The 175909-nt window shown below is 46.4% G+C and carries 143 protein-coding genes, 1 rRNA gene and 1 riboswitch (1 of these 145 running past the window's edge); of the genes, 103 read left to right on the top strand and 41 right to left on the bottom strand.

The annotated features are described in order from the left end of the window. The first annotated feature begins 4 nt into the window (after positions 1-4). The 4 genes from rrf (at position 5) to ACE3K2_RS06760 (ending at position 2329) form a co-directional block, all read left to right on the top strand. Positions 5-121 (top strand): 5S ribosomal RNA (gene rrf / locus ACE3K2_RS06775). Between the two features lie 185 nt (positions 122-306). Then, positions 307-930, top strand: coding sequence for a deoxynucleoside kinase (locus ACE3K2_RS06770; RefSeq protein ID WP_421888316.1), 624 nt, complete (start codon positions 307-309; stop codon positions 928-930). Further along, positions 927-1583 (top strand): deoxynucleoside kinase, encoded by a 657-nt coding sequence (locus ACE3K2_RS06765; RefSeq protein ID WP_421888313.1) that lies wholly within the window; start codon positions 927-929, stop codon positions 1581-1583. Before ACE3K2_RS06770 ends, ACE3K2_RS06765 begins: the two co-directional genes overlap by 4 nt. Before the next feature lie 263 nt (positions 1584-1846). Continuing rightward, entirely contained in the window at positions 1847-2329 is a 483-nt protein-coding gene (locus ACE3K2_RS06760; RefSeq protein WP_421888310.1) for a hypothetical protein, read from the top strand. A 565-nt stretch (positions 2330-2894) separates the two neighbouring features. Here ACE3K2_RS06760 and ACE3K2_RS06755 read toward each other — a convergent pair. The 7 genes from ACE3K2_RS06755 to ACE3K2_RS06725 form a co-directional block, all read right to left on the bottom strand. Next, complete coding sequence (locus ACE3K2_RS06755; protein ID WP_421888307.1) at positions 2895-3638, bottom strand: MerR family transcriptional regulator; 744 nt, start codon at positions 3636-3638, stop codon at positions 2895-2897. 541 nt (positions 3639-4179) lie between these two features. Next, the gene (gene thiE / locus ACE3K2_RS06750) at positions 4180-4845 is read right to left on the bottom strand and encodes a thiamine phosphate synthase (protein ID WP_421888304.1); all 666 of its coding nucleotides are present in this window, start codon (positions 4843-4845) and stop codon (positions 4180-4182) included. Further along, entirely contained in the window at positions 4845-5657 is an 813-nt protein-coding gene (gene thiD, locus ACE3K2_RS06745; protein ID WP_421888301.1) for a bifunctional hydroxymethylpyrimidine kinase/phosphomethylpyrimidine kinase, read from the bottom strand. The genes thiE and thiD overlap by 1 nt, the downstream gene beginning before the upstream one ends. After that, on the bottom strand, positions 5654-6466 hold the full coding sequence (gene thiM / locus ACE3K2_RS06740; protein WP_421888298.1) for a hydroxyethylthiazole kinase: 813 nt from the start codon (positions 6464-6466) through the stop codon (positions 5654-5656). The genes thiD and thiM overlap by 4 nt, the downstream gene beginning before the upstream one ends. A gap of 130 nt (positions 6467-6596) precedes the next feature. Continuing rightward, positions 6597-7670 carry an ABC transporter substrate-binding protein gene (locus ACE3K2_RS06735; protein ID WP_421888295.1) on the bottom strand — a complete coding sequence of 358 codons (1074 nt, stop codon included), beginning with the start codon at positions 7668-7670 and terminating at the stop codon, positions 6597-6599. A gap of 172 nt (positions 7671-7842) precedes the next feature. Then, the gene (locus ACE3K2_RS06730) at positions 7843-8646 is read right to left on the bottom strand and encodes an ABC transporter permease (RefSeq protein WP_421888292.1); all 804 of its coding nucleotides are present in this window, start codon (positions 8644-8646) and stop codon (positions 7843-7845) included. Further along, positions 8636-9400, bottom strand: a complete 765-nt coding sequence (locus ACE3K2_RS06725; protein ID WP_421888289.1) for an ABC transporter ATP-binding protein — start codon at positions 9398-9400, stop codon at positions 8636-8638. The genes ACE3K2_RS06730 and ACE3K2_RS06725 overlap by 11 nt, the downstream gene beginning before the upstream one ends. A gap of 268 nt (positions 9401-9668) precedes the next feature. Further along, a riboswitch (TPP riboswitch) is annotated at positions 9669-9771 on the bottom strand. Positions 9772-9989: 218 nt separating this feature from the next. Here ACE3K2_RS06725 and ACE3K2_RS06720 point away from each other — a divergent pair. After that, positions 9990-10865, top strand: coding sequence for a radical SAM/SPASM domain-containing protein (locus tag ACE3K2_RS06720; protein ID WP_421888287.1), 876 nt, complete (start codon positions 9990-9992; stop codon positions 10863-10865). A gap of 350 nt (positions 10866-11215) precedes the next feature. Next, complete coding sequence (locus tag ACE3K2_RS06715) at positions 11216-11884, top strand: pectate lyase (RefSeq protein WP_421888284.1); 669 nt, start codon at positions 11216-11218, stop codon at positions 11882-11884. A 185-nt stretch (positions 11885-12069) separates the two neighbouring features. Here the strand turns inward: ACE3K2_RS06715 and ACE3K2_RS06710 are convergent, their stop codons facing one another. Continuing rightward, a complete protein-coding gene (locus ACE3K2_RS06710; RefSeq protein WP_421888280.1) occupies positions 12070-13023 on the bottom strand; it encodes a copper amine oxidase N-terminal domain-containing protein in 954 nt (317 codons plus the stop codon). A 511-nt stretch (positions 13024-13534) separates the two neighbouring features. Between ACE3K2_RS06710 and ACE3K2_RS06705 the strand changes: the two genes are divergently transcribed. The 10 genes from ACE3K2_RS06705 (at position 13535) to ACE3K2_RS06660 (ending at position 27736) form a co-directional block, all read left to right on the top strand. After that, positions 13535-14128 (top strand): ECF transporter S component, encoded by a 594-nt coding sequence (locus ACE3K2_RS06705; protein ID WP_338591077.1) that lies wholly within the window; start codon positions 13535-13537, stop codon positions 14126-14128. Then, the gene (locus ACE3K2_RS06700) at positions 14129-15706 is read left to right on the top strand and encodes an ABC transporter ATP-binding protein (protein WP_421888277.1); all 1578 of its coding nucleotides are present in this window, start codon (positions 14129-14131) and stop codon (positions 15704-15706) included. Then, positions 15681-16475: an energy-coupling factor transporter transmembrane component T family protein gene (locus tag ACE3K2_RS06695; RefSeq protein WP_421888274.1), complete on the top strand. Its 795-nt coding sequence runs from the start codon at positions 15681-15683 to the stop codon at positions 16473-16475. The genes ACE3K2_RS06700 and ACE3K2_RS06695 overlap by 26 nt, the downstream gene beginning before the upstream one ends. 100 nt (positions 16476-16575) lie before the next feature. Next, positions 16576-18879, top strand: coding sequence for a PQQ-binding-like beta-propeller repeat protein (locus tag ACE3K2_RS06690; RefSeq protein ID WP_421888271.1), 2304 nt, complete (start codon positions 16576-16578; stop codon positions 18877-18879). Positions 18880-19010: 131 nt separating this feature from the next. Beyond that, a complete protein-coding gene (locus ACE3K2_RS06685; protein ID WP_421888268.1) occupies positions 19011-19820 on the top strand; it encodes a methionine ABC transporter ATP-binding protein in 810 nt (269 codons plus the stop codon). Next, a complete protein-coding gene (locus ACE3K2_RS06680) occupies positions 19817-20488 on the top strand; it encodes a methionine ABC transporter permease (RefSeq protein WP_421888265.1) in 672 nt (223 codons plus the stop codon). The genes ACE3K2_RS06685 and ACE3K2_RS06680 overlap by 4 nt, the downstream gene beginning before the upstream one ends. Positions 20489-20552: 64 nt before the next feature. After that, positions 20553-21392, top strand: a complete 840-nt coding sequence (locus ACE3K2_RS06675; protein WP_421888262.1) for a MetQ/NlpA family ABC transporter substrate-binding protein — start codon at positions 20553-20555, stop codon at positions 21390-21392. 593 nt (positions 21393-21985) lie between these two features. Then, entirely contained in the window at positions 21986-23944 is a 1959-nt protein-coding gene (locus tag ACE3K2_RS06670; RefSeq protein ID WP_421888404.1) for a methyl-accepting chemotaxis protein, read from the top strand. A 67-nt stretch (positions 23945-24011) separates the two neighbouring features. Then, positions 24012-24317: a PAS domain-containing protein gene (locus ACE3K2_RS06665; protein ID WP_421888259.1), complete on the top strand. Its 306-nt coding sequence runs from the start codon at positions 24012-24014 to the stop codon at positions 24315-24317. Positions 24318-24511: 194 nt separating this feature from the next. After that, a complete protein-coding gene (locus ACE3K2_RS06660; protein ID WP_421888256.1) occupies positions 24512-27736 on the top strand; it encodes a response regulator in 3225 nt (1074 codons plus the stop codon). A gap of 21 nt (positions 27737-27757) precedes the next feature. Here the strand turns inward: ACE3K2_RS06660 and ACE3K2_RS06655 are convergent, their stop codons facing one another. Both ACE3K2_RS06655 and ACE3K2_RS06650 read right to left on the bottom strand, forming a co-directional pair. Next, the gene (locus tag ACE3K2_RS06655; RefSeq protein ID WP_421888254.1) at positions 27758-28432 is read right to left on the bottom strand and encodes a response regulator transcription factor; all 675 of its coding nucleotides are present in this window, start codon (positions 28430-28432) and stop codon (positions 27758-27760) included. Between the two features lie 134 nt (positions 28433-28566). After that, positions 28567-29430 (bottom strand): helix-turn-helix transcriptional regulator, encoded by an 864-nt coding sequence (locus tag ACE3K2_RS06650; RefSeq protein WP_421888251.1) that lies wholly within the window; start codon positions 29428-29430, stop codon positions 28567-28569. Between the two features lie 138 nt (positions 29431-29568). Here ACE3K2_RS06650 and fabF point away from each other — a divergent pair, with 138 nt between their 5' ends. After that, positions 29569-30807, top strand: coding sequence for a beta-ketoacyl-ACP synthase II (gene fabF / locus ACE3K2_RS06645; RefSeq protein ID WP_421888249.1), 1239 nt, complete (start codon positions 29569-29571; stop codon positions 30805-30807). A 119-nt stretch (positions 30808-30926) separates the two neighbouring features. Here the strand turns inward: fabF and ACE3K2_RS06640 are convergent, their stop codons facing one another. Continuing rightward, entirely contained in the window at positions 30927-32156 is a 1230-nt protein-coding gene (locus ACE3K2_RS06640) for a nitrate/nitrite transporter (RefSeq protein WP_421888401.1), read from the bottom strand. 425 nt (positions 32157-32581) lie between these two features. Here ACE3K2_RS06640 and nirB point away from each other — a divergent pair, with 425 nt between their 5' ends. The 6 genes from nirB (at position 32582) to ACE3K2_RS06610 (ending at position 47556) form a co-directional block, all read left to right on the top strand. Further along, complete coding sequence (nirB, locus tag ACE3K2_RS06635; protein WP_421888246.1) at positions 32582-34687, top strand: nitrite reductase large subunit NirB; 2106 nt, start codon at positions 32582-32584, stop codon at positions 34685-34687. A gap of 21 nt (positions 34688-34708) precedes the next feature. Further along, positions 34709-36841, top strand: a complete 2133-nt coding sequence (gene nasC / locus ACE3K2_RS06630; RefSeq protein ID WP_421888243.1) for an assimilatory nitrate reductase catalytic subunit NasC — start codon at positions 34709-34711, stop codon at positions 36839-36841. Between the two features lie 331 nt (positions 36842-37172). Beyond that, on the top strand, positions 37173-37592 hold the full coding sequence (locus ACE3K2_RS06625) for a hypothetical protein (protein WP_421888240.1): 420 nt from the start codon (positions 37173-37175) through the stop codon (positions 37590-37592). A 24-nt stretch (positions 37593-37616) separates the two neighbouring features. Further along, positions 37617-42587, top strand: a complete 4971-nt coding sequence (locus tag ACE3K2_RS06620; protein WP_421888237.1) for a DUF4132 domain-containing protein — start codon at positions 37617-37619, stop codon at positions 42585-42587. 547 nt (positions 42588-43134) lie between these two features. Further along, positions 43135-45846, top strand: a complete 2712-nt coding sequence (locus ACE3K2_RS06615; protein ID WP_421888235.1) for a glycoside hydrolase family 3 C-terminal domain-containing protein — start codon at positions 43135-43137, stop codon at positions 45844-45846. 144 nt (positions 45847-45990) lie between these two features. Then, a complete protein-coding gene (locus tag ACE3K2_RS06610) occupies positions 45991-47556 on the top strand; it encodes a glycoside hydrolase family 30 protein (RefSeq protein WP_421888398.1) in 1566 nt (521 codons plus the stop codon). A gap of 249 nt (positions 47557-47805) precedes the next feature. Here ACE3K2_RS06610 and ACE3K2_RS06605 read toward each other — a convergent pair whose 3' ends face one another. Beyond that, on the bottom strand, positions 47806-48594 hold the full coding sequence (locus ACE3K2_RS06605) for a formate/nitrite transporter family protein (protein ID WP_017690511.1): 789 nt from the start codon (positions 48592-48594) through the stop codon (positions 47806-47808). Between the two features lie 385 nt (positions 48595-48979). On the opposite strand from ACE3K2_RS06605, the gene ACE3K2_RS06600 reads away from it, so the two are divergent. Together ACE3K2_RS06600 and ACE3K2_RS06595 are read left to right on the top strand one after the other, a co-directional pair. Beyond that, the gene (locus ACE3K2_RS06600) at positions 48980-51382 is read left to right on the top strand and encodes an S-layer homology domain-containing protein (RefSeq protein ID WP_421888231.1); all 2403 of its coding nucleotides are present in this window, start codon (positions 48980-48982) and stop codon (positions 51380-51382) included. Between the two features lie 37 nt (positions 51383-51419). Next, entirely contained in the window at positions 51420-55769 is a 4350-nt protein-coding gene (locus ACE3K2_RS06595; protein ID WP_421888229.1) for an Ig-like domain-containing protein, read from the top strand. A gap of 98 nt (positions 55770-55867) precedes the next feature. Here ACE3K2_RS06595 and ACE3K2_RS06590 read toward each other — a convergent pair whose 3' ends face one another. The 4 genes from ACE3K2_RS06590 to ACE3K2_RS06575 form a co-directional block, all read right to left on the bottom strand. Further along, the gene (locus ACE3K2_RS06590) at positions 55868-56242 is read right to left on the bottom strand and encodes a hypothetical protein (RefSeq protein WP_421888227.1); all 375 of its coding nucleotides are present in this window, start codon (positions 56240-56242) and stop codon (positions 55868-55870) included. Continuing rightward, positions 56239-56754, bottom strand: a complete 516-nt coding sequence (locus ACE3K2_RS06585) for a hypothetical protein (RefSeq protein WP_421888224.1) — start codon at positions 56752-56754, stop codon at positions 56239-56241. The genes ACE3K2_RS06590 and ACE3K2_RS06585 overlap by 4 nt, the downstream gene beginning before the upstream one ends. Before the next feature lie 5 nt (positions 56755-56759). Continuing rightward, the gene (locus ACE3K2_RS06580) at positions 56760-56999 is read right to left on the bottom strand and encodes a bacteriocin immunity protein (RefSeq protein WP_421888221.1); all 240 of its coding nucleotides are present in this window, start codon (positions 56997-56999) and stop codon (positions 56760-56762) included. Between the two features lie 397 nt (positions 57000-57396). Continuing rightward, positions 57397-58386, bottom strand: coding sequence for a quinone oxidoreductase family protein (locus ACE3K2_RS06575; protein WP_421888218.1), 990 nt, complete (start codon positions 58384-58386; stop codon positions 57397-57399). A gap of 180 nt (positions 58387-58566) precedes the next feature. On the opposite strand from ACE3K2_RS06575, the gene ACE3K2_RS06570 reads away from it, so the two are divergent. Genes ACE3K2_RS06570 through ACE3K2_RS06560 form a run of 3 tightly spaced genes read left to right on the top strand, consistent with a single transcriptional unit; the run spans position 58567 to position 60512 of the window. Continuing rightward, positions 58567-59121, top strand: coding sequence for a LysR family transcriptional regulator (locus tag ACE3K2_RS06570; protein WP_421888215.1), 555 nt, complete (start codon positions 58567-58569; stop codon positions 59119-59121). Positions 59122-59126: 5 nt separating this feature from the next. Beyond that, the gene (locus ACE3K2_RS06565) at positions 59127-59357 is read left to right on the top strand and encodes a LysR substrate-binding domain-containing protein (protein ID WP_421888213.1); all 231 of its coding nucleotides are present in this window, start codon (positions 59127-59129) and stop codon (positions 59355-59357) included. A 54-nt stretch (positions 59358-59411) separates the two neighbouring features. Continuing rightward, positions 59412-60512: a threonine aldolase family protein gene (locus ACE3K2_RS06560; protein WP_421888210.1), complete on the top strand. Its 1101-nt coding sequence runs from the start codon at positions 59412-59414 to the stop codon at positions 60510-60512. Positions 60513-60683: 171 nt separating this feature from the next. On the opposite strand, the gene ACE3K2_RS06555 is transcribed toward ACE3K2_RS06560, so the two are convergent. Continuing rightward, positions 60684-61718 (bottom strand): PocR ligand-binding domain-containing protein, encoded by a 1035-nt coding sequence (locus tag ACE3K2_RS06555; RefSeq protein ID WP_421888207.1) that lies wholly within the window; start codon positions 61716-61718, stop codon positions 60684-60686. Positions 61719-62023: 305 nt separating this feature from the next. On the opposite strand from ACE3K2_RS06555, the gene ACE3K2_RS06550 reads away from it, so the two are divergent. From ACE3K2_RS06550 to ACE3K2_RS06530, 5 genes are all read left to right on the top strand, one after another. After that, on the top strand, positions 62024-63166 hold the full coding sequence (locus ACE3K2_RS06550; RefSeq protein WP_421888204.1) for a glycerol dehydrogenase: 1143 nt from the start codon (positions 62024-62026) through the stop codon (positions 63164-63166). Next, the gene (gene dhaK / locus ACE3K2_RS06545) at positions 63166-64935 is read left to right on the top strand and encodes a dihydroxyacetone kinase subunit DhaK (protein WP_421888201.1); all 1770 of its coding nucleotides are present in this window, start codon (positions 63166-63168) and stop codon (positions 64933-64935) included. The genes ACE3K2_RS06550 and dhaK overlap by 1 nt, the downstream gene beginning before the upstream one ends. A 472-nt stretch (positions 64936-65407) precedes the next feature. Next, positions 65408-66463, top strand: a complete 1056-nt coding sequence (locus ACE3K2_RS06540; RefSeq protein WP_421888197.1) for a hypothetical protein — start codon at positions 65408-65410, stop codon at positions 66461-66463. A 349-nt stretch (positions 66464-66812) separates the two neighbouring features. Continuing rightward, positions 66813-67991: an alanyl-tRNA editing protein gene (locus ACE3K2_RS06535; protein ID WP_421888194.1), complete on the top strand. Its 1179-nt coding sequence runs from the start codon at positions 66813-66815 to the stop codon at positions 67989-67991. A 129-nt stretch (positions 67992-68120) separates the two neighbouring features. After that, a complete protein-coding gene (locus ACE3K2_RS06530; RefSeq protein WP_421888191.1) occupies positions 68121-69425 on the top strand; it encodes a DUF1963 domain-containing protein in 1305 nt (434 codons plus the stop codon). 192 nt (positions 69426-69617) lie between these two features. On the opposite strand, the gene ACE3K2_RS06525 is transcribed toward ACE3K2_RS06530, so the two are convergent. Together ACE3K2_RS06525 and ACE3K2_RS06520 are read right to left on the bottom strand one after the other, a co-directional pair. Continuing rightward, positions 69618-69965, bottom strand: coding sequence for a DUF1801 domain-containing protein (locus ACE3K2_RS06525; protein ID WP_421888188.1), 348 nt, complete (start codon positions 69963-69965; stop codon positions 69618-69620). Next, positions 69962-70537 (bottom strand): GNAT family N-acetyltransferase, encoded by a 576-nt coding sequence (locus ACE3K2_RS06520; RefSeq protein WP_421888185.1) that lies wholly within the window; start codon positions 70535-70537, stop codon positions 69962-69964. Before ACE3K2_RS06520 ends, ACE3K2_RS06525 begins: the two co-directional genes overlap by 4 nt. A gap of 255 nt (positions 70538-70792) precedes the next feature. Here ACE3K2_RS06520 and ACE3K2_RS06515 point away from each other — a divergent pair, with 255 nt between their 5' ends. The 6 genes from ACE3K2_RS06515 to ACE3K2_RS06490 all read left to right on the top strand — a co-directional run bounded on the left by ACE3K2_RS06515 (position 70793) and on the right by ACE3K2_RS06490 (position 77153). Then, entirely contained in the window at positions 70793-71248 is a 456-nt protein-coding gene (locus tag ACE3K2_RS06515) for a GNAT family N-acetyltransferase (protein WP_421888182.1), read from the top strand. A 163-nt stretch (positions 71249-71411) separates the two neighbouring features. After that, on the top strand, positions 71412-71693 hold the full coding sequence (locus ACE3K2_RS06510; protein WP_421888179.1) for a hypothetical protein: 282 nt from the start codon (positions 71412-71414) through the stop codon (positions 71691-71693). Positions 71694-71830: 137 nt separating this feature from the next. Further along, entirely contained in the window at positions 71831-73183 is a 1353-nt protein-coding gene (locus ACE3K2_RS06505) for an amino acid permease (protein ID WP_421888176.1), read from the top strand. A gap of 291 nt (positions 73184-73474) precedes the next feature. Continuing rightward, positions 73475-74800 (top strand): WXG100 family type VII secretion target, encoded by a 1326-nt coding sequence (locus ACE3K2_RS06500; protein WP_421888174.1) that lies wholly within the window; start codon positions 73475-73477, stop codon positions 74798-74800. A gap of 21 nt (positions 74801-74821) precedes the next feature. Further along, positions 74822-75154, top strand: coding sequence for a hypothetical protein (locus tag ACE3K2_RS06495; RefSeq protein ID WP_421888172.1), 333 nt, complete (start codon positions 74822-74824; stop codon positions 75152-75154). A 244-nt stretch (positions 75155-75398) separates the two neighbouring features. Next, positions 75399-77153, top strand: coding sequence for a methyl-accepting chemotaxis protein (locus ACE3K2_RS06490; RefSeq protein ID WP_421888169.1), 1755 nt, complete (start codon positions 75399-75401; stop codon positions 77151-77153). A 169-nt stretch (positions 77154-77322) separates the two neighbouring features. On the opposite strand, the gene ACE3K2_RS06485 is transcribed toward ACE3K2_RS06490, so the two are convergent. Next, positions 77323-78234, bottom strand: coding sequence for a LysR family transcriptional regulator (locus tag ACE3K2_RS06485; protein WP_421888166.1), 912 nt, complete (start codon positions 78232-78234; stop codon positions 77323-77325). A 116-nt stretch (positions 78235-78350) separates the two neighbouring features. On the opposite strand from ACE3K2_RS06485, the gene ACE3K2_RS06480 reads away from it, so the two are divergent. Next, entirely contained in the window at positions 78351-79394 is a 1044-nt protein-coding gene (locus ACE3K2_RS06480) for a 2,3-butanediol dehydrogenase (RefSeq protein WP_421888163.1), read from the top strand. A gap of 192 nt (positions 79395-79586) precedes the next feature. On the opposite strand, the gene ACE3K2_RS06475 is transcribed toward ACE3K2_RS06480, so the two are convergent. Continuing rightward, on the bottom strand, positions 79587-80099 hold the full coding sequence (locus ACE3K2_RS06475) for a GNAT family N-acetyltransferase (protein ID WP_421888160.1): 513 nt from the start codon (positions 80097-80099) through the stop codon (positions 79587-79589). Positions 80100-80228: 129 nt separating this feature from the next. Further along, positions 80229-80993 carry an AraC family transcriptional regulator gene (locus ACE3K2_RS06470; protein WP_421888158.1) on the bottom strand — a complete coding sequence of 255 codons (765 nt, stop codon included), beginning with the start codon at positions 80991-80993 and terminating at the stop codon, positions 80229-80231. A 201-nt stretch (positions 80994-81194) separates the two neighbouring features. On the opposite strand from ACE3K2_RS06470, the gene ACE3K2_RS06465 reads away from it, so the two are divergent. The 6 genes from ACE3K2_RS06465 to ACE3K2_RS06440 all read left to right on the top strand — a co-directional run bounded on the left by ACE3K2_RS06465 (position 81195) and on the right by ACE3K2_RS06440 (position 88151). After that, entirely contained in the window at positions 81195-83516 is a 2322-nt protein-coding gene (locus tag ACE3K2_RS06465; RefSeq protein ID WP_421888156.1) for a beta-L-arabinofuranosidase domain-containing protein, read from the top strand. Between the two features lie 83 nt (positions 83517-83599). Continuing rightward, positions 83600-83767 carry a hypothetical protein gene (locus tag ACE3K2_RS06460; RefSeq protein WP_421888153.1) on the top strand — a complete coding sequence of 56 codons (168 nt, stop codon included), beginning with the start codon at positions 83600-83602 and terminating at the stop codon, positions 83765-83767. Between the two features lie 15 nt (positions 83768-83782). Then, entirely contained in the window at positions 83783-84166 is a 384-nt protein-coding gene (locus ACE3K2_RS06455) for a Uma2 family endonuclease (protein WP_421888150.1), read from the top strand. Between the two features lie 393 nt (positions 84167-84559). After that, the gene (locus ACE3K2_RS06450) at positions 84560-85291 is read left to right on the top strand and encodes a hypothetical protein (RefSeq protein ID WP_421888395.1); all 732 of its coding nucleotides are present in this window, start codon (positions 84560-84562) and stop codon (positions 85289-85291) included. Positions 85292-85303: 12 nt separating this feature from the next. After that, a complete protein-coding gene (locus ACE3K2_RS06445) occupies positions 85304-86992 on the top strand; it encodes a VWA domain-containing protein (protein ID WP_421888147.1) in 1689 nt (562 codons plus the stop codon). A 19-nt stretch (positions 86993-87011) separates the two neighbouring features. Beyond that, positions 87012-88151: a toxic anion resistance protein gene (locus tag ACE3K2_RS06440; protein ID WP_421888144.1), complete on the top strand. Its 1140-nt coding sequence runs from the start codon at positions 87012-87014 to the stop codon at positions 88149-88151. 117 nt (positions 88152-88268) lie between these two features. Here the strand turns inward: ACE3K2_RS06440 and ACE3K2_RS06435 are convergent, their stop codons facing one another. Together ACE3K2_RS06435 and ACE3K2_RS06430 are read right to left on the bottom strand one after the other, a co-directional pair. Continuing rightward, positions 88269-88883, bottom strand: a complete 615-nt coding sequence (locus tag ACE3K2_RS06435) for a hypothetical protein (RefSeq protein WP_421888142.1) — start codon at positions 88881-88883, stop codon at positions 88269-88271. A 105-nt stretch (positions 88884-88988) separates the two neighbouring features. Beyond that, entirely contained in the window at positions 88989-89600 is a 612-nt protein-coding gene (locus ACE3K2_RS06430) for a TetR/AcrR family transcriptional regulator (protein ID WP_421888140.1), read from the bottom strand. 192 nt (positions 89601-89792) lie between these two features. On the opposite strand from ACE3K2_RS06430, the gene ACE3K2_RS06425 reads away from it, so the two are divergent. Then, entirely contained in the window at positions 89793-90551 is a 759-nt protein-coding gene (locus ACE3K2_RS06425) for an SDR family oxidoreductase (RefSeq protein ID WP_421888136.1), read from the top strand. A gap of 162 nt (positions 90552-90713) precedes the next feature. On the opposite strand, the gene ACE3K2_RS06420 is transcribed toward ACE3K2_RS06425, so the two are convergent. Continuing rightward, entirely contained in the window at positions 90714-91748 is a 1035-nt protein-coding gene (locus tag ACE3K2_RS06420) for a LacI family DNA-binding transcriptional regulator (protein WP_421888133.1), read from the bottom strand. Between the two features lie 446 nt (positions 91749-92194). On the opposite strand from ACE3K2_RS06420, the gene ACE3K2_RS06415 reads away from it, so the two are divergent. The 4 genes from ACE3K2_RS06415 to ACE3K2_RS06400 all read left to right on the top strand — a co-directional run bounded on the left by ACE3K2_RS06415 (position 92195) and on the right by ACE3K2_RS06400 (position 97394). Then, positions 92195-93481 (top strand): sugar ABC transporter substrate-binding protein, encoded by a 1287-nt coding sequence (locus tag ACE3K2_RS06415; protein WP_421888129.1) that lies wholly within the window; start codon positions 92195-92197, stop codon positions 93479-93481. 289 nt (positions 93482-93770) lie between these two features. Further along, positions 93771-95126, top strand: a complete 1356-nt coding sequence (locus ACE3K2_RS06410; protein WP_339239848.1) for a sugar ABC transporter permease — start codon at positions 93771-93773, stop codon at positions 95124-95126. Continuing rightward, entirely contained in the window at positions 95123-95959 is an 837-nt protein-coding gene (locus tag ACE3K2_RS06405) for a sugar ABC transporter permease (RefSeq protein ID WP_091015889.1), read from the top strand. Before ACE3K2_RS06410 ends, ACE3K2_RS06405 begins: the two co-directional genes overlap by 4 nt. Positions 95960-96107: 148 nt before the next feature. Continuing rightward, a complete protein-coding gene (locus tag ACE3K2_RS06400; RefSeq protein ID WP_421888125.1) occupies positions 96108-97394 on the top strand; it encodes an MFS transporter in 1287 nt (428 codons plus the stop codon). Between the two features lie 72 nt (positions 97395-97466). Here the strand turns inward: ACE3K2_RS06400 and ACE3K2_RS06395 are convergent, their stop codons facing one another. Further along, a complete protein-coding gene (locus tag ACE3K2_RS06395) occupies positions 97467-99623 on the bottom strand; it encodes an alpha-amylase family glycosyl hydrolase (protein ID WP_421888123.1) in 2157 nt (718 codons plus the stop codon). Positions 99624-100070: 447 nt separating this feature from the next. On the opposite strand from ACE3K2_RS06395, the gene ACE3K2_RS06390 reads away from it, so the two are divergent. Genes ACE3K2_RS06390 through ACE3K2_RS06380 form a run of 3 tightly spaced genes read left to right on the top strand, consistent with a single transcriptional unit; the run spans position 100071 to position 104238 of the window. Next, a complete protein-coding gene (locus ACE3K2_RS06390; RefSeq protein WP_421888121.1) occupies positions 100071-101450 on the top strand; it encodes an alpha/beta hydrolase in 1380 nt (459 codons plus the stop codon). Continuing rightward, positions 101447-102865 carry a hypothetical protein gene (locus tag ACE3K2_RS06385; RefSeq protein WP_421888118.1) on the top strand — a complete coding sequence of 473 codons (1419 nt, stop codon included), beginning with the start codon at positions 101447-101449 and terminating at the stop codon, positions 102863-102865. The genes ACE3K2_RS06390 and ACE3K2_RS06385 overlap by 4 nt, the downstream gene beginning before the upstream one ends. Beyond that, on the top strand, positions 102859-104238 hold the full coding sequence (locus ACE3K2_RS06380) for an ANL family adenylate-forming protein (protein WP_421888115.1): 1380 nt from the start codon (positions 102859-102861) through the stop codon (positions 104236-104238). Before ACE3K2_RS06385 ends, ACE3K2_RS06380 begins: the two co-directional genes overlap by 7 nt. A gap of 182 nt (positions 104239-104420) precedes the next feature. Here ACE3K2_RS06380 and ACE3K2_RS06375 read toward each other — a convergent pair whose 3' ends face one another. Next, complete coding sequence (locus ACE3K2_RS06375; RefSeq protein ID WP_421888113.1) at positions 104421-106193, bottom strand: alpha-glycosidase; 1773 nt, start codon at positions 106191-106193, stop codon at positions 104421-104423. Between the two features lie 185 nt (positions 106194-106378). Then, on the bottom strand, positions 106379-106960 hold the full coding sequence (locus tag ACE3K2_RS06370) for a hypothetical protein (RefSeq protein WP_421888110.1): 582 nt from the start codon (positions 106958-106960) through the stop codon (positions 106379-106381). Between the two features lie 425 nt (positions 106961-107385). Here ACE3K2_RS06370 and ACE3K2_RS06365 point away from each other — a divergent pair, with 425 nt between their 5' ends. From ACE3K2_RS06365 to ACE3K2_RS06305, 13 genes are all read left to right on the top strand, one after another. Next, complete coding sequence (locus tag ACE3K2_RS06365; RefSeq protein ID WP_421888106.1) at positions 107386-108399, top strand: ABC transporter substrate-binding protein; 1014 nt, start codon at positions 107386-107388, stop codon at positions 108397-108399. 96 nt (positions 108400-108495) lie between these two features. Further along, positions 108496-109509: a FecCD family ABC transporter permease gene (locus ACE3K2_RS06360; RefSeq protein WP_421888102.1), complete on the top strand. Its 1014-nt coding sequence runs from the start codon at positions 108496-108498 to the stop codon at positions 109507-109509. Beyond that, a complete protein-coding gene (locus ACE3K2_RS06355) occupies positions 109506-110549 on the top strand; it encodes a FecCD family ABC transporter permease (RefSeq protein ID WP_421888100.1) in 1044 nt (347 codons plus the stop codon). The genes ACE3K2_RS06360 and ACE3K2_RS06355 overlap by 4 nt, the downstream gene beginning before the upstream one ends. 13 nt (positions 110550-110562) lie before the next feature. Further along, positions 110563-111384 (top strand): ABC transporter ATP-binding protein, encoded by an 822-nt coding sequence (locus tag ACE3K2_RS06350; RefSeq protein WP_421888097.1) that lies wholly within the window; start codon positions 110563-110565, stop codon positions 111382-111384. Positions 111385-112140: 756 nt separating this feature from the next. Next, positions 112141-113163 (top strand): hypothetical protein, encoded by a 1023-nt coding sequence (locus ACE3K2_RS06345; RefSeq protein WP_421888094.1) that lies wholly within the window; start codon positions 112141-112143, stop codon positions 113161-113163. Between the two features lie 153 nt (positions 113164-113316). Further along, positions 113317-114672, top strand: a complete 1356-nt coding sequence (locus tag ACE3K2_RS06340; RefSeq protein WP_421888091.1) for a diaminobutyrate--2-oxoglutarate transaminase — start codon at positions 113317-113319, stop codon at positions 114670-114672. Then, positions 114666-116099, top strand: a complete 1434-nt coding sequence (locus ACE3K2_RS06335) for an MFS transporter (protein ID WP_421888088.1) — start codon at positions 114666-114668, stop codon at positions 116097-116099. Before ACE3K2_RS06340 ends, ACE3K2_RS06335 begins: the two co-directional genes overlap by 7 nt. Further along, on the top strand, positions 116077-117864 hold the full coding sequence (locus ACE3K2_RS06330; RefSeq protein WP_421888392.1) for an IucA/IucC family protein: 1788 nt from the start codon (positions 116077-116079) through the stop codon (positions 117862-117864). Before ACE3K2_RS06335 ends, ACE3K2_RS06330 begins: the two co-directional genes overlap by 23 nt. After that, positions 117839-119674 (top strand): IucA/IucC family protein, encoded by a 1836-nt coding sequence (locus tag ACE3K2_RS06325; protein WP_421888085.1) that lies wholly within the window; start codon positions 117839-117841, stop codon positions 119672-119674. Before ACE3K2_RS06330 ends, ACE3K2_RS06325 begins: the two co-directional genes overlap by 26 nt. Further along, on the top strand, positions 119671-120447 hold the full coding sequence (locus ACE3K2_RS06320; protein WP_421888082.1) for an HpcH/HpaI aldolase family protein: 777 nt from the start codon (positions 119671-119673) through the stop codon (positions 120445-120447). Before ACE3K2_RS06325 ends, ACE3K2_RS06320 begins: the two co-directional genes overlap by 4 nt. Beyond that, the gene (locus tag ACE3K2_RS06315) at positions 120444-121769 is read left to right on the top strand and encodes a type III PLP-dependent enzyme (RefSeq protein ID WP_421888080.1); all 1326 of its coding nucleotides are present in this window, start codon (positions 120444-120446) and stop codon (positions 121767-121769) included. The genes ACE3K2_RS06320 and ACE3K2_RS06315 overlap by 4 nt, the downstream gene beginning before the upstream one ends. Beyond that, positions 121729-123576: an IucA/IucC family protein gene (locus ACE3K2_RS06310; protein ID WP_421888077.1), complete on the top strand. Its 1848-nt coding sequence runs from the start codon at positions 121729-121731 to the stop codon at positions 123574-123576. Before ACE3K2_RS06315 ends, ACE3K2_RS06310 begins: the two co-directional genes overlap by 41 nt. A gap of 318 nt (positions 123577-123894) precedes the next feature. Continuing rightward, positions 123895-127413: a glycoside hydrolase family 2 TIM barrel-domain containing protein gene (locus ACE3K2_RS06305; protein ID WP_421888074.1), complete on the top strand. Its 3519-nt coding sequence runs from the start codon at positions 123895-123897 to the stop codon at positions 127411-127413. A 174-nt stretch (positions 127414-127587) separates the two neighbouring features. Here ACE3K2_RS06305 and ACE3K2_RS06300 read toward each other — a convergent pair whose 3' ends face one another. Beyond that, positions 127588-129138, bottom strand: coding sequence for an RCC1 domain-containing protein (locus tag ACE3K2_RS06300; RefSeq protein ID WP_421888072.1), 1551 nt, complete (start codon positions 129136-129138; stop codon positions 127588-127590). Positions 129139-129331: 193 nt separating this feature from the next. On the opposite strand from ACE3K2_RS06300, the gene ACE3K2_RS06295 reads away from it, so the two are divergent. Continuing rightward, entirely contained in the window at positions 129332-129805 is a 474-nt protein-coding gene (locus tag ACE3K2_RS06295; RefSeq protein WP_421888069.1) for a DUF4362 domain-containing protein, read from the top strand. A gap of 111 nt (positions 129806-129916) precedes the next feature. Here ACE3K2_RS06295 and ACE3K2_RS06290 read toward each other — a convergent pair whose 3' ends face one another. Then, positions 129917-130300 carry a VOC family protein gene (locus ACE3K2_RS06290; protein WP_421888067.1) on the bottom strand — a complete coding sequence of 128 codons (384 nt, stop codon included), beginning with the start codon at positions 130298-130300 and terminating at the stop codon, positions 129917-129919. Positions 130301-130460: 160 nt separating this feature from the next. Further along, a complete protein-coding gene (locus ACE3K2_RS06285; RefSeq protein ID WP_421888064.1) occupies positions 130461-130925 on the bottom strand; it encodes a hypothetical protein in 465 nt (154 codons plus the stop codon). A gap of 89 nt (positions 130926-131014) precedes the next feature. Between ACE3K2_RS06285 and ACE3K2_RS06280 the strand changes: the two genes are divergently transcribed. The 10 genes from ACE3K2_RS06280 (at position 131015) to ACE3K2_RS06235 (ending at position 143265) form a co-directional block, all read left to right on the top strand. Continuing rightward, a complete protein-coding gene (locus ACE3K2_RS06280) occupies positions 131015-131395 on the top strand; it encodes a hypothetical protein (protein WP_421888061.1) in 381 nt (126 codons plus the stop codon). A gap of 441 nt (positions 131396-131836) precedes the next feature. Further along, on the top strand, positions 131837-132823 hold the full coding sequence (locus ACE3K2_RS06275; RefSeq protein WP_421888058.1) for a DUF4183 domain-containing protein: 987 nt from the start codon (positions 131837-131839) through the stop codon (positions 132821-132823). An 82-nt stretch (positions 132824-132905) separates the two neighbouring features. Beyond that, positions 132906-133190 (top strand): DUF4183 domain-containing protein, encoded by a 285-nt coding sequence (locus ACE3K2_RS06270; protein WP_310337843.1) that lies wholly within the window; start codon positions 132906-132908, stop codon positions 133188-133190. A gap of 255 nt (positions 133191-133445) precedes the next feature. Next, the gene (locus ACE3K2_RS06265) at positions 133446-134699 is read left to right on the top strand and encodes a WXG100 family type VII secretion target (RefSeq protein ID WP_421888055.1); all 1254 of its coding nucleotides are present in this window, start codon (positions 133446-133448) and stop codon (positions 134697-134699) included. A gap of 18 nt (positions 134700-134717) precedes the next feature. After that, the gene (locus ACE3K2_RS06260) at positions 134718-135197 is read left to right on the top strand and encodes a hypothetical protein (protein ID WP_421888052.1); all 480 of its coding nucleotides are present in this window, start codon (positions 134718-134720) and stop codon (positions 135195-135197) included. A 212-nt stretch (positions 135198-135409) separates the two neighbouring features. Then, positions 135410-138547: a DUF3427 domain-containing protein gene (locus ACE3K2_RS06255; protein ID WP_421888049.1), complete on the top strand. Its 3138-nt coding sequence runs from the start codon at positions 135410-135412 to the stop codon at positions 138545-138547. Positions 138548-139284: 737 nt separating this feature from the next. Next, positions 139285-140508 carry an S-layer homology domain-containing protein gene (locus ACE3K2_RS06250; RefSeq protein WP_421888047.1) on the top strand — a complete coding sequence of 408 codons (1224 nt, stop codon included), beginning with the start codon at positions 139285-139287 and terminating at the stop codon, positions 140506-140508. After that, positions 140508-140798: a hypothetical protein gene (locus tag ACE3K2_RS06245; RefSeq protein WP_421888044.1), complete on the top strand. Its 291-nt coding sequence runs from the start codon at positions 140508-140510 to the stop codon at positions 140796-140798. Before ACE3K2_RS06250 ends, ACE3K2_RS06245 begins: the two co-directional genes overlap by 1 nt. A 22-nt stretch (positions 140799-140820) precedes the next feature. Further along, positions 140821-142053 carry an S-layer homology domain-containing protein gene (locus ACE3K2_RS06240; protein ID WP_421888041.1) on the top strand — a complete coding sequence of 411 codons (1233 nt, stop codon included), beginning with the start codon at positions 140821-140823 and terminating at the stop codon, positions 142051-142053. 477 nt (positions 142054-142530) lie between these two features. Next, positions 142531-143265 carry a restriction endonuclease gene (locus ACE3K2_RS06235; RefSeq protein WP_421888038.1) on the top strand — a complete coding sequence of 245 codons (735 nt, stop codon included), beginning with the start codon at positions 142531-142533 and terminating at the stop codon, positions 143263-143265. 58 nt (positions 143266-143323) lie between these two features. On the opposite strand, the gene ACE3K2_RS06230 is transcribed toward ACE3K2_RS06235, so the two are convergent. Beyond that, complete coding sequence (locus ACE3K2_RS06230; protein ID WP_421888035.1) at positions 143324-143683, bottom strand: helix-turn-helix domain-containing protein; 360 nt, start codon at positions 143681-143683, stop codon at positions 143324-143326. A gap of 143 nt (positions 143684-143826) precedes the next feature. Between ACE3K2_RS06230 and ACE3K2_RS06225 the strand changes: the two genes are divergently transcribed. From ACE3K2_RS06225 to ACE3K2_RS06195, 7 genes are all read left to right on the top strand, one after another. Continuing rightward, entirely contained in the window at positions 143827-144342 is a 516-nt protein-coding gene (locus ACE3K2_RS06225; protein ID WP_421888032.1) for a HEPN domain-containing protein, read from the top strand. A gap of 579 nt (positions 144343-144921) precedes the next feature. After that, entirely contained in the window at positions 144922-146052 is a 1131-nt protein-coding gene (locus tag ACE3K2_RS06220) for a WXG100 family type VII secretion target (RefSeq protein ID WP_421888029.1), read from the top strand. Then, complete coding sequence (locus tag ACE3K2_RS06215; protein WP_421888027.1) at positions 146049-146687, top strand: hypothetical protein; 639 nt, start codon at positions 146049-146051, stop codon at positions 146685-146687. The genes ACE3K2_RS06220 and ACE3K2_RS06215 overlap by 4 nt, the downstream gene beginning before the upstream one ends. A gap of 143 nt (positions 146688-146830) precedes the next feature. After that, positions 146831-147142, top strand: coding sequence for a hypothetical protein (locus ACE3K2_RS06210; protein ID WP_421888024.1), 312 nt, complete (start codon positions 146831-146833; stop codon positions 147140-147142). A gap of 91 nt (positions 147143-147233) precedes the next feature. After that, positions 147234-147731, top strand: a complete 498-nt coding sequence (locus tag ACE3K2_RS06205; protein WP_421888021.1) for a hypothetical protein — start codon at positions 147234-147236, stop codon at positions 147729-147731. A gap of 228 nt (positions 147732-147959) precedes the next feature. Next, positions 147960-148286, top strand: a complete 327-nt coding sequence (locus tag ACE3K2_RS06200; protein ID WP_421888018.1) for a phosphoribosyl-ATP pyrophosphohydrolase — start codon at positions 147960-147962, stop codon at positions 148284-148286. Then, positions 148270-150714 carry a DEAD/DEAH box helicase family protein gene (locus ACE3K2_RS06195; protein WP_421888015.1) on the top strand — a complete coding sequence of 815 codons (2445 nt, stop codon included), beginning with the start codon at positions 148270-148272 and terminating at the stop codon, positions 150712-150714. The genes ACE3K2_RS06200 and ACE3K2_RS06195 overlap by 17 nt, the downstream gene beginning before the upstream one ends. Before the next feature lie 46 nt (positions 150715-150760). Here ACE3K2_RS06195 and ACE3K2_RS06190 read toward each other — a convergent pair whose 3' ends face one another. From ACE3K2_RS06190 to ACE3K2_RS06175, 4 genes are all read right to left on the bottom strand, one after another. Then, complete coding sequence (locus tag ACE3K2_RS06190) at positions 150761-151204, bottom strand: hypothetical protein (RefSeq protein WP_421888012.1); 444 nt, start codon at positions 151202-151204, stop codon at positions 150761-150763. 226 nt (positions 151205-151430) lie between these two features. Further along, positions 151431-152192, bottom strand: a complete 762-nt coding sequence (locus tag ACE3K2_RS06185; RefSeq protein ID WP_421888009.1) for a MerR family transcriptional regulator — start codon at positions 152190-152192, stop codon at positions 151431-151433. Beyond that, positions 152167-153093, bottom strand: a complete 927-nt coding sequence (locus tag ACE3K2_RS06180; protein ID WP_421888006.1) for a DUF2268 domain-containing protein — start codon at positions 153091-153093, stop codon at positions 152167-152169. Before ACE3K2_RS06180 ends, ACE3K2_RS06185 begins: the two co-directional genes overlap by 26 nt. A gap of 59 nt (positions 153094-153152) precedes the next feature. Further along, a complete protein-coding gene (locus tag ACE3K2_RS06175) occupies positions 153153-154409 on the bottom strand; it encodes an MFS transporter (RefSeq protein ID WP_421888004.1) in 1257 nt (418 codons plus the stop codon). Positions 154410-154685: 276 nt separating this feature from the next. On the opposite strand from ACE3K2_RS06175, the gene ACE3K2_RS06170 reads away from it, so the two are divergent. From ACE3K2_RS06170 to ACE3K2_RS06160, 3 genes are all read left to right on the top strand, one after another. Next, positions 154686-155975, top strand: coding sequence for a galactokinase (locus tag ACE3K2_RS06170; RefSeq protein ID WP_421888002.1), 1290 nt, complete (start codon positions 154686-154688; stop codon positions 155973-155975). Between the two features lie 248 nt (positions 155976-156223). Beyond that, complete coding sequence (locus ACE3K2_RS06165; protein WP_421887999.1) at positions 156224-156505, top strand: hypothetical protein; 282 nt, start codon at positions 156224-156226, stop codon at positions 156503-156505. Between the two features lie 36 nt (positions 156506-156541). Then, positions 156542-156820 carry a hypothetical protein gene (locus ACE3K2_RS06160; RefSeq protein WP_421887997.1) on the top strand — a complete coding sequence of 93 codons (279 nt, stop codon included), beginning with the start codon at positions 156542-156544 and terminating at the stop codon, positions 156818-156820. A 161-nt stretch (positions 156821-156981) separates the two neighbouring features. Here ACE3K2_RS06160 and ACE3K2_RS06155 read toward each other — a convergent pair whose 3' ends face one another. Further along, positions 156982-157506: a hypothetical protein gene (locus ACE3K2_RS06155; protein ID WP_421887994.1), complete on the bottom strand. Its 525-nt coding sequence runs from the start codon at positions 157504-157506 to the stop codon at positions 156982-156984. Positions 157507-157860: 354 nt separating this feature from the next. After that, the gene (locus tag ACE3K2_RS06150) at positions 157861-158139 is read right to left on the bottom strand and encodes a hypothetical protein (RefSeq protein ID WP_338591354.1); all 279 of its coding nucleotides are present in this window, start codon (positions 158137-158139) and stop codon (positions 157861-157863) included. Between the two features lie 146 nt (positions 158140-158285). Between ACE3K2_RS06150 and ACE3K2_RS06145 the strand changes: the two genes are divergently transcribed. The 4 genes from ACE3K2_RS06145 to ACE3K2_RS06130 all read left to right on the top strand — a co-directional run bounded on the left by ACE3K2_RS06145 (position 158286) and on the right by ACE3K2_RS06130 (position 161107). Next, complete coding sequence (locus ACE3K2_RS06145; RefSeq protein ID WP_421887990.1) at positions 158286-159731, top strand: lipase family protein; 1446 nt, start codon at positions 158286-158288, stop codon at positions 159729-159731. Positions 159732-159763: 32 nt separating this feature from the next. Beyond that, a complete protein-coding gene (locus ACE3K2_RS06140; RefSeq protein WP_421887988.1) occupies positions 159764-160054 on the top strand; it encodes a hypothetical protein in 291 nt (96 codons plus the stop codon). Positions 160055-160087: 33 nt separating this feature from the next. Continuing rightward, on the top strand, positions 160088-160450 hold the full coding sequence (locus tag ACE3K2_RS06135) for a hypothetical protein (protein WP_421887985.1): 363 nt from the start codon (positions 160088-160090) through the stop codon (positions 160448-160450). 81 nt (positions 160451-160531) lie between these two features. Continuing rightward, entirely contained in the window at positions 160532-161107 is a 576-nt protein-coding gene (locus ACE3K2_RS06130) for a hypothetical protein (RefSeq protein WP_421887982.1), read from the top strand. Positions 161108-161242: 135 nt separating this feature from the next. On the opposite strand, the gene ACE3K2_RS06125 is transcribed toward ACE3K2_RS06130, so the two are convergent. Genes ACE3K2_RS06125 through ACE3K2_RS06115 form a run of 3 tightly spaced genes read right to left on the bottom strand, consistent with a single transcriptional unit; the run spans position 161243 to position 165004 of the window. Then, on the bottom strand, positions 161243-162406 hold the full coding sequence (locus ACE3K2_RS06125; protein ID WP_421887978.1) for a Ger(x)C family spore germination protein: 1164 nt from the start codon (positions 162404-162406) through the stop codon (positions 161243-161245). Then, positions 162403-163911, bottom strand: a complete 1509-nt coding sequence (locus ACE3K2_RS06120) for a spore germination protein (RefSeq protein WP_421887974.1) — start codon at positions 163909-163911, stop codon at positions 162403-162405. The genes ACE3K2_RS06125 and ACE3K2_RS06120 overlap by 4 nt, the downstream gene beginning before the upstream one ends. After that, the gene (locus tag ACE3K2_RS06115; protein WP_421887971.1) at positions 163874-165004 is read right to left on the bottom strand and encodes a GerAB/ArcD/ProY family transporter; all 1131 of its coding nucleotides are present in this window, start codon (positions 165002-165004) and stop codon (positions 163874-163876) included. Before ACE3K2_RS06115 ends, ACE3K2_RS06120 begins: the two co-directional genes overlap by 38 nt. Before the next feature lie 202 nt (positions 165005-165206). Here ACE3K2_RS06115 and ACE3K2_RS06110 point away from each other — a divergent pair, with 202 nt between their 5' ends. The 11 genes from ACE3K2_RS06110 to ACE3K2_RS06060 all read left to right on the top strand — a co-directional run. After that, on the top strand, positions 165207-166100 hold the full coding sequence (locus ACE3K2_RS06110; protein WP_421887968.1) for an NAD(P)-dependent oxidoreductase: 894 nt from the start codon (positions 165207-165209) through the stop codon (positions 166098-166100). A gap of 275 nt (positions 166101-166375) precedes the next feature. Then, the gene (locus tag ACE3K2_RS06105) at positions 166376-167107 is read left to right on the top strand and encodes a nuclease-related domain-containing protein (RefSeq protein ID WP_421887965.1); all 732 of its coding nucleotides are present in this window, start codon (positions 166376-166378) and stop codon (positions 167105-167107) included. Positions 167108-167367: 260 nt separating this feature from the next. Further along, positions 167368-168222 carry a hypothetical protein gene (locus tag ACE3K2_RS06100; protein WP_421887962.1) on the top strand — a complete coding sequence of 285 codons (855 nt, stop codon included), beginning with the start codon at positions 167368-167370 and terminating at the stop codon, positions 168220-168222. 315 nt (positions 168223-168537) lie between these two features. Beyond that, on the top strand, positions 168538-168984 hold the full coding sequence (locus tag ACE3K2_RS06095) for a tellurite resistance TerB family protein (RefSeq protein WP_421887959.1): 447 nt from the start codon (positions 168538-168540) through the stop codon (positions 168982-168984). 35 nt (positions 168985-169019) lie between these two features. Then, positions 169020-169613 (top strand): TerD family protein, encoded by a 594-nt coding sequence (locus tag ACE3K2_RS06090; RefSeq protein ID WP_036672556.1) that lies wholly within the window; start codon positions 169020-169022, stop codon positions 169611-169613. A 90-nt stretch (positions 169614-169703) separates the two neighbouring features. After that, positions 169704-170279 (top strand): TerD family protein, encoded by a 576-nt coding sequence (locus ACE3K2_RS06085; protein WP_062837432.1) that lies wholly within the window; start codon positions 169704-169706, stop codon positions 170277-170279. 93 nt (positions 170280-170372) lie between these two features. Continuing rightward, a complete protein-coding gene (locus ACE3K2_RS06080; RefSeq protein WP_036606267.1) occupies positions 170373-170954 on the top strand; it encodes a TerD family protein in 582 nt (193 codons plus the stop codon). Between the two features lie 25 nt (positions 170955-170979). Next, positions 170980-172236: a TerD family protein gene (locus tag ACE3K2_RS06075; protein WP_421887955.1), complete on the top strand. Its 1257-nt coding sequence runs from the start codon at positions 170980-170982 to the stop codon at positions 172234-172236. A gap of 206 nt (positions 172237-172442) precedes the next feature. Beyond that, on the top strand, positions 172443-173645 hold the full coding sequence (locus ACE3K2_RS06070; protein ID WP_421887952.1) for an HpcH/HpaI aldolase/citrate lyase family protein: 1203 nt from the start codon (positions 172443-172445) through the stop codon (positions 173643-173645). Then, positions 173575-175008 carry a phosphoribosyltransferase family protein gene (locus tag ACE3K2_RS06065; protein ID WP_421887950.1) on the top strand — a complete coding sequence of 478 codons (1434 nt, stop codon included), beginning with the start codon at positions 173575-173577 and terminating at the stop codon, positions 175006-175008. Before ACE3K2_RS06070 ends, ACE3K2_RS06065 begins: the two co-directional genes overlap by 71 nt. After that, positions 175005-175909: the 5' portion of a cysteine protease StiP family protein gene (locus tag ACE3K2_RS06060; protein ID WP_421887947.1), read on the top strand. Its footprint extends 247 nt past the window's final position; the window shows 905 of its 1152 coding nt (coding positions 1-905); its start codon is at positions 175005-175007; its stop codon lies beyond the right edge, outside the window. The genes ACE3K2_RS06065 and ACE3K2_RS06060 overlap by 4 nt, the downstream gene beginning before the upstream one ends.

Below are 175909 nucleotides of genomic sequence, written 5' to 3'. Positions count from 1 at the left end.
CGCGTTTGGTGGCGATGGCGGAGGGGTTCCACACGTACCCATCCCGAACACGACCGTTAAGCCCTCTAGCGCCGATGGTACTTGGACCGCAGGGTCCTGGGAGAGTAGGACGCCGCCAAGCAATTGAAAGACACACTTGATCATATCGAGTGTGTCTTTTTTATTTTAATGTAATTCATTAGTTCTGATTTGACTTGTTATATACATAAAATACTGGCGTTCCAATCCTTGAAGCTGTGATACAATAGGTGAGGTCTATATAGAAAACGGAAACACGCATAAGTACGAGGAGGAACAGTGAACACGATGAAATCAGCCCCGTTTATTGCCGTGGAAGGTCCGATCGGAGCGGGGAAAACAACGCTGGCAACGATGCTTTCCCATGAATTGAATCTTCCGTTAGTGAAAGAAATCGTAGAAGAGAATCCATTTCTGGCTTCCTTTTATCAGGATATTGACGAGTGGAGTTTCCAATTGGAAATGTTCTTTCTGTGTAATCGTTTTAAACAATTGGAAGACACGGGTGCTCATTATGTAGAGCAGAATACCCCAGTCATTTCGGACTACCATATTTATAAAAATTTGATTTTTGCCGATCGTACCTTAAAAGGCACGAAACGTGATAAATACCGTCAAATCTATCATCTGTTAACAGATGATCTGCCAAAGCCCAATCTGGTGCTTTATATTGAAGCTGAACTCGATACGTTGATGTACCGCATTAACAAGCGTGGACGCTCATTTGAGCAGGACATGGATCCGGCATATATGGAACAATTGATTGCTGATTACAAAACAGGCATGGACTATCTGGCGAATAGCTCAAATCCGCCAGTAATCATTAAGGTCAATGCAGAGCAAATCGACTTTGTGGAACATCCCGAACACTTCAGGCAAATTGTTAATCAGGTAAAGGAGTATATCATATGAATAACTATGGCATTCCATCGAATGCATTAATTACGGTAGCAGGAACGGTTGGAGTGGGCAAATCCACGTTAACGGCTGCGCTTGCACAGCGTTTGAATTTCAAGACTTCTCTGGAGCAAGTTGATCATAATCCATATTTGGGGAAGTTCTATCATGACTTCGAGCGTTGGAGCTTCCATCTGCAGATTTATTTCCTGGCAGAGCGCTTCAAGGAACAGAAAAAGATTTTTGAACTGGGCGGAGGATTCGTACAGGATCGTTCCATCTATGAAGATACGGGCATTTTCGCACAAATGCATGCAGATCAAGGAACCATGTCTGCTACAGATTTCGAGACATACAGCAGTTTGTTTGAAGCGATGGTGATGACACCGTATTTCCCGCATCCAGACGTGCTGATCTATCTGGAAGGCAGTCTGCCTTCGATTTTAAACCGAATTACGGAACGCGGACGCGAGATGGAGATTCAGACGGATCGTTCGTACTGGGAACACATGCATGAGCGCTATTCCGTGTGGATCGATCAGTTTACGGCTTGTCCTGTGCTGCGTCTGAACATTGATGAGTATGATGTGCATGATCCGGCATCGGTGGATGCCATTTTGGCACAGATTGCAGCTGTCATTCAGCCTTCCAAGGAAGTGCAAAGATAAGATAGAGCGAGTTTTCCAATGTAGTCTCTGGATTACGGTGGTTATATCTAAAAGATACGGACAACATCCCTTCTACGGCTATTATGCTGTTGGAAGGGATGTTTTTTATGTACCAAGGAATGGATTATGAGATGAGATGTTCTGTTATATAAATATATTTGCTCATAGTAGAAAAATGTTGAATAATAGATCTTTTTGTGGTTTCATAGGAAAGGTGAATTCTGGAAAATAAGCATATGCATGACTCAGGAGGGAAAGACAACGTGGAAGAGAAACAAGGAGTTAAAATCGGTCTGCCGATCATTGGTGGCTTAATTGCAGCCATTCTGGGAGGCATCGTATGGGCAGCTATTGCTGCAATGACCGAGTATGAGGTGGGATTAATTGCGATTTTGATTGGAGCACTCACGGGCTACGCAGTTGTGTTGTTCTCCAATAAACGAATTGCGACAGTACATAAGATTATTGCCGTACTGTTTGCACTCGTCGGCATTTTGCTGGGGAAATATCTGACGGTGGTTTATTTTACTTCCGAACTGTTTGGGGATGTAAGTGTGATGGAACTTGTGTTTGATAGCGAGATGATCAGTGCGTTTGCAGAAACCTTCCAGGATTACTTCAGTCAACCGATTGATTTGTTATTCATTGTGCTGGCAATTGTGTCTGCATGGCGGATTCCTGGCCGGATGGCGAGAACCAGTCTAGCTACGGATGCCTCTGCATCGGATCACGCACCACGAGCTTAATCGGATAGACGGTGGACGCTGGCAGCAAAATGAAGAACGTTTGACAGAAGAAACTTAATGCTCATCAGCCTAAGCATCTGGTGAAATGGTTACATCGAAGGACTGGGAGCAGAAGAAAAACCTAGTAACGAGCATTAACTTTAGAAGATATTTATAAAGTACTTAGAGTGAGCAGCGGTTAGGCTTGTTCACATTGCGGCTGAGTTACTTGCACACACAAAAGGGACGATACGCCTGAGGGCGTACGTCCCTTTTGTGTGTGCACTAGGTAGAAGGCGGGACATGCTCATCACTGATGTAATAACTCGGATCGTTTCAAATAAGTCACTACGTAACCCAAGGTAGATGATCGGCTTATTCACAAGGTGAATTTCAAGAAGGATATGGTCGCTATAGGAGGAAGGTTCAAATGTCCGGATGGTCATTTACACCGAATAAACCTGATGAAGTGAAAATTTTTACCTTCTACAGAATAAAGGGGTTAACTCCAAGCTCTCATTTACAGCGCATATCTTACGGCAATGAGAGTTGAATAATACTGTGTGCGTTTGAAGACAGGGTTATATTATTTGTTTTGGTCAGCAAATACAGCCATAGCATCTCGCATGAATACCGCTAATCCATCGCCAAACTGATCAATATTACGAGTGAAGCGTTCATCGTCTACGTACATCTGACCAAGTCCTCTAAAGGCTTCAGGTGAGTAGCTTCCCATTTGATTTAAGCAAGTGTACCACTCTTTGATGCCTGCCTGTGCCTCCGCAGATGCCGGTTCTGTGTGACGAAGTGAAGCCAGATGTTTATAGATTTCGTTCATTTGATCGGATAGAGCTTTCTGATCCGTGGTTGATTTACTGTGCAGCTTCTGGTTTGCCTGATCAACGGTATGGTCTCCCCAGCGCTCCCGCGCTTCCTGTTCATGCGGATTCTGGCTAAAATCAAATCCTTCGAATTGTTCTTTGGCTGTCATTTTAAGTTCTCCTCTCATGTGTAAAACCGTTTTATCAATGGTAGCAATCATCTGGTCCAAGCGTTGGCGCTTCTCTAGCAGAATAAGTCGATGCAAATTTAGTGCTTCTTCCGGATCGAAGGAGGGGTTGGTTATGATGTTTTTGATTTCCTTCAGAGAGAAGTCGAGTTCCTTGAAAAATAATATCTGCTGCAGTCGTTCCAGATTGGCATCTGAATATAATCGATAGCCGGCAGCAGTTACTTCGTCCGGGGTTAATAGTCCGATCTCATCATAGTGATGCAGTGTGCGCACACTGATCGAGGCAAGTTCGGCAACTTCTTTTACCTTCATGGCCATGAGTGAAACCTCCTTACAACACCGATTGTACAGTGTCACGTTACGTGAGAGTCAACCGTTGAAAGTGAAAAAAACAAGATGCGAGCATGGAAGCGGCATCTTGATCATGGATTGGTGGCTAAGTTATGACTATATAAGTTGAACTAAAGATTATTTACATTGACACTATGATGACAGAATAACCTTCCAATCGCTGTTATCCCCAGATTTTTCGATTCTCCTTTCTCAAGGGGAAATCCCGGAATAGCGTATGCTTCGATGCAGCTTTCTTTCAGAAAGCTTTTCGGTGAACGCTTCGCTTTTTCAGGTTTTTACTGTCCTCTCCGTTATCGTGTCAATGATTAGTTCAACTTATATAGATTATTGTATCATCCAGTCATAATAGGGGGGCGGCTACGCTTTTATGTCGAAGACATGGGCTGCCGCCGCGCCGCAGGGATGTTGTGAGGCTCCTCTGTAGTGGAGAGGAGAGCGAGCGGGTTTGTTGCTGCACCATGTTTTCGGTGCAGCCCACGGGGCTGGCAGTGCAGGGAGAGCAGGGCTACGCCTGCATCCCCCGCACTGCCGCAGCGAACTGCGCAGCCGCTGCGCGCACGTCGGCCGCGCCCGCGATGGCGGAGATGACGGCTACGCCGTCGGCTCCAGCCGCCATCACGGCGGCCGTGGTATCGGGCGTAATGCCGCCGATACCCACAACCGGAACTGCGATGCCTGCGGCGCGCAGTTCCGCAACCACGGCGGGGCCCAGCACAGCGTGGGCATCCGCTTTGGAGCGCGTCGGGTACATGGGCCCGACGCCAAGGTAGTCGGCGCCCGCCTGCACAGCACGGCGCGCCTCCTCCACAGAGTGGGCGGATACGCCAAGCATCCGCCCATCTCCAATGCGGGCGCGTACCAGCGCCGCGTCCGCATCTTCCTGGCCGACATGCACGCCGTCGGCCTCCACCGCTACAGCCAGCTCCACATCATCGTTCACGATGAACGGGACCCCGTGCTGGCTGCACACCTCGCGAAGCTGCATCGCAAGTGTCATGCGAGCTTCGCCAGCCAGGGCGCCAGTTCCCTTTTCACGGAACTGGAACAGCGTAATGCCGCCAGCAATGGCCTGGCGCAGCACCTCCACCGCGTCTTGCGTTGTATTGACGCTGCCCATCACCAAATACACCTGCATCGCGCGCCGTACCGCTTCTGCATCCCAAGGGCGCATCACTGCTCACCCCGCTGTCTGCGCTGATACGCAAAATGATTCGTTGGCCCATGTCCGGCCCCAATCCCCAGCTCATCTTCAATGGCTGCCTGAATGAAGGCTCTCGCGGTCGTGACAGCAGCCAGAACAGGTGAACCCTTGGCTAACTCTGCGGTGATTGCAGCAGAGTATGTGCATCCCGTTCCGTGTGTATGACGTGTTACTACACGAACATTCTCCAGATAATGAAAAGACTGCCCATCGTAGAGCACATCCACGATCATGCCACTTCCTTCATCATGACCACCTTTGACCAAAGCATACGTTGAGCCCATCTGTACAATCCGTCTCGCGGCTTCTTCCCGCTGACTCAGATTCGTGATAGACATCTCGGTAAGCAATTCCGCTTCCGGAATATTAGGTGTTGTAATCAGGGCATGGGGCAACAGCTCCGTAACCAGCGCATGTACAGCTTCCTGCTGGAGCAGGGGGGCACCGCCTTTGGCGACCATCACGGGGTCGATGACCAGATTAGACCAACGGTATTGCTGCCATTTCTCAGCAACTAGTCGAATAATTTCAGCGCTGTAGAGCATGCCGGTTTTCGCCGCAGTTGGTTGAAAGTCTTCTCCCGTAGAGTCCAACTGTTGAGCAATACCATCGTAAGGGATGGGGAAGACACCCTGCACACCCGTTGTATTTTGGGCAGCAATAGCCGTGATAACGGTCATGCCGTATACCCCAAGCTCCTGGAACGTTTTCAGATCGGCCTGAATTCCTGCACCGCCCCCGTTATCAGAGCCTGCAATGGTTAGCGCTTGAGCAATGCTCATATTGCACCTCCTCGGATCTGACGGATCTGTGCGCGTTCTGCCAAGAGGTCGGGTGTTACTTGTGCTAATTGATTCAATAATTCAATCTGGAAGCTGCCCGGCCCCTGATGAGCCGTTCGCTCTGCCGCCAGTTCAGCTGCCACACCATAAAAAGCGAGCGCTTCTACAACACTGCCTAGAAGATCGGTTGCCGCTTCCGCTATAGCTGTAAAAGCACCAATCACCGAACTGAGCAGACAGCCAGCACCCGTGACCTGAGTGAGCAGGGCATGTCCATTACTTGTGAGGAATGTGGATTGTCCATCGGTAATGATGTCTTCTTTCCCGGTAATGACCACGACACAGCCAAGTTGTTGCGCTGCCCGCTCTGCAATGCCGATTCGGTCACCCTCACCTGATCCTGCGTCCACACCTTTGATACTCCAGCTCTCACCGATGACATTAGCCACTTCCGCAACATTGCCGCGCAGTACCGTGAGGCGAAGCTCGCGAACAAGCATTTGCACGGTTTCTGTGCGATAGGCGGTTGCGCCGGCGCCGACGGGATCAAGCACCACAGGCACGTGATGTGCATTAGCCGATTGGCCTGCCAGTCGGATCGCCTGAACGACTTTGTCATCAAGTGTGCCGATGTTGAGTACGACGGCACCTGACATGCCGGCAACATCAGCGACCTCTTCATGAGCATAGGCCATAAAAGGGGACGCACCTAGTGCAAGCAGACCATTGGCTGTGAAGGGGGCAACGACAAGGTTGGTGATATTGTGTACCAGTGGATTTTGCGAACGAACACGTTCCAGATAAGACATATAATTTCCTCCTTGGTTTAAAGTAACCCCATTGGCAGAAGCCAGAGATGTAGAGTCACTCAGCAGAATAATAGGATATGAGTCCCCTTGCTATCATTACGATGTCTTTATTCACGTTGCTCTACGTTACTTACTCTCCTTGCAGATTAATAAACGCCTCCTCGGCTTTCACCGATTCTGGAATCAAAGCCTTTTCAACGAGCCATGTACGTACATTCTCCCATGATTCCATTTCCTGCCGACCAAACGGTTGGCCCTTTACATTCATGAGTGGCAGTAGAATAGCCAGGCTTTTGGTTTCGATCTCCGAGTCAAGCGGAGATGTTTCATTCTCATGAGCGAGCAGAATATTCAAGGCTTCTTCTGGATGCTCAGTCACATATTTCTGTCCTTCCTGGATCGCTTTGATGAACCGGGTCAGCTGTTCTTTTTTGGCTTCAATGCCAGCTTCACTCGCGGTCAGGACCAATTCATAATAATCAGGTACACCATAGTCGACGGGGTTGATCGATTTCATGGCATGGCCTTCTTTCTCCAAAATCAATTGTTCATGGTTAATAAAACCACCCATAATTGCATCCGCCTGTCCGGAAGCCAGGGAAGGAATCAGATCGAACCCAACGTCGACCAGATTCATGTTATCTGGGTTGCCACCATCGTGGCTGATCATCGTATGAACCATCGCTTCATACAGCGGAATCGAAGAATAACCGACCGTTCTTCCCTCAAGATCTTTGGGTGTACTCACGTTGCCATTTGCATCGGTCAACAGATGAACAAGCGGATGCCGAACAACAGCAGCAATGGAACGTACAGGAATGTTCTCGCCACGCGCGAGCAAGATTTGGGGCTGGTAACTCAGAGCCAGATCAATTTTACCGGCAGCAACAAGTTTGAGTGAATCATTGGTATCCGCAGGCATCTGAATGTCGACATCCAGACCTTGGTCAGCAAAGTATCCCTTTTCCTGAGCAACATAGATGAAGGAATGTACTGCATTTGGGTACCAGTCGAGCATGATGGACAGTTTATCTTTGGTGTCAGGTGTTGGTTCGGTTGCAGACTTGTCTGTTTGTTGTGCATGGGTTGCCGAATCTGTTGTTGGCGTGTTTTTGCTCGTATTCGTGGTGCTGCATCCGCTAACGATCAGCAAAAGGCTAATGAGTATGATGGGAAGCAGGGTGTTTATGCCTTTGTTATTCATAAATGAAGTTCCTCATTTCATCGTTTTGGTTTGTAGAAATGGACAGCAGCATTTTAAACGGATAATGTGACAGTGTACTGATTGAAGCTTGCTGCTGAAATGGTGCATAAGGGATGTTCTGAAGATCGTAACTCCTGTATTTACATCTAATTTCTCTCTAATTTTTATCCAGCTATTTTTTCTCTCCATGACGCCGTGTGCTAAACCGTTTCTCCAACCAGGCAATCAGTGCAAACAAAATGATACCCAGCAGGGATAACAGCACAATTGCTGCGAACATTGCATCCGTGTTCATGTTGCTGGACATGCGGCGGCTGAAGTATCCGAGACCTTTGCTGCCACCGAGCCATTCACCAATTGTCGCCCCAACCACGCAGTACACCACAGACATTTTTAGCCCCGAGAAAAAAGAGGGAAGTGCCAGTGGTACCTGGAGTTTGCGAAAAATATCCCACCTGCTGGCGCCCATGGTGAGCAGCAGTTCACGCTGCTCCGGATCGCCTTGGCGAAGTCCATCGTAGGTACTGACGACAATGGGGAAGAAAGCAATTAGGAACACCACGGCGACTTTGCTCCACAACGTATAACCAAACCACAGGATAAATACAGGGGACAGGGCAATCAGCGGTATGGTCTGACTGATCACGATGAAGGGGTACAAAGCCTTTTCAATCGATCGGTTCATATGCATGCCTGTTGCTAGCGTAATTCCAGTCACAATGGACAAGCCAAAACCAACGGCAACCTCCATAAAGGTAGCAGGCAGATGGATGGTCAACAGCAGACGACGATGCTCAACCAGTGAGCCTATGATGGCTGTGGGTGCAGGAATGATGAAGGAAGGCACCCATCCCATACGCACAATTGATTCCCAGATCGCCAGTAATAAGAGCATGAGCACAATAAACAGACCATATCGGGATAGCCACTTTGAACACCACGTCCAGATGCTAACCTTGCCTCTATCACTTTGCATGTAATTGTTCCTCCAGTTGTTGCCTCATCTGCACAAGAGCCGGTTCGTAGATCATGTCCGAATGCCTTGGGCGTGATAGAGGAACCGTCATCTCCCGTAACTGCTGACCTTGCCCCCCTGGAGTTAATAGAATGATACGGTCACTTAACAGCAGGGCTTCTTCAATGTCATGTGTAATGAACAGCACGGTGTGGCCAAAGCCCTCCCACAGCTCCAACAACCAGCGATGCATTTCTCGTTTGGTTAAGGCGTCGAGTGCACCGAAGGGTTCATCCAGCAACATGAGCTGTCCGCCTGTAAGCAAGGTACGAAGCAATGCTACCCGCTGCCGCATGCCGCCGGACAATTCATCTGGATAGGCCTGTTCATAACCCGACAGGCCGAACCTTGCCAATCCAGCTAGGATGTTGGCCCTTAGCTTGTCTTTATCCTGTCTGCCTGGTGCCAACTCGGAAGGCAGCATGCAGTTCCCCATGACGGTACGCCAGGATAACAGCAGGTCTTTCTGCGGCATATAGGCGACTCGTCCGAGCCGTTGTCCTTGCGGTACATCAGCAATATCGATGGTGCCGACGGTAGGCTCATGTAAGCCTGCGATCAGCTTGAAGAGCGTGCTTTTACCTGATCCGCTGGAACCGATGAGCGAGACAAATTCCCCTTCTTGAACTTGAAGCGACACATTGGAGAGTACGGGTGAATCCTTTTTTTCGTGAAAAGCAAAGCTTACGTTGTGAATGGTTACATGGTTGGCCATCTGTTCCTCCCCCCTAGATATCAGACTGCTGGAATAACAACGGCATCCTGTGCTCTGCAGAAGAAACATAAGAAAAACGTCTATCGACGTACTTTCACAGAAGACAGACCGCTTTTAGCTGAAGTTGTTTTTACGATATCGATTGATTCAGCTTCGCTGAAATCTTATAAATCTACATAAAAAAGACCCCCCCATTTCCGGAGAAATGAGTGGGTCTGTAAGTTGAATTCGCAATTTTTCTTCACATACATGAGAAAACTCCGCTTACCATAAGGCCGCTCCACTTCCCTCCGCTGGTATGATCCAGATCAGGTTCAAAGGGTCCGAATAGTCATATTCGTCTCAGCCGCAAGGCTCCCCTAGTGCAAATGTACAAGATATGCAGTTGTGTGTTCAGCATATATCACTTGAACATGAACTGTAAAGAGGCAGCATGATGGATTTCTTGAGATGAGCGTGGAGTCAGACCCAAACAACTCAACAATTTACCTCGGCTCAGGAACCCGATATAATAGGGATGGCCCGTATTGGCCGGATCACAAAATGCAGGTGGGATTGTTCTCCCTCCTAGGCAGAATGGGGACCCGAGTTGAAAACGTTCAAAAAAGTATATATTGAGATCACGAGTATCTGCAATCTGGCTTGCAGCTTCTGTCCGCAGACACAGCGTGCCAAAGGATTCATTGACCCTGAAGTCTTCAACAATATACTGGACCAGGTTAAACCACACACCAATCATATCTATCTACATGTCAAAGGCGAACCCTTGTTACATCCCAAAATAGATCTGTTGCTTGATTCCGCACATGAGAAGGGACTCAAGGTGAACATTACAACGAATGGTACACTGCTGCCCAAGACTCAGCATAAATTGCTTGGCAAACCGGCGCTGCGGCAGATGAATTTCTCCCTGCACAGTTTCGATGGGCATGAAGGTTCAACAGACCGTGACGGATATCTGAGCAACATTCTGTCTTTTGTACACGAGGCGGTGAAACACAATGTCATCATCTCATTCCGGCTATGGAATCTGACGCAGGATAACTTCACGAATGCTCAGATGAATCGTAATCGGGAGACCCTAGAAGTGCTGGAACGTGAGTTCAATCTGGATTTTCGCATTGAAGAAAAAGTCGTTCCAGGCAGCGGGGTCAAAATTGCCCCGAATGTATACCTGAATCAGGACCATGAGTTCCAGTGGCCAAGTCTGGATGCACCTGAAGATGACGGCAAAGGCTTCTGTCACGCATTGCGCAGTCAAGCGGCTGTGTTAGTGGATGGAACGGTGGTTCCATGTTGTCTCGATGGCGAGGGTGTAATTAACCTGGGGAATGTGCACGAAAAATCATTCTCGGAGATTATTGAGGGTGAGCGAGCGAACAATCTGGTATATGGCTTTTCCAAACGGGAAGCTGTGGAAGAGTTGTGTCGAAAGTGCGGTTATCGTCAGAGATTTGGAGCCTGACATCTTATATTAACAAGCCGGAAGCCATTCAAGATCACACATTTGGAGACAAATGCAGTGATCTTTCTTGGTTACTGGGGGATTAAAGGTAGAGGTACATACGTGACAAATGAGCATACCACAGGTTAATATCAGCATATTGTTTCAAGGATCTGACTTGCAAAAAATGCCGATATGACAGGGATTGTGCGATATCATGATAGATCTGATCTAATGATTATTCTAGTTACCTTCCTTATTTGGTAGGATTAGGTTGTGAGTTGGGCAGAGGTGCACCTCTGGCGAACTTTCAGTACAAGCCCAGGCTTGTACACGATCCAATAACGAGAGAATAAGGGAGGAATAAAGTAATGAAAAAAATGTTGACGTTGTTGTTGTCCGCTGGTTTGGTTGCTTCCATATTTGGTGCGGTTCCGGCTGCTGCTGCGCCTACAGTTGTTAATTCAACAATTATTGTTCCAGCGGGCACAACCTATGACGGTCAGGGCAAAACATTTGTAGCCAATCCTTCCACATTGGGTGACGGGTCTCAAGCAGAGAATCAGAAACCGGTATTTCGTCTGGAGGCAGGGGCTACGCTCAAAAATGTAAATATCGGATACCCTGCTGCCGATGGTGTTCACTGTTATGGCAACTGTAATATTTCGAATGTAGTCTGGGAGGATGTGGGTGAGGATGCACTCACATTGAAGTCGGCCGGAACGGTCAACATTACCGGCGGTGCGGCGTATAAGGCCTATGATAAAGTATTTCAAATCAATGCAGCCGGAACGATTAATATCAAAAATTTCCGTGCGGATGATATCGGCAAGCTGGTGCGTCAAAATGGTGGAACTACCTTTGCGGTTAACATGACGTTGGATAACTCCAACATTTCCAATGTAAAAGATGCTATCATGCGTACAGACAGCAGTGTATCTCAAGGGAAAATTACGAATACCCGCTATTCCAAAGTGCCAACCCTGTTTAAGGGATTTGCATCAGGTAAAACCAGCCAATCCGGCAATACGCAATATTAAACAGAGGATGAATCACTGGAGTTGGTAAACGTGTAAGCTCCACTTGTGATTGAAAGCAAGTTGGAATATAACGCAAAAAAAGAGCGTCCCAAGGTCATTGCCACACTGACCTTTAGAGACGCTCTTTGTAATGCTAATGTCATAGTATTGTTCTGCTGAGTAATGTTCCGTAGTGGAATCTCAGATTATTTCTCTCCTGGAACTTCAACAATGACTTTGCCTTTCGCGGGAACATCAGAACCGGTATCCATAGAGCCCGATTTGTTCATGATCTCGTAGGCGGTTTCTTCAAGCATGCGAGAGTATTTAAATGATACGAGTGTTTGACCTGCTACGGAAGGACGAGTTCCTGCTTCAGCAACGGCTTTGGTTTTAATAAAGAACAGGTCACCGATGGTTCCGGCACTTTTGCTGATGTTGGCCTGCCATTGCAGCAGGGCACTTCCATTTTTGAGGACATAATAACTGATCAGATCGTTGTCCTCAACAACGAAGAAACGATCTTTTTTGCCTTGCTCAAAAATGTATTCAATGGAGGAATCCACCGGACCCAGAGGGTTGCGAATGTTCAGACGGGCTTGTCCCAGTTCAGAGAAGCGTGGCAGATGCAATGCGGCTTCACGTGCCACAGTCAGATCGGAACTGTTATATTCTTTTACAATCGTAGCATCGGTCGTGTAAATGTAGGCTTCCTTGGCCTGCTGGTTCCACTGCACCTGGGCACCAAAAGCTTCACCGATGGCACGGAGCGGAAGCATCGCTTTACCATTCACCAGAATCGGCGCGGAAGACAATGTCGCATTTTGACCATTTTTCTTCATTGTTTTGCTGTTTGGTGTAAGTACATATTTATCACTGCCTGTGCTAATGCTGATCTCTTTTGTTTTGTTATTGTAGCCAAACGTATAGTTGCCTAGAAATTGAAGCTCAGTCAATGCCACGTACGTAATACCCTTCCGTATGACAACATCATATTGAGCTTGAACATTGTTAATATAAGCCGTCGGATGAGGTTTAGTTGCTGCAGCTTCCGCCACAGTGGATGAGAGTAAGGCAGGTGCCGTTCCTGCGGTGAGTATCGAAGCGGCAAGGATCATTTTCCATGTTTTAACCTGCCAAACAGAGTTGTACTTTTTCATTATTATCCATCTCCCTTCTAGCATTTAAGACGCATTACATAACCTAAATGTTGCATATTATGGAAAGCGAATTTTCAGATATCTCCCTTCTCATTACCCCATACGAAGCATGATGATTTTCTGGGGATTGCCACAAATACCCATCTGTTGTACATTAGTAGCAATGAAATAAGTGAATCGGGAGCTCAATGAAGTTGGGCTGAGAGAGTGGCCTTATGCCGCTGACCGTACATCTGATCTGGGTAATGCCAGCGTAGAGAACATGGATTTGCAATATGTAAAGGTGCATTGTGGGAATGAACGTGGATGACAACAGACGACTTCTTTGAACTGTGGTGGTGTATCTGCCAAGGTGGAGAGGAAATGGTTGATATTCCGTATTTTCGCATCCATCCGATACATCATTGTGAGGATTGTTTACTGTGCGTAAGGCCTGCCCGGAACCGGGGAGGCTTTTTTTGTTTATTTTGATAACCCTCACAACAGGGAACAGAGAAAGGACGTAGAAAACATGGCAACAACAGCAGGCAACAAACGATTGAAACTAACGGATATTCTGGTAACCATTGTGATCGCAGTGGTGTTTGGGGTGATCTACAAGATATGGGGACCTACCTATGACTTGATGAAACCATTCGGCGTTCATGCGGAGCAGATGATCTACGGCATGTGGTTTATGGCGGGCACGTTTGCTTTTGTTATCATTCGTAAACCAGGTGTGGCGATTCTTGCCGAGGTTGCGGCTTCAACGGTAAGTGCTTTTCTGGGCAGTGAATGGGGCATGTCCACACTTGTGTATGGTCTGTTGCAAGGATTGGGAGCCGAGATATTCTTCGCCGCATTCCTTTATCGAAAAACCAATCTGTTTGTCACTTGTCTTGCAGCCATAGGAGCGGCAGCGGCTTCACTTGTGCTGGATTATCAGTACGGATATATTGATTCACTCTCGGCCTGGAATTATACGTTATTTATTGGATTCCGTTTCATCGGAAGCATCCTGATTGCCGGCGTGTTCGCGTATTACCTCGCCAAAGCATTGGAACTGACCGGTGTAACACGCTCCCTAAGACCGGTATCCAAACAGGATTATGAGGCGCTGGATTAGATGAGCGAAGAGGAGAATTCGCAAGCGGTAAGTGTGACAAATCTAAGATGCAAATTTCCGGGAGAGAAGGCCTTGGTATTTCAAGGCTTGTCTCTTTCTGTGCGTCAAGGGGAGAAAGTGCTGTTGCTTGGCCCTAGCGGCTCCGGTAAATCAACGTTATTGCAAATTCTAAGCGGTTTAATTCCACGTTCGGTTGAGATTCCGATGAAATGTGATGGTATTCAGGTTCCCGCCAAAGCAGGAGTGGTCTTTCAAGATCCGGATACCCAGTTCTGTATGTCCTTTACGGATGAAGAGATCGCATTTGTACTGGAAAACCGAAATATTCCGCATGAAAAGATGCCAGCGCTGATTGAATATTATCTGAAACAAGTGGGGTTATCCTTTGAACAGAATCGTGTATTGATCCAGTCCATGTCTCAGGGGATGAAGCAGCGTCTTGCGATTGCTTCGATGCTTGCCATGGACCCGGAGGTATTGTTTTTGGATGAACCTACTGCACTGCTGGATGATGAGGGCACTTCCCAAGTGTGGGATACCGTTAAACGGATCGCCAGTGACAAAACAATCATCATCGTTGAACACAAAATAAACGAGATTGTGGATATGGTCGACCGCATCATTGTATTGTCACCTGAAGGAAAGATTGTGGCGGATGGGCCAGCACAGCAGGTATTTACGGATGAACGGGGTAAGTTGCAGGCTTATGGAATCTGGTATCCAGGCGTGTGGGAAGAGCATGAGCAGGAGAGGGCAACCAAAGAAGAAAAGGAAAATACTCATGGAGAGTACAGGGCCAGTGGAAATCAGGGATTTCGGAGCATGGAATCACAGCAATCGTCTGGCTTATCCGATGCAACGGGGAGATTACCCCTAGCTCACGTCTCATCCTTATCGTCTGTATCGTCGTCACATCGGCCTGTACTGGACTTGCAGCAGTTCACCGGATGGCGTGGGAAAACACCCTTCATTCAGGTGGAACAGGCCAAAGTGTGGCATGGGGATTGGATTGGTATTGTCGGAGCTAATGGAGCTGGCAAGAGTTCATTGTTGTTATCTCTGATGAATATCCTGAGAACAACAGGTCATTATGAGGTGCACGGTCAGCCCTCTGGCAAAACGGAGCAGCTTGCAGATCAGATTGCATTTGTATTTCAGAATCCGGAGTTTCAATTTGTAACCAACACCGTGGCGGAAGAAGTGGAATTCTCATTGCTAGGGGGCAGACTTACAACGGAAGAAAGACTTGCCAGGACGGATCATATGCTGAATCAATTTGGACTAATCGACCTGGCTGAGCGTCATCCCTACCAATTATCAATGGGGCAAAAACGACGTTTGAGTGTAGCCTCTGCATTGGTCAGAGAGCAGCGAATTCTGTTGCTGGATGAACCCACATTCGGACAGGATGCCCGCAATACATTTGCTATGTTAGCCCAACTGGAGCAATTGCGGAGAGCAGGAACAGCCATTGTTATGGTTACCCATGATCGCGAAATTGTAAAAAGATATTGCACCCGAATCTGGTCAGTGGATGAGGGGAGGTTATCTGATGCAACTGTCGTTTCCTCACCGTGAAACCTGGCTTCATACCGTTAATCCGGGATTAAAGATGATTATTCTGACAATGATGTTTGTCATCGTTATCCTTATTCACAATCTGAATGTAATGGCCAATGTTGCTGTGGCGATGATGTTATTACTGTGCTGGACAGGCCACCCATGGTACAGATTGATGCTGTACGCGTCCCCATTCATTCTGGTGTTTATCTCCACGTCTACAGGTATGATGATGTTTGGCAAGGGCGAGACCACATGGTATAAGTGGGGACTGATCCACATAACCGAAGAGAGCTTTTATCGCGGTCTACACTTGGGTTTTCGCTCTCTGAGCATGGCGGCGGCTGGGTTACTCTTTGGTCTTACGACCAAGCCGGTACGGCTGTTTTATTCCCTGATGCAGCAGTGGAAGCTACCTGCAAAATATGCCTATAGTTTTCTGGCCGCGATGCGCATGATCCCAATTTTGCTGGATGAATTCCAGACGCTCCGTTACGCTATTCGTATACGTGGAACAAGGCAGCGCGGATCTCGCTGGAACGTGTATGTTACGCTGAAGCGTTACGCTATTCCGTTGTTGGCACAGAGCATTCGCCGTGCACAGCGAATGGCGGTAGCGATGGAAGCGAAGGGATTCACGGATGGGGCCAGCCGGACGTATTACATTCAGATTGGCTATTCCCGAGCTGACCTGTGGTTTGTATTTTATTATATCCTCACCTTAACAGCGGCTTATTACATCGGGGTTACCTTTCCTTATCATGCTGCCATGGTGGATGTAAGGTAATACGGGGAGATAGAGAGAAATATATTGAGGTAACCGGTAACTTTTTCCTGTTTGCAGCGTCTATATGGAAATAACTTCTAATGGATGGGGATGAACGAGAGTGAAGACGGGTCCTGACTGGCAGAGAATGGGGTACAAGTGGATTACCATGACTGGATTATCAGCTGTACTGTTGACGGGATGGATGCTCCTCGATTCCAGAATGGTCGTGCTTGGAGGACAAGCTTCGGTTACGACGCAACAAGCCTTGGGGGCAAGTCCTCAAGCCTTATCATCACAGTTAGCCTACAAACAAGGAGATATCGTTACACTCATGAATGACATCCCTCTGTTCAAAAACAGGAGGGACGGCAGTGTGGCTGCTGACCAAATGGGAATTGAATATTATACAACAAAAAACGAAAAGTATGCGTTGGCCTCGGTTCGAGGCGAGTGGGTGCAGCTTAAGTCAACCGATCATGGAGACTTCTGGCTGCCAAGTTGGTATGCCTTGAAGGAGAGCAGAAGCATGACAGAAATGGCTCCCCAAAGCTTCACGCTCCAATCCGGCAGCAAGCTGTATCTGGCTCCAGACAGTGCTACAACCTGGTCTTTTGAGAAAGCGCTGACAGGTAAGGCTCTTATTGTTGCAAAGTGGAAAGGATGGTACGGGGTCTCCATTGCCCCACGAGTCTGGAATAAAGAATTCTTCACGTATCGGCCAGGACTATTCTGGATCAAGGCACAGGCTATAGAACAGCGGATGAATGTGGCTGATGATTGGTTCAATCAGGAAGCATCGCTGCCAACTTCGGTTATACGCCATCTGACAGATATGAAGCTGAACAAGGCAACCACCTCCAAACAAGTGGCTGGGTGGTTAGGCAAACCGGATTGGAAAGAGAGTTCAAGCAATTTGAATGATACCGGCTATGAAATGAATATTGGGCAGACCTGGAGATACGAGCGGGAAGATGCACAATTTCTGGTCACATTCAACAAGAATGGCAGACTGGTCAGAACACGCTGGAATTTAGCACAGGATAATCGAAATGCTGTCGTTTCCGATTGGAACATCAGTCGGGCGGATGAAAATGGGTTCACAACAAAAATCTATGGCACAACGCTGCCGACGACAATCCCTTGGAAATCGGTATGGACCAATCAGGGGGATATCAACTATACCTTTTTGCAAGCAGCTACAGATGATGTTCTCCTGATGAAAGGGGATGACGGTGGGTTTAGTGGGTTTCATTATGAGAGTTCAGCATACGCACTTGACCGACATTCCGGCAAGAAATTATGGGAGATTAACGCGGGATATGGAAGACAGCAGGTAGAGGTGGATGCAGAGCGCAGATATGTTACAATCTACACCGATTATGACCCTGACAAGAAAAAATACGTGGATCGTATTCGTCATCTGGACTTGAAGAACGGACAGGTCACTTGGACGTATAATCCTAAGCAGAAATTCAGACTGAATGGCATCACCGCTGCGAAGAACGTTGTGGTTGTGGATAGCCCCGTTGTGGAGGGTTCAAGCAACAGTTGGTTGACGGTTCTGGACAGTGCAAACGGAAAAACATTGTGGACGCGAAAACTGGCTACGGGTTATGAATTATTGAACAAGAATGCAGATGACCCTTATGTGTTGTATTGGGAAAAGAATGAACTGGTTGCAGCTGATCCTCGATCAGGGCGAACCGTATGGAGCTTGAAGGCCAAACGATCCACCATAGAACAATTTGTGAATAATCCATATTTTGATGGAATTGAACGTCTTGATCCCTTTGAAACCAGGAATGCTGAAAGATGGCTATCATTAGATAACCAGTGGCTGCTGCTTGATCTGAACACGGGGAAAAAGCTTGCACAATTTCCTGCACGGGCAGGACAAAGATTTGAGGAGCTGAATGATGGCATGCTGTTGATCCGTGAGAACAAAAACGGCGATCATTACGGAGAGTATGAAGATTTTACAACCACCCTGTACGATGCCAAGATAGGCAAAACACGGTGGACACTCAAGGGCAAGATTGAACGAGGACTGGTGGAAGAGGATCAGTTGTATGTGATTAAAAATGGCTATCCAGCGGCTTTGGATTATGATACGGGGGAGACACGTTGGAATGCCAAAGATACGATTGCCACGCTAAAGTATCCCACGAATCAGGGAAGTTATCTGGTCATTGATGATCAGCTGCTGCTGCCCATGGACGAGAACTGGTTGGTATTAAATAAAAATAATGGAGCATTGTCAGGTCGTGTACATGATGTTGTGATGGGAAACCCGGAGCATCGCGACCGGGATGCGAAGAATGGAACGATCAACCGGATCGGCAATGAAGTGTACGTGGGTTCGTCCAACGGACGTTTTCGTGTATATGAAACCAGCCGCCTGCAGGAGGCAATCTCACCTTAAAAGCTTGTCTCATAGTGGATGTTGATTTATTATAAATGAACAGGATTGCTCGCGCTCCGGTTATCGGCTGTGCGGGCTTTCTTCATGTGTTCTTGAAGAACCATGCATGATCATTCACGGGAGGACTCTCCATGATCTCATTATATGGTGTAAGCAAACGTTATAACGAGCGCGGTTCCCGTGCAGATCAGGGATTCGAAGCGTTAAGCTCGGTCTCGCTTGAAGTGGGACAAGGTGAAATTCACGGCATCATCGGTTCGAGTGGCGCAGGCAAATCCACACTTCTGCGGATGCTCAATGGTTTGGAAAAGCCGGATGATGGTGAGGTTGTTGTGAATGGGCAGCACCTGACCCAGATGAATGAGCGCGCGCTGCGTCTTGCACGAAGGTCCATTGGTATGATCTTTCAGCACTTCAATCTGGTCAGTAATCGAACGGTGAGTGGCAATATCTGCATGCCACTGGAACTGGCGGGTATGTCCCGTACACAACGAGTCGAACGTGGACTTGAGGTGCTGAGGTTTGTTGGACTGGAAGACAAGGCGGATCAATATCCTGCTCAGCTTAGCGGAGGACAGAAGCAGCGTGTGGCGATCGCACGAGCACTCGCCAGTCGTCCGGATGTGCTGCTCTGTGATGAACCAACCTCTTCGCTTGATCCACAGACCACCAACGGCATACTCGATGTGCTTCGTCATATCAATGAAACGCTGGGCGTGACCATTGTCGTCGTGACGCATGAGATGGAAGTGGCCCGCAGACTGTGTCACAGGATATCCGTCATGAAGGATGGGCGACTTGTTCGAACATTGTCTGAAGCGGAAGTGAGCAGTATCCCTGCTCCGCAGCCGGATCTGCTGACCTCCTTGCTTGCGGGTGACGAATATGGGATGGCAGGTTCGTCTTTGTTCCGTCAGGCCGATCAGGAGGACAAGTTATGAGGTTACCTGAATCTGTGCTCAAGTATCAGCATGAAATATGGCAGGCGATCGGAGAGACTTTTGTCATGGTGGGGATCTCCATTGCGGCAGCTGTTCTGATTGGATTACCTCTGGGTACACTTCTGTACTTATTCCGGAGAGGACAACGGTATCAGAATCAAACATTGTCCTTTGTACTCGGCAGTGTCGTTAACATCATTCGTTCGTTTCCGTTCTTATTGCTGGTTGTATTCATGATTCCATTCACACGAATCATTGTTGGAACGTCCATCGGTACACTGGCGGCAACCGTTCCACTTTCGATCATTGCGATTGCATACTACGCCAGACTGGTGGAACAAGCGTTGCTGGATGTACCGAAGGGAGTGGTTGAAGCTGCTTCATCCATGGGGGCATCAACGATGCAGCTTGTGGTGAAATTCCTGTACGTGGAGGCACGATCCGGCCTGGTACTTGGACTCACCACAGCTACGATTAGCTTTATCTCCTACTCGACGGTGATGGGCATTGTAGGTGGCGGCGGGGTTGGTGATTTTGCCATTCGCTACGGTTATCAACGCTTCGAAACGGAGATCATGGTATTTACGATCATCATTATGATTATCCTGGTACAGATGATCCAATTCACAGGCAGCAGACTGTCCCGTTGGCTGGATCGCAGATCCTAAGCGTGGGACAGTGCAGTATCAAGAATAACCAATACAGATTATAGGATGAGGGGTAGACTTTATAATGAAAGCAAAAATGTTACTGATGTTGCTTGCAGTAATGCTTGTCGTAGCTGCTTGTGGCAAAAAAGAAGAAACACCTGCGGCTGAAGGTACAAAAGAAGATACACAAGCTGCACAAGAAGTTACGCTGAAAGTGGCTACATTGATTCCGCCGATGACAGACGTACTGGATATTGTTAAACCACTATTAAAGGAAGATGGCGTGAACCTGGAAGTGGTCGTATTATCCGATAACGTTCAACCAAATACGGCACTCGCGAACAAGGAAGTGGATGCAAACTTCTTCCAGCACGTGCCTTACATGAACCAATATAATGAAGCAAACAATGCAGACCTGGTGGCTGTGCAGCCTATCTATAATGCCATCTATGGCGGCTACTCCAAAAAGTACAAAACGATTGAGGAATTGCCAGAAGGTGCAACGATCGCAATTGCGAACGATCCTTCCAACATTGGTCGCTCTCTTGTGATGCTGGAGCAGAACGGATTGATTAAGTTGAAGGAAGGCGTAGGTTTTAACGCCACACAGGCAGACATCACCGAAAATACGAAGAACTTCAAGTTTGAGGAAGTGGACTTGTTGATGCTGGCTCGTATGATGGATGATGCTGATCTGGTAGCCATGACACCTGCATATGCCAGTCCGCTCGGTCTTACACCGAAAAAGGATGCACTGTTAACCGAGAAGGATGATTCCCATTTTGCGATCACCCTGGTTGCCCGTGAGGATAATAAGGATTCCGAAGCTATCCAGAAGCTGGCTAAACGTATGGCGGGTCCAGAGGTCAAAGCCTTCTTCGAAGAGAAATACGCAGATATTGCAATCCCGGCATTTAAATAGAGAATACGTTAGTCCAATGTGAATAGCCTTTAGATCTGAGCGATAATGCTTGGATCTTTTTTTTGTCATCTGCATGCTTATTAACAAGTATTTAGAAAGTTAACAATTTGGTCATATTCCCGGAATACTTTAATTAATAGTTTTTTTGTATAATTTGTTTGAAAATAGTTCTTTAGGATTATAAATCAAGAGATTTAATCATGTTTTTTAGTGTAAAAAGTGTTTTTCACAAGAATTGAGACCTAGTTTTTAGAAAGATGGTTTACTCTCTATGAGAGCTATGTAAGTTATATTAATCATTTACACGAAAACGGAGAGGACAGAAAAAACTGAAAAGTGAAGCTAAAAGCTTTTTGCAAGAAAGTTACTTCGGAAGTTACGCTTCGCCTTTATCACCGGATTTTCCCTAAAAAAGGGGAATTAAAAAAATCTGGGGATAACAGCGATTGGAAGGTTGTTCTGCCATCAAAGTGGCAAGTGTGAATAATCTCTAGTTCAACTTATAACTACATCAAGTAAAACTAAAATTAATCTGGAAGAGGTAGAGAAATTTGTCCCAACAAAAAAATAGCAAACCGACCTGGTTCAACAAGATGTATAAGAACTTTAAGACCAAGCTGGTGGTGTCCTTTATTGCTTTCCTGGCCGTTCCTTCGTTAAGTATTGGCGTTTTATCTTATAACAGTGCAAAAGATGAAGTAGAGAAGCAAATTTTACATAGTGCGATGGAAAACGTGAATCTTGCCAGTGCAACGATAGATCTTTCGATCCATGCCAAACGGAATCATATTGAATACTATGCGAATACACTTGCAGAGGAATTACGACAAGAAGATGCCGAGGTTCAGGTTGTGAACGAATTGAAGGGGTACGCTGCGCAGAACACCGATATCATCACCATAGGTGTGGGCACAGAAGCGGGTATATATCTGATGTCCTCTGATGCGGAGATGCCTGAAGATTATGATCCGCGAACAAGACCATGGTACACGGAAGCGATGGCTACTCCACAGCAGGTGATTGTTACAGACCCTTATATTTCTGCTGAGACGAAAGAGATCACCATTACAATTGCAAAGGCACTGGAAGACCAATCCGGTGTGGTTCAACTGGATCTCGATCTGTCGGACATTAGTCAATTGGTTAGCGGAATTAAAGTAGGAGAACAGGGGTATCTGATTCTGCTGGATGCCAGCGAAAAGTATATCTATCATCCGACGATGCAACCTGGAGCAGATGCAACAGAAGATTTTTGGACACAAGTGTATACGAATGAATCCGGTAACTTCAACTATACCTTTGATCAGGTTGATAAGATTATGTATTACGCCACGAATACATCCACCGGATGGAAGGTCGCAGGCACCATGTTCTCCTCAGAAGTAGAGGATGCCGCTGCGCCTATTCTGAATCGAACGATTATGGTCATCGTTTCTTTTCTGGTTATCGGAATTTTAATTATCTGGCTGGTGATGCGATCGATTGTTAAACCGATTCGTCAGTTGAAGGATCAGGCGATTCAGGTGAGCGAAGGAGATCTAACCCAGACCATTACAAGCACAAGTCATGATGAGATTGGCGAACTGAGTGATGCTTTTGGCAAAATGCAGAGCAACCTGCGTGTGTTGATTCAAAATGTGGAGAACAGCGCCAGTCAGGTAGTCATCTCATCGGATGAAATGACTCAGAGTGCGGAATCTACTAGTGCAGCCAGTGAACAGGTCGCGCGAGCCATTCAGGAAATTGCGAGTGGTGCGGAGAAACAGACCCAGGGTATTGAACATAACCATCAGGCCATGAATGAAATTACGATTGGCATTACAAGAATTGCCGAGCGTTCCATACATGTCGCTGATTTGGCGAAACATACAACCGTACAAGCAGAAGAAGGTGGCAACACCGTCAAGCAGACGGTGAGTCAGATGCAATCGATTCAAGAGACGGTAGAACAGACAAACCAAATGATTCAGGCTTTATATGAACGATCACATCAAATTTCAGCCATCACGGAGTTAATCGGAAATATAGCCAAACAGACAAATCTGCTTGCGCTTAACGCATCCATTGAAGCTGCCCGTGCAGGTACACATGGCAATGGATTCGCCGTTGTAGCAGCAGAGGTTCGCAAGTTGGCAGAGCAATCCGGACAGTCAGTCAATGAAATTACCGTGTTGACTACGGCGGTACAGGAAGATATGGCTGCTTCCGTTCGCATGATGGAGAAGGTGACTTCAGAGGTTGGTGAGGGCATGGAAATCTCTACAGAAGCGATTCGGAAGTTTGAACGTATTCTGGATAGCATGCGTGAAACGACACCTCAGATTGAAGAGATTGCAGCTACGTCACAAGAGATTACAGCAGGTGTACAGGAAGTATCTGCTGTATCCAATGAATTGGCAGGCATTGCGTCAGGTAACGCCGCCACTTCCGAAGAAGTGGCCGCTTCCTCAGAGGAGCAACTGGCAGCGATGGAGCAGATTTCTGCCTCGGCTCGTGGCTTGTCAACCATGGCTGAAGAGCTGCAGCGCCTGATTAGACAGTTTAAGTATTAAACGGATCGTAGAAGAGAGTATCACACAGGGACGGCATCACATCATGTTTCATTAGAGGGGGGAAACCATGCAACTAGAACTCAAAGTCTTCTTACTGCTAACGGATGCGGTCATGATTACAGATGAGGAGGGTGTGATTCTCGATGTGAATTCCGTTTATGTAACCAAAACAGGATTCTCACGGGAGAGTACCATAGGTCAGCCTGCCCGGTTGCTAATGGATACCCACTGGAGAGGAAATCAGACCTGGTCCGGCGTTGCCAAATTAATGAAGGCTGATCAGGAATTGTGGGAAGCCCAAGTTACGATTACATCGGTTCATTTGGATGATGCTCTCTTTTATATCAGCATATTTAATGATGAATGTTCATGAAAATAAATCGTTGTTTTGTGATAAGGGTATGTTAGCTGAAAGTAGTAATTATTTTCAAGAAAATGGTCAATATCGTCAATTGAATAAGGGAGCATGGCATACTATGATTTGTGTACTGGGGAACTGCGACCGTGAATCTGACAACATTCATTGAATGCATGAAATCCTGAAGTCGTAATGTGGACGGTGACCATTTGCTACGCGATCTTGTATTAAATTTCACGCTAATTTTGATCTTTGTTTTCCTGATTCATCACTATCTGAACCATACAAATGCTACCCGTTCAACATCCATCACGACTCGGATCATTATTGGTATTACGCTGAGCACGTTGGGCACGGCGCTCTATTATTTCTCTATTGTGCTTGAGGATGGTACATTGTTGAATTTCCGGGCCAGTGTGTATCTGCTTGCTGCTTATTTTGGTGGGACTGGCTCTGCATTTGTTACTTTTACATTCATGTGGATTTTTCGGATTAATATGGGGCGTAATCCCTTGTTGGAAAACTGGCAGTATGCGTTGACAGAGTTGTTATTTGTTGTAGTCATATGTCTGATCTTTAAGTATATCAGGGGATTTATGCAGAAGTGGTTGTCTGGAGCGTTGTTGCTGATTACTGGGTATGAGTTTTCTGTACTAAAGATCAATTCTCCTTCTCTGATAATGATGGGGCAGATTTTCCTTTTTCAATGTATCTGCCTGCTGTTCGTTATATTATTCCTGTATTATCTGAACCAAAATCATCGATATAGGAGATTGGTCATTCAAAGGGATCAGGAAATGCTGGAGATGCTTCGTATGCAGCCGGGGTTTACGTTTAAAATCCGAAAACAGAACGGGAAATTCGAGTATCTTCTGCTTGAAGGAGAGATGCTCTCTCGACTGGGCTTGGATATGAGTAGTCTGAAGCAAGGTTATAAACTGGGCACATTGGATATTTTACCTCAGGAAAAGGTAGAATTTCTGCGAAAGCAGTTTAATCGGGCATGGGAAGGGGAATCTTTTTTTTACGAGATTGAGCATGAAGGTTACTATTCACTGGTGAAAGTTCGCCCTCTGCGAGAAGAGGGTGTAGTGAAATATGTCGTGGGATATGGACTCGATATCACGGAACACAGAGCAGTTAAACGTAGGATTCAAGAAAGTGAAGAGCGATATCGAACACTTGAGCGAGTGTCGGCAGACTGGTTTGTCGGTTTGGACAGCAACAGGTGTATTGTGTCGGTTAACCAGAAATTTCTGGATGTTCTGGGTCTGAGCACGCAGGAAGTGATCGGGCGTCAGCTAGAAGAATTGTTGTTCATCGAGCAGTTGGAGAATTGGTTGTACATTTTCCAAAAAGCCTTACATCACAATATAGTTCAGGATACGGAACTGAGTCTCATTGTTGGAAAAGGTCATGAGCAGCATGTTCGGGTTCATCTATATCCTGTTAAAACACTAAACACAAGTGAAAAAGTTAAGGCAGTGATTCATGATATTTCCGATCAGTATAATCGTGTGAAGGCCGATAAAGCAAGCCAGGCGAAAAGTGAGTTTCTCGCATTCATGAGCCACGAGATTCGTACCCCACTGAGCGGCATTATCAGCTTTTCGTTGTTGCTTCAACGAACAGATCTAACTCCACAACAAAAGGATTATTTGAGTAAAATCAACGCGTCCTCCCAAACCTTGCTTTCCCTCGTAAATGATATTCTTGATTTTTCGAAAATTGAGGCAGGCAAGCTGATATTAGAGAAGGTCTCTTTTTCACCAGAGGATGTGATCAAACGTGTGGCAGATCAGATCGGTGTGGCCATCGGGCACAAAGATATCGAAGTGATCTTTACAACCGATCCCGATCTGCCGTTGACGGTAATTGGTGATCCATTCCGACTTGAACAGGTGTTATTGAATCTGCTGAGTAATGCGATTAAATTTACGGAGCATGGATATGTAACATTGCAGGCAGAGGTGCTTTCATTGGAGGCGGAGCGAGTTCAGGTGCGTTTTGAGGTAGAGGATACGGGAATTGGAATGTCACCTGAACAATTGGAACGGCTTTTTGTCCCGTTTACTCAAGCGGAACCTTCAACGTATCGAACCTATGGTGGTTCTGGTCTTGGGCTGGTCATCTGTTATCTTCTGGTGACCTCCTTGGGAGGAAGCTTGCGGGTGGATAGTGTGCTGGGAGAGTACAGTCTGTTCTCATTCGACTTGATATTTGAACTTGCAGATTCGGAAGAAGAAAGTTCCTTTCTGCAAACATACCCTCTTCTCTATTGTGCGGATGATGTGGTTATCGTTGAAGAAGATGAACGAATGGGCAAAAATCTGAAGCAGATACTCCACTCATTCGGGATGAAGCCAAAGCTGTATCCTTCGTTGAACCATATGATGGAAAGTGATTGGGGTGTACCTGATGCAGAGGGGATAAGTTCAATCTTATTTATGATGAATATGGATGCAGAGCATGCACACAATGGTTCGGCCTGGAACAACCTGATGAAGCGATTAGATCGAACGAAAGTTCAGGTGGTAGGTTATACGCATGCATTCAGTGAGAATGCCCTCTGGAGTGAGGAAAAATCCATTCAACCGGATATGATGATGGTCAAACCTATTACACGTCTGGGATTGTTTGAAGTCATACTTGCACTTCAGGGCGAAGGACCGCTGGAGAAACATCAGATGGTAGAAGTCGACGAATTCTATTCATGTAACTTGAAAGGACATATACTGATAGCTGAAGATCATGAAATCAATCAACTGGCTATTCGGGCCATGCTGGAACATATCGGATTCAAGGTGACGCTGGCAAACAGTGGCACAGAGGTTTTGAAGAAATTGGACGAACAAACATGGGAACTGATTCTGATGGATCTCTATATGCCAGATATGAACGGGATAGATGCAGCGAGGCACATTCGCAAGATGAGGAAATATGATCGTACCCCCATTATCGCGCTTACAGCGAATGGTTTAACAAGGGACCACGAATTATATCTTGAAGCAGGCATGAATGCCATCCTGACTAAGCCCCTACATGAACAACAGATCGAAGACATTTTGGCAAAATGGATTGATCTAAAAGGCATAAGGGAGATCAATGGAATTGATGCAGATAAGGCGATCAGACAGATGGACGGCAAGCCGCATATTCTGCAATATGCGCTCACGAAATTCAGAATGGAATATGGCTCGTACCAGAAAAAACTGGCAATTCAGCTTCAGCAACAGCAGATTGCTGATGTAATCCGTAGTGTCCATTCTCTTCGAGGCGTAGCTGCGAATCTGCATGCAGTGGACCTGATGTGTGCGGTTCTCCAGCTGGAGCTGCTCTTATCGGGTCCGTTACACAAAGAAGAGGCACTAAACTTGGTATTAGAGAAGGTGCAACAGGAGATTGATAAAATTACCGGGTCTTTGCCATGGTGATCTCAATAAAATTGTATTATTTTAAGGTGTGAACTTATATCCGACCCCCCAGATGGTTTGAATGTATTGGGGGTTTTTCGGATTGTCTTCAATTTTTTTACGAAGCTTGGTAATGTGCACATCGATGGTGCGGTCATTAATGTAGGCATCAATACCACGAATGGCTTCAATCAGGGCATACCGACTGTAGACCTTGCCAGGATTGAGGACAAACAGCTTCATGATCTCAAATTCGGAAAACGTCATCTCCACTCGCTGGTTATTCAACAGAACGGTTCTTCGCGCCAGATCGAGAGATATTCCGGTTTCCTGTTCAGTGACAACAGAGCTGTTTAATATGGAGTAACGACGCAATACAGCCTCAATACGTGCTTTCAGTTCCTGCATGCTGAAAGGTTTACATACATAATCATCAGCCCCATCTGTTAATGATTGAATTCGCTCAGAAACTTCGGTTAACGAAGAGATGACAATGATGGGGATTGCCGTATGTTGGCGCATGAGAGAACAAGGATTCTTATTACCCGAATCAGGGAGCATCAAGTCAAGAAGCAGGATATCAGGCCGCGCTTGAAGCTGTAGAAGACCATCTCTTGCGTTATCGACACGGATAACATCATACCCTTCACCTTGTAAATACAAGGATAATGTATCGCCTAACATGTTGTCGTCCTCTATGATAAGCACTTTCGTCATGATATTCCTTTCTGAACCCCCTTCTTGTAGAAGGACTAAGATCCATGGATTAACTTCATATACCTGATATTTAAAACATGCGACATGAGGATGTCAAGACTCTAACATGACTCCAAGAAGGTGAGAAAATCGATTTAATGCTTGCCAGCATGTGGATCAGCTTCACGCTCGATCAGGCGCATCAGTTTGCGCTCAGTAGCGCTCTCTGGCGCAGGGGTGTAGACGCTGCAACGCAGATCGGAATTACCCTGAACCTGCAACGAAGTCAGATCAAACAACATTTTGCCTGCTTTGGAATGCCTAAATTCGATTAATACATCCGGGGCACTGCTGACGCTGCTTTGTTTCCAAAGGGTATGAAAATCGGGATGTCTGTTCATCATGTCATCCAGAAATAAATTATACCATTCATCATCAACGTACTGACCATAGTAAGCACGAAAAATCGCCAGAAATCCGCTAACAAAATCCTCCCAGTTCACCGCGAGCCTGCGAAATTCCTTTCGATCAAATAACAGACTGATCATATTCCGCTGTTCGGGGGGGATCTGTTCGAAATCCATAAAAACATGCTTGGCTGCATCATTCCAGCCGACAATATAACAACGCCGATCCGAGATCACGGTAGGGCAATGATGCAGTTCTTGCAAAATTTTCTGCAAGGAAGGGTGAAGTTGAACCGGTTCTTCTTCCAGTGTGGGCAGATCCGAGTGATGCTCCATGGCGAGCGAAAACAGATACTTTCGTTCATCTGCAGTAAGCCTTAGTGCTGAAGCAATGTTATCCAACACGGAATGGGATACCTGAATATCCCGACCTTGTTCAAGCCAGGTATACCATGTTGTACTCACTCCTGCCAGTTGGGAAACCTCTTCTCTCCTCAGCCCAGGCGTTCTTCTCCGACTTCCAGTGGGTAAACCGACCGATTCGGGAGAAATTTTGGAACGCTGTGTTTTCAGAAAAGTAGACAATGCCTGTAACCTGACATCGTAGTTCAATCCATCACCTTCAATCCTCGTTATCATGGTAGTCATTATACTATTATAATTGACAACTTGTAATAGGATATTCAAAAGTGCACTATTAGTGGCAGAGCGTAAGATTAAGGTAGACAACAGCGCTGAAGGAGGATGGACATGGAACGAGTCGTGATTACAGGTATGGGAGTCATCTCTCCTTTGGGAAATGATGTACATACATTCTGGAATGGATTAATTGAGGGGAGATCAGGTGTATCAACTATAGAACATTTTGATACAGCTTTGTACAAAACCAGAATTGCTGGCGTAGTCCGTGATTTTAATGGTGAAGAGCGTTTTGGGCGCAAGGAAGCAAGGCGTATGGACCGATTCGTTCAATTTGCAGTTGCTGCTGCGGATCAGGCTGTATCGCAATCGGGTCTTGTGATGGATGAACTGGACCGTGAACGGGTAGGTGTATATATTGGTTCAGGCATAGGCGGAATCCAGACATTGATGGAACAAGGCAAGGTCCTGTCCGATCGGGGACCTGCACGCGTCAGTCCAACATTGGTACCCATGATGATATCCAATATGGCTGCGGCTATGGTCAGTATGAGGTTTGGTTGCTGGGGGCCGACATTGTCGCCAGTAACAGCTTGTTCCATTGGCAATACAGCTATTGGAGAGGCTTTCCGGGTCATTCGTCATGGCGGAGCTGATGTCATTATTGCTGGCGGGACAGAAGCGGCTGTAACCGAAGTGTCACTGGCAAGTTTTGGTAATGCGACAGCGTTGTCAACCCGAAATGAAGCTTCCCAAGCAGCAAGTCGTCCATTTGATGCGGGAAGAGACGGTTTTGTCATGGCAGAGGGCGCTGGAATTCTGGTTATTGAGTCGCTATCTCATGCATTGGGAAGAGGGGCGAACATTCTTGCCGAAGTGATTGGATATGGTGCCAGTTCAGATGCGTATCATATGGTAGCTACCCACCCGGAAGGACGGGGGGCCTATCTGGCGATGAAAGCGGCATTGAAAGAAGCTCAGATTAGACCTGAAGACGTTAATATAATTAATGCGCATGCTACCAGTACGGAGGCGGGTGACCTCTCTGAGACGAGAGCGATTAAGCAACTTTTTGGTACAGGTGCCTATGATATTCCGGTCACAGCGAATAAGTCCATGACGGGACATATGCTTGGTGCAGCAGGTGGTGCGGAAGCGATCTCACTTATTCAAAGTCTGCGGCATGGCATCATTCCTCCAACCATCAATCAGGAGCAGAATGACCCTGAATGTGATTTGGATTATGTACCAAACGAGGCAAGAAGAGCGGAACTGCGGATAGGGATGTCTAATTCCTTTGGTTTTGGCGGTCATAATGCGGTGATTGTTCTTCAAAAATATTCATCTTAAGTAGAAAGACATCGTAAGCAAAGAACAGCGCTGCCTTATGGGGCTGCGCTGTTTCTTTGCTTACTTATGGATCACTCGTAAACACTGTACCTTGGTTAACGTCCGAGTGGTTGTACGCCTCAGGAAGAGAGGGATGTCGAATCGGCCATGCCTTTGGTACCTCGGCTCAGCCAGCTTACACGCCAGCGGGATTGCATGAAGAGCACCAGGAACAGGGAAGCTGCTGCAATCAGGCTAAGAATGACAAAACCTGGTGTATAGGATTGATAGCTGCTATACAGTTGACCGAGAATCAGCGGTAGTGCATACCCGCCTAATCCGCCAGCGGCACCTACAATACCTGTCATCAGACCAATCTCGTTACCGAAGCGTTGGGGAACGAGTTGGAACACGGAGCCATTACCAGCTCCCAGACACATCATACCGAGGAACAGCATGACTACTACCACAGGAAGCGGTGGCATGAAGGATACTCCGATCAACATGATGCAGGCTCCAGTGTACAGGAAAGTCAGCATGCGGGTTCCGCCAATTTTGTCCGCCAGGTAACCCCCGACAGGCCGGAAGAAACTGCCTGCGATTACACAGAAGGTGGTAATGTCTGCGGCACGAACAGGAGAGAGCCCATACTGGGTGTTGAAGAAGATGGTGAGATAGTTACATAATCCAACGAAACCACCAAAGGTTACACAATAGAAGGCACAGAATACCCAAGCATCTTTTTGTTTAAGCAGACTTCCGTATTGGGATAATTTCTTGGGTTCAGGCCGGTTAGGGCTATTCTTGGCAAAGATAGAAAAGAGAATAAATACGATAGCGATCGGTATAATAGCAAGTCCGAACACAACTTCCCAGCTGCCAAAATGCGTTGCCAAGCGATTGGCAAACAATGTCGCGAGTACGGTTCCGCTGTTACCCGCCCCGGCAATACCCATCGCGAGACCCTGATGCTCTTTGCCATACCATTGGCCCGCCAGCGGCAGCGCAGCAGCAAAGGAGGCGCCTGCCACACCCAGCAAGAGTGCGACCACGTACAGTTGGCTTAAGGAGTCCACCCATAACCAGCCGAGTAATAAGGGAACCAGGGTGACGAGCATCCCGATCTGTGCGGTTAGTTTCGGACCGATATAATCAGACATGAAGCCGAGCACAAGTCGCAGGATGGAGCCGCCAAGAATAGGCAATGCGACCAGATTGGCCTTTTCCAGTGGAGTCATCGGATAGTCCAATGCAATGACAACTGCGAGTGGACCCAGCATCCCCCATATCATGAAACTGATGTCAAAATACATAAACGCCCCGAAGAGGGTAGGCTTATGCCCGCTTTTCCAAAAACTTTTGCTCTCCATCATCCATCATCGCTCCTCATCCAATTGAGATCGTTGTAATTGGTCTATGTGCTTGTTGAGGCAGAAAAAGGCCGCAATTCGTCCAGATCTGAACGATTTGCGGCCCCGTTGCCGACAGGCGGTACACGTCATTGTGTTCCCGCATCTGAGTGATCACAGCACTGTGATTTTGATTCAAATTATAATCATGAGAAAATATATATGTCAACAAAAATTACATGAAACTTTAAATAATTCATTTTTTAATCATTATCCGCATTTTTAATGTTAATTTAGTTGACATTAAATTGAGATTCCCTTAATCTGAATCTAATATGAATCCACACAAAGGCGTGTGGATTCCGGAGGCAACGGTGCCCTTTTCCGAATCATGGAGAAGGGATTTTTCTGTTTATTTTCAGGTGAGAGAGATAAGGGGGCAGCCCATGAGCAGAAGCAAACTGGTGATTATCGGGAATGGCATGGCTGGCGTGAAGTGTGTCGAAGAGATTATCACACTGGAGCCTGATACGTATGAGATTATAATCTACGGCAATGAACCCCGTCCAAACTACAACCGGATCATGTTATCAAAAGTATTGCAGGGGGAGCATTCGTTACAGGATATCATAATCAATGATTGGAGCTGGTATGCCGAGCATCAAATCCGGCTATGCGCAGGTGAAACGGTGCACCGAATTGATACCCGAGGAAAATATATAGAGACTGAATCCGGCTTAAGAGAAACATATGATGTCCTGATTCTGGCAACAGGCTCTTCACCGTTTATCCCACCGATTCCGGGAATGGATAAAGAGCGAGTGATGTCCTTCCGGACGATTGATGATTGTACGCGGATGTCTGACTATTCCAGAGAATATCGAAAGGCCGCCGTTATTGGTGGTGGATTGCTTGGACTGGAGGCTGCACGCGGGTTGCTGCATCTGGGGATGGAAGCTGTGGTGGTCCATAATGCACCTTACATTATGAACCGACAGTTGGATCAAAAAGCAGCTGCGATGCTTCAGGAGCAGCTTGAAGACCAGGGCATGTCCTTTCTTTTGTCCAAAAATACGCAGAAAATTATCGGACGATCGCAGGCGCAGGGACTGCTGTTCACAGATGGTTCCAAGCTTGAAGCTCAGGTTGTCATTGTCGCTGTAGGCATTCGGCCTAATGTGGATCTGGCCAGACGAAGTGGAATCGCTACGAATCGGGCAATTATGGTAGATGATTATATGCGCACCAGTGTACCGGATATATACGCGGTTGGGGAATGTGCCGAACATCGGGGAATCAGTTATGGTCTGGTGGCTCCCTTATACGAACAGGGGAAGGTGCTCGCACGTACGCTCTGTGGACAGGAAACGTCTGAATACAAAGGGTCTATTCCCTACTCACAGTTGAAGGTATCGGGAGTTGATGTTTTCTCGGCCGGCGAGATTAGTGGTGAAGGCATGCAGACCGCGATTCAACATCTGGATGGCATTCAAGGCACATATAAAAAAGTGTTGATGAAGGCCGGCAAAGTGCGCGGAGCCATTTTATTTGGAGATACAGCCGAAGGAACGGCATTGCTTGGACTGGTGCAACGAGGGGCGGATGTGGCGGAATTGGCTCCGCATGAAGGGGCCCCAGACCCGGCTGAGATGGCTGCTGCCGCATTACCGACTCAGGAGACGGTATGTGCCTGCAACAATGTGACCAAGGCTGCCATTGTGAAGGCGATTCGGGAACAGGGACTGGAAACGGCAGATCAGGTGAAGGAGCAGACCAAGGCGTCAGGCTCATGCGGTGGTTGTCGCCCGATGGTGGCTGCTCTGTTGAAATATACGCATAATCTGAAAAATAACGGAGGTACCGGAGTGGAAGCCGTACCGGATAAACCTGTTCCAATGCCTGTGTGCAGTTGTACGGAGCTTGGACATGCAGAACTGAAGGAAATGCTGGCTGATATGGTTGATCGGGAGACAGACCTGCCCTTGATCATGCAGCAACTGGGTTGGGGGACGGAGCATGGCTGCGCGGTATGTCGTCCAGTGATCCACTATTACTTGCAGGTATTTGATGGAACAATAGTGGATCAAGAGATTGAGGGTCACTCAGCGATTCAGATACGCTGGGATGATCATATTCCACAGTTATCCTATGCGAGGGATGCAGGTGGCTTGGCTGCACAGCTTCAAGCGCGTTGGATCGACGCAGCGATGCCGTCGCCAGTGAATATGGGAGTCGCACCAGGTCCGGGATCATTGGTGAGTGCACTGGTGCAGGATATCGGCTTGCTGGCTTCACCGGCTGGATGGGAGATCTACGCAGGCGGTCACGCAGAACATCCGGTCAAGCAAGGTGGCTTGCTCGGGGTGGCTGAAACGGAGATGCAAGCATCAGCACTCGCATCAGCCTGCCTTCAATGGTATCGCCAAACGGCCTGGTATGATGAGCCGGTATGGGCATGGACGGAGCGTTTGGGATTCATGTCGATCAGGGAAACGCTGCTGGATGACCAATTACAGAAGGAACTTGCAGCTACACTTCAAGCTGATATATAGATGAAAGGCGGGGATGGAAAGATGGGATTATCCGTGAGTTCAGAACCAACAGCCTCCAAGCTCTATGTGAAGGAAACCCAGTGTCCGTATTGCAGTGTGCAATGCAAGATGACTGTTGAAGAACTGGCTGCACCTGTTGCGGGCCAGCGTCGTGGTGAGTATACGGTTCAGGGTGTTCCGAATGAAGCCTCTCAGGGCAGGTTGTGTGTCAAGGGTATGAATGCTCATCAACATGCGTTCAGTGGTCAACGGTTAATGCATCCGCTGATTCGGCGCAATGGCGAGCTTGAACCCTGTTCCTGGGAGGAGGCCATTCAGACCATTGTAGAGCGGTTTCAGAACTTGAAAGATTCATACGGAGCAGATACGGTCGGAGTATACGGAGGCGGATCTTTGACCAATGAGACAGCCTATCTGCTTGGCAAATTCGCCAGGATTGCATTGGGGACGAAGTATATCGACTATAATGGACGGTTCTGCATGTCAGCTGCAGCCTCAGCTGGCAGCAAAGTGTTTGGGATGGATCGTGGATTGACGTTCCGCCTGTCCGATATTCCCAAGGCAGGTTGCATTGTACTCGCAGGTACCAATATTGCGGAATGCCAACCTACCCTGTTGCCCTACTTCAATCAGGCCAGGGAGAACGGAGCATTCATTATCGTTATTGATCCACGTAAGACGGCAACCGCAGCCATTGCTGATCTTCACTTACAGGTGAAGCCTGGCATGGATGCCTTGTTGGCGGATGCCATGTTGAAGGTGATTATGGATGCCGGATTGATAGACCCTCATTTTATAGGCGAACGAACGCATGGTTACGAGCAATTGATACAAGGATTGGCTGATCTGCAACTCGAACAGGCGGCACAAGCGTGTGGGGTGGATCTATCCCTGATTCGTCACGCAGCGATGGCCTATGGCGAGGCAAAGACAGGCATGATCATGACAGCGCGTGGTGTGGAGCAGCAGACGGATGGACATATGGCTGTCAGGCACTTTCTGAATCTGGTGTTAGCGACTGGCAAAATTGGCCGGGAAGGCTGTGGATACGGTGCCATCACAGGTCAGGGGAACGGGCAAGGTGGACGGGAGCATGGGCAGAAGGCTGACCAGCTGCCGGGTTATCGATCGATTGAAAATGAAGCCGATCGTGCCTATGTGGCATCCGTCTGGGGTGTGGACCCTGCAAGTCTGCCAGGTAAAGGGGTCTCCGCCTACGAGATGATGGAGAAGGTTCATGATCAGGAGATTCGGGCATTGCTCGTAATGGGCTCGAACCCGGTTGTCTCAAATCCCAATGTGCGTTTGGTGGAAGAAGGTCTGCGTAAGCTGGACTTTCTGATCGTGGCTGACATGTTTCTATCCGAGACAGCGCGAATGGCGGATCTGGTTCTCCCGGTTACATCTTATATGGAGAATGAAGGCACACTGACCAATCTGGAGGGGCGTGTTCTGCTCCGTGAACAGGGTCGGCCTGCGCCAGGAGAAACGCTTGATGATTGGGATATATTGTGCCGAATTGCTGCGCAACTGGGCAAAGCTTCGTACTTTGAATATGACAGTGCTGAGGACATCTTTAATGAGCTTCGGGTGGCAAGCCGCGGCGGAGTCGCTGATTATTATGGCATTACCTATGAGCGTTTGCGTAACGAGAAAGGGGTGTACTGGCCGTGTTCTGCCCTGGAGGAGCAGGGAGAAGGGTTACTGTTCGGTGAACGATTCGCTCATCCCGACGGCAAAGCGGCGTTTACATTCGAATCAAGTCCGGGCTGGAATGATATATCACCAGAATTCCCTATAATTCTGACCAATGGCCGTGTGCTTCCTCATTATCTTACAGGGGTGCAGACACATCGTAGCCCGGCTCTTGCAGCCCGTGAATTGGAGAACTTTGTTGAACTTCACCCGGCTACCGCTGCACGTCATCGTATTCACGATGGAGAATGGGTCGAGATTCAATCGATGTATGGGAGCTTCACGGTTCGTTCGCGTATCAAGGATTCCATACGGGAGGATACCTTGTTCGTGCCGATGCATTGGGGCGGCGTTCAGAATGTGAATCGGGCGACCAGACCAGAGCTAGATCCGTTCTGCCGGATGCCTGGATTTAAGACGGCGGCAGTAAACATTCGACCGTTACGATTGGTCAGATGATTCATACAGGTTTCAGATTACAGGTTACCAGGTGTCATAAGCTGCTCTCATCGTAGATAAGTGGCCGCCCAGTCCCATAGTTATATGAGACTGGGCGGCTTTTTTTGCGTATATGTATGCAAGTAGGTTATAGTTCCGTGGTTTCACGTAAACATGAGGATTGGCTCATGAATATGGCTTTAATTTTAGTTATGATGTTCATTAGGGGTACATATGTACGTATTTTTGATTGTGTTTTGAGACAGATCGTCATTTCGAGTTTAGGTTATTATCATCGTGGTACAGATATCGGGGCTTATTCAAATAAGGCAGGGCAGAGGGGAGCAAGACAGTGAACGTATGGATAACGGTAAAAAGTCTGGGTAAGCGCAAGCCGGTACTTGCCAAGCAAGCTGCCGAACTTCCGGAAACAACTCATACGCTAAGGCAGCTCATTGAGAACATGGTGGCTCTGCAAGTTAAGGATCTTCAGGAGAAGAAGAAACAGGCAGAACTACTCACCTACCTGATGCCGGATGATATTGAGGTGCAGAGAGCAGCGGGAAAAGTTGGATTTGGCGCAGTATACAATGAGGGCGTTCCTGATGTGAATGGTGCGATGGAGACGGCGATAACCGCTTATGAGGATGGGTTGTACAAAGTGTTTCTCAACGATGAAGAATTACAGGAACTGGACAAGTCCATTTTGATACAGGACGGCGATAACGTGGTGTTTATCCGTTTTACAATGCTTGCCGGACGTCTGTGGTAGAGAGCGATAAAGGAGGAGAACAGGATGAATCAGGAAGATCAAGTACAGTTGTATATGGATGAATTGCAGGAAAAAGCAAAGTCGTTAACAGGGGTACAGCTTGAGCTGGCAGGTTATGTTGTGGAGATCGCCGGGTCTACTTATTTACGTGGAGACGAAAAGATGTTTTTGAATACAGAAAAGTTGCTTCGAAAGCTGGCTGCAGAAACGCAGAACCCGTTATTCCAGCCACTATTGGATGTGCTCCAGCATCTTGCGAGCGAGTCCTTGGTTGCACGATTTCGTTATATCGCAGAGCGTGCGATTCGTTTCCCATACAGTAACAACTATGAACGCCGGCCCTTCCGCACGTCCGATCCGGAACAGCACGTAGCACAGGTCATTCGTAAACTGATGGGATTGTTCCGAATGGAAATGAAGAATTTCTCCCTGGAAGAATATGTGTCACTTCGTGAGTACAAGCTGGATTATTTACATGAGATTCGTTGGGTCCTGGCGGATTGTATCGCTTATGAACTGGATCATCAGGGCGGAGAGATGAAGCAGGCACTACACGATATTATATATGGTGACAATCAGAATGCATTGTTAACCCATGAAATGATCAAAGGCATATTCATGAGCGATCAGGCGGATGCCTATCAGATGGTTGGTGAGCTGCTGGTTGCAGCAAGGTTGCAGGAAGGGCTGCGCCAAAGCATTGTGGAGCGGATGGATGAAGGAACGTTGGAAGCCTATACTTACATATTAAAAATCATTATCGACAACAACCTGATCCGTTTTAGTTCGGTAGTAAGAGCGCTGGCTGTATGGACAGGAATCGGCATAGAAGCAGCCAATCAACGTGTTGCCGCACAGCTCATTGAACAGGCCCATGAGGCGCTTGTTCAACCCGAAGTACGCGAGGCCTGGCAGCAGGAAGCGAACGCCAACAAACTCTTTATCAGCCTGTGGGCGACAGCGGTCATTGAAGAGAATGAATTGAAGAGCAAGATCATCGAGATTATGGATCAAGGCCAATTATATCAGAAGGTTGTTGCCCAATACGTACTGGCTAACAGCCAGAACAGAGAGCTTCGTTTGGACATTGCACGTCGTTATCTGGAGGCGCAGGATACCGAGTTGATGCACTGGATTGTGACGAACTATGATGCCATGTATATGTACAACTGGAATTTCGAGAATGGAGAGAATCAGCGTAGCGTGTATGTGTGGCCATTGCCTGCTCTTGAAGATAAGGCCTTGCGGCGTCAGGACTTTGATCGGTTCAAACAGATGCTCACTGCCATTCCGAAAGGCGGGTCAGGTGGACCGTCGGGTGTACTTGAGTATGTTCACTACCGGATTGGTATGGATGATGTGGTCAAGAAAATGTTATATCTGGCTGCTTATGATATGGACCCGGAATGGATCGGCGAAGTCATTGCAATCAAGGACCTCTTAAGCCCGGAACTGCGCGGAGAACTGTTGTCCCAGTTTGTTCAGCATCCTGATAATGAGTTACAAAGACAGTTTGTGTTTGAGAGCTTGTCTGATAAAAGTATGAGTAATCGGGAGAGTGCACTCGCCAAGGCGAAGTTACTCACGTTGACGGTTGATGAGATGCAACAGATGGAGGCATTGATGAAGCTCAAGACAGGTTCACTTCGTCAGAAGGTCATCCATGTATTATTACTGCAACCCGTGGACCATTTGACGGTCTCACTGAAGCGGCTTTTGCAGGCCAAGAGTGAACTGCAACGTCTGGGCGCGCTTGAATTGTTGACCGAGATTGCGGCAGATCCAGGACGGACAGATCAGCAGGAGGCATTGCAACCATTGGCGCAGTTGATTGAAACACCCACTGCCAAGGAACAGAAACTGCTGGATAAGCTGACGGATCAGGGGAGTCGCTATACGGCCGCTAATGGATTTGGTTTATTTGATCCGAAGCGACGTGAGCCATTGCTGGATGAGGAGCGTGATCTCAAAGGCCATACTCCGAAGGATATCTTGACACTCTCTCTGGATAAGATCAGACCATTCCTGGAGGGACTTAGTGGATTGGTGCATGAACACAGGGATTATGAGTATGAAGTAGAATATTACGCTGGCTACAAAGAAACGTTGTTAATCGGAGCGAGTCTTCGCTCCAAGGTTCCATATGGAGAGCGGAATGAAATGAAGCAGATGGAACAGTTCCCGCTATATGATGTATGGGAAAACTTTATTCAACATGCCGGGTTTAGTAGTGTGGAACTGATGCAGTTGTATATGGGTATACAGCTCCGGGAGTTCAATGGAAAATTGAGCGACCATTCCAGCTATTTCCATGATCAGTATGACTATGAAGAACTGCAAAAGATTCCGTTACTGGAAGGCTGGCGCAAGACGTTTGCCGAACAGATCTATCCACTGGACGATATCGAAAAACTGCAGCAGATGCTGAATTCGTTACCGTATAAGGATCAGGTAGTGGCGCTGATATCGGCGGCATTTCTGGATAGCGACCCGATCGACACGTTTGAGATAGCTGAGAAAACCTGGGCCTCAATCATCTCGAGTATGCCTGTTGATCGACTCGAGCAGGAGTCGGGCATGCTTCATATTCTGACTGGACCTTGGAATTATGTGGTTCGTGGCAAAATCCATGACGATAACAGCTTCAAACGTTTCTTCCAGACAGCTTACCAGTTCACCAGTTTTGTAGAGAGTAGTCATCCGCTGTCTTTACTGTCCCTTGAAGATTTTCTGCGTGCGTACCAGTTGAACTTGATTGATGAACAGGAGATATATCGACAGGTTCTGGTCGGTGGGAATCGCCTGATGTTTATTCGGGACTTAACATCCACTCGCACAGAAGTGATTGCAAGTGATCCGAAGCTGATTCATTTACGTGATACGGTCGTTAATCGGATTCTGGAAATCGAGCTGACCCGGGGAGAACTTTCTACAGAAGTAAGTACACTTGCCATGAAACTGGAACGAATTGAAGGCATGGAGCACTGGGTACATCTGGTCTCTGCGATGGATCAGGATACATTTGTCCGTGGATATATCTACAGTTATGGGGACAACACAACACGGAAAGAGACGTTCAGTTATCTGATTCAGCATTGTCATCCACGGGATGGGGAAGATGAGAAACAACTCGGAGAGTTGCTCCAGAAATATCCGATTAAAGAGAAAAAATTGCTGGAAGCAGCCATGTACGCACCACAGTGGATGGAGATTGTGGCAAAACATCTGGGATGGGAAGGTCTCCGCAGTGCGGCATGGTACTTCCATGCTCATATCAATGAACGTTTTACTGCGGAGAAAGAAACCATTGTCGCCCACTATTCTCCAATCTCACCACAGGACTTTAATGAAGGTGCATTTGATATCGCCTGGTTTGAAGAAGCATATGCTGCTGTCGGGGAGGAACGGTTCAATCTGTTATACGATTGCGCCAAGTATATTTCCGGGGGAGCCAATCATCGCAGATCCCAATTGTTCGCGGATGCAGCACTGGGTAAGCTTCGACTTGAGGATATGCGTGATTCCGTGTCAGACAAGCGCAACAAAGATCATTTGTTAACCTACAGTTTGATTCCATTTGCTGAAAATCGGGAACAGGATCTGCGTGAGCGATACGACTTCATTCAGAAGTTCCTGACGCAGAGCAAGCAATTCGGTGCACAACGCCGTGCCAGTGAAGGTGTGGCATCACAGATTGCACTGGGCAACCTTGCCCGTAATGCAGGTTATGCCGATGTTACGCGGCTGATGTGGGACATGGAAGCACGTAAGCTCGATGAGATGAAATCCTTCTTTGAACCTCATGCATTGGATGCTGACACGACAGCACACTTGGTCATTGATGAGGAAGGTCAACCCGAGATGGTTATCGTTAGCAAAGGAAAGACACTCAAATCTGTACCTGCCCGGTTCAAAAAAGATGGATATATCGCTGAACTGAAAGAGCTCAAATCGGAGCTGGTGGATCAGTATCGCCGGGCAAGGCAGGAACTGGAACGTTCGATGACTGCTGGAACATCCTTTACACGTCAGGAAATTGCCAGTCTGATGCAAAATCCGGTAATATATCCGCTGGTAAGAACGCTTGTATTCCAATCAGGTGACAAGACAGGTAGATTCGATGTTTCGTCCAGCGGTTTGGTTGCTCCAGGGCCGGAGGGTGCCATCCATGCTCTATCGGAAGAGGATCAATTGTTGATTGCTCATCCGCTTCATCTGTATCAGAGTGGAAGCTGGAGTGAGTTCCAACGGGATCTGTTCACCCGGCAGGAGCGTCAGCCGTTCAAGCAGGTATTCCGTGAGTTGTATCTTCCTAACGAGGACGAATTGGCTAATGGTACGGTGTCTCGTCGATACGCCGGGTATCAGATTCAACCGAAAAAAGCAGTAGCTCTGCTTAAAGGACGCCAATGGACTGTCAGTTATGAGGAAGGTCTGCAGAAGGTAAGTTACGAACACAATCTGATCGCAAATCTCTATGCTATGGCGGATTGGTTCTCACCGGCAGATACCGAGGCGCCAACTCTGGAGACGGTGCAGTTCTACGATCGCAAGAGCTACAAACCTGTATCGTTGCAAGATGTGCCTCTGACGTTCTTCTCGGAAGTCATGCGTGATATCGATCTGGTGGTTAGTGTTGCACATGTGGGAGGCGTAGATCCGGAAGCCAGCCTGACCACAATCGAGATGCGCCACGTCATTGTGAACGAGTCGTTGCGTCTGCTGAAGATCGACAATGTACGTTTGGACGGGAATTACGCACGAATTGATGGTGAATTGGGTGAGTATGCTGTTCATCTGGGCAGCGGCAATGTGTTCAAACAAGCCACAGGTGCGCTTCATATTGTACCAGTACACAGTCAGCATCGGGGCCGAATCTTCCTGCCATTCCTCGATGAAGATCCGAGAACAGCTGAGATTCTGTCCAAGGTGATGTTACTTGCCGAAGATAAAAAGATCAAGGACCCGCAGATTCTTGCACAGTTACAGAACTAGTAAGCGATTGAACCGTACTATCTAAATCATAAAGGCAACTGAGGAACCTGATAATAGGGACTTCAGTTGCTTTTATATTTTTGGATACTTCAATGAATCAGATTGGTTCCGGTTTCAAATAGACCTAGGACCCAGAGTGTCTCAGTATCTTCCTTAATCTGATAATTAATTGCATTAATTGGTTGATCGGGAGTGGGTCAAACCGACTGTTTTTAAAAGTGAAAAATTTGTTCGAAAGTAGTTACGGAAATGTAAATAATTCGTTTTCTTGTTTTGTTATCTGAACTAAAATAGAGGTGATGCCAAAGAACTAGGCTCGTTCCTATTGATCTATTACCAAATTTAAGGGGATGTAATTCGGGATCAGGTCGGCTATCGTTAGGAAGCGAAATCTGCTGACTTGCTTGCAGGCTGCAGTTTCAGAAGCCATGTGCAGGACGACCTGAATGCTTGAAAGACTGGGATCAAGCCAGTTTGCATTCCCTTGTATACATGTATTCAAGATGTGTACGAGAAAAATGATCAAGAGAGAAGGAGAGCTTACAACATGAACAGAAGACTCAATCTGATTTTCCTCAAACGATGGTTTATGCTACTCATCATCGTGGCGGTTGCGGCTATGCCGTTACACGCCTTCGCCGCGGAGGCGGAATCCGGGGCAAGTCGGCCTTGGATGAACAAATCTCTATCTGCGGAGGAGCGCACCGAGCTGCTGCTCAAAGAGATGACGCTGGAGGAGAAAGTTGGATTCGTAACTGGTAAAGTAAATAACTATTATGGTTTCTATAATGATGGATTGGAGCGTCTCGGTATTCCTGCGTTACAGATGGCAGACGGGCCCGCAGGAGTACGTGTGGCTAACCCGGATGTGCAGGACAAAAAGTCCACGGCATTGCCTGCACCAATCGCACTTGCCGCTTCCTGGGATACTAATCTTGCCAAGAAATATGGTGATCTGATCGGTCAGGAAGCACATGATACCACACATAATGTAGTGCTTGGCCCTGGGCTGGATATTGCACGTACACCATGGGGTTCCCGGAACTTCGAATCTCTCGGGGAAGATCCGTTGCTGGCTTCCGGCATGGGTGCAGCGTATGTGAACGGGATTCAAAGCAATCCGGTTATCGCTACTGCAAAGCACTATATCCTGAACAACCAGGAGACGGAACGTTTCACGACCAATGCAACAGCCAGCGAACGTGCCATTCAGGAAGTCTATGCACGTCCGTTCCAGGCGATGGTTGAAAAAGCGGATCTCGGTTCTGCAATGTGTTCATTTAACCAAGTGAACGGTACATACGCTTGTGAGAACAAGGAGATGCTGACCGATGTTCTTCGGGACCAGTTCGGCTTCGAAGGGTTCGTCATGAGTGATTACGGCGCAAACTTCAGCACAGCCAAGTCCGCCAATGCGGGTCTGGATCTGGAGACACCTGGAGAGCCTTATGGCAAATGGGGAGACCAATTGCTGGAAGCCGTAAACAAAGGCGAAGTCAGCGAGCAAACCATTGATGAGAAGGTTAGACGTATTTTGCTTCAAATGTTCGATAAAGGGCTGTTTGATAATCCTGTAACCAATACACAAATCAATGCCAAGAAAGACGGCAAACAAGCACGTGAAATTGCAGAAGAGAGCATGGTTCTTTTGCAAAACAACGATAATGTGCTGCCGCTTTCCAAGAAAAACGTGAAATCCATCGCTGTCATCGGACCGGATGCAGATAACGCATCGGCTGCTGGTGGCGGTAGCAGTCTGGTTAATCCGACATATACCGTAAGTCCACTGCAAGGCATTCGTAATCGTGCCGGTAACGGTGTGGAAGTAAAATATGCAGCCGGAACCGATCCAATCTCCGCAGGAGATGCATTTAATGGACCGTCTGCCGTGCCTTCCACTCTTTTGTCGCCAGCGGATGCTCAGAAAAGTGAAAAAGACTATGGTACAGATCGTGCGGAATACGGTCTGCGTGCTGAATACTGGACAAATAAAGATATGGAAGGGAACCCTTCTCTGGTCCGTACAGACAATCAGGTCAACATGAATCTTGGATTCTACAACTATGAAGGTTTTAACGCACAATCTTCCAAGCTTCCCGTGACACCAACGAAGTTCAATGCCAAAATGTCCGCTCGTTGGACAGGTGCGATCACAGCACCTCAAACAGGTGAATATAAACTTTCTCTGACCAGTCTCGGTTCTGCGAAACTGTATGTGGATGATGAGTTACTCGTAGACAATCAAGGTGAAACATTGAGTACAACCAAGAAAGAAATTACGTTTAAAGCAGGTGAGTCCCACGACATTCGGATTGAGTATCGTACGGATTTCCCGGTGCAGTCCAATCATGATATGGGCGCACAGGTTCGTTTTGGCTGGGAAGCTCCAGATAACGCTGTTGATATCAAAATGCAAAAAGCAGTTGAGCTGGCCAAAAAGTCCGATGTTGCCGTTGTGGTAACTCGCACGTATGACAGTGAAGGTTATGTAGACCGTTCCGACTTGGAACTGCCCAATAACCAGGATCAGCTGATCCGCAAGGTAGCGGCAGCCAATCCAAAAACGATTGTGGTGCAAATGAGTGGTCGTGCTGTCGAAATGGATTCCTGGCAAAAAGAAGTGCCATCCATCGTTCAGGCTTGGTATGCAGGTCAGGAACAAGGTAATGCCGTGGCACGTGTTCTGTTCGGTGATGTGAATCCATCCGGTAAATTGCCGGTGACGTTCCCGTCAGATGATTCCCAAACTCCGGTATCCACTGCGGAACAATTCCCGGGTGTGAATGGGGTGGGCAACTACTCCGAAGGTATCTTTGTAGGGTATAAAGGATATGACAAAGAAGGCATGACACCGGCGTTCGCCTTTGGACACGGGCTGTCGTATACCGATTTTAATTATCGTAATCTGCATGTGAAAAACACAGGCAAAGGTGACAAAGCAACCGTGGAAGTATCCCTGAACCTGCGTAATACCGGTAAAGTTTCCGGTGCAGAAGTGGTACAGGTCTATGTCGGCAATCTGCCAACCAAAGTTGAGACGCCAGAGAAGCAGCTTGCTGGCTGGGCAAAGGTTGATCTGAAGGCAGGTAAGCAGCAGCGGGTTAACATTCAATTGGATCGCAGTGCACTCTCCTATTGGGATGAAACATCGCATGAATGGGTAATGCCTAAGGGTAAAGTCCAAGTGTATGTCGGTAGTGCATCGGATGATATCCGTCTGACCGGCAGTGTGAATATCGGAAGCAAGTCCGGTAAATAAAAGTGCAATCCGGGAGATCGGAAGGTTGTTCTCCCTGTGAAGTTATTTGCGTCAAATGCATTTTGTTCTAATTTATATATAGGAAATGAGAGTCGTGGCCGAATGGCTGCGGCTTTTTCCATAATGGAAGGAGAGGGAGGCGTGATGAACATAGGCTGGCGAGAGCATCCAAAACGTTGGACGATCCTGTGGATCGGATCTGTTTGTTGTGTTGGTATAGGAATCTGGCTTATCCTCAACCGAGGTGAACTACCCGCTCCGCCACCGGTTGTGGACAAGCAGAGAGCGGCCGAAGTCTGGTTAACCACGGGAGATCAACAAAATCTGCTTACCCCTCAGAAGCCTATTCCAATGACAGATTCAGATCGCCATGATGCTGACACAAGCTCTTCAGATTCTACAACACAGGAGTCAGACTTTTCTTCGTCGGCGTTCACCATACAGATTGACCCGGATAAGACGTATCAAACCATGGATGGATTTGGCGCAGCGATGACGGGTTCATCGGCACATCTGATCAACCAGCTTCCAGAGGAAAAGCAAGAACAGCTACTGAAGGAACTATATACAACGGAAGGGCTGAACATGGATATGGTGCGTCATACGATTGGTGCCTCCGATTATTCGGTAGATGAATCAGGCGTTTCTTCAAGTTATACCTATGATGATATCGAGTCCGGTACGGATTATGACATGGAACACTTTTCGATCGATAAAGATCAGGAAGTTGTAAATATGCTGGAGCGTGTAGCCAGGTTGAAACCGGGTCTTAACGTACTGGGCACACCGTGGACGGCCCCGGCCTGGATGAAGTATGAAGAGAAAACCACCAACGGCTGGTATCTGGATTATAACGATCTCCGGGTGTATGAAGCGTACGCGAGCTATTTGGTGAAATACATCCAAGCTTATCAGGCAAAGGGCATTCCCATCTTCGGGATCACGTTGCAAAATGAACCGGAGTTCAGCTCGGATAAATATCCAAGCATGAGTATGGGAGCCGAAGAACAAGCCATGTTCATTCGGGATTATCTCGGCCCGGCACTACAGGATGCGGGACTGGATACGCGAATCATCGCGTATGATCATAACTGGGATCAGGCGGTCGATTATACCAGCAAGGTGCTCGGTAATGAGCAGGCTGCTGCCTATATCGATGGATCTGCTTTCCACTGTTATGCAGGTGATCCATCTGCCATGTCGGAAGTGCATAATCGCTTTCCGGACAAACATATTTATTTTACCGAATGTAGTGGTGGGGCGTGGAGTCCTGATTTTGGCGAGAATCTGAGCTGGCAGATGTCCAATCTCATCATTGGTGCACCTCGCAACTGGGCAAAAAATGTACTGCTCTGGAACATCGCACTCGATCCGCAAGGAGGTCCCACGAACGGGGGCTGTACGAACTGCCGTGGGGTTGTGACGATTAACCCGGAGAGTGATGAAATCACTAGAAATGTCGAGTATTATGCGTTGGGTCACATTAGCCGTTATGTGCGTCCGGGAGCTGTAAGAGTTGATTCCACACAAGAACAGGGCCAGATCGAGAACGTAGTCTTCCGCAACCCGGATGGAACGATGGTGTTGGTTGCAGCTAACACAGGTGAGGAAGAAGTCTCTTTTGATGTAGTTATGGACGGAGATTCGTTTCGATATGTACTACCTTCCCAATCGGCAGCTACTTTCCGCTGGAATCCGAAAACGGGGTAGAACGTTGATTCAGGATCGGCAACTGTGAGTACAGATTGAAGTATGGCACGGGAAAATACAGTAGATTTATTTCGAATAGGTTGAAAATTGATAAGGGGACAGGCGACTTATTCGTGAGTCTGCCCATAGGGAAACACCCCGGCAACCCTCTCCCTGAGATGGGAAGGTTGCCGGGGTGTTTTGGGTTCTCCTTACCGATTCGCCACGGTCAATGGACCGGGCTGGAAGGGGATCTTTTTTTACCAGAGATTAATGTGTCTCTTCATCCAGAAACGGTTTGTTCACCGCATAATACATAAAGCCCATCAGCAGCACACCACCCACCAGATTACCCAAGGTCACGGGAACCAGGTTGTGAAGCACACCTTCAAATGAGATGGTCCCCGGGTGATTCAGCACAAGTGCAATGGCAAACGTACACATATTGGCGATACTGTGCTCATATCCCGAGATGAAGAAGCAGAACACAAAGAGCATCATGGCGAACATTTTGGCTCCATTCTCCTTCATGAACATCGGGACAAAGAACGCCATACATACGAGCCAGTTACACAAGATTCCCCGGAAAAAGAGCTGCATGGTCGGAACTTCCATCTTGTGCTCCACCACGCTTAACAGAAACCCATTCACCTGAGACGAGTCGAACAATCCGGTCAGGTAAATTAACAGGGCAAACACGGCTGCGCCCATCAGGTTACCGCTATAACTCGCTATCCACAGCTTGATCACTTCGAACCAGCGCAGTTTCTTGCGCAGCGCCGCATACGTGTAATAGAACGTATTGCCCGTGAACAGGTCACCCCCACCGTAGGCGATCAGGATGATGGCCGCGCCAAACGTAATGGCTGCCATCGGATAGGTGAACGGGGACTGCTCCATATAAAAGAAGTTACCTGTCTTAAACGCCACGATGACGCCGAATCCGATAAACATACTGGCCAGCATGGAGCGAGCAAGGTACCTGATTAAGCTTTGTTTGTAAATCTTGTGTTTCTTCAGAGCCAGTTGTTCCACGTTGCGTAAAGCTTCCGTTTCCATAATTCTCCTCCAATAGCTAAGTTGAATGATTGCATTAACTTACAAATCTCACCAAGTTCCTTTTATTATAACGATTTTTGAGATGGTAACACGCTTTTTTAGAAAAAGAATATCCTTTAACCAGTTTAAGTTATTTTGGAAGAATACATATAATATGGGCTTATATTATTTGCACTATTTGATTAATTATTTGTACATTTTTCTCGTATCAAAATCATGAAATTTATATAAAACAACGTATTTCGATGTTACGTGAATTCAGTGTGGATTCCTTCTGTATAAGCTCCTTTGATCTGGCATTTTTACTAGTTATTTTGTTCAGAAATTGTTCAGAAAATATTGATAAGCTATGTGCCGAAAACGAGTTTTGTTGGGAGGAACAAATATGAATCAGGATTGGAAGAAAGTGTTGCTGACTTCAATTGTAGTAGGCATGCTGTGGGGGACTCAATTAGTTAACGCAGCTGAGCAAACCGGAGGATCAGCTGACGCTGTATCGTCGGTTTTTACAGATCAGACTGATATTCGTTCTACCTCTCTACAGGCGGTAAAAGAAGCAGTAGAGAAAGGATTGATTTCGGGTTATCCAGATGGATCATTTCACCCAAGTCAGCCTTTGACTCGGAGAGAGATGGCCGTGTTACTGGCCAAAGCATCACAATTAGAGATTGATATGACTTCCAACACTGGACTTAAATATTCAGATTGGGCGACTCCTTATATTGAAGCAATTCGTCAAGAGGGATGGATGACCGGAGATGCAACAGGCAATTTCCGTGCTAACGATCCGATTCGTCGGGAAGAGCTTGCTTCCATTTTGGTAAGAGTGACAGGAACACAAGGAGCAAAAGGAGGCCAACAACAGACGCTTGCAGATGAATCCACGGTGAGTGACTGGGCTAAAGAACAGGTACATACTGCTTTGAAATTGGGGTTGTTGGATTCAAATGAGGGGAAATTTGAATCCAAGGCTCTGGTGGAACGGCAAGATATAGCAAAGGTTCTCGTAGATGTTTTTCAGACGGGTGAGCGAACAGCTTCTTTGACTGCATTGGATGGAGATGTTGCCTATATGGATGGACGTCCTTTTGTGATCAGTCAGGAATTGCAAAGAATTTTGAATGACGAGAACAAAGAAGCATTGCAGAACGCAGTAATTACTTATGATGCACATACACGTAACCTGTCTGCCTTATCGGAAATCCAGATTAATCAAGCAGGCACACTTCAAAATTACGTGACATTGAATTTGGTCGGTACCTCCTATCCAGGTGTGGTTACAGTCTCTTCAAATCACGTTGCTCTGAAAGCCGATACCTTGTCCAAGGTTATATTAAAACCAGGCGTAAGTGCTATAACGATTGATGGAGATATCGATGCGATAACCGTAGATACGACTGACAAAGTCACTGTTCTTGGAAATGGGACGTGGAAGGAAGTTGTGTTGAAAGATGTGAAATCCATTATTCAATTACCAGCAAGTGTGAAGACGAATACAGTTATTCTTCCAAAGGGCGGCGTAACCTCACAGATCATTCGCAGTACACCGCCACTGACCGCACCATCCAGCATTACAGGGGCAAGCAACTTCAATTCTGGTACAGGATCTTCAACACCAGCTCCTACACCAACTCCCACGCCGACACCAACTCCAGAACCGGAGCCGCCAGTTATTGTACCTCCATCTCCCGAGAATCAGCTACCTGTTGTTCAGTCTAGCATGTCTGACATGATGGTATATCTTGGAGAGGGCATGCAAGAGATTGATCTCGGTGCTGTATTTACTGATGCGGATGAGGATGAGTTGAGCTATGAGATTACGGAGATCGATCCTAACATCGCTTCTGTGGATATTCAGGGTTCAAAATTAAAAATTGTGGGTCTTGCTATAGGCCAAACAATGGTTACGGTGAAAGCTACAGATGGAAAAGGAGGAAGCGTATCGGCTTCATTCATTTATTTGGTCAAACCGTTCTTTATTCCACCGCCACTTCCACCTTTACCGCCAATCCCGCCCATCATCATTCCACAACCACCAATCAACCATGCTCCCGAAGTGGTAAAAACACTGCCAACTGTTGGAGTTGAATTGGGTACCTTGAGTAAGACGGTTGATTTGGCTGATGTGTTCACAGATATGGATGGCGACATTCTAACGTATACGGCGCAATCTTCTGATCCTGCTGTGGTAGAAGTGAGGGTCCAAGGAGATATATTGACTTTAGACATCAAGAACATCACTGGTTCAGCAACCGTTACCGTTAAGGCTACTGATCCCGCTGGTAAAGATATTGAGACAACATTTACGGTTAAGGTGGAGGACCCGGATACAGGAAAGGGCCTGTTTATTTCTGAGGTGGTCTGGGGAGAAGGCACTACTCAGGCAATCGAACTGTATAATCCAACGTCCAAACCAATTGAACTCAGTCAGTTTGAAATTAAACGTAGTGATATAGACGATCCGATTACGTTTGCTTCTGGAACTTTCATTGCACCTTATAAAACAATGGTCATTGCCGATGACTCCACAGATTTCCCGATCAATGAGGACGAAATCTATTATGTGTCTTTTAATTTTGATCAACCTCAAGACATTACTTTGATACTCTATCAGATTAACGATGGCGAACCTATGGATATAGCCATCTTGAAGCCTGCGCAATCTTTAACAAGGACGTCAGGCAATGTTCATGGTGATGCAAATTATGACGGGGCACGATGGATCCAACAAGGAGAGAACTATTACAACGGTCTGGGTAACTACACATCCCCTCCTTCCAATCCTTGATTTTTTGAAATATTCCAGAACATGAAGGAGAACCGCTATGCCAAAAATAAGGAAGACCGTTCAGCTAGCTTTGATTGCGTTGCTTCTATCCAACACTGTACCCGTATCTGCACAACAGGATATGTCAGCGGCACAGACTGTGTCTGTGTCTGGCATATCCTCAGCACATAATAACAATAATGAGTTAAACGATGTTATGGATAGGGCCGTATCCATGGGATTCATCAAGGGAGACCCAGATGGGAATGTTCGTGCAGCTGACCCAATCACCCGTCAGGAACTGGCAGTTGTTCTTGCTCAAGCTCTGGGTCTCACACTGGACAAGTCAGTCTCAGCATCTTTTACGGATGTGAAATCTACTAGTTGGTCAGCACCTTCGATTCAGGCGGTCAAGAAGGCGGGGATTTTACAAGGAGATGCAACAGGGCGTTTCCGTCCACAGGCCCAGATCACTGGACAGGAACTGGTGACAGTTCTGGTAAGAGCCACGGCTTTGGCTAAACAAGAAGTTCAGGGAGATTCTCTTCCCTCAGATTGGAAAGAAGCGAGTACATGGGCTGCTCCATATATTCGAACTGCTGAGAAGGCTGAAATTCTAAGCGAATATCAGGGACCGAATAAAGTTAAACAAGGGCTTGTTCGGGGTGAAGCCATAGGCATGTTGTTGTCGGCCCTATTCCCGGAAAACCGCTTGTCTGTCATTCAGTCAATCGAAGGAAAGCAGATTCAGATCAACGGTGTTGTCTATCAGATCTCTGAACAAGTGGCAGGCCTTCTGAATCATCGCAATAAGGCTGTACTGGTTCAGGCTGGAATACGGTTTAAGAGTCAAAATCATACACTCACCGAGATCAACGGGTTGGAAATTAGAACGGGGGGGCAGGATGCGGCCCCAGGAAAAGCTGAATTTAGCGGAAATCTGCTATTGGAGGGTGGAGACGCCGTAATTCATGGGGATCTAACGACGAAGGCAGACTTTGTTTCAGTGGAAGGACTTACAGTCGAGGGCAAGCTGACGATTGCCCCCGAGGTCAAACATGATTTTTATGGCAAAAATATCAGTGTGAAACAGTCTGTCTTCGTTTATGGTGGTGACAGTAATACGGTTGTATTTGACAATTCCACTCTCAATAATGTGGATGTAGATAAAAGCGATGTACATGTGGCACTAACAGGGGATACCCGTACTCAAGAAGTCAACATTAGATCAGACAGTATGCTTGATATCGGGAAAACAGCTAATCTCCCGTTATTAAATATTCTCGTAGGTACAAGCAAAGTGGAGCTACAAGGAGCCGTTGATACAGTCCATGTGAATACATCCAAGTCCCTGCAACTTAACGGCAACGTCACTTTACAGCAGCTCAATGTGGATGGGACCGGCGCTGTCAACTTTAATGCAGCAGGTACCGTTCAGCAGCTTCAAGTAAATAACCCCTCCGCTCAGATCAATGTGTCGGGTAATGTAAAAGTTTCAGATATTTCTTTGGCAGCGGGAGTGCCATCTTCCGCTGTAAGTGGAAATACCGGAACCGTATCTTCAAATACGGTATCTGCTTCGTCAGGGGGAACGAATGGGAGTGGGTCAGGGAGCGAAACGTCTCCTGTTGTTGCCAATCGTGCTCCTGAACTGCTGAAACCATTCGAAAGTCGCAGGTTTACAGCGAATGGACAAGAAGCAACGTTAAACTTAAACAACTATGTGACTGATCCGGATGGTGATGTGGTAGCTTATACGATCAGTTCATCCAAATCTTCAGTTGCAAAGGTTATCCTTAATGGCTCGCAATTAGATATTGTTCCTTTGGAGCATGGCATGGCTACCATAACGGTGACTTCCAATGATGGTCGAGGTAAGAGGCTTAGGTCTACATTCGATGTTCATGTGAATGCGCCTCCTCTTGCATCGCCGATTCCTGATCAGGAGTTGATAGCAGAGTCAGGTAACAAGGATGTGGATCTCATGGTCTATGTCATGGATGATGAGAAATATGAATCGGAGTTGCTATACAGTGTAACGAACAGTGCCCCGGAAATCGTGGGAACAGAAATCTTGAAATCAAACTATGCTGAATCCGTATTGAGGTTAACGCCTAAAAAGGCGGGGGAAGTTGTTCTTAAAATTAAGGTGGATGACGGGCAAATTGCAGATGATGGCAGTACGGGGATTACTGAACTCGATATGAAAGTTGTTGTTCTGCCACCACTCAATCGTGCGCCTGTCGGCGAAGCTCCATCGAAAATAGAGGTATACCTGGGGGAAGACATCCCTGTAGTAAAGTTGAACGAGGGTTATACTGATCCAGACGGTGATCCTTTGACGTATACAGCGACTTCATCCAATCCAGACGGGGTAACAGTAGAGGAAAATGAGGGTGAACTGAAGTTAACATCACTTCAAAATGGGACGTATACGATATCATACACAGTGAATGACGGTAACGGAGGAATCACTACAGATTTCTTTGAAATCGATATTCTACTCGTTCCAAATCATAACCCGGTAGGAAATTCACCAGAATGGGTTGAAGCATACCTGGGTTTCCTCACAGATCCTATCCCCTCGGTTGACATGAATGATTATTATACAGATCCGGATGGTGACCCACTGACATTCAGTGCATACTCCTCTAATCCTGATGCCTTAATCGTTGAGGAGGAAGCGGGTGTATTAAGCTTTACTGCTCTAGAATTTGGAGAATACATCATTTATTATTCAGTAGAGGATGGAAAAGGTGGTTTCATTTCAACCGCATTTCAGATAAGGGTTAATCCTAAGCCTAATGCTGCTCCGGTGCTTATTCAGAATCTGCCTGCTCAAACGTTGTTTGTAGGCAAGGAAGATGCAGTCATTGATCTTTCGGAATATTTTAATGATCCCGATGGGGACGCATTAACGTTTCAAACACCACTTGATTTCAATAATCTCCTGATCGCAGCGGTGAATATTCAAGAAAACAAGCTGATTATTCATCCAAGACAGGCTGGTAAATTCCAAGCTAACATCAAAGCAAAAGATATGTATGGAAAAGAAGCGACAGCCTATATTGATATTGAGGTTCTTGAATCTGGGAACATCAATTCAATTCCGGATCAAACGGTAACATGGCCTTGGTCAACTCTGAATCTTGACCTGGCATCGTACCTGCTGAATTTTGATTCAGCTACGTTAACAGTGGATGCTTCCTCAGCAGATCCCAATATTGCGACGGTCTCTACCAATAGTTCACAGATAGCTGTTGCTCCAGTTGCTGCAGGAAATACGACAGTGACGTTAACGGTATATGATCAGAAAGGGCGTAGCGAACAAGCATCCTTTGGCGTGACTATACAAGGAGAGCCTGCAGGCCCTAACTTGGCCCCTGAGGTAGTGAGTAGCATTTACGAACAAGTATTGACACCTAATGTAACGAATGAGCGCACGTATGATCTGAGTCAACTATTCAGTGACCCCGATGGAGATGCGATGCAATTCACGATAAGCAACAGCTCAAATGAAGCGGTGAATGCAAGCATTAATGGTGACCAGATCATACTAAAACCGGGAACAGGGAATGTCGTTGCTCCTTTAACGATAACAGCAAAGGATGGGAAAGGTGGACAGGTAGATTACACCTTCAATGTTCGTACTGCTTCTCTGGTTAACGGTGGGGTTATGCAGATCAATACGAAGTCAGGTGTCATAGATCCTCTGACTTTTGCAACGTCCAATTGGTTCCCTGGGCAGACGAGTTTTAAAGTATATAGTGGTACGCCAGATTCGACGTTTACAGGACCGGATACGATTAATTCTTCCCAGATCCCTTTGAGTGTATCTCCGTTATTATTCTGGATCATAGGGGATGACGGTAGGGCCGTGGTCGTTCAGGTAAACTCGAAAAATCAGGGCACCTCAGAGTTATTCTTCTCTCAGTATGCAGATGCAGGGAATGGACGCAGTGTTGTTCAACTTTATTACACAGGTGACGGTGATCCGTCGCATAAAGCAACCGGGTATCAGTTGGAAGTTCATCAGTGGATGAAAAAGACATCCACAATGAAAGTGACAACCAAAAACATATTAGATGTTACTTCAGGGTTACCTTATTTAAACATCAATTATACTTTTTACGACTTTTTCGATATAACGTCAGCTTGGTACTACAATGATGAGTTGGAATTGTATAATCCGGATGAGTATAACGTCGTTGCTTTGATTCTCAAAAAGGATGGACGAATTGTGGATGTGTTAGGTGATCCAACTTCACATGATCAATTCATGCCTGCTGGCGGGACGTTTATCCGAAAACGCGGGATATATACGGGTTCACAACAGTTCTCATTAACCGGTGAATGGAATGAGTTCCCTCAAGGAACTTTACAGTACGTGGGTACACATACACCGTAGACTTGTATTTGCTACAATGGCGTTTAGTTTAACAGTTGGTACGTCTCAACAACGAAATAAAATCCTCCATGCTCTGAAAGAGAGTATGGAGGATTTTTTTATTTAACCGGATATGGATACATACAGGATTTGAGAATCTCAATCTTCTGTTCCTCTGTTCGTTCGTGCGGCGCCAATTCTTCTCTATAAGAACGCTCCAACTTGGCGCATATGAAACGCTCTGCATGTTCGTTCGGACGAGAGTGGAGTTCTTTGGCGTACTCCCCAAATGCGCTGACATCCCGTACCTTTTCCAACACACTGTTCAGTAGCGGGCTGCCTGCATAGAGCAACGAAGCTGTCTCTTCAGATTCAAACTTGAGAAAAAGAAGAGCCTTCTGGATGGCCTGTATCTCACCTTGAGTAAGGTAAACAGCCTTTGTAGCATGCTCTCCTGATGTTCCTGGTGAAAATGGTTCATGGTCCTGATTCATAGATCATCACTTCCTGATATGGAATGCAGTTCTCGCTTGGCGGAAGCGCCGAAATGCGGATGAGATTGGAGTGATTCCAGCGCAAGGATAGTCCTAGGGATATGTTTGTGGGCAGTAAGAATAGCAAAAGCTGCACCTTGAAGTAAAATGTAGGCATCTCCTAACAATACATCCTGGGCCAACGTGATCTCGGCTTCGGTAGCAGGCAACAAAGATAGAGTCTGTAACGCATAAATTTGTACATCCTCATCTTCTTCCGAGTCACGAATGAGCTGTGCGGCAGCATGACGAATCTCATCCAAAAGTGGGGAAGACCCGGCCATGCCCAAAGCTCGCCATGCAACGATGCGGATGAGATCTTCTTCCTGTGAATCCATGCCAATCGCGAGAACTTGCTGAGTAAGTTCGCTATCGGTCAGTTCAATCAGGTCACGAAGTGCCTGTAGTTTTTCTTCACCGCTGATAACATTAAAATCTGGGTGTTCATCGTGGTTATGATTGATATCAGACATGGCTATCATTCACCTCCTGAATAATATGAAGATTGGGGCGGAAGGATGATCGGACGAGCAGCCAACGCTTCCTCCACAATCTGTTCAGGCGTCAGGTCTCGATCATCCCAGAAAATCAGATTACTGATCTCTGCGTAAGGCACCTGCTGTTGTAGCTCCGTTAACATGTCATCCAACTCGGCTTCCGTTCCCTCGGCATCCATCAGTTTGCGAACCAATTCTACCAAATGCGATCGATTGTCCATATGTAGGTACACCTCCTGAATGATTTATAGCGTGAACCAACTAGTCTTTCATGGGTTGATTCAATGGATCATAGGTAATGATCACCGGTAAAAATTTGGGCTCAAGTATCAGACTAATGAGTTGTTCGTCTTGATCAGTATAAGAGATGATATAGTTTCCGAAATGAGACTCGTAGATGAAACCTTGGAATTGAAAGGAATATTCGGGATACTTTATTTTCACATATAACGTAGTGACTCCTCGGGATAAGGTTTCTTTTAACATAGGAATTTGGGCCAAAAACATAATAGCAACAAGAACAATTAGTATACGTTTCGCGAGACGGGTCAGATGGATTCACCCCATTATCGTAAATCAATTTTCAATAATTTATGAAGGTCCATCTCAAAATAGATGTCACTCCATAAGTATAGCCAGATTACCAAACTGATTGCCTTTTTCCATGCGTTCGAATGCTTCCGCTACGTCTTGCAACGGATATACACTATCGATCACAGGATGTATGTCATGTTGCTCCACCCATTGCAGCATCTGGACAAACTCCTCGCGGCTACCCATAGAGGTGCCGATCAGACTGATCTGCGGGAAGAAGATAGAGCGAATGGGTAAGGTCAGATCATCCCCCGAGCTTGCACCATACATCACGATACGCCCACCTGGTCTGATTATATCAAAATATTTGGGGAACATGGCTTGTCCGATGCTATCCAGGATCATGTCCACAGGTTCTAAATCGCTCTGCAAGCTCCAATCTCCATGACTATCCAATGTATGGGTAGCACCCAAGCGCAGTGCCTCATTTCTTTTGGCTTCACTTCGGGAGGTAACAGTCACCTTGGCACCAGCGGCTACGGCCATGAGCAGGGCAGAGGTCGCTACACCACCACCAATACCGGGAATGAGCACATGTTCACCTTGCTTTAATACACCGCGAGTAAACAAGGCGCGATAGGCCGTCAGCGTTGAAAGGGACAGCACGCCTGCTTCCTCCCAGGATAGGTAGGCTGGCTTAGGTAAGGCATTTTCAGCAGGTAACGTTATATATTGAGCCAGCGTTCCATCTGTAGGACCACCAACAATATTGGGCACGATGGGCACGTTATTCGCAAATTCCCAACCGAGCGTAGGATGGATAATGACTTCATCGCCTATTGCGAACCCTCTCACTCCTTCGCCAATCTCAACAATGATACCTGCACCATCGGAACTGGGAATGAGCGGGGTGTCCTTACTGGTGCGTCCTGCCATGATAAAGAGATCACGATGATTAATTCCAGCGGATTTCAGTTGGATCTGCACTTCCCCGACTTCTGGTACCCGAGAGGTTGACTCTGTATATTGAAGACCTGCAAGACCTTTCTGGCCTGAATGTACGATAGCTTTCATGTTAACTATTCCTCCTGTCTATATAGCCAGATATAACTACTGAGCCTCATTGTACAGACGGAGCAGATTCACGTAAAATGGACAAAAATGATTGTCAGTATCAATGAAAATAATAGATAGCATTTTGCATGAATCGGATGGTGCAGAATGTCGATATAACGACGAGCAGGTGATCAAGGTATGGATGCAGGTGATTTGAAAATATTTCAGGCGGTTGCCCGCGAAGGTAGTATCAGTAAAGCTGCACTCGCACTTAATTATGTACAATCCAATGTAACCACACGAATCAAACAGTTGGAGACACAGCTACAAGTACCGCTGTTTCATCGTTCCAATCGGGGAATGTCTCTTACACCAACGGGAGAGAATCTGCTTGTGTATGCGGATAGAATATTGGAATTATTATATGAAGCAGAGCAGGCCACACAAGCGGGTAACCCGCCGTCCGGCATACTTCGTCTGGGTGCCATTGAGACAGCGGCTTCCACTTTCCTCACGCCGCTCCTGGCTGAATACAGTTCATGTTACCCGGAGGTACACCATGCGCTTGTCACGGGTGGGACCCATGAGCTGAACCAGAAAGTCATTCAACATGAATTACATGGCGCTTTAATATATGGCCCAATTGATCATCCTGAGCTGAACTATATGAAGATGTATGACGAGGAATTGGTGTTGATCGCCGAACCTGGCGTGCATGAAATGCACGCGTTATTGTCCGTATCTCATCTCTAAGCGTTATGGAATATGGAACACTGGACACGATTCTGAATGGGGTATCTGCCGGGCTCGGGATATCATTGCTGCCACGGTCTTCAGTTACCAAAGCAGTATTAAGAGGAGAGATTACGGTGATGTCTTTGCCAGATCCCTATTGCCGGTTGGAAGTAGGATTTGTGTATGCCCGTGGTGAACATATATCTAGTGCGCTAAGCGCTTTGGTACAGATCATTACAGAACCGGAATTATAAAAGGGTATTCAGAAGTTCGCTTTAGAACACACACTATAAAAGGAGTGAATGACTTTGGAAGATACTACGTTAACATTGGCTGATGCATTTAATCAGGCAACCTTTATTATTGGTGGTCATGGCAGCCGCAGAGTCAAGGTGCTTCAGAACGTACTGGAGCAGATCGATGGGGAGACCTTCAGTGATCACTACGGCAACGGCCCCATCATCGAAGAATTTCAGCAACAGATGGCGGACGTTCTCGGCAAGGAATCGGCTGTGTTTTTCCCAAGTGGAACGATGGCACAGCAGATTGCATTACGGATCTGGTGTGACCGCAAAGGGATAAAGCGAGTAGCTTATCATCCTCTATGCCATCTTGAGATCCATGAGGAAGACGGATTGAAAGAGTTACATCAGATTGAATCGATTTTGCTGGCAGACAAGGAGCGGTTGATTCGTTTGGAAGATGTACAAGCGCTTGATCAGGACATTGCCTGTCTGCTGTTGGAACTGCCACAACGCGAGATTGGCGGGCAATTGCCGGCATATGAAGAACTGGAAGCAATCTCGGCTTATTGCCGTGAGCGCGGAATTAAGCTGCATCTGGACGGGGCACGCCTGTTTGAGATTACTCCCTATTATCAGAAGACACCTGCGGAGATTTGCAGTCTGTTTGATACGGTGTATGTGTCCTTTTACAAAGGAATCGGAGGCATTGCGGGTGCAATATTGGCGGGTGATGCGGATGTGATGCAGGAATCGAAAGTATGGAAACGTAGGCACGGCGGTGATCTGATCGGCCTGTATCCGTATATTCTGAGTTCTCAGTATTACTTTAATGAACGGATTGGCAAAATGGAGCTTTATTACGAGCAGGCTCAAGAACTCGCCTCCCTCTTGAATGCCTGTCATGGGATACATACCTTGCCAGAGGTGCCAGTATCGAATATGTTCCATGTGCACTTCGCGCTCTCTGCTGACGAAGTTGAACCCATTCTTGTGCAAATGGCTCAACAGTATGGCATAGGCATGACCGCATATCTGAACAAGACGAGTGGGAACAGCTGTGCCTTTGAATTGTCTACGGGTGATCGGTATGAGAAACTTCCCCAGGATAAGCTGCGTGCAGCACTGGAATGGCTGGATCAAGCGTTGCGTAAACAGGTGGGATAAAGTTGATTTTAATGCTCGACATGTTTGTATGATAAAGTTGTAAGTAAGAATTGATCTAAAATATACAACGGCTGATCAGTGGTGGAGGTCCTGATTCAGCCGTTATTTGCGTGATCCAATTGCCGAGCGAAATTTAACCTCATCTTTGATACAAAAAAAGTATTAGTGAGGCTACATGTTCTCCTGAATGTATTTACGATAAAGGGCAGGTGTAATCTCCTCGAACTTTTTGAATATTTTGATAAAATATCCCGATTCATTAAATCCCAGCTCATCACTGATCTGTGAGACGGGCATGTCCGTGACCTCCAGCAATTGCTTGGCCCACTTAATTTTGAGTTTTGCCAGGTAGGTTGTGAAGTTTTCACCCGTTTCTTTGGCAAACAGTCTGCTGAAATAACTCGGACTCAGGTGGCATAGATCGGCCATTTGTTTGAGTGAAACTTGTTCGCTTTTGTGACTGTGAATGTATTCAAAAGCAGGCTGAAGCACGGGGCTGGTGCTTTCTGCATCACTTGGACTGTTCTTGAGATAAGCATCCGCAATCGCATTGGTCATCTCTTTTTTGATCGACTCGATATTACGTATGGAGTATCCCGGCAGGATGGTGGAGAGGTTCAGCGACTCCTGGTTACCTGAAGCTTTCTCGAACATTTCAACTAACAGATTTTTGTTGAGTGCTTCTTCCACAATGTAGTTACAGAGCAGGGATAACATGTTGGAGATCTTCACAATCTCTTCATAGGTCATCACAGGCAGCTGGGCGTAATCGTCTTTTAATTCCTCCAGCTTGGCAGCATGCATGGGTACGTTTTTGGACGTGACAATCTGCTCCAGATCGCTACCCTTTTCCGGGTCGGCAAGTTTCACTTGTCCTGCCATCACGGCACCGATATATTTGCCATCAATCGTGATCGGAATTGCGATATCAATGATATTGAAATGGCATAGATACACATAAGGCTCATTTAACCGAACCGCTTCCAGACCGCCGCGGGAATCACATTTTTGGCAGTAGGGGAGCAGCTCGGGGTCTTTGCGTACATTCTGGCAGAAGGCCTGACAGCTGCTGTGACTGGTTATGGGAATGCCTTTATAATCCACGGTGAGGATCGCCAGTTTCGTTACTGTGGCAAGTGAATCTTGTAGACGCTTCCATTTATTAAGGTCGAGTATTTTATTGATATGCAGATATTCTTTAATCATAAGATGAAACCTCCTTAGCTAACCTGATTCATAATTTAGGCCGTTAAAAGTTAGCAAGTTGTACATATTAAGATGTAATGATGACGGGTAATGTATGATGGGAGGTCAAAATTCAACCATCTCATGACAATAACATACCATGATTGCGCCAAAAAGCAAAAAATTACGATTGTAAATTATAATAATTTGTTATCAAAGTCCACTGTAAACCTGCTAGCTATGCGTTATATTAAGGTCAATTGCAAGAGATTAAAATTTAATGTATTCACTACACCATTCCATATCCTTAGGAGGCATATATTAATATGAGAAAAGCATTTATCAGCCCAACCAAATATGTACAAGGCGAAGATGAGTTGTTGAACCTGGGGTACTTTGTTAAATCTTTCGGAGAATCTGCCTTGCTGATTGCACACCCGGATGATGTACAACGTGTCAAAGCAAAGCTTGATGCAACAGCTGAGAAATTTAATATTACGTTTGTTGAAAGCGGTTTTAAAGGGGAATGTTCCCGTGAGGAAGTTGCTCGTCTGCAAGCGATCGCGAAGGAAAAAGGATGTGACTCTACGATCGGTCTTGGTGGCGGTAAAGCCATTGATGCGGCCAAATGTGTAGCTGAAGGCGAAGCATTGATCATCTGCCCAACGATTGCGGCAACAGACGCACCGACAAGTCACTCCGCTGTATTGTACACACCGGAAGGTTCTTTTGATGACTATGCTTACTTCAAACAAAGCCCAAGTGTGGTACTCGTTGATACAACGGTGATTGCCAATGCACCAACACGTTTCCTCGTATCCGGTATGGGAGATGCGCTCTCTACATACTTCGAAGCAAGAGCAACAGCAAAATCTTATTCCCGTGTAAACGCAAGTCTGCCAATGGGTTCCCGCGAAGGATATACGCCATCCGCAGTAGGTACCAATGCGGCACTTGCCCTGGCAAAACTGTGTTATGAAATGCTGCTGACTGACGGAGCAAAAGCAAAAGTGGCGAGTGACAGCAACGTTGTGACGCAAGCGCTGGAAAATATCGTTGAAACGAACATTCTGTTGTCTGGTCTTGGATTCGAAAGTGGCGGTCTGGCCGCAGCACATGCAATTCACAACGGTTTGACTGTTCTGGAAGGCACACATCACTTCTTCCATGGAGAAAAAGTATCCTTCGGTACGATTGCACAACTCGTGCTTGAAAATGCACCAGCCGAAGAGCTCCATGAAGTCATGGACTTCTGTCTCGAAGTGGGACTACCAATCAGCTTGGCGGATATCGGTGTAGACACGATTAGTCAGGAAGAGCTGTTGAAAGTGGCAGAGATCGCTTGTATTCCGGAAGAATCCATTCACGCGATGCCATTCCCAATCACCGTTCCTGAAGTGGCTGCTGCCATTGCAGCGGCTGACCGCATGGGACGTGAGTACAAAGCAGCACGCCGGGAGGCAAAATAATGAAGAAAATTATGAACCAAGCTGAACATGTTGTTATGGAAATGTGCAACGGGATTGCGCTTGCACACCCGGAGCTTGAATTTCTGAAAAAATATAAAGTCATCAAACGCAGAGAGATTCAGGCTGATAAAGTCAGCCTGATCAGTGGTGGCGGTAGCGGACATGAACCGGCTCACGCAGGTTATGTGGGTAAAGGGATGCTGGATGCAGCGGTGTGTGGAGATGTATTCGCATCTCCTTCCCAAATCCAGGTGTACCAAGCGATCAAGGCAACAGCCAGCAACAAAGGCACACTCCTGATCATCAAGAATTACAGCGGCGACATGATGAACTTCAAGAATGCAGCGCATCTGGCAGAAGAAGATGGCATTGACGTACAGTATGTACGTGTTGAGGATGACATCGCTGTACAAGACAGCTTGTATACGGTAGGACGTCGCGGCGTTGCGGGAACTGTACTGGTTCACAAGATTGCCGGAGCAGCAGCCGAAGAAGGTCGCAGTCTGGCAGATGTGAAATCTGTTGCTGAGAAAGCAGCTCAGAATGTTCGCAGTATTGGATTTGGATTCACATCCTGTACGGTACCAGCCAAAGGCACGCCTACCTTCGAAATTGCTGAAGATGAGATGGAATTCGGCGTAGGGATCCATGGTGAGCCAGGGATTCGTCGGGAGAAATTGGTATCAGCAGATGAATTGGCAGGCCGCATGGTCGAAGCGTTGCTCGCAGACATGAAGCTGGACAATGATGCTTCTGCTGAGATTGCGGTGCTTGTGAATGGTTTTGGTGCAACGCCACTGCAAGAACTGTACCTGCTCAACAACTCGGTTCAGCGTGAGCTATCACAGCGTTCAGGCCTCAATGTCGCTACTACATTTGTAGGCAACTACATGACAAGTATCGATATGGCGGGTGCATCGGTTACGATCCTGAAACTGGATGATGAACTAAAAACGCTGTTGTTCAAGGAAAGTGATACTCCTGCATTCAAAGTATCTGGCCCTCCAGCAGCACAAGTGGCATATTCCGAAGCGCTGGAAGCTATTGTGGGTGAAGACGCTCCCGTATCTTACGAAGTGGAGACGGATGCATCCGCTGCGGTAATCGAAGGCAATCAATTTTCATTGGACAATGTCGTCTATCTGATCGATAAAATGGGTGAGATCATCATCAAGAACGAGGTACCGTTCTGTGAACTGGACTCCCATGCTGGGGATGGCGACTTCGGTATGAGTGTGGCAAAAGGCTTCCGCCAATTGAAACGCGAATGGAATCACATCATTAACGAACATAAAAAAGACATCGGATCGTTCCTGGATGCATGTTCCTTGGTCATCATGGAATATTGCGGCGGCGCATCCGGCCCGATCTGGGGTTCGGCTTTCCGTGCGGCTGGCAAAGCTGTAGGGGATAAACAGCAATTAAATGTTGCTGAATTCGCTGAAATGATGCATGCAGCCGTGCAAGGGATTCAATCCACAGGAGAGCGTTCCTTCGGACGTGGTGCCGTTGTAGGAGACAAGACCTTGATCGATGCACTCGTTCCGTGTGCCGATTCCTGGACACAAAGTGCGGAGTCTGGCGACGACTTCAAAACCGCATTTGCCAAAGGTGCGGCGGCAGCCGTTGAAGGTGCGAAGAAAACCGAAGATATCGTGGCACGTATGGGCCGCGCAGGTACCGTCGGTGATCGCAGTCTGGGCTACCCTGATGCTGGCGCTTATGCACTGGGTGTTATTTTCACAGAGCTGTCCGAGTCGATGAAATAAAGTTGTCGGGAAACTGCGTAACAGTAAAATTATAGAGTGTTTTCTCTACAAAGTGCAGTATCACTATGTGATACTGCACTTTGTGTATTTGATTTGTTTATTTGAGATACACAATGACTTACTGAAGACAGCGGATCTTATTATTCAAGTTATGGAACCTAATTCTGAACAAACAATTGTCAACTTAAATACACTTATTGAAAAATTCTATAATAAACTCTATCTGGAAATTACAGGTGATAATTCATATACTTATAGGAGTATGGAGTCTGCACAAGCGATCGGATTTTCTCACATCCTTATCTGGCGGAAGAAGTTTAGAATGCATAAAAGGAGCGCTTGGATGTAGGCTATAGTGAAAAATTTAATGTTCTGCCTGCAAGCCCTTGTAGTGGAGGGGGAGGGGTTCTATAACGATTCAAGTAGCTCCATGGAAGTTATGTTTGTGAAAAATAATACGGAGGTAGAAGTTATGAGTGATATAAAACTGCCAATGATAAGACCTTCTGTACATGGCTACCTATGTAATGCCTATCCACTCTCAATTGTAATGCAGCATAAACAATCTGAAGCTTGGTTTTATAGTAATTATATTCAATTAATTTGTGCTGGGAACTTTCCAGAAGGGAAATTCTTTTCGTTTTATACATCTAACTTGCCTTGGTATGATTTCTTTATGAGTTGTCCCCTCATTACCTATCAAAAGATCAATCAACGCTTCTTGGAAAAATATATGGGGGGGATCATCAGCTTTATTTGTGATTCTATTGATCAAAATCAATATATTCATCTGTATGTGGATGAAAGTTATATTGCCCATAAAAAGGCGTATAAAAAATATGCTTTGCCACATGAAATGTTAATTTTCGGTTATAACAAAGAGACACTAAAATTTTATGTATCAGGCTATAATTCAGATGTTATATTCGGAGAATATGAGGTAGGCTTTGAAGAGTTTCTAGTTGCTTTTAACAATTGTGATAAAACAAAAAATAGAGAATATGTATGTTTATTATCTTATAACCCAGAGCATAATTATCACTTTGATCTAAAATTAATTATTAGATCTTTGAAGGAGCTTAGATTCAGTCTCAATTCATCTTATCATTATCGTTCCATGAGCACTCCTTCTAATTGGATCTTTGGATTATCCATCTATGATCATATTGTTCAATATTTAAGTAATCAAGTTAGTACTTTAAGGGAAAAGATTGATATACGAATCTTTCATACCATGTGGGAGCATAAGCGTGTGATGTTGGATAGATTAGATTATTTGAAAGAACATCATTATTTGGACGATGCTGACGAGCTTATAAAAATATATTCTGAAATTGAATCGGATTCAAAAATTTTAAGAAATTTGGCTATAATATATAACAAAAATGAGAACGCCACCAGTATAACTTCTATCATTGAAAAACTGAAAAAAATCAAAAGTATAGAAGAGAATGCATTAAGCGACTTCATTTCAAAGTTGGAAAGTGTGGAGATCGATGAAAAGCTCCTGAGTCATTATTATCTATAATGTATACAGAGATGTGGTAGGAGTTATAGGGATCTGTGAAGGGTGTTTAGTACCGCCAAAAGCCTTTAAAAAGTTGTCTACAACTAAAGGGGGGAGTCAGAGAAAGCGGACTTGGCTCCCCTTCGCATCAACTAATCAGCCTCCAAATTCCTTCCGAATGTCCTGTTCTCTGTACGCTTGAGTCATCAATACATAACCATGTTTAATAAATCGAGTGCTATTGGCTTGATAATGTAAAATAGTGTAAGCTTGAGAGCGGATATAAGGATTTTCATGAAGCGTAATGCTACATGTCAAACGGCAGCAGGAGTGGTATTCTATATGAACGAGAAGGGATCTGGATGATTCAATGACTCAAAAAATCTATTATGACTCTGCTTATACCAGAGAGTGGCATACAACAATTACAGGCCAAATGGACAAGGAAGACGGCGTGTATATCACGCTGGCGGAGACTGCTTTTTACCCGCATGGAGGTGGACAACCTTGTGATCTGGGGCAAATTGGCGGCATTGCTGTTCTGGATGTGAACATCGAAGACGGAGAGGTGTGGCATAAGCTGGAACGTACCCCTGAACAGAGCGAGGTACATTGCAAGCTGGATTGGGAGCGAAGATTCGATCATATGCAGCAGCATACGGGACAACATTTGTTATCGGCAATGACGTTGAAAATGGCTGAAGCGATGACGCTCAGTTTCCATCTCGGTACGGAGTATGACACGATTGATGTGGCTGCGGCTGAACTGGGAGCGGATCAATTAACCGCCATTGAACAAGAAGTGAATCGCCAGATCTATCGTAACGCTCGCATCAACACTTCCTGGGTTACAGCAGAAGAGGCTGCCCAATTGCCACTGGTGAAGCAACCTACGGTAACGGAAGACATTCGCATCGTCGAGATCGAGGGTGTGGAGTATAATGCTTGCGGCGGAACCCATGTGTCGGCGACAGGCGAGATCGGCATCATCAAACTGTTGAAAACCGAAAAAGTGAAGGGCGGCACCCGCATTTATTTCAAATGTGGGACAAGGGCGCTAAATGAATTCACAGCTACACAAAATGTGCTTAATAGCATCATGGTTAAATTAAAGACCAGCAAGGACGAATTATTGGAGCGCATTGAGAAAATGGAGCTGGAGCAAAAACAGCTGCAAACCGAGCTGAATGCAGTGAAAACAACGAACGATGCCTATTATGCGGAGGAACTTCTTGCCGCTCGGCAAGGGCTGGTGATCGCTCAGGTCTTTGAAGACAAATCGCTCAAGGATATGCAAAGCCTGGCTACCAAGCTGACGGCAGAGCATGAAGGCCTTGTACTCTTTGCCAGTATCTCAGAGGCCAAAGTTGTTCTGGCACAGAACGGACAGCCGCCTGAATGGGCTTGTGGACCTTTCTTCAAAGGCAATCTTGGAGCCTACCAGGGTAAAGGTGGAGGCAGTGAAAAAATGGCTCAGGCCGGCTTTGCCAGCAGTGAAGATGCACTCGCCTTTTACGAATTTACCAAGGACCAGTTGGGACATCACTGATCTGGATTTTGCAGATACGAATACGAGACAGGTAGCATTGAAATATGAGTTGGACAAGCACGTCACATTGTGGCGTGTTTTCCATGGATATCGAGGGATATGGGTTCATGAGTTGAAGGAGGTGGAAAAATGACAGAACGAATTCCGTGTATACGGGAAGGGTGTACAAATACCATTTTGCCAGCAACGGCTGCCAGAACAGGTGGGTATTGCATGCCTTGCAAGCAGGAGATGGAGCGCGAGGAGCGCCAGAGATACATTGAAGCGAGTCGACGTGACGTGAACTTGTATGCAGGTATCACAGACCCGGTCGAAATCTTAAAAATCATGCATGAACCTCAGGTTCGCGATCCACTAATTCGTTATGTACCCTATGATCAATCCAAGGAACAGGTGTATCTGTCTCTGTCTGCAGAGCAACAAGATCAGATGAAGGATTACGCGATGCAACGGATTCGTACAGGTGATGAAGATGCCGGCAAAGATATCCTGATATACCTCGTTTGCTACCATGATATATCGTTGACTACCGAAATTCCTGAGCTGCTGGAACAGGAGATCTATTATCCTGCGATTTTGGTTAAAAGTGCCTCGCCTGAAGTTCGAGATCGTCTGTTGCAGCAGGTGAACACCGATGATGACAATCGGAACCACATATTGCTCATGCTGGCTCATATCGGGGATGATCTTGTCGTGCAGCAGTTCTGGCATTGGAGACAGTCTCCGCCATCCTGGGCGAGCAAATTATACGTGGCACCTGAGCATTACACCACGGAAGCGGGTTGGGAGCTTACGAAAGACGGGCAGCGCAGAGAATTATTCACCACCCCAAGTTATTCACTCTATAAAGTAAAAGAGAGTGAAACAACTAACGTGGCAATAACCAGAGATTCACTCTCGATGCTGACTCCGAGCACTCATTGTTGTCCATGGTGTGGTAGTGCGTTAACAACCTTAATTAATCTGGATGTTAAGCATCCGGCACTGCGGGACGTGTCTTGGCATGCCGAGCGACTTCAGATCCAGACTTGCGTGATATGCAGCAGTTATGGTGTAGTTTATATGGAGATGGATGCAGCAGGGGAACCACACTGGAGTTCATATAACGTCATGCCTGTGGGAATGGACGAGATTGACCCGGACGACTATGGTAAACTTGCGCCGGATGCTGGCCGGCAGTTTCGGATTGCGAATACATCGCGTCATGCATTCCATGCCAGTGAGTGGGCGATGGAGCCATCGTTATCTCAGGTCGGCGGTCATCCAGGATGGGTTCAGGATGCCGAGTATCCAACATGTCCTTGCTGTTCCGCGAGAATGAAGGCTGTCGCACAACTGGATTGGGGCGAGGTAGAGGAGTATGGTGAGGGCATGTATTACATGTTCATATGTGAGCCGTGTCAGATGACAGCTGTATCCTACCAGCAATCTTGATGGTAAAAAGCTATGGTTATAAGCCATTATAAGCGGTAAGTTTATTCGTAAAATTACAGAGCTGTTCAGGCTGGAATGCCAGTCGTAGACAGATAATAACAAAGGGGCCTCCCGTAAGTTCTTGAACTTCATGGGAGGTCCCTTTGTTTGCCTTGTGCAGGATGGATGGCGGCTATCTGCTGCTACATCCGTCTACAAATCCGCAGAGGCCTGCTTTAACAAACCAGCCAACCATTCATAATCGGGTGTATCTTTTTCCTTGAGCTTGATCGTTTTGCGATCTTCCGGGCCTTCGAATATCCCATCGGGTAGATCAAGTCCGTTTGCATGAAAGATCGTGAAGGATACGGCTTGTTTGGATGGAGAGATGACCGCAGCGTACTTTCCGTTTTTCAAAAAATGAGGTTTTTTGTATTGCACACGTTCCTGCACGTCTGGGATGGTATCATGCACCATTTGTCGCAATTGTTCAGCGATTTGTATTTGCCAGGGGATCTGAATCTGTTCAATAAACGCAGTGACTTCTGCATTCTTGGTCATGCTTGTTCACCCTCCGTATGGATCTGATTGTGTGTTTCCCATTCTGGTCTCAGGATTCCCATCATTAAGCGGTCGTAACGTTTGCCATCACGATATACAGATGAGCGTGCCCGACCTTCCAACTGAAAACCAGCCTTCTCGTAGGAGCGGATTGCTTTGGCATTGTAGGCGATGACATCGAGACCCACCCGGTCCAGATTCATTTCATGAAACGCATATCGTAACATAAGATTCAACGCTTCCGTGCCATATCCCTTGTTGCGATGTTTGGCAAGTCCGATGCCAATGGCAAGCTGTCCGCAGCGGTTATTCCATTCAATGCTGTGAATGACGACAAAACCAATCAACGTATCCTCGTCATGCGTGCGAAGTCTGAAGTACACTTCCTTGTTCTTCGTTTCGCCTTCATCTTCCAGCTGTCTTTCTGAATAGGGAATGGCAAGATCAGTATCCACATTCCGAAGGTACTCCGGGTCTTCGTTCCATTGCAGCATCGTCTGCACGTCCTCAGGACGTGGTGGCGTCATTTTCAATCGTTTGCTATAAAACAGGTTGTCCGTAGTTAGTGTCATAGAGTTCTCCTTTAAAATAAGTTAAGCTTGCTTCACCATAGTTCCACGTTTAACTCTATGTATATTTCGCAATAGACCTCGCTTCTTTGGCACCTGATAGCCTCATCATACTGGAAATTATAGGTGGATCACAATAGGACATTTCAGTGCATATAAGCAACCTCTTGTCACAAAACCTAACATGGTAGTAGTATGGAATAATCAATATACATTCAGTGATAGAACCAATAAAAATGTCAGCAGGAGTGATACGTTTTGGAGATCAAAGTGGACGATTTGAGTGGAGTACAAGTGAAGGCATTAATCGCGGAGCACTTGCAAGGGATGGCAGCGGATTCGCCTCCGGAGAGTATTCATGCGTTGAATCTGGATGGACTCAAGAAGCCTGAAATTACATTCTGGTGTGCATGGGAAGGGGACGACTTGCTCGGTTGCGGGGCGATCAAAGAACTTAATTCGGAACATGCCGAATTGAAGTCGATGCGTACCGCTTCGGCTCATCTGAGAAAAGGCGTAGCGAGAAAAATTTTGGCCCATATTATGGACGTTGCTGTAGAACGTGGTTATAAGCGAATCAGTCTGGAGACGGGCTCAATGGACTCATTTATTCCGGCACGGAAGTTGTATGAAGATTTCGGATTCGAATATTGCGAACCATTCGCGGATTATATATTGGACCCGAATAGCGCATTTATGACAAAAACAATCTAAATGGATTCGCATGAGAAACCAGAATTCTGTTTTTACAGGACGCTGGTTTTTTATTTTGCAACATATCGTACATTTTAAAAGTGGGAAAAAGAGTAGAATAAACGCAATAATACAGCATGAAAGTAACTTGGCTTTGTCACGAAGAATGTAGAGGGAGTCGTGCATGATATATTGGTGGTTTGATCAGATGAATCCGCTGTTTGCCGTCTTGGTGTTATGTCCTATAATTGCTGTGGTGCTTGGAGTAGGCAGTTATTTTGACAAATGGTTTAGACTCTGGGTAGCGCTGGTTATTTCTTTTATGCAGCCTTTGTTGTATATCGCGAGTGATCTTTCGACATTGGGTAGTAACATAGGCGCTTGGTTTATCTATGGGGCAGGGTATAGTTTGATCAGCTGGATTGTATACAGATTGCTTCATGCCATTGTGGGGTATAAAACATAGGTTATGTCTCTATACCCTTGGGATGAATTGGCCATAAGGAACTTCTGGGCTGATTGATGGACAATAGGGTATACTGGACATTATGTCTATGAAACAAGACAGCATTACAGACGTTTTTTACATCAGGAGGATTTGAATTGGCTCAAACAGAAGGAACACTACAGAAGAAGCTTAAACCAAGACACATCAGTTTTATGGCTATGGGTGGTGTCATTGGAACAGGAATTTTCAAAGGCAGTGCAGAGACGATTGGACTTGCAGGTCCGGGCGTGATCGTTACGTACATTTTTGCCGGATTATTACTGCTGGTGGTTATGGCCGCGATGGCGGAGATGGCTACAGTGTATAAGAACAAAAATATGAAAGACTTTGTACAGGAAGCATTCGGTAGCCGAGTTTCCTTTGTTATGGGATGGATGTATTGCTTCCTATGGTTATCGGTGTGTGTTATTGAGGTGATTGCCGCCGGGAGCTTTTTGCAGTATTGGTTTACAGAAGTACCTCTGTGGATGCTGAGTCTGGCTTGTGCGGCGTTCATTATACTGGTTAACATGCTCAGTGTAGGTGTTTTCGGTGAATTTGAGTTCTGGCTGGCGGGGATCAAAATTGCCATGATCATCATTTTTATCTTCCTGGGGGCAGGGTTGATCTTTGGCATTATTCCGAGTGATAATACTCCTTATCTGCAAAATTATACGCAAGCAGGCGGGTTCTTCCCTAACGGATGGTCATCGATCTTCTCGGCACTGCTTGTAGTCATGTTCTCATATGGGGGATCGGAACTGATTGGTCTGACCCTGACCGAGACGGAAAATGCAGAAAAGGTCATGCCGAAAATTGTGGCCAATTTCATGCTGCGAATTATTCTGTTCTTCACCTTGCCAATTCTCATCATCTGTGGTCTCATTCCATGGAATGAGATTGGGCCGGAGAGCAGTCCGTTTGTACAAGTGCTTGCCTCCACGGGACTGCCGGGAGCGGCACACATTATGAACTTTATTTTGGTGACAGCAGTTCTGTCTGCTGCGAATTCAGGGATCTATGGTGCATCCCGGATGATGCACTCCATGGCAGTGGGCGGGGAAGCTCCGAAGGCATTATCACAGACAAATCGTAACGGCAGCCCGGTGAATACCTTACTGGTGTGCGCGGTTGTATTGCTCGGAGGTTCCATGCTTGGCCTGTTCGCACAGGATCAACTGTTCCGTGTATTGCTCGCCGTTCCGGGATTTGTGGTCATCCTGGTATGGATCTGTATTGCGTCAGCACAGTTGAAACTGCGGAAGAGATATCCGGTTCAACCAACCTTCAAAGTTTGGGGATTTCCGTATATAACCGGAGTTGTAGTACTATGTCTCAGTGTGATTGCAGTCATGTTTGTGTTTGATGCAGGCAACCGGTTCAGCATTAGCATCTGTCTGGTTGTACTCGCATTGCTGGTGATCTGGTCACTGATTCGATTCAGGAAGACGAATGGACGAACAGTTTAGTATGAATGGGTAGTATGCAAATTTAAAACAACAGGACATCTCGGCGCTTGCGCCGGGGTGTTTTTTTCTATGCACTAAGGGAACGATTTTATTTCGGAACTGGAAGATCTGTTTTTGTTATATCTGGGACAAATTAGGGGTAATACGAACTAGATAAATAAACCAACAGTCTCTACGAAATGATCTGTGTTCACTTTATAATAAAAGCCCATCTGTACATATGAATCTTATAGCATTCTAAACAACAAATGTTCGTATAACAAACGAAATATATTTAGAACGAGGTCTCACATGACAACGATAGAAGTAACTCCTGAACAGTTGATATCTGTCTCTAAACAATTTACAACAGCTCAGAATCAGGTTTTTCAGATGAATAACATCTTGAAACAACATTTATTCGAAATCGAAAGACAGTGGGATGGTAGTACGAAGGAAAGGTTTTATGTTGATTTTATAGTTGCGCAGCGTGTGATGGATGACTTTGTCTCACTATCTTTATCCATTGCCAAAGAGCTTGAAGGGCATGCGGAGAAATTCAGACTTGCTGATCAGCAAGCTGTACAATCCCATGATGCGAGTTGCGTACCACCACCGCCAGATGAATGCAGGGCACCAGCAACCGACACCCGTAATGCTTTTCAGAAGTCTGCTGATAGTTTAGTCGAATTGGGACAAGCCTTTATGCAATCTGCGGATGATCGATATCAAAAGCGTTATGATAGTGTAGGTGGTTTTCTGGATTATTGGACATTTGGTATTCCAAGTGGTCTTGTTCAGGGGTATGTAGACAGGGCGGATACAGCATTCAACTCCCCCAATGATGCTGCCAACTGGCTCACGTTTGGTATCCATGGGACGATACGGGAAGCCACCTTTCCGACCAATGCCTGGTCCAGTGAACACTGGGCGAATATGATTGGGTTGGGAGGGCTGATGGTTGGAGGGGGTTATGCCTCCACGATGATCAAGCCGCATAATCTTCTGACTTCGTCGGGAGGGGGCGCGAAGATTAATTCATTCAATCGTCCGCCTGGTACAGGGCAGTTAACAGGTAGCTTTAATGGACTTCAAGATCAACGCCTTCGAATTCTGGATAACGTTGCTGAGAGTAAAAAGGCGAGAGAATCCTCTATGTTTTCCGAGTATCTGGAGAAGGAAAAAGAGGCGGGGACACGCATAGATAATAGTAAAGATATGTTTAGAAAAGGTATAGATGATCCATTAAAAGAAGTTCTTGGCCCTGGAAGGGAATCTCATCCCGAGAAATGGAAAGAAATTATTGATCACTTGGAATCAAACGGTGTGGAAGTAATTCATAGAGGCGAGGATATGGCGTATTCTCCAAAAAGAGGTGGACCTGGGCAGTTAATTATAAATGAGGATGCTTCAATAGGGGCACTTTTACACGAATACACACATTATCTAGACGATATGAACAAAGGTTTTCCGGGAATGAGTTATCATTTTCAGACTATGAATCGTGTTAAAATGGAATTGAATGCATACATGAGAGAAATAAAAATAGCTGATGAATTAGGTAGAAATGATATTGCGAATGCTCTGTTTGAAAATTATGTAAGAGAAAGGCAAACCCTTACGAGTCATTTGAAATAAAATTTAATGGAGGATAGAAATATGAATTTAATAAAGAAAATTGAAGAAGGACAATGTTCGATTGATGAGTTGCAACTTTTATTGAATGAAGCAAATCCAATAGTTTTGTATCATGTAATGACTTATATAGGCAAAGAAAAATTGGCGTCAATTGCTATAAATGAAAAGCTGGAGGAACTTACATCCAGAAGAGGAGCATCAGATAAGTTAATAGGTTATTATAAAGTTGGAGATTTAGCCATAGCTACACTCATCAAATTGAACAAAAAAACAGATGAAATAGCTATTTTTAAATCAATGGATGATTTTGATAAAAAAATGATATTTAACTTGATTGAAGAGTTAGAATGGTAACTCAAGTTACAGAAAAAAATAATTGTCAATCTTTGAACATACTTTAATGCTTGCATTGGAGTTTTTTTGTTCCAATGAACAAAGCTACCACAGCCGTGATAGCGTTTTTATATTAACCCAATATTTTCTTGCCTAATTCGACATATTCGTTTACTATTTTCCCATACTTAGTGCTTCAAGCATGCGTTTTTTGGGTAGCGCCTAGTCAAAAAGGCTTGGGTTCATGGGAGAGGAAGAGGAGCGGATGATTGGTTTTTTTAGAAAACGTTTGGTTGTACGCATTGTTGCAGTAGTGACACTGGTTATTACGATTATAGCCGTTGGCAGCATGCTGTTGCAGGTGGCCAATATGAAACTGGCTGCACAGGAGGCCATTTCGAGTTACAATATCCAAATTGCTCAGAGTTATGTGAATCAGCTGGATACCGCATCTTATGCCGAGTTTGCCAAGGATCCCAAGGAGAATGACGCGTTCTTAAAAATTCGTGATGAACTGGATGATTTTCGTGTACGTATCGGTGCCATGTATGTTTATTTCGTCAAAATAGATGACAAAGGTACGCCACTTATTATGGTGGACGGCATGAAAGATGCAGATAAGGCCTCACCGATTAATGAAGTAACGGATATCCCTCAGGAGGCTGTGCAGAAGCTGTTGCAGGGGCAAACAGCCAGTTCTTCAATCATTAACAACGAGGAGTATGGCGACTATATTTCCTCTTACGCGCCTATGCTCGATCGTAATGGCGCTGTAACAGGTGTCATTGGTATCGATACGGCGGTATCGGTGATCGGAAGCATTGAGTCGGATATTATGAAATCGAGTATTCCCTTCTATGCTTTACTGCTACTAATTACCCTTATAGGTATTGCTGTTGTCATGTGGTTTATCGTTAAGGGACTGCGTCCACTTCCACCGCTGAAGGCGAGTGTGGAAAAAATGGCGCAGGGTGAGCTTGCAGAAGCCAACCAAATTCTGACGTCGTATCGTTTGAAAAGCAAAGATGAGATTGGAACCACATATCAAGCGATGATACATATGTCCGGTAACTTGAATAAGATTGTGAGTAACATGGTTGAAGGTGTAGCAGTAACCACAGATATTTTATCAGAATCAACGAAGGAATTTAATCGCAGTACCGAAGAGATGCTTGAGATGAGCAAGACGGTTGATCAGTCTGTCGAACAGATTAGGCAAGGAGCACATACGCAGAAGCAGGGGGCGAGCGATAGCGCGCACGCGATGGAAGAGATCGCAAAAGGCATAACGGATATATCCGAATCCTCGATGGTTGTATCGGATGCGGCAACAAGTGCGCTTGCTACAGCGGAGTCCGGTAAACAGAGCATGACATTGATGAAAACACAGATGGAGAGCATCTCACATGTCTCAGGTGAAGTTGTAGCGATGGTTCAAGTGCTGAACAACTACTCCCAGGAAATAGGGGGTGCCCTGCACACGGTTCGTGATTTTGCGAGTCAGACCAAGCTGCTTGCGCTTAACGCATCCATTGAGGCCGCACATGCAGGCGAACACGGCAAAGGTTTTGCGGTTGTGGCGGATGAAGTTCGTAAACTTGCTGAGGCCTCGAGTACATCTATGGAACGGATCTCCGACTTGTTACTTCGCATTCAACAAGAATCACAGCAGATTGGCTCGCAGATGGGGGTTACTGCAACCGAGATTGGACAAGGTGTTACGATTACCGCAGAAGCGGAGCAAGCTTTCGCTCATGTGGTAGAGGCGTTCCAACTGGTGACCCGTCGCATTCAGGAAGTATCCGCTGCGGCAGAGGAAATCTCGGCAGGATCGGAAGAGGCTGCTGCCTCGGTCAATACGATCTCCCAGATCTCAGCAGGGGTGTCGGATCATTCGGATGAAATCTATCGTTTGATGCGTGAACAGTCGGCCATGTTCAACAGGGTGGCGCAGACCTCTACCATGCTGGAACAGCAGACCAATGAGATGAGTGAAGCCGTACGTAAAGTAAAAGTATAGTTTTTATAGTTGAGTAAGCAGTAGCCATAGTCACACAAAAGGTAGCGGGAAGCTGGTTTGTTGTGTAGCCAGTGTAAAGATGTAATGCAAAAAAAGTGCTCCGTTCTAGGAGAAGTTGGTGAGGTCCCAAACTTCCTTCAGAGGCGTGGAGCACTTTTTGCTTTTCCTATTACTTTGATAGATGATCCAGTTCTATCGCCTGTCTGAAGCGTCGGGCGAATCGTTCTGCGGCGACGGCAGCCTCCTTGGATTCCGTCTGCACGAAGCCAATTTGCATTTTCGGTTGATCGATTCCAGCGATCTCTACCATCTTCACCTGACCTTCTTTCCATAATGGATTTTGGTGAAAGGAAAAGTCGTGACCAATCGTAGCGGCAATATCGTTTCTTAACACCATGTTGATGGCTTCTGAATTATTTGTTTTGAACAGAATGGATAGAGACCCATGATCATAGCTGAATTCCTTGATGAAGTCTTCGATGAAACCATCTCGATAGAGTGCCAGCTTGTGTTCTTTTAATTGATCAGGTGATACACGGCTGTGCTTGGCAAGTTCAGACAGGTGATGAGTACCGATGACCAGCTTGCCTGAGTACATGGGATTGAAGTGAAGTCCATCGAATTCCCGCAATTGTTTGGCATAGATCGCGATAAATCCCAGATGGGTTTTGTTATTGCGAATATCCTCGATAATCTCCATGGACCCTTTTTCTTCAATCGAAATGTTAAGTAGCGGGTGCTCACGCTTCATATCCGCAGCAGACTGGATAAGATAGGGCATGACACTTGGAAAAGTAGCTACATGAAGCTCTCCGCTAAGAGAGGAGGCTTCTACGTTCAGGGATTTCAATTCATCAATCCGCTGTAAAATGTCCAATGCCTTGGCAATGAATTGTTTGCCTTCGGGAGTGGGGTGCGTTCCCTGCCGTGAGCGTTCGAACAGGATGATCCCCAATTCTTTCTCCAGACGATGAACCGATTGGCTGATCGCCGATTGTGTGACATGCAGATGCTCCGAGGCGGCGGAGAATGATTGCGTCTTCGCAATTTCAACGACATATTCGAGCTGTTCCAGATTCATGATTTCATCTCCGTTTAGCATTAATACAACTAATGTTAACATTAGTATCTATAAATATGAATAATACATGAACAGCGATATAATATATAGACAATCATATAAAGGGGATGAACTTCATGAAAGCAGCAGTATGGTATGCCCATAAAGACGTGCGTGTGGAAGATCGGGAGGTTCCGGTTGCTCAAGCAGGTCAGGTCAAAATCAAAGTGGAATACGCGGGAATCTGCGGCAGTGACTTGCATGCTTATCATCATGGTGTGGGGATTCAAGAAGGCGAGAATCATCCGCTCTCAGGACAGAAAGCACCGCTGACATTGGGTCATGAATTTGCAGGGACCGTGAGTGAATTGGGGAGTAATGTAAACGGTATCAGTGTAGGGGATCGAGTCGTGGTAGAGCCGTTGTACCATTGTGGAAAATGTGAGTACTGTATCCAGGGGCGTTACAACCAATGTGCTCAATTTGGATTCGTTGGACTGCAAGGTGATGGTGGTTTTGCGGAGTATGTTGTTGTTGAAGCATACATGGTTCATCCCATCCCGGATAACGTAACTTTCGAAGAAGGTGCTCTCGTAGAGCCTACGGCAGTAGCGTTTCATGCGGTACGGCACAGCAAACTGAAAGTGGGCAACAAGGTAGCCGTGTACGGAGCTGGCCCAATTGGTCTATTGACCATTCTGTCTGCCAAATCTGCAGGAGCTTCTGAAATTTATGCCGTTGATGTATTTGAGGAACGTTTGGACTTGGCAGCCAAGCTGGGAGCGATTCCGGTGAACAGTGCCAAAGTGAATGCAACCGAAGTGATCTTGCAACAATCTGGCGGCATTGATGTGGCCTATGAAGCAGCGGGAGTGCAACCCACAATGGACAGTGCCATTGCGGTTGTCAAAAAAGGTGGAGAGGTTGTTGTGATCGCGGCGATTCCAAATCCACTTCAGGTAAACTTCCTGGATCTTCTGGTGAAGGAAGCAAATCTGACGGCAACACTGGCATATCGACACATTTTCCCAGAAGTAATCTCATTGATTGCGGAAGGGTCGCTCGATGTGAAACAGGTTATCACCAAGAAAATCAAATTGGACAACATCGTACAGGAAGGACTTGAGCTGTTGATGAGCGACAAGAGCCATGCGAAGATTTTGGTGGAGATTGGCGGCTAAAGACGTTTCGCTAACGAAGATAGATTTTCATATAAACATAAATGATGTAATTATAAATCGCAAAAAAGACCATTCATTCGCATGAATGGTCTTTTTTGCGTTCGTTAGTCTAGTGGAACACGCATCCTGCACTCGCTACTCTTCATGAATCATATTTCGCTAATCGCGGTCGCAGTTCGCTAATACCTAATGCTAGGAATCATAGCGGTAGCAAATCGCCTTACCCCCGCTACTCTCGGAGCTGAATTCCTTATCCTCATAGAATCCAAAACGCTCATATAAACGGATGGCATTGACCATCTGACCGCCCGTATATAAATACACCGTATTTTTGCCCATCTCTTTGGCAGATTCCACACATTGCTGGAGCAATGCTCTGGCGATCCCGTGGCCTCTCCATCTTGGATCAACACCCAACAGTCGAATAAATGGATAATCGATCGGCAATTCAAAGTTTGGATAAGCCTTATGCGCTGTTTCGAACAATTGCACGGTACCAACAATCTGATCATCAATCTTGGCGACCCATAATTGTGTCAGGTACGGATTAACCACAGACTCTCTAATGTCTTTTAAGTAGGCCTCCCAACGTTCATTTTGCTCAAATGTCTCCCGATACTCGGCATAACTTGCAACAAGGATATCTACGATCTCTGGATGGTCTGTTTCTGTGGCAGGAAGAATGGTAACGGCAGCCGTTGTCATCTTATAATTCCTCTTCTCTTATGGGTTAAGTATGATATAGAGTTTTCTTGCATTTTACCATAACGGATTCCAGCCGATATATTCAAATTTTCTATAGTTCACTCAGTCATTTCTATAGATCAAAGCACGTTAGCGATTGAGTTGTGTGGAATACAGATGATTGCGATATTCGGTTGGCGTATTGCCTTCGTATTGCTTGAACATACGCAGGAACAACTTGTAATCGGAGAAGCCGCACTGTCCGGCGATTTCTTTTACACTGGCATTGGTGTTGAGCAGCAGTTGTTTCGCCCGGCGAATTCGTTCCGTGAGGATATAGGTTTTGAGTCCAGTACCTTTCTCGCGCTTCACCATTTTGGAAATATAGTCTTTGTTAAAATTAAAATTCTCCGCAATCTGACTCACCGTGATGTTTGTATGCAGATGAATATCCACCCACTTGCAGATATGGTCCACAATCGCATTGTGCGGGCGATAATCCGCCTCTATGTTACGTTCCAGTTCTCTGAACAATAACAGCAGAGCAGCGTCAGCTTCCTCTGGAGAGAAAGAGGACACATGCAGCAATTGCTTAAATAACTGATTGGCCATGGAAGGTACCTGAATGGTGGCATGTGTCCTAAACTGGTTGAATTCTGGCAACATGGCATCATAGTGAACCCAGTAGAAGCTGACGGGTGTGTCGCTGATCTGGTAGCCATAATGGGTGCGACCGGCGCGCAGAAACAATAGATCATTGGCACGAACCACATATTGTTCCTCATCTTCCGCGATGTACATCTCACCTTCCAGCATCAAAATGATCTCGTGAACAGGCATGCTGCGTCTCATATGGCTCCAGTTGCCTTCGGATATGAACTTGCCGCACAGGTAATGTTCAAGTGACTTTTGCATAGGACGGATTTATCCACCTTTTCTTGGATTATGAGTCTGATGTTATTACATTTTATTTGATACTATGTGGATATTCAAGCGATAAAGTGGATTGTTGAGTATTAGTCTTGTAGCTAATAAAACGGATTTTACCCCTTAAAATTAATTGATGAAAGTGCATGTGGGTATCTGTCTACTACATCCCAAGAAGGAGTGAGTGTCATGATTGAGACGAAAAAAGGATTTCTGGGACCGGAACATGTAGAGCTGTTGGATGGCGTGTTCCAAACATCACAAGAGGTTGGGGAGCGTTACCTGTTATCGCTGGATATTGATCGATTCCTGGCTCCGTGCTTCGAAGCTCATGGTTTAACTGCCCGAAAAGAACGCTACGCGGGTTGGGAGGCTCGTACCATCAGTGGACATTCCCTCGGACATTATCTGTCTGCCCTAGCTGTGACATATCAGGCAACCGGGAATATAACGTTAAAAGAAAGACTGGATTATGCGGTTACTGAACTTGCGAGAATCCAGCAGACCACGGGAAGTGGGTATATCGGTGGTTTGTCCGAAGAACCTTTCCACCTGGCTTTTCGAGCAGAGAATATTGGTGGATTCAATATCGGTGAATACTGGGTTCCCTGGTACAGTGTGCACAAAATCTATCGTGGCCTGATTGATGCGTATAAACTCACTGGCAATAGACAGGCACTTGAGGTGGTTACTCGATTTGCAGACTGGGCGGTAGAAGGTTTGCTCCCGATGACGGAAGAACAGATCCAGACGATGCTGCAGAGTGAGCATGGGGGCATGAATGAAGTATTTGCACACTTGTATGGGATTACGGGCAAAGCCTTATACCTTGAGATCGCCAATAAGTTTACCCATCAATTGATCCTGAGACCCTTGGAACACAAGCAGGACGATCTTCAAGGCAAACACGCCAATACGCAAATCCCTAAAGTAATCGGTGCTGCCGAAATCTACAATCAGGACCATACCCATGAGAGTTATCGGACAGCGGCAGAATTTTTCTGGAACACTACGGTACATCATCGTTCTTACGTATTTGGTGCGACGAGCATTTCGGAGCATTACGAAGCGAAGGGCATGGAGAGTCTTGGTATCAAAACGGGAGAGAGCTGTTGTACCCACAATATGTTGCATTTGACGAAACAACTCTTCGCTTGGAATCATGATAGCGCCTACATGGACTATTATGAAAACGCCATCTACAATCACATCCTCGGCACGCAGGACCCCGATACGGGGAACAAAACGTATTTTGCATCAACGCTGCAAGGCCACTACAAAATCTATGGGACTCACGATACCGCCTGGTGGTGCTGCACAGGATCAGGTATGGAGAACCCGGGCAAATATGCAGAGGCGATCTATTTTGAGGATGAACAGGACCTGTACGTCAACCTGTATATCGCTTCTCAGCTGGATTGGACGTCTCAGGGAATATCCCTGAAGCTCGAAACCGACTTTCCTTATTCGGAAAAGGTGACCCTGACGATCACCGGCGGCAGCGCCTCGGCTCATCTAAGATTACGCGTGCCCTCATGGCTGCAACAGCCAATGACGGCAACCGTCAACGGGGATACGGAACATCCATATACACGGATGGAACCCGGCTATCTCTCCATCGACCGCACATGGACAGCGGGCGATGTCATTACAATCACACTGCCGATGTCGCTTCGCCAGTACACTGCCCGGGATGATGCGCACAAAGTAGCCTTCCTGTACGGCCCGATTGTACTCGCCGGTGCACTGGGAAGCGAGGGTCTTCCAGAGGACACGATTGTGGACGAAACCGCGCTGAATCCCAAGACTGCACCCGTGCCTGTGATCTGGACGGAGCAGGAGGATGTACGGGAGTGGATCAAGGTCGTGGATGCAGACACGTTAACATTTGAACTTAGCAAGGATGTCACTTCCACGGGTGAACCCGTGAAGCTTATTCCGTTCTATGATGTACACCATGAATTTTATACCGTGTATTGGCCGTTTAACGATGAAGGTGATGCGCTGGAGAAAGAGTTGAACGATATCACGATCGACAGGGTCCAGGCTGACGGTCAGCAGGATGAGATCGGACATCAACTGGATAGCAACTGCCGTGGGGAGCAATATAACGGTTCAACCACAGATGGACGTAAGAAGTTGCATATGTGGAGAGAGGCTTTTGGTGTCAGAGGGGCTTACTTTAGTTACCAACTGGCGGTGGATCGCGCCGCAACCAATTATCTATGTGTGGCCTATTGGGGTGGAGATTATACCACGTTTGAACGGGAAGGTACGTTATATAATAGACAATTCACCATTACCGTGGATGGAACTGTCATTGGAGAGCAGCGAATTCATATGAACAAAATCGGCGACATATTCTATGTGACCTATGATATTCCTGAGTCCGTTACATCAGGAAAAGACAGCGTTAAGGTCATGTTTCAGGCGGAAGGCGACAATGGCTGTGGCGGGAAAGTTGTCGAGGTACGCACCACGCGAAGCAAACCGGAATCTATCTTTTCGTAATAAGGGGTAACGGTGTGAAAAGGCGCAAACACAATGTTATAGTGAAAATAAATTACGGTTAGTTGAAAGAGGAGGGTGGAAGTGTGGCCAAACCCGATAATAAAGGTACTTATAACTTTCAGGATTGGTTAACTTGGGAGGGGGCATGGGAATTAATTAACGGCAAAGCTTTTAATATGTCGCCAGCACCCACTTCTTTGCACCAGTTTATTGTGGGTGAGCTGCACTTCTCTTTGCGGACTTTTTTTTAGAATCGGAAATCTTTCGTGTTTGTTGCCCCTTTCGATGTGTATTTTAGTGAAAATGAACAATATGATCTACCGGATCAAGTTGTACAGCCTGATTTATCGGTGGTGTGTTCCAAAGACCAGATATCCAAAAGTGGCTGTCACGGTGCACCTTCTTTAATTATCGAGGTGTTATCGCCTTCGACTGCACTAAAGGATTTTAACGAAAAGTTTAACTCGTATCAGAAATACGGCGTAAACGAATACTGGATTGTGGACCCCGGCAATCAAACTGTCCATGTGTACACATTGGAGGATGGCAGTTACCAGACCCGTCATCTATATACAGAGCAGGAAACGATTAATTCCGTCCTATATCCTGACTTGCACATTCCGCTGGAATCGTTGTTCAAGCTCAGGTAGAGGAAACCAAACAAGTGAACTAACGCGTAAGGGACGAAACCGGATGATCTCCGATTCGTCCTTTTTGCATTACTATTTTCAGACAAGTCCTATATAAAAAATGACACGCATAGCTATTTTCCACGTATTACCTGATAACATTTCTTATCCACAATCTGCTGTCACGTAAAACTCGCTTTGTATGGATTGTCCACAATATTTCCTGCCAAGTTCCACGTTGTCCCTGAAAATATGAAATGAGATAAGCCCAAACCACGTATAGTATGAGTATCCAAATATCCAATGTTATCCACCTGAGAGCGTTAACATCATGTACAATAAGAAGAAGTTAAACAGGAAAATAACGACATAAAGCTTCAATATATAACATGAAAGGAGGTCGGATGATTGAACATGATCAAGTACATAAAATTTCTGGGGTTAATCTTCGGAATCGTGACTGTGAATGTTCTGGCATTCTCACCCGGCTTTATCGGACTGAATTTTGGGGAGGGTGCGTTCACAACTGCACTATCTGTTACCCTGTTGTTTGGCAGTGCGATGGCACTCTTGTATGGGAGTTACACCTTGCTGTTCAGACAGCCGGTAGTCCTGCCCGTGAAGCATATCGAAACACATGAAGATTATGTGGAAGCTTTATCTTTTTATAGACGCATCAAAGTCCTCGAAGAAGATATTACGCTAGGGCTGTCCCAACTTAGTCGAATGAAAAAGAAGAAAGAAACACTTCTGAATGTGCTTCATCAGCGGTTTGATCCCGGGGAACTGAGCTACAAGAAATTCACCTCCGTCACATTGGAAGTGGAGAAGTTGTTATATCTGAACATCCGCAGTGTGCTGAACCGATTGAATGTATTTGATGAAGCTGACTATGCCAACATGATGAAATCCAAATCCGAAAGCATTCCCCAGAAACTTTTTCAGGAAAAAACCAAGGTATACAACGATTATCTGTCTTATGTGAAGAATGCATTATACACCAATGAGGAAATTCTGCTCAAGCTGGATCAGTTGTTACTGGAGATTTCACGCCTCGACAGCTTTGAAGCCGGGGATATTGAACAGATGCCTTGTATGCAGGAGATTGATCAGTTAATCAAGCACACCAAATTATACAGACAGTGAGGGGTTGCTCGTATGGCGAAGAAGGGAAAGTTTTTTTTCATATCGATTGTAATGCTGGTACTTGTATTCGGTCTGGTCTATGCAGGAATTACACTAACATCGAACTTTGGCAAGTCGACCACACAAGTGAGCACAGAGAACGCAGGTAAGGAACTGGGAAAACTGTACGCGGACATTGCACCAGCAACAGCGGAGCCAGTCAAAGGACAGATTGATCTCGATCCGGTTGACGTGGCGGAATCACTGCCAGATATATCCAAATTCGCAATTGCTGTAGAGAATACAACAAATGATTACGTCGAAATCTTCTCTTCCACGGAGAAGTCGGGCAGCGGGGTAGACGGCTGGTTAACCGAAGTGGGCGAGGAGTTCAACAAAGCAAACATTACCGTTGGTGGGAAACAAGTATCGGTCAAAATACGCAATATTGCCTCCGGAACAGCTACCGATTATATCAAGTCAGGCAAGTATATGCCTGATGCGTTCACGCCCTCCAACGAACTGTGGGGTGAGATGGTTGAGGCCAGTGGAGTGAAGACGCAGATGGTGTCCGAACGACTGGTCGGGAACGTTCCGGGTATTGTCATCTCGAAAGCCAAATATGATGCACTGGTTGATACGTATGGCTCCGTGAATGTAAAAACCGTAACCGAAGCGATTGCGAACAATGAACTCGCGATGGGATATACCGATCCATTTGCCAGCTCCACCGGACTGAACTTCCTGGTGACTGCACTGAATACGTATGATAGCGCCAACCCGCTTGGCGAGAAGGCGATTGAGGGATTTGAGAAATTCCAGACGAATGTACCGTTTACAGCGTCGACAACCATTCAGATGAGGGAAGCTGCCAAGTCAGGCAGACTGGATGCCTTTGTACTTGAATACCAGACGTATGTGAATACCGCTGATCTGAAGAGTGGTTACGTCTTTACACCATTTGGCGTGAGACATGACAGCCCGCTGTATGCATTGGGACAATTGCCGCAGAACAAACAGGAGATTATTCAGAAGTTTGCAGAATTCGTCACTCAGGCGAAGTATCAACAATCGGCAGAAGAGTTTGGCTTCAACGGGTTGCAGGATTACAAATCCGAACTGGCTACAGTGGATGGCGGTACGTTGCTTTCCGCGCAGAAAGTCTGGAAAGAGAAGAAGAACGGCAGCAAACCCATTGCCGCTGTGTTTGTGACGGATGTATCCGGAAGCATGGACGGCGAACCGCTTAACCGACTGAAGGAGTCCCTGCGCAAAGGTCAGAAGTACCTGGGTACAGACAACAGTATTGGCTTGGTCTCTTACTCCAGCGGAGTAACTGTGAATCTGCCGATTGCCAAATATGATACAAACCAGCAGTCCATGTTTGTCGGAACAGTGGATAGTCTGCAAGCTGGCGGCGGTACGGCGACCTTTGATGGAATCGTAGTGGCGATGAAGATGCTGGAAGATTATATGGTTGCTAATCCGAATGTGAAGCCGCTGATCTTTGTCCTGAGTGATGGCGAGACCAATGAAGGTCATACCCTGAAGGATATTCGGGATCTGGTTGAGACGTACAAAGTACCAATCTATACGATTGGCTACAACGCGGACATCAAGGCTTTGGAGAGCATCTCCAGCATTAACGAAGCGGCAAGTATCAATGCCGATACCGACGATGTCGTGTACAAGATCGGGAACCTGTTTAACGTACAGATGTAAATTTAAAGGGGGAACTTAGATGTCATTTTCAATGGAAATACCGAGCCAGAAGGAAATTCAGAAGGTGATTGAAGAAGAGGTGAAACCCGTGCCCGCCGAGGTCGCGGAGCTTCAACAAGTGGCCAATGCCAACGTAGAGATGATCATGACACTGGACCTCGAATCCCTGGAGAAACGCAAAGAGATTTTGCAATCCATTGACGGATTTGGCATGAACACGATGAGATCCTCTTCCGAGAAAAACGCCTTGCTTCAAGTCTCCGTTGGACATCTGTCCAAGACGGGAGACGAGGGCGGTCAGGTCGCCAAAGGTTTGACTGAGCTGCATATGCAACTGAAGGATCTCGACCCGAGCGTGGTCGACTTTGCCAAGACCGGCTTCCTCGGGAAATTGTTCAATCCGCTTCGCGCCTATTTCCTGAAATATCAGAAGGCGGACGCAGTCATCGCTGACATCGTAACCTCCTTGGATAAAGGCAGATCCACCCTGCGTAACGATAATACAACGCTGGAGATTGAACAACAGAACCTGAGAGAACTCACCAAACGTCTGCAAAAGGAAATCCAGCTTGGCGTGCTCATGGATGAATCCATCGACGCGCAGATTGAAGCAGCCAAGATCCGTAATGAAGACCCTGAGAAAGTCCGCTTTATCACGGAAGAAGTGCTGTTCCCGCTCCGTCAGCGGGTCATGGATCTGCAGCAGATGTTGGTCGTGAACCAACAGGGAATCATGGCGATTGAAGTCGTCATTCGCAATAACAAAGAATTGATCCGAGGGGTAGACCGCGCGAAAAATGTAACGATCTCGGCACTGAAAATTGCCGTTACGGTAGCGAGTGCTCTGTATAATCAGAAGATTGTATTGCAAAAGATTGAATTGTTAAACCAGACAACCAACGATCTGATCGCAGGAACATCCAAAATGCTCAAGGATCAGGGAATTGCCATCCAAAAGCAGGCGTATGAAGCCAGTATCTCCGTGGATACGATGAAACAGGCGTTCACCGATGTGTTGTCTGCGCTTGATTCCATCAGTCTTTATAAGCAGGAGGCCCTACCAAGAATGCGCGAAACGATTAATCAGTTCCGTGAACTTGCAGATACTGGAGAGCAACAGATTCAGCGTTTGGAGAAAGGGCAGAAGCTGGGATTGTAAACAGAAGAGAGAGACAATGTCACTTGTTAGATGGCTATCATTTGTATAATTAGAAAAAGCGATCGTTCCTCATGAAGCATGGGGAAAGGTCGCTTTTTGGTTTTCTATGATTAGATACTAAAAATCGTAACTTAAACTTTTTGCATAAGCGTATAGCTGTTGTTCGGATTGCTCCAGGAGATCGATAGCGGTTTCTATTTTGGTTTTAGCCCGCTTTAGTATCGTGTAATTCACTTTGGTTTTGGACACTGCCTGCTTGTACAACAGGAGCCCTTCGAGCTGATTATAGTTTCCTTTGACAAATGTGGCATGAATTTTCTTGAGTTTCGGATTGGCAGGCTTAATCTGTTTTAGCTTGGATACCAATTTCGTATAATTGGGGATTACCGTATTCGTAAGTTTAAGATATATGGACTTAAGATTCGGTGAATCTGCTTGGGAGCGAATGCTTTCCATAGCGGTAGAGGCTTTGCCTATATAAGTTTTAAGAGCAAGTATTTGATTAACATAATCGATAAGCTCCTGTTGATCTACGGTAAGTTCTGCCGCATCTAATTCTAAATCTAATTCATCCATAAGTTCTTCATGCAAATAATCATCTTCACTATAAATCTGATCTGAATATGTAGAGGTTGCTACTTTGGCTGCATCAGCAGAAGCGGCTGGAGAGAGAAGTGCTCCGCCAAGCAAAACAAAACTGGTAATCAATGATATAATCCACGACTTCTTCAAGTGTATTGTCATCCTCCTTTTGGTTGTATTCTACTGGATAACCTAACATATCATTACCAGAAATTACAGGAATACATTTACATAAAATAGAGTTGCCGATTTTTTTCAAAATCCCCCTCGATAATCATCTTTTAACACGACATTGTCAGGTTTGTAATGAATGATCTTGAATAATTCCTCGGCCATGTAGGCAGGACTGTGCTTGAAATCCTGTCTGATCCACTCCATGATCATGCCAAATATCGCATGAGACTGGTAACTTGCCAACAGCTCAGGGTTGATGTGCTGTGGGAAGATATGATTCAGATCCTGTAAGGAGAGATCGCGAAGAACATCACAGATCATGCGCTGGAAGTTGGAAGAAGCCTCGGACTGTACAACCAGTGTGTAGAATTGTGCGTGCTGATGCACATGTTCAAATATGGTGATGGCCGAAGAGGGCATCAGACCGACCTTGAACTCTTTTAACCCTTGATAGGGTTTGCGAAAAGAAGTCACCAGATCCTGAATTACATCATGGATGATCTCATTGAACAGGTCTTCCTTGTACTGATAATGTCTGTAAAATGTACCTCGATTCAGATCGGCACGCTCCACAATATCCGTAATTGATATCTCCTTAAAGGGATGTTTTTGCATCAGATGGATGAGTGCATCCTTCAGTGCAGCTTTTGATTTTTTAATTCTTCGGTCCATTGTATTTGCATTTTCAGACATCTATTTTCCTCCTTGCGAGTTCACTTTATTAGTTAAAGTACATTCGGGATTATAAGTGTTGTTTAACGTACAATGGGACACTCTTTTACTGATTGAAGTGAAACGCTATGACTTATTATACTAAGGATAAGAGTTAATGAACATTTGTTTGTTAACTTATTGTAAACGAATACATGAAGGAGGACACATGGAATGAAACTTCAAGATAAAGTTGCAGTTGTTACTGGGGCTGGTTCAGGTATGGGTAAAGCGATCGCCACGTTATATGCACAAGAAGGTGCGAAAGTAGTTGTATCGGATATTAACAAGGAATCCGCACAAGCGGTTGTGAATGATATCAAAGCCCAAGGTGGGGAAGCGATTGTTGTTCTGGCTAATGTAGCCACAGAAGAAGATGTACAGAATCTGATCGATACAACGGTGAGCACATACGGTACAGTAGATATTATGATTAATAATGCGGGCATTATGGATGGCATGGAGCCTGCAGCGGATATAACGGATGAGAAGTGGGAAAGATTGTTCGCCGTGAATACAACCAGTGTGATGCGGACAACACGGAAAGTATTGCCGATCTTCCTGGAGAAACAAAAAGGTGTTATCGTGAACATTGCTTCGGCAGGTGGATTGCATGGCGGACGTGCAGGAGCAGCCTACACAGCTTCCAAACATGCAGTCGTGGGTTTCACCAAAAATACAGGGTATATGTATGCTGAGCAAGGCATTCGTTGTAATGCGATTGCTCCGGGAGCCGTGGCAACCAACATCGGCGCATCGATGGCCGGCATTAGCCCATATGGTGCAGGACGACAACAGCTGGGTATGGCGACCAACCCACGCATCGGAACGAGCGAAGAAATTGCCAAAGTGGCCCTGTTCCTCGGATCGGACGAGTCCAGCTTCGTGAATGGAACTGTTGTCACAGCAGATGCTGGCTGGAGCTCGTATTAATCTATTGAATCGCAATCCAGCATGGAGTACAGATATCGTGTGTAAAGTCAGGAAGCCGCATATGATCATGCGGCTTCTTTTTTTGCGTTGACGTTTGTGAATAACAGTATCATCACCGGCATAGGACAAACGTTTGCATCACCAAACGGATGCTCGATTGAATCAATTTGAAGGTGGCTTTGGTTTGGAAAAGAGTGAGGATTCACGCACGATCAGACGATGGGGAATAATGACCGGATTATGAGGCTGGGATTCCCCGCTTAGAATTTTCAACAACACCTGAACGGCAGTATAACCAAGCTGATAGGTTCCGATGTCTATAGAGCTTAATGGTGGTGAAGCGAGTTCAGATAGAGCAATATTGTTAAAACTGACCACGCTGATATCTTCAGGCACCCGATAATGAAGTTCGGCCAGAGCTCTCAATACTCCAAATGCGACGTTGTCATCAATGACAACAATTGCGGTGGGTCTGTCCGGCAAAGACATGAACAGCGACATCGCCCTGAATCCACTTTCCTGTAGAAATTCTCCTTCCACAATCCAGTCACTATCGGCATCCAGCCCGGCATGAGCAAGTGCTTTTTGATATCCTAACATGCGATCATGCGATAACGTAATGTCCGGTGGGCCGCTGACAAATCCGATTCGCGTATGCCCTTGGGCGATCAAATGGTGTGTTGCATCATAAGCAGTCTGTACATTGTCGTTATCCACCATGGGGGCATTGGGATGAGCTTCACTGCGACCGATTAACACAAAAGGAAACTTTTCCGCTTCCAAAAATGAAATGATGGGATCATCTCGTTTGGACCCAAGCAGCAGAATACCATCCACTCTACGGCCATGAACAAGGCGGGATATCGCATGCAGTTCATTGTCTGATGAAGTTTCGGTGGTTAGCAGCAATTCATAATTCATACGGGTGGCATGTGTAATAATCCCCCGCAGCAGTTCCCCGAAAAAGTAATTCTGAAACAACTCTTCAGCAGGACGTGGAAGCATAATGCCAAGGGTATGTGTTGTTTTGGAAACCAGACTCTTCGCTATAATGTTGGGATGATAGTTCAATTCTTTCATGATTTTTTTCACTTTGAGAGATGTCTCGGTGCTGATTCTGGGATGGTTGGAAATCACCCGTGACACTGTAGAAGGGGAAACACCCGCCAATTTGGCAATATCCTTGATCGTAATCATGTAAAAAATCCCTTCTGAACAATCGTATAAATATCCTCCTATGGTAATCCAAAGGATACGAGAAATCAATTCCTAACTGCCGGATAAGGGATACACACGAAGTGAAATTAAGGAAGAAAGAGTCAGAACAAGGAAACAGGAAATTACTGTAGGTAAAAGAGATAAATTGGCTGAAATTGAGCAAATATGGCTTGTGCAAACGTTTGTGCAAAGAAAGTGCGGTATTGTATGATGTGATTGTTATTATAGCGCTTACATCTGTGGAATTACATACTTCTTGGCTGGTTTCCCCCTACATATTCAAGGGATAGGTCATCTTGTCTTCCATTTGAGCAAACGTTTGTACAAAAGGTGAACTTGGAGTGCAAGACCTGACAACATACGCAGACAAAAGGGTGAAAAGCGCAAACATTGTTGGACGAAGCAGAGGGAAGGGGACATTTTACATGAGAAAATGGCAAGGGGCAACATTGTCTGTCATGATGGCTTTTACACTGGCTGCATGCTCTACGGGAGGTGGAAGCACATCTCCAACTACAGCAGGAGAGAATCCGGAGGAGGTTGTAGAGCTGACAGCCGAGAACCTTCAACCGGAAGAAGGGGCAACCCTGGTGATCTGGGAGGACAAAAATCAGAGCAGCTTTATTGAGCAAAGAGCCAAAAAATTCGAAGAGAAGTATGGGGTAACGGTCAAAATGGAGGAATTACCTCCAACCGATCAGGTAACCAAACTAACGACGGATGGCCCGGCGGGTCTCGCGGCAGATGTTGTCGTTTTCCCACATGATAAGATTGGTAGCGCTTCAGAGGCGGGACTTATTCTGCCCAATGACATATTCGAAGCAGAGACCGCAGAGAATACCAGCGACAATGCACTGAAGGCGGTGACGTTCAAGGATATCTTGTACGGCTATCCGTACAGCGTAGAGACCTATGCTCTTTTTTACAATAAAGCATTGTATCCAGAAGCTCCGAAAAACTTCGATGAGATTATCAGTTTTGCCAAAACGTTCAATAACGTGAAATCCAATCAGTATGCACTGATGTGGGAATTGCAGCAATTTTACTATAACTATGCGTTCCTGGCTTCACAGGGCGGTTATATTTTCGGGGACAACGGGATGGATAGCGCGGATCTCGGTCTGAATAACGAAGGAGCCCAGAAGGGTGGACAATTCTTGCAGACATTGAAGTCTGAAGTACTGCCGCTCAAGATGGGTGACGTGAACTATGATATCAAAAAAGGATTATTCTCCAGCGGCAAACTCGCCATGGACATTAACGGCCCGTGGACCATTGCCGATTATCGCAATGCAGGTATTGATTTTGGGGTTGCCCCGCTTCCTGCAATCGATGGCAAACCGATGACCTCCTTCTCAGGTGTTAAAGCCTATTATGTGAATGCATTTACACAATATCCGAATGCGTCGAAGCTCTTGGCAGCGTTCCTTTCCAATGAAGAGGCCCAGATGGAGAACTTTGAACTGAACGGCACACTTCCTGCGAACAAAAACGTAGCTGCTGATTCGAAGGTACAGGAGGACCCGATCAATAAGGCGTTCCTTGAACAGTTCAACAACTCGACACCAATGCCTTCTCTTCCTGCCATGGACAGCGTATGGGGACCGATCACATCGGCCATTACGGATATATGGGATACCGATAAGGACGTGAAGGCGTCACTGGACAATGCGGTAAAACAGATCCAGGAAAGCCTTGCAACCGTCCAATAAGGACGAATGCGAAGATATGCATAAGCCTGCATGAATTGAACGTAATATTTACACAAAAACGGAGAGGACAGAAGAAAGCTGAAGAAGTGAAGCTAAAAGCTTTCTGAAAGAAAGCTACTTCGGAAGCATATTCTCGCCTTTATCACCGGATTTTCCCTTTTGGAAAAGGGATCGAAAAAAATCTCGGGATAACAGCGATCGGAAGCTTATTCTGTCATCGGAGTGGTCAGTGTAAGTACACTTTTGTTCAATTCATACAGGTTAGCAATAGGCGGGGAGGAGAGAGCGAATGCAACAGCAGCATGTCCCGGTGCCCGTTGGACCGAACAGGGAAAGACAGCACCGGATGACAGCGGCTATATGTTCCATCATACTGCAAGGTCTTGGACAGCTGTACAATCGACAGTGGATTAAGGGAATTTGTCTGCTGTTACTGGAGGGAGCAGGGCTTGCGTACCTGCTTCCTCGCCTGTCACAAGCCGTATGGGGCATATGGACACTGGGGGAAAATACACAGCGTTTTGTCAAAGTGAATGGGTCCACCGTACTTCAAAGGGGAGACCATTCCATCTTTTTGCTGTTGGATGGCATTATCGTACTGCTGGTGTTTTTTGTGTTTATTCTGATCTACATCCTGAATATTCGGGATGCGTACGTTACGGGAGTCGCCAGGGAAGAAGGGAAGAAGACCCTGGGCGCAGGGGCTTCGCTTCGAAACATGATGGACAAAAACTTTCCCTACCTGTTTCTGTCCATCCCGGCACTGGGCATTCTTTTCTTCACCGTTATGCCCATTCTGTTTACGATCACGATTGCATTTACGAATTACTCGGCACCGGACCATATTCCGCCAGCCAAACTCGTGGACTGGGTGGGCTTCAAGACGTTCAGTGATCTGATTCAGCTGAAATCCTGGAGCCAGACCTTCTACGGTGTGCTGACCTGGACGGTCATCTGGGCCATTCTGGCGACAGTCACCACCTATTTTGGCGGTGTGCTTGTGGCGCTGTTGATAGAACAGCGGGGCATACGCTTCAAGAAGCTGTGGCGTACGATTTTTATCCTGCCTTATGCGATTCCGCAGATCATTTCTTTGCTGCTCATGCGTAATCTGTTCAACGGCCAGTTCGGACCAATCAATACGTACATGCGTGCGTTTGGGCTGGAGGGGTTGCCCTGGCTGACAGATCCGTTCTGGGCGAAAGTCACCGTCATTGTGGTCAACATGTGGATCGGTATTCCAGTCAGTATGGTTCTCATTCTGGGTGTATTGACGGCCATCCCTCGTGATCTCTACGAGGCTGCAGAAGTGGACGGAGCATCCGCATTTCAGAAATTCCGAATTATTACGATGCCATTCATTCTTTTTGCCACAACACCGGTACTCATCATGCAGTTCGCCGGAAACTTCAACAATTTCAATGTTATTTTCCTGCTGACCAACGGGAATCCGCTGCGCGGAGACTACCAGTATGCAGGGGCAACAGACCTGCTGGTAACCTGGCTCTACAAGCTCACGCTCGACAATAACAAATTCAACATGGCATCAGCGGTAGGGATTATTATCTTCCTCATCATCGCTTCATTCTCCATCTGGAACTTCCGCCGCTCCAAATCATTCAAGGAGGAGGACATGATTCAATGAAGACACGTAATAATCCGCTGCGTCTGGCCCTGAGTTATGTGCTGTTGGTGATCATCGCCATTGTCTCCATCTATCCGGTACTCTGGATCTTTCTCTCTTCCCTGAGACCCGGTGCGGCATTGTTCAGTGAGCGGTTATGGCCGGAGGCATTCACACTGACCCATTACGGCGAACTGTTCAATAACCCGTCCTTTATGTACGGCAGATGGTATATGAATACGCTGAAAATTGCCTTTTTTACAATGATCTTCTCCACGTTGATGGTGACACTTGGGATGTATGCACTGTCCCGCTTCCGGTTCCGTGGGCGTAAAACCATCCTCTCCACCATGCTGATCCTTGGCATGTTTCCAAGTTTCATGAGCATGATTGCGATCTATATCATTTTGCTGCAAGTTAAATTGCTCGATACCCACGCTGCGCTCATTCTGGTCTATTCTTCAGGAGCGGTACTGGGCGGTTTTATCGTCAAAGGGTTCTTTGATACCATCCCGCGAAGTCTGGATGAAGCTGCGCGCATGGATGGTGCGAGTCACCTGCGGGTATTCACCAGCATCATCCTGCCCTTATCCAAGCCGATGCTGACTTACGTGGCTTTAACCAGCTTTACCGGTGCGTGGATGGACTTTATCTTCGCCAGGCTGGTGCTGCGGACGAAGGAAAACTGGACGCTTGCGGTGGGCATGTGGGATCTGGTCAACCGATATCAGGACAGTAATTTTACGATGTTTGCTGCGGGGGCGGTACTTATCGCCATTCCAATTACCCTGCTGTTTGTTTTCTTGCAACGATTCCTTGTTCAGGGGCTGACAGCAGGTGCTTCCAAAGGGTAATACCGTGCCATAACAGCATAGTCAGCCGCGATAACTGCGGCACTTCAACCAGGCACTTCCGTAATGTCATGTCTTTGTCGACTGACACTGCTGCGGAAGTGCCTGGTTCTGTATGGGCTCGAATCATGATTAGGAAGGAACGTGATGTATGGGCATGAACCCGTCCAGTGAGCCCGAGATTATGGGATACCCAGATGGACAAGCAGCATTGAATAATACTCAAACACCGCAAACACTAAGGCATAATGTCACCTTCCGCAGGATATTGTATGGCTACGGCATCTCGGTCTTTGGAGATTGTTTCAATGGGATTGCGATCAGTCTGTGGGTGTTACAGACCACAGGGAGTGCAAAGAGCATGGCCGCTGTACATATCTGCAATATGGCCGTCAGTTTTTTATTTGGATCGGTGGCAGGTACGGTCGCAGATCGATTGGATCGCAGGAAGCTGATGCTGGCTTCGGATGTCTTTCGCGGTGTGATGGCTGTGCTGATTGCGATTAGCTTATTCGGTTGGCATGCACCGTTTCCGGTGGTACTGCTGTTGCTCGCACTCTCCATGTTTTCAAGTCTGTTTCAGGCACCTGCATTCCACGCCTCAGTAGCCAGTATGGTAGGCAGGGAACATATTCAACAAGCAACCGGAACCATTCATATGGTGGATAATCTTGCCCGAATCAGCGGACTAGCCGCGGCGGGAGTTGCTGTTGCTGCATTTGGGGGATTCGTTGCCATATTAATCACGGGGGCAACCTTTCTGTTGTCCGCAATCTGTGTGCTGATGGCGGGGCGGTTTCCAGAGGTACAGCGATCCGTTAATCAGCAGACCACATTTGCTCAGGAATGGCGCAGTTCGTTTGGTTATATCTATCGGAATCGTCTGATTCGATCCATTGTATTGCTCAATCCGGTGCTGATCTTGTTTTTCATGTCGGCCATGATGCTGGTTCAAGTAATGGCGGTAAACGTATGGGAGGCGAATCCGGTACAGTTTGGATTAATTGAAACCTGTATTCCACTTGGATATATGATTGGCTCTGCAATTCTGATTGCTTCGGGGAAACGATTGAAGCGAAGAGGGAGATGGGTATTTATCGGTCTGATTGTATTAGGACCACTCTACATTCTTTTGGCGAATGTATCCTCGCCAATCATGGCGTTGCCGTTAATCGTGGGCGGAGGTGCGATGTTTGCCTGCTGTACAATGCTCACCCAGATTATGCTGAGGACAGCCGTTCCGGACGAGCTGCAAGGAAGAGTCTATGGTGTGGTTGGAACAATCACCAGTACAGCGCCTATTCTGGGATTGACGGTTGTCTCCGTACTGGCAGATCAATGGGGAGCAGCTTCTGTGCTGCAAGGTGTGGGTATATTGCTGCTGGCGACGGGTATTCTGGCAGCCACAACATTGAAGTCGATCCGAACCTATCAATAAAGTTAAGTACAGCAAAACCCGGAGCATACGCTGCGTTAGCGTAACTCCGGGTTACCTTGTGGACTGAGTATGCTATTGCCAGTTTACATTTACAGTTGCTGTACCGCTGGTTGGTGTGGTAAACGTGTGGTTGGAACCACCTTCCCACGTAATGGTTGCCCCATTTTTCTTGAAGAATTTGAACTCCAGTTGTTTCCCGGCAGGCACGCTCACATCATAGTACCAAGTTGGATAGGCGTGGATAACTTGATTGAATGCAGGTCCAATGGCTGTTGTACCCGTACTCCAGTTGCCGAGTTCTGCCACGTTACCTGTCAGGTAGATGTTCTGACCCAGTGTGGTGGAAGCATTGTTAATGACGAATCGTACCGTGACCTGATCACCCGTAAGGATGGTGAAGTTGTTATACGCATTACTGTTGACGCCATTCGCAGCTACTTTTACAGCATAATTGCCTGCTGCAACAGCTGGAATGGTTACTTTGATTTGCGTATCTTCCCAGGATGTGATGGCCGCACCGGTAACGGCTGATGTACCGAAGTATACGGTGCCTTTGGTGGAACCGAATCCACGTCCACTAATCGTAACAACATTACCCGGTTTGCCCATGACAGGACCCACGTGTCCGATGGTTGGTGTTGTTTCGCTCGTTGTATATTGCCATACCGCGGTTGCTCCGGCAGCCAGGGTGAATGAAGAGACGGTGCCATTGGTGGAAGTGATGTTATTACCGTTCAGTGCGCCGCCCAGTACATCGGTGTAGTTGCCTGTTGGCAGCGAAGTGCTTAGGTTCGCAATGCTCGCTGATGTGGAGAGATTACGGTTCACCGCAACAACAGCTACACTTTTGCCGAATTTGCGCTCATAGATATACACATCATTATTGATCCAGCGTTGCTGAGTGGAGCCGTAGGCGATCGCCGGATTGGATTTGCGAAGAGGAGCCAGCTTGCTGATCACGTTGAAGGCCGTTGTTGTTTTGGAGAAAGAAGGCATTTTGGCCCGGTTGTCAGGGTCCCCGTTACCTGTCAGATACTGTTCGGTACCATAGTAGATGGCAGGTACACCGCGTGAAGTCAGCGTGAAGGCCAGCGCCTGTTCCAGACGACGGTTGTTCACGGCACTTGTTTTGAAGCGATCCATATCATGGTTGTCGATGAACGTAACTTGGTCATTCACCTGATTGTAATCTGCCGCTGTGCCTGTAATCATCGAATCAAGGGCATACATGTTGGATGTGTTGTCCCGGAAGACATTACGTACGGCAGAGTTAAAGCGGAAATCAAGCAGGCTCATCCCGGATTCATTGGCAAATTCCGTGTTATCCGCATCGGATGCGGCAGATCCCAGGAACCATTCACCAAAGGTGAATACAGGTTTGTGTGCATAGATGGAGGACATCCAGCTCTTTTGCCAGCCGAGAGGCATATGTTTCACCGCGTCAACACGGATGCCATCCACACCCATATCAAGCCATAGTTTGATTGCGTCTTTGAAATATTGGTCAATAGTACTGTTATTGTGATTCAGGTCTGCCAGATCGTAGAGGTTTTTGTAGATACCATTCTCCAGGGAGGAAAAATCGGAGCCGCCGTTGTGATGGAAATAGCCATTCGTATCATTCGTGTATCCGCCAACCAGATTACCGTTATCGTACAACTTGCCATTCTCGGCAAAGGATGTATCGGTTTCCATGGCAGGAGACGTATGGTTTGGGGCAAAGTCAATGACGATCTTGATGCCTTTCGCATGAGCAGTGGAAATCAGATTTTGAAAATCAGCCATGGTTCCGAAGTAAGGATTGGTTTTCTTGAAATCACGTGCCCAGTAGCCATGATACGCCGTGTTGATCACACCGCCATAGTTGATCGTGGCGAAGATATTCTCAACCGGTTGGGAGATCCACAATGCCGTAACGCCCAGATCGCTGAAATAGTTATCGTTGATTTTGTTGATCAGACCCTGCCAGTCGCCGCCGCAATACAACTTCAGGTTGCTACAAGTGGCATCGTAGGCAGCTCCGGTGGGATTGTTGGAAGGATTGCCGTCCAGGAAGCGGTCCGTAAAGATCTGATAGATGACGTCTGTACTAAAGTTCTGCTTGTTGGTAACCGCGGTATCCGCATCGGCATAGATCGCGGAAGCAGGCAGATAGGGAAGTGCACCCCCTGCAAGTAAACTGAGTGTCAGTGTTGTGCTGAGGAGTACGCGTTTGGCCATTTGAAACATAGTAATCCACCCTTCTCGTGAATGTAGTAGTTTAGATAAACAACCAACCTGGATCTTGAATAATAGCGCTTTCAATACAACGGAATGATACGCAGCGGATTAAGGACTTCCCTCCTTTTGACACGCCAACAACCCCGGCATCTCCTTCGGGAGTTACCGGGGTTGTCCTAAACCGCTATGGTTTAAAAGCATGGCCCTCGAGTTATGATCACAACGTTATCGTAAGAAATATTGGATCTTATGTCAATAACTTTTTTGGGAGCATTTATTTTCTATTTTTATGTTTACAAAAGCATGTCCGGGGATTTAAACTATTCGCAGAATCACAATATAAGGGCTATGTATCCCGGGACACTTCCATGTGTTCTGGGACAACCCCGTCTCTTCTGAGGCGGGGTTATTTGTATGATGCAGTCGAATCGGGAGAAGAGAGGCGGTTGATGATCGTTGAGTACCCATTCTGTCATTGAATGTTTGGAAGGCATTCAGGCATCGCGGCTGGGCAATACCCGCAACATTTATGTGTATCTCCCGCCCGGTTATCATGAGCAGACAGCTCGGCATTATCCAGTTCTGTACGTTCATGCAGGGCAGCGGGCTTTTGGTCCATCCGGGCCAGGCAATGAAACATGGAATATGGACCAGGCAGCAGACGGTCTTATTTCCTCCGGGCAGATTGAATCCCTGATTATTGTCGGCATTACGCATGTCCGTCCAGTCACACACAACGAATTCTATCACTTCATCGCTCCGGAGAGAGAGGCCGTGAGTGTGGGTTGTTCAGGCATTGCCTATGAGCATTTCATCATTCATGAACTCAAGCCGATCATTGATCATCGATACCGGACGCTGCCAGACAAGGAGAATACCGGGTTGTTGGGTTCATCTGCCGCAGCACTTTGTACATTGCACATGGGGATGCGACATCCGGATGTTTTTGGAAAACTGATCATGATGTCGCCATTTTATGTGGATGTGCAGCTGGACGAAACATCGGAAAGCGGGCTGTTGGAAGAAAACATGTATCACTTGCCAGAAGATGTATCCACCGTTCAAATGTGGATGGATATTGGAGATATGGAAGGTCTGTTTCTGCCGTCCCAAGTCAGAAGGGTAGCTCATCAATTACTTGAACGTGGTGTCAGATCGGGTGAGGAATTGGCATTTCTGGAACAGCCGGGTGCTTGTCATCAGGAAGGTGACTGGGGAGCACGCGTTCATCTCCCGTTATTATACATGTTCGGCCACATTGGTAAACCCACCTCGCTCCAACTGCTTGGAAGGGACGTCATCGGACTACAGGGTGGAATGACCGTGTGTATCAATGCACAAATGCACTATGACAGCGGATTGGTTCAGAGCCTGCTGCATGGCAATTATACTTCAAGTGACCCGGATGTAATTCAGGTTCGTTCGAGCGGAGAGCTGATGCCTGTAGGTATTGGAAGTGCATCCATTACGCTGACTGTGGGAGAACTGTCAACCACACGCATCTATACGGTCATTGCTGAATTATCTACGCATGTTGAGGTCTGCATTCACGCAGAGGTAGCTCCCGACGAAGATTCGGGGGAAACGATCTATGGCGGCATGGGCATGAAGCTTGTCCGTTCCGGTAAAGGTCGATATGAAGGTTGTTACCGAGTCCCGCGCGATAGTGGGTTCTCCTTCCGATTTACACGTGGTTTCCGTCGTTTCGAGACCGATGTGGATGGCAAATATATTGCCAACCGGGTATTTCGAGCGACAGAAGATATGAGTGTGCATTACCTAATCCAATCCTGGGGCAGTATGTCTGCCAAAACGGGAACAGGAGGCCCAAAATGATCATTCCTTCATTCGCTCCAGTGCTGGACATTCCCTATTATTATCCCTGCAATTTCCCTCTGATTCATGAAGTGCTCCATCGACAAGGATCCATCACAAGTCTTGCACTGCTGGCGGCAAGTCGGTTGTACAGCCTTCCTTCGTGCGGGGATCACGGACTGGTGAAGCCTTACTTTCACAAACTGGGTTATGTAGAGCCGATCTGGGAGATGTATGGTCAGCGGCAGCTGGACAGCTTCGAGGAAGGCAAGGCGGAGATCAGGCAACATATCGGCGAAGGTGGGCTTTTTTTGGCTACAGGAACCAGTTATCATCTGCCTTATTGTGAGGATTATCAGAATCCCGAGTACATTCGCAAACACGTGAAGCAAGGCTCCCGACTACATCTGGTAGACCATTGGATTGCCGTGTACGGTCTGGAAGAGGAGCATGTTCATGTCTATGATCCCGTGCCCTCCAAGTACAAGGGGAAGGTTGCTCAAAGAGCCTTTCATGATTTCTGGAAAGGAAACCAGAGCATACCCGAGCTTGCTCAGGCGAAGCGCAAAGAAGAACTCCGAACGTTTGGCACCATGGACGTCCGGGCGACGGTGAAGCTTGATTCAGCGGGTTATCGCGATATGTTAAATCAGGCGTTAATAACGCAGATTGAAGAATTTCTGGCTGGGCGGATGATTACACAGGGAGAGCGGAATTATCATTTTGGACATGCGGTGTCTCTACAGCTCTTAGATGCGTTGCATGGGGGGAATGAAGGGGATCAAATCAATGAGATGCTGGTATCAAGTCTGTTGTTTGATATGCGATGGAGCCGGTATTTTCTTCGAGATCTTCTTCAGGAGTCTGCGTTATGGCTGGGTTCTCCACTTGATCAATATGCAAGAGAATTCAGCGACATCATTGCACGGTGGGAGAAGGCGTACAATATGCTGCAGGTAAGCCGGATGAAGCACCGAAAGCACTGGAAAGTACAGCTGACAGGTGTCATTAAAATGTTGGTCACGGATGAATGGCAATGGTATGAGTCGCTTCGGCAGTCCATACCTCAGGCAGATTGCTTTCAACGTCAGATCGTGCCAAGGGTTGGACAAGAACACAGGGAGGCTTTGCTTCGTATCGTGCTGGATAGCTGCCAGGAGTTAAATGCATACCATAATACATCAATTCCGCTTGGTGAGGGTGGTAATGCTCCACTATACGGACGAAATGGGCAACTGGATTCGCTGGAACTGGTGTCATTGCTTGCTGTGGTGGAGCAGGGAATCGAAGAACGATGGGGTACAGGCATGGGAGCTGCACTGTCGGAAATAGCTGCTGCTTCCATGCCGGAAAGTCCCTATCGGACTGTAGGCTCACTTGTCAATTATCTCGCACAGCAATGGTCGCCTGCCCGTGAGGAGGATGCAAGATGTTGAACCCATTCTTGATTGAACGATTCGCGGAACAGGGACAGCATCCTGCACTGATCTGGAAGGATCAGGAGTACAGTTATCAGTGGCTGCTGGAACAGGTTGGCATCATGAGTGAGTGGATTACGACAGAAGGGCTGTCTGGGCAGCTCGTAACGCTGGAGGAAGACTATTCCCCCTATGCCGCGGCAGCATTGATTGCTTTGCTTGGACAAGGCTGCATCGTACTTCCCATGGATCGGTACCTGGTTGAAGCCAAACGACAGGAATACATGAAGCTGGCACAGGTGAAATGGCGTTTATGCATTGAAGAAGGCAAGTTGTGCATTCGGCAAACGCAGGAATGCTCCGGAGAGGTTCCAGTGTTGTTATCCTCGCTGGCACAGGAGGGCGTAGGTGGACTGGTACTCTTTTCATCTGGATCAACTGGAGTGAGTAAAGCGACTGTGCATCGTGCAGATCGGCTGTTACATCGTTTTCGCCGGCATATTCGACCCTTGCGAACGATTCCATTCATGATGTTTGATCATATCGGCGGTGTGAATACCATGCTGCAATCCCTCTCCAGTGGGGGATGTCTGTGTATCATTGCGGATCGATCTCCCGAAGAAGTGTGCCGGACGATTGAGAAGTTTCGTGTGCAGGCACTGCCGGTCTCCCCAACATTCATGAATCTGTTGCTGTTGGGCAGAAACGATGAAGGGTATGACCTGTCCAGTCTCGAGGTAGTATCATACGGATCGGAAGTGATGCCTGAGTCCGTACTGGCAGCCTGGAACCGGAGATTTCCACAGATCAGGACGATACAGGCCTACGGTATGTCTGAACTTGGTATTCTGCCAACCCGCTCCAAAGAACCAGGTTCTCTGCTGTTCTCCATTCAAGATGAAGAGGTCAAGTACCGGGTGGTGGAAGGAGAATTGCAGATTCGTACAGCAACAGCGATGATTGGTTATCTGAATGCACCATCACCTTTTACAGAGGACGGGTGGCTGCGAACAGGAGATGAAGCCGTGCTGGAACAGGGATACATTCGTATTCTGGGACGTCGTTCGGAGATCATTAATGTGGGGGGACGGAAAGTGTATCCTGCCGAAGTCGAGGGTGTTCTGGAAGAGATGGAGTGTATTGAAGCCGCCGTCGTTTCGGGAGAGCATAGTGATATCACGGGTCAGAGGGTGAAGGTTACCGTGCGGCTGGCTGCCGAGTGTACGCTTACCGATCTGCGGCGATCCATCTGGGAATATTGTCGGGACAAGCTGCCTTCATACAAGATTCCGCAGAAAATCGTAATTACACAGGAAGCACTCGTAAGTTCAAGAATGAAGAAAATACGAAAACCGATGACTTCGATATCCTTCGCTCCGGCTGGGAAATAGGTCGATGCCACCAAAGCGTATCAAGCGCGAGAGTAGTGAACCCGCTTATAATGAAGCAAATAACCTGTGCTGGGTTCGTTAGAATATGACGCATAAGATGTAGAAGAGGCTGTTCCCGGTCGTTAATATGACCTGGAGGACAGCCTCTTTGAAGTTATTTCCCCTTGTTAGCTGTATTTATCTCAGGCCTCAGCTGGTTGTTTCACCTCAAGTTGCATCAGGGAGAATCCGTATGCTTCCAGCTCAAGGGTCAGTTTGTTTTGCCGAGCTTCCGCAGTGTTTGATGTATACAGATTTCGCCAAACGTTACGATCCGCCAAAGGGAGTTCAAGGGTACACGGCTCATCACCCGCATTCAGCACAAGAAGCATGCGCTCACCCGTATGCGAATCCAATCGTTCGATGGCAAGACAAGGGTCTCCGGCTTTTGCATATACAATCTTCAGCTCCGTGCTGCGTAGCGCCGGGTGCTGTTTGCGAAGGGCGATGCTACGGGTGAAGAACTCCAGAAGTTCTCGATTCTGCTTGGTCTCATCCCATTCCATACATTTGCGGCAACCCGGATCATATCCCCCGTCAAGACCCACTTCGTCTCCATAATAGATACATGGCACACCTGGATACGTAAGCAGTAATGTAACGGCAAGTTTCATCTTGCGCTCGTCTCCATCACACAAGGTCAGCAGTCTGGGTGTATCATGACTTCCGAGCAGGTTGAACGCTACTTCCGTTACAGGCTGTGAATAGGCTGCGAGCAGTTTGCCGATCTCATTCGCGAAGCCGAGTCCATCAAGCTTGCCATGTACCGCATAGTCCAATACCGAATTGGTAAAGGGATAATTCATCACGGCATCGAACTGGTCTCCCTGTAGCCACATGAGCGAATCATGCCAGATCTCACCGAGCAGATAGGCATCAGGTTTGATGGCTTTTACCGTCTGACGGAATTCGCGCCAGAACTGATGATCCACCTCGTTGGCTACATCAAGCCTCCATCCGTCAATGTTCATCTCCTCAATCCAGAACCGTCCGACCTCCAGCAGGTATGCCTTGACTTCTGGGTGTTCCGTATTCAGCTTCGGCATAAGCGGTTCAAAGGCAAAGGTATCATAAGTGGGTATGCCATCCTCCACACGCGGCGGCCAATCTTTGATATAGAACCAGTCTGCGTAGGGGGAAGCGGCTCCATTCTTCATGACATCCACAAAAGGAGGGAACTCTCTGCCGGAATGATTGAACACTGCATCCAGAACAACGCGTATGCCGCGCTGATGACAGGCATCCACGAAGGTCTTGAACTGTTCATTGGTCCCAAAGTGAGGGTCAACCTTCATGTAATCGCCTGTATTGTATTTGTGATTCGTAGTGGCCTCGAACAGGGGACAGAAGTAGATGGCATTGATGCCAAGCTGACTTATATGATCCAGATGATCAAGCACACCTTGCAGATCGCCGCCAAAGAAGTTCACTGGTGTGGGCTCCCCTCCCCAGGGTTCAGCATGGTTGGGACTGATAGAAGGATCGCCATTGGCATAACGTTCCGGGAAAATCTGATAAAACACGGCGTCCTTCACCCAGGCAGGCGGTTCAAAAATGTCGACCGGATTCATAAATGGAAAATCAAAGAATTCAAGTGGATGATCAGGCAGCGCCTGCTCAAATCCGCGCTCTGTCATCCATACTGATTCCTCTCCCTGAATCAGTTGGAAGCCATACCGTAATCTGCGATAGGGAGGTGAGGTCTCGGCTTCCCAATAATCGAACATTTCATCCCGGGCAAAGATGCGCATGGGGATATGTGTGATCGTCCGATCCCAGGCATATTTGTCCCCGGTTATAGCGATCACTGCATCCAGGTCACCACGTTTGGAACGAAGTCGCAAATGCATGGTCGAACGATTATAAGCATAAGACCAATTGAGTTTGGGGCGATGGTAAATGGCTTCAAGAATCATGTAAATCACTCCTCGTCAGATGATAAAATTCAGATCAATGTGGCCATTAAACGCAAAAAAGGCACAACCTCTATTGTTCACGAGGTTGTACCTTTCGGCAGCATAGCCTTTTGATTATAGTGCTATTATACGAACTAACTCAGCAAAAGAAAACACTTTTTTTCCTGAAATTGCAAAATTGTTTTTTAAAAATCATATCCAAGATTATTCGCGTAGGCAGACAGTTCTTTTTGGTACTTCTCAATATTTTTCTTGCCGGCAGCAATTTTGGCGTTGGCTTGTTTCAGGACAGCGCTGTTTACCGTAGTTTTGGAGACCGCTTTTTTGGCGAGTTGGAATCCTTCCAGCTGTGTGTAGCTACCTTTGATCAGATTGGCATGGATTTTTTGCAACTCTGTAGTTTGCGGTTTAATCAGCTTCAGCTTGGATACATATTTGGTGTAGTTAGGAATCGCTGTGTTGGTCAGTTTCAGGAACACGGACTTGCGATTGGACGATGTAATGTAGAATCCACCTCCTAAAGCATTAAAAGCTTTCTCCTCATATACTGCTGCGAGATCCAACTGATCCAGGTAGTTGAGGAAATCTTCTTCTTCAACTGTAGGGATCGGTTCTTGTTCTGACGTGTCAACTTCTTCATAGTATTCGTCTTCCGAATATGTAGTGGTTGAGTCATCCGCAGCAGAGGCATAGGACCCTGTAGGTACAAATACCCCGCCAAGCAAAACAAAACTCATAATGATTGATAGTACCCATGATTTCTTCACGTGTTAATATCCCCTATCTATAGATGTGATTTTATTCCAATGGATAATCTAACATAGTGCGACAAGAAATTACAGGAATTGTTTTACAGTAAAATCCTTGGTTGAATGCATCTGAATGAATAATAATCCACCAGCATAAAGGACATGTATTAGATGAAGCTAAAAGTAAGAAGAGAGATTTGCATATTTAGCAGGTGAGATAAAAATTACATATATGGCATATGAGTGAGTGCATTGTATCGACATATATTATATAGGTTTAGCTTATATTTATCTATTTATTGTTGTTTTAAGAAGTTATAAAGTTCGACAAATCGTGTGAAGGTTTTCCAAATAAAATGCTTGTATAATGGTTTCTTCTCCATTACAATACAATTGATAATGAGATTCAATATCATTTAGAAGAAAAAGGGGAGACAGGTTACATGTATAAAGTAAAGAAAAAGCTATACATTTATGCAGCGCTTATTCTGATGATTTCGCTACTTGCTGGTTGTGCTTCGGGTGGAAGTACAGAGACAACGAATACGTCCAGCCAAGCTGCAAGCAGCAATGACAGCAATAATGAAAGTGATAAAGCAGCCAGTGCAACTGAAGATCAGACCCGAGTGATCAAACATGCCATGGGCGAAACCACAATAAAGGGAACTCCGCAAAAGATTGTTACACTGTTCCAAGGTGCAAATGATGTAGTCGTTGCACTGGGCGTGAAACCAACAGGCGTGGTTGAATCATGGGTTCAGCAGCCAGTCTATGAATATCTGAGAGCAGATCTGAATGGAGTTCCACAAGTAGGACAGGAATCCCAGCCCAATCTGGAAGAGATCAACAAGTTGAAACCGGACTTGATTATTGCTACGAAGATCAGACACGAAGAGATCTATGAGCAATTGTCCCAGATCGCACCAACGGTTGTGACGGAGACCCTGTTTGATTGGAAAGAAACGGTGAAAATAGCGGGTGAAGCGATGAATATGGTTGAGCAGTCGGATAAACTGTTATCTGATTGGGATGCCCGTGTAGCCGATTTCAAAGAGAAAATGGGTGATCGTCTGCCAATTGAAGCAACCATTACGAACTTTAGAGCTGATCAGGTTCGCATTTTCTACATGGGTTATGCAGGTAAAATTCTGAATGAGCTCGGATTCACCAGACCGGCTGGACATGATGCAGACACATGGGGAGTTGAATTAACTTCCAAAGAGAACATTCCCGATATGAATGCAGACATGATCTTTAACTTCAATTCAGGCACCGAAACCGATGCGATTCAGAAAAATTATGATGATTGGACAAGCAGTCCGCTGTGGAAAAACCTCGATGCAGTCAAGAACAACCAATTGATTCAGGTCGATGAAGTGGCCTGGAACATGGCAGGTGGATACACATCGGCCAACATGATGCTGGACGATCTATATAAGCAGTTCAACCTGAACTAATTAACAGGAGCAGGACCTGCCATGCACCAGGACATTCGTTAACGAAGTGTATGGGCAGGCAGGTCCTTTTCATTTTACAGATGAAAGAGTGAGAATATGTTTCCCCTATTTACAAAGGCAAGCGCCAGGATCTATGGATTGGCTGGTTTATTCATATTACTTCTACTTGCTTGCCTAGCCAGTATGATTCTGGGGCGTACGCATATCACGTTTCAGATGGCATGGGATGCACTGCAATTCTATGACGAGAGTTCGGTGGAACATGTGGTTCTGCTGACGGAGCGGTTGCCACGTACAATTATTGCCGCTGTCGTTGGTGCAAGTTTGGCCGTGGCGGGTGGACTGATGCAGGCATTGACACGTAACCCGCTTGCATCACCAAGTGTATTCGGAATTAATGCCGGTGCGATCTTTTTTATTGTTATTGCCATTGTTGTATTGTCCGTATCTTCGCTCACCACGATGATGTGGTTTGGTTTTGCCGGGGCTGCGGTTGCCGCGGCGATTGTATATGCGCTGGGTTCCCTCGGTCGTGATGGCCTGACACCGATCAAAATTGTACTGGCGGGGACTGCAATCTCAGCGTTGTTTGCCTCGTTCACACAGGCCATTCTCGTGTTGGATGGAACCGGATTGCAGGATGTGCTGTTCTGGCTTGCCGGTTCAGTTAGCGGGCGGACATTGGATATGTTATATCCTGTACTGCCCTACATGACAGCCGCAGCTATTGTCTCTCTGTTCATGGGCAGAGCGATCAATCTGCTCTTGACGGGTGATGATATCGCCAAAGGCATGGGGCAGAATGTACTGCTGGTCAAAGTACTCATGGGAATTGTTACTGTGTTGCTGGCAGGTGGTTCAGTTGCCGTAGCCGGCTCAATCGGTCTTGTTGGTCTGGTTGTCCCGCATATCATGCGAGCACTTGTAGGCAACGATTACCGCTGGCTCGTTCCTTATTCTATTGTAGGGGGAGCGATTCTGCTGCTGTCCGCGGATGTGATTGCACGGCTGGTGATCATGCCGCAGGAAGTTCCACTTGGTGTCATGACTGCACTGATTGGCGGACCTTTCTTCGTGTACATTGCCCGCAAGGGGGTGACGAAGATATGAGGAAGATGTTGACTTTCCGCAACAAAAAAGACACCGTCTCAGTACAAATGGAACAAAAATCACTGGTTGTCATCGGCATATGTATCCTTCTGTTCCTGGTGGCAGGAGTTGTTGGTACGAGTGTGGGCAGTGACTTTATTTCTCCGCTCGATGTGCTCCGAACGATATGGGGTCTGAATGAAGGAGAGCATGACTTCGTCGTGCTGACCTTGAGACTGCCACGAGTGTTATTATCCCTGCTCGTAGGTGCAGCCCTTGGTATGTCAGGTGCGCTCCTGCAAGGTATTATCCGTAACCCGCTGGCCTCACCGGATGTCATCGGTATCACTGGCGGTGCCGCTGTTGCGGCTGTAGGTTTTGTTACACTGCTGGGCGGAGCGGTAAGCATCAAGTTGTTACCACTGTTCGCCATTGTTGGTGCGCTTCTGACGGCATTGATCATCTACGTACTTGCTTGGAAAAAAGGAGTCAGTCCGATCCGCCTGGTGCTGATCGGGATTGGAGTGTCAGCCATTACCGGAGCTGGAACAACCTTCATGTTGATCCTGAGTCCGTTCTACACGGCAGGTCAAGCCTATATCTGGCTGACTGGCAGTGTGTACGGAGCATCGTGGACCGATGTTCGAACCATACTCCCGGTTATCATTATTGTTGTTCCTCTGGCGATCTGGTTCGCCCGCAGCTTGAATGCACAGGAGTTTGGAGATGATCTGGCGACAGGGCTGGGTGTAACGGTACAGTGGCATCGTTCTGCATTGCTGTTATGCAGTGTACTGCTGGCAGGAATCGCCGTTGCGGTTGCCGGAACCATTGGTTTTGTTGGTCTGATCGCTCCACATATTGCCCGGAAGTTGGTTGGACGGATGTTTGGCAGTATGCTGATCGTGTCTGGACTGGTTGGTGCTCTGCTTGTATTTGCCGCAGATCTCATAGCCCGTACGGCCTTTCTACCGCTTGACGTTCCCGCAGGGGTATTTACCGCAGGTGTAGGTGCACCATTTTTCTTATATTTGTTGTTCAAGAATCGAAATCAGTTTTGAGGAGGAGAGGGATGTGAGTATTCTGGAAGCCAAGGAGCTGACGATCTCCTACGGAGCAGAGCCCATTATTGAAAATTTGAACCTGACCATTCCCAAGGGACAGATTACCGTCCTGATTGGAAGTAACGGTTGTGGCAAATCCACGTTGTTACGCACGATGGCCCGTTTGCTGAAGTCCAGCTCAGGTTCGGTGCTGCTGGATGGCGAAGAGATTGCAAAGCTGCCGACCAAGGAGATTTCAAGACGCATGTCCATCCTGCCACAGGGTCCGACTGCTCCGGAAGGTCTGACGGTGAACCAGCTGGTCAAGCAAGGACGTTATCCGCATCAAACGTGGCTGAAGCAATGGTCACGAGAGGACGAGCGTATGGTCAAGCTGGCACTGGAGTCTACACATCTGACAGAACTTGCGGATCGGCCTGTGGATGCCTTATCCGGTGGACAGCGTCAGCGTGCCTGGATTGCGATGACCCTCGCGCAGGGCACCGAAACGCTGCTGCTGGATGAACCTACAACCTATCTCGATATGACACATCAGATTGATATCCTCGATCTGTTGTTTGAGCTGAATGAACGGGAAGGACGCACCATTGTTATGGTACTTCATGATCTGAATCTGGCATGTCGTTATGCACATCACATTGTGGCTGTTCACAACAAGTCCATCTACGCGGAGGGTAAACCCGAAGATATTGTTACTCAGGAGATGGTCCGTAAGGTCTTCCAGATGGAGTGTGAGATTGCGGTTGATCCACTGTTTGGCACACCAACCTGTATTCCACATGGGAGAGGGAGGAAGCTGAAGGGAGAACAGCGTTACACTCAGCTGGCTTGAGGGCCAAAATCCGCCGAAACATTCAACAGTTCCAAGAGAGTAACCGCAGTCTGGATACGCCGATTCGTGTGCGCAAAACCTGTTGCTTTTACTATCAAGTTGCAGATGATCTCGAGAGTTACTGTCCGACCTGTCTCAATTTAAACGATTAAGTATTTCGTTACGTGCTCCACAATTACTTCGATAATGAATCAACCAATAATTCAAGTTATATCCTTATTTTTCAACCCTCCACGTCAACTCTGCTGCTTTCAATGCAGATAACACGAACAGGCAAGCTCTTTTCATCCTGATCCAGAGCTTGCCCTGTTTGTTGTCACTGTTATTCGAATGTAACCAAACCACGCCGACACAAACCTAAGCCAAAAACAAACTTATTTTTTCCTTAAAAGTTTATTATTGACAACAAAGAACGAATTGCCATAAAATAGATTTTATATGATATTGATAATCATTATCAATATAGTTTCGCAAAAAAAATTGATGAAGTATGAGCTATATAAGTTTAATTCAAATTTCACACGTTAACGGAGGGGGCAGAACAGATCTGAAGAAGCAGAGCTAAAAGCTTTCTGCAAGAAAGATGCTTCGTAAGCATAAGCTTCGCCGGATTTTCCCCTTGAGAAAAGGGAATCAAAAAAATCTGGGGATAACAGCGCTTGGAAGGTTGTTCTGTCATTGTAGTGTCCGTGTAAATAATCTTTAATTCAACTTATATAGGAGCGAGTACCTTCATTCGATCGAGGAGGATTTTCAGTGTTTCCGAAAGGGATTCATAATCTGCAAAACCGACTCATTATAAGCAAAGCGAGAGAAATGGGCATCACCTGTGAGCCACTTCTTGAGGGATGCGAAGATTTTCTGAAGCTGTCTGTAGGGGATAAGCAGATCATCATTAACAAAACCAGATCTCATCGTCTGCCGTTAATTGCCGGTTTACTGGCGAAGAACAAGCAGGCATGTAATATGTTGTTGCATGAACAGGGAATGCCTGTGCCATCATTTATCGTGATCCCGGAGATGGGGAGTGATGCAACTACATTTTTGCACAAGCATGGCTCCATTGTAGTGAAACCGCTGGATGCAAGCAGCAGCATGGGTGTGACGCTGGATGTGCGTACCCAAGATGAACTGGAGGCAGCCATTCATCTTGCGAGTGTCCACGGCAGCAGCATTATGTTGCAGCAATATGTGACCGGGATCGATTACAGAGTGCTGATCATTAACGGCGAAGTGGCGGCTGTGAATGAGTATCGACCTGTCTATGTCGAGGGAGACGGGACTTCAACCGTTCGAGCGTTAATTGAGCAGTTGAATCAGGAACGAATGAAGATGACGTCCATTGGCGTGTATGAAACGTTTCCCGAGGTTAATGCAGAAGCGGAACGACTGCTGGAGGTATTGCGTGCACAAGGGATAACACGGGATGAAGTTCCTGCCGCCGGAAAAGAAATCGAGCTATATGATCTCCGTAACTCAGCCGCCGGAAAAATCAGTGAATTCTACAAGGATTGTACTGAAATTATTCATCCTGAGAATGCGCGAATGATCGTTCAAGCGGCCAAAACTCTTCAGATCGATGTAGCGGGGGTCGATGTTCGTTGTTGTGATATCCGTACGCCGATCTCGGAAGATCAGGGGGGCATTCTGGAAGTGAACGCTTTGCCAGATCTGACACACCACGTCTTTCCCCATGGTGGGACAACTCGTGATGTGGTTCGGTTATATCTGGAATACCTGTGTCAGGAGCAACTTGAACATAAGATAAATAACATATAACAACGTATAGATGACATATATGACGGATACCATCATTTATAATTCGGACCTTACCATGATTTTGAACCAATATCATGTCACACGCAAAATGAAGAACATGAATCACGGGCAGCAGGTTCAGCCTGAATCGATTATAAGGAGCGTTAAAGGGCTATGTCAGTAGAAGTGCAGACGGAATATCTGAAGATGCAAAATGAGAAGGAATCCAATGCAAGATCGTACCCCAGACATTTCCCACTTGTCATTAGCAAGGCCCATGGGGTGAAAATTACCGATACGGAAGGCCGCGTATTCTACGACTGCCTGGCGGGTGCAGGAACATTGGCGCTGGGGCATAACCATGACACAGTGGTCAACGCCATCCGCGATGTCCTGGATCAGCAGATACCGCTACATACACTGGATCTGGCAACCCCGCTGAAGCTTTCCTATATGCAAGAACTGTTCTCCATTCTTCCGGCAGAGATGCGGGATAAAGCCAAAATCCAGTTCTGTGGTCCAACGGGGGCCGATGCAGTAGAAGCAGCTATTAAGCTGGTCAAACATGCCACAGGTGGCAAATCCATTCTTGCCTTTCAGGGCGGTTATCACGGTTCTACACAAGCGACGATGTCGATGAGTGGCAACCTAAGCAAGAAACAGCACCTGCAAAGCCTGCTGCCGGATGTACATTTCCTGCCGTTTCCTTATGAATACCGCTGCCCATTTGGTGTTGGTGAGGGCATGACTGCCCGGTTAAGTTCCCAGTATATCGAGAATTTGCTCGATGATTGCGAGAGCGGTATTGCCGCACCATGCGGGGTCATTGTGGAGACCGTTCAGGGCGAAGGCGGAGCGATTCCTGCGGATATCGAATGGCTGAGGGAGCTGCGCCGAATCACAGCAGAGCGAAGCATTCCGCTCATTATTGACGAAGTGCAGACCGGCATTGGACGGACAGGACGAATGTTTTCATTTGAACATGCTGGAATCATACCCGATGTAATCATCTGCTCCAAAGCGGTTGGGGGAAGTCTGCCAATGTCTGTTGTCATCTACCGGGAAGAGCTGGATCAATGGCAGCCTGGCGCTCACACAGGTACGTTCCGTGGCAATCAGCTGGCCATGGCTGCAGGACTTGCCACACTTCGTTATATCCGGGAACAGGATGTTCTACACAATGTACATCTGCGCAGTGAGCAGTTCATGAATCAACTGAATGCATTAAAAGAGCGATATGCAGAGATTGGTGATGTGCGTGGCAGAGGGTTGATGATTGGTGTTGAGATGGTTGATCCCGCAGGACGCAAGGATCGTCTGGGACATTATCTGCCTAATGGTGCACTTGCTGAGTCTATTCAGCGTGAATGTTTCAAGAATGGATTAATTGTGGAACTGGGCGGGCGTCATTCAGCGGTTGTTCGTTTTCTGCCGCCACTGAATATTACGGAGCAAGAATCGGGCGCGATCCTGGCGATCTTTGAAAAATCGGTAGCTAAAGCGATTGCCCTAGTAACGGCGGCATGCTGAAGCTGTCCCTGATGAAGAGGCATGCCGTATTATTCGCGATTCTGCTCGGTGCTTTTTCGATGGTGCTGACCAACAGTGCATTTAACCTGCTGCTGCCTTATTTTGTGCAATACTATCAGATCTCTACCACAGCAGGCGGATGGATCATCGCGCTGTACATGCTTGCCATGACGTTAACGATGCCGCTGGCTTCCCTGATCGTGGACCGACTGGGCCGTAAACAGACGTATATGCTGGGGATCACCATCTATGGCGTGTTCTCGGTGGCAGGTGCGTTGTTTTATCACTCGATTGAGGTACTGTTGCTGGTCCGTTTCATGCATGGGGTTGCCGCCGGGCTGATGATTCCGTTATCACTTGTACTGCTGTTTGATGTATATGGACCAGAGGTAAGGGGACGAATTACCGGCGCGTGGGGTTTGCTGCTTATGCTGGCTCCGGCGGCCGGGCCTACGCTGGGTGGTTTCATCATTCAGTATGGGCGGCTGGAAATGCTGTTCTGGCTTAATGTGCCGCTGGCTGTATTCTCATTCATCGGGTGTGGTCGAGTCATTCCAACTTATATTCCAGCCCGCAGGAAAAAATGGCATCCATCCAGTGTCATGCTGTTGATATGTGCGATAGGTGCTCTTAGTCTGGGCGTACAGTTGTATGCGAGTCCTGCCGTGGCGGTATGGGTACCTTGGCTGCTGATTGCACTTGGTCTGGTGTTGCTTATTCGTTTTGTCCAGACCGAGAACGGTCGCAAGGAACCACTGATCCGGTACCCGTTGCTGCGGCGTAATGCCGTCTTTCCGCTGACCGTATTGATCTCGACCATTCAGGATTGTGTCATGTTTGGCGTGATTTTTGCATTGCCTTTATTGTTCCAGGATGTCTTCCACCTGTCGCCAGCCCTGTCCGGTGCCCTGTTCATTCCCTTGTCGATCTGCACCAGTCTGTTCATGTGGATCGGTGGCAGCTTGCTGGATCGTGGTCGATCCATACAATTTATCGCATGGGGCACGTTGCTGGTGTCCATATCGATTCTATCGTTTGCGGTTCTGCCCATGGGAGCATCAATCTGGATCATCGGTATGCTCATGGCGTGTCGGGGGATTGGCGTTGGCTTATCGGGCATGAGTATATCTGCTATTGGTCTGCAAGCATTACCCGAGGAAGATATGCATGAGGGTTCAGTGTTATCGACCACGATTGAGCGACTGGCTTCTTCGTTTGCGGTGATGGGCATGACCTTGTATTACGATATGCGGTGGCAATGGCTTGCCGGGGCAGGAACGTCTATGGAGATGGCCAAATGGGGAGCGCTCAAAGAGATCTGTATTGGCCTTGGCTGCGCCATACTGCTTACACTTCCCCTGGTCTTACTTATAACCCGAAAGAAGGTTGGCATCATTGTTCGAGATGGAAAACAAGCTCCGGTCTAAGGCTGAGCGGCAGGCCCATGAACATTCGTGCAAACTGCTGCTGAACTGTTACATCCGTGAACTTGCGTTTGAGAAGGAAAACGATATTCGAATCGATCCGAATACGCTGACGTACGCGGTTGCTTTTCAAGCCAGCGGGGTGACGGTGACAGGACAGCTATCCTATTACTCGGCCATGGGGGAGCATGAATATCTCAGCATGGAATCTGGCGGGGAAGCGGTGCGATATCGCGATCTGGTTCGCTGGATCACATCTGAGCTAAGTGGAGATGAGGAACAGTTAGCGAGTTCGGATCAACATGGAATGCCGAAGAGTGCGATGGAAATGAAGAGTTCACTTGAGGTGGAGAATGTACATCCATTGGGTGAGAATACGAATCGTGTCGAGGCAGCGTATGCCAGAGATTTTGCACAAAAGGTAGATAACAGTATGGGTAACCTTACGTTGTATATCGAACAAGCCGCTGGTCTCGACATCCACGATTATCGCACATCGGAACAGTCACTGTTATATGGTCACCCGTTCCATCCATTCCCGAAGAACTCCAAAGGCTTCAGCGAGCAGGATGTTCAGAAGTACAGTCCAGAGCTGCGCACATCGTTTCAACTCTGTTATATCGCCGTGAGGCAGGATGTCTACGTGCAGGAATGGGTGGATGACGAGGTGGCAATGGATTTGCATGATCTCCTGCGGAGCCATGTGGAGCCGATGTTAAAGGAAAAGAGTGAAATGTATGGGCTGCTGCCCGTCCATCCATGGCAATACGCATACATTTCACAGTTGACCGAGGTACAGTCTTATATTCGAGATGAAAAACTGATTCTGCTTGGCAGTGCGGGGCCAACCGTCTATCCCACTTCTTCGGTCCGTACGGTCTATGTTCCCGCATGGAACTGCAATATCAAGCTGTCACTGAACATGCAGATCACCAACATGATTCGCACCAACAGTGCTGAGCAGATGCGCAGAACACTGGATGCCTCCAGATACGTCAGGCACCATGACTGTTTTGGTGCTGAACTGCACACCCATATTGCGTATGAGACAGGTGTAGCGACTTGTGCCTTTGAAGATGAAGAGTTAACAAGTCTGTTTACGATAGCTTATCGGCCCATTGAGTTCGACCCTGCGAATACGTATGTCTTATCCAGTCTGGTTGAGGCACCGCTTCCCGGGATGCGTTCCAGGTTGATGACGATGCTTGGTGGTGGACGTGACATTGCCGAGCGTTGGCTGGATCGATATCTGGAATGTTCTCTGCTGCCGATTGTACGAGCAGCGGGAGAGAAAGGCATTCATTTTGAAGCCCATTTGCAGAATACCCTTGTGACATTAAAGGATGGCTTGGCTGTGGATTTTATCGTCCGCGATCTGGAAGGGGTCAGTGTGGATGAGGAACTTATCCGTGAGCAGGATCGTGCAACGTCCGATTTATTATTTTATTCGCGGGAGAAAGCCTGGGCGCGGACATCGTACTATTTTATCGTCAATCATCTGGGGTCTCTGATTCATGTTCTGGCGCGAGATGTGAACGTCCCGGAGGAGCATTTCTGGAAGCAGGTACGTAATTCACTTGTAGGTGAACTGGAACGAACGGGCAATGTATATGTGCGACATCTGCTGACAACGGATGCCTTTCTGGCTAAACAAAATTTGGTGAGTTGTCTAAAAGGGGTCAGCCAGACTCCGGCCTACGTGCCGGTGAGCAATCCAATGAAACGAATAGGGAGTGAAGTGTGTGGGAGTTGTGGGATACAGGGCTGAAGCAGGCGGCAGGACAGAAGCAGTCTACGTGAGTGTACAGGAACGTATTATGCGGCAGGCGTTGGAGGCCATGTGGTTTGAAGGCATTCTGGACAGTCATGTAAGTGGGAGCGAATGGCGAACGGAGGGACTTACATCGTCAGGCAATCCTGTGGCGTACACGTGTGAAGCGGAGCGGAAGTTTTCATTTGGCCGGGTGAAGGTGAAGAAGGGTTCGATTCGAAGGGAAGGGGGCCGCTGCACCGATCTGGATCTGTTTTTGGAGGAAATTGTGTTGAACGCATTAAAGGGTGCAAATGTGACGGCTTTTATCCAGGAACTGCTCGAAACGATGGCAAAGGACAGCCAGTGCCGGGCGATATTACCCTTGAACATTCCGAGTGAAGATCGGCATTATGATGCGCTCGAAAGTCACATGACCGATGGTCATCTGTACCACCCGAGTTACAAGTCGAGGTTGGGATTTTCTCTTAAAGACAATCTGGCCTACGGCCCAGAGTTTAACACGGAAGTTTCATTAGTCTGGGTGGCTGTGAAAAAAGAATTCGCTCAGACCGCTGTATCGGCGGGCTATAGTTATGAAGAATTGGTGGGGCAACATCTGACTGGGGAGGATGTACAGCGATTTCAAGAGGTTCTGGAGGGTGATGGGAAGACAGGTTCTGACACGATTGATCGATATATGTTCATTCCGGTTCATCCATGGCAATGGGAGCATCAATTGGAATCGGTATATGCCCGTCAGTTGATGGATGGAGATATCGTATATCTCGGTTCATCGTCTTCGCCCTATCGTGCGCAGCAGTCGATCCGTTCGCTGTCGAACAGAGTGAACCCGGAAGCTCCTTACATTAAGTTGGCCCTTAGCATTACCAATACATCGAGTACACGTATTCTGGCACAGCACACAACCCAGAATGCACCGCTAATCAGCGATTGGCTGGATGAACTTGTTCATCAAGATGAGCTGTTGCAGCAGGCGCAGTTTGGCATTTTGAAAGAAATCATGGGACTGTCATTCCGTTATGAGCAGTTGCCTGCAACGCAGTATGGACGGGCCTACGGCACACTGGGAGCGATCTGGCGGGAGAATGTATCGGTTCATCTGAAGCAAGGCGAAACGGCGTGGCCGCTGAATGCGCTGATGTTGGTACAACCGGATGGTGTTCCATTTATCCAGGATGCTGTAGAACGACATGGTGTGCAAAAGTGGAGCGAGGCCCTTGTTCGCACGGTTACACTGCCGATTATCCATCTGCTCTATGCACACGGGATTGCGCTGGAATCACATGCTCAGAATATCATTTTGGTACTGGAAGATGATCTGCCGAAACGAATGTTGATCAAGGATCTGCATGATGGTGTTCGCTATGTACCGGATCAACTGTTGCACCCGGAACGGGCACCGAAGCTGAACCCGGAACCGGAAACCCATCGCAAGTTCAATCGGTATTCCTTCATCTATGCGGGAGATGTGTCGGAAGTTCGTGACTATACGTATGATGCATTCTTTTTTATCTGCATGACAGATATTGCGTTGGCCTTTGAGAAGTTTGGGTTGTCGGAGGAAACGTTCTGGCAGCTGTGCACACGTGTAATTGTGGAATATCAGCGAGAGCACCCGGAGTACGAGGAGCGGTTCGTTGCATTTGACCTTTTTGCCGAAGATGCACTGATCGAAGAGATGACCAAGCGCCGTCTGTATGGGGATGGGGAGTTGTATTTCCGTAAGGCGAGTAATCCGCTTAAGGTATCGAAGGATGCTCTCGAATCTCAGGAAATGCCCGAATTAAAGGGAATCGTCGAATGAAAATGAACACGCTGAAGGAAAAGATTGCACACAAACAGCCTGTCTATGGTCTTTTTGTATCCATACCACACCCGGTCATCATCGAGATGATCGGGCATGCGGAATATGATTTTGTCATCATTGATCTGGAACATGCCGCAACATCGATGGAATCGGTGGAAGAGTTGATCCGGGCGGCGGAATTGGTGGGCGTAACCCCGTTGGTTCGGATATCGAAAGTGGAGCGAGTGGAGATTCTGAAAGTGCTGGATTGTGGGGCACAAGGCATCGTTATTCCGCATGTCGAGCAACTGGAGCAGGTGGAGGAAGTGGTTCGTCACGCCTATTATCATCCGGTGGGTATGCGGAGTCTGAATAGTGGCCGTCCTGGTGTATTCGGGAAATATCCGCTCACTGGATACATCGAGGAAGCCAACCAACAGGTGATGATTGTGCCGATGATTGAAAGTGTGGAGGGCGTTCGGCAAAGTGCACAGATTCTGTCTCACCCTCAGGTGAGTTTTGTATTGGAAGGGGCGGCGGATCTGTCGCAGTCCCTCGGCGTGCCATGGCAGACGGAGCACCCGGATGTGAGACAGGCGCTGGATGAATTGCATACTACCGCGCAGGAGTGCGAAGTACCTTATGCTACGGTCACGAGAGGCGTGGAAGACATGGCGCTCTGGGCTGAGCGGGGAGTACATATATACGTGCTGGGTGATGATCGGAATACGGCTTTTCGGGCGTATGCCCAAAAACGGAATGACTACAGGAATGCGGGTGGGCAACTATGAAATCAAGTGTATGGCATGCGATAGATGAACTGCAACGCGGAATGGAAGAACCGGTATGTGCGTATGTCTATGATCTGGCTGGCATTCAGGAACAGGTACGTCAGATGTTGGGCAGCATGCCCGGAAACACACAGTTGTTCTATGCGATCAAGGCGAATCCAGATCCGCGAATCATTGAGGCATTGCTTCCATTGGTGAAGGGTTTTGAAGTGGCTTCCATTGGAGAGTTGCTCAAGGTTAGAGCGGTAAGCCGCGAGGTTCCGATTCTGTTTGGCGGTCCGGGGAAAAAGGAGAACGAACTGAGGCTGGCAATGGAGCATGGCGTGAGTTACATCCATGTGGAGAGTCTGCTGGAGCTGCGGCGGATCATTGCGATTGCGAAGGAGCGCGCGATGGATCAAGAGCAGGAGCAGGCACTGGAGGACAAGCATGAGCACGACCATGAGCATGACCACGGTCAAGCTCAGGAGGTTCGCATTCTTCTAAGGATCAATCTGCGAAGTAGTACGTTACCCCGGACGAAGATTGTCATGGGCGGCGGGCCAAGTCCCTTTGGAATCGATGAAGATGCAGTGGCAGAAGCGATCGAACTTATTCGTGTGGAAGGCGCGGGTGTGGTTCGGTTGAACGGGTTCCATTTTCACTCTTTGTCCAACAATATGGATGCCAGGCTGCACGCCGAGATGATTGAGCTGTATTTGCAAAAGGTGGAACAGTGGCAGCAGCAGTATGATCTATCTGTCGAAGTGGTGAATGCAGGAGGCGGGTTTGGTGTGACCTATGATGGCAGCCCCGGATTCGACTGGCCTTTATTCACATCGTTGCTAGAACAAAGTGAAGCCAGACAGCGCCTTGTTTCACGCGGAGGTCAGCTGTACTTTGAATCGGGCCGTCTTCTGGTGGCAGACCACGGGTATTACGCAGCAGAGGTTACGGATATCAAAACTTCTCATGGTGAGTATTTTGCCGTGTTGAGGGGAGGTACGCACCATAATCGTCTGCCTGCTTCATGGGGACATAACCATCCGTTTCAGATTATGGCGACGGACCGTTGGAAGCATTCATTTGTCCGGCCAGAGGTGAGGGGTCGTCGAGTCCATATCGTAGGTGAGCTATGCACACCCAAGGATCGCATGCATTCTGATGCGGAGGTAGCACTGCTGCGGGTGGGAGATATTGTTTTGTTTGAAAAGTCCGGGGCTTATTGCTGGACCATCTCGCATCATGATTTTCTGGGGCATCCGCACCCGGCATTCCATTATCTAACGGAGGACAATAATCATGTCAACATTGATGAAACGTTCCAGTCTGCAAGCCGCTGAACGCCGGATTATGGCGGATCTGATGAATTCATTTTTGGCCGAGCAATTACTCCCACTGGAGGATCACCCATTTCTTGATTTTGCCGCAGCACCTGCACCGTTCCGTCGATTGTATAAGGAATATGACGGCGAAGAGCATAATCAGAATGGTACTTCTCATTTTAGATTGCATACGCAAGGCGTACTGTGTCTGGTTGAGACAGGCGTGAGACAGGGGATGCAATGGGTTCAGGGTTCACCAATCTACGAGGAGAAAGCAGATGGAAGCTGGGTTCTTGTTGATTCTCCGGCAGAGGTTGGACGTGCGGTGTTACAGAAGGCTTTGTCGGATGAAGCCTATGGACAGCCCGGAGTTCCGGAGTTCCTGGCTAGTTTGGACATTGCTGTGGAGCAGTATGCTCTAGGCTGGGAACAAGTCCAGTATCTGTCCGCACACGTGCCGGCTTCTGCTTATGAGTGGTTTATCAAAGGAGAACGCGTTGCGGCATTGCGGGATCGACCATTTCACCCATCGTCCAAAGCCAAGGTGGGATTCAACGCAGAAGATGTAACTCGGTATGCAGCGGAATTCGGGAAGACGATTTCGCTGCGTTGGGTGGCTGTACGATTGGATGCTGTGCAGCGAGGTTGCGAAGATGGGCTGTCCATGTTGGATGTGTTAGACGATGTTCAGCGCGGAATGTTGGAAGCTGAGTTTGCCCGTAAAGGAATCACGTTCGACGAATATTTGCCGATGCCTGTCCACCCGTGGCAATTGCAGCATGTGATCCTGCCTCGCTTCACGGGAGAGATTGAAGCAGGCAGTATTGTTGTATTGGATGTAGAAGTGGGTGACGTACAGGCCACATCCTCTCTGCGCTCGATGGCTCCATCAACCGAATCCAATCTGATGCTGAAGCTACCGGTTAGTGTGCTGTCGCTGGGGGCTGCTCGTTATCTTCCGGTAGTCAAGCTGCTGAATGGTCTTGTTGGGGAACGGATGTTACGACAGGCCGTGGCTTGTGACGAGACGTTGAAGGACAAGGTGTATATGTGCGAAGAGCAGAACTGGTGGGGTTTCATGCCAGAATCCATGGGACTGTTCGATGATCATCCACGCCATCTGGCTGCACAGATTCGTGTGTATCCCGCTGAGTTGTTGGATGATGATTACAAAGTAATCCCCATGGCCGCACTCGGTGTGAATCTGGATGGACATCATCTATTAACGGAGATACTGGGGGATAACCTGAGCAGCGCGGATGTCCTCAAATTCTATACCAGCATAGTTACTACGTTCTATGATATCGTGATGCGTCTGTTCAAGGTGGGCGTTGTGCCTGAGATTCATGGTCAGAACTGCTGTCTGGTGTTACGGGATCATCAGGTAAAAGGTCTCTTGTTCCGCGATCATGATTCCGTGCGGTTGCATCAGCCTTATCTGGACCAGCATGGGATTGCAGACCCTGCCTATCATATTCGCCCGGGCTACTCGAACAGCCTGTACAACGAGACGATCCAGAAGTTGATCTTCTATGTACAGTCGCTGGGGACGCAGGTGAATCTGGCTGCGATCATGGAGGCACTGAGCGAGGTGTATCACATCCCGGAAACGAAGTTATGGGAGATCACGGAGCAGGCTTGGAAGGAAGCGCTGACGCAGGTGCAGCTTCCTGAGAGTGACCGGGCCGAACTCGCTCATGCGATATTTGAGAGAGAGGCGTGGCCCGTGAAGTTAGTTGTCCGTCCGCTGCTTGAAGCGGATGGGGTGCCTGGCGCGATGCCATCGGGCAAAGGCATAGGGTGGAACCCTTTTTACAAGGGATAGAGGTTAAGTGTTGTTGGTAGTAGTGTGGAGAGAAGTGTAGCGTGATAAAGGTTAAATATAGGACAGAGTAGGTGACTCGGTTGACGGGTTGCCTTTTTGGTATGGGGTCATCGAAGGTTACAGTGCTCGGAGGGGAATAAAAAGTTCATCAATCTGGCTGAAAAATCTTGTGAAATGGAGTTACAGGAAAGAGACTGATGTATAATCGGGTTATGTGTTATAGTCTTACTTATGTATCACCGAAAAGGTTTTCGGAAAAAGCGACAATGAATGTTGTAACCGCAATCATAATTTACTTCAAGAAAGTGAGAATCTACGATGAATCAGAAAAGGCTTTTTAATGAGGGATGGCAATTTGCGAAAAGTAAGCTGGACGTTACGGAACCTGCGGGTCTGGTGTATGAACCTGTGGAGCTTCCCCATGATTGGCTGATATATAATACGCTTGAACTGTACGAGGATAGCATTGGATGGTACCGCAAGACGTTCCATTACACGAAGGATGAGCAGCAGCTTTTACTCTGTTTTGATGGCGTATACATGGATTCTTCGGTGTATGTGAATGGGCAGCTTGTTGGCGAGTGGAAGTATGGATATTCCGCGTTTGAGCATGAAATTACGAATGCACTGGTGAAAGGTGACAATGAGATCGTGGTCAAAGTGGTACATCAGAGCCCGAACAGCAGATGGTATTCCGGGGCCGGAATCTATCGCAACGTGTGGTTGAAGACAAGGGACCGCAACCATATTGTTACGGATGGAACGTATGTATCTATCAAGCGGCAGACGGATGGCTGGCAGGTGGAAGTGGATACGGAACTGAACCTGGAGCAGAATCAGCAGGCAGAGCTAATGCATACGATCCGGTATGAAGGTCAAGTGGTGGCATCCAGCCAAGCGAATGTTACGGCTTCGGTGGGTGAGAACGCGGTTGTATCGACAGATAGCCAACAGATCATTGTGGAGAATCCAAACCTGTGGAGCCCGGATGCGCCACATCTGTATGAGCTGGTCACCGAACTGAGACTGATCTCGGAAGATCAGAGCGAAGAAAGCATTGAGGAAGAAAGCATTGAGGAAGAGATCATTGAGACGGTATCCCAACGTATTGGATTCAAGGACGTTAAGCTGGACCCGAGTGAGGGTTTCTATTTGAATGGGGTTCATACGAAGATGAATGGCGTGTGTGAACACCATGATCTCGGGGCATTGGGAGCGGCGTTTAACCTGACGGCACTGCGTAGAAGATTTGTTTTGCTCAAAGAAATGGGCGTTAACGCCATCCGCACCGCGCATAATATGCCGGCGAAAGAGTTCATGGAACTCGCGGATGAGATGGGTATGCTGATTGTGTCCGAAGCTTTTGATATGTGGGAACGTGCCAAAACGCCATACGATTATGCGAGATTTTTCCCAGAGTGGGCGCATACAGACGTGAAGAGCTGGGTGAAACGTGACCGTAACCACGTCAGTCTGATCATGTGGAGTATCGGGAACGAAATCTATGATACCCATGCGGATGAGCGTGGACAGGAAGTAACCCGGATGCTGATGGATTATGTACTGGAATTTGATCCAAAAGGCAATGCGGGCGTGACCATCGGTTCGAACTACATGCCATGGGAAAATGCACAGAAATGTGCAGATATCGTGAAGCTGGCAGGTTACAACTATGCGGAAAAATACTATGATCAGCATCATGCAGAACATCCGGACTGGATCATCTATGGCAGTGAGACGTCTTCGGTGGTGCAAAGTCGTGGCATCTATCACTTCCCGTTCGAACAGCCGATTCTGGCTGATGATGACGAGCAGTGCTCGGCACTCGGGAACAGTACGACCAGTTGGGGCGCAAAGTCGGCAGAATATTGCATTTTGGCTGAGCGGGATCGTCCGTATTCATTGGGCCAATTCCTGTGGACCGGATTCGACTATATTGGTGAACCGACTCCGTATCATACGAAGAATTCGTATTTTGGACAGCTGGACACGGCGACGTTCCCGAAAGACGCTTATTACATCTACCAGGCAGCATGGACCGATTATAAGAAAAATCCGATGGTTCACCTGTTCCCTTACTGGGATTTCAATCCGGGTCAGATTATTGATGTACGCGTGTGCAGCAACGCGCCGAAGATTGAGCTGCAACTCAACGGTAAAACCATTGGCACGTACGATATCGATCATGCCAATGGAACACAGTTGTCGGGCTGGTGGAAAGTGCCTTATGAAGAGGGCGAGCTGAAAGCGATCGCGTATGATGAGAACGGTGTTGTGATTGCAACCGATGTACAACGATCCTTTACGGATGCGAAGAAGATTCGTCTGCAGGCGGATCGGGAGCAGTTACAGGCGAGCGGCACAGATCTCATTTTCGTGGAAATTACGGTGGAAGACGAAGCAGGTCATCCGGTGCACAATGCAAACAACCGCGTACAGGTTCAGGTGTCCGGTGCAGGGCGATTACTGGGTCTGGATAATGGAGACAGCACGGACTATGATCCATACAAAGGGCTCAGCAGAAGATTGTTCAGTGGTAAACTGATGGCCATTATCGGAGCAACGGATGAAGCAGGAACGGTACGGATTGAAGTATCTTCGGAAGGGTTGGAAGGTGCCGCAGCTGAGTATGAAGTGCAGGTTGTGGATGCAACGGATGTCGATGGTGATAAAAAAGAGGTGCAAGCAGTCTTCACGAACAATGAAGAACGTCCGGTGCTGACAGGCAGCGCTCAGGAGATTCCTTTGCGGAAAATCGAGATCATCAGCGAATCAGGACAGTTGCTCGATCCGTCCAATCCGGAGCTGGTCGTAACGGCCAAGCTGTACCCGGAGAACACGTCCTATCGGGACATCGAGTGGGCTGCTGTGAATGATGGCGGCATTGAATCCAACATTGCCAAGGTAGAAGTCATGCCTGCGGGAACGGATGGCAATGGAGAGAATCAACATACGGTGAAAGTATCGGCGATTGGTGACGGGGCGTTCCGACTTCGCGCTACCAGTGCAAATGGTACGGACAAAACAAAACTCATCTCCCAGTTGGAGTTCAAAGCAGATGGCCTCGGTACAGCCTACAAAGATCCATATGGCTTCATCACAGGCGGTTTATATGATTACACCAAAGGTGAAGTTGGTAACGGCAACGAACGTGGGGTAGCGACAAGTCGTGACGGGGAAACTCATGTGGGCTTCCGTAATATTGACTTCGGGCCATACGGCTCCGATACGATTACCATTCCGATCTTTGCCTTGTCGAGTGAAGAGTACTTCATTCAGATCTGGGAAGGCATGCCGGACGAAGAGGGCAGCACAATGATCGCGGATGTAGTGTATGACAAGGAATCCAAATGGAATGTGTACCAGGAAGAGACGTATAAGCTGTCCAAACGCCTGAGTGGGATTACGTCGATCTGCTTTGTGTTGAAGCAGAAGATTCATATTAAAGGCTTCTCCTTCGAGCGCCAGAGTCGGGCCTTTGAACAAAATGCGGCTGCATCCTGTGACCATCTCTATGGAGACACCTTCAAAATTAAGGGTGACTGTGTTGAAGGGATCGGGAACAACGTTTCGCTGGAGTTTGAAAACATGGACTTTACGAGCGAAGGCACCTCGAAGCTTGTCATTCATGGCCATTCACCGATTGATATCAATACGATTCATATCCGCTTCGCAGGTGCGGACGGACAGAGCAATCAATTGGTTGAGTTCACGCAATCCGAAGGATATGAAGAGCGGGTGTTTGAGCTTGATCGGGTGACAGGTCAGCAGAAGGTGATCTTTATCTTCCTGCCAGGAAGTCAGTTTGACTTCGACTGGTTCCGTTTCGAGAAGTAGGACGATACTTGGAATGAATGTTGTTCTGCATAGCTCCGTTTAGCTTTGTGCGGTTAAACAGATTAATCCTCTTTAAGTAAAGGATGTTCGTAAAGAACTGGACGTTTACTTAAAGAGGATTTTTTCTATGTTAAGGGATTCATATGGTGTAAAAGCGTTCGTCTAGAGCCCTGACTATTTCTTTTCCAGATCATCAATGGTCAACAGGGATTTTTCAGAATCCCAGGACACGTTCAAACCCAAACCACGCAATACTTCAAAAGGCAAGGTGGTTGCTCCTGAGTAGTTATTTATGGGTTCAGATAGCTCTATAAGTTGCTCACCAGACGAATCTATGGAAGTTATACGATAATGTGCTTCGTTAGGGGTGATCGTAATTGTTCGATTGTTATATTTCAATGTATAGTACCCCAGGCTATCTTCCATCTTATGCACCTCAAATTCTGCTCCGATTGCTGCGGCGATTGCTTTGATTGGCAGCTGTATCGTCTTGGACGTTTCCACCGCGGGATACATCGACTGGAATAGCTCACCGTTCAGATAAATATCTATTCCGAGTTTGGCCTGAACCGGTTTGTAGACCATGCCTCCAGAAGATGTTGCTGGTGCACCTGCTTCCTGATATTTATCACTTCCCCAGCCCCAGACGGTCCCTTCGGAGGATAATGCAAGACTATGGTGATATCCCGCTGAAACATCGGTAATGCCGGACAGATGGTTTACTTTCCCTTCTTTTCCGGTCACTGTCCTCCCATAGCTATACACCTCACCAGAAGTAGTAAGTAGCAACGTATAACTTGAATTGCCATCCATCTTCTTCACTTTGAGCTCGTGATGTAATGGGGTGACTTTGCCCTCCAGGTCTAGCTGCCAAGCCTTTCCCTTCTTATCCAGTGCCAGTAGTGATGCATCTGCACCGGTGATCAAAGATATGTTGTTCAACCCCTTTAGCTTGGTTGGTTTGGAAGGTGTTTTACCGGGTTCGTTTGGCTCGTTCCATGTCCATACGGAGCCATCTTTCTTTAAAGCATAGCCTTGCAGGCCAGCGGATTCAACTTGAATGATATCTTTTAGCCCGCTGATCGTCTGTTGCTTACGTGTCTGTTCCAGGATTGCGGCTTGAGGCGGGTTTTGCCAAGACAGAACGGTTCCATCCTGGAGAAGGACGATGGTTGAAAAAGCCCCTATACTAACATTTTTGGCAGAGGTAATATCAGGCACTTGACGTGGCATGTTGCCGTTACCCCACTCCCAGATGGTTCCATCTGCTTGAATGGCTGCGTTGTTCCCACCGCCGGAGGAAGAAATAACTGTTACTTTGGATAGTTTGGGAATACGAATCGGACTAAATGTATGACGATATCGAACGTTGTTGCTCACACCAAGTTCTCCCCAGAGATTACGGCCCCAGGCCCATACGGAACCGTCACTTCTCAATGCGACTGTGTAATAATTAGCACCCTGTACAGCGGTATAGTAAAGTTTTTTCTCTACACTGCTTGATGAAGTCGGTTGAACAGAGGTGTTACTAATGGAGGGGGACATGTTAGTGGCCGCAAGAGTCGTTGGCAAAGCAGCTAGATCCAACAGCAGGCTTGACGCAACTAGTGTTGTAGCTATTGCAATGGTGAATCGACGGGTCTTTTTACTCTTGGATCGATTATTCAAGCGTGAAGTGGAGCGTTTTTCTTTTGCTATGTGGTCGGATGAGTTTACCGATTGCATGATATCGCCTCTTTTTCGGATGAGTTGGGTATGAATGTTGCTTTCTTTTTAAACGCTCTATGAAGGGATGAAGTTACATATAAGTGATAAAATTCCCTTTATATTGAAGAGGGTTGAGTGTATTTGCAGACTTTCTAACAGAAACTAGGTAACTTGCACGTAGTCTTTAACGTTGTAAATATGAGGTGATTGAATGAAAAGAGTACTGCTTTCGGTTTTGTTAGTTTTAATCGTGTTAACAGCTTGTGAGACAAAGGATCAATCAGTGGATTCTCCAGTAATCACGAAATCATTCCCAGAAATTATTGAGCCTCATAATCCAGAGCAAGCGGAGCAAAGCGGGGATGTGGTTGTGCTTCATGGAGGTATGCGGAATGGGGATAAGTGGAACACATTTGTGAAAAATGTGAAGGAAAAACAGCAGGATCAGGTTCGTGTGACGATGTATACCATCGAAGGTGGAGCCATTATCCATGAATTGATATACGATGGTTCAGCTATTCAATCGACTTACGATAACTCAAGGGATGCCTATGGCTCCAAACAGGAAGTGAAGACCGACATCTGCAAAGGGATCGGGACAATGAAGAGTGAGCAGGGACCTATTTTTTACGTGTTAACCGGGTGTGAGAAGGAAGAGAACCCCTTTTGGATGCCTAAGTTGTAATGAGACGTATCTACACGCGAACTCTTAATGAATCCCATAGCCCAAAAACCTGCGAAGCCGAGGCTTTGCAGGTTTTTGGGAGCTATCTAAAGGTGAAAAGTTACGGGATTATCAGTACAAAGCATTGGACAGCTCAATCAGGTTTCCATCAGGATCACGTACATATACCGAACGAATGAGACCCAGTGCACCCGTGCGTTCCACCGGACCTTCTTCGATCTTCGCATGATGTTGTGTGAGATGGAGAATCACTTCTTCCAAGGGTGTGCTGACCAGAAAACAAAGATCCGCCGAACCGGGCGTAGGGATATGAGCTTTCGGTTCGAACTCTTTACCCTTTTCATGCAAATTGATCTTCTGCTGTCCAAACTGTAATGCTTTTCGGCCTTGACCGAATTCAACCACCCTCATGCCTAATATGTTCGTATAAAATAATATCGTCGCTTCCAGATTCTCTACGGTTAACACGAGATGATCAAGTCGTTCTAATTGCATGGATAAACCTCCTTCGAATTGGATCATGTGCTCCTGTAAAACGAGAGGTGTATATAGTAGTATGTCATTTAGTTTACCTTAGAGCTCAGTTAGATCAACATATCGACATCGTATAAGAAAAAGGTAGAGGGAAGTTATGAAAAAGAGTAACTTATGAAAGTCATGAATGAACTCTCTTTAGGTTCAGTTCAAATGGGATGACGATATCGTGTTGTCTTGCTAAGTTTGAACGGGCTTTAATCTCAAAAGTGAGATCCAACTGTTCCGGAAGATTACGAACCTGATCTGTTATGGTCGTGATGTAGTAATGCTTGTCTCCGAGTTTATGAATGTTGCCAAAGGCTGAATCAGCGAATATGTCATTTTTATTATAAAATGCATATGTCAAATCATTCTCAGACTGTCCACCGCCCTGAATCTCATAACCCAACTGCACTTCATGATCTGTATAGGTTGCATTACGCAGTGTGATGGTAAGCCCATCTACGGTTTTGGTTTGAAGTGGGATGTTTGAATCGGGAAGTGCGGAGTCTTCTTTATTAGTAACTGAAAAATAAAGAACAAGTGGAAGTATCAATATAATAAGAGCAATAATGATAGCGATGATAATATTCTTTTTGTTCAATGTGCATGTTCCTTTCAGCGAATAGATTTTTAATGAAGTGAATTTAGTGATTAATAACCAATTATATCATATTTTGGGTGGTGATTTAAATGAAGAGGCTTTGGGTGTTATGTATTTTGATACTTTTAGTGACAGGATGTAATCAGAACAATAGAAAGAAAGCTATTGATTATCTAACGCAAAATCAAAGAAATGATGCATCACTGATTGTATTCACCGACCGACCTTCGGAGCGGCCATTTATTGTTGAATTACAGACGCAATTAAATGAAGTGAATAAAGAGAATTTGAGGGCAGAAGGTCCAATTACTAACGTAACCTTTTATAATGTGCGTGATGAAAACAAGTTTGATTATGAGAAGATTTTTGGTCTGAAATCATATCCCTACATGATCCTGTTCGAGAAAGGCGAGATTACACTGGAGACGCAGGAACCGGAAGAGATCGTTGAGCATTTTAAGAAGAGGTAAGAGTCCACTAAAAAAACGTGCACGAATACTCGAAATAGCTGGCTAATGAATGTTCCCTGCCTATGGATCGTCTGAGTTAAACATAAAATGTGATCTGTGAGGTCCTACTGGGGAGACAATGAAGCCATGCTGGCAAAACAAAGGACAGCTATAGCAGGACTCTTGTCTTTTTTATTGGGCTTCAGCCATAGTTATTCGCACACTCTCCGAATGTGCTAAGGACATAGTATAGGGCATATATACTGTGTGTCTTGGCCTAAGGAGATGACCATTTTGAAGTATCTGAACAAGAGGACTGCCACCCTCAAGCGGTTAAGGACCAGTCGTTCTAAGCCAAAATGCAGAAACAAACACTTGGGAAAACGAAAGAAATGCCATATTATCCGTGGGTCTTATCGGAGAAAACGCTGTTCCCTGAAGCGTCCATTAAGATCACAGAAAATGTCCCGTGACAAAAAAGTCATTGTATTACCGAGAGGGGGAGGCAGCAACCCGGTATGTTGTGAGCCGGGCCCCCTGCTCGCTCCGTCGAGACAACATGAATGTAAGAGTGTGAGTCTCCCTGGAACACAAGGTGTGGCAGGTGCCCAAGGCCCCGCCGGATCTCCCGGCGATCCGGGTCAACCGGGAGTTCCCGGAGCGCAAGGTCCCGTTGGCCCTCACGGCGGGCTGGGTCAACAAGGGCTTCCCGGAGCGCAGGGTCCTGTTGGCCCGCAAGGTGATCCGGGTCAACCGGGAGTTCCGGGAGCACAGGGTCCCGCAGGCCCTCAGGGTGAGCCGGGTCAACCGGGAATTCCGGGAGCACAGGGCCCCGCAGGCCCTCAGGGTGAGCCGGGTCAACCGGGAGTACCGGGAGCACAGGGCCCCGCAGGCCCTCAGGGTGAACCGGGTCACCGGGGGGTTCCGGGAGCGCATGGTCCCGCAGGCCCTCAGGGTGAACCGGGTCAACCCGGAGTTCCCGGGGCGCAAGGTCCCGCAGGGCCCCAAGGTGAGCCTGGTCAACCGGGAGTTCCGGGAGCACAGGGGCCCGCAGGCCCTCAAGGTGAACCGGGAACTCCCGGAGTCCAAGGACCAACGGGTCCCCCAGGTGAGCAAGGTCCGCCGGGCAGCGTACCCGGAATTGAAATCATTCCTACGGCAAACCGCTACTTCTATTTTCCGGACACCGATCTGGATTTGTCGGCCTCAGTTATACTTCCTGCCACAGCATTCACAAATGATGATGGCGGCAGCATAACTGAATTTGCCGGAATTGGACTTAACAGTTTTAACAATCTATATATCAACGGGATTGTTCAGCAGGGAAACTCATATAATGTAAGTGCGGAGAGGTTGTTGTTTTTTTCGTCACAAAACGGTGTGATCTTTGCAGGGACACCTGTCATTATCGAGATAATTATAATAACAGCCAATATAATAAATGGTTAAAGTTGGTTTTAGTTACTGGTTCCTTTGCCTTCACTACTCTCAAACCTACCACATATACTATGTTAGGTAGGAGGTGAGAAACATGCCACTTGTGACACCATTTCAGAACAGTTTAAGATTTGCTGCGACTATTGGTGATGGAACCGGTACTGGGGCAACGTTTGCCATTGCTGCAACAGCTTTTACCAACGACGCTGGGGTAGCTGCAACCGCATTCCCAGGCACCTACAACTACTACAATCTCTATATTAATGGCCTTATGCAAACAGCAGATACTTCCTCGGCTACAACGACTACAATTACAATTCCCGGGGGAGATGCATTAAATGCGGGGACGCCAATTGTCGTACAATTTGTAGTGTCTTAAAGAAGATTTAATCATGCTGTACCATTATCTTGTGCGACTTCTATCCGTGATAGAAGTCGTTCTTTTTGTACAAGCTACCCAGTCGACTCAATCGCATTCATCCATGCATTAATGTGCAAAAATAGTTACCCAAGGATGTTGCTCAACTACCGTATAACCTCTGAGGAAATGATCCTTCCGTTTGATTCCAATCCTCCTTCTCACTTGTTAAAATTTAGGTACATAAACTACGGTCAGGTTGGCGGTGAAGATAGGATGCAACGTATTCAGGTACATCCCGATGTGTTGGACGAGAAAGCTCGATTGGTCCAGCAGAAGAAACAGGAACTGGAGCGAATGGTCTGGGAACTGGAGAAATCCATCTATATGTTGCAATCTGATTGGTCAGGTGTGACAGGAGAGCGTTTCTTCTGGGATTTTATGCAGGCAAAAGAAGTGTTCCCGACTACACTCGGGCTGTTGGACAAGATCCAGAATGAGTTTACGTTTATCGCGAGGAACTTCAGAACAACGGATGGCTCAGGCGAGGTGGCGTTGTACATCCCAGAAGAACTAAAGCGAAATTTCGCTGTAGGGCTGCTTGATAAATCCATAGGAGAAACAATAACGGGAATGGGGCAGACAGCAGAAGCTTTCTTCGATAACCCGTTCAGTACATTAGGTAGTGTGGCATATGCGATGACCGTGGGGAAAGTTGTAGACGTTGGGCGTGGCATTGGGTTCGCATGGGATGCGGCCTGGGGTACGGGGACCGCGAGGTCAGATATAGAGCAATTTGTGGATGAGCAGAAGAAGCAGATTGATGAGAGTGGAGCAGGATATTACGGTGGGGCGATGACAGGTCAGGCTCTGGCGTATGTATTGTTTGGCAAAGCCTTTCGTTCGATGGATGATAAGCATACCGATCTGGGTGGATCTGGTGGAGGCAAGAAGGAGCATGGGGAGAATGGCTCACCTAACAAAGAATTTACGTTTATTACAGACCCCGGAGAAATGAAGAAATATATTACGCCTCCTAAAGATGGATTTCAGGCGTATCTTGAAAGAAATTATATTGAAATTAGAACAAAAGGAATTGAAGATGTACCTATTGTTGCTAAAAATACAGGGCTGACAGAAGAGCAAGTTACTAACATGAAAAGACATCTATTCTTGAGCACTTATAATTTGTCCATAGAAGGTAAACCGTATAAAGAAAACTACTTTCAAGCCGACGGGGATATAGCATATGCTTGGAAGAAAGCTCAAAACGGTGATCTTAATGAAGCTGAGAAGGATTGGTTTAAAACATTAGCGAATCATGAATTAAGAGAAAAAGAGTTAATGAGTGAAGGAATGCCCCTGAGGGATCGGTCGACTTGGAGCGCGGAATTAGAGACATTTAAAATAGATACAGAGAAAAATGCTCATGATAAAGCTGCTGTAACAGCTCCCAATCCTCCGCCTTTTCCAGGTTACGATCCTAGTAAGGATTTTGGTAAGTACTACGATGATAAGATTGATTACTAAATGTTGAGGTGAAATAAAATGTTATTGGAAAATGCAGTATCCAAAATAAATAATATAAATTGGGCCTTAGTAGGTACTGTTATCTCTGAGGAGGATACTAAACTCGGATATGAATTTCTCAGAAGAATGGCTCAATTTTATAAAGCGGAGCAGCTGAAGCCTATGCCACCTGCATTTACAAATGTGGCGAAACTGCTAGGAGATCAAGAAGAGGAATTAGATATTTCAGCTTATTGCAGTTCGGAGGCTGTTGCGTATTTGAATCAAAACTCATATGTGAAAAGAATATTCGAATACTATCTACAGTTGGCGAAGTACGCAGAGAATACTCCGAGCATCAGCCAGTATCTAGACATATATGAACCGTTAATTATACTTTTTGAACGGGGGGGCTCTTTTACCATCAAACCACTCTCTCTAGAGATTATACAAGTCTCACATTTTCCATTAAACAATTGGTATGAAAAATTTGTTGAGAAAGATCCGATTGATATATAATAATCTGTAGATCATTAGGTTAATATTTCGCATAATCGTATTCATAGAAAAGCACTTCTACCAAACCAAAAGTAGAGGTGCTTTTTCCTATGAAATCAAACAACTAATGAAATCTTCCACCAATTGGTCGATAATATAGAAGAAACAACTTGCAGCTCATCATATACATAAAGAACTATCTACAACCATCCTACACCACACGAGGTACATTCATGAAACAAGGTATATATGAACAGCTTATCAACACCATCACCAGACAGGAGATTTCAGCGCTGGACCCGGATGTGTATAACATTGGGACCGAGAAGCTGGATGCAGAGGAAGCGCGCAAGCTGCTGTCTACGTATTTGGCGGCAGTGACAAGGCGAGCGCTCAAGATTGTGAGGGAACAGACAGAAGATAAGACAGCAGTGTTGGCGCAGATCCGAACATGTAATGAGATTATTGCTACGCTGAAAGGCACACTGGGGGAAGAAGAGTACAACGAACTGCAACTGGATGAGCAGGGGGAAGTGTTGACCCATGTGTATTCCAAGCTGAACAGCATTCGTGCAGTCCGGGATACCCGAATCGTTCGTCCAGATACGCCGATCTCCCAAAGCTCTTTATTCACAGGTGCGAAATCAGAACCGAGTATGTTATTGGAGTTGCAAAAGGAGATCATGACCGCCGATCGGATCGATTGGTTGGTGTCATTTATCAAATTCAGTGGGATTCGCCTGCTACTGGAACAGCTTCAACAATTCACAGCGGGCGGTGGGAAACTACGGATCATCACGACCACCTATATGGAGGCAACCGACCTCAAGGCTATTACTGAACTTAGCAAACTACCTAACACAGAGATCCAGATTTCGTATGATACCAAAGTAACTCGGCTGCACGCCAAAACGTACATTTTCCACCGTGATACTGGATTCACCACCGCCTATGTCGGCTCCTCCAACCTGTCCAACCCGGCGCTGACCAGTGGTATGGAGTGGAACCTCAAGGTGACAGAGAAAGATTCACTCGATGTGTTGCGCAAGATTGAAGCGACCTTTGAGAGCTACTGGAATGACCGCGAATTTACGCGATATGTGGCTGAGGATGAAGGACATGAGGCACAGTTGAAGGCAGCTCTGAATCGTAAAAAAGATCACCCAAACGAATTTCACCTCGACATCCAGCCTTACGATTATCAAAAAGAAGTGCTGGAGCAGCTTCACGCCGAGCGTACGCTGTATGGACGAACCCGCAACCTGATCGTCGCCGCCACAGGTGTCGGCAAAACGGTCATCTCTGCCTTCGACTACAAGCGATTCCGGGCAAGCCATGCGGGAGCCAAGCTGCTTTTTGTCGCCCATCGGGAAGAAATCTTGAAGCAAAGTCGGGACACGTTCCGGTATATCCTGAAGGATATGAATTTTGGTGAGCTGCATGTCGGGAATCAACGGGCGGAGGCGCTGGACTACCTGTTTGTTAGTATTCAGAGTCTTAACTCCATGAAGCTGACGGAGATCACCAGTCCAGATTATTACGATTACATCATTGTGGATGAATTCCATCATGCGGCTGCACCTTCATACCAGAAGCTGTTGTCCCATTACGAACCGAAGATTTTGCTGGGACTCACCGCGACGCCTGAACGGATGGATGGCAAAGACATTACCGCCTACTTCGATCATACGATTGCCGCCGAGATCCGTCTAACCGATGCCATTGACAGGAAGCTACTGAGTCCTTTTCAATATTTTGGCGTCACCGATTCGGTCGATCTGTCCCAGGTGAAGTGGTCGCGTAAAGGCTACGATCTGAACGAACTGGAGAAGCTCTATACTCATAACAAAATCCGTGCCAACCAGATCATCCAAAGTCTGAACAAATACGTAACCGATCTGGACGATGTGAAGGGGCTTGGGTTCTGCGTAGGGGTGGATCATGCGATGTATATGGCAAAAATATTTAACGAAGTCGGCATTCGGTCCATAGCCCTGCATGGCGGGTCGAGCGAACAGGAACGTCATTCTGCGAAAGGACAGCTGGTGAACGGGGAACTGCGCATGATCTTTGTCGTGGATCTGTACAATGAGGGCGTGGATATCCCTGAGGTGAACACCATTCTATTCCTGCGTCCTACCGAGAGTCTGACCGTATTCCTGCAACAGTTGGGACGTGGACTACGGATGGCGGATGGCAAAGAGTGCCTAACCGTGCTCGATTTCATCGGACAAGCGCATCAGGAATACAGGTTCCAGGATAAATTCCGCGCCCTGATCGGCGCTACTAAACATTCCATCTCGTACTACGTCGAGAATGGCTTTTCGAACTTACCACGCGGCACGTTCATTCAATTGGAAAAGCAAGCGAAGGAATACGTCATGCGCAACCTCAAGCAGATGAGTCGTAATCGCAGAGCGTTGATCCAGAAGCTTCAAACGTTCCAGCAAGACACCGGACTGCCGCTGACTTTGGCTCATTTTGTGGAACATCACGGGATGACACTATACGAATTCTATGGCGGACGCACGGGGAAAAGGTATTTCCGCGGACTGTTGGCCGAAGCCGGACTGACAGAACCAATCGAGAGTGAGCAGGATGAGTATATCCGCAGACTGCCATCTGTGCTGACGATCAACTCCCGAAGCTGGCTAACGTTCCTGATTGACTACATTGAAAAAGGCGAAGAACCGACCAACGCTGATGAACAGCGCATGTTAATTATGTTCTATTACACTTTCCACCGGGCCGCACTTGAGAAACTAGGGTTGAGCAGCATCGAAGAGGGGGTACAGCGTGTGCTGTCTTGTGAAGCATTCCGAGCAGAGCTTGTGGATATTTTCAAATATAATCTGGCTCATCTGCGATTTGTGGATAAAAGCAATTCGTTCCCGTACACTTGTCCACTAGATATCCACTGTATGTACTCCATCGACCAAGTGCTTGCCGCCTTCGGTTATTGGAACGCTGAGCAATCGCCTGCCTTCCGTGAAGGCGTGAAGTATTTTACAGATGAGAAAACGGATATCTTCTTCATTACGCTGAACAAATCAGACAAAGATTTCTCACCATCTACGCTGTACGAGGACTATGCGATCAACGAGCGTCTATTCCACTGGCAGACACAGAGCCGAGTGTCGGAGCATACGGTTACGGCGCAGCGGTATATCCATCACCGCGAGACAGGAAACCGGATTGTGCTGTTCGTAAGGGAGTATAAGGAGGAGCATGGCTATACGTCTCCATTTGTCTTTCTGGGCGAAGCCGATTATGTGAGTAACGAGGGGAATAAGCCGATGAGCTTTGTATGGCGGTTACGGGAAGAGATGCCTGCGAAGATGGTGGCAGTGGCGAATAAGTGTATTGTTTGAGCATGATAACAATAAGGAAATCTCTTGAAATGAAATTTTCCAAACATCAAGATCAATAATTCATAGTTAGTTATGCTTTGTTTCTTGAATTTAATTGTTTGATACCTATGTTTATATTTTTTGGAGACATTTTTTATTTGTGATCACAATAGGAGCATTTGTTGCCATATTTTATCGACTCATCAAGCTCCATCGATTAAATAATGAATTATTATTATAAGATCTTATGTTATCACAAGAATGTATCACGTTTTTGCTCTTAAATAGAATTATTCAAATTAAAAATCTCCTAAAAAATGTAATTGAATAAACCGATATATTTATGTTACCTATGCTGCTGGAGTCAAAATATTCGAAGTGTTCTATAACGAAAAGGATATTGAAGTATATGAGCGCGCTAACCAACCTACATAAGTTTTGAGCTAATTCAGATAACTGGATATACAACGATTATAATTTAAATGTGGAATATAAGAGTTGCAATAGTGGGATTATTATCTAAAAAGCTACTTAACAAGTTAAGGTTTCTAAGGATACTTATCAAATGATGAGCTATTAGCTAGATTTTTTAATTACGTGCATTGTAAGTTACGGGTCATACAGATAGGGCAACTGTGTTACCTGGTTCTATTAACCCAATAGTATCACTTAAGCAATAGTGTCTCTCACTATAGAAATCATCACAATTATCGCATCATTTTGTAATCAAAAGCCCCTCATTAGAAGGAGAGAGTCCAATGAAAAAGATAATCACAGGAGCCATGCTGACAGCAGCACTTACTGTAGGCATGCTGAGTAGCACCGTACAACACGTTCAAGCCGCTACAGTAGCTTCAGCAGCATTCTTGCAATTCAGTGACATTAAATCGAGTCACTGGGCTTACAGCGCTGTTCAAAAGGCTATATCGAAAGGATACATCGATGGGTACACAAACGGAACATTTAAACCCGATGTTAGCGTCACGCGGGCTGAATTCGCCAAAATGGTCGTTGCTGCTATGGAACTTGATGTACAAGACGCTTCTGGCAAATGGTACGTTCCATACGTGAATTCCGCGACCAAAGCTGGATTGTATGCAAGTGCCGATTTCTCAAACAACGACGCTGGATGGAACAAAGTGATGACGCGTGATGAAATGGCCCGTATGGCAGCTCGTGCCATTGGTGAAACGACAAAAGAGGATGACAAATGGATGTACTTAGCAACGAAAGCGGGCCTGATCCAAGGTGTTGGTAAAGGACAGCTTGCTCCAAAAGGACTGACTACACGTGCGCAGGCTGTTGTTCTGATCGAGCGCATTCTCTCCAAAAATACTGGAGCTAACCTCGATGTCGATAAATATGCGGTCGGCAATGCTGAAATCGCATGGCACGGTACGAACATCTTCACCGTGATGCCAGAAATGTGGGTTACTCCAGAATCCGATGTGAAACGTGCTGGTAAGTCCTCCATTGAGGAAATGTGGGACGAAAGTAAAATGACGCTCACATCGAAGGATGGACTGTGGCAAGGCAAACTGGACGCTCTTGTTGCTATTGACCTAGCTGATCCCAACGATCCCAATCGATCCCTACTACCCAATATCAGTACTTTAAAATGGTCAAATAATAGACCTAGCATTACTGATTTGATGGTTAAAGACCAAAAAAATAGCTATATCCTGTATTTCAAAGGTGGACAAGTTTACAACAAAGCATCGAATAAATATCTGGATCGAAAACGACTAACTTTCCGGGTGGATGGCTTTGAAAGTCCTGATCTTGATGCGTTTTACTACAAACGTACCCTCAACGGCAGCGCGATGGTTTATCAAAACAATTTAGAAGATCTCCCCGCTATGATCATTCCAAAGTCTGGAACTGTCCAAAAAGGTAATGATCTTGTTGTGAGACTTGAAACTCCTTCAAGTGGTTCCCTTGCAAGTGATAGCGTAATTCTTCGACTACGGGGTATCCAGTAATGAATATCCCCCGCCGACGCTTAAAATTTGTCGGACTCAGTATACTGCTCCTAACGAGCAGTATACTGGGTGTTTTTTTGCCGTTACAGGGTAAAGTTGAAGCCGAACCGATCAAAAAAGAAATCGTATATAATAGTGAATCTGGCGTTAAACCTCACCCATACCGAACTGCGCTCAGCTTTGGTAAAAGTCCAACTGCAGCGATATCGATTAGTGGAATGCTAGATATAGATATTTTTCCTTGCGAATTAAAGAAGAAAACTGCTAAAGCCTATGATGACGATAAATGAATAGAGAGGTATGTTCTCCCCCATGAGAAAACAATTCACTAAAATTGCCGGCATTGCGCTGGCAGCGGTACTTACTGTAGGCATGCTGGGTAGCACCGTACAACACGTTCAAGCCGCTACAGTAGCTTCAGCAACATCCTTGCAATTCAGTGACGTTAAATCGAGTCACTGGGCTTACAGCGCTGTTCAAAAGGCTGTATCGAAAGGATACATCGATGGTTACACAAATGGAACATTTAAACCCGATGTTAGCGTCACGCGTGCTGAATTCGCCAAAATGGTCGTTGCTGCTATGGAACTTGATGTACAAGACGCTTCTGGCAAATGGTACGTTCCATACGTGGATTCCGCGACCAAAGCTGAATTGTATGCGAGTGCCGATTTCTCAAACAACGACGCTGGATGGAACAAAGTGATGACGTGCGATGAAATGGCCCGTATGGCAGCTCGTGCGATTGGTGAAACGACAAAAGAGGATGACAAATGGATGTACTTAGCAACGAAAGCGGGTCTGATCCAAGGTGTTGGTAAAGGACAGCTTGCTCCAAAAGGGCTGACCACACGTGCTCAGGCTGTTGTTCTGATCGAGCGCCTTCTCTCCAAAAATACTGGAGCTTACCTCGATGTCGATAAATATGCGGTCGGTAGTGCTGAAATCGCATGGCATGGTACGAACATCTTCACGGTTATGCCTGAAATGTGGGTTACTCCGGAATCCGATTGGAAACAAGCAGGTAAATCGTCAGTTGAAGAAATGTGGAACGAAAAGCTTATGACGATCACATCGAAAGATGGACTGTATCAAGGTAAACTGGACGCTCTTGTCGCTATTGACCTGGCAGATCCTAACGATCCAAATCTTAGGTTGATTGCGCCAATCAATACGCTCAAATGGTTCAATAACCGACCTGATGTCACGAACTTGATGGTGAAGGATCAGAAAAACAGTTACGTTTTGTATTTTAAAGGTGGGTCGGTGTTCAACAAAGATCCTAAGAAATATAACTCTTATGATTATTTGAAATTCCGGGTCGATGGATTTGATAGTCCTGATTACGATGCCTTTACAGAAAAAGGTGTGCTGAATATGACCGCCCGCGTTTATCGAAATAGCCGAACTGACACCCCTGCCGTAATCATTCCAAAAACAGGAACTGTACAAACCAGCGGAAATTTGGAGATCCATTTGCAAACCCCTGCGGGTGGAAGTCTGTTCTCTGAAACCATTCCTCTCAGTATGCGGGGAACGCGCTAATGAAAAAAATCCGACCACAACTACTGATTGTCGGGCTCAGCATACTGCTCCTATCGAGCAGTATGCTAGGTGATTTCCATTAGAGAGACATTCTTAAGTGATCCCTTTAAGGTATGGTAATTAAAAAAGAGATGAAACATTCGGTTGAAGAAAATAGACAGGAGAAATTACGGTACGGTGGCTAAGCCTCTATGTTATGTAGTTAAGGTAAAGAGAGGGAGAATACGATGGCAGACGCATAGGAGAATTCATTCGAAGATATACTACTGAAATTGTTAATTAGAGACGAATCTTCTTTATTACTAATCAGTACTATCGTTAGTTCGCGCTGAGACATATAAAGATTTGATAAAAGGTTCATTTGAGTCGAATACATATACGAGTGTTGAAAATGAGAAGAGCGACGTGGAGGGGGCCACATATGATAACAGCAAATTCGGCTTAAAAGTATGAATGCTATCTAAGGAGAATAAGTGAATGAATGAAATAATATGGCTCGTTATTGGTATCATCACATTATCAGTCGTTGCTGGACTATTACAGCCTTCTAAAAAGAAAAAAAGAAAAAAGTCCAACCCACGGAAGAAAAAGACTACTAAAAAAGCTGTGAGTAGCGGATTTAATCGTGCCTCCTCTACGTGCAGATCAGACGAAGTGATTCTAACTTTACCACTAGATAAGATGACCGGAGCAGAGTTCGAACGTTTACTTACACTCTATTTTAGAGACAACGGTTATACCGTAAAAGAAGTTGGCGTTGGGGGTAAAGATAGAGGAGTAGATCTGGTTATTACGGATAAGCGCGGTGAAAAAACAGCAGTCCAAGCCAAATGTTATGCCGATCATAATAAGGTGCAAGTAATGACGGTTCGTGAGCTGGTAGGTGCGAAAAGGAATCATGACTGTATTTTGTCTCTGATCGTGACCACATCTGATCTAACGGGTCCAGCAAGAAAAGAAGCCGATCAATTCAAAGTGGATTATTGGCATGGAGGTTTAGTAGACAGCAAGCTGCGCAGTTGGGGGAAATGGACACCCTCCAATAGAAAAGTAAAAACTACTACGACCAAGAGAGATCATTCTTTATCTAAAACCGTATCTAATATCAAGTGCAGTTGTGGTGCTGCAATGGTCAAACGCAAGAATAAAGCTGGATCGGAATTTTGGGGATGCAGCAATTTCCCGAATTGCCGAAAAACGAAGGCTATCTGAGTAATTGAAAATGACGAAAAAAACAAAGGCAAAGCAACTAGTTAAACAGCTGCTTTGCCTATTTTTGATTTGTTCCGTTACTCTTTAGTATCTCTTTTAGAATGTTCCTGGATAACTGAATATTATCTAAAGATGCATCTCTCAACATGTCCACTATTTCTTGAATCATAATATCCGTCTCGGTCAATTCAATTTCATCATTTACATAAGCAAAAAGTTGAGAAACGTTTACATCCAACGACTCTGCAATTTTACCAAGATTAATTAATGAAACGTTTTTCTCTCCGCGTTCAACTTGTCCAATGTATGTAAAATGGAATCCACCTTTTTCTCCAAGTGCCTCCTGTGATAGTCCCTTATCTTTCCTTAAAACTTTAATTCGTGCACCGACTAATTTTAAAATTTTTCTATCATCCAAACTATGCACCCCCTCTATGTAAAAGTGTAGACAAGATTTCGGAGGCTAAACATGAGTATATAAATCGTATATATTAATAAAATTATATCTTTGGGTATATATTTATTGTATAATACTGGTATTAACTCTTTGGAGGGATGACAATGGCAAGAAATTGGTCCATACCCGAAGCACATTGTAATCACCAAGTAGATTTTACCCCACGTTTGCAAGACCATGATATCTCCACACAACCTAGATCCAAACGAACTCCTGCTTATCACATGCTACATACCACAATATTGGACTATCACCAACATGCTAAGTATCATCTCAAACTTGCCACCATCATGCGTAATCACAATCAGTTCAAAGCCAGCCTCATTCTCTGCGATTGGGCTCTAGCCTCCATGATCAAGGCGCTATATATCCATAAGTATCATTCAGTTCATCCACCCAAGGAACTCACCATGAACGTAATCTTGCCTTTAGTGCATACGGACACTGAACCTGGATTGGATATCGCTTTGTTCATCGGTACGATGCAACATATGTCATCCCAAGCAGATTATCTACATGACCAGCCAATAGGACTGAACAACATCGAAAAGCTTCTTCAACGAACAGAAGAGATATTGGACGAGTTAGCCACTCGATTGAAGGATGATTCATCAGAGTAAGATATTTTTTTAATTGATCATTTCGGTTAATTGTTTGATTTATCTATGTTACGCTTACAAGATGATATCATCCAAATAAAGGATATATGTTGCAGAGATTACAAAGGATTTTCTTTGCTTTGCGTCTGGAAAGTAGGTGTACATTTTGAAAAGAGTGATTGCTATCGTGTTATTCATATTATCTATATTGGAATTGGTTACTTTAATCCTAATCGGCAAAAGCATGATGCATGGGTATATGGAACCGAGTACGTTTAAAGGGATAATTTCATTTCCACTAGGCGCTACGTATCTCTCGATCTGGATGTTCTTTTCACGGCAAGAGTTTACCGGAGGACGAGTCGCGGCACAGATCAGTTTTACAGCGGCATTGTTGACGGCGTGCCCGTTGGTGTGTTTATGGATTGTTTTCTATTAAATCAAGAGATTAAGAAGATTTCCTTTGAATTAGGACCTATGAAGTACGTTGTTGGAGATATTGTTAGGGTGAGAAAGGTAAAATCAGGATGTTAGAAGGATGTATATACACCAAGCTTCTGCTAACATGGTGAAATCCTAATTTTAACGGCGGAGAATGATATGAGTACAATTAAAGTAACACCAGAGCAGCTGCTGCATGTATCCAGACAGATCGAGCAGGGTAGGCAACAGTTGGAGGGTATACGTAATGACCTGACCGCACGGATCGGATTCATCCAGTCTCAGTGGGCGGGAGCAACGCAGGAACGGTTTTTCTATGATTTTCAGCAGTCACGTTCAGTACTTGATCGAGCACTGGAAAGTATGGTTAAGTCATCCCAAGATCTGTTCGCGATTGCCGAGAGATTCGACCGAGCAGATCAGGAACAGGTGAGCTTGGGAGCCATTGCTGGACAGATTGCTGCCCATACAATGATCAACCATAATACAGGTAACCCAGAAGAGCAACGACGAATGGTATATAATCCTTTGTTTGGAGTTAACATGCCTGCCAGTGAAGCGGAGGATGGGATGCCAGGGCAAAAGGAGTTTGTTAAGTATTGGGAAAATGGTGGCAGTTATGAAGAAATGAGAGCTGGACCAAAGCAACCGGAGTCTAGTGGTGGAGATATATATGATGAACAGATCAGCGCATTTAAGGAAGGTCATCATCCCGTAACTGGAGAATCCATACCGGCTTGGCAAGCAGCAGTTTCTATAGGAGGTTTACAGGCTGCTAAGCTCGTGTTGGCTTTCTCAGGAACGTATAATAAGGGTTATAAGGTTCCGAAAGAAGGATTGAAGTTTCCGAACTCTAAACATGAAGTATCACCCGGAGGTTATCCATCTAATTCTGATAACGTGATGAAGAGTTCTAACGGAGGGAGATGGGGAGCACAAGATGTGCACCAGTATACTCAATACAAACAAACTCTTCTAAAAAAAGATGTGATGTCCAATTCGGAAGTTATAATTAGAGGCGAGAATCTATGGGATGAAAAGGCTAGAAAAACGTTAACAAGCAATGGTAGTAAAATAGAGGATTGGGCAAAAATGACATCCAAACAACAATATGAGACTCCCTATGGAAAGGGAGAAGTTCACTTCTACCAAAATCAAAAAACTGGAGAGCTAAGCACTTTTGACTTGAAGTTGAAAGTATCCAAACCTAGGAAGCTTAGGGAGGACGAAGATGACTTGTTTTGGATCATTGATCTAGATGGTAACTTTAACATAACTGGAGTGAGATGATGAGAGTACAACTTAAAAATAAATCGGAGATGCAAATAGATATATCTATTGATAAAAAATATACAGTATTTGAAATAGAGTCTATTCCGTCTGGAGAGCAGTATTACAGAATTGAAAATGATGCTAATCGGATTCTTTCTTATGATGCGACACTATTTAATGTGATCTCAGACAAACTTAGTGGTGAATGGATTGTATTAAATAAGCCCAATCAATCATCTACTAGACTGCCCGAGGAAATTGCATATTTAACCTTCTGGGAAGATTTCTACAATGATGAACCTAAAGCGTTACGTGCATTCAAGCAAGTCAAATCCAGAGTATACTTAGAAGAATTAGAAGCTTCTGAGATAACAAATATTCTGGAGAGTGACAATCAAGATGAGATTCATTTTGTCCTTAATGCATTTATAAGAGCTAAATGTGGAACTTATACGAAGGAAGTAATTCGGTTTGCAAAAACAAAGCTGAGTGATGATCTTTATTCAGAAGATGATATTTTATGGACTGCATTCAAATATTTGAGTTTATTTCAAGAAGAAGATATTAACGACTTCTTTGTGTACTACCTTACCAATATAGAACTTGGAAACGATGAATTAACGGAAGTTGTCAGTAATTACTTCGCAACTTAACAGGAATGGTGGATGAACTCTCAAGTGGGAGGCATAATGTCAAAAAAGTATTTACATGAAAAGTAAAGAAGAGGTGCTTATGCCGGAACTTAAGGCATATCCCCTGGCCAATTTAGGGGTCGTACGAATGGAATAGAACAGAGATGTATAATCCGAATGGGATATATGAGAAACCTGCAGGTTTTTATTTTAGATTCTATAACGTTGATCGGCTTTACGAGCAATTAAAGCATTGTATTCAGCACTTTAAGGGCAACCTTGAGTGGACGATCTATGTAAGTCCTTTAACCAAAAATCAAAATTATGTCATTGAGCCAGCGAATGTGCATCATGCTAAACAAACTGAGGTATATCAGGTGAATTTGGAACTGGAGGAAGTGCTTCAAGATTCATATAGAGAAATCTGTGAGCAAGCGATTCAAGGCGTCCCATTGTTATGTAACCATATTGATTAATGGTTTGGGTTGGAACATAAGCAACTACATCCGCCTACAATACCGAATTAATGTGATATGAAGAATTACCTGATGTAAAAGGGGTTGTGCTGTGGAAAGTGTAGAAATCATTTTAATTGATTTTAACAAAAATAATCTGGATCGATTCATTAAGAATGATTTGAACATTCAGTTGGATCAGATCAAAAGTTCTCACTTTTATGATAACCGTAGTGAAAACGATATTGAATTTCAGCAAATAGAGAGCCTTGAAGAGATTCTTTCTCCTAAGGGAACGGGGAATATATTATTGTCCCAGCTTAACCTGGGTCATACTCTTAACGACGTGATGATTGTATTTTCATTCGATGAGGAATCTGGAGATATTGTAATTAATTTTCCTGAAGAGGAATTGTTCAGCGGAGAAAATCCAGAGACGATGTTAAAAGCTCAGAGGTTACTAGAGTATATTCTGGATATTAAGAAGAAGTATGCAATTGAGAAAGTTAGAATCGGTTATGAACCAGCTATGGATGATGACACTTGCTTGGTCGAGATTGATAAAGAAATGATGGATACGAATGCTATTGTCTCAAAACTGTTTGCTTAGAGTCCCTCTGAACCAGAATTTGATGCAGAACAATTAGACATTACGAATTACCGAACGCCCATTTCAACTCGAATACGAGTAGTCTTGGGCTATTTTTATCTCCTCATTCCACCCCAACTACTTTACAAAATCAACCCATCGCTCTCCATGGCAAGTGGTATAATGGCAAAAAGGGAGATTCTGGCGCAAAGCTGGAAAACCTCCAAAGCAGAAAGGATGTTATACCACATGCCTACATACAACAAATTGGTGCGGGACAAGATTCCGCATATTATCACATCCAGCGGTAAGGAATGTCGCACACGCATTCTGGACCCTGAGGAGTATAAACAAGAATTAAGAACGAAGCTTAGCGAAGAATCGGAAGAATACATGAGTGCAGCAAGCGATCAGGAAGCACTGGAAGAACTAGCCGACATGCTCGAAGTGATTCGGGCGCTGGCAGAGGTACATGGTGCTAATGCAGCGCAATTGGATAAGCTGCGGGCAGACAAAGCGGAGGCGCGCGGCGGATTCCAAGAACGGGTGTATCTGATTGATGTCGACGAAGCTTAACGTTAAACTCATTACAGATAACTTGGCAGACGAACTCATTTCCCGGATGCAGCATGCGTCCGGGATTTATATTATGACGTCCTTTATCATGCAGTCTGGTGTGAAGCTACTTGCGCCGCATTTAAAGCGGGCGGCGGAGCGTGGGGCAGAAGTACGAATGCTCGCGGGAGACTATCTGTATATCACGCAGCCGGAAGGACTTCGGGCGCTCTGTGAGGTCGATCCACGAATTGAAGCACGGCTGTGGCGAAGTATGGGTACTTCCTTTCACCCGAAAGCGTATCTGTTTGATCATGACAATGGTGAAGGACTACTAATTGTCGGCTCTTCGAACTTTTCCTTCACGGCGCTGAAGACGGGATATGAATGGAATCTGGCGATGAATGCGGAGGCGGAGCCATATACGTTCCAGATGGCTTTGGATAAGTTCATGCAGAGCTTCTACCACGAAACAACCTTGCCGGTGAACCCGGATTCGATTGAACTATATGAGGAAGAGTACCGTAAATATCACCAGAAGAATCCGGAGATGATCCAACGCATCACGGAGATGGAAGAAGCGGAATTTGGCACAGGTCTGCCAGAGGATAAAGAGGAAGAAACCACCGAGCTGTCGGTGGTGCTGATTCAACCGCGCTTTGCTCAGTTGGATGCCCTCGAAGCACTTCATGGCACGATGGAGGAGCAGTACGACAAGGCGATGGTCGTTATGGCGACCGGGCTTGGCAAAACGTATCTGGCGGGTTTCTTCGCCCAGCGGTTCCAGCGGGTGTTGTTTGTAGCGCACCGGGAAGAGATTCTGTTTCAGGCGAAGAGGTCTTTTCAACGGATCATGCCGGAGCGCAGTCATGGGATATATAACGGTCAGTATAAGGATGGGGCGGCGGATTGTGTGTATGCTTCGATCTTTACGCTGAGTATGCAGAAGCACCGGGATGGTTTTGCTATGGATGCATTTGATCTGATCGTGGTGGACGAATTCCATCATGCGGCGGCGAAGACGTATATGTCGGTGATTGAGCATTTTCAGCCTAAGTTCCTATTAGGCATTACGGCGACCCCGGATCGACTGGATGGCAAGGATGTGTATGCGCTCTGTGATGGAAATGTGGCGTACCAGATGCATTTTATTGAAGCGATCCGGCGAGGATGGCTGGCGCCATTTCAATATTATGGAGTATTCGACGATACGGACTATTCGCAGATTCGCTGGATCGGGACAAAGTATGATGAAGAACAGCTCGTGGCCGTTCAATTGCAAGAGGAGCATGTAGAGACGATCTATGCAGCCTGGGTTCGACACAAACAGACGAGAACGATTGGCTTTTGCTCGTCGATCCGGCAGGCGGATTATTTGGCTGCGTATTTCCGAAGTCAGGGCGTTAAGGTACTTAGTTTGCATTCGCGCACATCGGAGATGTCGCGGGAGGAAGCCATTCGGCAGCTTGATGCGGGTGAGCTGGAGGTTGTGCTGACGGTGGATCTGTTCAACGAAGGTACGGATATTCCACGTGTGGATACGCTACTGTTCGTGCGTCCAACCGAGTCGCTCACGGTGTTTACACAGCAGGTGGGGCGTGGTCTGCGGCTGGCGGAAGGCAAATCGCATTGTGTCATCATCGACCTTATTGGAAACTACCGGAATGCGGATGTGAAGCTGAGCCTTCTGGATGTGCGCGGAGACGAGGAACGAAGCGGAAAAACGATGGATTCGGCTGTGCCTGAGGTTCCGGCTAACTGTGGGATTCACCTGGAGACCCGGGTAGTGAACCTGCTTCAGGAGCTGAGCCATAAACGGCTACCGCGCCGCGAGAAGCTGCATCAGGATTTTCTGGATGTGAAGCGAGAACTGGGGCGCATACCGACGTATCTGGAGCTGCACCTGATGGGGCGTTCGAAAAGTATCGGGTATCGGAGCGAATTCGGTTCCTATGTTGGTTTTCTGTATTGGGCAGAGCTGCTGACCCCATATGAGGGAGAGATGTACGTCCGGCACGAGGCTTGGCTGCGTGATGTGGAGAAGACGGTCATGAACAAAAGCTACAAAATGATCGTGCTGCTGTACATTCTGGAGCGAGGCGAAGCCCACTGGATGGACCCGATCACGCCGGGGGAGATGGCAAGCTTTTTCCATACGTACCTCACGGAGAAGGAATACCGGAAACGGAAAGACTTTTCAGACAAGGACAAGCTGGCGCTCTGGGAATGGAACGAGAGGACGGCAACACGGATTGAGAAACTGGTAATTGATATGCCGATGTCTATGTGGAGCGGGGCAAAGGGTAGCATGACGCGATTCGAGGATGGCATGTTTTCGCTGAGTTTGCAGGTGAAGGATACGGAGGAACAGGCGCTGCTGTATCGCTGGACGAAGGAGATTTGTCTGTATCGGTTGCATGCGTACTTTGAGCGGGGTAACCCTAGTTAAACGAAAAACCAGACTACACACCGTTGTATGGTATGTAGTCTGGTTTCTATTTTCCATTTCTTGTTTTCCATAACGTATAGATACATAGGGCAACAAGTAAAAACGCAGGGATAATAACGGGTTGAACTGTATTACCTATCGGCATGGAGCTAGCAAGGGAAACCACGTAACTCATTAGTGCAATCCCAATGAATAATGCTGCATTGAAGATGAGAAATTGTTTTAAAGGTTTTTTCTGAAATTGATACATTACAAAAATGAATGCAATCACGAATAGAATGAGGAACGATGATTCTGAGATAGTTGTCCATCTTCCGGTTTGGCTTATGGAATTAACATCATCTTGGGTTAAGGTGCCCTCAGATAGCCATCGTTGAGATTGGCTTAATCGGGTATTCTCTAAAAATAGATAGATACTGTAACTTACAAGCATTAGGACAGCGTATATAAGTAAAAAGAGTGTGGGTAGCTTTTCACTTTTTGTTTTCATGTATGATCACCTCTTTACTTAATAAACTGACATTTCTATCTAAGGCTGTAATACGGAAGGATATGCGTTCATAGTATCCGTATGAGTTCCAAAATCGAGATTGACTCCTAATGGAAGATCTCCTGAACTGGTACGAAAGGACGTTGCGAAATACGGCAGGGGAGACACTTACTGTGGAGTCTACTTTTGAAACCATACTAATACTAGGAAACGTGTCTCAAAGGTCTTACCCACCCTCCACATAAACCATAATAGCTTGATACAAAAACCTCAAAAAATCCTCATCACCAAACTGATTAAAATAACCCGCATAGCGGCGATCCGTCATATAGGCTTCTGCAATACACCTCAAAATCTCAGCATCACAGCTCATAAACTGCTCCAGACAACTTTTCCATTCACGCACTAATGCTTGCACCTCACCAGAATCAGGAGATAGATCCTGATGCTTCGCCAACTCCCGAAATACCTGCTCCATATTAACCGAAAACTGCTGGTAGGCTTTTTCTTGCTCTTCCGCAGACAGCTCGCTCACATTTGCTTCGAATTCCTGATATTTCTCGGTATTTCCGTAGATGAACTTTGCCTCGGATTCGTATTGCTCTTGAATGGACAGAATGGAAGAATCATCAAACAGATGAAGATGAGAGATATCTCTCCCCTCCACATACTCGTCCAACTGGTCGATGATGGTTTCGAGCTTTTGTTTGCGTTGAACGAGTGTACTGCGATGCTCTCTTAGGATATCCTTCTGTTCTTCTTTGGAGAGCTGCATCATGGCGGCAATGTCTTTTAATGAGAAATTCATTTCTTTGAACAACAGAATCATTTGCAGATTGCCCAGTGCCTCTTGATCGTAATACCTATAGCCATTGTCCTCGACTTTGCTCGGTTTTAATAGATCTGTTTTATCGTAATAATGTAATGCGCGTTTGGTGATGCCAGTAATCTGGATGATATCTTTAACGGTGAAATAGGGTGTCTTCATTCCAAAATTCCTTTGTTTCAGCAAGGATAACACTTGCCGGAGTGATGGTTGCTTCGGTGATCGGTGTACCTGTTTTGGTCAGATAATATTGGATTAGGTGATAACCGCAGGCATAGCCAGCCGCATAGGGCATACCTACGGGCGTGAAATTTTGCTGTGTGGCAAGTTCATCGCCGTATAGATACGGATTAATCTGGTCAAAACCGGTGACATGCAACTGGTCTTTCATCTTCGGTTTGATAACATTGTTCAAAGTCTCCATATCCGTTTTGGCTACCCAAGGGCCTAGCAACTCTTCTCCATACAGGGATGTCGCAAAGCTCTCAGCCAGCCCCTCGCTAACAACCATCTCGCCAAGCGTAATCTGTGGATTCCACTGGATATATTGGTACCTCACATTATGATTGCATTCATGGGCTAACACGGATTGCATACGAGGTAGAGTATATATATTTGGAATCAGGTTCGCAATAATATAACCCGGAATTCCACCGTCTCCGCTGATACCTTCGTTCATGGTCAGTGAAGGGCTATTCTTATCGCCCAATAAAATGGTATATAGATATTCGGAAACGGATAGCTCAATTCCGTGCTCTATAAAGGTGGATAGACTCGTATGAACAGCTTCATGACACTGTTGCCAAAATGCTTCAGACGAAATCGCTGCTAACGATTCGTTAATCTCAGGTGTGATATCTGCGGGAGCGATATTCAACAAGTTATTCATCATAATCACGTCGAAGCCGTGAGGCTCATGAGAACGAAACGGGATCTGTTGAATGTTCCATTTGTTCATAAAAGGACTCATCATACGCTCACGGTATAACTCCAATTTCTCATCGGGTGCAGCCTGAATGATCTCTTCATAGATTAGATCTGAACGCAACGCGGTAATCTTCATCCTTGATCTCTCCTTCTTATTCGCTTGAGACCATTATCAAGGTTGACCTAACGTAACAGTCAAGCGTTGATGTTACGCTGCTGGCTCTCAGAATGATTCTTCATCTTCATGGTAAATACCAGACCAGACAGGATATAGATCAAGCTTAGCAAGAGATAAGGGATTTGCAGCGAGAATACGCGATCGAACGCCGTTTCACTAACCCGCACCAATAATCCGCCGAGAAGCGTACCAATGGCACTAATGCCAAAGGATAGAAAGCGAAACACACTTCCGACCCGGCCAAGCATCTCATTAGGAACGGAACGTTGCAGGATGGAAGAACGGGTAACATTGTAGACAATGATGAAAAATGCAGCACAGAAGTATAGACTGCCTACCAAGTACGCATTAGTTGTAAGACCCACCACACCGTAGATAATTCCCATGCACTGAATGGAGGAGATAATTAATTGTTTTGTACTCCATTTCTTGCGCATAAATGCAACAGCCTGGCTCCCTACAATGCTGCCGATCGTTGCGATGGAGATGAGGATACCGAATGCAAAAGCATCCAACTGAAGCACGTCTCGTACAAAGAAGATCTGAGTTGCCAGGATGATGGAATACATCAGCGTAATGGTGACAGACAGAATGGCTAATCCGCGGAGAAAACGATCATGATAGACATATTGAATACCGGACCACATCTCGCGTTTCCAATTCTTCATCGGGCGAACTTGCTTCTTGGTCGTTTCGGTATCTCCTGGGTAGAAGTTTCCCTTCAAACTGATCAAAAAGAGCAGAGCAATAACAGCCGTTACCGCGTCTATGGCAAAAGGAAAAACAATATGCAGGGTTATGATGAATCCTCCCAGAGCAACGCCCAGAATATCACTTGTGATTAACTGTCCGGCGGTGAACTGCCCATTGGCTTTTTCCAACTTGCTCTCATCTACGAGTTGAGGGATGACCGTCTGCACCGTACTGTCGAATACGACCCGGCTAAGCCCAATCCCGAACATGAACAGAGCCAGAACCGGAATGCTCACCCATCCTCCCCAGATACATAACGTCAGAGCAAGCAGAAGGATCATTCGCGTAAATCCAGCCCCAATCAGCATATGTTTGCGTGAGTACCGGTCGATGAGAACACCTACAGGCAGACTGAAGAGAAGCCAGGGTAGACGAAGTGCCGTCATGGTGACAGAGGCATACAGCGTATCGCTTGTAAGTGTTGATATGAGCCAAGGAACCGCAGCAAGCGTAAGTCCATCACCCAAAAAGGTAAGCGAAAATGCACCGAATAACTTGGTATAGTTCAACTTAATTTTCATCGTTCCCTCCACCAATAAGATGTAAAGCATAGCTATAATAAGATTGGGAAATAATGTGTTTTCACTTAAACTAAATTTAAGTTATTACAAAATGGTTTTCAATCCTATTTTTACAATAAATAACTTCACAAAACGCTTACAAACTTTCAATTCTACCCTACCTTTTCCGCAGTGAAGCTGAGATAATGGGAGAGGAATAAGGTATGAAATCGACGCAACAACCATGTTCACCAACAGCCCAAAAATAAAAGCTGCATATCCATAGGAGGATTATTAATGACCACACAACCATTGAATCTGATCCAATCCACGGAGGGCCAAGCGTTGCTTGCCCAAATGTATGGACAATCACAAGTAGCGGAACAGACTGCACGTTACACGAAGTTGAACGCCACGTTCCAAGAGTACTTTGGCGCACAGGAAGGAAGCAAGCTGTTCAGCGCGTCAGGACGCAGTGAGATTGGCGGCAATCACACGGATCATAACCATGGCAAAGTGCTTGCGGGCAGCATTACGCTGGATACGATTGCAGTGGCAGCACCAACGGCAGAGTCGGTTATTACGTTTTACTCAGAAGGCTATGACAAGAAATATGTAATCGATCTCACGGACCTCACGCCTAATACGGAAGACGATGGCACATCAGCATTGATTCGCGGTATGGCTGCGGGATTTGGAGAATTCGGATATAAGGTAGGCGGCTTCCAGGCGTACCTCTCAAGTAACGTGTTCTCGGCATCTGGGGTGAGTTCCTCAGCGTCATTCGAGATGTTGATCTGTACGATTTTGAATCATTTCTATAATGATGGAGCAATGGATGTTGTCACTTTGGCCAAAATCGGTCAGTATGCAGAGAACCATTATTGGAATAAACCTTCCGGTCTGCTGGATCAGATGGCTTGTGCGTACGGCGGACTCATTGCCATTGATTTTGAAAATCCTGCACAGCCGGTTATCGAGCCTGTTCAATGGGATTTCCAACATAACGGTTACTCATTGGTCATTGTAAATACGGGCGGCAATCACGCCGATCTAACGGAAGATTACGCGGCTGTGCCCAATGAGATGAGAGCGGTTGCCCAGGCGCTGGGCAGTGAGTATGTTCGGGAAATTACAGCAGACGCCATCTACGCCAACCTCAAGAAGGTTCGTGAAGCGGCTGGGGATCGTGCCGTGCTGCGCGCGCTTCATTTCCTGGAGGAAAACAATCGTGTCGATGGTGAGGTTCAGGCGTTGCGTGATGGACGTTTTGCTGATTTCCTAAAACTGATTACCGCATCCGGTAACTCGTCATGGAAGTGGCTGCAGAACGTGTATCAGAGTGGTGCTGTGAAGGAGCAAGAGATTGGCATCGCGCTGGCACTCACCGAGAATTATCTGCAAAACCTGGGTGATGGCGCTTGTCGTATTCATGGTGGCGGATTCGCAGGGGTCATTCTGACAATCCTTCCGAACGAAAAAGTAGAAGAGTATATGTCCTGGATGCACGACATGCTGGATACGCCGATTATTGTCGTTAATGTGCGTGCGCAGGGTGCGGTATGCCTGAATGCATTAATTGCCTAATGCTAGCTAAACAGTACTCAAATAAATAGTTCTAGTTATAATTCTACGAAGTCCGGGGCATGTCCGGGCTTTTTGGGTTGTTCATTTTATGAAAAAAATTCAAACTTTGAAGGTCTGTAGTGTGTTAATTATGTAGTGTAGTAGCTTAGTTAGGTAGGTAGTGACCTGTGGAATACAGAATTATTGATGATGGTTTGATTAGGTGAGAGGTTGTATCTCAATAATGTTCTCATGGGAGGAAGGATCAGATGATTACATCTACAGTGGCTGGTCAGGAAGAGGCTCAATTATACGAGGAGTTGCGGCGTTCGATCGAAGAATTCGAAGAGGGTGAGCAGCGGCAAATAGTTCTGAGTCGGATGATCAGACAGCTCAGGTTCGCCAAGTGGCGCAAAGAACGGATGAGCAAAGTTGATGCATACTGCCAAAGCATAAAGCCTGCAACACTTTGGATTATCTTAACCACAGGTGCTCTTGTGCCCGTCTTGTTATTTACGATGTTCATCTGGATATCTCTATGGGTAGAGTAGCAGGCAACTAGAGGGATAAGGAGAGATCAAGTCCGTATGTTGTTTATTGTGTTTTTAATTGCGCTCGTATTTGGTGCTTTGTTGATTTTTCGAATGGATGAGGATAGAAGGTTAAAAGCCGGAGCGCTGACCGTGGTCGTGTTCAGTATTCTGTTGTGTATGCTACTCATATTCCAAATGGGTAGTTACGGAGGAGATTCTTTTAGCTATTTGGGCTTTTTTAATATGTCGTATGGAGCGGCCAACGTATGGGTTCACATCTTTATTGTGACGACGCTAGTGGCGTTACTGACGTATCTGGGTGCGGGTGAGTAGCAGAGGAGTGAGGTTAGACAGTGAGGGGAGTTGGTCAGGCTTACTCGTCACTGTCTAACCTTTTGCATGTAAAGAAGTGTAACTAATCTCACAAAAGGGCCTTGCCTTTTTTACAAGGATGAGTCACTTGGGTAAACAGTATCGGTACCGTTTAGTGTAAATCAGGGAGTATTCTTGTTCAAAGATTGTACGTTTCCCTGAATGTACTGGTGGTAATCGCGGAAGCTGCTGATGTGATGCAAGGAATCGGAATTCTCGGATTGAATCTTAATCTTGCCATCCTGCGGTAATTTCTTCATCTCGGCAATGACCGATTTGGAACCTTGAATATCACCTGACATGTCCTGAATTCGCTGTAATAAAGCGGGATGTCCTTCATGCTGGAGCATTTCGGCGAGTGGTCTCATCTCCTCCAGCTTTTGGCTCGACCGTTCAAGCATGGTCATTACTTTGTCTCCATCTGTACTTGCACTAAGCGAAACCATCCGGTGGATATGATCTTTCTCCATACGCTCAAGCGCCTCAAGATGGGAAGCTTCCAGTCGTTTGGGATCACTCCAACTCTCCGTACGAACGGTGTCATTCTGTTGCGGGGAAGCATTATTCACAGTGCCATTGCCACAGCCCCATAACAGAGTTGAGCAGGTTAACACGGCTCCAACGGCGATGATACTTTTTAACCTCATACTGTCACTCCTTCAATAATTTCCTGAAGGTAGTATGAGCAATAATATCCAAAATGATGCTTATTCTCTTCATTTCTCTGCCATAATTAAGCACATCACTGGTTTATCTGGTCAAAACGGCCTAGATGGATTGAATATTATTTAGCTATTCGAACTGAAATTACAGACTTTCTGCTTATTTTTGTAGGATCTGTTTTCGGGTATACAGATATTGATTTATAATGATTGGATATATACAGGTAAATTGTTACAAATAAACTACGGCTAACAACTGAAAAAAAAGAGACCTGGACGTTTTATCCAGGCCATTCCTAATGAAATATGAAATTTGGTGTATCACTTTGCAGTTTTTTCTCAGGAAGAAGGTACTTCCTTTTTCGGGTTTCGACTATCGATAAACCAACCTGGTCCTTCTACACTGATAACCTCCTGTGAGTCGTAGTTATAGGAAACGGTGATACGTTCATCCTCATGTCCCGTTATATGACCGTATAGATATAGACGTGAATGAATGGAAGGATCATCAATATCGTGACTCGTTACAATAAAGTCCGCATTATAGTATTTCTTTATGTACTCCACACTTATTGGTGTAGCTGTTTCAACAATACTTTGCTTATCTGAGGTAGACATACTTGAACATCCTCCTAATAAGAATAGAAAAATAAGTAAGGTCAGAGCTGCAGGTTTTATTCGCATAAGCGTTAATTCTCCTTTTATGGAAATAAACTCTAAGCACACTTTAATACAAATTAATGTAATAGACAAGGTGGGGTATCATGACATACATAAATGATAAGACCTATTGGACCATTGCTGATGAGGTGTACAAACGAGATTTACCATCATCCGGATATAAAAACGAAAATCTTCCAGGTTGGACAATAGTTGAACCGAAGGGGGCCATGCTTCACGATACAAATGGTTCAGGATTTGATGCTACAGTGTTTTACAATGAGGATAATAATCAAGTTATTATTGGTTATCGGGGAACTGAACCCCCTGATCGTCCCAAATGGAGTGTACTAACAGATTGGGAGACTGATTTAAATGATGTTGTGGGTAACCGAACCAAGAATTTGGAGGAAACTCACAATTATATGGAGCAGTATAAGGAAGAGATTGCGGCGCTACCTCTGCATCAACAAATGCCTTTTATTGAAGCTGAATCTAGGTATCAGAATAATCAATTTATTCAGGCACTGAACCTCTTTGATAAAGTAAAGGAGGAATACCCGGAAGCTGATATTTCAACCACTGGACACTCGTTGGGAGGTGCTCAGGCCGAATATGTCGCGATTCGTAATGGAGTATCGTCAGCGAGTTATAATCCGCCAAGTATTGTACATTTACTTCCTGATGATTTGCAAGAAAAGGTTCGGAACGGAGATTATCTGAAAACGAATGTGGCCTATGTCCATCCAGGGGATTCTGTGGGTTCTGGTGTGAAGAATGCCGAGCAGCATGTCGGTGCTACTTATTATATCAATTCGACTTTTGAAGATGCTAATCGATATGAGACAATCCCCATGTTCTTACCGATACCTCGCGAGACGTGGTGGGAACAAAGATTGTTCGGTAACAAGTGGTCGTTTGAATTTATTCGTGTCCCGTCTATATCCGGAGAACAGAGTGTATTATCCAAGTTTTTGGATTCCATGCTAGTCGGTCAGAGAACACATAGTATGGATCATTTTACATTCGATGAGAAAGGGAACATAAGTAATACATTGTATACGATAGATGGACAACGTGTGGATGGTCAGCCTAGAGTAGAGAATTATTCAGAGATGATGAAGGCAAGAGAAGAGTTTAAGGAAGCGATGAATATGCTGGTTGAGAAGCATGGTTCAGCTATGGGAGGATTCGGCCAACTTGCGGCAACAGTATTAGGAATCAGTACAGTCGCTATGAATAGACAGAACTCAGCGTACTATGTTGGCGACCAACATGGGAGCACTATTCAACTAACACCTGAGGAGCTTGGACATGCTTCCAGACAGATGCGAGAAAGTCTGCATGGCTTTGCCAATGATGCCCGCTCTTCAATCCAGATGTTCCAAGCACATATATCAACAAGTGAGAGTCAGTCCTTTACACCCATTGCCTATGATGCTACAGCAACGTTGGAGCGGATCAATCGGTGGTACCAAGAATCCATTACAGAGATCGCAGATTATATCGAACGGAAAAGACAGGATTTTGTTCTGGCAGATCGATCATAGTTTAGCTGCAATGAACTACAGGAGGTGTACATATGGGGAGAATATCTGTCTCTCTGTCAGATTTGAGAAGAGCGATCCAGCAGTGTGAACAGTTACAGCAACGCTTGATTCAACAGGAGCAGCAGATGCGAAACATATATGGAAGACTGCAAGATTGGAAGGGAGAATCTGCTGTACAGTTGTCTGCAAAAATGTCAGCGTTTCTTGAAGGAACTACATCCAAACTAGCAGAGCTAGAAGCACACAAAGAACAATTAAACCAATATATAAGGAAGATGGAAGAGGCCGACCGCGAAGATCGACGCAAAGCTCGGAACCCTTAGTAATCGTCCTTATTTTCCGAGCTGGGAGGAATAATGTTTATCTATAACAATTTGGTCTGGCGCTGGACCATCAATCTTCTGTATCCCGCCATTATCTTTGTCTTTCAGAGCTGGGGCCCGATATTGAATTCTTGGACAGGTCCTATTTTGTTCGTCGCGGTGTTCTGCTTTCTATGGAGCGATGTAAAAGACATGTTCCTCTCGACGGGATTGACATGGTTTATTGCCATCCCGTGCTGGTGGTATTGGATTGAACGTCCGAAACCATCGTTCGGTGCAGAGAATTTTGCTGCACATCTATGGTTAATTGTACTGATGTATATTGTCTTTGTGCTCATTCCTCAGACCTTAATCCTGACTACTCGGTTACGGGTCATGCATTATTATAAGAAGTGAATGTTAGTTGAGCGTAGGCCGGCCGTTGCCGTTATTTTATAAATTGATCGTAGTAAAGAAGGTGTACAAAGAGGTATGCGTATGACTCGTAATTGGAAAAGGAGAACGTACGTGAAGTTCTTTGTATTGCTCGCTGGAATGCTGTTTTTGATACGTTCTTGTGGTCCGCAAGACATCGACACAATCTTAAGCGAAAAAGGCATTCCCCCAGAACAGGTAAAGCTAGTTACAACGATTGAACCGCGAACACAATTGGTTTTATATCAAGATCTCACTACGAATAACCTGACTCCTGCTTTGATCCAGCAAAAGTTGTGGTTCTCCGAACTAGACAAATTAGGCGGTGGTCTGCATGATAATCCGGCCGAGCCGCTTTCTTCTCATATATCAGGATACGAGAAGTCTAAAGGCAAAATGATCTATATTATATACGGTTATCTCCATAATGCTGATATTACCCAGGTAAATATTCGTTACGAACCAGATCCGGCATCTGCACAAGTGGAAGCCGAGATCGTTGAATCTTCTTCTGATCAATCCAGCGGTAGGTTGTGGTATGCGGTAATCCAGCAGCCGATTCACGAGATGATATGGGACATAAAAGGATTAAATGACGAAGGTCACATGATATACTCATCTCTCCATAGTGAAGATTAGGAAGTAGGCTGGCTGATGGAATGGAAACTTCGCAGTCATAGATCCGCATAATCCGAACTGCAAACGAATGATATCCATATAAACAAACACCCCTTATCCGTCGTACCAGACGGGCAAGGGGCTTCGTTTTTTTTGCTATACTTTCCTTTTATATTTCCCTGTATATGGGATCGTAAGGTGTATATTGAGTTCTTCGATAGAATCCTCGGATAGAATTAATTTTTCTCCGTCACCAGATAACTTGTGCCACAATTTCGGGTCTTTGCGGTACAGTTTTTCTTGCAGGCCGAATACATCAACTCCTCGTTCCAAGCCATGGCGATACGTTTCCATAATCTGTTCTTTTAGTTTATCTTCACTTACCCGGGTCATTTCATCGTATGGCATGGGAACCAGATATTCATACAATGCTGTTAGATATTTGGCATCAATAGAGAATGTGACGTGATCTCCGTGAATGATTGGTTTAATTTTAATGGTAGGTAGACCAACACTGAGGGCTCCATAGATGACATTGTCCTTCTGGATCAGCAAGGGTGCTCGGCGCATGCCTTTGACCAGCCAGTGGTAACCCGGTAGATCATTGCGTGACAAGAACTCAAAATTCTTTCCCGTCCTCTCGAAAAAGGCTCCTTCAATCAGGAACAAATCATGTTCTTTTTTATTTTGTAGCCAGAGTTCCTTATTCAAAGAAATGACTGGTAGATACGTTGTAGTTGCGGGATCATTGTGCGTTGCAATCAATTCGAAGCTGAGTACGGGTGCAAATAAAGAATTTTCCATGTAACTGGGCAAAGGATTGTGGAGGATGCTGTCCAGCGGTGAAAGATTGTAAATGGATGCTGTACTCAAAATATCCAGTAAAGGTTCACGTGTACCATATACCCAGGTGGTATAACGGGCCTCGGGGAAGCGACCCAACATGTCAAACACATCTTTGATGTGTTTGTTATTCAACACACCCTCTGCAAGTACAATCGCGGTCACATGTCCCCAGGCGATGTGTAATTGCGAGGCCCGCCATAACTCATTCATCGCGAGACTCATCGTTTTTCCTTCCGCATGACCTACCCAGATCGGAGGAGGTTCCGCAGTTTTACTGGAGCTCTCACTTTTGGCTATACTCGAAAAATCCAGTGTCTGTACATAAATGTGATACATGCCGTCTTTAAAATCGACACCGATCGCCTTGGCATAGTCTACTTGCTGAATTTCATACGCACTCCAGCATCCGGTCGTCATGATCGTGAGAGAGAGACTTAACCACCCAAGTATACAGCGACGTAAAAGAGTGTTCATCGTCCTTTCCCTTCCTTGCGCGGTTTCTGCGTCTCCAGATAGACAGGTCTGCGTTTGCCAATGCCCGTGGGCATTTTGAACAAAGATGAGATGGCTTGTCTGAAATTCAGTGGAGTCAAAGGTGTGAGATACGGGATACCAAATGACTTAAGATCCGTGAGGTAGATGAGAAACAGAATCATCGACAAAATGAACCCATAGATGCCCAGTGTTACGCCCAGGACAAAACATAAAAAACGCAAAATCAGGATGGAACTTGTCATGACTTGATTGACAATGGTTGCTCCAGCTACCACGGTTACAGCAATAACAACAATCATCAGCGGAGAGACCATACCGGCGCGGATGGCCGAGTCCCCAATAATCAGACCGCCCACGACCGTTAAAGTCTGACCGATAGCGCTTGGCAAACGAACCCCGGCTTCCCGGAACAATTCCATCAGCAACATGATTAGAAACATTTCTATGCCAGATTCCATAGGCAAACCCATCCGTCCAACAGATATCGTTGCTACGAGTGGAAAAGGGATCTGATCCATATGAAAAGAAGTTAACGCAATATAAAATCCGGGCAAAAATATGGTGACCAACAGACCGATAAATCTCAACATGCGACCTACATTAACAGGTAAAAAAGGAAAGCTGGCATCCTCTGGTGATTTGAGCAACAGAAACAGATTAACGGGTCCAATAATTGCACTGGGATTACCATCCACAATAAGAACGAAGCGGCCATTAAGCAGACATTCTGCTGCGAAGTCTGGCCGTCCGGTATAATGTGTTAATGGAAATAAGGTGATTTTGGCAGGTGATAACAACTCCTCAAGTTCATTGGCCGTCATGATACGCTCTGTTTGGATGGTACGAAGACGATGTTTGACATCGTCTATTAAATCCGGGTTGGCGATGTTCTTGATATACATCAAGGCTACCTTGGTGGCCGACCGTGAGCCAATAAGTTCGATATTGCAGGCTAATTGATTGGTACGCAGTCTGGTACGAATCAAAGCGACATTCACTGCAAGAGGTTCGATAAAACCGTCTCTCGCTCCGCGGATGGATACTTCTGTTGTGGATTCTTCAGGTGTCCTTGTAGGTATGTTGGAAATGTCAAGGCTCCACATGGTTTGAAGTGAGGGGAGGCAGATGAGAATATGTCCTTCAAATACACGTAGGGACATGAGTTCTGTCCCATACGCCGGATCATTCAGATCAAGGGTGCTCCACTGGAGACTGATATTTTTATCGATGTCAGAAATGCGCAGAAAATGAGTTGATTCATAGGTCCTTTTCAAATCTGGCAGAATGATATCATAGATGGCTTGAGTATCGACCATACCGCTGCAATAACACATAATCAGCTTCATTTGCGAATCGCCAAATATATGTCTATCGATGATGACATCATCAGACCCGGCAAAAAAGGTTGTCAGATTGTGTTCGGTCATATGGAATGGTGTATTCTGTTCAGGTTTTGTTGGTGTTGTTTTGGGTGGATTCGACATATGAAGTAACCTCCTTGTCCTTTTTGTGAATGAGAGCGGCCAGCGTTAACAGGACAGTAACGATTGCCACATAACCCAGCATGACGGGAAACTGTATATGGTCCACATAATAATCTACATAATCAATGCGCCACCACTGGATGGCAAAAGCGCACATAATGAATGAAATGCAAAGAATACCCACATATCGCTTCTTAGGTTTGCGGATATCCAGCAGGTCCACGATCAGGTAGATCGAGATGGCTACTCGGGCGAATGAACCGCTCAGCCATTGGTAAATGGAGAGAAAATCCACGTGCTGAAACAACTTGCCGATATTCACAAGTTTCCATTGTTCATAGGGACTGTTTCGCTGTTTGGCAGCCTCTTCCGGGCCAAATTCCACAATGGCTCCCATGGTAGGTCCAATGGCCATACTGATCATGAAAATTCCAAGTAACAGGATATGCCACCAGCGAAGCTTACTTTTGATCTCATGCTGGAACAGCATTAGAATCCAAATCTCCATTAGTCCGGCAAGAGAATAGATCATACCCCGCATAATCGGAGCGAAGCCGTGTTCCATCATGGGGAATAACTGACCATAATCTTTATATTTCATATTGGCAGACATGACGAAGTACCCGAGCAGAATAACCAGTGGCAGGAGGATACTTGAAGTCATGGCAATGGAGCGGATTCCTTTAGCTGCTGACCATGCTGCAACAAGTACACCGACTCCGGCTAACACATAGGTGGGTGTGAACGGCAGATAGGTGGATACCGTCCAGTTCGTTGTTTCATATAAAGTATGTGTCCCTAACGCAAGCAGTAAAATTGCAGCGGTTATGCGAAAAATCCACGATGGAATAATGCCAAACTCTCGGGTGATCCAATCGGTTAACCGCTGTCCACGCACGCGCCGAATGATAATAAACATCATGCATAGAAACAACATGAAGAGCGGTGCAGCTGCAATAACAGACAACCAGCCGTCCCGACCAGCCTCTTCAAGAATCGCGGGAATGGACAAGACATGGCAGACCAGTCCGGCACTTAATAAAATGATGGAAAAGGATAACCAGATCGTAATTTGGCCTTTTTCCTGGCTCATGACATTCACCGTCCGCTCAAGGTAGTTTCCGTTAGGTTGCACAGCATATGGGAAATTGATTCCTTTTTCAGATTTTTTCACAAAAAGCTGCAAACGAGATGGACGGACTAACCAGAAAGCTATAACATACAAATATAGCAATGTCGAAGACAAGCACTGAGCGAAGTTTAGAGAAATAGGGAAAATAGGGAGGAAACCTACGATGACAAATACGATGAAGGCACCCGGAGAGACTAAAGTTGGCTTTATTGGTACAGGTGTGATGGGTAAAAGCATGGCTGGACATATCCAGAGAGCCGGATATCCGTTGCATGTCTACACGCGAACTGCTGCCAAAGCGGAAGCATTGGTGAAGGAAGGTGCCGTATGGCATGACACACCAGGCAAACTGGCTGCCGCGTGTGATGTCATCATCACGATGGTGGGGTATCCGAAGGACGTGGAAGAGATCTACCTCGGTGAGGATGGTCTCGTAGCCAATGCCAAACCGGGGTCATATCTGATTGATATGACAACATCCAGCCCGCTGCTGGCTGCACGGATCTTTGAAGCTGCTGAAGCCAAAGGACTGCATGCACTGGACGCTCCTGTATCGGGCGGAGATATCGGAGCGCAGAATGCCAAGCTGTCCATTATGGTTGGTGGCAGTTCGGAGGCCTTTGAAGCGGTGCGTCCGCTGTTCGAGCAGATGGGCAGCAACATTGTGCTGCAAGGCAAGGCGGGAGCCGGGCAGCATACCAAAATGTGCAACCAGATTGCCATTGCCTCTGGCATGATGGGTGTATGCGAAGCACTCGCTTATGCCAAGACGTCTGGTCTGGACGCGGAGACCGTGCTGAAGAGCATTGCTACCGGTGCAGCCGGAAGCTGGTCGCTCAGCAATCTCGGTCCGCGCATGATCACAGGCGATTATGAGCCTGGATTCTATGTGAAACATTTTATCAAAGACATGGGAATTGCACTGGAGTCTGCCAAAGCGATGGGCATGAAAACGCCTGGTCTGGCGCTGGCCGAATCCCTGTATCAGGAAATAGCGAATAATGGTCTGGAAGAGAAAGGTACACAGGTGCTCTACACCTACTATCTTCAGGCTTAACAACCAAGAGAACAGCAGCGTATTCTTTTTCTATTCAGGAAAGGTGCGCTGTTTTTTTTCAATTTTGCGGCTTGTTTATGCGTCTTAAGTCACAGAATTGGTTAAATGTTCATATGTACTTTGCATATTGAAGAGATTTTGATCGTTTTCCCTTTAATTTTCCCTCTCTTTATCCGACATAAGTAATAGAAGTTTACATAATGAATGTGTCAAAGGATGTATACCTCCTGTAATGGTCACCCGTAATCCACACTATAATAGAACGGAGCTTGCCCATGTTCAAGAAAATCCTGTCTCTGTTCAAGACACAGCCAGAGCTTGCGAACCAGATTACAGCTTCCGCTTCAGCGTTACCATCAACGACAACCATTCCCCCGCGTATGGTTCGCAGTAAGCGCAAGAAAAAAGCGGAAGGGGATTGGACACGCCAGCCAGAGGAGCCTAGTACAGCAGATCAGCTGATTGGTCTTCCGAGTGAATATAAAGTGCTGAACGATCTGCTTGTTACCAATCCGAAGTCACGCTCCGGTTATTCGCAGATTGATCATGTTGTGATCGGTCCTCGTGCAATCTTTGTGATCGAAACTCGGAATCTGACGACAGGTGAGATCCGCGGCGGAAGAAGAGAGGCCAATTGGTCGGTCAGCAGCAGCCGGGTCAAAATGTATAATCCACTCATGCAGCATCGTGCACATGTGGAAGCCATCCATGCACACCTTGGAGACTACAAAAGAGTACGTCTTGTCTCGATGGTGACATTTACGAACCGTTGCCGCATTAGTGTTGATCCTGCTGTAAGGTATGTGAATTCGGATGAATTGATCATCTATGACCATGAATTGGTGGAAACGATTCAGCGCAAGACGGAACGACTTGAGACTGAGGTTCCCGAAACCGTATTTCAAGAGAAAGATATCCAGGCGATCTACGCTCTGTTATCTTCGGTCAATTCCACCGATCCTCAGATTCGGTCAGACCATATGGAGAAGGCTAAAGGGATCAGATAATTACACTTCACGAACACTGTTGTCCATACGGGCGGCAGTGTTTTTGCATTGCGGGGTAGTTAATGCGCGCATAGTAAAAGGCTTTAGACACAGGTATATCGTCGTATACAACCGATTTTTAACTTATGTTAGAATGTAGACCATGTCCAATTGTGAATCAAGCATGTTATGTGAAAGGATATTTTTGTAAGTGAGTGTTCAAGTCTTGGAGCAGAGGTTAATGGTTCTCAGGAATATACATAGGATAAGGGGAAGATGATGTGATGAAATGGAATTATACGATAAAGACGTTCACAATTATGTTTGGTTTGGCAGCGATTCTGACAGCTTGTGGTGGTGGAGCGAAAGAGACATCATCAACGGAGTCCGCTTCCGGTACAGAAGTTGCTTCATCAGAAACAAGCAGCTCAAATGCTGCTGTAACAGAAACTGCCGCAAAAGAATCTTCTTCAGCCGAAGAAGGCAAGATTGGGTTGGACTCTACTTTGGACGAGTTGAAGCAGACGTACGCCGATCAGCTCGGTTATATCCGTATCCCGCTTAATGATCATCCAGTGCGTCGGGTCAGTGAGGAAGGTTCCAAAAACATTAATGTCGCCAATTATAGCGATGCCGTTGTGGACATGAATGCAGAAGTTCCGATTCATTCCGATTCGCAGCGATTGATTGATGATGCCTTTCCTTATTTTACAACCGTACAGGCACCTGATGAATCTTATGTAACTTGGGAAGAAGCAACCAACATGGAACGTGCCATGGTAAAAACGCTGTTTATCGCCCGTGAAGGTCTGCTGATTACGGAAGATGCGATGAAAAATAAGGATTACAGCAGTACATCGTTCAAGGATTCGATGGATTTCTTCAGTGTCACAGCCAAATTTGAATCCATGGCACCTGTTGCACAGCATCCTTATGACATCACGTTGACCACACTATACGATAAAGCCCGCACGTCGTGGGGCAAGCTTGCCGCGATGAACCCGGAGCAGGATGAAGCAGCGTTTGCCGAGATGTACAAGACGGCGAGAACCGATGCCAATAATGCCATGGGGTTACTTAATGTTCTCTTGTCTACCAATGAAGAAGAACGTGTAGAAGAGATTTACGGAAAGTGATAGTAGTAATGGATTGAATGAGTTGAACCAATTATATATATGCTGAGGTCTTACATAGAACCCTGACTGCCGGGACGATCGGTGGTCAGGGTTCTATGTGTTGTCTGCATTTTTTTGAAATCCGCTTGAAACTATATCCAGAACCCTGCGTATCATAAGGTATTAATTGTTTTTTATTGTAGAATATTGCCGTATTTCAGAGTATAGTTAAGGAATAATTTAACTTATATTCAACATGATGTAGACGTGAAAGTTACTGAAAAATCTCGAAAAGAATGTGCGGAACACCATGTTTGAAACTATTGGAGGTTGAGTATGAGTTCATTTAAAAGCTGGTTGAATTCAACAAAACAAGGACTTGAAGAGCAAGTCAAAAAGTTTAAAAATAAAGACTTTATGGATGCCGTGGTGGCAGGCTGTGCACTGGTTGCTTTTGCGGATGGTTCCATTGACGAAGCGGAAAAGAACAAGATGGCCGGTTATATCAAACTGAGCCAGGAATTAAAAGTATTTGATATGGGTGAAGTGATTACACGCTTTAATCATTATGTCGCGAACTTTGAGTTTTCTCCGGAGATCGGGAAACAGGAAGCACTGAAAGCTATTGGGAAATTCAAAGCCAAGCCAGATGTAGGACGCGTTATTGTGGGGGTATGCAGTGCGATTGGTTCAGCTGACGGCAACTTTGATGATCAGGAGAAAAGAGTTGTTGCTGAAATATGCAGTGTACTTGGACTGAATCCGGGCGAATTCAATCTCTAAGTGGCTATTTTACATATGAAGGGAGGTGAAAATCAGTGGCAAGCATTAATTTGGTCAAAGGACAGAAGATTGATTTAACCAAGGGCAATGCAGGACTTACTGAGGTGATTGCTGGTCTCGGTTGGGACCCGGTAACTGCCAAAGGTTTCTTCGGAAGAAAAAAACAAGCGGATATCGATTGTGATGCATCGGCGATCATGTTGAATGAGGAAGGCAAGTTGGTCAAAGACTCCAACCTGGTTTGCTTCCACAACAAGCAAAGTGCATGTCGTTCGGTTATCCATTCAGGTGACAATCTAACAGGACAGGGAGACGGTGACGACGAACAGATCAAAATGGATCTGTCCCGTATTCCTGCTGATGTTCATAAAGTATTAATCGTTGTTAATATCTACGATTGTGTCAATCGAAAGCAAGATTTTGGCATGATTGAGAAGGCTTATATTCGTATTCTGGATGGTAAAAATTCCAGTGAGCTCGTGAAGTTCAATCTATCCGAAAACTACACAGGTTCAACGGCGTTGATCTGTGGTGAATTGTATCGTCATGGAGGCGAATGGAAATTCTCGGCAATTGGAGAGGGTTCCCATGCGGTACATATCAACGAACTCGCTCGCAGGTACTCCTAAGTACCAGATTTAACCTAAATCGACAATAATCCTGATATTCATATGTCACGATAACTACAATACACTTAAATAAGCGAGGATGATCATACGATGGCAATTAATCTCTCTAAAGGTCAAAAAATCGATCTGACTAAAACAAACCCAGGTTTGACAAAAATCACAGTAGGCTTGGGCTGGGATACCAATAAGTATGATGGCGGAAAAGACTTTGACCTGGATGTATCGGTATTCTGTGCCAATGCAAACGGTAAAGTAGAAGGCGAGAAAAACTTCATCTTCTTCAACAATCCACAAAATGAAAATGGTTCTGTTGTTCACACCGGTGACAACCGTACAGGAGATGGCGATGGTGATGATGAGCAGATCAATATCGACCTGCCTAACGTACCCGCGAATGTAGAGAAAATTGCTTTCTCCATTACAATCTACGAAGCTACAGAACGTAGCCAGAACTTCGGACAAGTCTCCCGTGCTTATGTGCGAATCGTCAACGAAGCAAACAGCGAAGAACTGATTCGTTTCGACCTGGGAGAAGACTTCTCCATCGAAACAGGTGTAGTTGTTGGTGAATTGTATCGTCATAACGGCGAGTGGAAGTTCAGTGCCATTGGTAGTGGTTACCAGGATGGATTGGTTGGATTGACACGCGACTACGGTTTGCAATAGGACGTACAGTACGACTTACAGGATGGGAAGAACCGTCTCCTGGACGGTTCTCCTTTTCATTTAATCACATATTTTGGAAAGGTGGAAAAACAAATGACGATCAGTCTTGCCAAAGGACAACGTATTGACCTGACTAAGACGAATCCAGGCCTTACCCGTGTGGTGGTTGGTTTGGGTTGGGATACAAACAAATATAGTGGTGGAGTCGACTTTGACCTGGACGCTTCGGCTTTTTTGTTGTACGAAGATGGAAAAGCCAAAGGCACGGATGACTTTGTTTTTTACAATAATCCAAGCGGCGGTGCGGGTTCAGTGACACATACTGGTGACAATCGTACGGGTGAGGGCGATGGCGATGATGAGCAAGTTGTCGTGGACTTCAGCAAAATACCTGCACACATTCACCGGATCGGTATTACCGTAACCATCTACGATGGGGATGGACGAGGGCAGAATTTTGGACAAGTTTCCAACGCTTTTGTTCGTGTTGTTGATGCTGCAAGTGATCGGGAAGTGCTTCGGTTCGACCTCGGAGAAGATTACTCTACCGAAACGGCTGTAGTGTTCTGTGAGTTTTACCGTGCAGGTGCGGACTGGAAATTCCAAGCGGTAGGCAGCGGTTTTACAGGTGGACTATCTGCTTTATGCAAAAATTACGGATTGGATGCACAATAACTTGGCTTAGAAAGGTGAGTCTGCTATGGCGATTTCTGTCGTGAAAGGCCAGAAGAGTGATCTGACCAAAACCAATCCGGGCTTGTCCCGCTTAACGGTAGGCATTGGTTGGGAAGCAGCTTCCGGTGTGGAGCTGGATACATCAGCATTCCTTCTGGGTTCAGACAATAAAGTAGCTGGAGATGAGGATTTTATCTTCTATAACCAGCCCACTACCTCGTTCATCACGTATATGGATGGTGGACAGGTTGGAGGGGAGAAGAAACAGTTCGCCATTGATCTTGGCAAAGTCCCTTCCCGAATTGAGAAAATCGCCTTCAGCCTGACGATTCATGACGGTGAAGCACGACGCCATCATTTTGGACAGGTTCAGCATGGTTTTCTACGGTTTGCCAATGAAGTTACAGGTCAGGAAGTGATGAGATATGATCTGGGAAGTGGTTTTACAGTAGAGACCGCGATTGTCATCGGTGAACTGTATCGTCATAACGGAGAATGGAAGTTCAATGCAATAGGGTCGGGTTTTGCAGGCGGTTTGAATGCACTATGTGCCAACTTTGGTGTGGATGTGGATGGTGGATCAGAGCCTGCACCACCAACTTCACCCGTTCCTCCGACAGTTGTACCGACTCCAACGCCCCCTGTAGCCGCACCAGAGCCGACACCTTCTCCTGTTAATTCGATCAATTTCAGCAAAATTGAATTGAAGAAGAAGGGGGACACCATTAACCTCAAGAAAAATGCGGGGGGACTTGGTGAAATTCTCATTAACCTGAACTGGAATCAACAGGGTAGCAAAGGGTTATTTGGTCGCAGCAAAAGTGTGGATCTGGACTTGGGCTGTCTGTTCGAGATGAAGGATGGTACACGAGATGTGATTCAGGCCTTGGGACAAACGTTTGGTTCACTGAGCCGTTTCCCTTATATTGCACTGGATGGGGATGACCGGACGGGATCGGTTAAGACGGGAGAGAATCTGCGAATTAATGGTGCCCATATCTCGGAAATTGAGCGCATCCTGGTATTTACCTATATTTATGGCGGCGTGGCCAACTGGTCTCAAGTAGACGGTGTGGTAACCATCCAGCAGAAGGACGGCCCTGATATCATTGTCCGAATGAATGAATACGGGAGTCCGCTCGGCATGTGTGGCATTGCGATGTTACGCAATGTGAACAATGAGACCTTCAGCATTGAACGAATCGTGCAGTTCTATAATGGGCATCAGGCGTTGGACGATGCTCATGATTGGGGAATGCAGTGGGTTGCGGGAAGAAAATAAACATTCGTAATTATTCAATATAAATGCTGTATCGGTCAGCACCATTGCAAGGATACTGTTGACCAACGTTATCCTCGATAAGACCATCAATCCCTCCAGATTTAAGGAGGGATTGGTTTTTATGCCCCGACAGCTGGAATCAACTATTGCAGATTGGCTATTGCCAAAGGTGCGAGGAGGAGACAATCCTGAAATATTTCAATTTTTTGAGTCTGGAAGAAGAAGATACGTTATTTTTCTCTTCACCCGTCTCGTTCAATCACCGGACTTCCAAAGATCTACTGGCATATGCTGTTGGGGCTGCTTTATATATGCCCGCGACGCGAACACATATCGCGGATGACATTATGAATGGTAAACATGAAGGTCTGACGACCATTATTATTGATCTGGAGGACGCTGTCGGTGACGACCAAGTAGAATTTGCCGAGCAGTGTCTGGGACAACATCTAACTCAACTGATGACTTATATGGAGACAGGCATGCTGAGTCAGGAACAAATGCCTCTTCTGTTTGCTCGTGTACGTTCACCGCAACAGTTGGAACGTCTCATTGATACGTTGGGAGAATTGGTGTACATGCTGACAGGCATAGCTTTGCCTAAGTTTTGTGTGGGCAATGGAAGAGCCTATTTTGACCAGATTCGCAAGTATAATCAACGCAAACCGGATCATTATCCCGTTCTCTATGGAATGCCTATATTGGAAACGGCTTCAATTATATATCGTGAGACACGTTGGGAGACCTTGCTGGGCCTTCGAAACATCCTCGATGAAAATGTTGAATATGTGCTCAATGTACGCATTGGTGCGACCGATTTCTCCAGCCTGTTTGGACTACGCCGAAGCCCGGAATTGACCATATACGATATCGCCACCATCCGTGACTGCATCTCGGATATTATCAATCTGTTCGGACGGATGGACAAGCCGTATGTGATCTCAGGTCCTGTCTGGGAATATTTCAGTCAGCGGGAGCGCGTGTTCAAGCCTCAATTACGACAGACTCCATTCGAAGAAACCCTCGGCAAATCAGGGCTGCATCTGAGAATGAAATATATTACGAATACAATGGATGGATTGATGCGTGAAGTCATGATGGACAAGGAAAATGGAATTGTAGGCAAAACGATCATTCATCCTTCTCATATTAAGCCCGTACAAGCGATGTATGTTGTTACACATGAGGAATATTCTGATGCGCAAGACATCATAGCCCGCAATGACGGTAGCCTGGGTGTGTTCAAAAGTAATTACTATAACAAAATGAATGAGATTAAACCACACTTGAGCTGGGCGAATCGAATTCTAATCCGATCACAAATATATGGGGTGTTACATGAACAGCAGCATTTTGTCGGGCTCTTGCCCAAGCACGAACAACAACACAACTACGTTCCCAATTCTTGATCAATTCAGTCTGAACATTCAGGTCACACATAACCCGCTGCAACTGCCACTGGAATCATTATTCTCCATGGCTGCACGAATCAATAAGAAACGTTCTTTTTTATTTGTAAGCAGACTGCTGGGCAAACATATCCCGGTTAACCCGTATACCTCGCTTCTAAGCGGCGCTGCATTGGCTGTTCTGTTATATGAGCACCTGAATGAGGAGACGGAAGAGACGAAAGATCAGGTGGCTGAGTGGAAACGGGAGATGGTCGAGGGGCTGATTAATCCCCAGCAAGCCCGACACGTGTATAACATGCTGTTGCAAGAAAGCTTGAATTTGCCGGAAACAATTCGTTTTGTTGGTTTTGCCGAGACCGCTACTGCGCTGGGCCACAGCATGTACGAGATGTTTGCTGATCATGCTTCCTACATTCACACCACTCGTGAATATGTTCCAGCGATGCATCCGGATATTCAATTTGAAGAGGAACATTCCCACGCGATGGCTCATCGTTGTTATGCGCTGGATCATGAAGCTTTTGCAGGAGAGGGCCCAATTGTTCTGGTGGACGACGAGATTACAACGGGCAAAACCACATTGAATATCATTCGGGATATTCAGTCCAGATATTCCCGGAAACAATATGTGATTGCTTCACTGCTGGACTGGCGTACGGAAGCGGACGAACTTCGGTTTGCCGAACTCGAAGCTGAACTGGGAATTACGATTACACCGTTAAGCCTGTTGAAGGGCCGCATTGAAGTGGTGGGTACTCCACAGTTGGAACCAGCAGAGCAAGCGGATCAACCGTCCCCACACCCTGTAACCATTCAGACTTCTACCGTTGCCGATGTCTTCGATCAGTTGCATGCCACTTCGGAGGATGGTGAAGGTAAACGTAGCACAGCCAGTTATGTCCAGCATACGGGCAGGTTTGGTATGCAATCCAGGCATAATGACGTATTACGCCAGGAGATTAGCCGGATTGCAGAACGACTTCGGTCACAGCGTACGGGAGATCGAACTTTGGTGATGGGAACAGGAGAGTTCATGTACATTCCGATGCGTATTGCTGCCGAGATGGGAGAAGGCGTGTTTTATCAATCCACTACCCGTAGTCCAATCCATACACATCCTGCTCCAGCATATGCTGTTCGTAGTGGTGCCGGATATGCCTCACCGGAAGACGCATCTGTTCGTAACTTTATCTATAACATCGCTCCAGGACAATATGACGAGATCTTTGTTCTGCTGGAAAGACAGATGTCCGCAGAGCGAATGGAACCGATGTTGGAGGTACTGGGGCAATTAGGATGTGAACACATTCATATCGTATATTGCGGCTTGCCAGAGAAGACAGGAGACAACGAGCAATGAACTTAACTACGCTGGAGCTAATTAGACAACGTGAGATTCAGTCTCCCCAGCCCATGGGCAGTTATGCTGCATCCGACGTTGTTTTCTTATTGAAGGATATCAGCCATGTTGATCTGGAGAAGGGAACGGGTGAACGGGAGCAGGCGATCCAAGCCGGGGTTCATTATTCGGAGATGCTGCCGGTAGAATATCAGCCTACAGCAGAATACATCGAACTGTTTCACCAAACGCTGGAACAATCTGCTACAAGAATCGCACGTCATACCGCCATTGTGGCTGAGAAGATCGTAGAGCGCAGGGGGCTGAATCTGATTCTGGTCTCTCTGGCTCGAGCCGGAACGCCTGTGGGCATCCTGATTAAGCGGTATATTGAATTAAAGTACAAGGTGACGATTCCGCATTATAGTATTTCCATTATTCGTGGCAAGGGTATGGATGAGAACGCAATTTTATATATTTTACAGCAGCATGGGCTGGAAACAGCCATTCAGTTTGTAGATGGTTGGACAGGCAAAGGGGCTATTCGCAAAGTGCTGAAAGAATCCTGTGACCAAATGAAACGGACTTATGGGGTAAGCCTGGATGATGATCTTGCCGTGTTGGCTGATCCGGGGCAATGCTCGGGTACCTTTGGGACAAGGGAAGATTACCTCATTCCTAGCGCTTGTCTGAATTCGACCGTCTCAGGCCTGGTAAGCCGTACAGTACTTCGCGATGATCTGATTGGGCCGGCAGATTTTCACGGAGCCAAATGGTATCGTGAATGGTCCTCTGCAGATGTGTCGACCCAATACGTGGATACCATCGCTCAGCATTTTCCGCAGATGACGAACCAAGTGGAGATTCGCTCGGATGACAATGCTACCAATACTTCGGAAATCACCTGGAAAGGCTGGCAGGA

It is taken from the genome of Paenibacillus sp., from assembly GCF_048976745.1.
Lineage (GTDB): Bacteria > Bacillota > Bacilli > Paenibacillales > Paenibacillaceae > Paenibacillus.
This window is presented reverse-complemented; position numbering and strand designations above follow the sequence as displayed.

Coding starts and splice junctions, on each gene's coding strand:
- ACE3K2_RS06770 (WP_421888316.1), top strand. CDS start 307: ATGAAATCAGCCCCGTTTATTGCCGTGGAAGGTCCGATCGGAGCGGGG.
- ACE3K2_RS06765 (WP_421888313.1), top strand. CDS start 927: ATGAATAACTATGGCATTCCATCGAATGCATTAATTACGGTAGCAGGA.
- ACE3K2_RS06755 (WP_421888307.1), bottom strand. CDS start 3,638: ATGGCCATGAAGGTAAAAGAAGTTGCCGAACTTGCCTCGATCAGTGTG.
- thiE (WP_421888304.1), bottom strand. CDS start 4,845: ATGCGCCCTTGGGATGCAGAAGCGGTACGGCGCGCGATGCAGGTGTAT.
- thiD (WP_421888301.1), bottom strand. CDS start 5,657: ATGAGCATTGCTCAAGCGCTAACCATTGCAGGCTCTGATAACGGGGGC.
- thiM (WP_421888298.1), bottom strand. CDS start 6,466: ATGTCTTATCTGGAACGTGTTCGTTCGCAAAATCCACTGGTACACAAT.
- ACE3K2_RS06735 (WP_421888295.1), bottom strand. CDS start 7,670: ATGAATAACAAAGGCATAAACACCCTGCTTCCCATCATACTCATTAGC.
- ACE3K2_RS06730 (WP_421888292.1), bottom strand. CDS start 8,646: ATGCAAAGTGATAGAGGCAAGGTTAGCATCTGGACGTGGTGTTCAAAG.
- ACE3K2_RS06725 (WP_421888289.1), bottom strand. CDS start 9,400: ATGGCCAACCATGTAACCATTCACAACGTAAGCTTTGCTTTTCACGAA.
- ACE3K2_RS06715 (WP_421888284.1), top strand. CDS start 11,216: ATGAAAAAAATGTTGACGTTGTTGTTGTCCGCTGGTTTGGTTGCTTCC.
- ACE3K2_RS06710 (WP_421888280.1), bottom strand. CDS start 13,023: ATGAAAAAGTACAACTCTGTTTGGCAGGTTAAAACATGGAAAATGATC.
- ACE3K2_RS06705 (WP_338591077.1), top strand. CDS start 13,535: ATGGCAACAACAGCAGGCAACAAACGATTGAAACTAACGGATATTCTG.
- ACE3K2_RS06700 (WP_421888277.1), top strand. CDS start 14,129: ATGAGCGAAGAGGAGAATTCGCAAGCGGTAAGTGTGACAAATCTAAGA.
- ACE3K2_RS06695 (WP_421888274.1), top strand. CDS start 15,681: ATGCAACTGTCGTTTCCTCACCGTGAAACCTGGCTTCATACCGTTAAT.
- ACE3K2_RS06685 (WP_421888268.1), top strand. CDS start 19,011: ATGATCTCATTATATGGTGTAAGCAAACGTTATAACGAGCGCGGTTCC.
- ACE3K2_RS06680 (WP_421888265.1), top strand. CDS start 19,817: ATGAGGTTACCTGAATCTGTGCTCAAGTATCAGCATGAAATATGGCAG.
- ACE3K2_RS06675 (WP_421888262.1), top strand. CDS start 20,553: ATGAAAGCAAAAATGTTACTGATGTTGCTTGCAGTAATGCTTGTCGTA.
- ACE3K2_RS06670 (WP_421888404.1), top strand. CDS start 21,986: ATGTATAAGAACTTTAAGACCAAGCTGGTGGTGTCCTTTATTGCTTTC.
- ACE3K2_RS06665 (WP_421888259.1), top strand. CDS start 24,012: ATGCAACTAGAACTCAAAGTCTTCTTACTGCTAACGGATGCGGTCATG.
- ACE3K2_RS06655 (WP_421888254.1), bottom strand. CDS start 28,432: ATGACGAAAGTGCTTATCATAGAGGACGACAACATGTTAGGCGATACA.
- fabF (WP_421888249.1), top strand. CDS start 29,569: ATGGAACGAGTCGTGATTACAGGTATGGGAGTCATCTCTCCTTTGGGA.
- ACE3K2_RS06640 (WP_421888401.1), bottom strand. CDS start 32,156: ATGGAGAGCAAAAGTTTTTGGAAAAGCGGGCATAAGCCTACCCTCTTC.
- nirB (WP_421888246.1), top strand. CDS start 32,582: ATGAGCAGAAGCAAACTGGTGATTATCGGGAATGGCATGGCTGGCGTG.
- nasC (WP_421888243.1), top strand. CDS start 34,709: ATGGGATTATCCGTGAGTTCAGAACCAACAGCCTCCAAGCTCTATGTG.
- ACE3K2_RS06620 (WP_421888237.1), top strand. CDS start 37,617: ATGAATCAGGAAGATCAAGTACAGTTGTATATGGATGAATTGCAGGAA.
- ACE3K2_RS06615 (WP_421888235.1), top strand. CDS start 43,135: ATGAACAGAAGACTCAATCTGATTTTCCTCAAACGATGGTTTATGCTA.
- ACE3K2_RS06610 (WP_421888398.1), top strand. CDS start 45,991: ATGAACATAGGCTGGCGAGAGCATCCAAAACGTTGGACGATCCTGTGG.
- ACE3K2_RS06605 (WP_017690511.1), bottom strand. CDS start 48,594: ATGGAAACGGAAGCTTTACGCAACGTGGAACAACTGGCTCTGAAGAAA.
- ACE3K2_RS06600 (WP_421888231.1), top strand. CDS start 48,980: ATGAATCAGGATTGGAAGAAAGTGTTGCTGACTTCAATTGTAGTAGGC.
- ACE3K2_RS06595 (WP_421888229.1), top strand. CDS start 51,420: ATGCCAAAAATAAGGAAGACCGTTCAGCTAGCTTTGATTGCGTTGCTT.
- ACE3K2_RS06590 (WP_421888227.1), bottom strand. CDS start 56,242: ATGAATCAGGACCATGAACCATTTTCACCAGGAACATCAGGAGAGCAT.
- ACE3K2_RS06585 (WP_421888224.1), bottom strand. CDS start 56,754: ATGTCTGATATCAATCATAACCACGATGAACACCCAGATTTTAATGTT.
- ACE3K2_RS06580 (WP_421888221.1), bottom strand. CDS start 56,999: ATGGACAATCGATCGCATTTGGTAGAATTGGTTCGCAAACTGATGGAT.
- ACE3K2_RS06575 (WP_421888218.1), bottom strand. CDS start 58,386: ATGAAAGCTATCGTACATTCAGGCCAGAAAGGTCTTGCAGGTCTTCAA.
- ACE3K2_RS06570 (WP_421888215.1), top strand. CDS start 58,567: ATGGATGCAGGTGATTTGAAAATATTTCAGGCGGTTGCCCGCGAAGGT.
- ACE3K2_RS06565 (WP_421888213.1), top strand. CDS start 59,127: ATGGAATATGGAACACTGGACACGATTCTGAATGGGGTATCTGCCGGG.
- ACE3K2_RS06555 (WP_421888207.1), bottom strand. CDS start 61,718: ATGATTAAAGAATATCTGCATATCAATAAAATACTCGACCTTAATAAA.
- ACE3K2_RS06550 (WP_421888204.1), top strand. CDS start 62,024: ATGAGAAAAGCATTTATCAGCCCAACCAAATATGTACAAGGCGAAGAT.
- dhaK (WP_421888201.1), top strand. CDS start 63,166: ATGAAGAAAATTATGAACCAAGCTGAACATGTTGTTATGGAAATGTGC.
- ACE3K2_RS06540 (WP_421888197.1), top strand. CDS start 65,408: ATGAGTGATATAAAACTGCCAATGATAAGACCTTCTGTACATGGCTAC.
- ACE3K2_RS06535 (WP_421888194.1), top strand. CDS start 66,813: ATGACTCAAAAAATCTATTATGACTCTGCTTATACCAGAGAGTGGCAT.
- ACE3K2_RS06530 (WP_421888191.1), top strand. CDS start 68,121: ATGACAGAACGAATTCCGTGTATACGGGAAGGGTGTACAAATACCATT.
- ACE3K2_RS06525 (WP_421888188.1), bottom strand. CDS start 69,965: ATGACCAAGAATGCAGAAGTCACTGCGTTTATTGAACAGATTCAGATC.
- ACE3K2_RS06520 (WP_421888185.1), bottom strand. CDS start 70,537: ATGACACTAACTACGGACAACCTGTTTTATAGCAAACGATTGAAAATG.
- ACE3K2_RS06510 (WP_421888179.1), top strand. CDS start 71,412: ATGATATATTGGTGGTTTGATCAGATGAATCCGCTGTTTGCCGTCTTG.
- ACE3K2_RS06500 (WP_421888174.1), top strand. CDS start 73,475: ATGACAACGATAGAAGTAACTCCTGAACAGTTGATATCTGTCTCTAAA.
- ACE3K2_RS06495 (WP_421888172.1), top strand. CDS start 74,822: ATGAATTTAATAAAGAAAATTGAAGAAGGACAATGTTCGATTGATGAG.
- ACE3K2_RS06490 (WP_421888169.1), top strand. CDS start 75,399: ATGATTGGTTTTTTTAGAAAACGTTTGGTTGTACGCATTGTTGCAGTA.
- ACE3K2_RS06485 (WP_421888166.1), bottom strand. CDS start 78,234: ATGAATCTGGAACAGCTCGAATATGTCGTTGAAATTGCGAAGACGCAA.
- ACE3K2_RS06480 (WP_421888163.1), top strand. CDS start 78,351: ATGAAAGCAGCAGTATGGTATGCCCATAAAGACGTGCGTGTGGAAGAT.
- ACE3K2_RS06475 (WP_421888160.1), bottom strand. CDS start 80,099: ATGACAACGGCTGCCGTTACCATTCTTCCTGCCACAGAAACAGACCAT.
- ACE3K2_RS06470 (WP_421888158.1), bottom strand. CDS start 80,993: ATGCAAAAGTCACTTGAACATTACCTGTGCGGCAAGTTCATATCCGAA.
- ACE3K2_RS06465 (WP_421888156.1), top strand. CDS start 81,195: ATGATTGAGACGAAAAAAGGATTTCTGGGACCGGAACATGTAGAGCTG.
- ACE3K2_RS06450 (WP_421888395.1), top strand. CDS start 84,560: ATGATCAAGTACATAAAATTTCTGGGGTTAATCTTCGGAATCGTGACT.
- ACE3K2_RS06445 (WP_421888147.1), top strand. CDS start 85,304: ATGGCGAAGAAGGGAAAGTTTTTTTTCATATCGATTGTAATGCTGGTA.
- ACE3K2_RS06440 (WP_421888144.1), top strand. CDS start 87,012: ATGTCATTTTCAATGGAAATACCGAGCCAGAAGGAAATTCAGAAGGTG.
- ACE3K2_RS06430 (WP_421888140.1), bottom strand. CDS start 89,600: ATGTCTGAAAATGCAAATACAATGGACCGAAGAATTAAAAAATCAAAA.
- ACE3K2_RS06425 (WP_421888136.1), top strand. CDS start 89,793: ATGAAACTTCAAGATAAAGTTGCAGTTGTTACTGGGGCTGGTTCAGGT.
- ACE3K2_RS06420 (WP_421888133.1), bottom strand. CDS start 91,748: ATGATTACGATCAAGGATATTGCCAAATTGGCGGGTGTTTCCCCTTCT.
- ACE3K2_RS06415 (WP_421888129.1), top strand. CDS start 92,195: ATGAGAAAATGGCAAGGGGCAACATTGTCTGTCATGATGGCTTTTACA.
- ACE3K2_RS06410 (WP_339239848.1), top strand. CDS start 93,771: ATGCAACAGCAGCATGTCCCGGTGCCCGTTGGACCGAACAGGGAAAGA.
- ACE3K2_RS06405 (WP_091015889.1), top strand. CDS start 95,123: ATGAAGACACGTAATAATCCGCTGCGTCTGGCCCTGAGTTATGTGCTG.
- ACE3K2_RS06400 (WP_421888125.1), top strand. CDS start 96,108: ATGGGCATGAACCCGTCCAGTGAGCCCGAGATTATGGGATACCCAGAT.
- ACE3K2_RS06395 (WP_421888123.1), bottom strand. CDS start 99,623: ATGTTTCAAATGGCCAAACGCGTACTCCTCAGCACAACACTGACACTC.
- ACE3K2_RS06385 (WP_421888118.1), top strand. CDS start 101,447: ATGATCATTCCTTCATTCGCTCCAGTGCTGGACATTCCCTATTATTAT.
- ACE3K2_RS06380 (WP_421888115.1), top strand. CDS start 102,859: ATGTTGAACCCATTCTTGATTGAACGATTCGCGGAACAGGGACAGCAT.
- ACE3K2_RS06375 (WP_421888113.1), bottom strand. CDS start 106,193: ATGATTCTTGAAGCCATTTACCATCGCCCCAAACTCAATTGGTCTTAT.
- ACE3K2_RS06365 (WP_421888106.1), top strand. CDS start 107,386: ATGTATAAAGTAAAGAAAAAGCTATACATTTATGCAGCGCTTATTCTG.
- ACE3K2_RS06360 (WP_421888102.1), top strand. CDS start 108,496: ATGTTTCCCCTATTTACAAAGGCAAGCGCCAGGATCTATGGATTGGCT.
- ACE3K2_RS06355 (WP_421888100.1), top strand. CDS start 109,506: ATGAGGAAGATGTTGACTTTCCGCAACAAAAAAGACACCGTCTCAGTA.
- ACE3K2_RS06340 (WP_421888091.1), top strand. CDS start 113,317: ATGTCAGTAGAAGTGCAGACGGAATATCTGAAGATGCAAAATGAGAAG.
- ACE3K2_RS06335 (WP_421888088.1), top strand. CDS start 114,666: ATGCTGAAGCTGTCCCTGATGAAGAGGCATGCCGTATTATTCGCGATT.
- ACE3K2_RS06330 (WP_421888392.1), top strand. CDS start 116,077: ATGGAAAACAAGCTCCGGTCTAAGGCTGAGCGGCAGGCCCATGAACAT.
- ACE3K2_RS06320 (WP_421888082.1), top strand. CDS start 119,671: ATGAAAATGAACACGCTGAAGGAAAAGATTGCACACAAACAGCCTGTC.
- ACE3K2_RS06315 (WP_421888080.1), top strand. CDS start 120,444: ATGAAATCAAGTGTATGGCATGCGATAGATGAACTGCAACGCGGAATG.
- ACE3K2_RS06310 (WP_421888077.1), top strand. CDS start 121,729: ATGTCAACATTGATGAAACGTTCCAGTCTGCAAGCCGCTGAACGCCGG.
- ACE3K2_RS06305 (WP_421888074.1), top strand. CDS start 123,895: ATGAATCAGAAAAGGCTTTTTAATGAGGGATGGCAATTTGCGAAAAGT.
- ACE3K2_RS06300 (WP_421888072.1), bottom strand. CDS start 129,138: ATGCAATCGGTAAACTCATCCGACCACATAGCAAAAGAAAAACGCTCC.
- ACE3K2_RS06295 (WP_421888069.1), top strand. CDS start 129,332: ATGAAAAGAGTACTGCTTTCGGTTTTGTTAGTTTTAATCGTGTTAACA.
- ACE3K2_RS06290 (WP_421888067.1), bottom strand. CDS start 130,300: ATGCAATTAGAACGACTTGATCATCTCGTGTTAACCGTAGAGAATCTG.
- ACE3K2_RS06280 (WP_421888061.1), top strand. CDS start 131,015: ATGAAGAGGCTTTGGGTGTTATGTATTTTGATACTTTTAGTGACAGGA.
- ACE3K2_RS06275 (WP_421888058.1), top strand. CDS start 131,837: ATGTCCCGTGACAAAAAAGTCATTGTATTACCGAGAGGGGGAGGCAGC.
- ACE3K2_RS06270 (WP_310337843.1), top strand. CDS start 132,906: ATGCCACTTGTGACACCATTTCAGAACAGTTTAAGATTTGCTGCGACT.
- ACE3K2_RS06265 (WP_421888055.1), top strand. CDS start 133,446: ATGCAACGTATTCAGGTACATCCCGATGTGTTGGACGAGAAAGCTCGA.
- ACE3K2_RS06260 (WP_421888052.1), top strand. CDS start 134,718: ATGTTATTGGAAAATGCAGTATCCAAAATAAATAATATAAATTGGGCC.
- ACE3K2_RS06255 (WP_421888049.1), top strand. CDS start 135,410: ATGAAACAAGGTATATATGAACAGCTTATCAACACCATCACCAGACAG.
- ACE3K2_RS06250 (WP_421888047.1), top strand. CDS start 139,285: ATGAAAAAGATAATCACAGGAGCCATGCTGACAGCAGCACTTACTGTA.
- ACE3K2_RS06245 (WP_421888044.1), top strand. CDS start 140,508: ATGAATATCCCCCGCCGACGCTTAAAATTTGTCGGACTCAGTATACTG.
- ACE3K2_RS06240 (WP_421888041.1), top strand. CDS start 140,821: ATGAGAAAACAATTCACTAAAATTGCCGGCATTGCGCTGGCAGCGGTA.
- ACE3K2_RS06235 (WP_421888038.1), top strand. CDS start 142,531: ATGAATGAAATAATATGGCTCGTTATTGGTATCATCACATTATCAGTC.
- ACE3K2_RS06225 (WP_421888032.1), top strand. CDS start 143,827: ATGGCAAGAAATTGGTCCATACCCGAAGCACATTGTAATCACCAAGTA.
- ACE3K2_RS06220 (WP_421888029.1), top strand. CDS start 144,922: ATGAGTACAATTAAAGTAACACCAGAGCAGCTGCTGCATGTATCCAGA.
- ACE3K2_RS06215 (WP_421888027.1), top strand. CDS start 146,049: ATGATGAGAGTACAACTTAAAAATAAATCGGAGATGCAAATAGATATA.
- ACE3K2_RS06210 (WP_421888024.1), top strand. CDS start 146,831: ATGTATAATCCGAATGGGATATATGAGAAACCTGCAGGTTTTTATTTT.
- ACE3K2_RS06200 (WP_421888018.1), top strand. CDS start 147,960: ATGCCTACATACAACAAATTGGTGCGGGACAAGATTCCGCATATTATC.
- ACE3K2_RS06195 (WP_421888015.1), top strand. CDS start 148,270: ATGTCGACGAAGCTTAACGTTAAACTCATTACAGATAACTTGGCAGAC.
- ACE3K2_RS06190 (WP_421888012.1), bottom strand. CDS start 151,204: ATGAAAACAAAAAGTGAAAAGCTACCCACACTCTTTTTACTTATATAC.
- ACE3K2_RS06185 (WP_421888009.1), bottom strand. CDS start 152,192: ATGAAGACACCCTATTTCACCGTTAAAGATATCATCCAGATTACTGGC.
- ACE3K2_RS06180 (WP_421888006.1), bottom strand. CDS start 153,093: ATGAAGATTACCGCGTTGCGTTCAGATCTAATCTATGAAGAGATCATT.
- ACE3K2_RS06175 (WP_421888004.1), bottom strand. CDS start 154,409: ATGAAAATTAAGTTGAACTATACCAAGTTATTCGGTGCATTTTCGCTT.
- ACE3K2_RS06170 (WP_421888002.1), top strand. CDS start 154,686: ATGACCACACAACCATTGAATCTGATCCAATCCACGGAGGGCCAAGCG.
- ACE3K2_RS06165 (WP_421887999.1), top strand. CDS start 156,224: ATGATTACATCTACAGTGGCTGGTCAGGAAGAGGCTCAATTATACGAG.
- ACE3K2_RS06160 (WP_421887997.1), top strand. CDS start 156,542: ATGTTGTTTATTGTGTTTTTAATTGCGCTCGTATTTGGTGCTTTGTTG.
- ACE3K2_RS06155 (WP_421887994.1), bottom strand. CDS start 157,506: ATGAGGTTAAAAAGTATCATCGCCGTTGGAGCCGTGTTAACCTGCTCA.
- ACE3K2_RS06150 (WP_338591354.1), bottom strand. CDS start 158,139: ATGTCTACCTCAGATAAGCAAAGTATTGTTGAAACAGCTACACCAATA.
- ACE3K2_RS06145 (WP_421887990.1), top strand. CDS start 158,286: ATGACATACATAAATGATAAGACCTATTGGACCATTGCTGATGAGGTG.
- ACE3K2_RS06140 (WP_421887988.1), top strand. CDS start 159,764: ATGGGGAGAATATCTGTCTCTCTGTCAGATTTGAGAAGAGCGATCCAG.
- ACE3K2_RS06135 (WP_421887985.1), top strand. CDS start 160,088: ATGTTTATCTATAACAATTTGGTCTGGCGCTGGACCATCAATCTTCTG.
- ACE3K2_RS06130 (WP_421887982.1), top strand. CDS start 160,532: ATGACTCGTAATTGGAAAAGGAGAACGTACGTGAAGTTCTTTGTATTG.
- ACE3K2_RS06125 (WP_421887978.1), bottom strand. CDS start 162,406: ATGAACACTCTTTTACGTCGCTGTATACTTGGGTGGTTAAGTCTCTCT.
- ACE3K2_RS06120 (WP_421887974.1), bottom strand. CDS start 163,911: ATGTCGAATCCACCCAAAACAACACCAACAAAACCTGAACAGAATACA.
- ACE3K2_RS06115 (WP_421887971.1), bottom strand. CDS start 165,004: ATGAGCCAGGAAAAAGGCCAAATTACGATCTGGTTATCCTTTTCCATC.
- ACE3K2_RS06110 (WP_421887968.1), top strand. CDS start 165,207: ATGACAAATACGATGAAGGCACCCGGAGAGACTAAAGTTGGCTTTATT.
- ACE3K2_RS06105 (WP_421887965.1), top strand. CDS start 166,376: ATGTTCAAGAAAATCCTGTCTCTGTTCAAGACACAGCCAGAGCTTGCG.
- ACE3K2_RS06095 (WP_421887959.1), top strand. CDS start 168,538: ATGAGTTCATTTAAAAGCTGGTTGAATTCAACAAAACAAGGACTTGAA.
- ACE3K2_RS06085 (WP_062837432.1), top strand. CDS start 169,704: ATGGCAATTAATCTCTCTAAAGGTCAAAAAATCGATCTGACTAAAACA.
- ACE3K2_RS06080 (WP_036606267.1), top strand. CDS start 170,373: ATGACGATCAGTCTTGCCAAAGGACAACGTATTGACCTGACTAAGACG.
- ACE3K2_RS06075 (WP_421887955.1), top strand. CDS start 170,980: ATGGCGATTTCTGTCGTGAAAGGCCAGAAGAGTGATCTGACCAAAACC.
- ACE3K2_RS06065 (WP_421887950.1), top strand. CDS start 173,575: ATGAACAGCAGCATTTTGTCGGGCTCTTGCCCAAGCACGAACAACAAC.